This is a genomic window from Hydrogenophaga pseudoflava, from assembly GCF_004353865.1.
Taxonomy (GTDB): domain Bacteria; phylum Pseudomonadota; class Gammaproteobacteria; order Burkholderiales; family Burkholderiaceae_C; genus Hydrogenophaga; species Hydrogenophaga pseudoflava.
Map to the genome: position 1 here is coordinate 332,054 of NZ_CP037867.1, position 219,693 is coordinate 551,746.

229 protein-coding genes, 1 tRNA gene and 2 pseudogenes (2 of these 232 only partly in view) are annotated in these 219,693 nt (G+C 67.7%); 108 read left to right on the forward strand and 124 right to left on the reverse strand.

The window, feature by feature from the left end; all coding sequences use genetic code 11:
• The 3 genes from HPF_RS01650 to radA all read right to left on the reverse strand — a co-directional run.
• A protein-coding gene (locus HPF_RS01650; protein WP_133155570.1) for a branched-chain amino acid transaminase crosses the window boundary here: on the reverse strand, window positions 1-900 show its 5' portion. 42 nt of this gene lie to the left of the window's left edge; 900 of the gene's 942 nt are visible here — the first part of the coding sequence; it begins with the start codon at window positions 898-900; the stop codon falls past the left edge of the window.
• A gap of 95 nt (window positions 901-995) precedes the next feature.
• The gene (locus HPF_RS01655) at window positions 996-1,394 is read right to left on the reverse strand and encodes a glycerate kinase (RefSeq protein WP_133155571.1); all 399 of its coding nucleotides are present in this window, start codon (window positions 1,392-1,394) and stop codon (window positions 996-998) included.
• A 60-nt stretch (window positions 1,395-1,454) separates the two neighbouring features.
• On the reverse strand, window positions 1,455-2,831 hold the full coding sequence (gene radA, locus HPF_RS01660; RefSeq protein WP_133155572.1) for a DNA repair protein RadA: 1,377 nt from the start codon (window positions 2,829-2,831) through the stop codon (window positions 1,455-1,457).
• 67 nt (window positions 2,832-2,898) lie between these two features.
• Here radA and HPF_RS01665 point away from each other — a divergent pair, with 67 nt between their 5' ends.
• On the forward strand, window positions 2,899-4,047 hold the full coding sequence (locus HPF_RS01665; RefSeq protein ID WP_133155573.1) for a hypothetical protein: 1,149 nt from the start codon (window positions 2,899-2,901) through the stop codon (window positions 4,045-4,047).
• On the opposite strand, the gene HPF_RS01670 is transcribed toward HPF_RS01665, so the two are convergent.
• Together HPF_RS01670 and HPF_RS01675 are read right to left on the reverse strand one after the other, a co-directional pair.
• Window positions 4,038-4,343, reverse strand: coding sequence for an antibiotic biosynthesis monooxygenase family protein (locus HPF_RS01670; RefSeq protein WP_133155574.1), 306 nt, complete (start codon window positions 4,341-4,343; stop codon window positions 4,038-4,040). The two genes, HPF_RS01665 and HPF_RS01670, sit on opposite strands and share 10 nt — an antisense overlap.
• Window positions 4,344-4,345: 2 nt before the next feature.
• Window positions 4,346-5,386 (reverse strand): NAD(P)H-dependent flavin oxidoreductase, encoded by a 1,041-nt coding sequence (locus HPF_RS01675; protein ID WP_133155575.1) that lies wholly within the window; start codon window positions 5,384-5,386, stop codon window positions 4,346-4,348.
• A gap of 96 nt (window positions 5,387-5,482) precedes the next feature.
• Between HPF_RS01675 and hpaR the strand changes: the two genes are divergently transcribed.
• The 10 genes from hpaR to hpaI all read left to right on the forward strand — a co-directional run bounded on the left by hpaR (window position 5,483) and on the right by hpaI (window position 14,131).
• Window positions 5,483-5,971, forward strand: coding sequence for a homoprotocatechuate degradation operon regulator HpaR (gene hpaR / locus HPF_RS01680; RefSeq protein ID WP_133155576.1), 489 nt, complete (start codon window positions 5,483-5,485; stop codon window positions 5,969-5,971).
• A 4-nt stretch (window positions 5,972-5,975) separates the two neighbouring features.
• Window positions 5,976-6,620, forward strand: coding sequence for a fumarylacetoacetate hydrolase family protein (locus HPF_RS01685; protein ID WP_133155577.1), 645 nt, complete (start codon window positions 5,976-5,978; stop codon window positions 6,618-6,620).
• Window positions 6,617-7,390, forward strand: a complete 774-nt coding sequence (locus HPF_RS01690; RefSeq protein WP_133155578.1) for a fumarylacetoacetate hydrolase family protein — start codon at window positions 6,617-6,619, stop codon at window positions 7,388-7,390. Before HPF_RS01685 ends, HPF_RS01690 begins: the two co-directional genes overlap by 4 nt.
• Window positions 7,387-8,862, forward strand: a complete 1,476-nt coding sequence (gene hpaE / locus HPF_RS01695) for a 5-carboxymethyl-2-hydroxymuconate semialdehyde dehydrogenase (protein WP_133155579.1) — start codon at window positions 7,387-7,389, stop codon at window positions 8,860-8,862. The genes HPF_RS01690 and hpaE overlap by 4 nt, the downstream gene beginning before the upstream one ends.
• A 342-nt stretch (window positions 8,863-9,204) precedes the next feature.
• Window positions 9,205-10,131 (forward strand): 3,4-dihydroxyphenylacetate 2,3-dioxygenase, encoded by a 927-nt coding sequence (gene hpaD, locus HPF_RS01700; protein WP_133155580.1) that lies wholly within the window; start codon window positions 9,205-9,207, stop codon window positions 10,129-10,131.
• 13 nt (window positions 10,132-10,144) lie between these two features.
• On the forward strand, window positions 10,145-10,591 hold the full coding sequence (locus HPF_RS01705) for a 5-carboxymethyl-2-hydroxymuconate Delta-isomerase (protein WP_127805786.1): 447 nt from the start codon (window positions 10,145-10,147) through the stop codon (window positions 10,589-10,591).
• Window positions 10,592-10,598: 7 nt separating this feature from the next.
• On the forward strand, window positions 10,599-11,426 hold the full coding sequence (gene hpaH, locus HPF_RS01710) for a 2-oxo-hept-4-ene-1,7-dioate hydratase (RefSeq protein WP_133155581.1): 828 nt from the start codon (window positions 10,599-10,601) through the stop codon (window positions 11,424-11,426).
• 10 nt (window positions 11,427-11,436) lie between these two features.
• The gene (locus HPF_RS01715) at window positions 11,437-12,198 is read left to right on the forward strand and encodes a class II aldolase/adducin family protein (RefSeq protein WP_133155582.1); all 762 of its coding nucleotides are present in this window, start codon (window positions 11,437-11,439) and stop codon (window positions 12,196-12,198) included.
• Window positions 12,195-13,325, forward strand: a complete 1,131-nt coding sequence (locus HPF_RS01720; RefSeq protein WP_133155583.1) for a 2-dehydropantoate 2-reductase — start codon at window positions 12,195-12,197, stop codon at window positions 13,323-13,325. The genes HPF_RS01715 and HPF_RS01720 overlap by 4 nt, the downstream gene beginning before the upstream one ends.
• Complete coding sequence (hpaI, locus tag HPF_RS01725) at window positions 13,322-14,131, forward strand: 4-hydroxy-2-oxoheptanedioate aldolase (RefSeq protein ID WP_133155584.1); 810 nt, start codon at window positions 13,322-13,324, stop codon at window positions 14,129-14,131. The genes HPF_RS01720 and hpaI overlap by 4 nt, the downstream gene beginning before the upstream one ends.
• A gap of 66 nt (window positions 14,132-14,197) precedes the next feature.
• On the opposite strand, the gene HPF_RS01730 is transcribed toward hpaI, so the two are convergent.
• From HPF_RS01730 to HPF_RS01740, 3 genes are all read right to left on the reverse strand, one after another.
• Window positions 14,198-14,371 carry a hypothetical protein gene (locus HPF_RS01730; RefSeq protein ID WP_243721661.1) on the reverse strand — a complete coding sequence of 58 codons (174 nt, stop codon included), beginning with the start codon at window positions 14,369-14,371 and terminating at the stop codon, window positions 14,198-14,200.
• A gap of 68 nt (window positions 14,372-14,439) precedes the next feature.
• Complete coding sequence (locus HPF_RS01735) at window positions 14,440-15,552, reverse strand: aromatic ring-hydroxylating oxygenase subunit alpha (RefSeq protein WP_133155585.1); 1,113 nt, start codon at window positions 15,550-15,552, stop codon at window positions 14,440-14,442.
• 67 nt (window positions 15,553-15,619) lie between these two features.
• On the reverse strand, window positions 15,620-16,624 hold the full coding sequence (locus HPF_RS01740; protein ID WP_133155586.1) for a PDR/VanB family oxidoreductase: 1,005 nt from the start codon (window positions 16,622-16,624) through the stop codon (window positions 15,620-15,622).
• Window positions 16,625-16,912: 288 nt separating this feature from the next.
• Between HPF_RS01740 and HPF_RS01745 the strand changes: the two genes are divergently transcribed.
• Window positions 16,913-18,709, forward strand: a complete 1,797-nt coding sequence (locus HPF_RS01745; RefSeq protein WP_133155587.1) for a sigma-54-dependent Fis family transcriptional regulator — start codon at window positions 16,913-16,915, stop codon at window positions 18,707-18,709.
• 22 nt (window positions 18,710-18,731) lie between these two features.
• Here the strand turns inward: HPF_RS01745 and HPF_RS01750 are convergent.
• The 4 genes and pseudogenes from HPF_RS01750 to HPF_RS01765 form a co-directional block, all read right to left on the reverse strand.
• Window positions 18,732-18,915 (reverse strand): annotated as a pseudogene (locus HPF_RS01750) (VOC family protein); the annotation flags it as partial.
• Between the two features lie 353 nt (window positions 18,916-19,268).
• Window positions 19,269-20,309, reverse strand: a complete 1,041-nt coding sequence (locus tag HPF_RS01755) for a TRAP transporter substrate-binding protein (RefSeq protein WP_133155588.1) — start codon at window positions 20,307-20,309, stop codon at window positions 19,269-19,271.
• A 17-nt stretch (window positions 20,310-20,326) separates the two neighbouring features.
• The gene (locus HPF_RS01760) at window positions 20,327-21,016 is read right to left on the reverse strand and encodes a class II aldolase/adducin family protein (protein ID WP_243721662.1); all 690 of its coding nucleotides are present in this window, start codon (window positions 21,014-21,016) and stop codon (window positions 20,327-20,329) included.
• The gene (locus HPF_RS01765) at window positions 21,013-21,873 is read right to left on the reverse strand and encodes a VOC family protein (RefSeq protein WP_133155589.1); all 861 of its coding nucleotides are present in this window, start codon (window positions 21,871-21,873) and stop codon (window positions 21,013-21,015) included. The genes HPF_RS01760 and HPF_RS01765 overlap by 4 nt, the downstream gene beginning before the upstream one ends.
• Before the next feature lie 99 nt (window positions 21,874-21,972).
• On the opposite strand from HPF_RS01765, the gene HPF_RS01770 reads away from it, so the two are divergent.
• Window positions 21,973-22,899 carry a LysR family transcriptional regulator gene (locus HPF_RS01770; RefSeq protein ID WP_165961639.1) on the forward strand — a complete coding sequence of 309 codons (927 nt, stop codon included), beginning with the start codon at window positions 21,973-21,975 and terminating at the stop codon, window positions 22,897-22,899.
• Between the two features lie 42 nt (window positions 22,900-22,941).
• Here HPF_RS01770 and HPF_RS01775 read toward each other — a convergent pair whose 3' ends face one another.
• The 27 genes from HPF_RS01775 to HPF_RS01905 form a co-directional block, all read right to left on the reverse strand.
• Window positions 22,942-24,459: a methyl-accepting chemotaxis protein gene (locus HPF_RS01775; RefSeq protein ID WP_133155591.1), complete on the reverse strand. Its 1,518-nt coding sequence runs from the start codon at window positions 24,457-24,459 to the stop codon at window positions 22,942-22,944.
• A gap of 141 nt (window positions 24,460-24,600) precedes the next feature.
• Complete coding sequence (locus HPF_RS01780; protein ID WP_133155592.1) at window positions 24,601-25,350, reverse strand: methyl-accepting chemotaxis protein; 750 nt, start codon at window positions 25,348-25,350, stop codon at window positions 24,601-24,603.
• A 41-nt stretch (window positions 25,351-25,391) separates the two neighbouring features.
• A complete protein-coding gene (locus HPF_RS01785) occupies window positions 25,392-26,048 on the reverse strand; it encodes an OmpW/AlkL family protein (RefSeq protein ID WP_133155593.1) in 657 nt (218 codons plus the stop codon).
• Between the two features lie 32 nt (window positions 26,049-26,080).
• Window positions 26,081-27,109 carry a 2Fe-2S iron-sulfur cluster binding domain-containing protein gene (locus HPF_RS01790; RefSeq protein ID WP_241559757.1) on the reverse strand — a complete coding sequence of 343 codons (1,029 nt, stop codon included), beginning with the start codon at window positions 27,107-27,109 and terminating at the stop codon, window positions 26,081-26,083.
• The gene (locus HPF_RS01795; RefSeq protein WP_127805775.1) at window positions 27,106-28,092 is read right to left on the reverse strand and encodes an aromatic/alkene monooxygenase hydroxylase subunit beta; all 987 of its coding nucleotides are present in this window, start codon (window positions 28,090-28,092) and stop codon (window positions 27,106-27,108) included. Before HPF_RS01795 ends, HPF_RS01790 begins: the two co-directional genes overlap by 4 nt.
• Before the next feature lie 13 nt (window positions 28,093-28,105).
• Window positions 28,106-28,420 (reverse strand): MmoB/DmpM family protein, encoded by a 315-nt coding sequence (locus HPF_RS01800; protein ID WP_127805774.1) that lies wholly within the window; start codon window positions 28,418-28,420, stop codon window positions 28,106-28,108.
• Window positions 28,421-28,444: 24 nt separating this feature from the next.
• On the reverse strand, window positions 28,445-28,780 hold the full coding sequence (locus tag HPF_RS01805) for a monooxygenase system ferredoxin subunit (RefSeq protein WP_127805773.1): 336 nt from the start codon (window positions 28,778-28,780) through the stop codon (window positions 28,445-28,447).
• An 11-nt stretch (window positions 28,781-28,791) separates the two neighbouring features.
• Window positions 28,792-29,052 carry a toluene-4-monooxygenase system B family protein gene (locus tag HPF_RS01810; RefSeq protein ID WP_127805772.1) on the reverse strand — a complete coding sequence of 87 codons (261 nt, stop codon included), beginning with the start codon at window positions 29,050-29,052 and terminating at the stop codon, window positions 28,792-28,794.
• A 23-nt stretch (window positions 29,053-29,075) separates the two neighbouring features.
• The gene (locus HPF_RS01815; RefSeq protein ID WP_133155594.1) at window positions 29,076-30,581 is read right to left on the reverse strand and encodes a ferritin family protein; all 1,506 of its coding nucleotides are present in this window, start codon (window positions 30,579-30,581) and stop codon (window positions 29,076-29,078) included.
• A gap of 83 nt (window positions 30,582-30,664) precedes the next feature.
• Window positions 30,665-31,336: a response regulator transcription factor gene (locus HPF_RS01820; protein WP_133155595.1), complete on the reverse strand. Its 672-nt coding sequence runs from the start codon at window positions 31,334-31,336 to the stop codon at window positions 30,665-30,667.
• On the reverse strand, window positions 31,333-34,233 hold the full coding sequence (locus tag HPF_RS01825; RefSeq protein ID WP_165961640.1) for an ATP-binding protein: 2,901 nt from the start codon (window positions 34,231-34,233) through the stop codon (window positions 31,333-31,335). The genes HPF_RS01820 and HPF_RS01825 overlap by 4 nt, the downstream gene beginning before the upstream one ends.
• Before the next feature lie 30 nt (window positions 34,234-34,263).
• On the reverse strand, window positions 34,264-35,067 hold the full coding sequence (locus tag HPF_RS01830) for a 2-keto-4-pentenoate hydratase (RefSeq protein ID WP_133155597.1): 804 nt from the start codon (window positions 35,065-35,067) through the stop codon (window positions 34,264-34,266).
• Between the two features lie 34 nt (window positions 35,068-35,101).
• Entirely contained in the window at window positions 35,102-36,379 is a 1,278-nt protein-coding gene (locus HPF_RS01835; protein ID WP_133155598.1) for an ABC transporter substrate-binding protein, read from the reverse strand.
• A 57-nt stretch (window positions 36,380-36,436) separates the two neighbouring features.
• Entirely contained in the window at window positions 36,437-37,822 is a 1,386-nt protein-coding gene (locus tag HPF_RS01840) for an amidase (RefSeq protein ID WP_133155599.1), read from the reverse strand.
• 72 nt (window positions 37,823-37,894) lie between these two features.
• Window positions 37,895-38,689, reverse strand: a complete 795-nt coding sequence (locus HPF_RS01845) for a 1,6-dihydroxycyclohexa-2,4-diene-1-carboxylate dehydrogenase (RefSeq protein WP_133155600.1) — start codon at window positions 38,687-38,689, stop codon at window positions 37,895-37,897.
• Between the two features lie 2 nt (window positions 38,690-38,691).
• Window positions 38,692-38,943, reverse strand: coding sequence for a 2-hydroxymuconate tautomerase (locus HPF_RS01850; RefSeq protein WP_255284263.1), 252 nt, complete (start codon window positions 38,941-38,943; stop codon window positions 38,692-38,694).
• Window positions 38,901-39,878 carry a Bug family tripartite tricarboxylate transporter substrate binding protein gene (locus tag HPF_RS01855; RefSeq protein WP_066160050.1) on the reverse strand — a complete coding sequence of 326 codons (978 nt, stop codon included), beginning with the start codon at window positions 39,876-39,878 and terminating at the stop codon, window positions 38,901-38,903. The genes HPF_RS01850 and HPF_RS01855 overlap by 43 nt, the downstream gene beginning before the upstream one ends.
• Window positions 39,879-39,890: 12 nt before the next feature.
• Window positions 39,891-40,928, reverse strand: coding sequence for a 4-hydroxy-2-oxovalerate aldolase (gene dmpG, locus HPF_RS01860; protein WP_133155601.1), 1,038 nt, complete (start codon window positions 40,926-40,928; stop codon window positions 39,891-39,893).
• 103 nt (window positions 40,929-41,031) lie between these two features.
• A complete protein-coding gene (locus HPF_RS01865; RefSeq protein WP_066160056.1) occupies window positions 41,032-41,946 on the reverse strand; it encodes an acetaldehyde dehydrogenase (acetylating) in 915 nt (304 codons plus the stop codon).
• Window positions 41,947-41,977: 31 nt separating this feature from the next.
• On the reverse strand, window positions 41,978-42,553 hold the full coding sequence (locus HPF_RS01870) for an antibiotic biosynthesis monooxygenase (protein ID WP_066160060.1): 576 nt from the start codon (window positions 42,551-42,553) through the stop codon (window positions 41,978-41,980).
• A 25-nt stretch (window positions 42,554-42,578) separates the two neighbouring features.
• Complete coding sequence (gene dmpH / locus HPF_RS01875) at window positions 42,579-43,367, reverse strand: 2-oxo-3-hexenedioate decarboxylase (protein WP_133155602.1); 789 nt, start codon at window positions 43,365-43,367, stop codon at window positions 42,579-42,581.
• A gap of 126 nt (window positions 43,368-43,493) precedes the next feature.
• Entirely contained in the window at window positions 43,494-44,279 is a 786-nt protein-coding gene (gene dmpE, locus HPF_RS01880) for a 2-oxopent-4-enoate hydratase (protein WP_133155603.1), read from the reverse strand.
• Window positions 44,280-44,305: 26 nt separating this feature from the next.
• Window positions 44,306-45,166, reverse strand: coding sequence for an alpha/beta fold hydrolase (locus HPF_RS01885; protein ID WP_133155604.1), 861 nt, complete (start codon window positions 45,164-45,166; stop codon window positions 44,306-44,308).
• Complete coding sequence (locus HPF_RS01890; RefSeq protein WP_133155605.1) at window positions 45,163-46,617, reverse strand: 2-hydroxymuconic semialdehyde dehydrogenase; 1,455 nt, start codon at window positions 46,615-46,617, stop codon at window positions 45,163-45,165. The genes HPF_RS01885 and HPF_RS01890 overlap by 4 nt, the downstream gene beginning before the upstream one ends.
• Before the next feature lie 22 nt (window positions 46,618-46,639).
• Window positions 46,640-47,071, reverse strand: a complete 432-nt coding sequence (locus tag HPF_RS01895; RefSeq protein ID WP_133155606.1) for a GlcG/HbpS family heme-binding protein — start codon at window positions 47,069-47,071, stop codon at window positions 46,640-46,642.
• Window positions 47,072-47,213: 142 nt separating this feature from the next.
• Entirely contained in the window at window positions 47,214-48,158 is a 945-nt protein-coding gene (locus tag HPF_RS01900; RefSeq protein WP_066160077.1) for a catechol 2,3-dioxygenase, read from the reverse strand.
• 21 nt (window positions 48,159-48,179) lie between these two features.
• Window positions 48,180-48,551, reverse strand: coding sequence for a 2Fe-2S iron-sulfur cluster binding domain-containing protein (locus HPF_RS01905; protein WP_008328848.1), 372 nt, complete (start codon window positions 48,549-48,551; stop codon window positions 48,180-48,182).
• Window positions 48,552-48,677: 126 nt separating this feature from the next.
• Between HPF_RS01905 and HPF_RS01910 the strand changes: the two genes are divergently transcribed.
• Complete coding sequence (locus tag HPF_RS01910; RefSeq protein WP_133155607.1) at window positions 48,678-49,598, forward strand: LysR family transcriptional regulator; 921 nt, start codon at window positions 48,678-48,680, stop codon at window positions 49,596-49,598.
• Here HPF_RS01910 and HPF_RS01915 read toward each other — a convergent pair.
• The 6 genes from HPF_RS01915 to HPF_RS01940 are packed head-to-tail and all read right to left on the reverse strand — an operon-like array spanning window position 49,585 to window position 54,131.
• On the reverse strand, window positions 49,585-50,646 hold the full coding sequence (locus tag HPF_RS01915) for an NADH:ubiquinone reductase (Na(+)-transporting) subunit F (protein WP_133155608.1): 1,062 nt from the start codon (window positions 50,644-50,646) through the stop codon (window positions 49,585-49,587). The two genes, HPF_RS01910 and HPF_RS01915, sit on opposite strands and share 14 nt — an antisense overlap.
• A 7-nt stretch (window positions 50,647-50,653) precedes the next feature.
• Window positions 50,654-51,010, reverse strand: coding sequence for a phenol hydroxylase subunit P4 (locus HPF_RS01920; protein WP_133155609.1), 357 nt, complete (start codon window positions 51,008-51,010; stop codon window positions 50,654-50,656).
• Window positions 51,007-52,569, reverse strand: coding sequence for an aromatic/alkene/methane monooxygenase hydroxylase/oxygenase subunit alpha (locus tag HPF_RS01925; RefSeq protein WP_133155610.1), 1,563 nt, complete (start codon window positions 52,567-52,569; stop codon window positions 51,007-51,009). Before HPF_RS01925 ends, HPF_RS01920 begins: the two co-directional genes overlap by 4 nt.
• 24 nt (window positions 52,570-52,593) lie before the next feature.
• Window positions 52,594-52,863, reverse strand: a complete 270-nt coding sequence (locus HPF_RS01930; RefSeq protein ID WP_133155611.1) for an MmoB/DmpM family protein — start codon at window positions 52,861-52,863, stop codon at window positions 52,594-52,596.
• A gap of 25 nt (window positions 52,864-52,888) precedes the next feature.
• The gene (locus tag HPF_RS01935; protein WP_133155612.1) at window positions 52,889-53,884 is read right to left on the reverse strand and encodes an aromatic/alkene monooxygenase hydroxylase subunit beta; all 996 of its coding nucleotides are present in this window, start codon (window positions 53,882-53,884) and stop codon (window positions 52,889-52,891) included.
• A gap of 46 nt (window positions 53,885-53,930) precedes the next feature.
• Window positions 53,931-54,131, reverse strand: a complete 201-nt coding sequence (locus HPF_RS01940) for a phenol hydroxylase subunit (protein ID WP_133155613.1) — start codon at window positions 54,129-54,131, stop codon at window positions 53,931-53,933.
• A gap of 342 nt (window positions 54,132-54,473) precedes the next feature.
• Between HPF_RS01940 and HPF_RS01945 the strand changes: the two genes are divergently transcribed.
• Genes HPF_RS01945 through HPF_RS01955 form a run of 3 tightly spaced genes read left to right on the forward strand, consistent with a single transcriptional unit; the run spans window position 54,474 to window position 57,680 of the window.
• Window positions 54,474-56,153, forward strand: coding sequence for a sigma-54-dependent Fis family transcriptional regulator (locus HPF_RS01945; RefSeq protein WP_133155614.1), 1,680 nt, complete (start codon window positions 54,474-54,476; stop codon window positions 56,151-56,153).
• Between the two features lie 10 nt (window positions 56,154-56,163).
• On the forward strand, window positions 56,164-56,910 hold the full coding sequence (locus tag HPF_RS01950; protein ID WP_066160109.1) for a GntR family transcriptional regulator: 747 nt from the start codon (window positions 56,164-56,166) through the stop codon (window positions 56,908-56,910).
• 47 nt (window positions 56,911-56,957) lie between these two features.
• On the forward strand, window positions 56,958-57,680 hold the full coding sequence (locus tag HPF_RS01955; RefSeq protein ID WP_207959293.1) for a hypothetical protein: 723 nt from the start codon (window positions 56,958-56,960) through the stop codon (window positions 57,678-57,680).
• Window positions 57,681-57,696: 16 nt separating this feature from the next.
• Here HPF_RS01955 and HPF_RS01960 read toward each other — a convergent pair whose 3' ends face one another.
• Genes HPF_RS01960 through HPF_RS01970 form a run of 3 tightly spaced genes read right to left on the reverse strand, consistent with a single transcriptional unit; the run spans window position 57,697 to window position 59,598 of the window.
• Window positions 57,697-58,317: a MarC family protein gene (locus HPF_RS01960; RefSeq protein WP_066160115.1), complete on the reverse strand. Its 621-nt coding sequence runs from the start codon at window positions 58,315-58,317 to the stop codon at window positions 57,697-57,699.
• Between the two features lie 4 nt (window positions 58,318-58,321).
• Window positions 58,322-58,825, reverse strand: coding sequence for a MaoC family dehydratase (locus HPF_RS01965; protein WP_066160118.1), 504 nt, complete (start codon window positions 58,823-58,825; stop codon window positions 58,322-58,324).
• Between the two features lie 14 nt (window positions 58,826-58,839).
• A complete protein-coding gene (locus HPF_RS01970) occupies window positions 58,840-59,598 on the reverse strand; it encodes an SDR family oxidoreductase (protein ID WP_133155615.1) in 759 nt (252 codons plus the stop codon).
• A gap of 121 nt (window positions 59,599-59,719) precedes the next feature.
• Here HPF_RS01970 and HPF_RS01975 point away from each other — a divergent pair, with 121 nt between their 5' ends.
• Window positions 59,720-60,403, forward strand: a complete 684-nt coding sequence (locus HPF_RS01975; RefSeq protein ID WP_066160124.1) for a dienelactone hydrolase family protein — start codon at window positions 59,720-59,722, stop codon at window positions 60,401-60,403.
• 7 nt (window positions 60,404-60,410) lie between these two features.
• Window positions 60,411-61,328, forward strand: a complete 918-nt coding sequence (locus HPF_RS01980) for an amidohydrolase family protein (RefSeq protein ID WP_424955186.1) — start codon at window positions 60,411-60,413, stop codon at window positions 61,326-61,328.
• Window positions 61,329-61,343: 15 nt separating this feature from the next.
• Here the strand turns inward: HPF_RS01980 and HPF_RS01985 are convergent, their stop codons facing one another.
• Together HPF_RS01985 and hemB are read right to left on the reverse strand one after the other, a co-directional pair.
• A complete protein-coding gene (locus tag HPF_RS01985) occupies window positions 61,344-62,465 on the reverse strand; it encodes a magnesium transporter CorA family protein (RefSeq protein ID WP_084397563.1) in 1,122 nt (373 codons plus the stop codon).
• Between the two features lie 13 nt (window positions 62,466-62,478).
• Window positions 62,479-63,480, reverse strand: a complete 1,002-nt coding sequence (gene hemB, locus HPF_RS01990) for a porphobilinogen synthase (RefSeq protein ID WP_133155616.1) — start codon at window positions 63,478-63,480, stop codon at window positions 62,479-62,481.
• 205 nt (window positions 63,481-63,685) lie between these two features.
• Here hemB and HPF_RS01995 point away from each other — a divergent pair, with 205 nt between their 5' ends.
• The 22 genes from HPF_RS01995 to HPF_RS02100 all read left to right on the forward strand — a co-directional run bounded on the left by HPF_RS01995 (window position 63,686) and on the right by HPF_RS02100 (window position 79,469).
• Complete coding sequence (locus tag HPF_RS01995) at window positions 63,686-64,816, forward strand: hypothetical protein (protein ID WP_133155617.1); 1,131 nt, start codon at window positions 63,686-63,688, stop codon at window positions 64,814-64,816.
• A 252-nt stretch (window positions 64,817-65,068) separates the two neighbouring features.
• Window positions 65,069-65,497, forward strand: coding sequence for a CopD family protein (locus HPF_RS02000; RefSeq protein WP_066160141.1), 429 nt, complete (start codon window positions 65,069-65,071; stop codon window positions 65,495-65,497).
• The gene (locus HPF_RS02005) at window positions 65,497-66,621 is read left to right on the forward strand and encodes a VanZ family protein (RefSeq protein ID WP_079366543.1); all 1,125 of its coding nucleotides are present in this window, start codon (window positions 65,497-65,499) and stop codon (window positions 66,619-66,621) included. Before HPF_RS02000 ends, HPF_RS02005 begins: the two co-directional genes overlap by 1 nt.
• A 9-nt stretch (window positions 66,622-66,630) precedes the next feature.
• Window positions 66,631-66,972, forward strand: coding sequence for a (2Fe-2S) ferredoxin domain-containing protein (locus HPF_RS02010; RefSeq protein ID WP_066160148.1), 342 nt, complete (start codon window positions 66,631-66,633; stop codon window positions 66,970-66,972).
• A 35-nt stretch (window positions 66,973-67,007) separates the two neighbouring features.
• Window positions 67,008-67,631 carry an alpha/beta hydrolase gene (locus HPF_RS02015; RefSeq protein WP_127805753.1) on the forward strand — a complete coding sequence of 208 codons (624 nt, stop codon included), beginning with the start codon at window positions 67,008-67,010 and terminating at the stop codon, window positions 67,629-67,631.
• 46 nt (window positions 67,632-67,677) lie between these two features.
• Window positions 67,678-68,865: a D-alanyl-D-alanine carboxypeptidase family protein gene (locus tag HPF_RS02020; RefSeq protein ID WP_127805752.1), complete on the forward strand. Its 1,188-nt coding sequence runs from the start codon at window positions 67,678-67,680 to the stop codon at window positions 68,863-68,865.
• Window positions 68,866-69,001: 136 nt separating this feature from the next.
• Window positions 69,002-69,379, forward strand: coding sequence for a 30S ribosomal protein S12 (rpsL, locus tag HPF_RS02025; RefSeq protein ID WP_066160152.1), 378 nt, complete (start codon window positions 69,002-69,004; stop codon window positions 69,377-69,379).
• A gap of 156 nt (window positions 69,380-69,535) precedes the next feature.
• Window positions 69,536-70,006: a 30S ribosomal protein S7 gene (rpsG, locus tag HPF_RS02030; RefSeq protein WP_066160156.1), complete on the forward strand. Its 471-nt coding sequence runs from the start codon at window positions 69,536-69,538 to the stop codon at window positions 70,004-70,006.
• 97 nt (window positions 70,007-70,103) lie between these two features.
• Window positions 70,104-72,206: an elongation factor G gene (fusA, locus tag HPF_RS02035; protein WP_066160159.1), complete on the forward strand. Its 2,103-nt coding sequence runs from the start codon at window positions 70,104-70,106 to the stop codon at window positions 72,204-72,206.
• A 108-nt stretch (window positions 72,207-72,314) separates the two neighbouring features.
• Window positions 72,315-73,505: an elongation factor Tu gene (gene tuf / locus HPF_RS02040; RefSeq protein ID WP_079364208.1), complete on the forward strand. Its 1,191-nt coding sequence runs from the start codon at window positions 72,315-72,317 to the stop codon at window positions 73,503-73,505.
• Between the two features lie 18 nt (window positions 73,506-73,523).
• Window positions 73,524-73,838 carry a 30S ribosomal protein S10 gene (rpsJ, locus tag HPF_RS02045; protein ID WP_066157716.1) on the forward strand — a complete coding sequence of 105 codons (315 nt, stop codon included), beginning with the start codon at window positions 73,524-73,526 and terminating at the stop codon, window positions 73,836-73,838.
• 170 nt (window positions 73,839-74,008) lie between these two features.
• Window positions 74,009-74,677, forward strand: coding sequence for a 50S ribosomal protein L3 (gene rplC / locus HPF_RS02050; RefSeq protein WP_066157714.1), 669 nt, complete (start codon window positions 74,009-74,011; stop codon window positions 74,675-74,677).
• Window positions 74,677-75,297, forward strand: a complete 621-nt coding sequence (gene rplD, locus HPF_RS02055; protein ID WP_066157712.1) for a 50S ribosomal protein L4 — start codon at window positions 74,677-74,679, stop codon at window positions 75,295-75,297. Before rplC ends, rplD begins: the two co-directional genes overlap by 1 nt.
• On the forward strand, window positions 75,294-75,605 hold the full coding sequence (rplW, locus tag HPF_RS02060) for a 50S ribosomal protein L23 (protein WP_066157709.1): 312 nt from the start codon (window positions 75,294-75,296) through the stop codon (window positions 75,603-75,605). The genes rplD and rplW overlap by 4 nt, the downstream gene beginning before the upstream one ends.
• 2 nt (window positions 75,606-75,607) lie before the next feature.
• Window positions 75,608-76,432, forward strand: a complete 825-nt coding sequence (gene rplB / locus HPF_RS02065) for a 50S ribosomal protein L2 (protein WP_066157707.1) — start codon at window positions 75,608-75,610, stop codon at window positions 76,430-76,432.
• A 12-nt stretch (window positions 76,433-76,444) separates the two neighbouring features.
• The gene (rpsS, locus tag HPF_RS02070) at window positions 76,445-76,720 is read left to right on the forward strand and encodes a 30S ribosomal protein S19 (RefSeq protein WP_066157704.1); all 276 of its coding nucleotides are present in this window, start codon (window positions 76,445-76,447) and stop codon (window positions 76,718-76,720) included.
• A gap of 9 nt (window positions 76,721-76,729) precedes the next feature.
• Complete coding sequence (gene rplV / locus HPF_RS02075) at window positions 76,730-77,065, forward strand: 50S ribosomal protein L22 (RefSeq protein WP_066157701.1); 336 nt, start codon at window positions 76,730-76,732, stop codon at window positions 77,063-77,065.
• Window positions 77,066-77,081: 16 nt separating this feature from the next.
• Window positions 77,082-77,942: a 30S ribosomal protein S3 gene (gene rpsC, locus HPF_RS02080; RefSeq protein WP_066157699.1), complete on the forward strand. Its 861-nt coding sequence runs from the start codon at window positions 77,082-77,084 to the stop codon at window positions 77,940-77,942.
• 2 nt (window positions 77,943-77,944) lie between these two features.
• The gene (gene rplP, locus HPF_RS02085; RefSeq protein WP_066157696.1) at window positions 77,945-78,361 is read left to right on the forward strand and encodes a 50S ribosomal protein L16; all 417 of its coding nucleotides are present in this window, start codon (window positions 77,945-77,947) and stop codon (window positions 78,359-78,361) included.
• Between the two features lie 15 nt (window positions 78,362-78,376).
• Window positions 78,377-78,577: a 50S ribosomal protein L29 gene (rpmC, locus tag HPF_RS02090; protein ID WP_066157692.1), complete on the forward strand. Its 201-nt coding sequence runs from the start codon at window positions 78,377-78,379 to the stop codon at window positions 78,575-78,577.
• A gap of 11 nt (window positions 78,578-78,588) precedes the next feature.
• Complete coding sequence (gene rpsQ, locus HPF_RS02095) at window positions 78,589-78,858, forward strand: 30S ribosomal protein S17 (protein WP_066157687.1); 270 nt, start codon at window positions 78,589-78,591, stop codon at window positions 78,856-78,858.
• A 104-nt stretch (window positions 78,859-78,962) separates the two neighbouring features.
• Window positions 78,963-79,469 (forward strand): peroxiredoxin, encoded by a 507-nt coding sequence (locus tag HPF_RS02100; RefSeq protein ID WP_066157683.1) that lies wholly within the window; start codon window positions 78,963-78,965, stop codon window positions 79,467-79,469.
• Between the two features lie 3 nt (window positions 79,470-79,472).
• Here HPF_RS02100 and HPF_RS02105 read toward each other — a convergent pair whose 3' ends face one another.
• Both HPF_RS02105 and HPF_RS02110 read right to left on the reverse strand, forming a co-directional pair.
• The gene (locus tag HPF_RS02105; protein WP_133155618.1) at window positions 79,473-79,997 is read right to left on the reverse strand and encodes a GNAT family N-acetyltransferase; all 525 of its coding nucleotides are present in this window, start codon (window positions 79,995-79,997) and stop codon (window positions 79,473-79,475) included.
• A 67-nt stretch (window positions 79,998-80,064) separates the two neighbouring features.
• Window positions 80,065-80,739: a cytochrome b/b6 domain-containing protein gene (locus HPF_RS02110; RefSeq protein WP_133155619.1), complete on the reverse strand. Its 675-nt coding sequence runs from the start codon at window positions 80,737-80,739 to the stop codon at window positions 80,065-80,067.
• A gap of 152 nt (window positions 80,740-80,891) precedes the next feature.
• On the opposite strand from HPF_RS02110, the gene HPF_RS02115 reads away from it, so the two are divergent.
• Window positions 80,892-81,344, forward strand: coding sequence for a c-type cytochrome (locus HPF_RS02115; protein ID WP_066157677.1), 453 nt, complete (start codon window positions 80,892-80,894; stop codon window positions 81,342-81,344).
• Window positions 81,345-81,436: 92 nt separating this feature from the next.
• On the opposite strand, the gene HPF_RS02120 is transcribed toward HPF_RS02115, so the two are convergent.
• Entirely contained in the window at window positions 81,437-81,943 is a 507-nt protein-coding gene (locus HPF_RS02120) for a TlpA family protein disulfide reductase (RefSeq protein ID WP_066157676.1), read from the reverse strand.
• A 78-nt stretch (window positions 81,944-82,021) separates the two neighbouring features.
• Window positions 82,022-82,435, reverse strand: coding sequence for a thioredoxin fold domain-containing protein (locus HPF_RS02125; protein ID WP_066157673.1), 414 nt, complete (start codon window positions 82,433-82,435; stop codon window positions 82,022-82,024).
• Between the two features lie 173 nt (window positions 82,436-82,608).
• Between HPF_RS02125 and HPF_RS02130 the strand changes: the two genes are divergently transcribed.
• Genes HPF_RS02130 through ptsP form a run of 5 tightly spaced genes read left to right on the forward strand, consistent with a single transcriptional unit; the run spans window position 82,609 to window position 86,868 of the window.
• The gene (locus HPF_RS02130) at window positions 82,609-83,145 is read left to right on the forward strand and encodes a hypothetical protein (protein ID WP_127806510.1); all 537 of its coding nucleotides are present in this window, start codon (window positions 82,609-82,611) and stop codon (window positions 83,143-83,145) included.
• Window positions 83,142-84,401, forward strand: coding sequence for an MFS transporter (locus HPF_RS02135; protein WP_133155620.1), 1,260 nt, complete (start codon window positions 83,142-83,144; stop codon window positions 84,399-84,401). Before HPF_RS02130 ends, HPF_RS02135 begins: the two co-directional genes overlap by 4 nt.
• A 10-nt stretch (window positions 84,402-84,411) precedes the next feature.
• A complete protein-coding gene (locus tag HPF_RS02140; protein WP_133155621.1) occupies window positions 84,412-84,858 on the forward strand; it encodes a PTS sugar transporter subunit IIA in 447 nt (148 codons plus the stop codon).
• Complete coding sequence (locus HPF_RS02145; protein WP_066157661.1) at window positions 84,827-85,096, forward strand: HPr family phosphocarrier protein; 270 nt, start codon at window positions 84,827-84,829, stop codon at window positions 85,094-85,096. The genes HPF_RS02140 and HPF_RS02145 overlap by 32 nt, the downstream gene beginning before the upstream one ends.
• Window positions 85,093-86,868, forward strand: a complete 1,776-nt coding sequence (ptsP, locus tag HPF_RS02150; RefSeq protein WP_133155622.1) for a phosphoenolpyruvate--protein phosphotransferase — start codon at window positions 85,093-85,095, stop codon at window positions 86,866-86,868. Before HPF_RS02145 ends, ptsP begins: the two co-directional genes overlap by 4 nt.
• Window positions 86,869-86,872: 4 nt before the next feature.
• Here ptsP and HPF_RS02155 read toward each other — a convergent pair whose 3' ends face one another.
• On the reverse strand, window positions 86,873-87,715 hold the full coding sequence (locus tag HPF_RS02155; RefSeq protein WP_133155623.1) for a DMT family transporter: 843 nt from the start codon (window positions 87,713-87,715) through the stop codon (window positions 86,873-86,875).
• Window positions 87,716-87,817: 102 nt separating this feature from the next.
• Between HPF_RS02155 and HPF_RS02160 the strand changes: the two genes are divergently transcribed.
• Complete coding sequence (locus tag HPF_RS02160; protein ID WP_133155624.1) at window positions 87,818-88,183, forward strand: carboxymuconolactone decarboxylase family protein; 366 nt, start codon at window positions 87,818-87,820, stop codon at window positions 88,181-88,183.
• A 25-nt stretch (window positions 88,184-88,208) separates the two neighbouring features.
• Here HPF_RS02160 and HPF_RS02165 read toward each other — a convergent pair whose 3' ends face one another.
• From HPF_RS02165 to HPF_RS02180, 4 genes are read right to left on the reverse strand one after another with little or no spacing between them, the layout of a single operon-like run.
• Window positions 88,209-88,913 (reverse strand): AraC family transcriptional regulator, encoded by a 705-nt coding sequence (locus tag HPF_RS02165; RefSeq protein WP_127806505.1) that lies wholly within the window; start codon window positions 88,911-88,913, stop codon window positions 88,209-88,211.
• Window position 88,914: 1 nt separating this feature from the next.
• Window positions 88,915-89,928 (reverse strand): lipoyl synthase, encoded by a 1,014-nt coding sequence (gene lipA / locus HPF_RS02170; protein WP_066157646.1) that lies wholly within the window; start codon window positions 89,926-89,928, stop codon window positions 88,915-88,917.
• 30 nt (window positions 89,929-89,958) lie between these two features.
• The gene (gene lipB, locus HPF_RS02175; protein ID WP_133155625.1) at window positions 89,959-90,651 is read right to left on the reverse strand and encodes a lipoyl(octanoyl) transferase LipB; all 693 of its coding nucleotides are present in this window, start codon (window positions 90,649-90,651) and stop codon (window positions 89,959-89,961) included.
• Between the two features lie 7 nt (window positions 90,652-90,658).
• Window positions 90,659-90,943, reverse strand: coding sequence for a YbeD family protein (locus HPF_RS02180; protein WP_066157640.1), 285 nt, complete (start codon window positions 90,941-90,943; stop codon window positions 90,659-90,661).
• Window positions 90,944-91,186: 243 nt separating this feature from the next.
• On the opposite strand from HPF_RS02180, the gene HPF_RS02185 reads away from it, so the two are divergent.
• The 10 genes from HPF_RS02185 to HPF_RS02230 all read left to right on the forward strand — a co-directional run bounded on the left by HPF_RS02185 (window position 91,187) and on the right by HPF_RS02230 (window position 99,278).
• Window positions 91,187-91,723: an ATP synthase subunit I gene (locus tag HPF_RS02185; RefSeq protein WP_243721663.1), complete on the forward strand. Its 537-nt coding sequence runs from the start codon at window positions 91,187-91,189 to the stop codon at window positions 91,721-91,723.
• Window positions 91,724-91,747: 24 nt separating this feature from the next.
• Complete coding sequence (gene atpB, locus HPF_RS02190; RefSeq protein ID WP_066157634.1) at window positions 91,748-92,626, forward strand: F0F1 ATP synthase subunit A; 879 nt, start codon at window positions 91,748-91,750, stop codon at window positions 92,624-92,626.
• Between the two features lie 79 nt (window positions 92,627-92,705).
• Window positions 92,706-92,957 (forward strand): F0F1 ATP synthase subunit C, encoded by a 252-nt coding sequence (gene atpE, locus HPF_RS02195; RefSeq protein ID WP_066157632.1) that lies wholly within the window; start codon window positions 92,706-92,708, stop codon window positions 92,955-92,957.
• Between the two features lie 124 nt (window positions 92,958-93,081).
• Window positions 93,082-93,552 carry a F0F1 ATP synthase subunit B gene (locus HPF_RS02200; RefSeq protein ID WP_066157630.1) on the forward strand — a complete coding sequence of 157 codons (471 nt, stop codon included), beginning with the start codon at window positions 93,082-93,084 and terminating at the stop codon, window positions 93,550-93,552.
• A gap of 46 nt (window positions 93,553-93,598) precedes the next feature.
• Entirely contained in the window at window positions 93,599-94,129 is a 531-nt protein-coding gene (locus tag HPF_RS02205; protein ID WP_133155626.1) for a F0F1 ATP synthase subunit delta, read from the forward strand.
• Between the two features lie 61 nt (window positions 94,130-94,190).
• Window positions 94,191-95,747 (forward strand): F0F1 ATP synthase subunit alpha, encoded by a 1,557-nt coding sequence (gene atpA / locus HPF_RS02210; RefSeq protein WP_066157623.1) that lies wholly within the window; start codon window positions 94,191-94,193, stop codon window positions 95,745-95,747.
• A gap of 29 nt (window positions 95,748-95,776) precedes the next feature.
• Window positions 95,777-96,643 (forward strand): F0F1 ATP synthase subunit gamma, encoded by an 867-nt coding sequence (gene atpG / locus HPF_RS02215; RefSeq protein ID WP_066157621.1) that lies wholly within the window; start codon window positions 95,777-95,779, stop codon window positions 96,641-96,643.
• 45 nt (window positions 96,644-96,688) lie between these two features.
• A complete protein-coding gene (atpD, locus tag HPF_RS02220; protein ID WP_066157619.1) occupies window positions 96,689-98,095 on the forward strand; it encodes a F0F1 ATP synthase subunit beta in 1,407 nt (468 codons plus the stop codon).
• A gap of 67 nt (window positions 98,096-98,162) precedes the next feature.
• A complete protein-coding gene (locus HPF_RS02225; RefSeq protein WP_066157615.1) occupies window positions 98,163-98,579 on the forward strand; it encodes a F0F1 ATP synthase subunit epsilon in 417 nt (138 codons plus the stop codon).
• 120 nt (window positions 98,580-98,699) lie between these two features.
• On the forward strand, window positions 98,700-99,278 hold the full coding sequence (locus tag HPF_RS02230; RefSeq protein WP_079364725.1) for a Crp/Fnr family transcriptional regulator: 579 nt from the start codon (window positions 98,700-98,702) through the stop codon (window positions 99,276-99,278).
• Window positions 99,279-99,281: 3 nt separating this feature from the next.
• On the opposite strand, the gene HPF_RS02235 is transcribed toward HPF_RS02230, so the two are convergent.
• From HPF_RS02235 to HPF_RS02245, 3 genes are read right to left on the reverse strand one after another with little or no spacing between them, the layout of a single operon-like run.
• A complete protein-coding gene (locus HPF_RS02235) occupies window positions 99,282-99,809 on the reverse strand; it encodes a TPM domain-containing protein (protein ID WP_066157610.1) in 528 nt (175 codons plus the stop codon).
• A 5-nt stretch (window positions 99,810-99,814) separates the two neighbouring features.
• Window positions 99,815-100,720 carry a TPM domain-containing protein gene (locus tag HPF_RS02240; RefSeq protein WP_207959295.1) on the reverse strand — a complete coding sequence of 302 codons (906 nt, stop codon included), beginning with the start codon at window positions 100,718-100,720 and terminating at the stop codon, window positions 99,815-99,817.
• Window positions 100,717-101,316, reverse strand: coding sequence for a LemA family protein (locus HPF_RS02245; protein WP_133155627.1), 600 nt, complete (start codon window positions 101,314-101,316; stop codon window positions 100,717-100,719). The genes HPF_RS02240 and HPF_RS02245 overlap by 4 nt, the downstream gene beginning before the upstream one ends.
• Window positions 101,317-101,388: 72 nt before the next feature.
• Between HPF_RS02245 and HPF_RS02250 the strand changes: the two genes are divergently transcribed.
• The 3 genes from HPF_RS02250 to HPF_RS02260 are packed head-to-tail and all read left to right on the forward strand — an operon-like array spanning window position 101,389 to window position 103,403.
• Window positions 101,389-101,826 (forward strand): YybH family protein, encoded by a 438-nt coding sequence (locus HPF_RS02250; protein ID WP_133155628.1) that lies wholly within the window; start codon window positions 101,389-101,391, stop codon window positions 101,824-101,826.
• A gap of 2 nt (window positions 101,827-101,828) precedes the next feature.
• Window positions 101,829-102,827: a YheT family hydrolase gene (locus HPF_RS02255; protein ID WP_133155629.1), complete on the forward strand. Its 999-nt coding sequence runs from the start codon at window positions 101,829-101,831 to the stop codon at window positions 102,825-102,827.
• 9 nt (window positions 102,828-102,836) lie between these two features.
• Entirely contained in the window at window positions 102,837-103,403 is a 567-nt protein-coding gene (locus HPF_RS02260) for a DUF2946 family protein (protein WP_133155630.1), read from the forward strand.
• 62 nt (window positions 103,404-103,465) lie between these two features.
• Here HPF_RS02260 and HPF_RS02265 read toward each other — a convergent pair whose 3' ends face one another.
• From HPF_RS02265 to HPF_RS02310, 10 genes are all read right to left on the reverse strand, one after another.
• The gene (locus HPF_RS02265) at window positions 103,466-104,302 is read right to left on the reverse strand and encodes a c-type cytochrome (protein WP_133155631.1); all 837 of its coding nucleotides are present in this window, start codon (window positions 104,300-104,302) and stop codon (window positions 103,466-103,468) included.
• Between the two features lie 122 nt (window positions 104,303-104,424).
• A complete protein-coding gene (locus HPF_RS02270) occupies window positions 104,425-106,146 on the reverse strand; it encodes an alpha-D-glucose phosphate-specific phosphoglucomutase (RefSeq protein ID WP_133155632.1) in 1,722 nt (573 codons plus the stop codon).
• A 92-nt stretch (window positions 106,147-106,238) separates the two neighbouring features.
• Entirely contained in the window at window positions 106,239-107,885 is a 1,647-nt protein-coding gene (locus HPF_RS02275; RefSeq protein ID WP_133155633.1) for an alpha-glucosidase family protein, read from the reverse strand.
• On the reverse strand, window positions 107,882-109,231 hold the full coding sequence (locus tag HPF_RS02280; protein WP_133155634.1) for a GH1 family beta-glucosidase: 1,350 nt from the start codon (window positions 109,229-109,231) through the stop codon (window positions 107,882-107,884). The genes HPF_RS02275 and HPF_RS02280 overlap by 4 nt, the downstream gene beginning before the upstream one ends.
• A 3-nt stretch (window positions 109,232-109,234) precedes the next feature.
• On the reverse strand, window positions 109,235-110,407 hold the full coding sequence (locus HPF_RS02285; RefSeq protein ID WP_133155635.1) for a carbohydrate ABC transporter permease: 1,173 nt from the start codon (window positions 110,405-110,407) through the stop codon (window positions 109,235-109,237).
• On the reverse strand, window positions 110,404-111,408 hold the full coding sequence (locus HPF_RS02290) for a carbohydrate ABC transporter permease (RefSeq protein WP_133155636.1): 1,005 nt from the start codon (window positions 111,406-111,408) through the stop codon (window positions 110,404-110,406). The genes HPF_RS02285 and HPF_RS02290 overlap by 4 nt, the downstream gene beginning before the upstream one ends.
• Window positions 111,409-111,441: 33 nt before the next feature.
• Complete coding sequence (locus tag HPF_RS02295) at window positions 111,442-112,743, reverse strand: ABC transporter substrate-binding protein (protein ID WP_066157574.1); 1,302 nt, start codon at window positions 112,741-112,743, stop codon at window positions 111,442-111,444.
• A gap of 65 nt (window positions 112,744-112,808) precedes the next feature.
• The gene (locus HPF_RS02300; RefSeq protein WP_133155637.1) at window positions 112,809-113,810 is read right to left on the reverse strand and encodes an ABC transporter ATP-binding protein; all 1,002 of its coding nucleotides are present in this window, start codon (window positions 113,808-113,810) and stop codon (window positions 112,809-112,811) included.
• 266 nt (window positions 113,811-114,076) lie between these two features.
• A complete protein-coding gene (locus HPF_RS02305; RefSeq protein ID WP_243721664.1) occupies window positions 114,077-115,144 on the reverse strand; it encodes a LacI family DNA-binding transcriptional regulator in 1,068 nt (355 codons plus the stop codon).
• A gap of 154 nt (window positions 115,145-115,298) precedes the next feature.
• Window positions 115,299-116,204, reverse strand: coding sequence for a carbohydrate porin (locus tag HPF_RS02310; RefSeq protein WP_066157567.1), 906 nt, complete (start codon window positions 116,202-116,204; stop codon window positions 115,299-115,301).
• A 351-nt stretch (window positions 116,205-116,555) separates the two neighbouring features.
• On the opposite strand from HPF_RS02310, the gene HPF_RS02315 reads away from it, so the two are divergent.
• Window positions 116,556-116,631, forward strand: a tRNA-Arg gene (locus HPF_RS02315).
• Between the two features lie 57 nt (window positions 116,632-116,688).
• Window positions 116,689-117,690: a 3'-5' exonuclease gene (locus HPF_RS02320; protein ID WP_133155639.1), complete on the forward strand. Its 1,002-nt coding sequence runs from the start codon at window positions 116,689-116,691 to the stop codon at window positions 117,688-117,690.
• 34 nt (window positions 117,691-117,724) lie between these two features.
• On the opposite strand, the gene ytfE is transcribed toward HPF_RS02320, so the two are convergent.
• Window positions 117,725-118,393 carry an iron-sulfur cluster repair protein YtfE gene (ytfE, locus tag HPF_RS02325; protein WP_133155640.1) on the reverse strand — a complete coding sequence of 223 codons (669 nt, stop codon included), beginning with the start codon at window positions 118,391-118,393 and terminating at the stop codon, window positions 117,725-117,727.
• A 115-nt stretch (window positions 118,394-118,508) separates the two neighbouring features.
• Window positions 118,509-119,936, reverse strand: coding sequence for a cytochrome c oxidase accessory protein CcoG (ccoG, locus tag HPF_RS02330; RefSeq protein WP_133155641.1), 1,428 nt, complete (start codon window positions 119,934-119,936; stop codon window positions 118,509-118,511).
• Between the two features lie 105 nt (window positions 119,937-120,041).
• Between ccoG and HPF_RS02335 the strand changes: the two genes are divergently transcribed.
• Window positions 120,042-121,967: a type IV pili methyl-accepting chemotaxis transducer N-terminal domain-containing protein gene (locus HPF_RS02335; RefSeq protein ID WP_133155642.1), complete on the forward strand. Its 1,926-nt coding sequence runs from the start codon at window positions 120,042-120,044 to the stop codon at window positions 121,965-121,967.
• Window positions 121,964-122,674 (forward strand): response regulator, encoded by a 711-nt coding sequence (locus HPF_RS02340; protein ID WP_133155643.1) that lies wholly within the window; start codon window positions 121,964-121,966, stop codon window positions 122,672-122,674. The genes HPF_RS02335 and HPF_RS02340 overlap by 4 nt, the downstream gene beginning before the upstream one ends.
• A gap of 3 nt (window positions 122,675-122,677) precedes the next feature.
• On the opposite strand, the gene HPF_RS02345 is transcribed toward HPF_RS02340, so the two are convergent.
• From HPF_RS02345 to HPF_RS02365, 5 genes are read right to left on the reverse strand one after another with little or no spacing between them, the layout of a single operon-like run.
• A complete protein-coding gene (locus HPF_RS02345) occupies window positions 122,678-123,064 on the reverse strand; it encodes a hypothetical protein (RefSeq protein ID WP_133155644.1) in 387 nt (128 codons plus the stop codon).
• Between the two features lie 14 nt (window positions 123,065-123,078).
• Window positions 123,079-123,822: an ABC transporter ATP-binding protein gene (locus HPF_RS02350; RefSeq protein ID WP_133155645.1), complete on the reverse strand. Its 744-nt coding sequence runs from the start codon at window positions 123,820-123,822 to the stop codon at window positions 123,079-123,081.
• Between the two features lie 4 nt (window positions 123,823-123,826).
• On the reverse strand, window positions 123,827-125,017 hold the full coding sequence (locus HPF_RS02355) for an ABC transporter permease (RefSeq protein WP_079364238.1): 1,191 nt from the start codon (window positions 125,015-125,017) through the stop codon (window positions 123,827-123,829).
• On the reverse strand, window positions 125,014-126,210 hold the full coding sequence (locus tag HPF_RS02360) for an efflux RND transporter periplasmic adaptor subunit (RefSeq protein ID WP_133155646.1): 1,197 nt from the start codon (window positions 126,208-126,210) through the stop codon (window positions 125,014-125,016). Before HPF_RS02360 ends, HPF_RS02355 begins: the two co-directional genes overlap by 4 nt.
• Window positions 126,207-126,851: a TetR/AcrR family transcriptional regulator gene (locus tag HPF_RS02365; RefSeq protein ID WP_079364727.1), complete on the reverse strand. Its 645-nt coding sequence runs from the start codon at window positions 126,849-126,851 to the stop codon at window positions 126,207-126,209. The genes HPF_RS02360 and HPF_RS02365 overlap by 4 nt, the downstream gene beginning before the upstream one ends.
• Window positions 126,852-127,094: 243 nt before the next feature.
• Between HPF_RS02365 and HPF_RS02370 the strand changes: the two genes are divergently transcribed.
• The 9 genes from HPF_RS02370 to HPF_RS02410 are packed head-to-tail and all read left to right on the forward strand — an operon-like array spanning window position 127,095 to window position 138,958.
• On the forward strand, window positions 127,095-128,363 hold the full coding sequence (locus tag HPF_RS02370; protein WP_066157534.1) for an MFS transporter: 1,269 nt from the start codon (window positions 127,095-127,097) through the stop codon (window positions 128,361-128,363).
• An 18-nt stretch (window positions 128,364-128,381) separates the two neighbouring features.
• Complete coding sequence (locus HPF_RS02375) at window positions 128,382-130,034, forward strand: MFS transporter (RefSeq protein ID WP_133155647.1); 1,653 nt, start codon at window positions 128,382-128,384, stop codon at window positions 130,032-130,034.
• 37 nt (window positions 130,035-130,071) lie between these two features.
• A complete protein-coding gene (locus HPF_RS02380; RefSeq protein ID WP_133155648.1) occupies window positions 130,072-133,866 on the forward strand; it encodes a nitrate reductase subunit alpha in 3,795 nt (1,264 codons plus the stop codon).
• Between the two features lie 20 nt (window positions 133,867-133,886).
• Window positions 133,887-135,419, forward strand: coding sequence for a nitrate reductase subunit beta (gene narH / locus HPF_RS02385; protein ID WP_066157525.1), 1,533 nt, complete (start codon window positions 133,887-133,889; stop codon window positions 135,417-135,419).
• 11 nt (window positions 135,420-135,430) lie between these two features.
• Window positions 135,431-136,111 (forward strand): nitrate reductase molybdenum cofactor assembly chaperone, encoded by a 681-nt coding sequence (gene narJ, locus HPF_RS02390; RefSeq protein WP_079364241.1) that lies wholly within the window; start codon window positions 135,431-135,433, stop codon window positions 136,109-136,111.
• The gene (narI, locus tag HPF_RS02395; protein ID WP_066157520.1) at window positions 136,108-136,833 is read left to right on the forward strand and encodes a respiratory nitrate reductase subunit gamma; all 726 of its coding nucleotides are present in this window, start codon (window positions 136,108-136,110) and stop codon (window positions 136,831-136,833) included. Before narJ ends, narI begins: the two co-directional genes overlap by 4 nt.
• A gap of 20 nt (window positions 136,834-136,853) precedes the next feature.
• A complete protein-coding gene (locus tag HPF_RS02400) occupies window positions 136,854-137,687 on the forward strand; it encodes a peptidylprolyl isomerase (RefSeq protein ID WP_243721665.1) in 834 nt (277 codons plus the stop codon).
• A 21-nt stretch (window positions 137,688-137,708) separates the two neighbouring features.
• Entirely contained in the window at window positions 137,709-138,380 is a 672-nt protein-coding gene (locus HPF_RS02405; protein WP_066157514.1) for a carbonic anhydrase, read from the forward strand.
• On the forward strand, window positions 138,377-138,958 hold the full coding sequence (locus HPF_RS02410) for a nitroreductase family protein (protein WP_133155649.1): 582 nt from the start codon (window positions 138,377-138,379) through the stop codon (window positions 138,956-138,958). Before HPF_RS02405 ends, HPF_RS02410 begins: the two co-directional genes overlap by 4 nt.
• A gap of 45 nt (window positions 138,959-139,003) precedes the next feature.
• Here the strand turns inward: HPF_RS02410 and HPF_RS02415 are convergent, their stop codons facing one another.
• The 7 genes from HPF_RS02415 to HPF_RS02445 form a co-directional block, all read right to left on the reverse strand.
• Window positions 139,004-139,234, reverse strand: coding sequence for a hypothetical protein (locus HPF_RS02415; protein WP_133155650.1), 231 nt, complete (start codon window positions 139,232-139,234; stop codon window positions 139,004-139,006).
• 41 nt (window positions 139,235-139,275) lie between these two features.
• Window positions 139,276-139,623: a hypothetical protein gene (locus HPF_RS02420; RefSeq protein ID WP_133155651.1), complete on the reverse strand. Its 348-nt coding sequence runs from the start codon at window positions 139,621-139,623 to the stop codon at window positions 139,276-139,278.
• A 55-nt stretch (window positions 139,624-139,678) separates the two neighbouring features.
• Complete coding sequence (locus tag HPF_RS02425) at window positions 139,679-140,284, reverse strand: plasmid pRiA4b ORF-3 family protein (RefSeq protein ID WP_133155652.1); 606 nt, start codon at window positions 140,282-140,284, stop codon at window positions 139,679-139,681.
• A gap of 24 nt (window positions 140,285-140,308) precedes the next feature.
• Entirely contained in the window at window positions 140,309-141,823 is a 1,515-nt protein-coding gene (tnpC, locus tag HPF_RS02430; protein ID WP_424955194.1) for an IS66 family transposase, read from the reverse strand.
• Between the two features lie 84 nt (window positions 141,824-141,907).
• Entirely contained in the window at window positions 141,908-142,261 is a 354-nt protein-coding gene (gene tnpB / locus HPF_RS02435) for an IS66 family insertion sequence element accessory protein TnpB (RefSeq protein ID WP_133155654.1), read from the reverse strand.
• Entirely contained in the window at window positions 142,237-142,575 is a 339-nt protein-coding gene (tnpA, locus tag HPF_RS02440) for an IS66-like element accessory protein TnpA (RefSeq protein ID WP_133155655.1), read from the reverse strand. The genes tnpB and tnpA overlap by 25 nt, the downstream gene beginning before the upstream one ends.
• A gap of 485 nt (window positions 142,576-143,060) precedes the next feature.
• Window positions 143,061-143,456, reverse strand: a complete 396-nt coding sequence (locus HPF_RS02445; protein WP_079364246.1) for a RidA family protein — start codon at window positions 143,454-143,456, stop codon at window positions 143,061-143,063.
• 130 nt (window positions 143,457-143,586) lie between these two features.
• On the opposite strand from HPF_RS02445, the gene HPF_RS02450 reads away from it, so the two are divergent.
• A complete protein-coding gene (locus tag HPF_RS02450; protein ID WP_133155656.1) occupies window positions 143,587-144,585 on the forward strand; it encodes a LysR family transcriptional regulator in 999 nt (332 codons plus the stop codon).
• Here HPF_RS02450 and HPF_RS02455 read toward each other — a convergent pair.
• The 4 genes from HPF_RS02455 to HPF_RS02470 form a co-directional block, all read right to left on the reverse strand.
• Window positions 144,513-145,328: a DODA-type extradiol aromatic ring-opening family dioxygenase gene (locus tag HPF_RS02455; protein ID WP_133155657.1), complete on the reverse strand. Its 816-nt coding sequence runs from the start codon at window positions 145,326-145,328 to the stop codon at window positions 144,513-144,515. The genes HPF_RS02450 and HPF_RS02455 overlap by 73 nt on opposite strands.
• A 76-nt stretch (window positions 145,329-145,404) precedes the next feature.
• Entirely contained in the window at window positions 145,405-146,730 is a 1,326-nt protein-coding gene (locus HPF_RS02460; RefSeq protein ID WP_079364728.1) for a sulfatase family protein, read from the reverse strand.
• Between the two features lie 91 nt (window positions 146,731-146,821).
• On the reverse strand, window positions 146,822-147,796 hold the full coding sequence (locus HPF_RS02465) for a Bug family tripartite tricarboxylate transporter substrate binding protein (protein WP_133155658.1): 975 nt from the start codon (window positions 147,794-147,796) through the stop codon (window positions 146,822-146,824).
• 27 nt (window positions 147,797-147,823) lie between these two features.
• Window positions 147,824-148,786 carry a Bug family tripartite tricarboxylate transporter substrate binding protein gene (locus HPF_RS02470; RefSeq protein WP_133155659.1) on the reverse strand — a complete coding sequence of 321 codons (963 nt, stop codon included), beginning with the start codon at window positions 148,784-148,786 and terminating at the stop codon, window positions 147,824-147,826.
• A gap of 132 nt (window positions 148,787-148,918) precedes the next feature.
• On the opposite strand from HPF_RS02470, the gene HPF_RS02475 reads away from it, so the two are divergent.
• Window positions 148,919-149,422 carry a MarR family winged helix-turn-helix transcriptional regulator gene (locus HPF_RS02475; protein WP_164868421.1) on the forward strand — a complete coding sequence of 168 codons (504 nt, stop codon included), beginning with the start codon at window positions 148,919-148,921 and terminating at the stop codon, window positions 149,420-149,422.
• An 11-nt stretch (window positions 149,423-149,433) separates the two neighbouring features.
• On the opposite strand, the gene HPF_RS02480 is transcribed toward HPF_RS02475, so the two are convergent.
• Together HPF_RS02480 and lhpI are read right to left on the reverse strand one after the other, a co-directional pair.
• Window positions 149,434-150,027, reverse strand: coding sequence for a glutathione peroxidase (locus tag HPF_RS02480; RefSeq protein WP_133155660.1), 594 nt, complete (start codon window positions 150,025-150,027; stop codon window positions 149,434-149,436).
• A gap of 66 nt (window positions 150,028-150,093) precedes the next feature.
• Window positions 150,094-151,053, reverse strand: coding sequence for a bifunctional Delta(1)-pyrroline-2-carboxylate/Delta(1)-piperideine-2-carboxylate reductase (gene lhpI, locus HPF_RS02485; RefSeq protein WP_133155661.1), 960 nt, complete (start codon window positions 151,051-151,053; stop codon window positions 150,094-150,096).
• Window positions 151,054-151,142: 89 nt separating this feature from the next.
• Here lhpI and HPF_RS02490 point away from each other — a divergent pair, with 89 nt between their 5' ends.
• Window positions 151,143-151,727, forward strand: a complete 585-nt coding sequence (locus tag HPF_RS02490; protein WP_133155662.1) for an MORN repeat-containing protein — start codon at window positions 151,143-151,145, stop codon at window positions 151,725-151,727.
• Here the strand turns inward: HPF_RS02490 and HPF_RS02495 are convergent.
• The 6 genes from HPF_RS02495 to HPF_RS02520 all read right to left on the reverse strand — a co-directional run bounded on the left by HPF_RS02495 (window position 151,685) and on the right by HPF_RS02520 (window position 155,724).
• Window positions 151,685-152,893, reverse strand: a complete 1,209-nt coding sequence (locus HPF_RS02495; RefSeq protein WP_133155663.1) for an MFS transporter — start codon at window positions 152,891-152,893, stop codon at window positions 151,685-151,687. The two genes, HPF_RS02490 and HPF_RS02495, sit on opposite strands and share 43 nt — an antisense overlap.
• A gap of 20 nt (window positions 152,894-152,913) precedes the next feature.
• Window positions 152,914-153,231 (reverse strand): YnfA family protein, encoded by a 318-nt coding sequence (locus HPF_RS02500; protein ID WP_133155664.1) that lies wholly within the window; start codon window positions 153,229-153,231, stop codon window positions 152,914-152,916.
• Between the two features lie 28 nt (window positions 153,232-153,259).
• On the reverse strand, window positions 153,260-153,541 hold the full coding sequence (locus tag HPF_RS02505) for a hypothetical protein (protein ID WP_066157473.1): 282 nt from the start codon (window positions 153,539-153,541) through the stop codon (window positions 153,260-153,262).
• A 16-nt stretch (window positions 153,542-153,557) separates the two neighbouring features.
• A complete protein-coding gene (locus HPF_RS02510) occupies window positions 153,558-153,989 on the reverse strand; it encodes a hypothetical protein (protein ID WP_133155665.1) in 432 nt (143 codons plus the stop codon).
• On the reverse strand, window positions 153,986-155,308 hold the full coding sequence (locus tag HPF_RS02515) for a hemolysin family protein (protein WP_066157465.1): 1,323 nt from the start codon (window positions 155,306-155,308) through the stop codon (window positions 153,986-153,988). Before HPF_RS02515 ends, HPF_RS02510 begins: the two co-directional genes overlap by 4 nt.
• A gap of 104 nt (window positions 155,309-155,412) precedes the next feature.
• Window positions 155,413-155,724, reverse strand: a complete 312-nt coding sequence (locus HPF_RS02520) for a hypothetical protein (protein ID WP_079364259.1) — start codon at window positions 155,722-155,724, stop codon at window positions 155,413-155,415.
• A 78-nt stretch (window positions 155,725-155,802) separates the two neighbouring features.
• On the opposite strand from HPF_RS02520, the gene HPF_RS02525 reads away from it, so the two are divergent.
• The 7 genes from HPF_RS02525 to HPF_RS02555 all read left to right on the forward strand — a co-directional run bounded on the left by HPF_RS02525 (window position 155,803) and on the right by HPF_RS02555 (window position 164,934).
• Window positions 155,803-156,195 (forward strand): hypothetical protein, encoded by a 393-nt coding sequence (locus tag HPF_RS02525; protein ID WP_133155666.1) that lies wholly within the window; start codon window positions 155,803-155,805, stop codon window positions 156,193-156,195.
• A gap of 76 nt (window positions 156,196-156,271) precedes the next feature.
• Window positions 156,272-157,060 (forward strand): HupE/UreJ family protein, encoded by a 789-nt coding sequence (locus HPF_RS02530; RefSeq protein WP_133155667.1) that lies wholly within the window; start codon window positions 156,272-156,274, stop codon window positions 157,058-157,060.
• A 61-nt stretch (window positions 157,061-157,121) separates the two neighbouring features.
• Window positions 157,122-157,478 carry a DUF6488 family protein gene (locus tag HPF_RS02535; protein ID WP_079364262.1) on the forward strand — a complete coding sequence of 119 codons (357 nt, stop codon included), beginning with the start codon at window positions 157,122-157,124 and terminating at the stop codon, window positions 157,476-157,478.
• Between the two features lie 3 nt (window positions 157,479-157,481).
• Complete coding sequence (locus tag HPF_RS02540; protein ID WP_133155668.1) at window positions 157,482-158,537, forward strand: DMT family transporter; 1,056 nt, start codon at window positions 157,482-157,484, stop codon at window positions 158,535-158,537.
• A gap of 372 nt (window positions 158,538-158,909) precedes the next feature.
• On the forward strand, window positions 158,910-160,439 hold the full coding sequence (locus HPF_RS02545; RefSeq protein ID WP_133155669.1) for a BCCT family transporter: 1,530 nt from the start codon (window positions 158,910-158,912) through the stop codon (window positions 160,437-160,439).
• Between the two features lie 211 nt (window positions 160,440-160,650).
• Window positions 160,651-162,738, forward strand: coding sequence for a sensor histidine kinase (locus HPF_RS24035; protein WP_133155670.1), 2,088 nt, complete (start codon window positions 160,651-160,653; stop codon window positions 162,736-162,738).
• 102 nt (window positions 162,739-162,840) lie between these two features.
• The gene (locus tag HPF_RS02555) at window positions 162,841-164,934 is read left to right on the forward strand and encodes an ATP-binding protein (RefSeq protein ID WP_133155671.1); all 2,094 of its coding nucleotides are present in this window, start codon (window positions 162,841-162,843) and stop codon (window positions 164,932-164,934) included.
• A 14-nt stretch (window positions 164,935-164,948) separates the two neighbouring features.
• Here the strand turns inward: HPF_RS02555 and HPF_RS02560 are convergent, their stop codons facing one another.
• Together HPF_RS02560 and HPF_RS02565 are read right to left on the reverse strand one after the other, a co-directional pair.
• Window positions 164,949-166,019 (reverse strand): patatin-like phospholipase family protein, encoded by a 1,071-nt coding sequence (locus tag HPF_RS02560; protein WP_133155672.1) that lies wholly within the window; start codon window positions 166,017-166,019, stop codon window positions 164,949-164,951.
• A gap of 4 nt (window positions 166,020-166,023) precedes the next feature.
• The gene (locus HPF_RS02565; RefSeq protein ID WP_133155673.1) at window positions 166,024-167,118 is read right to left on the reverse strand and encodes a calcium/sodium antiporter; all 1,095 of its coding nucleotides are present in this window, start codon (window positions 167,116-167,118) and stop codon (window positions 166,024-166,026) included.
• A gap of 116 nt (window positions 167,119-167,234) precedes the next feature.
• Here HPF_RS02565 and dinG point away from each other — a divergent pair, with 116 nt between their 5' ends.
• From dinG to HPF_RS02585, 4 genes are read left to right on the forward strand one after another with little or no spacing between them, the layout of a single operon-like run.
• A complete protein-coding gene (dinG, locus tag HPF_RS02570; protein WP_133155674.1) occupies window positions 167,235-169,535 on the forward strand; it encodes an ATP-dependent DNA helicase DinG in 2,301 nt (766 codons plus the stop codon).
• A 59-nt stretch (window positions 169,536-169,594) separates the two neighbouring features.
• Window positions 169,595-171,070, forward strand: a complete 1,476-nt coding sequence (locus HPF_RS02575) for an MBOAT family O-acyltransferase (protein ID WP_133155675.1) — start codon at window positions 169,595-169,597, stop codon at window positions 171,068-171,070.
• A gap of 27 nt (window positions 171,071-171,097) precedes the next feature.
• Window positions 171,098-172,630: an alginate O-acetyltransferase AlgX-related protein gene (locus tag HPF_RS02580; protein ID WP_165961641.1), complete on the forward strand. Its 1,533-nt coding sequence runs from the start codon at window positions 171,098-171,100 to the stop codon at window positions 172,628-172,630.
• Between the two features lie 39 nt (window positions 172,631-172,669).
• Entirely contained in the window at window positions 172,670-173,140 is a 471-nt protein-coding gene (locus HPF_RS02585) for a CopD family protein (protein WP_079364270.1), read from the forward strand.
• Window positions 173,141-173,160: 20 nt separating this feature from the next.
• Here the strand turns inward: HPF_RS02585 and HPF_RS02590 are convergent, their stop codons facing one another.
• The 4 genes from HPF_RS02590 to HPF_RS02605 are packed head-to-tail and all read right to left on the reverse strand — an operon-like array spanning window position 173,161 to window position 178,249.
• Window positions 173,161-174,195, reverse strand: a complete 1,035-nt coding sequence (locus HPF_RS02590; RefSeq protein ID WP_079364271.1) for a metal-dependent hydrolase — start codon at window positions 174,193-174,195, stop codon at window positions 173,161-173,163.
• A gap of 44 nt (window positions 174,196-174,239) precedes the next feature.
• On the reverse strand, window positions 174,240-174,881 hold the full coding sequence (locus HPF_RS02595; RefSeq protein ID WP_079364272.1) for a dioxygenase family protein: 642 nt from the start codon (window positions 174,879-174,881) through the stop codon (window positions 174,240-174,242).
• A 34-nt stretch (window positions 174,882-174,915) separates the two neighbouring features.
• Entirely contained in the window at window positions 174,916-177,594 is a 2,679-nt protein-coding gene (locus tag HPF_RS02600) for a bifunctional acetate--CoA ligase family protein/GNAT family N-acetyltransferase (RefSeq protein WP_133155677.1), read from the reverse strand.
• Window positions 177,595-177,604: 10 nt separating this feature from the next.
• Window positions 177,605-178,249: a DUF502 domain-containing protein gene (locus tag HPF_RS02605; protein WP_066157427.1), complete on the reverse strand. Its 645-nt coding sequence runs from the start codon at window positions 178,247-178,249 to the stop codon at window positions 177,605-177,607.
• Window positions 178,250-178,334: 85 nt separating this feature from the next.
• Between HPF_RS02605 and HPF_RS02610 the strand changes: the two genes are divergently transcribed.
• Window positions 178,335-178,652 carry a hypothetical protein gene (locus tag HPF_RS02610; protein ID WP_133155678.1) on the forward strand — a complete coding sequence of 106 codons (318 nt, stop codon included), beginning with the start codon at window positions 178,335-178,337 and terminating at the stop codon, window positions 178,650-178,652.
• Window positions 178,653-178,655: 3 nt separating this feature from the next.
• Here the strand turns inward: HPF_RS02610 and rsmI are convergent, their stop codons facing one another.
• The gene (rsmI, locus tag HPF_RS02615; protein ID WP_241559580.1) at window positions 178,656-179,570 is read right to left on the reverse strand and encodes a 16S rRNA (cytidine(1402)-2'-O)-methyltransferase; all 915 of its coding nucleotides are present in this window, start codon (window positions 179,568-179,570) and stop codon (window positions 178,656-178,658) included.
• Between rsmI and HPF_RS02620 the strand changes: the two genes are divergently transcribed.
• From HPF_RS02620 to HPF_RS02630, 3 genes are read left to right on the forward strand one after another with little or no spacing between them, the layout of a single operon-like run.
• Complete coding sequence (locus HPF_RS02620; RefSeq protein ID WP_079364274.1) at window positions 179,570-179,986, forward strand: YraN family protein; 417 nt, start codon at window positions 179,570-179,572, stop codon at window positions 179,984-179,986. The genes rsmI and HPF_RS02620 overlap by 1 nt on opposite strands.
• Window positions 179,987-180,013: 27 nt before the next feature.
• Window positions 180,014-180,634 carry an SIS domain-containing protein gene (locus HPF_RS02625; protein ID WP_066157420.1) on the forward strand — a complete coding sequence of 207 codons (621 nt, stop codon included), beginning with the start codon at window positions 180,014-180,016 and terminating at the stop codon, window positions 180,632-180,634.
• Window positions 180,631-181,257, forward strand: a complete 627-nt coding sequence (locus HPF_RS02630) for a BON domain-containing protein (protein ID WP_133155679.1) — start codon at window positions 180,631-180,633, stop codon at window positions 181,255-181,257. The genes HPF_RS02625 and HPF_RS02630 overlap by 4 nt, the downstream gene beginning before the upstream one ends.
• A 34-nt stretch (window positions 181,258-181,291) precedes the next feature.
• Here HPF_RS02630 and HPF_RS02635 read toward each other — a convergent pair whose 3' ends face one another.
• The 3 genes from HPF_RS02635 to HPF_RS02645 form a co-directional block, all read right to left on the reverse strand.
• Window positions 181,292-182,194 (reverse strand): NAD(P)-dependent oxidoreductase, encoded by a 903-nt coding sequence (locus HPF_RS02635; protein WP_066157414.1) that lies wholly within the window; start codon window positions 182,192-182,194, stop codon window positions 181,292-181,294.
• A gap of 120 nt (window positions 182,195-182,314) precedes the next feature.
• On the reverse strand, window positions 182,315-183,451 hold the full coding sequence (locus tag HPF_RS02640) for a PilT/PilU family type 4a pilus ATPase (protein WP_066157411.1): 1,137 nt from the start codon (window positions 183,449-183,451) through the stop codon (window positions 182,315-182,317).
• A 19-nt stretch (window positions 183,452-183,470) separates the two neighbouring features.
• Window positions 183,471-184,514, reverse strand: coding sequence for a type IV pilus twitching motility protein PilT (locus HPF_RS02645; RefSeq protein WP_066157408.1), 1,044 nt, complete (start codon window positions 184,512-184,514; stop codon window positions 183,471-183,473).
• Window positions 184,515-184,552: 38 nt separating this feature from the next.
• On the opposite strand from HPF_RS02645, the gene HPF_RS02650 reads away from it, so the two are divergent.
• A complete protein-coding gene (locus tag HPF_RS02650; protein ID WP_079364275.1) occupies window positions 184,553-185,287 on the forward strand; it encodes a YggS family pyridoxal phosphate-dependent enzyme in 735 nt (244 codons plus the stop codon).
• Here the strand turns inward: HPF_RS02650 and HPF_RS02655 are convergent.
• A complete protein-coding gene (locus HPF_RS02655) occupies window positions 185,259-185,804 on the reverse strand; it encodes a DUF3617 domain-containing protein (protein ID WP_066157402.1) in 546 nt (181 codons plus the stop codon). The genes HPF_RS02650 and HPF_RS02655 overlap by 29 nt on opposite strands.
• Before the next feature lie 48 nt (window positions 185,805-185,852).
• Entirely contained in the window at window positions 185,853-186,326 is a 474-nt protein-coding gene (locus HPF_RS02660) for an Lrp/AsnC ligand binding domain-containing protein (protein ID WP_066157399.1), read from the reverse strand.
• Between the two features lie 106 nt (window positions 186,327-186,432).
• Between HPF_RS02660 and HPF_RS02665 the strand changes: the two genes are divergently transcribed.
• Complete coding sequence (locus tag HPF_RS02665; RefSeq protein ID WP_079364276.1) at window positions 186,433-189,396, forward strand: L-glutamate gamma-semialdehyde dehydrogenase; 2,964 nt, start codon at window positions 186,433-186,435, stop codon at window positions 189,394-189,396.
• Window positions 189,397-189,466: 70 nt separating this feature from the next.
• Window positions 189,467-191,284: pseudogene (locus HPF_RS02670) on the forward strand (carboxyl transferase domain-containing protein); the annotation flags it as partial.
• Between the two features lie 26 nt (window positions 191,285-191,310).
• Here the strand turns inward: HPF_RS02670 and HPF_RS02675 are convergent.
• From HPF_RS02675 to HPF_RS02685, 3 genes are all read right to left on the reverse strand, one after another.
• A complete protein-coding gene (locus tag HPF_RS02675) occupies window positions 191,311-191,796 on the reverse strand; it encodes a response regulator (protein WP_079364278.1) in 486 nt (161 codons plus the stop codon).
• Window positions 191,793-195,512, reverse strand: coding sequence for a PAS domain S-box protein (locus HPF_RS02680; protein ID WP_165961642.1), 3,720 nt, complete (start codon window positions 195,510-195,512; stop codon window positions 191,793-191,795). The genes HPF_RS02675 and HPF_RS02680 overlap by 4 nt, the downstream gene beginning before the upstream one ends.
• Window positions 195,513-195,624: 112 nt before the next feature.
• Window positions 195,625-197,127: an FAD-linked oxidase C-terminal domain-containing protein gene (locus HPF_RS02685; RefSeq protein ID WP_127806442.1), complete on the reverse strand. Its 1,503-nt coding sequence runs from the start codon at window positions 197,125-197,127 to the stop codon at window positions 195,625-195,627.
• Window positions 197,128-197,321: 194 nt separating this feature from the next.
• On the opposite strand from HPF_RS02685, the gene HPF_RS02690 reads away from it, so the two are divergent.
• The gene (locus tag HPF_RS02690; protein WP_066157385.1) at window positions 197,322-197,750 is read left to right on the forward strand and encodes an Hsp20/alpha crystallin family protein; all 429 of its coding nucleotides are present in this window, start codon (window positions 197,322-197,324) and stop codon (window positions 197,748-197,750) included.
• Here HPF_RS02690 and HPF_RS02695 read toward each other — a convergent pair whose 3' ends face one another.
• Window positions 197,751-198,620, reverse strand: coding sequence for a LysR substrate-binding domain-containing protein (locus HPF_RS02695; protein WP_066157383.1), 870 nt, complete (start codon window positions 198,618-198,620; stop codon window positions 197,751-197,753). It lies immediately after the preceding gene.
• 5 nt (window positions 198,621-198,625) lie between these two features.
• A complete protein-coding gene (gene purU / locus HPF_RS02700) occupies window positions 198,626-199,474 on the reverse strand; it encodes a formyltetrahydrofolate deformylase (RefSeq protein ID WP_127806441.1) in 849 nt (282 codons plus the stop codon).
• A gap of 140 nt (window positions 199,475-199,614) precedes the next feature.
• On the opposite strand from purU, the gene aptA reads away from it, so the two are divergent.
• The 3 genes from aptA to HPF_RS02715 are packed head-to-tail and all read left to right on the forward strand — an operon-like array spanning window position 199,615 to window position 203,154.
• Window positions 199,615-200,955, forward strand: a complete 1,341-nt coding sequence (gene aptA / locus HPF_RS02705; RefSeq protein ID WP_133155682.1) for an omega-aminotransferase AptA — start codon at window positions 199,615-199,617, stop codon at window positions 200,953-200,955.
• 36 nt (window positions 200,956-200,991) lie between these two features.
• Window positions 200,992-202,074, forward strand: coding sequence for an SPFH and helix-turn-helix domain-containing protein (locus tag HPF_RS02710; RefSeq protein WP_066157376.1), 1,083 nt, complete (start codon window positions 200,992-200,994; stop codon window positions 202,072-202,074).
• Window positions 202,075-202,086: 12 nt separating this feature from the next.
• On the forward strand, window positions 202,087-203,154 hold the full coding sequence (locus HPF_RS02715) for a zinc ribbon domain-containing protein (RefSeq protein ID WP_133155683.1): 1,068 nt from the start codon (window positions 202,087-202,089) through the stop codon (window positions 203,152-203,154).
• 13 nt (window positions 203,155-203,167) lie between these two features.
• On the opposite strand, the gene HPF_RS02720 is transcribed toward HPF_RS02715, so the two are convergent.
• Window positions 203,168-203,995 (reverse strand): ChaN family lipoprotein, encoded by an 828-nt coding sequence (locus HPF_RS02720; protein WP_165961643.1) that lies wholly within the window; start codon window positions 203,993-203,995, stop codon window positions 203,168-203,170.
• Window positions 203,996-204,115: 120 nt separating this feature from the next.
• On the opposite strand from HPF_RS02720, the gene HPF_RS02725 reads away from it, so the two are divergent.
• Window positions 204,116-205,174, forward strand: a complete 1,059-nt coding sequence (locus HPF_RS02725; protein ID WP_243721666.1) for an AbrB family transcriptional regulator — start codon at window positions 204,116-204,118, stop codon at window positions 205,172-205,174.
• On the opposite strand, the gene HPF_RS02730 is transcribed toward HPF_RS02725, so the two are convergent.
• The 4 genes from HPF_RS02730 to HPF_RS02745 all read right to left on the reverse strand — a co-directional run bounded on the left by HPF_RS02730 (window position 205,146) and on the right by HPF_RS02745 (window position 208,957).
• Window positions 205,146-206,294: an ABC transporter substrate-binding protein gene (locus HPF_RS02730; protein ID WP_127806437.1), complete on the reverse strand. Its 1,149-nt coding sequence runs from the start codon at window positions 206,292-206,294 to the stop codon at window positions 205,146-205,148. The genes HPF_RS02725 and HPF_RS02730 overlap by 29 nt on opposite strands.
• Window positions 206,295-206,407: 113 nt before the next feature.
• Entirely contained in the window at window positions 206,408-206,692 is a 285-nt protein-coding gene (locus tag HPF_RS02735) for a BTH_I0359 family protein (RefSeq protein ID WP_066157363.1), read from the reverse strand.
• Between the two features lie 148 nt (window positions 206,693-206,840).
• Entirely contained in the window at window positions 206,841-208,082 is a 1,242-nt protein-coding gene (locus HPF_RS02740; protein WP_133155684.1) for a DUF3108 domain-containing protein, read from the reverse strand.
• Window positions 208,079-208,957 (reverse strand): IclR family transcriptional regulator, encoded by an 879-nt coding sequence (locus HPF_RS02745; RefSeq protein WP_084397386.1) that lies wholly within the window; start codon window positions 208,955-208,957, stop codon window positions 208,079-208,081. Before HPF_RS02745 ends, HPF_RS02740 begins: the two co-directional genes overlap by 4 nt.
• A gap of 145 nt (window positions 208,958-209,102) precedes the next feature.
• Here HPF_RS02745 and HPF_RS02750 point away from each other — a divergent pair, with 145 nt between their 5' ends.
• The 5 genes from HPF_RS02750 (at window position 209,103) to HPF_RS02770 (ending at window position 215,217) form a co-directional block, all read left to right on the forward strand.
• Window positions 209,103-210,116, forward strand: a complete 1,014-nt coding sequence (locus HPF_RS02750) for a fumarylacetoacetate hydrolase family protein (RefSeq protein WP_066157358.1) — start codon at window positions 209,103-209,105, stop codon at window positions 210,114-210,116.
• 97 nt (window positions 210,117-210,213) lie between these two features.
• Window positions 210,214-211,707, forward strand: coding sequence for a DUF4178 domain-containing protein (locus tag HPF_RS02755; protein ID WP_133155685.1), 1,494 nt, complete (start codon window positions 210,214-210,216; stop codon window positions 211,705-211,707).
• A 40-nt stretch (window positions 211,708-211,747) separates the two neighbouring features.
• On the forward strand, window positions 211,748-211,969 hold the full coding sequence (locus tag HPF_RS02760; RefSeq protein ID WP_066157351.1) for a DUF350 domain-containing protein: 222 nt from the start codon (window positions 211,748-211,750) through the stop codon (window positions 211,967-211,969).
• Between the two features lie 109 nt (window positions 211,970-212,078).
• A complete protein-coding gene (locus HPF_RS02765) occupies window positions 212,079-213,635 on the forward strand; it encodes a polyamine aminopropyltransferase (RefSeq protein WP_243721667.1) in 1,557 nt (518 codons plus the stop codon).
• A gap of 7 nt (window positions 213,636-213,642) precedes the next feature.
• The gene (locus tag HPF_RS02770; RefSeq protein WP_133155686.1) at window positions 213,643-215,217 is read left to right on the forward strand and encodes a flavin monoamine oxidase family protein; all 1,575 of its coding nucleotides are present in this window, start codon (window positions 213,643-213,645) and stop codon (window positions 215,215-215,217) included.
• A gap of 15 nt (window positions 215,218-215,232) precedes the next feature.
• Here the strand turns inward: HPF_RS02770 and HPF_RS02775 are convergent, their stop codons facing one another.
• From HPF_RS02775 to HPF_RS02790, 4 genes are read right to left on the reverse strand one after another with little or no spacing between them, the layout of a single operon-like run.
• Window positions 215,233-215,616, reverse strand: a complete 384-nt coding sequence (locus tag HPF_RS02775; protein ID WP_133155687.1) for an S-adenosylmethionine decarboxylase family protein — start codon at window positions 215,614-215,616, stop codon at window positions 215,233-215,235.
• Window positions 215,617-215,621: 5 nt separating this feature from the next.
• On the reverse strand, window positions 215,622-216,056 hold the full coding sequence (locus HPF_RS02780; RefSeq protein WP_133155688.1) for a VOC family protein: 435 nt from the start codon (window positions 216,054-216,056) through the stop codon (window positions 215,622-215,624).
• Window positions 216,057-216,068: 12 nt separating this feature from the next.
• Window positions 216,069-216,446, reverse strand: a complete 378-nt coding sequence (locus HPF_RS02785; protein WP_133155689.1) for a hypothetical protein — start codon at window positions 216,444-216,446, stop codon at window positions 216,069-216,071.
• Between the two features lie 38 nt (window positions 216,447-216,484).
• Window positions 216,485-216,871, reverse strand: a complete 387-nt coding sequence (locus HPF_RS02790; RefSeq protein ID WP_066157336.1) for a TraR/DksA family transcriptional regulator — start codon at window positions 216,869-216,871, stop codon at window positions 216,485-216,487.
• A 205-nt stretch (window positions 216,872-217,076) separates the two neighbouring features.
• On the opposite strand from HPF_RS02790, the gene HPF_RS02795 reads away from it, so the two are divergent.
• The 3 genes in view from HPF_RS02795 to HPF_RS02805 are tightly spaced (at most 24 nt apart) and all read left to right on the forward strand, a layout consistent with a single transcriptional unit that may run on beyond the window.
• Window positions 217,077-217,916, forward strand: coding sequence for an enoyl-CoA hydratase/isomerase family protein (locus tag HPF_RS02795; RefSeq protein ID WP_066157332.1), 840 nt, complete (start codon window positions 217,077-217,079; stop codon window positions 217,914-217,916).
• A 23-nt stretch (window positions 217,917-217,939) separates the two neighbouring features.
• Complete coding sequence (locus tag HPF_RS02800; protein WP_341785649.1) at window positions 217,940-218,992, forward strand: PhaM family polyhydroxyalkanoate granule multifunctional regulatory protein; 1,053 nt, start codon at window positions 217,940-217,942, stop codon at window positions 218,990-218,992.
• 24 nt (window positions 218,993-219,016) lie between these two features.
• A protein-coding gene (locus HPF_RS02805; RefSeq protein WP_133155690.1) for an FIST signal transduction protein crosses the window boundary here: on the forward strand, window positions 219,017-219,693 show its 5' portion. It continues 607 nt past the right edge of the window; the window shows 677 of its 1,284 coding nt (coding positions 1-677); its start codon is at window positions 219,017-219,019; its stop codon lies beyond the right edge, outside the window.

Genomic DNA, 219,693 nt, shown 5'->3' on the forward strand with positions numbered 1-219,693 from the left:
ACCCACGATGTCGAAGAAGGCCGACTGGATTCTCTCGGTGACCGGGCCGCGGCTGCCGCTGCCCAGCTCGATGCGGTCGAGTTCGCGGATCGGCGTCACCTCGGCGGCGGTGCCGGTGAAGAAGGCCTCGTCGGCGATGTAGACCTCGTCGCGGGTGATGCGTTTCTGCACGATCTCCAGGCCCAGGTCCTTGGCGATGTGGAAGATGGTGTTGCGGGTGATGCCGTTGAGCGCGCCGGCCGACAGGTCGGGCGTGTAGATCACGCCGTTCTTGACCACGAAGATGTTCTCGCCCGCGCCTTCGGACACGAAGCCCGAGCTGTCAAGCAGCAGGGCCTCGTCGTAGCCCTCGTCGGTCACTTCCATGTTGGCCAGGATGGAGTTGGTGTAGTTGCTCACCGCCTTGGCCTGCGTCATGGTGATGTTGACGTGGTGGCGGGTGTAGCTGCTGGTCTTGACGCGGATGCCGCGCTTGAGACCCTCTTCACCCAGGTAAGCGCCCCAGGCCCAGGCCGCCACCATCAGGTGGATGGTGTTGCCCTTCGGAGAAACGCCCAGTTTCTTGTCGCCGATCCAGGTCAGCGGGCGCAGGTAGCAGGATTCGAGCTTGTTTTCGCGCACCACGGCCTTCTGAGCCTCGTTCACCTGTTCCTTGGTGAAGGGGATGGCCATGCGCAGGATCTTGGCGCTGTTGAACAGGCGGTCGGTGTGTTCTTCCAGGCGGAAGATGGCGGTGCTGCCGTCGGCCGTCTTGTAGGCGCGCACGCCCTCGAAGGCGCCGCAGCCGTAGTGCAGCGTGTGGGTCAGCACGTGGATCTTGGCGTCGCGCCAGTCCACCATCTGGCCGTCCATCCAGATCTTGCCGTCGCGGTCGGACATCGAGGGAATCACGGGGCTCATGCGGGGTCCTTTGAAAATGGGGTGTCTCAAGCGCGGTCTTGCGCCGCAGAAACACGCATTTTAGGTGCCCGCCCCGGGCGCCGAACCGGCTGCTTTCAGCCTTCGGCCGGCGGGCGCTGCAGTTCCCAGGCGGTCACGCGGCCGCCCTGCAGGGTGACGGTGACCGTGGAGCCGCCGTTGTCGGTCCAGCGGTAGCGCTCGGGCTGTTCGCCCTCGGCGCTGAGCCGATCGCCCAGCGAACGGGTCATGGCGATCACGTGCATCAGGTTCACACCCGGCTTGAGCTTGGCGTTGAGCATGACCGCACTGGCGACCCAGCCGATGGGCCGGTCGGCGGCGCGCTTCATCACCGTCATCATCCGCGTCCAGTGCAGCAGCAGCCACATCACCAGGCCCCCGCCGACGGCGGCCACGCCCGCCCAGCCGTACTGGCGCCCGGCGAAGACGAGCAGACCGATGACGAGCAGGGGGACGGCGATGCGCTGGAAGTTCATGGCGAGATTGTCGGGGCAGCGGTGCGCGCGGCCACTGCGGAATCTGCGTAGACCGGCCCGTCAGGCCAGGCTGCGGGCCAGTTCCATGGCCTCTTCGATGCGGTCCACGCCGTGGATGGTCAGGCCTTCAAAGGCCTTGTCGTTCTTCTTCGGAGCATTCGCCTTGGGCACCACCGCGACGGAGAAGCCCAGCTTGGCCGCTTCCTTCAGGCGCTCCTGGCCGCGTGGCGCGGGGCGCACCTCTCCGGCCAGGCCCACCTCGCCGAAGGCGATGAAGCCCTTGGGCAGGGCGCGGCCGCGCAGGCTGCTGGTGATGGCCAGCATGACGGCCAGGTCGGCCGCCGGCTCGCTGATGCGCACGCCGCCCACCGCGTTGACGAACACGTCCTGGTCCATGCAGGCCACGCCCGCGTGGCGGTGCAGCACGGCCAGCAGCATGGCCAGCCGGTCGCGGTCCAGACCCACCGACAGGCGCCGCGGCGAGGGGCCGCCGCTGTCCACCAGCGCCTGGATCTCCACCAGCATGGGCCGCGTGCCTTCCAGCGTCACCATCACGCAGCTGCCGGGCACGGGTTCCGAGTGTTGCGACAGGAAGATCGCGCTCGGGTTGCTCACGCCCTTGAGACCCTTTTCCGTCATCGCGAACACGCCGATCTCGTTGACCGCGCCGAAGCGGTTCTTGATGGCGCGGATCAGGCGGAAGCTGCTGTGCGTGTCGCCCTCGAAATACAGCACGGTGTCCACCATGTGCTCCAGCACGCGCGGGCCGGCCAGCGCGCCTTCCTTGGTCACGTGGCCCACCAGCACGATGGCCGTGCCCGAGGCCTTGGCCGCGCGGGTGAGGTGGGCGGCGCATTCGCGCACCTGCGCCACCGAACCCGGCGCGCTGGTGAGCTGTTCGGAATACACGGTCTGGATCGAGTCGATCACCGCGATGGCGGGCTGGTGCGCCGTCAGCGTGGCGAGGATCTTCTCCAGCTGGATCTCGGCCAGCACCTGAACCTGCGAACCGTCCAGTCCGAGCCGGCGCGAGCGCAGCGCGACCTGGGCGCCCGACTCTTCGCCCGTCACGTACAGGGTTTTCTGGCCGGCGCGCTGCAGCGCGTCCAGCGCCTGCAACAGCAGCGTCGACTTGCCGATGCCCGGGTCGCCGCCGATCAGCACCACGCCGCCTTCCACCACGCCGCCGCCCAGCACGCGGTCGAGTTCGTCGTGGCCGGTGGGCGTGCGCTGCACGTCGGTGGCTTCGATGTCGGCTAGGGTGGTGACCTCGGCCGTCTTGGCCAGTGCGGCGAAGCGGTTCTTGGTCGGGGCGCTGGATTCGGCGACCGATTCGATCAGCGTGTTCCAGGCGTTGCAGTGCGGGCACTTGCCCAGCCAGCGCGGGCTGGTGCCGCCGCACTCGTTGCAGGTGTAGATCGTCTTTTCTTTGGCCATGTGGCCGGCAATATAGTCGACACCCCGACGGGCCGGTCCATGCCCGGTCCCTCCGCACCTCACCGCCGTGTCCTCTGCCCGCTCCGCGACTTCGAACCGCATCGTCCCCGCCGCCGCCCTGCAGGCCCTGGCCCCTGGCGAGCAGCCGCTGTCGGCCGCGGCCCGTGCCTTCAACCTGCAGCTGACCCGCGTCGACAAGCTGCGCGCGCAGCTGGACGAGCTGGACGCCCTGGGTCGTGCGCACCGGGCCGAGCGGCACCGCTGGTTCACGCCCCTGCAGCAGCAGCGGCGTCAGCAGATGCGTGCGCTCGCCCTGGCGCTGGAGGGGCATCTGCAGGGCAAGGCGCTCAGCCGCCTGCAGCAGGAGACAGCGACCGAGGCGCTGTGCGCACTGGCACAGGCTCTGGCCGAGGAGGGCGAGGCGGACATGGTCGCGCTGCACGACCGGCACAGCCGCCAGACCCTGGCGCAGAAGAAGCAGGCCGCAGCCGACGCGATGCGCGCCCGTCTGGAGGCCGCGCTGGGTGAGCCGCTGGGCCGCGGGGATGAAGACCTCTCGATGGACGAGCTGGTGCGCGCCGGCATGGCGCGGCTGCGGGCGGCACGCGACGAAGAACAGGCACGCCGCCAGGCCAAGGCGCAGGCGCGCAAGGCCCGGCAGAAGGCGGGCAGCCGGCCCGCCGAAGCAGAGGCGCAAGTGGCCGACGCCGACACCCAGCTGCGCACCCTGTTCCGCCAGCTGGCCAGCGCCCTGCACCCCGACCGCGAGCCCGACGAAACCGAGCGGGTGCGCAAGACCGCGCTGATGAGCGAGGCCAACACGGCCTACGCGCGCAAGGACCTGGTGACGCTGATGCAGATCCAGCTGCGCGCCGAACTGGCCGACCCCACCGCCGTGTCGCGCCTGGCGGACGACCGGCTGGCCGCGCTGACCCTGCTGCTCAAGCAGCAGGTGGCGGGTCTGGAGCGGGAGCGCGCCGCGCGGCAGGGCCAGCTGGCGGCCGAATTCGAGCTGCCGCACGGCCAGGTGGCGAACCCGAACACGCTCCGGCAACACCTGCTGAGCCAGGTGAACGCGCTGGAGTTGACCGTCGCCGATCTGGCGCAGGACCTGGCCGCGGCGCGGGACGCGGCGACGCTCAAGCGCTGGCTCAACGCGCAACGCGAAAGGCCGCGCCCGGTGCGGGCGGACCGCGACCCCGACGACTACGTCTGAGCGTCGGCCGGGTGGCGGTAGCGCCGCGTCACCTCGGCGATCTCCACCGAGTAGCTGGCGTACCAGCGCTCGCGGCCCAGCTTCTGTGCGATCAGGTGGTCGGTGTGCTGCTTCCAGGCGCGGATGCTGGCCTCGTCGGGCCAGTAGGACAGGGCGATCTCCTGGTCGCCCTCGGTGACGGCGGTGAAGTCCAGGCAGCCGAACTGCGTCAGCGCGAGCTGGCGCATCTGCGCGGCCATGGCGCTGTACTCGGCGTCGAGGTCGCGGGCCTTGGCGCGGAAGATCACGACGAACATGGTCAGAAACCTTTCAGCAGGTCGCGGGTGATCTCGGCCGCTGGCGCGCTGCGGCAACCGCTGGCGTTCTGGCCGCTCCACAGGGGGGAGAAGTCGCCGCTGCCCTGCTTTTCAAAATGCGCGCGCAGCGGCGCGATGGCGGCGGTGGCGGTGGGGAAGGCGGGTGCCGCCGGGCTGAGTGGCCCCAGCTCGCGCATCACCCGGTTGACGATGCCGCGCGCCGGCCGGCCGCTGAACAGCGTGGTCAATGCCGTGTGGCGCGCCGTTTCGCTCTGCAGTGCGGCGCGGTGGATGGGGGAGGTCAGGGCCTCGTCGCTGCACAGGTAGGCCGTGCCCACCTGCACGCCGGCCGCACCCAGCGCCAGCGCGGCGCGCACCCCGGCTGCATCGGCGATGCCACCCGCGGCGATCACCGGCACCTGCACGGTGGCCACGATCTGCGGCAGCAGGGCGAAGGTGCCGACCTGGGTTGTGAGGTCGTTGGTCAGGAACATGCCTCTATGGCCGCCCGCCTCAGAACCCTGCGCGATCACGGCATCGACGCCTTGGGCTTCGAGCCACAGCGCCTCGTCCACCGTCGTCGCCGACGACAGCAGCACGCTGCCCCAGCCCTTCACGCGCGCCAGCAGGTCGGGCGCTGGCAGGCCGAAGTGAAAGCTCACGATGGGCGGCCGGAACGGCTCGACGAGGTCGGCCACCGCGTGGCTGAAGGGCACGCGCCCCGCGCCGGCCGGCACGGCGGCGATGTCCAGCCCGGCCTCGGCGTAGAACGGCGCCAGCACCTCGCGCCAGCGGGCCTCGCGCGCCGTGTCGGGCGTGGGCGGCGTGTGGCAGAAGAAGTTGACGTTCCAGGGCCGGGAGGTGCCTTGCGAGAGGGTGGTCAGCTCTTGCACCAGCGCCTCGGGCGTGAGCAGGGCGGCGGGCAGGGCGCCGATGCCGCCGGCCTGGCAGACCGCCAGCGCCAGGGCCGAACCCTGCGAACCGGCCATGGGCGCCTGCAGCAGCAGGCGATCGACGTTCAGGCGTTGGGCGAGCGAGTTCATGCCGCGATTGTCGGTCGGTCCCCGGGGGTGAGGGTTAACCCCTGTTTCGAGAAGGTCGGGAAAACATTTAACATATTAAATAAATCGCACCGACCCATGGCCACCGACGACAGCACCCTTTCTTTTGCCCACCGCAACCTGCCGCGCCTGCTGCTGGAGGCGCGCGAGGCGGTCATGCAGCACACCCGCCCGAGCCTGCGCGAGCACGGCCTGTCCGACCAGCAGTGGCGCGTGCTGCGCGTGCTGGGTGAACACGCGCGCGACCCGGCCGGTGTGGAGACTGGCCGGGTCGCGCGCGAGGCGCTGCTGCTCGGCCCCAGCCTGACCGGCGTGCTCACCCGCATGGAGCGCGACGGCCTGATCACCCGCAACCGCTGCCCGCAGGACGCGCGCCGCACTGTGGTGCGCGCCACGCCCGCGGGCCTGAAGCTGGTGCGCAAGCTCTCGCAGACCATCGAATCGCACTACCAGTGGATGGAAGCGCAGCTGGGCCCGCAGCGTCTGGCACAGCTCTACGACCTGCTGGACGACGTGATCGCGCTGGAGGCGCCGGGCGGCGTCGAGGTCGACGACATCGAGGAGTGACCCCATGAACCCCAATCCCTACCTGCCCGGCGGCACCGTCTACGGCACGCTGCTGAACTTCCGGCGCGAACACGCGCTCTGGGCGCCGCGCATGCACGAAGCGCCCTACAAGGCGCCGCCGGCCGCACCGGTGCTCTACATCAAGACCGCCAACACCTTCACCCGCAGCGGCCAGGCCATCGCGCTGCCGCGGGGCGTGGCCGAGGTGGAGGTGGCCGCCAGCCTGGGTCTGGTGGCGGGCGAGGGTGGCCGGGTGGCCGGCGCCGTGCTGTTCAACGACGTGGCGATTCCGCACGAAAGCTACTACCGCCCGCCGGTGAAGTTTCGCTGTGTCGACGGCTTCCTCGGCGTGGGTGATGCGTTGCGACCGGTCACGGACCTGGGCGACCTGGCATCGCTGGTGCTGGAGCTGCGCGTGGACGGTGTGATGCGCCAGCGCACGACGCTCGCCGACCTGGTGCGCGACGCGGCCTCGCTCTGGGCCGATGTCAATGCCTTCCAGAGCATGCGGCCGGGCGACGTGCTGATGGTCGGCACCGACTGCCTGGACGACGGCACGCGGCCGCGCGCCAAGGCCGGCGACTCGGTCGAGATCACCGCCACCGGCTTTGCGCCGCTGGTCAACCACTTCGTGCAGGAGGCCGTATGAAGCACGCCCGCATCGCCTGGGCCGGCGCGGTCCACGACGCTGTTGAAGTTGACGGCCAGCTTGAACTCCAGACACCCGCCTTCAAAGGTCGCCGCGTCGGCTTCGACGAGGTGGTCTGGCTGCCGCCGCTCGCCCCCATCAACCGCCCGCGCACCGTGCTGGCCCTGGGCCTGAACTACGCCGACCACGCGAAAGAACTGGCCTTCAGGGCGCCCGAAGAACCGCTGGCCTTCGTCAAGGGCGAAGCCTCGCTGACGGGACACAAGGCCTTCACCGTGCGGCCCGACGGCGTGAACTTCATGCACTACGAATGCGAACTCGCGGTGGTCATCGGCCAGCCTGCGAAGCGTGTGAAGAAGGCCGACGCCTTGCACTACGTCGCCGGCTACACGGTCGCCAACGACTACGCGATCCGCGACTACCTGGAGAACTGGTACCGCCCCAACCTCAAGGTCAAGAACCGCGACACCTGCACGCCGATCGGTCCCTGGCTGGTGGACGCGGCCGATGTGCCCGATCCGCAGGCGCTGGCGCTGCGCACCACCGTGAACGGCACCGTCACGCAGCAGGGGAATACGAGGGACATGATCTTCGACGTCGCCACGCTCATCGAGTACTTCAGCGGCTTCATGACCCTGATGCCCGGCGACCTCATCCTCACCGGCACGCCCGACGGCGTCGTCGATTGCCAGCCCGGCGACGTGATCGTCACCGAAATCGACGGCATCGGCTCCCTCATCAACACGATCACTTCCGAAAGCAAGGCATGACGCAACGCATCGACCACCTCATCAACGGCAAGGCTGTTGCCGGCACCGACTACTTTGAAACCATCAACCCGGCCACGCAGGGCGTGCTGGCCGAGGTCGCCTCGGGCACCGAGGCCGAAGTGAACGCCGCGGTGCAAGCCGCCAAGGACGCCTTCCCCGCCTGGGCCGGCCTGCCGGCGACCGAGCGCGCGAAGAAGGTGCGCGCCCTGGGCGACCTGATCGCCAAGCACGTGCCCGAGATCGCGAACACCGAAACCCAGGACACCGGCCAGGTGATCGCGCAGACCGGCAAGCAGCTGATCCCGCGCGCCTCGGACAACTTCTATTACTTCGCCGAGATGTGCACCCGCGTGGACGGCCACACCTACCCCACGCCCACGCACCTGAACTACACGCTGTTCCATCCGGTCGGTGTGTGCGCGCTGATCTCGCCGTGGAACGTGCCCTTCATGACCGCCACCTGGAAGGTCGCGCCCTGCCTGGCCTTCGGCAACACGGCGGTGCTCAAGATGAGCGAGCTCTCGCCCCTGACCGCCGCGCGCCTGGGTGAGCTGGCGCTGGATGCCGGCATCCCGGCCGGCGTGCTCAACGTCGTGCACGGTTTCGGCAAGGAGGCCGGCGAGCCGCTGTGCGCCCACCCGGACGTGCGCGCGATCAGCTTCACCGGGTCGACGGCCACCGGCAACCGCATCGTCAAGACCGCGGGCCTGAAGAAGTTCAGCATGGAACTGGGCGGCAAGAGCCCGTTCGTGATCTTCGACGACGCCGACCTGGACCGCGCGCTCGACGCCGCGATCTTCATGATCTTCAGCAACAACGGCGAGCGCTGCACGGCGGGTTCGCGCATCCTGGTGCAGCAGAGCATCTACGCCGACTTCGTCGCGAAGTTCACCGAGCGCGCCAAGCGCATCGTGGTGGGCGACCCGCTGGATGAGAAGACCACCATCGGCCCGATGATCAGCAAGGCGCACCTGGCCAAGGTGCGCAGTTACATCGAGCTGGGTCCGAAGGAGGGCGCGACGATGCTGTGCGGCGGGCTGGACCGTCCTTCGTATGCCGCCGAGCTGCCGTCGCATGTGGCGGGCGGCAACTACGTCTGGCCGACGGTGTTCGCCGACGTGGACAACCGCATGAAGATTGCGCAGGACGAGATCTTCGGCCCCGTGGCCTGCCTGATTCCGTTCAAGGACGAGGCGGACGCGATCCGCATCGCCAACGACATCCAGTACGGGCTGTCGAGCTATGTCTGGACGGAGAACATCGGCAAGGCGCACCGTGTGGCGGCCTCGATCGAGGCGGGCATGTGTTTCGTGAACTCGCAGAACGTGCGGGACCTGCGGCAGCCCTTCGGCGGCACCAAGGCGTCTGGGACCGGTCGCGAGGGCGGGACCTGGAGTTACGAGGTCTTCCTGGAGCCCAAGAACGTCGCGGTGTCCATGGGTTCGCACCACATTCCTCATTGGGGTGTTTGATTTGCTCTCTTCTTCTGTTTCGCTCGACTACCTGGGCGTGATCGGCGATCCCGGGTACCCGGCTCCGCTCATGTCCCCCGAAACGGGCTTTGCCCGTTTCTCCTCCTTTACTTCGCTGCGCCGAGTACCCAGACTCGCCGATCCAAAAACGATGTTGGCGCTCCCTGGTTCGAGCGCCGATGCGCAGCGAGAGAAGGCGAGGTGGGTGGTGTGCCGCAGCGAAGTAAAGGAGGAGGGCTGCGCGCAGCGCAGACCGGGGGACATGAGCGGAGGTACACCACCCACCTCACCTTCCACCACAAACGTCAGACAAGACAACGCACAAAACAGGAGACAAGCCAAATGGGCAAAGTAGCACTGGTCGGCAAGATCACCCACGTCCCCTCGATGTACCTCAGCGAAATCGACGGCCCCCGCAAAGGCACTCGCCAGGACGCCATCGACGGCCACAAGGAAATCGCACGCCGCTGCAAGGAACTGGGCGTAGACACCATCGTCGTCTTCGACACCCACTGGCTCGTCAACGCCACCTACCACCTCAACTGCGCCGAGCATTGGCAGGGAACCTACACCAGCAACGAGCTGCCCCACTTCATCAGCAACATGGGCTACGCCATCCCCGGCAACCCTGCGCTGGGCCAGCTGCTCGCCAAGGTTGCGAACGAACACGGCGTCGAGATCCTGGCGCACCACGCCACCACCCTGCAGCCCGAATACGGCACCCTCGTGCCCATGCGCTACATGAACGCCGACCAGCACTTCAAGGCGGTCTCGGTCTCGGCCCTGTGCACCTCGCACTACCTCAACGACAGCGCGCGCCTGGGCTGGGCCATGCGCAAGGCGGTCGAAGACCACTACGACGGCACCGTCGCCTTCCTCGCCAGCGGCTCGCTCAGCCACCGCTTCGCGCAGAACGGCCTGGCGCCCGAATTCGCGTTCAAGGTCTGGAGCCCTTTCCTGCAGCACCTGGACGACGAGGTCGTGCGCATGTGGAAGGCCGGCGAGTGGAATGACTTCTGCGAGATGCTGCCCGAGTACGCGGCCAAGGGCCACGGCGAAGGGTTCATGCACGACACGGCCATGATGCTGGGCGTGCTGGGCTGGAGCGAATACACCGGCCAGGCCGAGATCGTCACGCCGTATTTCGGCGCCAGCGGCACCGGCCAGATCAACGCGCTGTTCCCGGTGCTGCCGGTCAGCGGCGCGGCCATTCCGCAGCCCGTGGCCTCGCGCGCCGACGGCTTCTCCACCGTGGCCACGCGCCTGTGAACCGGAGCACCCCATGCCCCACCTCGTCATCCTCTACACCCCCAACCTCGACAAGCCCGCCTCGCAGGGCGGCGTCGACATGAGTGGCCTGTGCCGCGCGCTGGCCGACGCCATGCTCGCCGTGCGCGACGAACAGGACAAACAGGTCTTCCCCACCGGCGGCACGCGCGTGCTGGCCTACCCCGCGGCGCACAGTGCCATCTCCGACGGCGGCGCGGCCGGCATAGCGGCCGGGCTGGGCGGCGACTACGCCTTCGTCTACATGAACGTGCGCATGGCCAAAGGCCGCAGCGCCGCCGTGCACCAGCGCGTCGGTGATGCGCTCAACGCCGTGGTGAAAGAACGCTTCGCCGAACAACTGGCCAGGCGCCCCATCGGCATCACCGTGCAGGTGGACGAAGGCATCGAAGTCTTCGATGCCAAGAACAGTTCCTTGCACCCGCTTTTCAACAGGACATAAAGAAGCCATGTTCGACGACGCCCTCGTTCAGCAGCTCGCCGCCGAGCTGCAGCAGTCCCAGCAGACCCGCACGCAGGTCGAGCACTTCTCCAAACGCCACCCCGGCATGAGCGTCGAAGACGGCTACCGCATCGGCCGCGCCTGGGTCGAGCTGGAGAAGGCCGCCGGCAAGAAGGTGATCGGCCACAAGATCGGCCTGACCAGCCGCGCCATGCAGATCAGCAGCCAGATCGACGAGCCCGACTACGGCACCCTGCTGGACAACATGCTCTACACCGCCCAGGCCGGCGAGGTGCTGGAGATTCCGGTGAAGAACTTCATCGCCCCGCGCGTCGAGGTCGAACTGGCCTTCGTGCTCAAGGCGCCGCTGGCCGGCCCGAACGTGACGGTGGACGACGTGCTGGCCGCCACCGACCACATCACGCCCGCCATCGAGATCATCGACGCGCGCATCGAGCAGTTCGACCGCCACACCAAGGTGATGCGCAAGGTCTACGACACCATCAGCGACAACGCGGCCAATGCCGGCATCGTCATCGGCGCGGGCGACCCGGCCTTCCGCGCCGACCCGCACACCACCAACCGCCCCTGGTGCGGCGCCATCCTGCGGCAGAACGGCGCGGTCGAAGAGACGGGCCTGGCCGCCGGCGTGCAGGGCGACCCCGCCATCGGCATCGCCTGGCTGGCCAACAAGCTCGCGCCCTGGGGCGAGACGCTGCAGGCTGGCGAGATCGTGCTCGCCGGCAGCTTCACGCGGCCCGTGGCGGCCAAAGCGGGCGACCTGTTCGAGGCCGACTACGGCCCCCTGGGTTGCCTCAAGTTCAAGTTCGTCTAAAGGAGTTCCCATGGCCGACGCTTTCCTCAAACCCGCCCGCTTCAGCGACGCCGAATGGCAGGCGCGCGTGCAGCTCGCCGCCTGCTACCGCATCTTTGCCCACCTGGGCTGGGCCGAGCTGATCTACAACCACATCTCGCTGCGCGTGCCGGGGCCGGACGACCACTTCCTCATCAACCCCTTCGGCCTGCACTACACCGAGGTCACCGCGTCCAACCTGGTCAAGGTGGACGTCGACGGCCACATCATCGGCAACGACGACTGGCCCATCAACCCGGCCGGCTTCACCTTCCACGGCGCCATCCACGCCACCCTGCCCGACGCGCACTGCGTGATGCACGTGCACACCACGCCGACCATGGCCGTGTGCTGCAGCGAAGAGGGCCTGAGTTTCACCAACTTCTACGCCGCGCAGCTGCACAACCAGGTGGCGTACCACGACTTCGAGGGCATCACCGTGCACCGCGAAGAGGGCGCGCGCATCCTCGCCAGCGCGGGCGGCAAGCGCGTGCTGCTGCTGCGCAACCACGGCCCTGTGGTCATTGGCCACACGCTGCCGCAGGCCTTCAACCTCATGTGGCTGGTGCAGCGCGCCTGCGAGATCCAGGTCGCCTCGTCCACGCTCGGTCAGCTACGTCAGATTCCAGTGCCGGTGCTCGAAGGCTGCGTGCGAGACTCGCTCAACTTCAATCCCAAATACGGCGCCGGTGAGGACTCGTTTGCCGCCATGCAGCGGCTGATCGACCGCATCGACCCGGGCTACCGCGCATGAGCAAAGAATCTTCCACATCTTCCGTCCCGGGCAACCGCGGAACCGGCTTTGCCGGGCCGCTGGTTGCGCCCCCCCTCGGGGGGGAGACGCGAAGCGGCGCAGGGGGGGCTTTCCGGTCCATCGCCATCGTCGGCGTCGGCGCCATCGGCGGCCTGTTCGCCGGCTGGCTCGGTTCGCGCCTGCCGGCCGGTCAGATCCAGCTCTCGGCCGTGGCGCGCGGCGAGACCCTGCGCGCCCTGCGCGAGCGCGGCCTGGTGTGGGTGGACGCCGACGGTGCGGCACAGACTGTGGCGGTCAACGCCAGCGACGACGCGGCGAGTCTGGGCGTGCAGGACCTGGTCATCGTTTCCGTCAAAGGCCCGGCCATGCCGCAGGTCGCACCCGCCGTGCGCGCGCTCATGAGCCCGCACACCGTGGTCCTGGTCGCCATGAACGGTGTGCCCTGGTGGTTCTTCGACGGTCTGCCGGGCGAAGCCGCGGGCCTGCAGCTCAAGGCGGTGGACCCGCTGGGCCTGACGGCGCAGCACATCCCCACGGCGCAGGTCATCGGCTGCGTGGTGCACGCCAGCGCCACCGCGCCCCAGCCGGCGCGCATCGAGCGCATCAAGAACAACCAGCTCATCCTCGGCGAGCCCGCGGGCGGAACATCTGCCCGTGTGCAGGCGCTGGGCGAACTGCTCACGCAGGCCGGTTTCGGCGTCACCGTGTCCGAGCGCATCCAGCGCGACATCTGGTTCAAGCTCTGGGGCAACATGACCATGAACCCGGTCTCGGCCATCACCGGTGCGCCCTGCGACCGCATCCTGGACGACGAACTCGTGCGCGGCTTCTGCAGCGCCGTGATGCGCGAGGCGCAGGCCATCGGCGCGCGCATCGGCATCCCCATCGACCAGAACCCCGAAGACCGCCACGCTGTCACGCGCAAGCTCGGCTCGTTCAAGACCTCGATGCTGCAGGACGTGGAAGCCGGCCGCCCCATCGAACTCGACGCGCTGGTGGGCGCCGTGCGCGAGATCGGGCGGCACCTGGGCGAAGCCACGCCCAACATGGACGCGCTCATGGGCCTCACCAGATTGATGGGCCAGATGCGCGGCCTCTACCCAGAACCGACGAAGACACCGCAATGAAGACCCCCCAGAACACCTTCCGCGATGCCCTGAAAGCCGGCAAGCCGCAGATCGGCTGCTGGGTCGGCTTCGCCTCGCCCGATGTGGCCGAGGCCCTGGCCGGCTGCGGTTTTGACTGGCTGCTGATCGATGGCGAGCACGCACCCAACGATCCGCGCAGCGTGCTCGAACAGCTGCGCGCCGTCGCGCCCTATGCAGCCACGCACCCGGTGGTGCGCGCGGTCGATGGCAACGTGGCCCTGGTCAAGCAGTACCTCGACATCGGCGCACAGACCCTGCTGATCCCGATGATCGACACCGCCGAGCAGGCCGCGCTCATGGTCCAGGCCATGCGCTACCCGCCCGAAGGCATCCGCGGCATGGGCGCGGCGCTGGCGCGCGCCTCGCGCTGGAACCAGGTGGACGACTACCTGAACCAGGCCAACGGCCAGATGTGCCTGCTGGTGCAGGCCGAGACCGTGACCGCGGTGAACAACCTCCAAGCCATCGCCGAAACCGAAGGCGTGGACGGCGTGTTCTTCGGCCCGGCCGATCTGTCGGCCAGCATGGGCCACCGCGGCCAGCCATCACACCCCGAGGTGCAGAAAGTGATCATGGACGGCATCGCCACCGTGCGCGCCGCCGGCAAGGCCGCCGGCATCCTCGCCACCGACCCGGCGCTGGCGCAGCAATACCTCGACGCGGGCGCGCTGTTCGTGGCGGTGGGGGTGGACACGACGCTGCTGGTGAAGGCGGCGAGCAGCCTCGTTCAGCGGTTCAGCGCGGGCGCCACCAAGGGACCGGCTGCGCCTTCGGGCGGGTACTGAGCGCCGACTTGACGCCAAATCTGAAGAAAAAATCTTCGAGATCTCGATTTCTGAAGGCGGAGTCAATCACCTCGCGCCTGCCTCCAGCCGCTGACCATTCGCAGCCAGTTCCCGCGCCAGCCGGGCCACCGCATCCAGCGGGTGGCCGTCGGCGCCCGCGCCCTGGCCCAGCGTGTGGACGCTGCCGTCGTGCAGGCGCACCGCCACGGTGCCCGCCGCTATCAGGTCGGGCACTGGCACGCGCGGCCCGATCTCGGGTTCGACCCATGGCGGCGGAGGCCGGGCCTCATCGGCTCGGCCCCGGGCCGTCACCCTCTACTCTGCTGCGCAATCAGCCGCGCCAGCAGGCGCCGCACCCGCACAGGCGCCGCATCGTTGCTCATCAGCACCGGGTTGAGCGAGAAGAAATCGTTGGTGTTCATCTCCTTCTGCACGGCTTCGATGATGGGGCCGTCTTCGGTGACGAACGCGTTGTGCATGGCCTCGATCTTCATCCGGTTGTACTCGCCGTCGTCCACGATGTGGTTGCGCCGTGTGGCAAAGAAGTAGTGGCTTTCGGTGGCGCTGGCGGGGGTGCAGGTGTGCAGGTCGTACTGCCCCACGGTGTCGTTCAGGTCGAGCGCGCCTTCGCCCTGGATCGCCCCCACGCTGAGCTGGATGTTGGCCGGCGCGCTCCAGGTGATGTCGAAGAAACCGCGCGCTTCGGCCGTCGGGTCGGGCAGGAAGTTGGCGAAGATCATCATGGCCGGGGTCTGGCGCCATTCCCAGCGCGCGTTGACGGTGTTGTTGTCTTCCTTGACCGGTGGGATCAGCGGCGAGAGCTGGCCGCGCGTGGTGATGATCTCGCCGTGCACGTGGTCGATGTGGCTCAGGTCCATCACGTTGTCGATGATCAGCTCGTAGTTCGCCTTCATCGGCATGTAGGTGTGCGCCACGCCGGTGGCCGGGCCGTTGTCGAGTTCGGAAAAGTCGGGCAGCTTTGCCGCGTCGGCCGGCTCGTCGCCCATCCAGATCCAGACGAAGCCGTACTTCTCCAGCAGCGGGAAGGTGCGGACCTTGGCGGCGGCGGGAATGCGCCCGGTGCCGTGCGGGTTGTGCGTGCATTGGCCGCTGCAGTCGAAGCGCAGTGCGTGGTACTTGCACACCACGTCGTCCCCGTGGCGCTCGCCCATCGAGAGGGGCACGAAGCGGTGCGGGCAGCGGTCGTGCATGGCCACGGGCGTGCCGTCGGCCTTGCGGTACATCAGCACCGAGGTGTCGAGCAACTGGCGTGTGAGCATGGCTTCGGCGCCCAGCTCGCGCGACATCGCCGCGACGTACCAGCAGTTCAGCAGGTACGGCGTGTCCGGCTTGCCCACGGGGTTGCCGCTGGGATGGGTGTGGATGGGGATCGAGGCGGTGGTTCGGGTGGGGGCGTCCATGTTGTCTCCTGTCGTTGCTGGTAGTGAAGGCCGTTGCCGGCCGGGTGGGGGAAAGGGGGATGCGGTTTCAGTGGTGCGCCAGCACCAGCAGCGGGCTGTGCGAGCGCGAACAGCAGGGCGTGAAGTGGCCGGGGTCGGCGTGTTCAGCAGCGGTGTAGAACTGGTCGCGGTGGTCGGGCTCGCCGGCCACCAGCCGCACGCTGCAACTGCCGCAGATGCCCTGTTCGCACGACAGCGCCAGCGCAATGCCGGCGGCCTCCAGCGCCTGCGCGACGCTGGTGCCCGGCGGCACCGCCACCCGCTGGCCCGTGGGCTGCCATTCGACGGTGAACGCGCCGTCTGCCGCCTGTGCGCCCACCGCATGACCGGGCGTCGCGGCAAAGTGCTCGGCGTGCACGCGGTCGGCCGGCCAGCCCAGTGCCTGCGCGCGATCACGCACATGGCCGATGAAGCCCGCCGGGCCGCACACCCAGACCTGGGTGCCGTGCGGTGAGCGGCTGAGCAGCGTGTGCGCATCGAGCTTTTGCGTGGGCGGCCCGTCGTCGTGGTGCAGGTGCACGTGTGCGGACCACGGGGCTGCCTGCAACCGCTGGCGGAACGGCAGCCGCGCGGCCGAGCGTGTGCAGATGTGCAGCTCGAAGGGTTGCTGTTGTGCCCAGAGCTGCTCGGCCATGGCCAGCAGCGGCGTCAGGCCGATGCCGCCGGCCAGCAGCAAGGTGTGTGGGCAGGGGGCCAGTGCAAAAGCGTTGCGGGGCCGGCCGATGTGCAACTCGGTGCCGGCGTGCAGGGCTTCGTGCACGCAGGCCGAGCCGCCGCGCCCGGCGGGCTCGCGCAGCACGGCGACGAGGTAGTGGCCGCGCTCGTGCGGCGCGTTGCACAGCGAGTACTGGCGCACCAGGCCGTTGGGCAGGTGCAGGTCGATGTGGGCGCCAGCGTCGAAGGCGGGCAACGCATCGGGGGCTTCGTCGATGGGCACCAGGGTGAGCGCCACCACGTCCTCGGCCTGTACCTCGCGGTGCGACACGCGCACGCGCAGCAGGCCGTGGGCCGCGTCGGCTGTCGGGTTGGTCATGTTGTCTCCGTCGTTGTGATGACCGCTGCACCGCCCGTCGGGCGCGGCCTTGGCAGCCTTCCTTGCAAGCGATGTGCCATCGCGCAGATGGCGGAGAGACGACAGAGAGGCCGTCGGCAAGCCCTTGTCGGGCAACGGTTTTTGGCCAAGCGGGGGTAAACCATGATGGCGGTGCAGGGGGTGGCTGTTCAGGATTTGCGGAAACCTGAACAGCCTCTGGCTTCCGCATTTGCCGAACCGCACCCGGCGCCCAGACGGGCAGCCGCCTTCTTCAAACCCCACGCTCCCATGCCCCTGACCCCTGCCATCGACCCCGCCAAACTGCTGGCGGGCCACCTGCATTTCTCGCCCGACGCCGGCCACATCCAGCTGTTCGATCAGCGCATGCTGCTGATGCAGGCCGAGTCGTTTGCCGAATTGCGGCGCGAACTCATCGTCAGCCTCGGCACCGCGAAAACGCGCGCGCTCATGATGCGGCTGGGGTACCAGCAGGGCTTTGATGACGGCCAGCGGGTGCGCGAACAACTGGGTCGCGCCGACCCCGCCGACGCGCTGGCGCTGGGGCCGCGCTTGCGCGAGATGGAAGGTTTTGTGCGCAACCAGCCGGTCGATGCGATGCAGGTCGACATCGCGCAGGGCCAGTTCTGGGGCGACTACTACTGGAGCGCGAGCTGGGAGGCCCAGGCCCACCTGGCGCACTGCGGCGTGAGCGGTTCACCGGCCTGCTGGACCATGGTGGGTTATGCCGATGGCTATTGCACCGCCGTGACCGGCATGCCCATCCACTGGCGCGAAGTGGAGTGCGTGGCCATGGGGCACGCGCGCTGCCGCGTCATCGGCCGGCCCTTGGTGGAGTGGCAATCCGAAGCGCTGCAGGACGGCGAAGACGACACCGACTACCTGCAGGTCGACACCTTCGTGGACCGCGTGGGGCGCCGCCGTTCGTGGTCGGCGCCGGGGGCTCATACCGCCGCCGCGGCATCGGCAGGTCAGCCCCCGGCCGCGCCCGCGAGCACGGTGGCCGACCCTGGCGACAACCTGGGTGGCTTCGTCGGCACCTCGGCCGGGTTTCGCGCGGTGGCCCACCTGGTGCGCCGCGTGGCGCCCACCCATTCGACCGTGCTGTTCCGGGGTGAAAGCGGCGTGGGCAAGGAATGCTTCGCGCGGGCGCTGCACTCCATCAGCCCGCGCGCCGCGGGGCCGATGATCACCATCAACTGCGCGGCCATTCCCGCCAACCTGGTCGAGGCCGAACTGTTCGGGGTCGAGCGCGGGGCCTACACCGGCGCCGACCGCGCGCGGCCCGGGCGCTTCGAACGCGCCGATGGCGGCACGCTGTTTCTCGACGAAATCGCCAGCCTGAGCCTGCCCGCACAGGGCAAGGTGCTGCGCGCGATCCAGGAGCGGGAGTTCGAACGGGTGGGCGGCACCGAAGTGCGGCGGGCCGACGTGCGCATCGTCGCCGCCGCCAACGTCGACCTGCGCAAGGAGGTCAGCGAAGGGCGCTTTCGCACCGACCTGTTCTTCCGCCTGAACGTGTTTCCGATCGAGATCCCGCCGCTGCGCGAGCGGCTGGAAGACATCCCGCTGCTGGTGGCCCTGTTTCTGGACCGCAGCGTGCGCCGCTGTGGCAAGGACGTGAAGGGCCTGAGCCCGCAGGCCTATGCAGCGCTGTGGGACTACGACTGGCCGGGCAATGTGCGCGAGCTGGAAAACATGATCGAACGCGGTGTCATCCTCGCGGAAGCGGGCGGCAGTATCGACGTGCAACACCTCTTTGCCGGCGGCGAAACCTTGCGCGGCACCACCTGGGGCCTGGGGCCAGCGGGCGATCTTGTGCGCGCCGGCGGGCATGGGCGCGCCGCGCCCGGCTTCCCGGTGCCAGGCGACGATTCGGCGGGCGACCTGCCCAGCCTGGTGGACCGGCTGCTGGACCAGCAGGCCGCGTTTACCGACATCGAGGCCATGCTGATCGACCGCGCCATCGATCGCTGCGGCGGCAACGTGTCGGCGGTGGCGCGGCTGCTGCAACTGCGGCGCGGTCAGGTGGAGTACCGCATCAAGCGGCGCGAAGCCGGGGGCTGAGGCCGGTTTTCAGGGGCGCGGGTCACTCGGGCAGGTGACAGACCGCTTCGATGTTGTTGCCCTCGGGGGCGATCACGAAGGCACCGTAGTAGTGGGGGTGGTAGTCGGGCCAGGTGGCAGCCCGAGGTGGCAGCGGCTCCACCGTACGGGGAAGGCCCGTCGATGAACCAGACGTCGGCCTTCTTGCCGTGGGGCTGGGTGGCGTCCTTGGGTGATGGGGGTGTGCGGGATGGCACTGCAAAACGGTATACATAAACAGTATTTGAGTGCGATCTTGTGCACGTGTCCGCTGATCACCCATGCCCTCCGGCAGGTGCTTTCGGCCACCGTTCTCTTGTTGGGCATTCGCGGTATCGGCCCCGCTGGGATCCACCCCTGTTCGACGGCGAGCTGACCGAATCCGACCAACATGCTCAGCGGCACGCTGCTCGGATTCGGGCTGCTTATGCGACAGGCCGTGAACGCCGCCAAGGGCCCGTTTCCAAACGCCCCCGGCCCGCGACAGCGCGGTAGCGGAGCAGCCGGAGCCTGACCGCCCGCTTCCGGCCGCCGCCGATCTTCACGGGTTCTGGGCTTTCTCAATCAGCTCCTTCGCCGACTTGAGCAGCGCCGCACCGTCCAGCCCGCGCTTGCCGATCTCGGTCACCAGTTCGTCGTCCAGCCGGTCGGTGGCCTTTTTCCAGGTCTGCAGTTCGTTGGCCGAGAGCGTGTAGATCGGGTTGCCGGCCTGTTGCACCAGCTTGCGGCCGGGCGCGTCGGCTTCGTGAATCATCTTGCCGACCCAGGCGGAAAACGCCGCGCCGCTGTTGGCGTCGATCACCTTCTTCAGGTCGGCAGGCAGGCTTTCGTAGCGGGCTTTGTTCATGGCCAGCACAAACACCTGCGCATACACCGCGTTGGACTTGGGGTCGCTTTCGGTGGTGAACTTGGTCAGCTCGTGCATCTTGGTGGCCTGCACCACTTCGTAGGGCGTCAGCGCACCGTCGATCACGCCTTTGGACAGCGCTTCGGTCACGGCGGGCAGGGGCATGCCCACCGGGGTGGCGCCCAGGGCCGCCAGCATCTTGGTGGTCTGGCGCGTGGCACCGCGCATCTTCAAGCCTTTGAAGTCGGCCAGGCTCTGGATGGGTTTGCTGCGCGTGTAGAAGTTGCCCGGGCCGTTCATGTGAAAGGCCAGTGGCTTCACTTCGCGGTATTCGGCCGCGTTGTAGCGGGTCTGGAACTCCCACAGCGCGCGGCTGGTGGCCTCGGGCGTGGTCATCATGAACGGCAGTTCAAAGATTTCGGTCACCAGGAAGCGCCCGGGTGTGTAGCCGGGAATGGTCCAGATCACGTCGACCATGCCGTCCTTGACCTGGTCGTACAGCTGAGGTGCCGTTCCGCCCAGTTGCATGGACGGGAAGATCTTGCACTTGATCTGGTTGGCCGATTCCTTGGTGACCTTCTGGCACCACGGCTCCAGCACCTTGGCCTGGATCGGTGCGCCGGCGGGCAGGAAGTGGTGGATGCGCAGCGTCACTTCTTCGGCCTGGGAGGCGGTGGCGAACGCCAGGCCAGCGGCGAGCGCCGCGAGCGTGCGCAGGGAAAAACGTGGGGTCATGGAGGTCTCCTTTGTGGTTAGAAAGCAAGGGGTTCGGGGTCGTTCCTGAGCAGGAACTCCCACACACGTTCGGCGATGCGGCCGTTCCAGGTCGCGCGCTCGGCCGCCACATCGCCCGCCAGCACGGGGCCGGTGTCGGCCAGCCCCGCGGACAGGGCGGCGAGCTCCACGCGCGCGGCGTCTTCCAGAAAGTAGGCCAGCGCCACCGCACGTTCCGGCGTTGCGGCGGCCGTCACGGCGCCGTTCACGTTGAGGAACAGCGCCGGCTGCTCCGCCATCAGCGCTGCAGCCTGCTCGGCCGCGGCATCGTTGCGGATCAGCGCCGCGCCGGTCCACATCGGAACGCCGGTCGCGAAGTAGCTGCCGAAGCCATGCCGGGCCCGGGGCGTCTTGCCGAGTGCGGCCAGGGCGGTGATCTGCGGCGAGATGAAGCGGCAGATGGCGCCCACTCCGGGCCGCCGGCGGTAGAGCTGCTGGTGGATGCGGACCTCGCCCAGCACATCGGGCGGCAGCTCACCGGCGATGTCCACGACCGTGCCGGGCTCTCCCGCCCGGATCAGGGCCATCGGCCGGGGCGCACACACCAGGAAGCGCTCATCGTCCAGCCGCACGCTGCAATGCCCGAACGGGCCGGACAGGCCGTTCTGTCCCAGCGCGCGCGCCATCCGGCGAACGGTCAGCTGTGCGTCTTCGGGTGCGGGCCTCAATCCCGGAACTCCGCGATGTCCGGCTTGGAACCCCACATGCAGAACGACGTGGGGTGCAGCGGGAACTGGCGGGGGCGGTAGTTCGACAGGTCGCCGACGATGTTGCGGTCGCTGTTGGAGTATTCGAAGATGACCTCGTCGTGGCCCTCGAAGTAGACGAAGTTGCCGCCCGACGTGGGGTGGCGGCCAGGCCCGAAGACGATGCGGACGTCCTGGCTTTTCAGGAAGTACCACGCCTTCATGATGTCGTCGATTTCGGCCACCTGGAAGTTGATGTGCTGGATGCCTTTGCGCTGCGATGCAAACAGCGCCATCTGGTGGTGGCGCGGGTTGACCCGCAGCAGGGGGCAGGGGCCGATCCAGTCACTGATCATGGTGTTGAAGTGACTCATCCAGAAGTTCTGGTCACGGGCGGGATCGGTGGTGCACAGCCCCACGTGTCCGAAGCCGATCAGGCCCGCATCGCGCGAAGGGAAGAAGCGCTTGCCCGCGTCGTGGGGACGGGCGACGATTTCGATCCGGTTGCCGGTGGGGTCGTTGAACCAGATGAAGGCCTCCACATGCCGGTCGGCCGCCTCTGCGGTGGTGCCCGCACCGCAGGGCACACCCGCCGACTGCAGCCGCTCCAGCGCGGCACCCAGCTGGGTCCAGTCCTTGAGTTCAAAGGCCACCGTGTGGTCGCCGGGGTCTCCGTCGAAGTAGCAGACCGTGTGGTGGCGCGCGTCGCTCTTCAGGTAGAGGCGGTCCTTGGTGCGCTCCACGGCCTGCAGACCCACTATTTCTGTGCAGAATTTTTGTGCGCCGTCCAGGTCGCGGGTTCCCACGCGCACGTAGTGAATGTCTCTGAGCTCGATCACTGCTGTCTCCTTGTTGTGCTCCTTTCAAATCTACTGGTGGCTCGCCCCTGAGGCAAATGACGGACGATGATGGTGAGTATTTCCAGTGAAAATACTGGAATGAAACCCGAGATCGACCTGAATTTGTTGCGCGTCCTGTGTGCCGTGCACGCAACCCGGAGTGCGTCCAAGGCCGCCGACGAACTGGGCATGACCCAGTCGGGCGTGAGCAATGCCCTGCGGCGGTTGCGCACCTCGTTCTCCGACCCGTTGTTTGTCCGTTGCGCCGACGGCATGCAGGCCACGGCCCGTGCGCAGGAGCTGATCGACCTGATTGCGCCCGGCATGGCGGACATCGAGTCCGCGCTGACCAGCACGACCGGGTTCGACCCGGCGCAGTCCAGCCGCCTGTTTCGCATCATGGCCAGCGATCTGGCCCAGGTGGTTCTGATGCCGCGGCTGCTGGCCCGCTTGTCACCCCTGGCGTCGAACGTGCGTTTCGAGACCGTGGATGCGAGCCCCGAGGACGGGCGCAGGGGCATGGAGGGCGGCTCGATCGACATGGTGTTCGGGAACTGGCCGGCGTTCGGTCTCGACTTTCACCGGCAGGTGCTGTTCAAAGAGACCTTTGTGGTGCTCATGCGGGAGGACCACCCGCTGTCCCGGCGCAAGCTGACCCGCAGCGCCTACCTGAACGCGAGGCACCTCGACTACCGCCCCGGTGGTGTCAGCTACCAGTCGCTGCGTCAGGTGCTGGACAAGGTGCTGCAGACGCAGAACCAGAAACGGCACGTCACCTTCACGGCCGCCCACGCCCTGGGGCTGGCCTCGGTGCTCTGCGAGTCCGACCTGCTGCTGACCTTGCCCAGCCGCCTGGTGAGCGCCATCACGTTCGGGCGCACGCAGCTGGTGGTGCGCCCGCTGCCCATCGACAGCCCCGAGATGGCCATCACCCTGCAGTGGCACACCCGGGTGCACCGCGATCCCGCGGTCACCTGGCTGCGGCGCTCCATCGTGGACATCTTCAGCACGCCCGACGGGGGCTGACCCCGGCGCCGCCCGTGCCTGGTGGGCGCAGCAGGCTCGGTGTCACACGGGGGCCGTGGCCAGCCGCTCGTGGTCGTGGGCGCCCAGTCGGAACCGGTCCACCGCATCGACCAGTGCTTCCGACTGGCTGCGCACCGACAGCGCCACCGCGGACGACTGTTCGGCCAGGGCGGCGTTCTGCTGGGTCGCCGAATCGAGCTCGCGCATGGCGCTGTCGATCAGGGCAATGCCGCTCCTCTGCTGGCCCAGGTTGCGGGCCACTGCGGTGTTCAGCTGGGACACCGACTCGACGGTGACCACCACCTGTCGGATCGTTTCGCCGGTGGCGTCCACCTCGCGCGCGCCGGCCTCCACCTTGGACACTGTGTCGTGGATCAGAGCTTCAATCTCCTTGGCCGCCGCTGCACTGCGTTGTGCCAGGCTGCGCACCTCGCTGGCGACGACGGCAAAGCCGCGGCCCATTTCGCCAGCGCGCGCTGCTTCCACTGCAGCGTTCAACGCCAGGATGTTGGTCTGGAAAGCGATGCCGTTGATGACGTTGTTGATGTCCGCGACCTTTCTAGAAGACGCCAGGATTTCGTTCATGCGCTCCACCGCCCGTTGGGCGGCGCTGCCGCCACCCTCGGCCAGGCTGCGTGCACGGCCTGAGACGGCCTCCGCTTCATCCACCTGGCTGATGCTGGACTGGAGCGCCACACTCAGCTCGCTGAAGCCCGAGGCGGTCTGCTGGAGTGTGGTGGCCTGTCGTTCGGTTCTCGACGACAGGTCGTTGCTGCCCTGGGCGACCTCTTGGATGGCCGAGTCCATGGCGGCCGAACGGTCCCGAACCTGGGCGACGAGGGTGGCCAAGCTGCCACGCATGGTGTCCATGGCACGGGCGAGGTGGCCGACTTCGTCGTTGGTATGGGGGAGCGCGGGACCCGACAGATCCCCTCGCGCGATGCGTTCTGCGGCCTGCACCACCTGGGCGATGGGTCGAATGGTGGCAGCGCGCACCAGGACCAGGAAAGTGATCAGAATCGCCAGCGGGATGAACGTCAGCAGCAGCGCGGCGAGGCGGATGAAGCTGGTGGCATCGACCAGCAGCGGGCCGAAGCGGTCGGAGGCGGCACGCATCAGTGTCAGGTCCTGCGAGACCTTCCCTGCCAGATCGGGTGTGAGGTGCTGCTGGGGGGCGGCGGAGACCATCGCATCGATGCGGGAGGCAGCCTCGATCACGACCTGAGGTTGTTCGAGCAATTCGCCGAAGCCGATCACTTCGAAGGCGGCCTGTTCCACCGCGAACAGTTCCGAGAGCGCCTGCTCGGCCAGTTGCCGGGCCTTGCGCACGGCGACCACAAAGTCCTCCTTGGGCACAGCGGCAGCGGACTTGCCTCCTTCGAGTGTCAGTGTCAGCAGACCCGTTGCCTGCATCACGACACCCAGGTGATCGCGTTCGAGGTGATGGAACAAGGCGGCCTTGCTGAGCAGCCGGATGCTGATGGCGGTGGAAGCGACCACCAGGGCTGCGGTGAACAGCGCAACGAAGAACTTCTGTCGTAACGACACATTGCTGAACATGGAGTCTCCTGGCTGTTGAATGCAGCAATCTATGAGTCTGCACAGGCAGACCCTCCTTCATCGGTCCGCTTTCACGGAACTTGACACCACCATCGGGTGGCGCGCGAACAGACGCGCCGCGCCGTTGGGAGGCTGCGCCGTTCAAGCACCCGAACGGGCAGACCGCAGGTCGGCCAGCTTGGATCGCGTCATGTCCATGGCGCGCAGAAGCTGGCCGAACTCGTTCCCGCTGTGGGACAGGTGGCCCGCCGACAGATCCCCTTCCGCCATGCGTTTGGCAGCGCTCATCGCGTGCTCCATCGGCCGCAGGGTAGAGGTGCGCACCAGCAGCAGGAAGGCCACCAGAAAGCCCAGAGGAACGAAGGTGAGCAGCAGCGCCGTGGAGCGGATGAAGCGGGTGGCCTCGGCCACCAGGGGGCCGAAACGGTCGGAGGCAGAGCGCATCAGCGCCAGATCTTGTGCGACCACAGCGGCCAGTTCCGGCGTGAGGTGCTGGCCGGGGATGGCGGAGGCGATGTTTTCAATGCGGGTGGCCAGACCGATCACGGCTTGCGGCTGGCGCAGGATGTCGCCGAAGCCGATCAGTTCGAACGCCTTCTTCTCGATCGGGAACAGCTCGGAGACCGCCTGCGCGGCCAGCTGGCGGCCCTTGCGGACGTTGTCGAGCAGTTCCGTTTTGGGAATGCTCTTCGAAGATTTTCCGCCGTCCAATACCATCGCCAGCGCGCTGCTGGCTTGGGTCACGACGGCCAGGTGGTCGCGCTCCAGGTGGTGGAACTGGGCAGCTTTGCTGAGCAGGCGGATGCTCATGCCGGAAGTGATGATCACCAGCCCGGCGGCCATGAGCGCCCACAGAAACTTCTGTCGCAGCGAAATGTCGTTGAACATCATGATCTCCTTGGCGGCACCCCGTGAAGGGTGCCGCTTCTGCTTCAGAACCGCCTGCCCACCGACAGGAACACCACCAGCGGATTCAGCCGCACGTCGGCACGCGCAGGTGCGCCGCCGAAGGCCGGCAGCGTGCCCGTGGCCTTGGTCTTGAGGAAGATCTTTCGCGCATCCAGCGACACCGACCAGTGGGCGTCGATGGGCACTTCCACGCCCGCCTGCAGCACCGAGCCCCAGGCGTTGCGGGTGTCGAGGTCGTGGATGAAGGCGTCGCGGTTGCGCGTGACGATGGTGTAGTTGATGCCGGCGCCGACATAGGGGCGCACCGGACCTTCGTTGAGAAGCTTGTACGTGAGCGAGAGCACGGCTGGGGCGTAGGTGACCTTGCCCAGCTTGCCTGCGCTGGCCAACGTGCCCTGGCCGGTGAGCGTGGTCGTTGGCGGAATGCCGGCCAGGAAGCGGGCGGTCAGCCGGTCCGAGACGTCGTAGGCGAGTTCGATGCCCAGCGTGGTGCTGCTGCTGGCCGAAGCGTCCCCGCCGGGCACCGGGTTGCCCGCGACGCTCACGTCGGCCTGGGGGCTGAAGCCGACGTGTGCCGGACCTAGACGCACCGTCCAGGGGGATGCATCGGCGGCGCTGGCTTGGCCAGCGGCTAGGCTCAGCGCGCAAACGGCGACGGTGGTGAATGTCTTTGTGTTCATGTGGTGTCTCCTCAAAGGTGGTTCATATGTCGTCAAACAAAGCGGTCGAAGCGGATCTGCCCGAAGGGCACCTCGTGCCGCGCCATTAGCAGGTCCTGCATTGCTTCGATCATGGGCGGCGGGCCGGCCATGTAGTGGTCGTAGTGGCCTAGGTCCGGTGCGAGCTGGCGTTCGACCTCGGCGTGCACGAAGCCGGTGGCACCGGCCCAGGCGGAGGGGCTGGCGGGGCTGGACAGGACCACTGTGGCTGACAGCCGTTCGCCGGTCAGGGCCAGCAACTGGTCGGCGGCGCCGAGGTCGCCCTCATGGCGCAGACCGAGGAAGAAGTGAACCCGCCGTGCGCCTGGTTCGGCGAGCACGCCGCGCGCGATCGACAGCATGGGGCCCAAGCCCGAGCCGCCGGCCACGCAGACCACGTCGCGCGAAGAGGGTCGCAGCCAGGCGTGTCCATAGGGGCCATCGACGTCGACCTTCGCGCCTACCGGCAGCTCCGCGCACATCACGGCGCTGCCGCGACCGCCAGGGGTACGGCGCACGATGAAGTGCCACTCACCGGAGCCGTCGTCCAGGTTCGACATCGAATAGGCCCGTGCGCCCTGGGCGCCTGGCGGGTAGAGCAGGGCGTACTGCCCCGCCTGGAAGCCCGGAGAGCACGGCAGCGCCAGACGCAGCTCGACCATGTCGTCGCTGATGGCCCGCCGTTCGCTCAGCGTGGCGGTCACGCGTTGCGGCGCCACGGCGGGTTGTTCGGCCTCGCCACCCAGCCGCACCCGGATGCGCGCATCGCCTTGCACACGCGACTGGCAGGCGAGGCGTTTGCCGCGTTTGCGATCGCGCTCGGACAGGCCGGGGGCGCCCTCCCATAGCGTCTGCACCACGCCTTCCAGCAATTCGAAACGACAGGCACCGCAGCCGCCCACGCTGCACTCGTAGGGGAAGGCCAGGCCCGCGCGCAGCGCGGCCCTGAGCAAGGTGTCCTCTTGCGGCCCGGGTTGAAAGCTCGGGCCGTTGTCGATTTCGATGCGGGTGGGCTGGAGCAGGGCGGCGGTCGGCCCGTTCACAGGCCCAGCCCGCGACGGAACTCGCGGGTGGCAGCGCGGGCGCGGGTGGCCGCACCTGCGGCGTCGGGCAGGGCGGCGCAGTAGGTGTCGATGGCGGCGTCAGCCAGCGGTTCCCACTTCGCGATCCAGCCTTGCAGGGCTTCGCGGTTGCCGGGCTGTTCCAGCGCCATGCGCGTGAGTGCGCTGGCCCAGCGGCGGTGGCGCTGCGCGTCCAGCAGCTGAGCGTCGACCAGTAGGCCGAGCAGGGTGTCGCCGTTGTGGCGGCCGGCCTCACCCAGCGTGCGCAGCAGGCCTTCTTCGACGGCCGGGCGGATCACCAGGCTGAAAGCGGTGAAGCTCTCGGCCCAGTCCCAGGCCACCAGGGCTTTTTCAACCAGCTCGCGCCAGCCTTGCCAGGCCGGGTCGGTTTCCCAGAACGAGCGTTCGCCCGTGCCCAGACCGATGGCAGGGAAGGTCTTGGCCAGTTCGGCGGTGCGGTAGGCGGTGTGGGTCAGCCAGCGCAGCGAGTCGGCGGTCTGGTAGGTCGCGCAGTTGGAAATGGTCGAGGCCGGGGCCATCTGCGACAGGTAGGCCGAAGCCATCTGCAGCGTGTGGAACAGGTAGCGTGCAGGGGCGTACAGGCGGGCCAGGCTGCCGGCCCAGGTGGGCTCCAGCATCGTGTCGTGGCCGCGCGCCGAGAACTGCTCGAACAGGCCTGTCACGTAGGTCTCCTGCCCGTCCTGTTGCATGTTGTAGGTGCGGTAGACCATCTCGTCCGGGTCGCGGAAGGCATCCCAGTCGGGGTGCTTGAGCGGCGACGCGTTGCGGTGCGTCTTGAACCACTGCGCCATCGCGAAGTTTGGGTCGAGCTCGAACGGCGCGTCGGGGTTGTCGGTGGAGAAGTGCAGATTGGTGGAGACGATCTCGTATTCGCTGGGCTTTCGGCGGCGGCCGGCGAGGTGGCTCCAGGTCTTGAGCGGCTTGAGGACTTCGGGTTGCGACATGGGGTGTCTCCGGTCAGAACGTCTTGTTGAAATAAAAGCGCACGTGGTCTTCGGTGGTTTCGATGCGGCCGGCGAACGAGCCGAGTTCGACCTCGAGTTCGGACATGCGGAACGGCCGGCCCAGCGTGCGCTCCAGCGTTTCGCGGCGCAGGATCAGTTCGCCTTCGCAGTCGATGCGCACATAGGCGACCTTGTCGTCGACGCGGATGGTCTTGTCCGGGTTGTCTTCTTCGGCTGCCTCGATCACAGCGGCCGTCAGCGGGCTGGCGCGCAGCACGGGGCCGACGCGGTTGTTGCGATAGGCATCGGCGGTGGAGGTGTCGCTCATGGGGTGTCTTTCTGGTATGGGGCTTCAGGAATGGGCGAACAGCGGCGTCACGCCTTCAACCTGCACGAACACGTCGTTGCCTTCGATGCGGATTGGGTAGGTCGCCAGCTGGCAGTCGCCGGGGTTGATGCCGCGACCGGTGCGGGCGTCGAAGGTCCACTGGTGCGCCCGGCAGGTCAGCACTTTGCCGTCGAACTTGCCTTCGCACAGGGGGATGTCCTGGTGCGGGCAGACGGCCTGGAAGGCGCGCACATCGCCCCCCTCCACACCGACCAGCAGCACCTCGTGGTCGCCAATCTCGACTTCGGTCATCTCGCCTTCCCAGACGTCGTCGAGTGTGCAGACTTTGTGGAACGTCATGCGCGGCTCCTTCAGCTGTCGCAGAAGATGAATTCGAGGGCCTCCATCGGCTTGATGTCGGTCTCGCTCAGCTTGGCATGGCGGGGGAAGAAACTGTCGCTGCCTTGCCGGCGCACGCGCACCACCTTGTCGGGGCGTGGCGCTACGCGGCGTCCCACCGAATGGTGGGCGGCGGCAGCGGCCACTTCGTCCATGGTGTTCTCGGTGTCGACCGGAACGAGCTGCAGCACGAAGTCGTACTGGAAGTTGGAAATCACGGGAAAGAGGGCCATGGTGGTCTCGGGGTTCGTTGGGTTCAGGCGGCTTTCTTCTCGGCCCGCTGGTCGCGGTAGGCGGCGACCCAGGAGTACTGGTGCGCGTCGTCGCCGATCTCGCCGGGCGCGAGACCCATGTACTGCAGCGCGCCGCCCAGGTTCGGCGGCTGAATGTGGCCCGCAAGGAAGCGGTCGACCAGCGTGAGGTGGTCGCGGTAGCGCACTGGGTCCTGCTGGAACACCCAGCGGTCGATCTCGCTGTTGAAGTGGTAGGTGCGGCCCTTGTAGTCCAGTGGGTAGTCCTTGACGTTCCAGCCCTTGCCCGGGATGGCGCAGATCGGGATCTGGCTCATGTTGCAGACGATGGGGAGCGTCTCCGGGTAGGTCAGCTCGGTGCGGCCGGCCAGCAGGTTGTCGATGATCACGTCCCAGGCCTGGCCGAAGCTGTCGTTCCAACCGGGGTACTTCTCTTCGAGCCAGTCGCGGCAGTCGGGCGTGACACCGGCGGCGACGTTCCACCACAGGGTCGGGCGCCAGAACCAGATGCCCATCTGGTAGGCGTGGTGCTGGTAGTCGAACTCATTGATCATCTGGTCCCAGTACCAGGGCAGGTCCAGGCCCATGTCGAGCAGCGAGCGCTCGAACTGACCCACGATCCACTCGCGCATGAACTCCTTGAACGACTGCTTGCGGTGGTGCAGCGGCGTGGCGTAGTCCATCGCGGTGCCGGTCAGCAGGCTGAACAGGCGCCAGGCGCGTGCGATCGCAACGTCCACCAGCTTCTGAGCCTCTTCCTTGCGGCCGTTGGCGATCAGGATCTGCAGCGCCGGGCCACCGATCTGCGCGTGGCGCGACTCGTCGGTCTGGATGCTGGAGATCAGGCTGGAGAACGTGAAGTCACCGGCCTCGGCCGCGTCGGCGGCCAGACCCAGGAACTGCATGTTGGTGAAGCCGGTCTCGAACGCGAAGGTCAGCATCACCGCGATGTCGGTGGCGCTGCGCGAGAGGAACAGGTCGTCGAAGGCGTGGCGCGCAGCGATGGCACCCCACTCGTTGGTGTGGTAGGCCTTGTGGGCCCAGTCGAACTGCCGGTCCTTGCTGCAGTAGCTGTGCGGGAAGTACAGCTGGATCTGCGCGTGGCGGTTCTCGTCCATCATGCCGAAGGTGGCCATGTTGCGCATGCCCGGCGCGCGGCCGAAGCGGCACATGCGGGCCTCGGCGCTCATGGCGGCGTACTCGCCCAGCGCAATCGCACCGTAGTGCGACTTGAGAATCGAGAGCCAGCCCGGGTCGGCTTCCTCGTACATGCGGCTGCGCTCCAGTGCGGCCTTGACCGAGTAGGCGCCAGCGTCTTTCTCTCGCTGGATCTTCACGTACTCGGCGTAGGAGGTCTTGTACGGTTCGTCGTACGACTCCCACTGTTCCATCGGCACGCCCATCGCGCCGGTCATGAGGTCGGGGAAGAGTTCGGATTCGCTGACGTAGGTCGGCGTCCAGTTGGTGGTGCGCGCAATGTCGTACCAGTCGCTGCGTTCCAGCAAAGCCATGGTGCTTGTCTCCTGTGATCGTTGATGCGGGTCGCGTCAACAACTTTAGGGAGCACGGGGCGCGCGCACCATTGGACTTTGGTTTATCCGGCGGCTAGGGAATTCCCTTGTCCGTTGGGCGGCAGCGGTTCGCCGGTGGCGTTGCGCAGGCGTTCCAGCATGCCGATCAGCATGGGCACCGAGGTGGCCTGCATCTTCTCCATCAGGTTGTGGCGGTGCACCTTCACCGTGACCTCGCTGATGCCCATGCGGTCGGCGGTCTGCTTGTTGCGCAGGCCCTGCGAGAGCAGCGCCAGCACCTCGCGCTCGCGCGGCGTCAGTGAGGCGAAGCGGTCCTTGAGCACCTGGATCGATTCGCTGTCCCGCAAGACGGCATGCGAGCGCTCCAGCGAGGCCTCGATGGCGTCGAGCAGATCCTCATCGCGGAACGGCTTGGGCAGGAACTCCATCGCACCGGCCTTCATCGCGCGCACGGTCATCGGGATGTCGCCGTGGGCGGTGATGAAGATGATCGGCAGTTGGGGGTGCAGTGTCTGCAACTGGCGCTGCAGCTCCAGCCCACTCAGCCCGGGCATGCGAACATCGAGCACCAGGCATTCTGGTTCGAGCTTTGAGCGCGCGTAGTGGTCGAGGAACTCGGTGGCCGAGGCGTATGTCTCGACGCGCAGGCCGAACGAACGCAGCAGGCTGCTCACCGCTTCGCGCATCGACAGGTCGTCGTCGACCACGTGCACCAGGGCGTTTCGTGGCGTCATGGCGCGGGGTCCGGCAAGGCCTGCGGCAGGCTGAAGCTGAAGGTCACGCCGGGCCCGGGGTTGGGCGTGTACCAAAGGCTGCCGCCGTGCGATTCGACGATGGAGCGGCTGATCGCCAGGCCCATGCCCATGCCGTCAGGTTTGGTGGTCTGGAAGGCGTCGAGCATCTTGTCCTGGATGGCCGGGGCGATGCCGGGACCGCTGTCGATGACGTTCACCTGCACTCCGTCGGGTTGCTGACAGGCGGTGATCTGCAGCATGCCGGTGTGGGCGTCGCCGCTGCGAGCCATGGCCTCCAAGCCGTTCATCACCAGGTTGAGGATCACCTGCTGGAGCTGGATGCGGTCGGCCAGCACCTCGGGCACCGGTGCCGAGGCCAGGTGCACGATCTCGATGTTCCGCGCCTGCGCCTCGCTGCGCACCAGTTCCAGCACGTCGCGGATCGTTTCGTGCAGGTCGAGCGGCGTGTGCCGTGTCTCGTGGCGCTGCACGAAGCGCCTGATGCGGGTGATCACCTCACCCGCGCGGTTGGCGTCGCGGATGATGCGGCACACCGCGGACTTGGCCTCGGGCTCGTTGGGCGGCGAGCCGTTCAGCCAGCGCAGGCTGGCATGGCCGTTGGCGACGATGGCGGCCAGCGGCTGGTTGACCTCGTGCGCAATCGAAGCGGTAAGCTCGCCCAGCGTGCTCACGCGCGCCACCTGGGCCAGTTCTGTGCGGGTGCGCAGCAGGTCCTGTTCGGCCCGCCGCTGTTCGGTGATGTCCTGGGCAACCACCACCAGTAGCTGCTCGGCATCGATCTCGTCGGGCACCAGCGCCACGCTGGTGTTGGCCCACACCAGGGCGCCGTCCTGGCGCTGGAAGCGGCGCTGCACATGGTATTCGGCCACCTCCCCGTCCAGCAGACGCTCGATGCGGCGCTGCGTCGGCGCGCGGTCCTCGACCGGCGTGATGCGCGCCAGAGTGACCGCGCAGATATCGGTCTCGCTGTGGCCCACCATGGCGCGGAAAGCAGGGTTGGCAGCCCGGATCGCGCCGCTCGCACCCACCAGGGCGATGCCCACCGGCGAGTGTTCGTAGATCGTCCACCAGCGGTGCTCGGAGGCTTGCAGCGCGCGCCGGCTCTCGATCAGGCTGTGGGTGAGCCCGGCCAGGTCGTTGCTCTGCGACAGCAACTCGCGTTGCAGACCGTCGCGGGCGAGCTTCATGGTGGCGAGGTTGCGCACGCGCGCGCGCAGCTCCTGGGCCGAAAACGGTTTGGTCACATAGTCCTGCGCGGCTCCGGCGAGCAGGCGTGCGCGCAAGGCCGCATCGTCCCGGGCGGAGAGCACCAGAACAGGCAGGTCCTGCAGGCCAGGCACGGCGTGCAGCGCGTCCACCAGACGGTCCCCGCCCAGGCGGGGCAGCATCAGGTCCGTCACCAGCAAGTCGGGGGGGGAGGCCAGCGCGGCGTCCAGAGCCGCCTCTCCGTCAGAGGCCGAGGTCACCTGGAACTCGTCGCTCAGCGCGTCGCAGATGAAGCGGCACATCTCGGGGTTGTCTTCCACCACCAGGATGCGCGGTGCATCGGCGGACGCGCGGGCCATCCGGGGCGCTTCGTCGGGCGGGGTGAGTTCGGCCAGCGCGGGGTTGGGCGCAGGGGCCGGGCGCGGGCGAGCGGGCGACACCCCGTGCAGCGCGGCCGCCTCGGGCGGTGGCTCCAGCGGCAGTTCCACTTGGAACAGCGAACCGCCACCTGCGGCCGTGGTGACCCCGATGCTGCCGTGCATCAGTTCGGTGAACTCCTTGGCGATCGCCAGGCCCAGACCGGTGCCTCCGAAGTTGCGAGTGGTGCCAGTCTGCCCCTGGCGGAAGCGCTCGAAGATCTTCTGCTGCATCTCGGTCGATACGCCGGGTCCGGAGTCCTGCACAGAGATCAGGCAGCGACCCGGACCGGAGCGTTCAAGCGCGCAGCGCACGCGCCCACCGGGTGGAGTGAATTTGAAGGCGTTGGACAGCAGGTTCTGCAGGATGCGCTCGGTCTTGTCCTGGTCCAGCGTGGCGCACAGTGTGTCGGGCGCGAAGACAACGTAGCGCAGGTCCAGCTTGGGCGCCACTGCGTGGAACTGTTCGGCGTGCTCGCGCACCAGGGCCGCGAGGTCGAACGGTGTGTAGTGCAGGTCCATGCGCTCGGCGTCGAGCTTGGAGAGATCGAGCAGGTCGTTGACGTGTTTGAGCAAGGCGGTGGCGTTTCGCTGGATCACACCGAGCTGGCGCCGCAGCTGGTCTGGCAGCCGACTGTCTGAGGCCAGCAGTTCTTCGGCGGGACCGAGGATCAGGGCCAGTGGCGTGCGCAGCTCGTGGCTGACGTTGGCGAAGAAGTCGCTCTTTTGCTGGTCCAGCTGCCGCACTCGGGTGAGCAGGGCTTCAAGTTCGGCGTTCTTGCGCGCGATCTCTTCTTCCGCACGCTTCTTTGCGGTGATGTTGCGACCTTCGGCCAGCAAGAAGACCACCTTGCCCTGCGTGTCCCGCACCGGCAGCAGCGAGTAGTCGACCACGATGGTCTCGTCGCCCGCAGCCTGACCGTAGATTTCCATGTCGCAGCGGATGAACTCGCCGCCCTGGGCACGACGCACGAAGTCGCGCTGCAACTCGGTGGTTTCGCGCGACACCTGGAACCAGCGCGCTTCCCAGAACGGCCGGCCCCGGATGTCGGCCAGATCCACGCCAGCTCCTTCCAGTGCGGCCCGGTTGATCTCCAGTGTGGTGCCCTCGGCGTCGAGCAGGCCGACGAACTGGTACATCGAGTCGAGCACGATGCGCGCAAGCTTTTCGTTGCGTGTCTGGGGGGAGTCGGTCTGGCTGAGCGAGACCGCGCCGACCTGGTGCGGTCGTGTGTCGGCAAACGGAGGCTGCATGGTCATCGTTCTGACGCCTTCGGGCTGTGTTCAAACGGCGTCGGCCCGTCGGCGCACGCCGACGTCGACCGACCACCCGTCCCCGGACCAGAAGCGGGCCGAGAGGCGGGCTCCCGGCGCCAGCGGTTGCGCGGCGGTGAGACCGCCCGTGATCACCCAATCCCCCGCTTCCAGCCGCCGGTCGTTCGCCGCCAGCTCCTGCGCGAGGCGGACCAGCGCGTCGAGTGGGTGGCCGTCGGCGCCGGCGCCCACGCCACGACCCAGCTCGGCGTGTCCGTCGCTCAGCCGCACCGCCACGGTGTCCAGCGCCATCGGGTCGGTCACCGGCAGGCGCGGCCCGACGACCAACTGGCCGGCGGACGAGTTGTCGGCGGTGTTCTGTTCCAGGTTGAAGCGGTAGCCGGTCCAGGTGGAGTGCACGACTTCGAGGCAGGCGTACGCAGCTTCCACCGCGGCGGCCACGATGTGGCGGTCGACGGGCGCGCGTCGCGCGTCCAGGGTGGTCCTGAGGCGCAGACCGATCTCGGGCTCCACGCGCGGCTGCACCAGACGCTCGTTCACGGCGTCGTCCGAACCGAGCAGCATCCGGTCCGTCAGCGGCCCGATGTTGGGCCGGTCAATGCCCATCTGGCGGCGCATCAATTCCGATGTGTAGCCCAGCTTCCAGCCGACCACGCGCTCACCGGCGGCCAGGCGCAGGGCGAGCAGCGCGCGCTGAATGGCGTAGGCGGTGGCGAGGTCGGGCGTGCCGATGGTGGCCTCGGCGTCCAGGGTGCGCCCGGCCTGGCGGGCGGCCCAGATGGTCTCGGCGAGTCGGGTGTTTTCGTCGGTCATGGAGGGCTCTGCCGTGTGGTTCGTGCAGACGGCGCTAGACCGCCTGAGGCACCTTCAGTTCCTCGGTCCTCGGGATGAACGGCGATCGCGTGTTGTCCACCACGTGCAGCACCCAGCGACCGTTCGGACCGCGCTGCCACTGTCCGCCGACGGCGGGGGTGATGCAGACGTTGCGGTTGGGGTGGCTGTTGCGCCAGTTGAGCGGGCCAACCACGGTGTTGACCTGCATGCGCGCGACAGCGTCTCGCACGGCGGCGCGGCCGAGGTTGCTGGCGGTGCGGAAGGTCTCTGCGACGACTTCCATCAGGGCATGTGAAAAGCCGAGGGTCTGCAGCCAGGGTTTGCCGGTGGCGACCTCGTAGGTCCGGGTGACTTCGGACGCCTTCTGTCCGGTGAGCTTCGAAGTGAAAGGCCAGGCGGGCGACCACCAGACTTCGTTGGTCAGGGCCAGGCCCTCACGGTGCACGGCGGCGACAGTGTCCGGAAAGGGAAAGGCCTTGGCGATGGAGGCCATGCGCGGCTTGTAGCCGACCTGTTGTGCAGCGCTGAAAAACGCCATTGCTGCGGGCGGCGGCAGCACGCCAGTGACCGCCTGGATGTTGGCGGCCTTGAGCTTTTGTGCCAGTGCCGCCCAGTTGGGGTTGCCCAGCGGCACGCGATCGGGCACCCAGAGCTCCAGGCTCCGGGTTTTCATCGGGCCGGGGAAGGCCTTGACGAACGCGTCGCCGTCGATGTCGTCGCCGAAGATGCCACCGATCTGTTGACCCACGTCGGCCTTGGCCAGCAGCGAGCTGTAGACGTCGGAGAAGTCTTCGAGGCCGCAGAAGAAGTGGAAAGTCCAGTCGAAGCCTTTGACCGGGTCGCCTTTGCGGCCGTAGAACCAGGCCTGCCACGGCGCAATGGCGGTGACGCACGGGACGCCCGCCGCTTCGCAGACGTCCGAGACCGGGTTGCATATCTCGGGTGTCGCGGTGGCAAGCACAAGGTGCACGCCCGAGGCGATCAGCTCCCGCGCCAGCGCCTGCGCCCTGGCGGACGATGAGGCCGCGTCGTGCAGTTCGACCTGCACCTTGCGCAGCTTGCCGTTCGGCCCGGGGATGCCTGCGTTCAGGCGCGGCGAGAGCAGGTCGACAGCGTACCGGTCGGTGACGCCGAACGCCGCGAGTGCGCCGGTCTGTGGCGAAATCCACGCGACGCGGACCGTGTCTTCATCGGCGGCCAGCGCGGTGCCGCTGGCGAGAGCGGCAGCGCCAGCACAGGCTTGCTGGAGCCAGTCGCGCCGGGTCAGCGTGGGTCGGGTGGGGATGGTCATGAAAGTGTCTCCTGTGGTTTCACCAAATGGCCCCCTGGCCCCTGGTGCCGGTTTTTCTCAAGGGACGACGGTGCCCAGTACGTCGAAGCCCTTGCCAATCAATGATTCGATGCTCAGCGCAATGCCGATCAACGGTCCTTCGGCCTTGGGCGGCCCCATCAGCTGCAGGCCCACCGGCATCCGGTTGGCGTCGAGGCCCACGGGCATGGTCAGCGCGCACCAGCCGAACAGGTTGCTGATGGCGGTGTTGCGCATGGCCTTCATGTTGGCCGGCGCGTAGGTCTCCACCGTGCCGATGTCGGCCAGGCGCGGCGGCGAGGCGGGCACGGTGGGCGTGAGCAGGACGTCGACGTCGTCGAACACCCGGGCCGCGCTCGCGCCGCAGCGCTGCAGCACGGCCTTGCGCCGCAGGTACTCGACCGACGACACCTGCTCGGCCCAGCGCACGCGGTCGCGCACCACCGGGTCCAGCCGCTCCACCTTGTGCGGGAAGTGCTGGTCGAGGTAGGCCGCGAGTTCGGACGCTGCGAGGCCGCCGCGGCGGAAGATGTCGAAGGCTTCCTCGCAGTGCGGCAGCGGGAACCGGACCACCTGCGCGCCGGCCTGGGCGAGGCGCTGAACGGCCGCTTCGACGGCGGCGGCGATGCTCGGGTCGATGTCGTCCCAGAAGTGGTTGGTCGGCACGCCGACGCGCAGTCCTTGCACGCGCACCGGGGCAGGCGCGGGCAGGCCCAGGCTCTCTGTGTCGAGGGCGGCGAACGCGTAGGCCAGGTCTTCCACCGTGCGGGTGAGCACGCCCGCGGTGTCGAGCGAGGACGACAGGGGCACGATGCCCTCGACCGGCCAGCGTCCCACGGTGGTCTTCAGGCCCACCTGTCCGGTCATGGACGCGGGCACGCGCACCGAACCGGCGGTGTCGGTGCCCAGCGCCAACAGGGCGCTGCCCTGCACCAGCGAGACGCCCGCGCCCGCGCTGGACCCGCCTGGCACGCGGTGCTCGTGGGGCGACCAGGGGTTCCAGGGCGTGCCCCAGTGGGCGTTGACGCCAAGACCCCCGAACGCGAACTCGACCGTGTGCGTCTTGCCGACCACGATGCCCAGTTGCCGCTGCAGCCGCGCGACCAGCGGGCCGGCCGCCTGCCAGGCCTCGGACAGGGCTTCGTCGCTGCCCGCAAACACCGGCAGGCCGGGCACGCCGTACAGGTCCTTCACCGACACCGGCAGACCCATCAGCGGGCCCAGGTCCAGGCCCTGGTCCAGCAGGGTGTCGACCGCCGCGGCGGCGCTGCGGGCGCGCGCGCCGTCCCAGGTCTTGTAGGCGTTGAGCCGGGGTTCCGTGCGCGCGTGGTGTTGCGCGCAGGTGTCGATCAGGGCCACCGCCGTCAGTTCGCGGCGGCGCAGGCGGGCGGCGTGTTCGGCCAGCGACAGGTGGGCAGCGTTCAAGGGCCTTCTCCTCGGGTTGTGGTGAACAGGGTGGGACCCATTGTCACCACCCGGCCGCCAGGTCCGCGGCCCTCAGCCGATGGCGCCGCCGCCCACGAACAGCACCTGGCCGGTGATGTACGAGGCCTCGGGCGCGCCCAGGAAGCCGATGGCCGCGGCGATCTCTTCCGGCGTGCCGAGGCGGTTCATCGGCGTGTCGCGCAGCGACTGGGTGTAGATGGCTTTCATCCAGCCGGTCTCGGCCTCGCTCAGCGGCTGCGGGTTGCGCGGCACGATGCGCTGGCCGTTGTCGATGGCACCGGGCGAGACGCAGTTGACGCGCACGCCGAATTCGGCGAGTTCCATCGCCATGGCGACGGTCATCGCGTGCACGCCACCCTTGGCCGCGGCGTAGGGCACGCGGTAGATGCCGCGCGTGGCGATGGAGCCGACGTTGACGATGGCACCATCGCCCTGGCGCTTCATCAGCGCCGCCATTTCGCGGCAGCACCACAGCGTGGGCCAGAGCGAGCGGCTGATCTCGCGCTGCATTTCGTCGGGCGTGTATTCCCAGAACGGCTTGGCCCAGATGGTGCCGCCCACGTTGTGCACCGACACGTCGACGCGGCCATGGGCCTGCAGGGCCGCCTGCACCACAGCCTGCGCGCCTTGGTGCTGCTCCAGGTCGGCGGCCACCAGCAGGGCCTCGCCGCCCTCGGCGGTGATCTGGTCGCGCACCGCCTCGCAGGGGCCGGTGGCGCGGTCCACCAGCACCACGCGCGCGCCCTCGGCCGCCATGCGCAGCGCGCAGGCCCGGCCGATGCCCTGCGCGGCGCCGGTCACGACGACCACGCGCCCCTGGTAGCGCTGGGCGGCGATTCCGGTCATGGTCAGCGGCCGAGGTCTTTGGCGCTGACGCCCGCGATGCCCCAGTTCTCCTTGGGCATTTCGTGGATCCAGACGCGGATGGTTTCCTTCTTCGCGTCGGTGGCCTCGTGCAGCGCCTGGGTGACCTTCTCGATCACGGCCTTCTTCTGCTCGGGGGTGCGGCCTTCGAGTATGTAGATCTGTGCGAACGGCATGGTGGTGGTCTCCTGGGTCAGTTGGCTTTGATGTCCAGCTTGCGGATCAGGGCACCCCAGCGGTTGTTCTCGGCCTTGATGAAGGCGCCGAACTCCTGGGGCGTGGTGACGCGCAGGTTGCCGGAGATGTTGTCGAACGCGGCCTGGGCCTCGGCGGTCTTGGCGCCTTTGGCCCAGGCGTCGTGCAGCTTCTGCACGAGGGCGGCCGGGGTGGCGGCGGGGGCGACCAGGCCGAACCAGGTCTCTACCGCGAAGCCGGGGTAACCGGACTCGGCCACGGTCGGCACGTCCGGCAGCGCGGCGGCGCGCGTGGGCGATGTGACCGCCAGCGCCTTGAGCTTGCCCGCACGGATGTGCGGCAGCGTGGTGGCCAGCGAGCTTTCCATGCTCATGATCACCGTGCCCGAGAGCAGGTCCGGCACGATCTGGCTCGACCCCTTGTAGGGGATGTTGGTGAGTTCGATGCCGGCCACCGACTGCAGCAGCTCGGCGGCCAGGTGGTTGCTGGTGCCGATGCCGGACGTGGCGTAGCCGAGCTTGCCCGGGTTGGCCTTGGCGTAGGCCACCAGACCCTTGAGGTCGGCGAACGGTGCGCTCGGGTGCACGACGATCACGCAGGGCGTGGTGCCCACCAGCGAGATCGGGGCGAAGTCCTTTTCCACCTGGAACGGCAGCTTGTCGTAGAGGTAGGGCGCGATGGCCAGGCTGCTGATGGCCGACAGCCCGATGGTGTAGCCGTCCGGTGCGGCCTTGGCCACCGCGTCGGTGCCGATGTTGCCGCCCGCGCCGGCCTTGTTCTCGACCACGAAGGACTGGCCCAGGGCGTCGCCCATGGCCTTGGCCGCGGTGCGGCCCATGATGTCGGTGGGGCCGCCCGGCGGGAAGGGCACGATGAGCTTGACGGGGCGGGCGGGGTAGGCGTCCTGCGACCAGCCGGCCGTGGGTGCCAGGGCCAGACCGGCCCCCACGGAGGCGATGAAATCTCTGCGTTGCATGGGCTGTGTTCCTCAGGCGGCTTTTTTCTGTTGGCGGGCGTCGCGCTCGCGGGCCATGGTCATGGCGGTGTCTTCGATCATGTCTTCCTGGCCGCCGACCATCTTCTTGCGGCCCAGCTCGACCAGGATGTCGCGCGCCGACAGGCCGTACTTGACGGCGGCGCGCTTGGCGAACAGCAGGAAGCTGCCGTACACGCCGGCGTAGCCCAGCGTGAGCGCGTCGCGGTCGATGCGGATCGGGAAGTCCATGATGGGGGTGACCAAGTCTTCGGCCACGTCCTGGATCTTCCAGACGTCCACACCGGTCTGCACGCCCATGCGGTCGAGCACGGCGACCAGCACTTCCATGGGCGTGTTCCCCGCGCCCGCGCCCAGGCCGGCGGCGGCGGCGTCGATGCGCGTGGCGCCACATTCAATCGCGGCGACCGAGTTGGCGACGCCCATGGCCAGGTTGTGGTGGCCGTGGAAGCCCAGCTCGGTCTCGGGCTTGAGCGCGTCGCGCACCGCCTGCAGGCGGGCCTTCACGTCGGCGGGCAGCATGTAGCCGGCCGAGTCGGTGATGTAGATGCAGTTGGCGCCGTAGCTCTCCATCAGCTTGGCCTGTTTCACCAGGCCTTCGGGGCTGTTCATGTGGGCCATCATCAGAAAGCCCACGGTGTCCATGTCGAGCTTGCGCGCGTAGGTGATGTGCTGCTCGCTCACGTCGGCCTCGGTGCAGTGCGTGGCGACGCGGATGGTGTGCACGCCCAGGCCGTGCGCCATCTTCAGGTGGTCGACGGTGCCGATGCCCGGCAGCAGCAGGGCCGAGACCTTGGCCTGTTTCATCAGCGGGATCACGGTGCCCAGGTATTCCTCGTCGCTGTGGGCGGGGAAGCCGTAGTTGACGCTGGAGCCGCCCAGGCCGTCGCCGTGGGTCACCTCGATCAGCGGCACACCGGCGGCGTCCAGGCCGCAGGCGATGCTCTTCATCTGCTCGAGCGTCATCAGGTGGCGCTTGGGGTGCATCCCGTCGCGCAGGGTCATGTCGTGCAGGGTGATTTTGGTGCTCATGTGAATCTCTTTCGGATGTCTTTGCGAGGGCTGCCGCAGAACCGGCTTTGCCGAGCTGCAGGCTGCGCCCCCTGCAAGGGAGTGACGCGAAGCGGCGCGGGGGTTAGGCCATGCTTGGTTCGAGCACGAGCTCGCCCTTGAGGATTTCTTCGGCGAACATCTCGGCGGTGCGCGCGGCGGCGGCCGTCATGATGTCCAGGTTGCCGGCGTACTTGGGCAGGTAGTCGCCCAGGCCCTCGACCTCCATGAAGACCGAGACGCGCTGGCCGTCGAAGACCGGGCCGTTGACCAGCTTGTAGCCCGGCACGTACTTCTGCACTTCCTTGATCATGTCGTGCACGCTCTTGGTGATGGCGGCCTCGTCGGGCGTGCCTTCGACCAGGCAGTGCACCGTGTCGCGCATGATCAGCGGCGGCTCGGCCGGGTTGATCACGATGATGGCCTTGCCCTTTTTCGCGCCGCCCACCTTCTCGACCGCGCCGGCCGTGGTGCGGGTGAACTCGTCGATGTTCTTGCGCGTGCCGGGGCCGACCGACTTGCTGGACACGGTGGCCACGATCTCGCCGTAGGCCACCGGCTGCACGCGGCTGACCGCGTAGACCATGGGGATGGTGGCCTGGCCGCCGCAGGTGACCATGTTCACATTCATCTCGCGCTGGCCGACGTGCTGCTTGAGGTTGACGGGCGGCACGCAGTAGGGGCCGATGGCCGCGGGCGTGAGGTCGATCATCATCGCGCCCTGCGCGTTGACCTTGCGCGAGTTCTCGGCGTGCACGTAGGCGCTGGTGGCGTCGAACACGATCTGCACGCCGTCGGCCTTCATGTGCGGGATCAGGCCGTCCACGCCCTCGGCGGTGGTCTTGATGCCCATTTCCTTGGCGCGCTTGAGGCCGTCGGAGTTGGGGTCGATGCCGACCATCCACACGGGTTCGAGCACCGGGCTGCGCTGCAGCTTGGCCAGCAGGTCGGTGCCGATGTTGCCGGGCCCGATCAGGGCGCACTTGATTTTTTTCGTCATGGGTTGACTCCAGAAAAAAGGAAAACGGGGCTCAGGGTCGGGCGTGCAGCCAGCCGGCCAGCCAGCGGGTCAGGCGCGGCGCCACCACCCAGGTCATGAGGACCACCACCAGCACGGTGATGACCATGGTGCGCGGCACCAGCGGCCAGTCGGCCAGCAGCGGCGCCACGGTGAGGAACAGCAGCAGCACGGTGGGGAAGATGCCCAGCCAGGTCACGACCGCCACCTTCCAGCGCGGCGGCGGCGCCTTGGTGGTGCTGCCCGCTGGCGCGAACCAGTAGTCCAGCCCGCTGACGCGGCGCATCTCCTGCGCACCGACCGTGTGGGGCGCGACCTGCGCCAGCCAGTGCGAGCGCTCGGGCGAGTCCTGCCAGGCGGCCAGGTGCGCGTCGTTGTCGAACGCGAACACCACGTGGTAGAGCAGGGGCTCGTCGCCGCTGCCGGCCTCGCCGGGCCGCACCAGCTGTCCGCCCAGGTGGCCGGGGAAGTGGGTTGCCGCATCGATCATGCCGGCCATGGCCGCCTCGAAGCCGGCCACCGCACCGGGCGCGACCCGGCGCGTGACCAGCACGGTCACGGCGCGCGAAGGGGTGGCGGGTGCGTTCATGGGCGCAGGCTTCGCAGGGTGGTGCTCAGACGAAGCGCATGCCCACCGTGCCCAGGTCCTGGAAGCGCACGTTCACGCTGTCACCGGCCTGCACCGCGATGGCTTCGGTCACGCCACCGGTCATGATGAAAGTGCCCGCCGGGATTTCCTGCCCGCGCGCGCCCAGGTGGTTGGCCAGGGCGGCGATGGCGGCGGCCGGGTGGCCCATCACGGCGGCGCCGGCGGCCATGGCCACGATCTGGCCGTTTTTCTCCAGCACCACGCCCAGCGTGCGCAGGTCCAGCTCGTCCACGCGGCGGGCACGGCCGCCGATGACGAAGCGCGAGGCCGAGGTGTTGTCGGCGATCACGCTCTTGAGGTCGAACTTGAAGTCGCGGTAGCGGCTGTCGATGATCTCCACGCCGGGGATCACGAAGTCGATGGCGGCCATCACGGCGCCGACGTGGCAGCCCGGTCCCTTGAGCGCGGTCTTGGTGACGACGCAGATCTCGGCCTCGACCTTGGGGTGGATGAGTTCCGACGTCTGGATGTCGCTGCCTTCGGCGCAGGCCATGTAGTCGCTGACGAAGCCGAAGACCGGCGTTTCCACGCCCATCTGCTTCATCTTGGCGTAGGAGGTCAGGCCGCACTTGAGGCCCACGGTCTTGTGGCCACGGCCTTCCTTGCGCGCGCGGATGATGTCCTGGATCGCGTAGGCGTCGTCCCAGTCCATGTCCGGGTGGTCGTCGGTGATCTTGGTGACGTCGTGCGCCTTCAGCTCGGCGTTTTCCAGGTGTTCGGCCAGCTGGGCGAGGGTGTTCTTGTCGAGTTTCATTTCAATGGTCCTTTGCAAGTGCCAAGCAATGTGAAGTGCCTTGGCCAGGAACGCGGCGGAACCGGCTTTGCCGGGCCGCACCGCGTTGCCCCCTTGAGGGGGTCGCGCGAAGCGCGGCGGGGGTGGTCACGCCGTGAAACGCACCGACGTGCCACCGAGGCCGCCGACGCTGCAGTACAGGCTGTCGCCCGCGACCACGGGCACCAGCGGAGACTGCGAGCCCGAGAGGATGATGTCGCCGGCCTTGAGGCCGATGCCCAGACGGCCGAGCGTGTTGGCCAGCCAGGCGACCGCGTTGACCGGTGAGCCCTGCACCGAAGCGCCGCAGGACGTGCTGATGATTTCGCCGTTCTTTTCGAGCACCATGCCGGCCAGCGCGAGGTCGATGTCGCGCGGGCTCTTGCGCAGGCCGCCGAGGGTGAGCACGCCACACGACGCGTTGTCGGCCACGGTGTCCTGGATCTTGATCTTCCAGTCCTTGATGCGGCTGTCGACGATCTCGAAGCAGGGCATCACGCAGTCGGTGGCGCGCAGCACGTCGGCCGCGGTCACGCCCGGGCCTTCGAGGTCGCGCGCCAGGATGAAGGCGACCTCGGCCTCGGCTTTGGGCGCGATCATGGTGCTCACGGAGATGGGCTGGCCTTCGTTGTAGACCATGCCCGAGAGCAGGTGGCCGAAGTCGGGCTGGTTGACCTTGAGCATGTCCATCACGACCTTGCTGGTCACGCCGATCTTCTTGCCGACCACATGTTCACCGGCGTCCAGGCGGCGCTGGATCATGCGCAGCTGGATCTGGTAGGCGTCCTCGATGGTGATGTCCGCTTCGCGGTCGGTCAGCGGGGTGACGGGCTGGCGGTCGAGCAGCGACTGGTAGAGCTCGTCGCCGTACTGCTGGATCTTCTGTTTGTCCATGGTGTGTGTCGGATGGGTGAAAAAGGTCAGGCGGCGGCCCGCGCGTCGGCTTCGGCGAGGAAGTTCGACACCAGTTGGACGAAGCGCGACGCGTGCTCGATCTGCGTCCAGTGGCCGCAGTGGCCGAACACGTGCAGCTGGCTGTTGGGAATCCACTGGCTCAGCGTGAGCGAGGTCTGTAGCGGAATCACCTGGTCCTCGCGGCCGTGGACGATGAGCGTCTCGTGCGGCAGCGCGCGGATCGCCGATTCGGGGCTGGCCATGGCGTCGACCCAGCGCTGGCGCGGGGCCGGGAACATGGCCGAGAAGGATTCCTGGAAGCCGGGGCGGACGCTGGCCTGGTAGCGCAGCTCGGCCAGTTCGTCGGTGACCAGGGAGCGATCGTGGGCGAACACGTCCATGATGCGCTTCATGTTGTCCAGCGACGCCTCGTAGCCCCAGACCGCGTCGAGGCCCGGCGTGATCGGGAAGGGCACACCCACGGAACCCATGAGCACCAGGCGGCGCACGCGCTGCGGCGCGCGGATGGCCAGTGCCAGCGAGAGCGCGCCGCCGAAGCTGTTGCCGACCACGTCGGCCTGCTCGACACCCATCGCGTCCAGCAGGTCCAGAGCCTGCTGCACCCAGGTGTCCATGTTGTAGGTGATGCCGGCCGGGCGGTCGGTGTAGCCGAAGCCCACCATGTCGGGCGCGATCACGCGGCGGTCCTGGGCGATGACTGGCATCGCCAGGCGCCAGTTGGCCCAGGCGCTCACGCCCGGACCGGAGCCGTGGATGAACAGCACCGGCGGCTGGCCCGGCTTGGAGCTGCCCAGGTCGTGCACGTTGCTGTTGAAGCTGCCCGTGCGGACGCTGCGGGCGATTTCGGGGTTGTGCGGTGCGTTCACAGCTTCACCATGACGTTGCGAAGCTCGGTGTAGAACTCCAGGGAATGCACGCCGCCTTCGCGGCCGATGCCCGAGGCCTTGGCGCCGCCGAAGGCGGTGCGCAGGTCGCGCAGGAACCAGCTGTTGATCCAGCACAGGCCGACCTCGATGGCCGCGGCCATGCGGTGCGCTTTGCCCAGGTCCTGGGTCCAGACGGTGGTGGCCAGGCCGTAGTCGGTGGCGTTGGCCAGTGCGACGGCTTCCTCTTCGGTGTCGAAGGGGGCGATGTGGCAGCAGGGGCCGAAGATCTCTTCGCGGATCACGCTGGCGCTCTCGGGCAGGCCGGTCCAGATGGTGGGCTGCACGAAGTGGCCGTTGGCGTACTCACCCGTCATGGCCGGTTCGCCGCCGCCGGTGACGACGGTCGCGCCCTCGGCCTTGGCCTTGGCGTAGTAGCCCATGACCTTCTGCTTGTGTTCGGCCGAAATCAGCGGGCCGATGCCGACGCCGGGCATGTCGGGGCCGCCGATCTTCAGACCCTCGGCCTTCTCCTTGAGCGCGGCGACGAATTTGTCGAAGATCGGGCGCTGCACGTAGACGCGCTCGGTGCCCAGGCAGACCTGGCCGCAGTTCTCGAAGGCGCTGCGCGTGATGCCGGCAATGGCCTTGTCGAAGTCGGCGTCGGCGAACACGATGCCGGCGTTCTTGCCACCCAGCTCGAAGCTGACGGGGCGCACGCCCTTGGCGGCCGCGGCCATGATGGCCTCGCCGGTGCGGGTTTCGCCGGTGAAGGTGATGCCGTTGACGCCCGGGTGCTTGGTGATGAACTCGCCGGCCGAGCCGGGGCCGAAGCCGTGCAGCACCTGGTACACGCCCTTGGGCACGCCGACCGCGTTCATCACCTCGCCCAGCAGGGTGGCGGTGGCGGGCGTCTCTTCCGAGGGCTTGACGATCACGGTGTTGCCGCAGGCCAGGGCCGGGCCGACCTTCCAGGTCATCAGCAGCAGCGGCAGGTTCCAGGGGCAGATCACGCCGACCACGCCCAGGGGCGTGCGCAGGCCGTAGCTGATGGCCGTGCCGCCGTCGGGCGTGGTCATCTGGAAGCTCTCGGTCGGCACGTTCTTGACGATGTCCGCAAAGATCTTGAAGTTGGCGGCGCCGCGCGGGATGTCGATGTGCGAAGCCAGCGAGCGCGGCTTGCCGGTGTCGGCCAGTTCGGCGGCGAGGAAGTCGTCGAAGCGGCGGTTGATTTCGTCGGCCACCGCGTGCAGCAGTTCGGCGCGCTTGACCACGCTCATCTTTCCCCACTCGCCCTTGAGCGCGGCGCGGCCCGCGGCCACGGCCGCGTCGACCTCGGCCTGGCCGGCCTCGTGCACCTGGCCAACAACTTCATTGGTGGCCGGGTTGCGGTTTTCGAAGGTCTTGGCGGTGGCGACGAATTCGCCATTGATGAAGTTCAGAAACTGTTTCATGGTGCGTGAGTGAAATGAAAAATCAGTCGAGGCCCAGGGCTTGCAGGCCGGCGCGGGCACAAGCCTCGTCCTGCTCGGCCGAGCCGCCGGAGACACCGATGCCGCCGATGCGCTGGTCATCGGCCACGATGGGCAGGCCGCCGCCGAACAGCACCAGCCGCTGGCGCTGGTTCAGGCCGATGCGCAGCAGCTCGTCGTCGCCGATCACGCCGCCCCACTGCGAGGTGGGGAAGCCGAAGCTGGCCGCGGTGTAGGCCTTGTCGATCGCGATGTCGATCGAATGCAGAAAGGCATTGGGCATGCGCAAGAAGGCGGCGAGCGTGCCCGAGGCATCGGTCACGGCCACGTTGATGCGAATGCCCAATGCCTCTGCATGCGCCACCGCCGCCTGACAGGCCAGCGAGGCCGCCGATGCGGTGATGACGGCAGAAGGAACAGAAAGAGCGGTTGTCATCAGAAGAACAATGAGAAGGAGGGGGAGCCAGTTCGAGGGGCACCGAGGAACCGGCTTCGCCGGGCCTCAGGTGCCGTCCCCCCTCCAAGCGCCGCAGGCGCGCCAGAGAGTGGGGAAGCCGCGAAGCGGCGCAGGGGGGAGATCAGGTGTACACATCGGTGAAGCTGGGAACAGCTTCACCGGTGTGATAGAAGATCCCGCTCCACAGCTGGTCTTCGGTCCAGGTGGTCACGGGGCGGTCGCGCTGGGCCAGGTAGCCCAGACCGGCGAAGGTCTCGTTGCGGTTGCCGCTGGGGTCGAAGAAGTAGATCGTCTCGCCGCGGGTGATGCCGTGGCGCGTCGGGGCGACGTCGATCTTGGTCTTGTTCTTGGCCATCACGTCGGCCGACTTCAGCACGTCGTGCCACGAGTCGAGGAAGAAGGCGATGTGGTGCAGGCCGCTCTTGGCGCCGCCCACGAAGGCGATGTCGTGCGGCGTGGTGGTGCGGGCCATCCAGGTGGCGGCCTGCATGTTGCCTTCGGGGCCGACCAGCACCTGCTCGGTCAGGAAGAAGTCCAGCGCCTCGGTCATGAAGCGGGTGTTGTCGGCCACGGTGTTGATGCCGGCTTCGGGGTTCATCTCGCACATCAGCAGCAGGTGGTCCAGCCAGTGCACGCCCGAGCCCTTGAGGCCGTCCGGCCACGGGTCGGGGTTGGTGGTGCCGACCTCGGTGCCCACGTACTCCTTCATGGCGTACAGGCGCATCTCGTGGCCGCTGGGCAGGTTGAACTGCAGCATGCGGCCGGTGGACGGCAGGGTGCCTTCGGGCAGCACGGTGGTCTTCACGCCCCAGGCTTCCACCTTCTTCTGCAACTCGTCGAGGTCGCTGTCCTTCTCGACCTTGTAGGCCACGTGGTTCAGGCCGGCCTGGTCGGACGGGGTCAGGATCAGTGAGTACTTGTCCCACTCGTCCCAGCACTTGAGGTAGACGTTGCCGGCCTTGTCTTTCATGGTGGTCTTGAGGCCGAGCACGTTTTCGTAGTGCTTGACCGCGGCGTCCATGTCCATCACTTTCAGGCTCGCGTGCCCGATGCGCATCACACCCATGTTGTGTCTCCTGGTGGTTGGTTACTGCTGCTGAATCGAAGGGCTGGCAGTCGCAGACTCTGCGCGCCCCTTGGAAAACGGTTTGCTCAACTTGCCGGCCACTTCGAGGTTCACCGGCGTCTGTGGCGCCACGCGGCAGGCCAGCGTGTAGCCCTGGTTCTCCTCGTCGAGCGTCACGTGTGCGCGGCTGATCGGCCCCAGGGCCTTGATCTGTCCCTCGACGATGCGGACCTTGCAGACCCCGCAGCCGCCATTGACGCAACCCACCGGGATGCCCTTGCGGCCCAGGCGGACCATGCCGGTGAGCAGGCTTTCATTGCCGGCGCAGGGAAAGGTCTCGTCCGTCTGGGCGACGTGCACGGCGAACTTGGGGCGGGAGTCAAACAGGGACATGTCTCAGTTCTTCTTCAACGCAGCAGCTCCAGCTGCCAAAGATAGGGTGGAGCGGTCATACCGTCCAATACCGAATTTTTGCGACCCTATACTGGTGAGGTATTGCGAACCGAACCAGGAGGCCTCATGGATCTCAAGGACATGCGCCAGTTTCTGGCGGTCGCCGAAGAGCGCAACTTCACCCGCGCGGCCGAGCGCCTGCACATGGCGCAGCCGCCGCTGTCGCGCCAGATCAAGGCGCTGGAAGACGAGATGGGTGCGCCGCTGTTCCTGCGCACGCCGGCCGGTGTGGAGCTGACCGAGGCGGGCCAGACGCTGCTGGACGAGGTGCCCAACCTGCTGCACCTGGCGCAGCGCGCGGCCGAGCGCACGCGGCGCGCGGCGCAGGGCCTGACCGGCCAACTCGACGTGGGCATCTACGGCTCGGGCGTGCTGGATGTCATTCCCCGCGTGCTCGCGAAATTCCACGCGCAGCGGCCCGAGGTGCGCATCGCGCTGCACAACCTCACCAAGTCCGAGCAGCTGCAGGCGCTGCGCGAGCGGCGCATCAGCGTGGGCTTCAACCGTCTGATTCCGCCCGAGCCGGACCTGGTGGTCGAGTCGGTGCTGCGCGAGCCGCTGCTGGTGGCGATGCACGAAGCGCACCCGCTGGCGCAACGCCAGCAGGTCGGGATGGCCGACCTCGACGGGCTGCCCATGATCCTCTATCCCAACGAGGCCATCCACGGGCTGGCGCAGGAAGTGGCCGAGGCCTTCCGCCAGGAAGGCGTGCGGCTGGCGGTCGAGCAGGACGTCGAGGACGTGGTGACGGCCGTGGCCCTGGTGGCCAGCGGCTTCGGGCTGACCATTGCCACCCGGTCGGCCGCCAGCCTGCGCCTGCCGGGCGTGGTGTTCGTGCCCTTGCGCAGCCGCCACCTCAAGGACCTGGAGCTGAGCTGCCTCTACCGGCGCGGCGATCCGTCGCCGGTGCTGGCCATGTTCCTGGAGGTGGTGCGTGCGCATGGGAAGAGCGAAGCGAAGGGCGGCAACGGCCTCAGACCTGCCTGAACAGCGGGCTGCGGGTGGCCTGCGCGTCGGCCGCCGAGAGGAACTTCTCGGTGTAGATGTCGCGCTCGAACAGACGGCCCTGCATCAGGGTGGCGATGCAGGCCTCGATCATGGGCGGCGGCCCGCACAGGTAGGCCTTCTGGCCCGCGAAGCTGCCGCCGAAATGCGCCTTGGCCGCTTCGTGCACGAACCCGCGATAACCGTCCCAGTCCGAGCCCTCGGGCTCGTGCGAGAGCGCCGGCACGTACGTGAAGTTGGCGTGCTGTTCGGCGAGCGCGCGGAACTCGGCGTCGTAGTACAGCTCCTCGCGGGAACGCTGCCCGTAGACCAGGGTGATCGGCAGCGTGCAGCCGCGCGAGAGCAGGTCCACGATCATCGAGCGCGGGCTCGACAGCCCCGAGCCGCCGGCCATGAACAGCATCGGCTGGCGCGCCGACTCGCGCACGAAGAAGCGGCCGTAGGGGCCGGCCACGCGCAGGCGGTCGCCGGCCTTGAGCTGCTCGTGCAGCCAGGTGGTGCCGGCGCCGCCGGGCAGCTTGCGCACGTTGAGCTCGATGCCCTTCGTGGCGGCCACGTCGGCGGGGTGGTTGGCGATCGAGAAGGCGCGGCTGCCCACACCCGGGATCTCCACCTGCACATACTGCCCCGCCTGGAAGTCGATGGCCTTGTCCAGCTGCAGGTGGATCGCCTTGATGGTGGGCGTGAGGTCTTCGATGCGGCTGACCGTGGCCGCGAAGTCGCGCACCGGGATCACGCGCGCATCGGGTTCCTCGTCGATGTCGGCTTCGATGGTGGTGTCGGCCTGCAGCGTGGCGCAGCAGGCCAGGGTCTTGCCATCGTCGCGCTCGAAGTCCATCAGCGCGAACGGGTTGGCCGCGCCGTGGTCCACCTCGCCATCGCAGACCTGCACCTTGCAGGTGCCGCAGAGGCCGTGGCCGCAGGCGTGCGGCAGGTAGAGGCCCTGCCGCAGCACCGCGTCCAGCACCGTCTGGCCTTCTTCGACCTCGATGGTCGTGCCCAGCGGCTCGATCGTCAGTTGGTAGCTCATGACCGGATCAGCTGAACGAGCCCTTGATCCCTGTGAGGCCAGGGGTTCTGAAGCGGATCGCGTCCTTGTGCACCAGGCCGTTCTCGGCCAGCGACTTGGCCGGGTCGGGCGTCCAGGGCTGGCCGTTCTTCTTCCACTCGACCTTGGCCCAGTCGATCCGGGCCCAGTCGGGGTGGTAGCCGTAGATGCCGGGCAGCACCGCGGCCGACAGCGCGCCGAACGGGGTGTCCGGCGGCAGCGGCAGGCAGAAGGGCGCGCAGAACATCAGGTGGTCTTCCCAGCCGATGTAGAGCAGCGGCGCGGGGAAGTTCTCGCGCACATCCTGGGGCGTGAACTCGTAGGGGGCGATGGCAACGACGCTCATTTCTGCTCTCCTTGCACCAGGGGCTCGCCCTTCCAGGCGGCAAAGTTCTTCTGGTCTTCCGAACCTTCGAAGTCGAAGTTGTCGCGGCCCACTTCCATCTCGTAGTACTTGAGCACGGCCATCAGCGGGTCGAAGCCCTCGGCGGTCGGGTCGGTGCCTTCGGGGAAGCAGTGGCCCTGGTAGATCTGGTGCACCGGCAGCCAGCTCTGCACGTACTTCTCGGGCTCGTGGTCGAAGATGCTCTTGCAGTGGTCGCTGCAGAAGTGGTACTTGTAGGCCTTGTAGTCGCTGTCGCGGTAGCAGATCTTGCTGGGGTCACCCTCTTCGGTGAACAGCATCGGGATCTGGCAGGTCGTGCACAGCATCGGCAGCGTCTTGTTGTAGTAGCGGTTGCCGGCCTGCTGCTGCTCGCGGAAGTACTCGAAGCGCGGGCGGTAGTACTTGTCGAAGGTCTCGGGGTACTTCTCCGACAGCCAGGCCATTTCCTCGTCGCTCGGAATCCAGGTGTGGAAGGGCGCGGCGGCGCTGTAGTTGTAGAAGGTGTTCCAGGCCTGGTGGCTGATGTGGTCCTTGCCCTCGCAGGCCTGCTTCCAGCCGGCGGGCTCGCGGATGCCGTAGCGCGCCAGGTCCTTGAACAGGGCGCCGCCGTTTTCTTCGGCGTACATCTCCCAGGCTTCCTTCCAGCTCATCACGCGCTTGGGCAGCATGTAGTCCTGCATCATGGCCACGAGGGTCAGCAGGCGGTAGCCGCGCCAGAACCACTTGTCGATCCAGCGCTGCACGATGGGCACGTTGTCCGGGTCCTGTTCCAGCAGGAACTTGATGCACTCGATGCCCAGCGTCATGTGGCGGCTCTCGTCGGACTGGGCCGAGAAACCGAAGGTGACGGTGCTCATGTCGCCGTTGTGCGCCGCACCGCTCATGAAGGGCACGAACAGCAGGTTGGTCAGCACGTACTCGAACGAGAAGCTGACGGCGGTCAGGAACTCGAACGGGCCGCCGGTGCAGGCGTCTTCGAAGAAGGACTTCGGCACCGACAGGTACCACACGCGGTCGAACCAGTGGTTCGAGTGGTGCATGCCGTTGAAGTACTTGTTGTAGTGGCTGATGGCGTGCGTCTCGGTCTGGTAGTGGCGCAGCTCGTCGATGGACTGCATCTGCGCGGCGACGCGGGCGCCCTCACCGGTGAACTGGCGGCCGACGTGGGCGAAGCCGCGGTGCGCGTAGTACTCCAGCGGCGTCACGCCCTGGATGAACAGCTTGAGCGCGTTGACGTAGCGCGCGTCGGCCACGCCGAGCTGGCCGTTGTTCTGCGCAAAGGCCTCGATCACGGCGTAGAGCTTCTTCTCCTTCTCGCCCTGGTACTTCCAGTAGGCGTCCATGGTCAGGCGGAACGGGTCCTGCCACTTGTCCCAGTCGTGGATCTTGATGCCCTCGTACTTGTCGTACGGGAACACCTTGTCCATCGGCTGGTAGCTGGTTTCCCAGCCCAGGCCGCGCGTCATGGCGGCGTAGCGTTCTTTCAGGCCGAGCTTCTTGCTCGCAACACGGGTGTCCATGCGTTGTCTCCTTCTGCGTTGTGTTCAATGCGACCAGCTGAGGGTCAGCTGGTCGTCGTCCTCGTCGATGTGGCCCGAGAGGGTGACGAGGTTGACGTGGATGGCTTGCAGGTCGTAGGGCCGGCCGGTCAGGCCCTCGATGGTTTCGCGGCGGATGGTCAGGCTGCCGGGCGCGTTGATCTTGACCAGGCCGGTCGGGTGGGTCAGCACGGCGTTCGGGTTGTCGGCCACGATGGCGTCGATCACCGGGCGGGACTCTTCGTTGTGCTGGAAAGCGATGAATACGTCGGACATGTTGTGGTCTCCTGTTCAGGTCTGGTCAGGCGGCCACGCCGGTCTTGGCCAGGCGCGCCTGCAGCTGCACGCGGGCGTCGCTGAGCACGGTCTCTCCGGTTTCGCCCAGCGCAAGGCGGGCGATGGGCGAGAGGGCGGCCTGGGCGCGGTCCATCCAGTGGCCGGCCCAGCCGCGCAGCAGGGCGCGGTTGGCGTCCGATTCGGCGCCGGCGGCCTTGATGACGGCGTCGATCCAGCGCGCGCTCTCGTCGTGCCATTCGGGCATGAAGCTGGTCAGCATCGCGACCGCGGTGCCGCCCTGCAGGGCGACGTGGTCGTCCACGAAGCCGCCGTAGATCAGCGGGTACAGCAGGCCGTCGAGCGCGAAGTTCTGCGCCACGAACAGCTCGAACGGGTCGCTGACCACGAAGCTGTCTTCCACCAGGCGGCGCAGGCCCTGCCACTCGGGCGCGTCCAGCCAGGCCTGTTTGCCGTCTTCGAGCGACTGCGGCTCGCCCAGCACCAGGCCCAGGCGGGTCAGGTACTGCGCCACGCCCAGGTTGTCCATCGCGTGGAACATGGCCGGCGCGGTGAACGCGGTGCCAAACCCGTAGGCGCAGATGGACGCGTTGTTCATGTTGGCGCCCCAGGCCGCGTGGCGCAGCGGCATCAGCACCGTCAGGGCCTTCTCGCGCACGCCGTCGGGCATCTTGCCGACCATGCCGCGCTGCTCGACGAACTGGAAGTTGGCCTCCATCGCGTCCTGCTGCTTGGCGCGGGTCATGGTCCAGGTCGCGTAATAGAACTGGCGCGGGTCCTTGAGCACGTACCAGTCGGCCAGCACGATCTTGCTGCGGCTGGCGTCGAAGAGTTCGTGGCCCGGGTCCCAGGTCGGCCGGTAGTGGAAGTTGACCATCGGCTGGGCGCCGAAGGTGGCCTCCTGGTAGCGGCTGGCGGTCTTGTCGCCGCCGATGTATTTCGCCACGTGGGCGTAGGTCTGGCGCAGCGGCGTGATCTCCCGCGCCTGCAGGTCGATGTTCATCGGTGCTTGTCTCCGTTGGAATGGTTGTTGAACGGCTCTCGGGAACTCAGGTGTCCAGACGCTGCACCCGGTTGTTGGCGCAGAAGGCCTCGAAGGCCGGGGCCGGCAGCATCAGCTCCACCGCCAGCTCCGGCCAGCCGATCGAGAACTCGAAGGCGACAAGGCCGTCGGCACGGCGCTCGATCACCCGCACGAAGCGCAGCGAGGCGTCGACGGCGGGCAGGGAGGTGTCGGTGGTCTGGGGCATGGTGCTTGGGGCGGTCGGTGCGTTGTCGGACGCGTCCCCTATCGCAGTTGGCGTGCCAGTTCGACCGGGTCGGGCCAAAAATCTCGATATTTCAGGGAAATCCCTGATGAAAAAGCCGGTGTGCAGCGCAGCATCCGGATCGCCCGGCACTCTTCGATAGCCTGTTTCTTGGGCTGTTGCGGTGCAGCACGAAGGAAAAGTCTTGATTTGATGAGGAGCTTTTGGCCACGAGTGATCAAATGATCAATTTCAGGCACTGCTTCGCCGGCTTGTCGATCTGGGGGAGCGTGGCGGAAAATATCGAGATTCCAGTCGCCGCAGAGCGACCCACCGGAGACACCTTTGGACCCCCATCTGACCTACCCGCCCGACAACGACCTGCGCCGGCTGCTGCGCTTCGAGCCGCACAGCGGCGCCATCTGGCTGGGCGAGCGGCGCATGGTGCTGCTGCACACCGCGGCGCTGACGGCGCTGCGCCACGACCTCATCACCTCGGTCGGCAAGGACCACGCGCGGCGCCTGCTCACGCGCATGGGCTATGCCTGCGGCCTGCACGATGCGGGCTTCGCGGCCAAGACGCGCGGCAAGAAGACGCTGGAAGACATGTTCCTGGTCGGGCCGCAGCTTCACATGCTCGAGGGTGCGGCCCGGGTCACGCCGGTGCGGCTGGAGATGGACGCCGCGGCCGGCCGCTTCGAGGGCGTGTTCCGCTGGGACGATTCGTGGGAGGCACACGCGCACCGCCTTCACTATGGCGTGGTCGACGAGCCGGCCTGCTGGACCCTGCTGGGCTACGCCAGCGGCTACGGCAGCGCCTTCATGGGCCGGCTGATCCTGTTCAAGGAAATCAAATGTTCGGCCTGCGGCGACGACCACTGCCTGATCGAGGGCCGCCCGATCGACGACTGGCCCGACGGTGACGCGCACCGCCAGTACTTCGAGGACGACTCGCTGCTGGAGAAGATGGCCGCGCTGAGCCAGCAGGTCGAGGCGTTGAAGAACACGCTGGAGCCGGCCGAGTCGGGTGGCATGCTGGTCGGCTCCTCGCCGGGCTTCCAGCACGCGCACGACCTGATGCGCCGCGCCGCGGCGACGCAGGTGACGGTGCTGCTGACCGGCGAGACCGGCGTGGGCAAGGAGCGCTTTGCGCGCGCACTGCACGAACACTCCGAGCGCGCCGCCGGGCCGTTCGTGGCGGTCAACTGCGCGGCGCTGCCGGCCGAGCTGATCGAGGCCGAGCTGTTCGGCGTCGAGAAGGGCGCCTTCACCGGTGCGCACGCGGCGCGGGCCGGCCGTTTCGAGCGCGCCGAAGGCGGCACGCTGTTCCTCGACGAGGTGGGCGACATGCCGCTGCCCGCGCAGGCCAAGCTGCTGCGCGTGCTGCAGGAGGGCGAGATCGAGCGCCTGGGCAGCGAGAGCGCGCGCAAGGTCAACGTGCGCCTCGTGACGGCGACCAACGTCAACCTCGAAGCAGCGGTCGAGCGCGGGCAGTTCCGGCGCGACCTGTTCTACCGCCTCAACGTCTACCCGATCTGCATTCCGCCGCTGCGCGAACGCAGCAGCGACATCGAGCCGCTGGCGCAGCACCTGCTGGCGCGCTTCACCGCGCTGCACCAGAAGCGCCTGGGCGGCTTCAGCGACCGCGCGCTGCAGGCGCTGACGCGCCACAGCTGGCCCGGCAATGTGCGCGAACTGGAGAACCTGGTCGAGCGCGGCGTGATCCTCGCGGCGCAGGGCGGCGTGATCGAGGCCGAACACCTGTTCCCCAACCAGTCCGAGCCGGCACAGGACGGCATCGACCCGCAGGGCCGGCTGGCGCGCCGTGCACCCGAGGACGAGCTGCGCCTGTGCGCGCAGGTGCTCGATGCCGGCGTGCCGATCGAGACCCTGGAGGCGCAGGTGCTGGCCCTGGCGGTCGAGCGCAGCCGCGGCAACCTGGCCGGCGCCGCGCGCCTGCTGGGCCTGAGCCGCGCGCAGCTGGCCTACCGGCTCAAACGCCAGCATCAACAGGAAGCCGATTGAGGTCATCACCATGCTGCAAGACCTGCTTCAACCCGCACACGCCGCCGGCCCCGCGCCGCGCAGCGACGAACCCGAGCCGCGCACCCTCACCGAACGCGCCTACCGCGCGCTGCGCCACGACATCGTGTGCGGCGATCTGCAGCCGGGCCAGCGCCTGCGCGTCGAGCACCTCAAGGACCACTATGGCGTGGGCGCCGGCACGCTGCGCGAGGCGCTGGCGCTGCTGGTGTCCGACGCGCTGGTCACGGTCGAAGGCCAGCGCGGCTACCGCGTCAGCGCCGTGTCGCTGGACGACCTGTGCGACCTCACCGACACGCGCGTGCGGCTGGAAACCGAGGCGCTGCGCCAGTCGATCCGGCTCGGCGACGCGGGCTGGGAGAACTCGGTGCGCGAGGCCTTTGCGCAGCTCAGCGTGGCCGAGGAGGGCGGCGCCGGCCGCGACCCGGACCAGTGGGAGCGCGCCAACCGCCACTTCCACGAAACCCTGATCGCGGGCCACAGCTCACCCTGGACGCGGCACCTGCTGGACATCCTCTACCGCCACGGCGAGCGCTACCGCCACATCGCCATCCGCATCGGCGCCACGCCGGGCTTCGACCGCGACGTGCACGCCGAGCACGAGGGCATCTTCCTGGCGGCGATGGCGCGCCAGGAGGCCCGCGCGGCGCTGGCGCTGGAAGCCCACATCCGCCTGACCTGCGACATCCTGACCCGCCAGGCCGACGCGGCGGCAGGGGGCGGATTTAAGCTGGCTTAATACGGGCGGGGGTAGTATGGCTATCCCCTTTTCCACCCGTTCCGGTCATGAACATCCCACGCTTCCGAGTCCTGCCCTTGCTCGCCCTTGCCGCAGGCGCCTGTGCCTCGCCCGCCTGGGCGGCCGACCCCGTCACCGATGCCCTGCAGAAGGCCTACGTGCCCTACCGTGCGGCCCTGTTCAAGACCAACGCCGGCCAGGCCGGCGAATCGGCCGATGCGCTGAAGCAGGCGCAACAGGCCTGGTCCCAGGTCACCCAGCTCGTGAAGTCCCAGCCTACCGTCCCGTATGCCAACGATGCGCTCATGGCGCGCACCCTGAGCGGGGTCGAGGAGCACTACGCCAGGGCCGTGCAGCAGGTGGCCGCGGGGCAGTTGTCCCAGGCCCACGACACGCTCGAAGGTGTGCGCGACCTGCTCAGCGAACTGCGGCGCCAGAACCAGGTCATCGTCTACAGCGACCACATGAATGCCTACCACGCCCAGATGGAGCATCTGCTGGACGAGGGGCCGAAGTGGCTCAAGGCGGACGATGGCTTGCCGAAGCTGGCTGCGCAGGCGGGTGTGCTGACCTACCTGGCGGGCCTGCTCGCCAGCGAAGCCCCTGCGTCGGCGCAGTCATCGGCGGAGTTCAAGGATCTGCTGGGCGCGGTGACGCGGTCGGTGGAGGCGCTGAACGCGGCGGTGGCAGCGGGCGACAAGGCCCGGATCGAGAAGGCCATCGGCCAGGTCAAGGCGCCCTACAGCAAGCTGTTCATCAAGTTCGGCTGAACCGGGGCACTGGCCCTCAGGCGCCGAGCGCCGGGAACAGCTTGGTCAGCCCGGCGGCCATCACCTCCACCGCCAGCGCGGCCAGGATCAGGCCCATCAGCCGGGTCATCACGTTGATGCCAGTCTGACCCAGGAAACGGGCGATGGGCTTGGCCGCGGCGAAACACACGGCGGTGGCCAGCGCGATCACCACGCCATAGCCCACCAGCGCGGCGTGCTGGAAGAAGGTCTTGGCCTGGTCGGCGTAGATCACCACGGTGGACATGGTGGCCGGGCCGGTGAGCAGCGGAATGGTCAGCGGCACGACCGCGATGGAGGCCTTGGTGCCCGCGTCGTCCACCTCGCTCTTGGTGGCCTTGGCCTCGGCCGGCTGGGCGTTCAGCATCGACAGCGCCGAGGTCAGCAGCAGCATGCCGCCGCCCACCTGGAAGCTCGCCAGCGAGATGCTGAAGAACTCCAGGATCTGCAGGCCGATCACCGCGCAGGTGGCGATGACCGCGAACGCGCTGAACGAGGAAATCAGGATGGTGCGCTTGCGCTGCGCCGAACTGAATCCCTGCGTGTAGTGGATGAAGAAGGGCACGATGGCCAGCGGGTTGACGATGGCCAGCAGGGTGATCAGGGGCTTGAAATCCATCCCGCTATTGTGCGGGCGCGGCGGCGCGAGGGGGCGCTTTCAGCCGGAACATCCCGTAGCCCTCCATGTGCAGCACCTTGTCGCCGTGCTGGTTGAACATCTCCCAGATGGTGCGCACCAGGCCCACGTCGGGGCGCTTGCTCATCGGGCGTTTCTCGGTGATGGTGTGCTGCAGCCGCAGCACGTCGCCGGGGTAGACCGGCTTGGTCCACTTCAGGCTCTCCAGCCCGGGCGAGCCCAGGCTGGAGGTCTCGTGCAGGAAGTTGGTCACCATCAGCCGCATGGCCATGGCGCAGGTGTGCCAGCCGCTGGCGCTGAGCGCCCCGAACACCGAGGCCTTGCCGCCTTCTTCGCTCAGGTGGAAGGGCTGCGGGTCGAACTGGCTGGCGAAGGCGATGATCTCCTCCTTTGTCGGCGAAATGCTGCCCAGGTCGCGGGTCTGTCCGACCTCCAGGTCTTCCCACCAGATCCTGATGTGCGGGCTGTTCTCGGGCGTGGTCGCGGTCATGGGTGGTTCCTTGTTCAACGCCCGCCGGACACATCCAGCAGGCTCATGGTGGTGTAGCTGGCCGCCGGCGACAGCAGCCAGACGATGGCCTGCGCGACCTCGTCGGCCGTGCCGCCGCGCTGCATGGGCACCTGGTGTTTGAGCTGGTTCACCCGGTCGGGGATGCCGCCCGAGGCGTGGATCTCGGTCTCGATCAGGCCCGGCCGCACCGCGTTGACGCGGATGCCTTCGGCCGCCACTTCCTTGGCCAGGCCGATGGTGAAGGTGTCGATGGCGCCCTTGGCCGCCGCGTAGTCCACGTACTGTCCGGGCGAGCCGATGCGCGCGGCGGCGCTGGAGACGTTGACAATGGCGCCGCCCTCGCCGCCGTGGCGCGTGCTCATGCGGCGCACCGCCTCGCGCGCGCAGAGGAAGCTGCCGAACACGTTGATGTCGAACATGCGCTTCCAGCGCGCCGCGCTCATCTCGTCGACCCGGGCGGTCACGTCCACCACGCCGGCGTTGTTCACCAGGCCGGTGAGCCGGCCCAGCTTGGCGTCGATCTTCCCGAACATGCGCAGCACCTGTGCCTCGTCGGCCACGTCGGCCTGCGCGGTGATGGCACTGCCGCCGTCGGCGCGGATGGCGCGCACCACCTCGTCGGCGGCGAGGGAATTTGCGGTGTAGTTCACCGCCACCGCCCAGCCTTCGCGCGCGGCCAGCCGTGCCGTTGCCGCGCCGATGCCCCGGCCGCCGCCGGTCACCAGCAGCACCCCGTTGGACCCTGCGTTCATCCTGCACCCTCCTGACGCACTGTCATTTTTGCGGTTACAACATGCACCTGTCGAAACTTAACGCAGGCGGCCCCGCGCAAGCGTCGCGCACCGGACCTGCCATTCATCGTTCGGAGACTTCATGGGCAGCTTTGTTCAACTCACTTCCGCCGACGGGTTCCATTGTCCCGCCTACGTCGCGCAGCCCACCGGCCAGCCCAAGGGCGGGCTGGTCGTGCTGCAGGAAATATTCGGCGTCAACAGCCACATCCAGGCCGTGGCCGACGGCTATGCGGCCGAAGGCTATTTCGTGGTGGCGCCCTCCACCTTCCACCGGGTCAAGGCTGGCGTGGATCTGGGTTACACCGAGGCCGACATGGGCGCGGGCATGGCACTCAAGACCGCGGTCGAGGCCCTGCCCCCACCGGGCGTGATGGCCGACATTCAGGCCGCGATCCGTCTGGCCGCACAGGGCGGCAAGGTCGGCATCGTGGGCTACTGCTGGGGCGGCCTGCTGACCTGGCGCTCGGCCTGCACGCTGCAGGGGCTGTCGGCGGCGGTGCCGTACTACGGCGGCGGCATGACCACACCGGACGAGATGGCGCGCAAGGAGCAGGTGCCGACGCTGGCGCACTTTGCCGAGCAGGACCGCTGGATTCCGCTGGACGGCGTGGAGGCGTTCCGCCAGGCGCACCCTGCGGTGACGGTGCACCTCTATCCGGCGCACCACGGTTTCAACTGCGACCAGCGGGGCGCCTGGGACGCTCCCTCGGCCGCGCTCGCCCGTGAGCGTACGCTCGCCTTCTTTTCACAGCACCTGGGCTGAGTCCGGCATGCGCAACCTGCTGCGACGGGGCCTGTTGTGGCTGGCCTGTGGCGCGGCGCCTGTGATGGCGCAGACCCCGTACGCGGGGCCGCTGTTCGACGCCCATCTGCACTACAACGACGATGCCTGCGTGCAGGACGCACCCGACCCGGCCTGCCCGCACCCGCTGACCGATGTGCTGGCCCGCATGCAGCGCAACGGCGTGCGCGCGGTGCTGGCCAATTCGCGGCCCAATGCCGGCACCCTTGCCCTGGCCGGCGCGCGCGAGGCCACGCATGCCGCGGGCGTGACCGTGGTGCCCTTCGTGCGCCTGTACCGGGACCGGGCCGACTACAGCGGCTGGTTCCGGGACGAGAGCATCGTCGAGCTGGTGACCACCGAACTGGCGCGGGGCACACCGGCCGGACCCTATCAGGGCCTGGGCGAGTTCCACCTCTACGACAGCGCGAATGCCAACGGGCCGGTGGCGCGGCGGCTGATGGCACTGGCCGAGGAAAAGCAGCTCGCGGTGCTTGCGCACGTCGACGACGTGGCGATCGACCTGCTGATGGCCGCCACACCCAGCCAGGGGCAGAAGCTGCGGCTGATCTGGGCGCACACGGGCATCGGTGGAGCTTCCGTCGAACGCGTCGATGCGCTCATGGCGCGCTACCCCCTGCTGATGGGCGAGCTGTCCTACCGGCCGGGCCTGACCTGCGGCGACGGGCAGCTGTGCCCCGAGTGGCACAGCCTGCTGCTGAAGTACCCCGAACGGTTTCTGATCGGATCGGACACCTGGGTCAACCAGCGCTGGCTCTATTACGACGAGCTGATGCAGTCTTACCGGCACTGGCTGGGCGGGCTGCCGGCCAGCGTGGCGCGGCGCATTGCCTGGGACAACGCCGCCACGCTGTTCGGCGTGGCGCACGGCAACGGCCGGCCCTGACGCGGTGGGCCGCGCTCAGCGCCCGCTGCGCGCCAGGTAGCGCTTGCGCCAGAAGACCACGCTCAGGCCCACGGCGATCAGGACCATTGAGCCCATGGCCCACCAGAAGCCGGCGTTGTCGTGCAGCAGCGGGATGAACTCGAAGTTCATGCCGAAGATGCCGGCGATCAGGTTCAGCGGCAGGAAGATGGCGGTCAGCGCGGTGAGGGTGCGCATGATGTCGTTGGTGCGGTTGCTTTGCGCCGAGAAGTGCATCTGCACCGCGGTCTCGGCGTTCTGCTCCAGCCGGCGCACGTGGTGGATCACCCGCTCGATGTGCTCCAGCACGTCGCGGCTGCGCACCTTGAGCAGCTCCAGTCCTTTGTGGCCGCCGAAGTGGTCGCCGTGGCCCTCGACCACCTCCCAGCCCGCCAGCGCCTCGATCCAGTCCTGGATCGCGGCGCGCTGGTCTTCGCAGATCTCGTCGAGCTGGTGCAGCGAGATGCGGGCGTCCAGCAGCGAACCCCAGTTCGTGAACCGGGTGGACGGGTGCAGCAGCTCGGCCTGCCAGTGGTCCAGCTGCCGCGTGAGCTCGCGTCGCAGCTCCAGGTAGCCGTCGACCATCTGGTTGACGATGCGCAACATCAGGTCGGCCGGGCCGGCGGGCAGATTCACACCAGCCGCCCGCGCGGCACTCGTGCCCGCGCCCAGCAGGCGGGTGGCGTAGTGGTCCAGCACCGTGCAGCCGGCCGGGTGCACCGTCAGCAGCACCCGGTCGAACACCGCGAAGCCCACCGGGCTGGTGTCGATGCGGCGCAGCACCGGCGGCCCGCCGCGCCGGGTGGGCTGCGTGAGCACCTGGCCCGGGTGGGAGAGGTCGGTTTCGCTGTGCCCGGCGGCCAGGCGGCGGAACACCAGCAGGTCGTACTGCGAGGTGTAGTCGAAGTGCGAGGGCAGCTGGTTGTTCAGCAGGTCGGAGATGTGCAGGTCCACCAGCGGCACGCTGCCCAGCGCCAGCAGCGTGGACTGCACATGGCCCTGCTCCAGCTCGAATTCCCGCCGGCCGCAGGCGATCCAGATGAATCCGCTGACCGGCGGTTGCGTGGGCAGACCATCCGATTCGGTGACCGAGGTCGTCTGGACGTGGAAGACGCGCATGCCCGGACGCGCTTCAGCCGCGCAGCAGCCGCGCGGCGTCGCGCGCGAAATAGGTCAGGATGCCGTCGCAGCCGGCGCGCTTGAAGGCCATCAGGCTCTCCATCATCACCGCGTCGTGGTCCAGCCAGCCGTTCTGGGCGGCGGCCTTGAGCATCGCGTATTCGCCGCTGACCTGGTAGGCGAAGGTCGGCATGTGGAACTGATCCTTCACGCGGCGCACGATGTCCAGGTAGGGCATGCCGGGCTTGACCATCACCAGGTCCGCGCCTTCGGCGATGTCCAGCGCCACCTCGCGCAGCGCCTCGTCGCTGTTGCCCGGGTCCATCTGGTAGACCTTCTTGTCGGCCTTGCCCAGGTTGGCGGCCGAGCCCACCGCATCGCGGAACGGGCCGTAGAAGGCGCTGGCGTACTTGGCGCTGTAGGCCATGATGCGTGTGTGCACGTGGCCGGCGGCTTCCAGCGCCTGGCGGATCGCACCGATGCGGCCGTCCATCATGTCGCTGGGCGCCACCATGTCCACGCCGGCGGCCGCCTGGGTCAGCGCCTGTTGCACCAGGATCTTCACCGTCGGGTCGTTCAGGATGTAGTTGTGCTCGTCCAGCACACCGTCCTGGCCGTGGCTGGTGTAGGGGTCCAGGGCCACGTCGGTCATGACGCCCAGGCCGGGAAAATCCTTCTTGAGCGCCCGCACCACGCGCGGCACCAGGCCCTCGGGGTTCATGGCTTCCTGGCCGTCCGGCGTCTTGAGCGACTGGTCGATCACCGGGAACAGCGCCATGTAGGGGATGCCCAGCTTCACGCAGTCCTCGGCCACCGGCAGCAGCAGGTCCAGGCTCAGGCGTTCGACGCCCGGCATGGACGCGACCGCTTCGCGCCGGCCGGCGCCGTCGAGCACGAACACCGGGTAGATGAAGTCGGCGGGGCTCAGCCGGTGCTCGCGCACCAGGTCGCGGGTGAAGACGTCGCGGCGCAGGCGGCGCGGACGGGACAGGGGGTAGGGGGCGGGTGTGTGCATGAGGCTATTGTGGCAAACCGGTCAACCGTGCAGTAATTTGCGATGGCCCCAGTGCAGCGTGTCAGGGTGGTTGTTGCAAATCGTAAAAAAAGCACGATGATTGAGAACGTCGGAGTGACGTCTTGCACGCCGCGTAATAAGAAAATACTGATGCTTCTGCAGCCATGCGGGACGCAGTAGGAATCTTTCACTCAAGAGCACTGTCATGCAGCCCACCAGATCCAGCCCACCCAACCAGACCTCCAACCCCAAACCGGGCGCCCCGACCGAGGCCGATGCATGGAAGCTTGAGGACCACTGGCAGGAGTTGGTGTCTGCGTTGGCCGACCAGTTCACCGAAGGTGTGAGCAGCCTTCAAAACCAGATCGACCAGCTGCTGGCCAAGGGCCGCATCACCAAGATGGAGCACCGGGCGCTGAACATCCCTGCCGAACGCATCAAGCTGGCGGGGCTCAGCGCCCAGCAGATCCACCGCCTGTACGGAGGGCGCATCCGCCAGACGCACGAGAAGGTGAACATGGCCGATCTGGTGGAGGGCGTGCTGCAGGAGCGCAAGCAGGAACTGGGCATCCTGGGCATCGCACTGCGCCGCAAGCTCAAGCCGGTGGAGGTGCTGATCGACCCGACGCTGGCGCACTCGTTCGTCAACGCGGTGCTCGATTGGGGCATTCCGTTCGGCAACCGGGTGGACGTGCGCATGGACCTCAATGCGTGGCCGCAGCACGCGCGGCTGCAGATGCGCGTGGCCAACGACGGGATCCCGCCTTCCAGCAGCACAGCGTCCGACAGCCTCAGCTGGATGCTGATTCGCCAGATCGCTGCCGCCTCGGGCGGTATCGACCTCGAGCGCGACGTGACCGCCGAGGGCGTCAGTTTCACGGCGATGTTCAGCCGCACCGTGGTGCAGGCGGTCGATGGCATTTCGACCGTCGACCTGTCGGACGAACACTCGTCGATGTTCAAGTCGCTCTCGGGCACGTATGTGCTCACGATCTCCCCTAGCCTGCAGATCCGTGCCGACGTGCGGGATGCGCTGCGTGAAATCGGGATCACCTCCGACAGCGTGGTGGATTTCAATCAGGCCCGCGATGCCGTCAAGGCCCGCATGCCCAACCTGATCGTGGTCGATTCGGAGATCAAGGACGGGGAGTTCGAGCGCTTCCGCAGCGAGCTGTTGCGCGAGGTGTTCGAGTTTCCGTTCGTGGAGATTTCGCCCGACGACAGTTCGTTTGACATGTCCGGGTTTGGCGAGTTTTCGATGGCCAAGGTCGGACGCGGGAACATCCGCGAGGCGCTGGGCACGGCCGTGATGTTCGAATTGGCCAAGATGATGTAGTGCTTTTGGGTCTATTTATTGGCCTGCGCGCAGGCCCTGTCAGTTTTGACAGGGCTTCGCTTCACATTCGATGTGATCTGTTGTAACATCAGCCCCGAGCGCGTCCTTGGACCGCTCCCCGCTTTTCCTCCCTGAGCGGGTGCCTTAGTGTGTGACAGCAAAAAGGCTTCCTAACCCGGCCCTGTGGGCCGGGTTTTTTTTGTGCCGTGCGGCCATGAATCCCTGCAGCGGCGGCGCAGATAAACTGCCCGCATGCTCTGGGTCAAATCCTTCCACATCGTCTTCATCGCCAGCTGGTTCGCGGGCCTGTTTTACCTGCCCCGCATTTTTGTGAACCTGGCCATGGTTCCCCCTGAAAGCGTGGCCGAGCGCGAACGGCTGATGCTGATGGCCGAAAAGCTGTTCCGTTTCACCACCATGCTGGCCGTCCCTGCGCTGGTCCTGGGGCTCTGGCTCTGGCTGGGGTATGGGATCGGCCTGGGTGCCGGCAACGGGTGGATGCACGCCAAGCTTCTGCTGGTGGTTCTGATTCTGGGCTATCACCACGCCTGTGGGCGGCTTCTGAAGTCCTTCAGGACCAATGCCAATCGGCGCCACCATGTCTGGTTCCGGTGGTTCAACGAAGCGCCTGTGATCATGCTGGTGCTGGTGGTCGTTCTGGTGGTCGTCAAGCCATTCTGATGACCGGGCGCGCCGTGGCGAGCCGATCCTCTGCCATTCCGCTGTCGCTGCTGTTTGCGGCGCTCGTCGTCTATGCCAGTCTCTATCCTTTCGAAGGATGGCGCTGGTCTGGCGGACAGGTGTGGGCGTTTCTGAGTGCACCCCTTCCCCGTTACTGGACGAAGTTCGATGTGTCGGCCAACCTGGTGGGCTATGTGCCGCTTGGGTTCCTGGCGGCGCTGGGGTTGCTGCGGTCGGGCTGGGGGCGCTGGGCGTGGTGGTTTGCGGTGCTGTTGCCGGCCATGCTGTCGTTGTCGCTGGAGACCCTGCAGAATTTCCTGCCCATGCGGGTTCCGTCCAACCTGGACCTCGGACTCAACATCGCAGGGGGCGTGCTGGGCGTCTGCCTGGCCTGGTTCCTCGAACGACTGGGTGTGATGCGGCAATGGACGCAGTTCCGTCGGAACTGGTTCGCGCCTCAGGCGCACGGATCGCTGGTGTTGCTGGCGCTTTGGCCGTTCGCCCTGCTGTATCCGTTGTCGGTGCCGTTCGGCCTGGGGCAGGCCTGGGAACAGCTAGAGGAGGTGTTGTCCAGTCTGCTGGTGGACACGCCCTTCCTGGTCTGGCTGCCCTTGCAGTCGGAAGCGGCAGTGCCGCTGAGCCCCCTGGCGCAGGCGTTGTGCGTGGCGCTGGGTCTGCTGGCACCGCTGATGCTGGGGTATGCGGATGTGCATGCTCCCTCGCGCAGGCTGGTGCTGCTGGTTGCGCTGCTTTTGTCGGCCCTGGGCGCCGCCGGATTCTCGGCGGCCATGACTTACGGGCCGGACCACGCCTGGGCCTGGGTGGACATGCCGGCGCTGCTGGGCATGGCCGTCGCCGCGCTGGTGGCGCTTGCCACGTTGAGGCTGCCACCGCGCGCGTGCCACGTCAGTCTGCTGCTGGCACTCGCAGTCTCCCTGAGTCTTCTCAATCGTGCGCCAGTGAGTGCCTACTTTGACCAGTCTTTGAACGTCTGGGAGCAGGGGCGTTTCATCCGCTTCCACGGCCTGTCTCAGTGGCTGGGCTGGCTGTGGCCGTTTGCCGCCCTGATGTATGCCGTGCGGGCAGTGACCCGACTCCCCGCCGGGCGCCAGGCCGACCACTAGAATCCAGCCATGTCAGAGAACCGATCCTCCTACTACGAGCGCCACATCTTTTTCTGCCTGAACCAGCGCGACAACGGCGAAAACTGCTGCGCGCAGCACAAGGCGCAGGCGGCCTTTGATCGGTGCAAGAGCCAGTCCAAGGCATTGGGCCTGTTGGGCCCCGGCAAGGTGCGGGTGAACAAGGCGGGCTGCCTGGATCGCTGTGCCGGTGGCCCCATCGCCGTCGTGTACCCCGAGGCTGTCTGGTACAGCTACGTGGATGAACAGGACATCGACGAGATCGTGCAGTCGCATCTCAGGGATGGGGTGGTGGTCGAGCGCTTGCGAACGCCACCGGAAGTCGGGCGCTGAGATGCCCGGATTCCTGGATTGATAGCGCGACACACGTGAACGCACACACCGAGCATCTTTTACAGGTAGGTCCCTCCGGGCAGCTGGAGGTGGCCATCGACCGCGCTGCCGGGTCTTCCCGTGGGATGGCGGTCATTGCGCATCCCCACCCATTGCATGGGGGCACCCTCACCAACAAGGTGGTGCAGACCCTGGCGCGTGCCTTCGTCCTTTGCGGCTGGACGGCCGTGCGGTTCAACTTCCGTGGTGTGGGTGCGAGCGGGGGTGTCTACGACGAAGGGCGCGGGGAGTTGCAGGACATGCTGGAGGTTGTCCGCTCACAGGTGCCTGACGGTCCGCTGTGTCTTGCCGGCTTCTCGTTTGGTGGCTTCGTCGCAAGCCAGGCCGTGGCCGCATTGCACGGTCAGCGGGACATCCAGAAGGTGGTGCTGGTCGGCCCTGCCACCAGCCGGTTCGGCGTCGCCGCTATTCCGGATGAACTTCGCCAGCGCACATTGGTCATTCATGGCGAGCACGACGACACCGTGCCGCTGCAGTCCGTAATGGATTGGGCGCGCCCGCAAGCCCTGCCTGTGCTGGTGGTGCCAGGCGGGGGCCACTTCTTTCACGGGCAGTTGCCCTTGTTGAGAGAACTGGTGCAGCGGCATCTCGTCGCCTGAACTCGGGTCGCTTCGACCCTGGACTTCTTTCTTCTCTTTCAATTCCATGCTGTTTGAACGAATCTTGCCCAAGGGTGGTCTGCTGGCCGTTTTCTTTCTGTGTTGGCACCTGGCCGCCTCGGCGGCTGTTCCGCAACCTCCGGAAGTGGCGGCGCGGGCGTACCTGCTTCTGGATGTGTCGTCCGGGCAGGTCCTGGCGGCCAAGGAACCGGACAAGCCTGTCGAACCCGCTTCGCTCACCAAGCTGATGACTGCCTATCTCGTGTTTGATGCCCTCAAATCCGGCAAGATCGATCTCAAACAGACACTTTCAGTGAGTGAGCGGGCCTGGAAAATGCCGGGCTCCCGCATGTTCATTGACCCCAAGATGAAGGTGCCGGTGGAGGATCTCATCAAGGGCATGATCGTTCAGTCTGGCAATGACGCCACCATGGCCCTTGCCGAGGGCGTGGGTGGAAGTGCGGAGCAGTTCGTCGAAATGATGAATCGCCAGGCCAAGGCGCTGGGAATGAACGCCAGCAGCTTCAGGAACCCGGAAGGTCTGACCGTTCCGGGACACACCACCACGGCCCGGGATCTGGCGACGCTGGCGACCCGGCTGATGCGCGACTTCCCTGAATACGTTCCGTACTACGCCATTCAGCGTTACCGCTATCCAGGCACTCCAGCAGCCAATGACACCAACCGGAACCTTCTGCTGTTCCGCGACCCCTCTGTGGATGGCCTGAAGACCGGACACACCGATGCCGCCGGCTATTGCCTCGTTGCAACTGCTCGCCGGCCCAGTGCGTTGCTGGGCGCCGGAGCAGAGGGGCAGCGCAGGCTGTTGAGCGTCGTGTTGGGTGCTGCCAGCGAAAATTCGCGTGCAGCGGAGAGTCAGAAGCTGCTGAACTGGGGGTTCACGGCCTATGAGGCGGTCCGCTTGAGCTCCGTGGGCGGTGCGGTGGTCACTCCCCGCGTCTGGAAGGGGCGCGCGGATCAGGCCAAGCTTGGGCGCCCCGAGGGCGTGGTGGTGTCCGTTCCGGCGGGAACCGGCGCCGGGCTCAAAACCGAGGTCACGCGCCCGGATCCGTTGGTGGCCCCTCTGCTCAAGGGGCAGCAGGTGGGGATGCTTCGTGTGCGTACCGCGGGCGGCGAGACGGTTGCCGAGGTCCCTCTGACGGTGCTGGAATCCGTTGAAGAGAGTGGCATTTTCGGGCGGGCCTGGGACGCACTGCGGCTGTGGATCCAGTGAGTACATCGGTGCGTCGACGGACACCAGAGAGATGGATTTGGTCTTTCAATAGGCCCGTGATACAGTAGAGGGCTTTTCGGAATTTTCCGAAGGGTTTCGCTTTTTCGCTCATCAAACGTTTAGGGACGTTTCTTTCATGCCAACCATCAGTCAACTCGTGCGCCACGGCCGGGAGGTCGAAAAGACCAAGTCCAAGAGCCCGGCCATGGAAAACTCGCCGCAGCGTCGTGGTGTGTGTACCCGCGTGTACACCACGACCCCCAAGAAGCCCAACTCCGCTCTGCGCAAGGTCGCCAAGGTGCGCCTGACCAACGGTTTTGAGGTGATTTCCTACATCGGTGGTGAAGGCCACAACCTCCAGGAGCACAGCGTCGTGCTGGTTCGTGGTGGTCGTGTCAAAGATCTGCCCGGTGTGCGTTACCACATCGTCCGCGGCTCGCTGGACCTGCAAGGCGTGAAAGACCGCAAGCAGGCGCGCTCCAAGTACGGTGCCAAGCGTCCCAAGAAGGCCTGATCTTCCTGAAATGTCGGTGTTTGTTCCGCCTGGCAGGTGGTGCAAACGTAGTGACCCCAAACACGGGCTGTTCCGTGCGGGTCGAGTAAGTGAGGGTCCCGGATGGCTCTCGCGGTGTCCGAAAGGGCGCCAACTGAAGCAATGCAGAGGTAAAAAATGCCACGTCGTCGCGAAGTCCCTAAACGTGAAATCCTGCCGGATCCCAAATTCGGCAATGTCGAGCTTTCCAAGTTCATGAACGTGATCATGGAAGGTGGCAAGAAGGCGGTTGCCGAGCGCATCATCTACGGCGCCCTCGAGCAAATCGAGAAGAAGACCGGCAAGGATCCGGTGGAAATATTCTCGACCGCCATCAACAACGTCAAGCCCATGGTGGAAGTCAAGTCCCGCCGCGTGGGTGGTGCCAACTACCAGGTGCCCGTTGAGGTGCGCCCCGTCCGCCGTCTGGCGCTGTCGATGCGCTGGATCAAGGAGGCGGCCCGCAAGCGCAGCGAAAAGTCCATGGCCCAGCGCCTGGCCAATGAACTGGTTGAGGCAACAGAAGGTCGTGGTGGCGCCATGAAAAAGCGCGACGAAGTGCACCGTATGGCCGAGGCCAACAAGGCGTTCAGCCACTTCCGCTTCTGATTCACGCGGGCGTTTTGTACGCCTGCTGTTCTTTTGGAAGCGAGCCCGCGGGCCCCACAGGGTCGCGGGCTTTGGTATTTAATTTTGGAGAATTTTCATGGCACGCACCACGCCCCTTGAGCGTTACCGCAACATCGGTATTTCGGCCCACATTGACGCCGGCAAGACCACCACCACCGAGCGCATCCTGTTCTATACCGGTGTGAACCACAAGATTGGTGAGGTGCACGACGGCGCCGCCACTATGGACTGGATGGAGCAGGAGCAGGAGCGTGGTATCACGATCACGTCCGCTGCCACCACCTGCTTCTGGAAGGGCATGGACCTGTCCTACCCCGAGCACCGCTTCAACATCATCGACACCCCCGGCCACGTGGACTTCACCATCGAGGTGGAGCGTTCCATGCGCGTGCTCGACGGTGCTTGCATGGTGTATTGCGCCGTGGGTGGCGTGCAGCCCCAGTCTGAGACCGTCTGGCGCCAGGCCAACAAGTACAAAGTGCCCCGTCTGGCCTTCGTGAACAAGATGGACCGCACTGGTGCCAACTTCTTCAAGGTCTATGACCAGATGAAGCTGCGCCTGAAGGCCAACCCGGTGGCGATCGTGATACCGATCGGTGCCGAAGACAACTTCAAGGGCGTGATCGACCTCATCAAGATGAAGGCCATCATCTGGGACGAAGCGTCCCAGGGCATGAAGTTCGAGTACCAGGACATCCCGGCCGACCTGCAAGCGCAGGCCGAGGAGTGGCGCAGCAAGATGGTCGAGGCAGCCGCTGAAGCCAACGAAGAGCTGATGAACAAGTACCTTGAGGAAGGCGACCTGACCGAAGCCGAAATCAAGGCCGGCATCCGTGCGCGGACGCTGGCGGTTGAGATCCAGCCGATGCTGTGCGGTACCGCCTTCAAGAACAAGGGTGTGCAGCGCATGCTGGACGCCGTCATCGATTTCCTGCCTTCGCCGGTGGACATTCCGCCCGTGGCAGGTACCGACGACGATGACAAGGAAACCTCCCGCAAGGCTGACGACGAAGAGAAGCTGTCCGCGCTGGCGTTCAAGCTCATGACCGACCCGTTCGTGGGGCAGCTGACTTTCGTTCGCGTGTACTCGGGCGTGCTCAAGAAGGGCGACACCGTCTACAACCCGATCAAAGGCAAGAAGGAGCGCATCGGCCGTATCGTGCAGATGCACGCCAACAACCGCCAGGAAGTCGAAGAAATCCGGGCAGGCGACATCGCTGCCTGTGTGGGCCTGAAAGATGTGACCACGGGCGAAACCCTGTGCGATCCGTCCGCCATCATCACCCTGGAAAAGATGGTCTTCCCTGAGCCCGTGATCGCGCAGGCCGTGGAGCCCAAGTCGAAGGCCGACCAGGAAAAGATGGGCATCGCCCTGGGCCGTCTGGCTGCCGAAGATCCGTCCTTCCGTGTCAAGACCGACGAAGAGTCCGGTCAGACCATCATTGCCGGTATGGGCGAGTTGCACCTGGAGATCATCGTCGACCGCATGAAGCGCGAGTTCGGCGTGGAAGCCAACGTGGGCAAGCCGCAGGTGGCCTACCGCGAAACCATCCGTGGAACCGTGGAAGAAGCCGAAGGCAAGTTCGTGCGCCAGTCCGGCGGCAAGGGCCAGTACGGTCACGTGGTGTTCAAGATCGAACCACAGGAGCCGGGCAAGGGGTTCGAGTTCGTGGACGCCATCAAGGGCGGTGTGGTGCCGCGCGAATACATCCCTGCTGTGGGCAAGGGCGTGGAAGAGGCGCTGAACCAGGGTGTGCTGGCCGGGTATCCGGTGGTCGACGTGAAGGTCACTCTGCACTTCGGTTCGTACCACGACGTGGACTCGTCCGAACAGGCGTTCAAGATGGCCGCCATTTTTGGTTTCAAGGAGGGCTGCCGCAAGGCTCAGCCCGTCATCCTCGAGCCAATGATGGCCGTGGAAGTCGAGACCCCGGAGGACTATGCCGGTACCGTCATGGGCGACCTGTCTTCCCGTCGCGGCATGGTGCAGGGCATGGACGACATGGTCGGCGGCGGCAAGGCCATCAAGGCCGAGGTGCCGCTGTCCGAAATGTTCGGCTATGCCACCACGTTGCGCTCCATGACCCAGGGTCGTGCCACCTACACCATGGAATTCAAGCACTACAGCGAGGCTCCGCGGAACGTGTCCGAGGCCATCGTCGCCGCTCGTTCCAAGTAATCAGATCGGTCTTCGGCGCCCGTCGGGGTGGGCCGGCTGCCCGTGGCAGGCCCGTGCCGGAGACGTTAAACACTCACGGGTTTTGTTCTTTCAACAGAGGTATTTGCAATGGCAAAAGAGAAATTTGAGCGGACCAAGCCGCACGTGAACGTGGGCACGATTGGTCACGTGGACCACGGCAAGACGACGCTGACGGCTGCCATCACCACGGTGCTGGCTGCCAAGTTCGGTGGCGCCGCCAAGGCCTACGACCAGATTGACGCGGCTCCTGAAGAGAAGGCTCGTGGCATCACCATCAACACCGCACACGTGGAATACGAGACGGCCAACCGCCACTACGCCCACGTGGACTGCCCCGGTCACGCCGACTACGTCAAGAACATGATCACCGGTGCTGCCCAGATGGACGGCGCTATCCTGGTGTGCTCGGCCGCCGACGGCCCGATGCCCCAGACCCGCGAGCACATCCTGCTGGCGCGCCAGGTGGGTGTTCCCTACATCATCGTGTTCCTGAACAAGTGCGACATGGTGGATGATGCCGAGCTGCTGGAGCTGGTTGAAATGGAAGTGCGCGAGCTGCTCTCCAAGTACGACTTCCCCGGCGACGACACCCCCATTGTCAAGGGTTCGGCCAAACTGGCGCTGGAAGGCGACAAGGGCGATCTGGGCGAGCAGGCCATCATGCGCCTGGCCGACGCGCTGGACAGCTACATCCCCACGCCTGAGCGTGCTGTGGATGGTGCCTTCCTGATGCCTGTGGAAGACGTGTTCTCCATCTCCGGTCGCGGCACCGTGGTGACCGGTCGTATCGAGCGCGGCATCATCAAGGTCGGCGAAGAAATCGAAATCGTCGGTATCGCCGCCACCCAGAAGACCACCTGCACCGGCGTGGAAATGTTCCGCAAGCTGCTGGACCAGGGTCAGGCTGGCGACAACGTCGGTATCCTGCTGCGCGGCACCAAGCGCGAAGAAGTGCAGCGCGGCCAGGTGCTGTGCAAGCCCGGCTCCATCAAGCCGCACACGCACTTCACCGGCGAGGTGTATGTGCTGTCCAAGGACGAAGGTGGCCGTCACACGCCGTTCTTCAACAACTACCGCCCGCAGTTCTACTTCCGCACGACGGACGTGACCGGTGCCATCGAGCTGCCTGAGGGCAAGGAAATGGTGATGCCTGGTGACAACGTGTCGATCACCGTCAAGCTGATCGCCCCGATCGCCATGGAAGAAGGTCTGCGCTTTGCCATCCGTGAAGGCGGGCGTACCGTCGGCGCCGGCGTCGTGGCCAAGATCATTGCTTAACCGGATCCGGAGAACCGCATGTCTACCAAGCAAAAAATCCGCATCCGCCTGAAGGCGTTTGATTACAAGCTGATCGACACCTCGGCCGCCGAAATCGTCGACACCGCCAAGCGCACCGGCGCGATCGTCAAGGGTCCCGTGCCCCTGCCGACCCGCATGAAGCGCTTCGACATCCTGCGTTCGCCGCACGTCAACAAGACCTCGCGCGACCAGCTGGAAATCCGTACCCACCAGCGTCTGATGGACATCGTCGACCCGACCGACAAAACGGTAGACGCCCTGATGAAGCTGGACCTTCCGGCCGGCGTGGACGTCGAAATCAAGCTGCAGTAAACGCTGCGCGCAGGTCTGGCGATGGTCGGGCTTGCACAAACAAAGCCCGCTGGTTATACTGGCGGGCTTTTCGGGCTTCTGGCCCTTAACCGCGTTCGTCTTTCGGTCATGCGACCGGTGGGCTGCGCACCATCAGCCCCGGCCAATTGCAGTCGGGAACGGAGAAAACAATGAGTCTTAGCAACTCCCTCGGGTTGTTGGGTCGCAAGGTGGGCATGATGCGTCTGTTCACCGATGACGGGGACGCAGTGCCTGTCACGGTGGTCGATGTGTCGAACAACCGTGTGACGCAAGTCAAAACCCAAGCCAACGATGGCTACGACGCGCTGCAGGTCACCTTTGGCCAGCGTCGCGCCTCCCGCGTTACCAAGCCCATCGCGGGCCACCTGGCCAAGGCTGGTGTCGAAGCGGGTGAGATCATCCAGGAATTCCGCGTTGCCGCCGATGTGGCTGCCCAGTACCAGCCAGGCGCTACCGTGGCCGCCAACGCCATCTTTGCCGCCGGCCAGAAGGTCGACGTGCAGGGCACTTCGATCGGTAAGGGCTACGCCGGCACCATCAAGCGCCACAACTTCAGCTCGCAGCGCGCGTCGCACGGCAACAGCCGTTCGCACAACGTGCCGGGCTCGATCTCCATGGCCCAGGATCCGGGTCGCGTGTTCCCGGGCAAAAAGATGACCGGTCACATGGGCGATCAGACCAAGACCATCCAGAACCTGGACATCTTCCGCGTCGACGAAGCCCGTCAGCTGCTGATGATCCGCGGTGCCGTGCCTGGCGCCAACGGCGGTTTCCTGACCGTCCGTCCCGCCGTCAAGGCCAAGAAGGGGGCTAACTGATGCAAGTTGAACTCCTGAACGACCAAGGTCAGGCCGCGTCCAAGCTGGACGTGCCCGAGACCGTCTTCGGCCGTGATTACAACGAGTCCCTGATTCACCAGCTCGTGGTGGCGTATCAGGCCAACGCCCGTCAAGGTACGCGTGCCCAGAAGGACCGTGAGCAGGTCAAGCACTCGACCAAGAAGCCGTTCAAGCAGAAGGGCACCGGCAACGCCCGTGCCGGTATGACTTCCTCGCCGCTGTGGCGCGGGGGCGGTCGCATCTTCCCGAACAGCCCGGACGAAAACTTCACCCAGAAGCTCAACAAGAAGATGTACCGCGCCGGCATGGCCTCCATCTTCTCGCAGCTGGTGCGTGAAGGCCGCCTGGCCGTGGTCGACTCCATCAAGGTGGACTCGCCCAAGACCAAGCAGCTCGCCGCCAAGTTCAAGGCCATGAACCTGAGCAACGTGCTGGTCATCGCCGAAGAAGTCGACGAGAACCTGTACCTGGCTTCGCGCAACCTGGCCAACGTGCTCGTGGTCGAGCCGCGCTACGCCGACCCGGTGTCGCTGGTGCACTACAAGAAGGTCATCGTCACCAAGGGTGCCATCGACCAGCTCAAGGAGATGTTCGCATGAGCGTCACGAAATACGATGAAGGTCGTCTGATGCAGGTGCTCGTGGCACCGATCGTGTCGGAAAAGGCCACTCAAGCCGCCGAGCAGTCCAATGCGGTGCTGTTCAAGGTGCTGCAGGACGCCACCAAGCCCGAAATCAAGGCCGCCGTTGAACTGATGTTCAAGGTCCAGGTCAAGGGCGTGTCCGTGCTCAACCAGAAGGGCAAGACCAAGCGCTTCGGCAAGACCGTGGGTCGCCGTGACCATGTGCGCAAGGCCTATGTCACGCTGGCCGAGGGTCAGGAACTCAACTTCGGTGGGGAGGCCTAATCATGGCAGTGATCAAGATGAAACCGACTTCGCCAGGCCGTCGCGGCATGGTGAAGGTCACGCGCGAGAACCTGCACAAGGGTTCGGGTTTCGCGCCGCTGCTGGAGCCCCAGCACCAGAAGTCCGGCCGCAACAACAACGGCCACATCACGGTTCGCCACAAGGGCGGCGGTGCCAAGCACCACTACCGCGTGGTCGACTTCCGTCGCAACAAGGACAACATCCCGGCCAAGGTCGAGCGCATCGAATACGACCCGAACCGCACGGCGCACATCGCGCTGCTGTGCTACGCCGATGGCGAGCGCCGCTACATCATCGCCCCGCGTGGCGTTGAAGTCGGTGCCACGCTGCTGTCCGGTTCCGAGTCGCCGATCCGCGTGGGCAACACCCTGCCGATCCGCAACATTCCGGTCGGTTCGACGATCCACTGCATCGAGCTGCAAGTCGGCAAAGGTGCCCAGATCGCCCGTTCCGCCGGTGCTTCCGCCGTGCTGCTGGCCCGCGAAGGCATCTACGCCCAGGTTCGCATGCGTTCGGGCGAAGTGCGCAAGATCCACGTGGATTGCCGCGCCACCATCGGTGAAGTCTCCAACACCGAACACAGCCTGCGCCAGATCGGCAAGGCCGGTATCAAGCGCCACATGGGCATCCGCCCGACCGTGCGTGGTACCGCCATGAACCCGATCGACCACCCGCACGGTGGTGGTGAAGGCAAGACCGGCGAAGGTCGTGCACCGGTGGATCCGTGGGGCAACCTGACCAAGGGTTACCGCACCCGCAACAACCGCCGCACGCAGAACATGATCGTGTCGCGTCGCAAGAAGTAAGGGGTTGACGAAATGACTCGTTCTCTCAAAAAAGGTCCCTTCGTTGACCACCACCTGATGGCCAAGGTCGAGAAGGCTGTGTCCACCAAGGACAAGAAGCCGGTCAAGACCTGGTCGCGCCGCTCCATGATCCTGCCCGAGTTCATCGGTCTGACGATCGCCGTGCACAACGGCAAGCAGCACGTGCCCGTGTACATCACCGACCAGATGGTGGGACACAAGCTCGGCGAGTTTTCGCTGACGCGCACGTTCAAAGGCCATCCGGCCGACAAGAAAGCCAAGAAGTAAGGACCAACCATGAGTACAGAAACCCGCTCCGTCGTTCGCGGCGTGCGCCTGTCGGTGGACAAAGGCCGTCTCGTGGCCGACCTGATTCGTGGCAAGAAGGTCGACCAGGCCCTGAACATCCTGTCGTTCACGCAGAAGAAGGCCGCTGGCATCGTCAAGAAAGCCCTTGACTCCGCCATCGCCAATGCCGAGCACAACGACGGCGCCGACATCGACGAACTGTTCGTCAAGTCGATCTACGTCGAGCAAGGCACCACGCTCAAGCGTTTTGCTGCCCGTGCCAAGGGCCGCGGCAACCGCATCAGCAAACCCACGTGTCACATCTACGTGACGGTTGGCAACTGAAGAGGCTAGAGGACATATGGGACAGAAAATCAACCCCACCGGCTTCCGCCTTGCAGTTTCCCGCAACTGGGCCAGCCGCTGGTACGCCTCCAATCGTGACTTCGCCGGCATGCTGGCCGAAGACATCAAGGTCCGCGAGTACCTCAAGGGCAAGCTAAAGAACGCCGCCGTTTCGCGCGTCGTGATCGAGCGCCCCGCCAAGAACGCCCGCATCACCATCTACTCGGCGCGTCCGGGCGTGGTGATCGGCAAGAAGGGTGAGGACATCGAGAAGCTGAAGAAGGATCTGGCCGCCAAGCTGGGCGTGCCGGTCGCTGTGAACATCGAAGAGGTGCGCAAGCCCGAAATCGATGCCAAGCTGATCGCCGACTCGATCACCCAGCAGCTCGAAAAGCGGATCATGTTCCGCCGCGCCATGAAGCGCGCCATGCAGAACGCCATGCGTCTGGGTGCCTTGGGCATCAAGATCATGTCTGCCGGCCGTCTGAACGGCATCGAAATCGCCCGCACCGAGTGGTACCGCGAAGGCCGTGTGCCGCTGCACACCCTGCGCGCAGACATCGATTACGGCACTTCGGAAGCCAAGACCACCTACGGCGTCATTGGCGTCAAGGTCTGGGTCTACAAGGGCGACACCCTGGGCCGCAACGACGCGCCTGTGGTGGAGACCCCGCGTCCGGAAGAGGAGCGCCGTCCCCGCGGTCCGCGCCGTGAGCGCCCGGCTGGCCCGGCTGCCCGCGCCGCCGTGCGCCGTGGTGGCAACGCCGCCCCGACCGATGGCTCCGACAAGCCCGCCGAGGCCACCGACAAACCCGCCGTTAAGCGCGTTCGCAAAGACGCACCCGCAGGGGCACCTGCGGACGGCAAAGGAGAATAAACATGCTGCAACCCGCTCGCCGCAAGTACCGTAAAGAGCAGAAAGGCCGCAACACGGGCGTCGCCACCAGCGGCGCCACCGTGGCCTTCGGTGATTTCGGTCTGAAGTCCACCGACCGCGGCCGCCTGACGGCCCGCCAGATCGAAGCCGCACGCCGTGCGATTTCCCGTCACGTCAAGCGTGGCGGCCGGATCTGGATCCGCGTGTTCCCGGACAAGCCGATCTCCCAGAAGCCTGCCGAAGTCCGTATGGGCAACGGCAAGGGTTCCGTGGAGTACTACGTGGCCGAAATCCAGCCCGGCAAGGTGCTGTATGAAATCGTGGGCGTGCCCGAGCAACTCGCTCGCGAAGCCTTTGCCCTGGCCGCCGCCAAACTTCCCCTGCGCACCACCTTTGTGGCGCGCATGCTGGGTCAGTGATTCAGGAGAACATAGATGAAAGCTGCTGAACTGCGCCAGAAGGATGTGGCCGGCCTGGAAGCCGAAGTGAAGTCTCTGCAAAAGGCCCATTTCGGCCTGCGCATGCAGAAGGCCACGCAACAACTCAACAACACCGCCACGCTGGGCGACACCCGCCGTTCCATCGCTCGCGCCAAGACCATCCTGGCCGAGAAGCAACGCGCCGCCGCCAAGTAAGGAGTGACGAAATGACGGAAGCCAAAACATCCCTCAAGCGCACCCTGATCGGCAAGGTGGTCAGTGACAAGCGCGCCAAGACCGTGACGGTTCTGGTCGAGCGCCGTGTGAAGCACGAGCTCTACGACAAGATCGTCGCCAAGTCGAGCAAGTACCACGCCCACGACGAAAAGGGTGAGTACAAGCTCGGCGACGTGATCGAGATCACCGAAAGCCGCCCGCTGTCCAAGACCAAGAACTGGGTGGCTACCCGCCTGGTTCAAAAGGCCGCCGTGGTGTAAGCCTGTTTGCGCCGATTCCTGCGCAAGCCCGGAAAGCGACCGAGAATCTCGGTCGCTTTTTTCATTTCCGGCCCACGGGTCACCACAGACGAGGAGAACACACCATGATTCAGGTAGGCGACAAGATTCCGGCCGTCACGCTGATGGAATACAGCGAAGTCGAGGGCAACGGCTGCAGCATCGGCCCTAACCCGGTGGACACGGCCACTGCCAGCGCCGGCAAGACCATTGCACTGTTCGCCCTGCCTGGCGCGTTCACGCCCACCTGCTCGGCCAAACATGTGCCGGGTTATGTGGAGCAGCACGACGCACTGAAGGCGGCCGGTGTGGACGAAATCTGGTGCGTGAGCGTCAACGATGCCTTCGTGATGGGCGCGTGGGCACGCGACCAGAAATCAGGCACCAAGGTGCGCATGCTTGCAGACGGCAGCGCCGATTTCGCCAAGGCGACCGGCCTGACGCTGGATCTGACCGCCCGGGGCATGGGCTTGCGCAGCAACCGGTACTCGATGCTCGTCAAGGACGGCGTCGTCAAGACACTGAATGTGGAAGGCCCGGGCAAGTTTGAGGTCAGCGACGCAGCGACGCTGCTGGCCCAGGCCCGCGGCTGAAGTTCAGGCGCCGCCCAGGGTCAGGGTGCGCAGATCCAGCTTGAGGTAGTGCGCGCCCGCCAGGGGGTTGTGGTAATAGGGCTCAGTCTCGACAAAGCCCACCTCCTGGTAGAGCGCGCGTGCTGCCTCCATGTCGGTCAGGGTGTCCAGCAGCATGGTCGTGTAGCCGGCTTGCTGGGCACCAGTAGTCACGGCATCCACCAGTTGCCGGCCCAGACCAAGCCCGCGGAAAGCCGGACGAACGAACAGGCGCTTCATCTCACACGCATTGAGATGGTCGCTGTTGGCCAGAGGCCTGAAGGCGCAGCAACCGGCCGGTGCGCCATCGACCTGTGCGAGGAACAGTCCACCGGACGGTTCGGCATAGTCGCCAGGCAAGGTCCGCAGTTCTTCTTCAAATCCCTGGAAACAGAGATCGATGCCGAGTCCTGCCTGGTAGTCCAGGAACAGCGAGCGGACCGCCGCCAGTTCTACCGCCGAGCGGGCGTGCATGAGAGACAGCTGGGCGGTGTGACGGGGGTCGGACATCGGCAGGATCGAGCGGTGCAGGCGAGCGGGCACTATACGACAGTGCCGGGCGTTGGCTGCTCGGGGCTCATCCCCAGCTGGTCTGACCCAGGCCGACGATCCAGTACACCGCAGCGCCACAGACCGCCCAGATCACCAACGCCAGCAGCCGCGATGCCGTGTTGTCCAGTGCGCTGGGCAGTGGTGCCATGACTTGCTTGTCACCCAGCACCATCGGTCTCACCAGGTTGTCTTTCTTGAACCACTTGTAGAACAGGATGGCCAGCACGTGCAGCGCGACCAGCGCGATGAGCAGCAGCTTGCCGATGGACTTGTGGTACCGGGTGGCCTGGCTCACCGTGTCGCCGGACACCAGGCTGACCAGTGGACCGGTGAACGCGATCTCATCGTCGGCGAACAGTCCCGTGCTCACCTGCAGCAGCAGCACCGCGAGCAATGCGAACACCGACAGCATGCCCAGGGGGTTGTGACCTGCGCGGTGTTCCGGCCGGCCGTTGCCTCGCAGGTAGGCCAACAGGGTTGCAGGGTGGTAGATGAAGCTGCTGAATCGGGACCAGTGTCCGCCGACAAAACCCCAGGCGATGCGAAACAGCAGCAGGCTCAGAACCACGTAGCCCAGGCGCCCGTGCCAGGTCATCCAGTTGCCTCCCACATTGGCGGTGATGACCAGACCGATGACGCAGAGGACCAGCGCCCAGTGAAACAGACGGGTTGGCAGATCCCAGACGCGGATGGTGTGCATGGTGAGGGCCAAGTGTTGACGCGAGGAACAGGTAGAGAAGATAAACCCTGACAGGTTCCTGCGGAACTTTTCCCCGTGCGGGAAGCTCCCGGCTCGGGTAGCCCCAGCGGCTGCACCTTCATCCATACAGTCAACCCTGCGCAGGAGTCCTCATGAAATTGCTTGCTTCACTCACGCTGGCCGCCGTGGTGTCCACACTGTCGGTGCCCGCGATGGCCCAGTTCCAGAAGCCGGAAGACGCCGTCAAGTACCGCAAGGCAGCGCTCACGGTGATGGCCGCTCACTTCGGACGCCTCGGTGCCATGGCCAGCGACAAGGCACCGTTCGACGCCAAGGTGGCGGCAGAGAACGCGGCGATTGTGGAGACCATGAGCAAGCTGCCCTGGGCCGGGTTCGTGGCCGGCTCCGAGAAGGGGGAAACCCGAGCCAAGCCGGAAATCTGGACCGACGGGGCCAAGTTCAAGAAGGCGTCGGAAGACATGATGGCGTCGGTCGCCCAGCTCAATGCGGCTGCCAAGACGGGCAATCTGGACAACCTGAAGAAAGCGTTCGGCGAATCTGCCAAGACTTGCAAGGCGTGCCACGACGCATTCCGCAAGGAGTGAGCGAGCACTTCATTGGCGCCTCAATAACTGAAATGGGCGGGCACCCCGTGAAGGTGTCCGCCCATTTCGTTGATGGCTCGGGTCTCGCTTGGTCAGCTCTTGGCGAGCAGGTCCTCGATCAGGTTGTGCAGCGCGGCAAAGTCGGGCTCGCCGACGAAGCGCTTGACGATGCGCCCCTGCTTGTCGACCAGGTAGGTGGTCGGGGTCAGCTTCACGTCGCCCCAGTTCTTGGCGAGTTCGCCGGTGTTGTCCAGCGCCACCTTGAACGGTAGCTGGCGCGACTGGGCGTAGTTGGCCACCCAGGCCGGCTGGTCGTAGCTCATGGCGACGGCGATGGTTTCGTACCCTTTGTCCTTGTATTTCTGGTGGGTGCTGACCAGCGAGGGCATCTCCTTGACACAGGTGACGCAGGTGGTGGCCCAGAAGTTGACCAGGGTCACCTTGCCCTTGAGGTCCGCGGTGGTGGTGGTGCTGCCGTCCAGCAGCACGAAACTGGAGGCAGGCGCCTCGTCACCGGAGGCGCAGCCGGACAGGCCAAGCGCACCGGCAACCAGAAGGGCGGCGAGCGAGCGGCGGCGGGAGAACAAAGTGGAGATCATGGGCGCAGGGGGAATTTCGGATTGGCCGAGGTCTGATCGTCCAATTGTCCCGGAGTTCATTCCGATCCCGCAACCGTTTCAGCGCAAACGGGCGCGAGCCTGCTGCAGGCGGGCATCGAGGTACTCCCCGTAAAAATCCGGAACCGCCACGCCGACCAGCCGCTCCGCCAGGTCTTCTCCCTTGGCGCCCAGGAACAGCACGGTGGGCGCGAAACGGGCTTTCCAGGCCTTGGCCTGTTCGGCGGGCGTGGTCATCGAGCCGTCGAATCCCTGCAGGTTGCTGGTGCGGTCGCGGACGTCGAGCTGGACGGCATGCAACTGCCCCTGCCTCAGCATGGGCAGCAGGTGGTGGTTGCGCACCAGGTCGCAGTACGGACAGCCGGCGAGGGTGGTCATCACGACCAGCGGTTCGCCACGCGCCACCGCCGCCAGGGCGCTGCCTCGCAGCGAAGTCGGGGTGGGGAGGGCGGATGAATGGCCGGGGGTGTTCATGGAAAACTCAGGGGAGTATGTTGGCGCGCCTCGGAAGATACCGCGATTGCGGCATTCCTCCAACCGTGTCGGATGCTCCGGGCCGTTTGCGGATGCAGATACCATCCGGGGCTTTCCCAGGGCCTTGAGCCCTCCATGGTGGCATCACTCTGCCGCGCCTTCCGGAGACTCCTTTGTTGCACCCTTTGCGCGCCGCTGGCCTGGCGGCGCTGCTGGCCCTTGGGGCCTGCAGTCCCACGTTCAACTGGCGTGAGTGGCCGGTCGCTGGCACGCCCTTGCGTGCGCTGATGCCCTGCAAGCCGGAGAGTGCGAGCCGGCCGGTGCCGATGCTGGGGACGCCGGTGGAACTGCACATGCAGGCCTGCGAGACCGGTGGCATGCGGTTCGCCCTGGCCTGGGCCGACGTGGGCAGGGCCGACCAGGTGCCCGCCGCGCTGGCGGCCTGGCGTGTGGCGAGCCTCCAGACGCTCCGGGTGCCTGCGGCTTCGCCGGACGATCCAGGTCTGGCCTGGTCGGTCGGGGTCAAGGGCGCGCCGCAGGCACAGGGCGTGCAGGCCCGGGGCACCGATCCCCAGGGGCAGCCGGTGGTCATGCAGGCCGCGTATTTCGCCCGCGGCACACAGGTGTTCCAGGCCGCGGTCTATGGCGCCCGGCTGGATGAAGGGGCTCGCGAAGCCTTTTTCGCCGGGCTGAGCCTCGCGCAGCCATGAGAAGCACCGGGACCGAGTCGGGTAACCACCTCTTGCCGCCACTGGTGGCGGTTTCGGTGTTTCTGGCCTTCGCGCTGACGTACTTCCTGTCGGCGCTGATCCGTGCGGTCACCGCCACGCTGTCGCCGGTGCTCAGTGCCGAACTGTCGCTGCAGGCGAGCGACCTCGGGTTGCTGGCCGGTGGGTACTTCTTCGGCTTCGCCCTGACCCAGCTGCCCCTGGGCTCGTGGCTGGACCGATTCGGCCCGCGGCAGGTGATCCTGGCCTTCCTGGGGGTGGCGGTGGCGGGCTGTGCGGCCTTTGCCATGGCCACCAGCTTTTCAGGTTTGCTGGCCGCCCGCGTGCTCACCGGCATGGGCGTGAGCGCCTGCCTCATGGCGCCACTCACCGGCTACCGCCGCTGGCTGCAGCCGGCCACGCAACTGCGTGCCAACTCCTGGATGCTGATGACCGGGTCCATGGGCATGGTGGCGTCCACCCTGCCGGTGCAGTGGCTGATGCCGATGCTGGGATGGCGCGGGCTGTTCTGGTCGCTGGCAGCACTGGTGCTGCTGTCCATGTTGGTGCTGGCGGCGCTGGTGCCGCGCTGGCACAAGGAGCCCTCATCCGTGGTGGCTGCGCCCGAAGCGTCGGGCTACGGTGCGATCTGGCGCCACCCGTACTTCCGGCAGATGGCGCCCATCGGCTTCATCAACTACGGCGGCATGGTGGCAGTGCAGACCCTGTGGGCGGGTCCCTGGATGGTGCAGGTGGCCGGCTACACGCCGCAGCGCGCGGCCGTCGGGCTGTTCGGGATCAACCTGTGCATGCTGCTGAGCTTCTGGCTGTGGGGCATGGTCAACCCCCATCTGTCGCGGCGGGGCATCCCGGCCGAGCGGCTGATCGCCTGGGGTCTGCCCCTGAGCTTCGTGGTGCTGGCGGCCATTGTGGTGCTCGGGCCCCGTGCCGGCTGGCCCTTGTGGGCCGCGTTCTGTGTGGGCAGCACCTTCGTTTCTCTGTCGCAGCCCGCCGTGGCGCTGGCGCTGCCTGCGGCGGCGGCCGGGCGCGCGCTGTCGGCCTACAACCTGGTGATCTTTGCCGGCGTGTTCCTGGTGCAGTGGGCGATCGGCGGACTGGTGGACGCCTTCGCGCTGCTGGGCTGGGACACTGTGGCGCGCTTTCGGGGCGCGATCGCGGTGTTCGGGCTGTGCTGCGTGTCGGCCTATGGGGTTTTCCTGTTCGGATACCGGCGCCAGCGCGCAGCCCCCGGGGGATAAACTCCGAACGATGAACGGCATCCTCATCGTTGCGCACGCGCCGCTGGCTTCGGCCCTGCGGGCCTGCGTGCTGCACGTGTTTCCCGACAGCGCCAGCGCGGTGTCGGCCCTGGATGTCATGCCCAATGCCCCCCCGGAGGAGTCGCTGGCCCAGGCGCGCATCCTCATGCGACAGCTGGACACGCCGCAGACGCTGGTGCTGACCGACGTGTTCGGTGCCACGCCCTGCAACGTGGCGCACAAGCTGGTCGACGGTGTGCGCTCCAAGCTGATCGCCGGCGTGAATCTGCCGATGCTGCTGCGCACCGTGTCGTACCGGCACGAGTCGCTGGACGCGCTGGTCTCGCGCGCCATGGTGGGGGCCACGCAGGGTGTGATCCAGGTGGCCGTGACGGCACCACAGAATCAGGCGAGAAGAACCACACATGATCAAGACCACCGCGACCATCAGCAATAAGCTGGGCCTGCACGCCCGCGCTTCGGCCAAGCTCACCAAGCTGGCCGGCAGCCACCAGTGCGAGGTGTGGATGTCCAAGGGGGACCGCCGCATCAACGCCAAGAGCATCATGGGCGTCATGATGCTGGCCGCCGGGGTGGGCAGCCAGGTCGAAATCGAGACCAGCGGCCCGGACGAGCAGGCCGCGATGGATGCCATCGTGGCGCTGATCAACGACAAGTTCGGGGAAGGCGAGTGAGCTTCACCGTCCACGGTCTGGCGGTCTCCCGGGGCATTGCCATCGGGAGGGCGGTGATCGTGGCGTCCAGCCGCATCGACGTCGCCCACTACTTCGTCAAGCCTGATCAGGTTGAGGCCGAGATCCAGCGCCTGCGGCGGGCCCGCAACGGTGTGGTCGAGGAGATCGAGAAGGTCCAGGCCAGCCTGGATGAGCTGGGTTCACAAGACGCGCACCCGGAGCTGAGCGCGCTGCTGGATGTGCACCTGATGCTGCTGCAGGACGAGCAGCTCACCAGCGGCGTCAAGCACTGGATCACCGAGCGCCACTACAACGCCGAGTGGGCGCTGACCACCCAGCTGGAGGTGATCGCGCGCCAGTTCGACGAGATGGAGGACCCTTATCTGCGCGAGCGCAAGGCCGACCTAGAGCAGGTGGTCGAACGCATGCTGCGCATGATGCGCGGTGTGGCTTCGCCCGTCGCCGCGCCACTGCCTCCCGCGGACGAGGGCGAGCCCAACGGTACCCTCTTCGATCCCTCGGTCGACGTTCCCCTGGTGCTGATCGCGCACGACCTGTCGCCGGCCGACATGCTGCAGTTCAAGCAGAGCGTGTTCGCCGGCTTCGTCACCGACGTGGGCGGCAAGACCAGCCACACCGCCATCGTCGCGCGCAGCATGGACATCCCCGCGGTGGTCGGGGCGCGCTCGGCCAGTCACCTGATCAACCAGGACGACTGGGTCATCATCGATGGCGACGCCGGTGTGGTGATCGTCGACCCGTCGCCCATCCTGATGGCCGAGTACGGCTTCAAGCAGCGCCAGGGCGAGGTCGAGCGCGAGCGGCTCTCGCGTCTGAAGAACACCCCGGCCGTGACGCTGGATGGCCAGAAGATCGAGTTGCTGGCCAACATCGAGCAGCCCGAGGACGCCGCCGCGGCGCTCAAGGCCGGCGCCGTCGGTGTGGGGCTGTTCCGCACCGAGTTCCTGTTCATGGGGCGCAACGGCAAGCTGCCCGACGAGGAGGAGCAGTACGCCGCCTACCGCCGGGCTGTCGAAGGCATGCAGGGCCTGCCGGTCACGATCCGCACGGTCGACGTCGGCGCCGACAAGCCGCTGGACCGCACCCCGGTGCGCGCCGGCGAGGACCACCTCAACCCGGCGCTGGGCCTGCGCGCGATCCGCTGGAGCCTGGCCGACCCGGCGATGTTCCTGGCGCAGCTGCGCGCCATCCTGCGGGCGGCGGCGCTCGGCCCGATCAATTTGCTGGTGCCCATGCTGGCCCACGCCAGCGAGATCCGCCAGACGCTGGCGCTGGTCGACAAAGCGCGGGCACAGCTCGACGCCCTGGGGGTGGTTCACGGCCCGGTGCGGCTAGGCGCCATGATTGAGGTGCCTGCCGCGGCGCTGACGATCCCGCTGTTCCTGCGCCACTTCGATTTTCTCTCCATCGGCACCAACGACCTGATCCAGTACACCCTGGCGATCGATCGCGCCGACGAGGCGGTGGCGCACCTCTACGACCCGGTGCACCCGGCGGTGCTGCATCTGGTGGCCAACACCATCGCGCAGGCCCGTGCGCAGGGCAAGGGCGTGAGCGTGTGCGGCGAGATGGCGGGCGATGTCGGCATGACGCGCCTGCTGCTCGGGCTGGGCTTGCGCAGTTTTTCGATGCACCCCACGCAGATCCTGGCCGTCAAACAGCAGATTCTGCGCTGCGACACCAGCAAGCTGGCGGCATGGGCGCAGAGCGTGCTGGCGGCCGAAGATCCGGCCGCGCTGATGGCCGACTGACCCCTCAGGCCGCCGGCCGCCGCGTGGCCAGCACCGCCGCGCCAATGATCAGGGCCGCGGCCATCCCGACCGACAGACTCGGTGCCTCGCCGCGCACCCACAGCAGGGTCAGCGTCGACAGCAGCGGGGTGAGAAAACTGAGCACACCGATCTGCCGCGCGTCGCCGCGCTTGAGCGCCGCGTCCCACAGGAAAAAGGCACCGCCCAGCGGCCCGAGACCGAGCAGGGTGATCAGCGTCCAGTCCTGCGCGGTCAGCGACACCGCCGGTTCCATGAGCGCGTGGCACAGCAGCGACAGCAGGCCCGACACCAGGGCGAAGCTGCCGATGGCGGCGGTCGGAAACGGCGCCACACGCTTGGTCAGCAGCGAGTAGCTGGACCAGATGAAGGCCGAGCCGGCGGCGGGGAGGTAGCCCCACGCCCAGATGGCATCGGCCGTGCCGCTGCGTCCGAGGATGGCCAGTGCGGCACCTCCGAAACCCAGCAGGGCGGCCAGGATGTGGCGTCCGGTGAGCGTCGTCCCGGGCAGAAACAGGGGCGCCATCACGACGATGCCCAGCGGCCACAGGTAGTTCACCAGGTTGGCCTGCACTGGGGGTGCATGGCGCAGCGCGATGAAGAGCAGGAAGTGGAAGCCGAACAGGCCGTACACGCCCAGGGCCAGCGTGGCCGGCGGCACCCGCCAGCGACGCCAGTCGAAGCGCGAGAGCGGCAGGGCGATCAGGCTGCCGATCAGCAGCGACAGGCCGGTCAGCAGGAAGGGCGGGACGTGGGACAGCGCCACGCCCAGCGCGGCCAGAGAGCCCCAGAGGGCGACGGCGCCCAGCGCGAGCAGGTTGGCACTCATTGGCTCACGCCTTTCCGACCGGTTGCTTGATCAGGGACAAGGTCAGGGACATGGGACTTATTTGATACTGCATGGGGTATTAATCTTTCACAGGACCTGCACGTGAGCACTTTCAATCACAACGACCTGATGCGCGACATCAATGCCAGTCTGGCGCCGTTCCGCAAGAGCCAGGGCACCGCCATGGCTGGCTTCGGACAGCTGGCCAAGGCGGCCATCACCGACGGCGCGCTCAGTGCCAAACACAAGGAGCTGGTGGCGCTGGCGATCGCCGTCACCCAGCGCTGTTCGGGCTGCATCGGCTTTCACGTCAAGGCGCTGGTGCAACTGGGTTGCACGCGCGCCGAACTGGAAGAGATGCTGTCCGTCTGCGTCTACATGGGCGGCGGTCCGGCGCTGATGTATGCGGCCGAGGCCATCGCCGCCTGGGAGAAGATGGCGCCTCAGGACCTGCACGCGAGAGCTTAGTCAGGCTGTCGTCGCGCGGCGCGGGTCAATCGTCGGCGTTCGAGGGTGTCGGCTCGCCTTGCTTCCGCAGCGCCGCGGTGAGGGCGGACGGGGAGCGGTAGCCGCAGCGCCGGGCGACCTCGGCCACGGGCAGTCCTTGCGCGCGCAAGTGCCGCGCGCGGTCCAGCCGCAGGTTACGCAGCCAGGCCATGGGGCTCTGGCCGAGTTCCTGCTGGCAGCGTTCGGTGAACTGGGCCGGGCTGAGATGGGTGCGCGTGGCCAGATCGGCCACCGACAGCCGTTCGTCAACTGCCTTCAGCGCCCAGGCCTGAAGACTCTGCCAGTCGATGGCGCGCCGGGTGCGTCTGGGCAGCGCGGGCGGCGCCCAGGCTTCCAGCAGCAATGCCGGCCCCAGCTGGCGGGCCCGAACCAGACCCGATGCGCAGGCCGACGCCAGGTAGCGAGCCAGCGGCAAGGTGTCCGGCAGGGGGGCGCTGCGGTCCAGCCGGGTCCAGCCCATGTTGGAAGAGTCCAGCACCAGGCAGCGGGCGCCCCGGGTCGATTCAAAGTCGTGCCGCAGGCCTGGCGCAATCACCACCCCGTCGCCAGTGCCGACACGTCGCCCGCGGCCGTCGACCTCCAGCTCCAGCCAGCCCTCCAGACCCAGCAGGATCTGGAAGTGGTCGTGCGCATGGCTACCCGGCGAGGCGCCGTAGTGGCGCACCGACAGAGCGTCGTGCGCGGCGGCCACTTCAGGTCCTGGGGTTGTTCAGCACGTCGTGCGCCTGCTGGTCGGCGTGGTAGCTGGACCGAACCATGGCGCCGACGGCGGCGTGGGTGAAGCCCATCTCGTAGGCCTTTTCCTCGAACATCTTGAAGGTGTCGGGGTGCACGTAGCGGCGCACCGGCAGGTGGTGCCCGCTGGGCGCCAGGTACTGGCCGATGGTGAGCATGTCGATGTCGTGCGCGCGCATGTCGCGCATGACGTCCAGGATCTCTTCGTCGGTCTCGCCCAGGCCGACCATCAGACCGCTCTTGGTGGGAATGCCGGGAAAGCGCTGCTTGAACTTCTTGAGCAGGTTCAGGCTGAACTGGTAGTCCGAGCCCGGGCGCGCTTCCTTGTACAGGCGCGGCACGGTCTCCAGGTTGTGGTTGAGCACGTCGGGCAGGCCGGCCGCCATGATGTCCAGCGCCTTTTCGTCGCGACCGCGGAAGTCGGGCACCAGCACCTCGATCTGTGTGCCGGGAGAGAGCTCGCGGGTGCGCTGGATGCAGGCCACGTAGTGGCCCGCACCGCCATCGCGCAGGTCGTCGCGGTCCACACTGGTGATCACCACGTACTTGAGCTTGAGCTGGGCGATGGTTTTGGCCAGGTTCTCCGGCTCGTCCACGTCCAGTGGATCGGGGCGTCCATGGCCGACATCGCAGAACGGGCAGCGGCGCGTGCACTTGTCGCCCATGATCATGAAGGTCGCCGTGCCCTTGCCGAAACACTCGCCGATGTTGGGGCAGCTCGCCTCCTCGCACACCGTTACCAGCTTGTTGCTGCGCAGGATGTCCTTGATTTCATAGAAGCGCGTGGTCGGCGAACCGGCCTTGACGCGGATCCACTCCGGCTTCTTGAGCACCTCGGCCGGCACGATCTTGATCGGGATGCGCGCCGTCTTCGCCTGGCTCTTCTGCTTGGCGGTGGCGTCGTACTGGGCGGCGGGCTGGGCTTCGCGGACGGTGTGAGCGTCGGCCGCGGGGGTGTCGGGGCGGGTCATGGCAGGGGCGCGGTCGGCGCGCGTTGGTGGTCAGGGGCCGAGAAGGGCGCCGAGCTGGTTGCTCAGCACCCTGGCCGCTTCATCCCATGAAACGGCAACCCCTATTGTAGAAAGGTCGACCGTCTGCAGGCCTGCATAACCACATGGGTTGATGCGCCAGAAGGGCTGCAGGTCCATGGTCACGTTCAGAGCGACACCGTGGTAGGTGCAGTGCCGGCTGACCTTGATGCCCAGCGCCGCAATCTTGCCCAGGCCGGTGAAATCGGGTTCTGGGGCTGGTGAACCTTGCGTGCGTTTCTGCGGCCGCTGCGGCAAAGGGGTATGGCCGGTTGGGTCGCCCAGCCGCACGTAGATGCCGGGGGCGCCCGCAACACGGTGGCCAGTCACACCGAAGTGGGCCAGCGTGCGGATCACCGCCTCTTCGATGCGGTAGACGTACTCCTTCACGAAGTAGCCCGCGCGCTGCAGATCGATCAGCGGATAGGCGACGACCTGGCCAGGGCCGTGGTAGGTCACCTGGCCACCGCGGTTGGTCTTGACGACCGGAATGTCGCCCGGCGCCAGCAGGTGGTCATCCCTGCCCGCCAGGCCTTGCGTGAACACGGGTGGGTGCTCGCAGATCCACAACTCGTCGGGTGTCTGTGCCGACCGCGATTCGGTGAAGGCCACCATGGCGTCGAAGGTGGGCGCGTAGTCCACGCGCCCCAGCGGTCGGACGATCATGAACGGATCAGAGGACGACCTTGACCATGGGGTGGGTGGTCAGGGTGCGGTACACCTCGTCCAGCTGCTCCCGGCTGGTGACGTACACCGTGAGCGTCAGGCCCAGGTAGTTGCCGGCCTTGCTCGGACGGTGTTCGATCGTGGCCTCGTCGAAGCCGGGGTCGAAGGCTTGCGCCACCGCAACCATGGCCGAGACATAGCCCTCGACGTTGGCCCCCATCACCTTGATAGGAAATCGGCAGGGGTACTCGATGAGCGACTGTTCTGGCGGAATGTCTCGTGGCAGGTCCATGGGGCGTGCGCAGCACGGGCTCGGCCCTGGCTGCATCAAAGTGAGAATTTTTCAGATCGTCCTTCGGCGCATGTGCTGGCGGGCACGGGGCCAGCAGAGGTCTGCCCGAGGGACGCGCACCATTATGGTCGCGCGCGTCAAGTCCTTGGTCAGCGCAGAACGATTGACGTTGGTTTGGGGTTTCTACGTATAATGAGAGGCTTTGCGAACCTTCGCACACCTGTAAACCGTTTGTAATCTGCCATGCCGACAATGCCCGGGCCCGACAAAGACGGGCAGCCATTGCCGGCCGATCAGACAGAGGCCAAATCGGGGCACGGATGGGAAGATGGGGAGCAAGAACCCGAATTCAAGCCACTGACGCGTGAACAGGCGCATCAGTGGCGCGCTGGTCAGCCGGAACTATCTGTCTGGCGTCTGGTGGGGGTGCAGGTGCTGGTGGGGGCGATGTCGGGGTTGCTGGTCTGGCTGTTTTTGCGCCAGATGTCGCTGGCTCTGTCGGTGCTCTACGGCGCGGCTTCGGTGTTCATTCCGACGGCATTGATGGCCTACGGTCTGACCTCCAGTGCGTTGTCCCGTCTGATGCCGGGACATTCGCGGGCCACGTTCGCTGGCTTCCTGTTGTGGGAAGGGGTCAAGGTGTTGCTGGTGGTGGCCATGCTGTGGTCGGCGCCGGCGCTGGTCCCTGATCTCAGTTGGCTGGGTTTGCTGGCCGGGTTGGTTTTGACGCTGAAGGTGTACTGGTTTGGGCTGTGGTTCCAAACCAGGCGCCCACATTAATTTCCGTTGATTGGTGCAACGAACATGGCTGCTGAAGGTATCGGTCCTACCCCTGGCGAGTACATCCGCCACCACCTGACCCATCTGACGAACCACAAGCAAGGGTTCATCGTTGACTTCTCGGTGATCAACATCGACTCCGTGGTTTTCAGTTCGGTGCTGGGCGCCTTTGTCTGCTTCATGCTGTGGCTGGCGGCGCGCAAGGCGCATGCGGGCGTGCCGGGGCGCTTTCAGGCCGCAGTGGAGATGCTGGTCGAGATGGTCGACAGCCAGGCCAAGGGTGTGATCCACAACGCCAACAGCCGCAAGCTGGTCGCCCCGCTGGCGCTGACCGTGTTCTGCTGGATCTTCATGATGAACTTCATGGACATGCTGCCGGTGGACTTGCTGCCCCGCCTGTGGACCGAGTACTACGCAGCGACCGGCCACGATCCTCATCACGCCTACCTTCGGGTAGTGCCGACCGCCGATCTGTCGACCACGCTGGGTCTGTCCGTCTCTGTGCTGCTGATGTGCCTGTTCTACAACATCAAGATCAAGGGTCTGGGTGGCTGGGCGCACGAGTTGGTGACGGCTCCCTTTGGTACTTCCAAGAATCCTGTTTGGGCACTGCTGCTGGGCGTGACCAACTTCCTGATGCAAATGATCGAGTTCGTGGCGAAGACGGTTTCGCACGGCATGCGGTTGTTTGGCAACATGTTCGCGGGTGAACTGGTGTTCATGCTGATTGCGCTGCTGGGTGGTTTCGCCGCCTTCTCGCTCTCGGGTGGACTTTTCTTCGTCGGACACTTGATCGCAGGCACGGTGTGGACCTTGTTCCACATTCTGGTCATCACCTTGCAGGCGTTCATTTTCATGATGCTGGCCCTGATTTATCTGGGTCAAGCGCATGACGCTCACTAAGTTGCGCGGTTTCACCTCGCTCTCTAGTTCTTTCGGTTCCTTCCTTTCTTTTCAACTCTCAATCTCTTAAGGAGTCATCATGGAAAACGTTCTGGGTCTGGTTGCTCTGGCTTGCGGTCTCATCGTCGGCCTGGGTGCCATTGGCGCCTCTATCGGTATCGCCCTGATGGGTGGCAAGTTCCTGGAATCCTCCGCTCGTCAACCCGAGCTGATGAACGACCTGCAGACCAAGATGTTCATTCTGGCCGGTCTGATCGACGCCGCCTTCCTGATCGGCGTGGCCATCGCTCTGCTGTTCGCCTTCGCCAACCCCTTCCAGCTGGCTGCTTAATGGGTCTTGCTGCCGTGCGCGGCGGCATGCGGTGGGGCGATGAACATCGTCCCCTCCTTCCGGATGTCGTCGGTGCCGCAGCAATTGCGTCTCCACTCCCGTTCACACACAGAAAGGCGTTGCGATGAACATCAATGCAACCCTCTTTGCGCAGGCCATCGTCTTTGCGATCCTGGTGTGGTTCACGATGAAGTTCGTGTGGCCCCCGATTGCCAAGGCGCTCGATGAGCGTGCGTTGAAGATTTCCGAAGGTCTGGCCGCTTCCGAGAAGGCCAAGTCCGAACTGGCCGTGGCCAACAAGCGTGTCGAGGCTGAGCTGAGCCAGTCCCGCAACGAGGCAGCCACCCGTCTGGCCGACGCCGAGCGCCGTGCACAGACTGTGATCGAGGAAGCCAAGGCCCGTGCGACGGAAGAGGCTGCCAAGATCGTCGCCGCCGCCCGTCAGGAAGCCGAGCAGCAGGTCGTCAAGGCCCGTGAAGCCCTGCGCGAGGAAGTCGCCGCGCTGGCCGTCAAGGGTGCCGAGCAGATTCTCAAGCGCGAAGTCAACGCCGGTGTTCACGCCGAGTTGCTGGGTCGCCTGAAGACCGAGCTCTGACCCCAGGCCCACGTTCCGATTGAACCCCGGCATACGAAGGTAGAACATGGCCGAAATCGCCACCATTGCCCGTCCCTACGCTGACGCCCTGTTCAAGGCCGCTGGCGTCGATGCTGCGGGCGTTGCCTCTTGGCTCGACGAGTTGGCTGCTGTTGCTGGTAACGAGCAGCTGCGCCAGTTCGCCGAAGCGCCTCAGTCTTCGCCGACCCAGGTGTTCGACGTCATCACCGGCGTGCTCAAGAACGCGCTGCCGGAGATGGGCCAGAACTTCCTGCGCACGGTGATCGAGAATGGTCGCGTCGCGGCGCTGCCTGAAATCGCTGCCCAGTTCCGCGTGCTCAAGAACGCCCAGCAGGGCCGCTTTGATGCCGTGGTCTACAGCGCCTTCGACATCGAACCGTCTGCTCTGGCCGAGTTGTCGGGTGTGCTGGAGAAGCGCTTCGGGCGCCAGCTCAACCTGCAAGTCCAATTGCAGCCTGAGCTCATCGGTGGCGTGCGTGTGGTGGTGGGTGACGAAGTGCTGGACACCTCCATCAAGGCCCGCCTGGAACAAATGAAAGTAGCGCTGACGGCTTGAAGCCGTCTGCCCCGCCGCTCGGACGCGACCTCATCCCAATTAACGAAAGAAGGAAAGAGTCATGCAGCTCAATCCCGCCGAAATTTCTGAACTGATCAAATCCCGCATCCAGGGTCTAGGCGCGTCCAGCGATGTGCGCAACCAGGGCACCGTGGTGTCCGTCACCGACGGTATCGTTCGCATCCACGGCCTGTCGGACGTGATGCAGGGCGAAATGCTGGAATTCCCGGCCAACAAGGACGGCGTGCCTTCCTTCGGTCTGGCCCTGAACCTCGAGCGCGACTCCGTCGGCGCCGTGATTCTGGGTGAGTACGAGCACATCTCCGAAGGCGACACCGTCAAGTGCACGGGCCGCATCCTGGAAGTGCCGGTGGGTCCCGAGTTGGTGGGCCGCGTGGTCAACGCCCTGGGTCAGCCGATCGACGGCAAGGGCCCCATCAACGCCAAGATGACGGACGTGATCGAGAAGGTCGCTCCCGGCGTGATCGCACGCAAGTCGGTGGACCAGCCGGTGCAGACCGGTCTGAAGTCGATCGACTCGATGGTGCCCGTCGGCCGTGGCCAGCGCGAGCTGATCATTGGCGACCGCCAGACCGGCAAGACCGCCGTGGCGATCGATGCGATCATCAACCAGAAGGGTCAGAACATGACCTGTGTGTACGTCGCCATCGGCCAGAAGGCGTCGTCCATCAAGAACGTGGTGCGCGCCCTGGAACAGGCCGGCGCCATGGAGTACACCATCGTGGTCGCCGCCTCGGCTTCCGAGTCCGCCGCCATGCAGTACCTGTCGGCCTACTCCGGCTGCACCATGGGCGAGTACTTCCGCGACCGCGGCCAGGACGCCCTGATCGTGTACGACGACCTGTCCAAGCAGGCCGTGGCCTATCGCCAGGTCTCGCTGCTGCTGCGCCGTCCGCCGGGCCGCGAAGCCTACCCCGGCGACGTGTTCTACCTGCACAGCCGCCTGCTGGAGCGCGCCGCCCGCGTGAACGCCGACTACGTCGAAGCTTTCACCAAGGGTGAAGTCAAGGGCAAGACGGGTTCGCTGACCGCACTGCCGATCATCGAAACGCAGGCCGGCGACGTGTCCGCTTTCGTGCCGACCAACGTGATCTCGATCACCGACGGCCAGATCTTCCTGGAAACCAACCTGTTCAACGCCGGTATCCGTCCCGCCATCAACGCCGGTATCTCGGTGTCGCGCGTCGGTGGTGCAGCCCAGACCAAGCTGATCAAGTCGCTGTCCGGCGGTATCCGTACCGACCTGGCCCAGTACCGCGAGCTGGCTGCGTTTGCGCAGTTCGCTTCCGACCTGGACGAAGCCACCCGCAAGCAGCTGGACCGCGGCGCCCGCGTGACCGAACTGCTCAAGCAGGCCCAGTACAGCCCGCTGCCCATCAGCCTGATGGCCGCTTCGCTGTTCGCGGTGAACAAGGGCTTCATGGACGACATCGATGTCAAGAAGGTGCTGGCCTTCGAAGGCGGTCTGCACGCTTTCCTGAAAGACAAGCACGCTGCGCTGGTGGCCAAGCTCGACAACGACAAGGCCATGGACAAGGACGCTGAAGCCCAGCTGCTCGCCGCCATCGCCGATTTCAAGAAGACCGGTACCTACTGAACCGTCCATTGACGAGCTAAGGAGCAGCAATGGCAGCAGGCAAGGAAATTCGCGGCAAGATCAAATCGGTGGAAAACACCAAGAAGATCACCAAAGCCATGGAAATGGTGGCCGCTTCCAAGATGCGCAAGGCGCAGGACCGCATGCGTGCGGCCCGGCCTTACGCCGAAAAGGTGCGCCAGATCGCTGGCAACCTGAGCAAGGCCAACCCCGAGTACACGCACCCCTTCATGGAGACCAACGACGCCAAGACCGCCGGTTTTGTCGTCGTGACCACCGACAAGGGCCTGTGCGGTGGCATGAACACCAACGTGCTTCGCGCGCTGACCAACCAGCTCAAGGACTTCCAGGGCCGGGGCGTTGGCGCGGAAGCCGTGGCCATCGGCAACAAAGGCCTGGGTTTCCTCAACCGCATCGGTGCGAAAGTGGTCTCCAGCGCCGTCGGCCTGGGCGATACCCCCCACCTGGACAAGCTGATCGGCCCGGTGAAGGTGCTGCTGGACGCGTACACCGAAGGTCGCATCAACTCGGTTCACGTGTGCTACACCCGCTTCATCAACACGATGAAGCAGGAAGCCGTGATCGAGCAGCTGCTGCCTCTGTCGGCCGCTGACCTGCAGGAAGGCAACAAGGGTCGTGACTGGGACTACGTCTACGAACCCGACGCGGCCACCGTCATCGACGAGCTGCTGTTGCGCTACATCGAAGCCCAGGTCTACCAAGCTGTGGCGGAAAACATGGCGTCCGAGCAGTCGGCCCGCATGGTGGCCATGAAGGCTGCCACCGACAACGCCGGTAACGTCATCAGCGAACTCAAGCTGGTCTACAACAAGACCCGCCAGGCCGGCATCACGAAAGAGCTGTCGGAAATCGTGGCCGGCGCTGCGGCGGTCTGACCCCGGCGCTCAACTGAAATCTAGAGAAACTCAAAGGTACACATCATGTCTCAAGCACAAGGCAAGATTGTTCAGTGCATCGGCGCCGTCGTGGACGTGGAATTCCCCCGCGACCAGATGCCGCGCGTTTACGACGCCCTGAAGATGGAAGGTTCCGCACTGACGCTGGAAGTCCAGCAGCAGCTCGGCGACGGCGTGGTCCGCACGATTGCACTGGGTTCGTCCGACGGTCTGCGCCGCGGCATGGTGGTCACCAACACCAACGCCAACATCACCGTGCCGGTGGGCAAGGCCACCCTGGGCCGCATCATGGACGTGCTGGGCCAGCCCATCGACGAGCGCGGCCCGGTCGACCAGAGCCTGACCGCTCCCATCCACCGCAAGGCCCCGGCCTACGACGAACTGTCCCCCTCGCAAGAGCTGCTCGAAACCGGCATCAAGGTGATCGACTTGGTCTGCCCGTTCGCCAAGGGTGGCAAGGTGGGTCTGTTCGGTGGTGCCGGTGTGGGCAAGACCGTGAACATGATGGAGCTCATCAACAACATCGCCAAGGCGCACAGCGGTCTGTCCGTGTTCGCTGGCGTGGGTGAGCGCACCCGTGAGGGCAACGACTTCTATCACGAGATGGCCGACTCCGGCGTCGTGAACCTCGAGAACCTGGCTGAATCGAAAGTGGCCATGGTCTACGGCCAGATGAACGAGCCCCCGGGCAACCGTCTGCGCGTGGCCCTGACCGGTCTGACCATCGCCGAGTCCTTCCGTGACGAAGGCCGTGACGTGCTGTTCTTCGTGGACAACATCTACCGCTACACCCTGGCCGGTACCGAAGTGTCCGCCCTGCTGGGTCGCATGCCGTCCGCCGTGGGCTACCAGCCGACGCTGGCCGAAGAAATGGGCCGCCTGCAAGAGCGGATCACGTCGACCAAGGTCGGCTCGATCACCTCCATCCAGGCCGTGTACGTGCCGGCCGATGACTTGACAGACCCGTCGCCCGCCACGACCTTCGCCCACTTGGACTCCACCGTTGTGCTGTCCCGTGACATCGCTGCGCTGGGTATCTACCCCGCCGTGGATCCGCTGGACTCCACCAGCCGCCAGCTGGACCCGCTGGTCGTGGGTCAGGACCACTACGAAACCGCACGCGCCGTGCAGGGCACGCTGCAGCGCTACAAGGAACTGCGCGACATCATCGCCATCCTGGGCATGGACGAACTCGCGCCGGAAGACAAGCTGGCCGTGGCACGCGCCCGCAAGATCCAGCGTTTCCTGTCGCAGCCGTTCCACGTCGCTGAAGTGTTCACCGGCTCGCCCGGCAAGTACGTGCCGCTGTCCGAAACCATCCGCGGCTTCAAGATGATCACCGCCGGTGAGTGCGACCACCTGCCCGAGCAGGCCTTCTACATGGTCGGCACCATCGACGAGGCCTTCGAGAAGGCGAAGAAGGTCGCCTGATGGCGCAGGGCGCCGCCCGCCGGCGCCCGCCCACCGAGTCACCTTTTCCCTTTTCACAGGAGTCAATATGAGCACCATCCACGTCGATGTGGTCAGCGCCGAAGAGTCCATCTTCTCCGGCGAGGCCAAGTTCGTGGCCCTGCCGGGTGAGGCGGGTGAACTGGGCATCCTGCCCGGCCACATTCCGCTGATCACACGCATCAAGCCCGGTGCCGTGCGCATCGAAAAAGCCGACGGCGGCGAAGAGTTCGTGTTCGTGGCCGGCGGCATTCTGGAAGTTCAGCCCAACTGCGTGACCGTGCTGTCGGACACCGCCATCCGCGGCCACGACCTGGACGAGGCCAAGGCGAGCGAGGCCCGCAAGGCCGCCGAAGAGGCTGTCAAGAACGCCAAGAGCGACATTGATCTGGCCAAAGCCACCTCGGAGCTGGCGGTCATGGCGGCGCAGATCGCGGCGCTGCGCAAGTACCGTCAGAAAAAGTGATCTGCCCCGCGGACGCCTCATGAAGAAAACCGGCATCAGCCGGTTTTTTTTTGCCGCCCTGTGGCCTGTCGGGGATGCTGGTGAAATCATCTCCACTCTGACCTCCGGACACCCATGCCCATGCCCTCGATTTCCGAACGACCGGACCTGCCGCCTCAAGAGGTGGCCGCCCGCCTGCTCGTCACGCCTTCGGCCCTGGATGACCTGAAGCTGGCCGATGCAAAGCGGGTGGTGGGTTACATGAAACCGCAGCTGATTTCCGCGGGTACGGTCTTCATCCACGAGGGGGAGCTGCGCGGCAACGACTACATGATGCTGATCCTGGAAGGCGATATTTCGGTCGAGAGCGAGATGCCCGGCGCCGATGGCAGCATGGTGGTCAACGTGATCGGTCCGGGGCATCTGATCGGTGAAATGGGGGTGCTGGACGGCTCGCCACGGTCGGCGACCTGCGCAGCCATCACCGATGTGGCGGCCGCCGTGCTGTCCCGGGCTGCATTGCGGCGCCTGCTCAAGGCCGACCCGGCGGTCGGGGCCCGCCTCTTGCTCGCGATCTCCAAACGCATGGCCGACCGCCTGCGCGAGACCACGCGCAAGCTGCGCACCTTCGCTCAGATGAACAAGGCCCTGCAGCAGGAGCTGCAGGTGGTGATGAACAGCCGCACCGGCCGCGGCGGCCGCAGTTCCGGGGAAGGCTGAGTCTCAGGCCCGAACCACCAGATCGGGCAGTTCGTTGGGGTTGGGCCCACCGGCCTGGGCCGGAAAAAACTCCACCAGCAGCGCCGACACTTCCTCCAGGGCCTGGGTGAGGCCGTCTTCGAAGGCCCCCTGGTGCAGCCGACCGGCCAGCCGGTCCACCATGGCCTGCCAGCGCGCCTGGTCGACCCGTGCACTCAGACCGCGGTCGGCCACCAGTTCGATCGACCGTTCGGCCAGCAGCAGGTAGATCAGCACGCCGTTGTTGTCCTGCGTGTCCCAGACGCCCAGCCGGCCGAACCAGCTCACGGCCCGTTCCCGCGCCAGCACGCGGACGGAGGTCTCGTTCCCGAGCCGCCAGAGGTAGGACAGCGGCAGGGCGGCCTCGACGCACAGGCGGATCTCGCCGCTGTGGCGCGCCTCGCTGGCGGTGATGCGTCGGGACAGCCGATGCGCCATGTCGTCGGGAATCAGTCGGCGCGAATCGCGGCTGTCCAGCCAGCGGTGCCGGAGGATCCGAAACAGCTTGTTCATGGCCGTCACCAGCTGCCGGAGGCGCCGCCGCCACCGAAGTTGCCACCACCGCCCGAGCTGAAGCCACCGCCGCCGCTCCATCCTCCACCATGGCTGCCCCCGCCGAAACCGCCGCCGCCCCAGTCGCCACCGCGTCGCCCGCGCCCGGACGATGGCATGGACGGCAGCATCTGGAGGAACAGCGCGGCGAGCATGGCGAGCAGGCCAGCGCCCACGGCGATCCAGACCACCGCGGTGAGCACCCAGGCGATGGCGCCCGCGCTCGCGCCGGTGAGCAGGGTGCCCAGCTTGTTGCCGAACAGGCTGCGCAGCACGGCCGAGAACATCGGCACTGCAAAGACCAGGAAGATCAGCAGGTCCATGGGCGCGAAGCCCGTCTCTTCAGCGCCACCCCCGGCCTCGGGCAGGGGAAGGTTCTCGCCGGACACGCGGGCCATGATCTGGTCGATGCCGGCTTCGATGCCGCCCGCGAAGTCGTTGCGGCGGAAGGCCGGCGTGACCGCCTGGTCGATGATGCGGCGGGCCACCAGGTCGGGAATCGCCCCTTCCAGCGTCTTACTGGTGGCGATGCGCACCCGCCGGTCGTTCTTGGCGACCACGAACAGTACGCCGTCGCCCACGTCCTGTCGCCCGAGCTTCCAGGCATCGCCCAGCCGCTGGGTGTAGTCGGCGATGTCTTCGGGCTGCGTGGTGGGCACCAGCACCACCACGATCTGGGTGCCGCGCTGGGTCTCGAAAGTGGCCAGCCGGGACTCAAGCGCGGTCTGCTGGGCGGGGTCCAGCGTACCGGTCTGGTCGATCACGCGGCTGCGCAGCTCCGGCACGGGCAGCACGGCCTGTGCCCAGGCCAGCGCCACCCACACCAACCAGAGCATGCCCACGCCGAGCGCGCGGACCCGGCGCGGCGTCATGGCTTGCTGAAATCCACCTTGGGCGGCGCACTGATGGCGGCCTCGTTCTCGACCTGGAAGCCCTCCTTGGTCTTGTAGCCAAAGACCATGGCGGTGAGGTTGGTCGGGAAGCTGCGGGTCAGCACGTTGTAGGACTGGACCGCTTCGATGTAGCGGTTGCGGGCCACGGTGATGCGGTTCTCCGTGCCCTCGAGCTGCACGCGCAGGTCGGAGAAGCCCTGGTTGGCCTTGAGGTTGGGGTACTGCTCGACCACTACCATCAGACGGCTGAGTGCGCTGCCCAGTTCTCCCTGCGCGGCCTGGAACTTCGCCATGGCCTCGGGGTCGCTGAGCATCTCGGGCATGACCTGGATCGACGTGGCCTTGGCGCGCGCCTCGACCACCTTGGTCAGTGTTTCCTGCTCGAAGTTCGCTTCGCCCTTGACGGTGGCGACGATGTTGGGAATGAGATCGGCGCGGCGCTGGTACTGGTTGAGCACCTCGGCCCAGGCCGACTTGCTCTGTTCGTCCAGGCTCTGGAACTCGTTGTAGCCACAGCCAGACAGTGCGAGGGTGCCGGCGAGCACGAGGGAGGCGAGGGACAGACGGCGCTTCATGGTCACTCCTGCGGGGCAAAGACCTATCATAGTGCCCGCATTTGAGTCTCTGACCACGTCCCTGCACCCTCCATGCCCCGCCCCAAGTTCTCCCCCGGCACCGCGGACGACACCGAAGCCGCCTTCTACGAGGCCCTGCACCAGGGCGACCTGGAGCGCCTGATGGCCTGTTGGGCCGACGAAGAGGACATCGTCTGCGTGCACCCCGGCGGCCAGCGCCTGGTCGGCCACACCGCCGTCCGGGCGGCGTTCGAGGCCCTGCTGGCCAATGGCGGCGTGCGCGTGCAGCCCGAGCGGGCGCGGCGCATCGACGCCGGGGGCTGCAGCGTGCACAGCGTGATCGAACGCATCGAGGTGATGAGCGACGACGGACCGGCCCACGCCTGGGTGCTGGCCACCAACGTCTATGCCAAGACCGTGCACGGCTGGCGCATGGTGGCCCACCACGCCAGCCCGGGCAGTCGCAACGAGCCGGCGGACGCCCTGAGCACGCCGCCGGTGCTGCACTGAGCATGGCGGCCCCAGCTTTCGACTACACGGCTCCCTGGTGGCTGCCGGGTGGCAACGCCCAGACCCTGTGGGCAGCGCTGTTTGCGCGGCGCCATGCGGGTGCCGCCCCGCAATGGCGGCGGGAACGCTGGCAGACCCCCGACGGCGACTTCGTCGACGTGGACACCACCACCCACGCGGCGTCGCCGGATGCGCCTCTGCTGGTGCTGTTCCACGGGCTGGAGGGCTCCTCGGCCAGCCAGTACGCGGTGGCCTTTGCCGACTTCGCAGCCCGCGAAGGCCTGGTGCTCGCAGTGCCGCATTTCCGCGGCTGCTCGGGCGAGCTGAACCTGGCGCCGCGCGCCTACCACTCGGGCGACTTCCAGGAAATCGACTGGATGCTCCGCCGCTTCACCACCACACACCCGGGCCGCCCGCTGCTGGCCGCCGGTGTGTCCCTGGGTGGCAACGCGCTGCTGCGCTGGGCCGGCGAGATGGGCACCGAGGCTGGGCGCACGGTGCGGGCGGTGGCCGCCGTCTGTTCGCCGCTGGATCTGGCCGCGGGCGGTCACGCCATCGGGCGCGGCTTCAACCGGCTGGTCTACACCCGCATGTTCCTCTCCACCATGGTGCCCAAGGCGCTGAAGAAGCTGGAGCAGCACCCGGGCCTGTTCGACCGCGAGGCGCTGCTGGCCGCGAGCGACCTCTACCAGTTCGACAACCTCTTCACCGCACCGCTGCACGGCTTTCGCGACACCGACGACTACTGGGCCCGCGCGTCGGCCAAGCCGGTGCTCAGCGACATCCGCGTGCCGGCGCTGGCGCTCAATGCGCTCAACGACCCTTTCGTGCCCGCCGACTCCCTGCCCACACCGCGCCAGGCCGGTCCCCAGGTCACGCTCTGGCAGCCGGCGCAGGGCGGGCACGTGGGATTTCCCGTGTCCCTGCCGCCCCTGGGCCTGCCCGGCCACGTGATGGCCATGCCGGCGGCGGTCGGTCACTGGCTGCTGGCCCACCGCTGAGGACACCCCGTGGACGACATCGTCAAGGCCGCGCTCGCCAAATGGCCCAACGTGCCCGACTGCCATGGCTGGCTGGGGCTGGACGCGCGTGGCGACTGGTACATGCGCGACGACCGCTGCCAGCGCGCCGGCCCCTTCGCCGCTGAACCAAGCGAAGGCGTGGCGCCGGTCAAGGGCTCGCGCCTGCTGCACGACAAGCTGATCGCCTTCATCGGCCGCAACTACATGCCCGACGAACAGGGCCGGTGGTTTTTCCAGAACGGACCGCAGCGGGTCTATGTGGAACTCGAAGCCACACCCTGGATCTGGCGCCTGCAGCCCGACGGCTCGGTGCTGGCCCACACCGGTGCGCCGGCCGGCGCCGTGGAGCGCGCCCTGCTGGACGAGGCCGGGCGCCTGTACCTCGTGACCGCCCTCGGCCTGGGGCTGGTGCACACCAGCGACATGGCGCAGGCGGCCGACCAGGTGGAGCAGGGCGCCTGGCAGCCCGAGCCGGTGGCGGCGGACAGCCTGCCGCAGCGCTGGGCGTTCGTGCGGAGCCCTCAGCGCGCCCTGGGGCCGGGCCCCTGGGCCTGAGCCCGGCGCGGGCAACAAAAAAAGCCGGTCACTTGACCGGCTTTTTCGTGGGGCGCTGCGTCTTACTTGACAGCGGCCAGCATGTACTCGACGGCGGCCTTGATGTCGGCGTCGGAGGCGGTGGAACCGCCCTTGGGCGGCATGGCGTTCTTGCCCTTGATGGCGCTGGCGGTCAGACCGTCCAGACCCAGGCCAACGCGCGCCGACCAGGCGGCCTTGTCGCCGAACTTGGGCGCACCGGCCACACCGGCGGCGTGGCAGACCGAGCAAGCCTGCTTGTACAGAGCCTCACCCGCGCCGGCGACGGGCACGGCCGCAGCAGCGGGCGCGGCGGCCACCGGGGCGGCAGCGGGCGCAGCCGCGGGAGCGGCTTCAGCGGCCGGAGCAGCCGCGGCGTCGGCTGCTGCCGGGGCCTGCGGCTCGGCGAACTTGCCGCCGGCGGCATTCGCCAGGTGGACCACGGCGCGACCGATCTCGACGTCGCTGAACGCGCCACCACCCTGGGCACCCATGGCATTCTTGCCCTTGAGGGCCGAGTTCAGCAGGGCCTCATAACCGGTGGCGATGCGGGGGGCCCAGGCGGCGGCGTCGCCGAACTTGGGAGCACCGGCGGCGCCGGTGGCATGGCAGGCCGAGCACTGGGCGGTGTAGACCGCTTCGCCAGTGGCCAGCGGACGGTTGGCGTCGCGCAGCTCGACCGAGCCGATCTTCTGGATGCGCATGGCCGTGGCCAGCTCGGGGTCGACCGCGCCGGCGGCCGGCTTGGTGTCCGAGGTGACGTAGTACACCAGGCCGATGATGACGAAAACGGGTGCCACGAAGAAAAAGAACGACGTCCAGAGCAGCTGGGCGGGGGTTTTGATCGGGCCGGTGTGGGAGTCGTGCGCGTGGTCGCTCATGGGTTCCTCGGATGGCGAGTCGGTCTGTTGGGGGTGGGGCCCCTGCACAGGGCAAATAGCCGCGAATTATAGCCAGCCGACCCTGACGGCCCGATGCCTGGCGGCCCCGCTGGGGCAGGGGATCAGGTCATGACGGTGGGTTGTGCCATGCCGGTGTGGTGTTCGATGCGGGCCAGGGTGCGGGCGAGTGCGACCAGCGGCGCCAGCGCCTCCTGCGCGGGCACGTCGTGGCGCGACGCGTCGGGTTCGTGGCGTTCCAGGTAGACGCGCAGCGTCGCGCCTTCGGTGCCGGTGCCCGAGAGGCGGAACACCACGCGCGAGGAGTCTTCCAGCACCACGCGCACGCCCTGTTTCTGGCTGACCGAGCCGTCCACCGGGTCGGTGTAGGCGAAGTCGTCGGCCCACGAAATGGTCACCCCCACGCTCCCCGCTTTGCGAGGTTCGCTGCCCCCCGAGGGGGCGCCGTCTGTCTTGGGGCGGCCCGGCGCCAGACGATGCCCATCGAAGGTCTGGCCGGCCAGCGTCGGCAGCTGCGCGCGCAGTTCGGCCATCAGCGCGTTGGCCTGTTCGGTGGGGATGCCGTCGTAGTCGTGCCGCGAGTAGACGCAGCGGCCGTGTTCGGTCCACAGCCCGCGCACCAGCTGCTCGACCGACTGGCCGGTGGTCGCCACCAGGTTGAGCCAGAACAGCACCGCCCAGAGGCCGTCCTTCTCGCGCACGTGGTTGGAGCCGGTGCCGTAGCTCTCTTCACCGCAGAGCGTGGCCTTGCCGGCGTCCAGCAGGTTGCCGAAGAACTTCCAGCCCGTGGGCGTTTCGTAGCAGGCGATGCCCAGCGCCTTCGCCACGCGGTCGGCGGCGGTGGAGGTGGGCATGGAGCGTGCCACGCCGGCCAGGCCGCTGGCGTAGCCCGGCACCTTGGTGGCGTGCGCGGTGAGCACGGCCAGGCTGTCGGACGGCGAGACGATGAAGCCGCGCCCGAGGATCATGTTGCGGTCGGCGTCGCCGTCGGAGGCCGCCCCCATGTCAGGCGCGTCGGGCGCCATCAGGTGGGCGATCAGGTCGTCGGCGTAGGCCGGGTTGGGGTCGGGGTGCAGACCGCCGAAATCCTCCTTCGGTTCGGCGTTGACCACGGTGCCGGCCGGGGCGCCGAGCTCGCCCTCGATGATGGCCTTGGCATACGGCCCGCCGACGGCCCACATGGCGTCGTAGCGCAGGCGGAAACCGCTGGCAAACAGGCGGCGGATGGCGCCGAAATCGAACAGCTCCCGCTGCACCGCGGCGTAGTCGGCGACGGGGTCGATCACCTCGATCGCCATGCCTTCCATCATGTGCGTGCCCAGGGCGTCGAGCGGGATGTCGGGGGCGTCGCTCAGGCGGTACTGACCGAGCGTCTGCGTGCGTTCGTAGATCGCCTGGGTCAGCTTCTCGGGCGCTGGGCCGCCGTTGGTGGCGTTGTATTTGATGCCGAAGTCGCCGTCGGGGCCGCCGGGGTTGTGGCTGGCCGAGAGGATGATGCCGCCGCTGGCGCCCCGGCGGCGGATGACGGCGCTGGTGGCCGGCGTGGACAGGATGCCGCCCTGGCCGACCAGCACCCGGCCGTAGCCGCGCGCGGCCGCCATCTTCAGGATGGTCTGCACCGCCGCCCGGTTGTGGAAACGCCCGTCGCCGCCGAGCACCAGGGTCTGGCCCGCGGCCGGCGCGTCGCCGTGCAGCACGTCGAACAGGGCCTGGACGAAGTTCTCCAGGTAGTGCGGCTGCTGGAACACGGTGACCTTCTTGCGCAGGCCGGAGGTGCCCGGCAGCTGGCCGGCAAACGGGGTGGTGGCGACAGTCTGGATGCTCATGGGGGCTCCTGAGGGGATGGCAATGGCGTTCCGGCCGGTGATGGCCGGCCACAGCCGCCAGTGTCGCCCAACTCGGGAGCCTGTCCCGCGGGTCAGGTGCGGTGCAGGAACAGGCCCCCGTAGGGTTCGCAGCGCACGCAGTCGCCTTCCAGCCGGGCGCCCGGCAGGCCGCTGCCGTCGAGCACCGTGGCGCTGCGCCAGTCCTCGGGCAGCGCCAGCTTGGCCACCTGATCGCTGAAGTTGAAGACGCACAGCAGCGTCTGGGTGTCGTGCTGCCGGATGAAGGCCAGCACCTGCGGATGCGCGGGCAGCAGGGTGAGGCGGCCTTCGCGCAGGGCGACCTGCTGGCGGCGCCAGTGCAGCAGGTGGGTGAAGAACGAGAGCATCGAGTCCGGCGCGCCGGCCTGGCGGTCCACCGCCAGCGCGCGGTGCGCCTCGGCCACGGGCAGCCAGGGCCTGTCGCCGGTGGTGAAGCCGGCATGCGGCGCGTCGCCGGACCACGGCATGGGCGTGCGGCAGCCGTCGCGGCCCTTGAACTCGGGCCACATGGTGATGCCGTAGGGGTCCTGCAGGTCCTCGTAGCGCAGCTCGGCCTCTGGCAGGCCCAACTCTTCACCCTGGTAGAGGCAGACCGTGCCGCGCAGGCTGGCCTGGAAGGCGGCGGCCAGGCGCAGCAGGCGCGGGTCGGGGTTCGGTCCGCCCCAGCGCGTGGCCGAGCGCACCACGTCGTGGTTGGACAGCGCCCAGCAGGGCCAGCCGTCGCCCACGATGGTGTTGAAGCGGGTCAGGAAGCCGTGCAGGAAGGGCGCGTCGTGCGCCTCGCCCAGCAGGTCGAAGCAGTAGGCCATGTGCAGCTTGTCGCCGCCGGCGGTGTACTCGGCCACGCGGGCCAGGCCGTCGTCGTCGCCGATCTCGCCCACCATGGTGGTGTCGGGGTACTGGTCGAGCAGGGCGCGCAGGCGCTGCAGGAAGGGCAGGTTCTCCGGCCGGCTCTTGTCGTAGACGTGGCGCTGCCAGCCGTAGGGGTTGAAGGGGTTGACCGCCGGGTCGGGGTTGCTGCGGTCCGGTGCGCCGCGGCCGGGGTTGTCGCGCAGCTGGGCGTCGTGGAAGAAGAAGTTGACCGTGTCCAGCCGGTAGCCATCCACGCCCAGGTCGAGCCAGAACTTCACTGTGTCCAGCAGCGCGTCCTGCACGGCGGGGTGGTGGAAGTTCAGGTCGGGCTGGCTGGTCAGGAAGTTGTGCAGGTAGTACTGGCAGCGGCGCGTGTCCCACTGCCAGGCGCTGCCGCCGAAGATCGAGAGCCAGTTGTTGGGCGGGTTGCCGTCGTCCCTGGGGTCGGCCCAGACGAACCAGTCGGCCTTGGGGTTGTCGCGGCTGCTGCGGCTTTCCACGAACCAGGGGTGCTGGTCGCTGCAGTGCGAGAGCACCTGGTCGATCATGACCTTCAGGCCGAGCACGTGGGCGCGCGCCACCAGGGCGCGGAAGTCGTCCAGCGTGCCGAACATCGGGTCGACGTCGTTGTAGTCGCTGACGTCGTAGCCGAAGTCCTTCATCGGGCTCTTGAAGAAGGGCGAGATCCAGATGCCGTCGGCGCCCAGCGCCGCGATGTGGTCCAGCCGCTGCGTGATGCCCGGCAGGTCGCCGATGCCGTCGCCGTTGGAGTCCTGGAAGCTGCGCGGGTAGATCTGGTAGATGACGCCGCCGCGCCACCAGCCGTTGTTGGGTGCCTTGTTGCTCATGTTTGCGGAGAAGAAATCAGTTGCTGGAGCCAGCGCGCGCTGGCCTTGGCCGTGCGCTGCTGGGTGGAGTAGTCGACGTGTACGACGCCGAAGCGCTGGGTGTAGCCGTGCGCCCACTCGAAGTTGTCGAGCAGGCTCCAGACGTAGTAACCGCGGATGTCCAGGCCGCTGGCCACCATCTGCGCGAGCTGGGTCAGGTGCGATTGCAGGTAGCTCAGGCGCAGGCGGTCGTCGCAACCGCCGGCCTCCACCGGCGTGTTGTCGGCCGCGCCGTTTTCGGTGATCCAGATAGGAGGCAGCGGCCACTTTGCGAGCAGATTGCGCGTCACCCGTTCCAGCCCCTGCGGGTAGATCTCCCAGCCGATGTGGGTGAGGTCGGGGCGCTGCGGGTCGGGCGGCACGAAGCGGTAGCCGCGGCGCTGCTCGGCGGCGCTTTGCGGCGCCTGCGCGATGGAGCGCGTGTAGTAGTTCAGGCCGATGAAGTCCAGCGGCTGGGCGCAGATGGCCAGGTCGCCCGGGCGGCGCTGCTCGGCGAATGCGCCGATCTGCTCGATCATCTCGGCCGGCCACTCGCGGCCGAACAGCGGGTTGAGGAACACATCGTTGCGCTCCAGCTCCGCCAGGCGCGCCGCAGCGATGTCGGCCGGTGCGTCGCTGGCCGGGTCGCACAGCTCGGGATTGAGCACGATGCCCAGCTGCGTGTCGCTGCGCACGCTGCGCCAGGCCTGCAGGCCCAGGCCGTGCGCCAGCATGAGGTGGTGCGCCACCAGCAGCGACGAGGGCCGGTCCTGCACGCCGGGCGCGAACACGCCGAGGTCGTGGCCCAGGAAGGCGCTGCACCAGGGTTCGTTGAGCGTGGCCACGCGCGGCAGCCGGTCGCCCAGCGCGCGGGCCACGATCTGCGCGTACTCGGCGAAGCGCTGGGCGGTGTCGCGGTGCAGCCAGCCGCCGTGCGCGCGCTGCAGCTGCGCCGGCAGGTCCCAGTGGAACAACGTGGCGTTGGGCGTGATGCCTTTGTCGTGCAGCGCGTCGAGCAGGCGGCGGTAGAAGTCCAGCCCTTCGGGGTTGGGGCTGCCGTCCTCGCGCACCACGCGGGTCCAGGCGATGGAGAAGCGGTAGTGCCGGAACCCGAGATCGGCCATCAGCGCCACGTCCTCGCGGAAACGGTGGAAGTGATCGCAGGCCACCAGGCCGTCGCTGGCATCCTTGATGCGGCCGGTCTGGGCGCAGAAGTCGTCCCAGATGCTGGGCCGCTTGCCGCCTTCGAGGGCACCTCCCTCGATCTGGAAGGCAGCGGTGGCACAGCCCCATTCGAACGAAGGGGGAAAGATGGGGAAATCGGTCATGGGTTATTTGACGGAGCCTGAGAGCAGGCCGCGCACGAAGAAGCGTTGCAGCGAGAAGAACACGGCCACGGGCACCGCGATGGAGACGAAGGCGCTGGCGGTCAGGATTTCCCAGCTCTCGCCACGCGAACCCAGCAGGTCGTTGAGCTTGATGGTCAGCACCACCTGGTCGGGCGACTTGCCCAGGAAGACCAGGGCCACGAGGAAATCGTTCCAGACCCAGAGGAACTGGAAGATCGCGAAGCTCGCCAGCGCCGGCACCGACAGCGGCAGCACGATGCTGGTGAAGATCTGGAAGTGCGTGGCGCCGTCCATGCGCGCGCTCTCGATGATGTCGCGCGGCAACGAGGCGATGTAGTTGCGCAGCAGGTAGATCGCCAGCGGCAGGCCGAAGGCCGAGTGCGCCAGCCACACGCCCAGGTAGGACTTGGACGCCACACCCATGCTCTCGCCCACGTCGTTGTAGAGCCGCAGCAGCGGGATCAGCGACATCTGCAGCGGCACCACCAGCAGGCCCACCACCACCACGAACAGCCAGCGCCGGCCGGGGAACTCCATCCAGCTGAAGGCGTAGGCCGCGAAGGCCGCGATCAGGATCGGGATGAAGGTGGCGGGAATCGTGACCTTGAAGGTGTTGAGGAAGGCGTTGCCCACGCCCTCGGAGTCGACCACCTTCTGGTAGTTGGTGGCGGTGAAGCTCGGCGGCGTCTCGGCCACGTAGAAGATGCGCACGCCGCGCTCGCTCTCATACGGCTGGTTGAGCACCAGTTTGTACTGGCCGTCGGCGGCCACGGTGACCGTGCCGTCGGGTTGTCCGTCTTCCTCGTCGAAGATCTGCGCGTCGCCCAGCTCGATGGTCTGGCCCACCGGGTGTTCGCCGGGGTCGGACGACTTCATAGAGAAGCGCTGCAGGCGCGTGGCGTTGCCCTCGGGGAACAGGCGCCCGGCGATGACAAACTTGTCGCCGTCCTTCACCACGCTCTGCTCGCCAGCGGTGCGGCGCATGTCGGGGCGGGTCTGGGTGGACAGCGCGGTCCACCAGCCGCTGCTGACGATCTGTTCGCGGTCGCGGAAGCTGGAGACCAGCAGACCGAAGGTGGGCAGCACCCAGGCCAGCACGATGGCCAGCAGCAGCGCGTGGGCGGCCAGCGAGGTGGGGGAGATCTTGAGTTTCATCGCTGGGCCTCCTCGGCGCGGAAGCGGCGGATGTTGAAGGCCATCACCGGGATCACGGCGAGCATGAGCACCATGGCCAGGGTCGAGCTGCGGCCGTAGTCGCCGCCGCCGCGGAACATCCAGTCGTACATCAGGTTGGCCAGCACCGAGGTGTCCCATTGGCCACCGGTCATGGCCATGACGATGTCGAACACCTTGAGCACGGTGATGGTGATGGTGGTCCAGACCACCAGGATGGTGGACATGACCTGCGGAATCATGATTTCAAAGAAGATCTGCAGCTCGGTGGCGCCATCGATGCGCGCAGCCTCGATGGTGTCGTTGGGCACGCCGCGCAGCGCGGCGGAGAGGATGACCATGGCGAAGCCGGTCTGGATCCAGATCAGGATGGCCATCAGGAAGAAGTTGTTCCAGAACGGCAGCGTCACCCAGGCCTGCGCTTCCATGCCCAGGCCCTGCACGATGGCATTCAGGATGCCGATCTGGTCGTTCTCGGGGCCGCGGAAGTCGTAGACGAACTTCCAGATCACGCTGGCGCCGACGAAGCTGATCGCCATCGGCATGAAGACCAGGGTCTTGGCCGCGTTGCCCCACCAGACGCGGTCGGCCAGCACGGCCACGATCAGGCCCAGCGCGGTGGCCGCGGCCGGTACCACCAGCAGCCACAGGAAGTTGTTGCGGATGGTGATGAGGAAGTTCTCGTCGGTGAACACCCAGGCGTAGTTGGACAGGCCGACGAAGCCCTCGCCGGTGGCGTCCATGAAGCTCAGGCGCAGGGTCTCGAAGAACGGGTAGACCAGGTACACGCCCAGCAGCAGCAGGGCCGGTGCGATGAACAGCCAGGGCCGCACGCCCGCGCGCAGGCGTTCGCGGCGCTGGCGCGGCATGGACGGCCGCGCCAGCACGTTGTCGAGCAGCCAGTTGCTGCCCGCGAAGTACAGCAGGCAGACACCGACGCTGACCGCCACGGCCAACAAGGTCTGGAAGATGGAGTCGGTCATGGTGGTCCGTCCGTGTCTGTTCTGCTCAGGGGGTCACTTCAACGCGTCCCAGGATTTCTGGATGTCGTCGGCCACGGCCTGGGCCGACTTGCCGCCCGAGTAGTCGACCATGCCCTTCCAGAAGCTGCCGGCACCGACGGCGCCGGGCATCAGGTCGGAGCCGTCAAAGCGGAAGGTGGTCGCGTTCAGCAGGATCTCGCCCTGCTTGCGCTGTGCCTTGGTCTTGTACTTGGCCAGGTCCGTACCCTTGTGCGGGGTCAGGAAGCCGTCCTCGGCCATCCAGATCTCGTGGGCCTGGGGGTGCTGCAGGTACTCCATGAAGGCGCGGGCGCCCTTGCTGTCCTTGGTGATCGTCATGATCGTGCCGCCGCCCAGCACCGGGTTGCCCAGGTTTTTGGACTTGTAGGCCGGGAAGTAGAAGAAGTCGGCGTCGGCCGCCTTGCCCTCGGGGAAGAAGGCCGGGATGAACGAGGCCTGGCGGTGCATGTAGCACTTGGGTGGCGAACCGAACATGCCCTTGGGGCTGTCCTTGAAGCTCACCGTGGCCACGGCCTTGGCGCCGCCGTCCACGTAAGCGTCGTTGCGGGCGAACCAGCCGTAGGCCTCGATCGCTTCGACGACGCGCTTGTCGTTGAACTTCATCTTGTTGCTGGTCCAGTCGTCGTAGACCTGCGGGCTCTGGGTGCGCAGCATCATGTCCTCGACCCAGTCGGTCGCGGGCCAGCCGGTGGCGGCGTCCGAACCCAGTCCGATGCACCAGGGCTTGCCACCATCGGCGGCGATCTTCTTGGTCAGGTCCTGCAGCTCCTCCATGGACTTGGGCACCTTGTAGCCCTTCTCCTTGAAGTTCTCGGGGATGTACCAGACCAGGCTCTTGACGTTGACGTTGAAGAACAGGCCGTAGAAGTTGCTCTTGCCGTCCTTGCCCTTGTAGGTGCCCAGGTCGGCCCAGGAGCTGCCGGCGGCGTAGTTGGTCTTGACCCAGTCGCGCGCCTTGTCACCCAGCGGCACCAGGCCGCCGATGGCGGCCATGTTGGCGGCCAGACCCGGCTGCGGGAACACCGAGATGTTGGACGGCGAGCCGGCCTTGATGTCGATCACGATCTGCTGCTCCGAGCTCTGCGAGCACGAGTGCTTCACCGTGGCGCCGGTGGCCTTCTCGAAGTTCGCGACCACCTTCTTGAAGAAGCCTTCCTCCGCGCCCGTCCAGGGGCAGGTGACGGTGATCGTCTCGCCCTTGAGGTCGGGGCCCTTGTAGTCGGCGGCGTGGGCGGTGGCGCCCAGCGTGCCCAGCGCCAGCGCGGCGGCACCGGCGATCGTGGTGGTCTTGAACATCGTGCTTGTCTCCAGAGTGAAGCTTCGCGGCCCATCCGCAAAGCGGGGTGAAAACGGGGGTGAGGTCAGAGCCGCAGGCCGGCGGCGTCGAAGCGGTACAGGTGCTCGCCGCGGTGGCCCAGGCGCAGTGTCTCGCCCGGCCGCACCGCCACCGAGCCGTCGACGCGCGCCGTGAGCTCGCCCAGCGCGCCCGCGTCGATGTAGGCGAAGGTCTCGTTGCCCAGCTGCTCGGCGTGGCGCAGCGTGCCTTCGATGGGGCCGTCGGCCGCCAGGTGCAGGTGCTCGGGCCGCACGCCCACGCAGTGCGCGCCCTGCGCCTGGGCGTACGCGCCTTCGATGAAGTTCATCTGCGGCGAGCCGATGAAGCCGGCCACGAAGCGCGTGGCCGGGCGGTGGTAGAGCTCCAGCGGCGCGCCCACCTGTTCGATTCGGCCCTTGTTGAGCACCACGATCTTGTCGGCCAGGGTCATGGCCTCGACCTGGTCGTGCGTCACGTAGACCATGGTCGCGCCCAGGCGGCGGTGCAGGGTCGCCAGCTCCACGCGCATCTTGGTGCGCAGGGCGGCGTCCAGGTTGGACAGCGGTTCGTCGAACAGGAACACCTTGGGATTGCGCACGATGGCGCGGCCGATGGCCACGCGCTGGCGCTGGCCGCCCGAGAGCGCCTTGGGCAGGCGCTGCAGGTAGTCGGTGAGCTGCAGGATGCCGGCCGCCTCGCGCACCCGGCGGTCGATCTCGTCCTTGGGCAGCCTGGCGATCTTCAGGCCGAAGGCCATGTTGTCGTAGACCGTCTTGTGCGGGTAGAGCGCGTAACTCTGGAACACCATCGCGACACCGCGTTCGCTGGGCGGCAGGTCGTTGACGACCTGCTCGCCGATGGACAGCTCGCCGCCGGAGATGTCCTCCAGGCCGGCGATCATGCGCAGCAGCGTGGTCTTGCCACAGCCCGAAGGGCCGACGAATACCGCGAATTCCCCGGGCTGGATGTCCAGGTCGACACCGTGGATGACGTCCACGCGCCCGTAACTTTTTTTGATGCCTCGCAAACGCAAGCCGGACTGCGCCATGGGTAGAAACCTTTCGTGTCGGCCGTCATGAAGCGACTGGCCGGAACCGGTCAGCACGCCTGACCGTCACAAAATTACATCACCAATGCAATCGATTGCATTATGGGGTTTGCCCTAGGTACGTGGAACAAGCGGGTTACGAAAACAGCCGCGCAGCGGCGGAGCGTGGGGGCTGGGAACTCAGCGCCGGGCCGCCCCAAGCTGAGTTCGCGCCCCCTCGGGGGGCAGCGACCCGCGCAGCGGCGGAGCGTGGGGGCACGATACCTTCAGGCGCTGCTCTCGCGCACGATGAGCGAGGCGGGCAGGACGATGGAACGCCGAGGCTGGCCGGCCAGGGCCTCGAACAGCAGGTCCACCAGCGCGCGGCCGGCCTGTCCGGTGGGCTGGCGGATGGTGGTCAGGGTCGGGTGCACGTGCTCGGCCAGCGCGATGTCGTCGTAACCGACGAGCTTGACGTCGGCCGGCACGGTGATGCCGCGCTCGTTGAGCGATCCCATGAGCGAGATGGCCGTGACGTCGCTGGAGGCAAAGATGGCGTCGAAGGGGGTGGCCTGGTTGAGCCAGCCGTCGATCACCTCGCGGATGCGCGAGTCGCCGAACAGGAAGGACTGCAGCAGGCGGGGGTCCATGGCGATGCCGGCCTCGTCCAGCGCGCGGGTGTAACCCAGGTACCGCTGGCCGGCCTCGGGGTGGGTGATGTCGCCGAAGAAGGCGATCCGGCGGCAACCCTTTTCGATCAGGTGGCGCGTGGCCAGGTAGCCGCCCATGGCGTTGTCGCCGCCGACCACCGGGTACAGCGCATCGGGCAGCGGTGCGCCCCAGACCACCATCGGGAAGCCGTTGCGCGTCAGTTCGTTGAGGTAGTCGTGCAGCGTCAGCTGGCCGATGACGATCAGGCCGCCGACCTGGCCGCTCTCGACCAGGTCCGACAGCACGTGCTGCCGGTCGGCCTTCAGGCGCGTCAGCAGCAGGCTCATGCCCCGTTCGTCCAGGGTGTCGGCCACCGAGCCGAGGATGCTCAGCAGGAACGGGTCCGAGATCATCTGCATGCTGTCGCCCAGGATGACGACGCCGATGGTCTGTACCCCGCGCTTGCGCAGGTTGGCCGCGCCGACGTTGACGCGGTAGCCCAGGGAATTGGCCAGTTCGGTGATGCGCTCGCGCGTGGCCTGCGGAATCAGCGGGCTGCCGCTGAGGGCTCGCGAGACGGTGGACGCCGACACACCGGCCAGGCGGGCGATGTCGGCCATCTGCATGCGCTTGCGGCCCCGGGCGGGTGCCTGTGCAGAGGGCGCGGAATCGTCGGGGGCGGGGGCGGCTGGCTTGCGAGGCATCGGCAGATTATTTCACCCGATAACGATCGGGCGGGTGAAGCGGAAAAAAAGCCCGGGAGCCTTGCGACGCCCGGGCCAACTCTGATTGCCGAGAGGAAATGGGATCGATCACCCTTTCAGGATCTCTCACCCCGGAAAGATCGGGAACCCCCGATCAAAACGCGTAATTGATGCGCACGCGGGCCGCGGTCTGGCCCTTGGTGCCGGAGCCGCCCTTGGCAAAGCTCAGGGCCGGCGTGATGGTGGCACCCTTGACGCCGAACAGCGGCAGCGAGTAGGCGGCGTAGAAGGTGTTGTTCTTCGCGCCGTTGGCGCCCTTGTCCAGGATCAGGCCGAAACCGGCCGGACCGAAGGTGCCGTTCAGGCCGACGGACTTGTCGTCTTCCATCTTGGCGAAGTTCACGTTCATGCTGCTGTCCGAAGACAGCGCGTAGCCCAGGGACACGCCGGCGCCGTTGGTGCTCTCGGTGCCGCCGACCACCTTGACGGACTCGACACCCACACGCACGGTCACCGGGCCGGAGCCGAAGCTCACGGCCGGGCGGACACCGCGGGCCTCACCGGCTTCCTTGCTGTAGACCAGGCCGACTTCGATGCGGGCCGGGCCGGCGTTGAAGCCGGGGGCGATGTGCACCGTGTCCTTGCCGAAACGGCCGCGCAGGCGGTTGGCGCGGTAGCCGCCGTAGCCGCTGTTCTCGACCAGGGTGTCCTTGCCCAGGGGGAACAGGTCCATGGCTTCGAAGCGGCCCATCTTCACGTCGCCGGCGGCGTTGCCGAACTGGACCCACATGTCATCGGTGGCGGTGTCGCCGTCCTTCTTGATCAGCAGGCTGGCGCGGGCTTGCACGAAGGCGTCGCCGTTGGTGGCCTTGCCGCCCACGTTGAACTCCACGCGGCCGCCCATGTTCAGGTCGCTGTCGCGGGCGTTGGAAGCGTCTTCCACCTTGTTCTGGTAGGTGGTGTCCAGTTCCAGGTTGGCGTCCATGGTCATGTCGGCATGGGCGGCGAAAGCGGTGGCGCAAAGGGCGGCGGCGGCCGCAAGTTTGAAGCTCTGTTGCATGAGGTACTCCGGAGTGTGAATGTTGTGAACCACTCTCTCCTGTACCGATGTTTCATGTTTGAACGCACAACACCGGTCGGGAAAGCCACCGAATTCGACCATTGATGCAAACGGTTGCATTCGGTAGAAACCCTGAAGAAATGCCCCGTAACTGTTACGTAACTGCTTAAAAACAACAAATTTCCGCCTCGGGAAAACCCGACTGGTGCAATGGTTTGCACAGTAATAAAGATACAAAAAATGCTGGCGATCGGGCCTCGCATGCGGGTCTTGTGCCGGTGGCGCGGCGCGGCGGCGGTGGGCCGGTGCCGCCGGGCGCATGTGAGACAATGGCGGGCTTTCCAAGCATGCGCGGCTGTAGCTCAGTGGATAGAGTATTGGCCTCCGAAGCCAAGGGTCGTGGGTTCGATCCCCGCCAGCCGCGCCACCTCAATGACTTGCGTGGGTTTTCCATGGCCCGCGGCCCGATGAGTGGCCTTTCTTCATGAGCCAACTCAGCTTCGAATTCGAGCCGCCGCAGGGACGCAATGCCCCGCCCGCTGTGGCCGACGCCGCCCAGCCACTCACACCCGAAGACATGGCCCGGCAGCTGGAACAGCACCCCAACTTCAAGGTGCTGCGCCGCCTGGTGCCGGTGCCGGACTACGGACCTCCGGTTCCTGCGGGCACCGACGCCGTGCCCCAGGCCGCTGTGCGCGTGCTCATCCTCGACACCGAAACCACCGGCCTGTCCCACGCCAGCGACCGCATCATCGAGCTGGCCCTGTTGCTGGTGTCGGTCGACGCCGCTTCCGGTCGCCCCTTCGGCCCGGTGGAGACCTTCGAGGGCTTTGAAGACCCGGGCATGCCCATTCCGGAGGTGGCGAAACAGGTCACGGGCATCAACGACGACATGGTCCGCGGTCAGCGGCTGGACGATGCGCGCGTGCAGGCCCTGATCGACCGCGCCGATCTGGTGGTGGCGCACAACGCCGGCTTCGACCGGCCCTTTGTCGAGGCCCGGTTTCCCGGCTTTGCCCACAAGCGCTGGGCCTGCTCGTTCGCCGACATCGACTGGAAAGCGCAGGGCGCCGATTCGGCCAAGCTCGGCGCTCTGGCGCAGGACCAGGGCTGGTTCTACGACGCGCACCGGGCGCTGGTCGACTGCCACGCGCTGCTGCAGGTGCTCGCCAGCCCGCAGGCCGATGGCAGCGGAACGGGCCTGGCCCGCCTGATGGCCGCGGCCGCCCAGCCCAGCTACAAGCTGCGGGCCACCGGCTCGCCCTTCGAGAGCAAGGACCAGCTCAAGGCCCGCGGCTACCGCTGGGATGGCGACGCCAAGGTCTGGTTCTGCAGCCTGGGCAGCGAAGCGGCGCTGGCCGAAGAGCTGGCCTGGCTCAAGGCCGAGGTCTACGGCAGCCGGCGCGCGCAGGTCGAGGTGGAAGCCCTGGATGCGCTGACACGCTATTCACCGCGCCCGGGACGGATGGAGAGACGGGCGCTCTGAAGTGGGTTGTGGCCCGACGTGACCTGCGCCGGCCTCAGGCGCCGAAGCGCGCGAACAGCACGTTGTTCTCCAGGTGGATGTGGCTGATCAGGTCGTTGGTCAGCTGCGCCGTGCCGGCATAGAGCGCGCGCCAGGTGTTGCAGGCGCCCTGCGGCGGGGTGTGGTCGTGGGTCAGCGCCGCCAGCCGCTCCAGATGTTCACCGTGGCCGATGTGCTCGTCGCGCATCACGGTGATCGGGCCCGCCAGACCGGAGCTGCCGCCTTCGATGGCCGGGAACAGCACCTGCTCTTCCTTCTCCATGTGCTCCAGCAGCTCGGCCTCCATGATCTCCAGGTGCTCGGCCAGGCCGTGCGGTGCGTCCGGGTGGTCGCTGTGCACCGCCTCGACACGGCGCGCCATGCGCACCAGCTCGGGCAACTGCTCGCGGTGCACCGCGTGGTAGCGGGTGAGGATGTGGTCGATCAGCGCGTTGGCGTCCGGCGTTTCCGGCGCGGCGTCGTCGCGGCGCAGCGCGGCCAGTTCGGCCACCACGCGGGCGGTGTCCAGCCCCTTGCGTTCGCAGGCCTCGCCCAGGCTGACCTGGCCACCGCAGCAGAAGTCCAGCTTGAGGCGCCGGAAGATGGCGGTGGCGCCGGGCAGGTCGACGGCGATCTGGCCGATGGCCTGCTGCTCGATGGGGCGTTCGGTGGTGAGGGTGTTCATGGGCGTCCTTTAAATATTCATTTCTGATGCATGTATTGAGCCATAAAAAGCATCGAAGATGCATATTTCCTTTGGACGAGTCCGGGCTTCCGGAAGAACGAGCCCGGCGCAGGCCTCAGCGGGGAACGATGAAGGCGGCGTCGATGCGCACCGCCCGTTCGTTCCCGTCCTCCGCCCCCTCGGGGGTCACCGACACCGTGGCGCGCAGGGTCTGGCCGGCGTGTGGCTGGGCCGCCTCGGCCGGCAGCACCAGGCGCAGGGGCACCGAGGCGCTGCCGGCGGCCTCCACCGACAGCGTGGTGGCCGAATCGATGCGCAGGCCGGGCACGCCGTCCACCGCCAGGCGGAAGCGCCGCGCCGTCTCCTGGCTGTTGGTCACCTGCAGGCGGTAGGTGTTCTCGATTGCACCCCGGTCCACCATGCGCGCCAGCGCCCCGCGGTCCTTGATCAGCACGGCGTCGACGTCGCTGCGGTGTCCCAGGCTCCAGAGCCATGCGCCGGTGAGGCCGGCGAGCAGGGTGCCGTAGATCAGCACGCGCGGGCGCCAGACCCGGCGCAGCATCTGGCGCGCGCTCCAGCCCTTCGCCACGGCATTGCCTGTGGTGTAGCGGATCAGTCCCTGGGGGTAGCCCATCTTGTCCATCACGTCGTCGCAGACGTCGATGCAGGCGGCGCAGGCGATGCACTCGTTCTGCAGGCCGTTGCGGATGTCGATGCCGGTGGGGCAGACCTGCACGCACAGGGTGCAGTCCACGCAGTCGCCCAGGCCGGCGGGGCGTTCCTCGGCCTTGCGCGAGCGCGGACCGCGGTTTTCGCCACGCGCGCTGTCGTAGGCGATGACCAGCGAGTCCATGTCGATCAGCGCGCTCTGGAAGCGGGCGTAGGGGCACATGTACTTGCACATCTGCTCGCGCAGGTAGCCGGCGTTGCCGTAGGTGGCGGCGGCGTAGAACAGCACCCAGAACCACAGCCAGGGCGACTGCGCCGGGTTCAGCAGGGCAGGGGCCAGTTCGCGGATGGGATGGAAGAAGCCGACGAAGGTGAAGCCGGTGAGCAGCGCCAGCCCGATCCAGCCGGCCTGCTTGGCGCCCTTGCGCGAGAGCTTGTTCAGCGACCAGGGCTGGGCGTCCAGGCGCATGCGGGCCGAACGGTCGCCCTCGGTCTTGCGCTCGATCCACAGGAACATCTCGGTGTAGACCGTCTGCGGGCAGCTGTAGCCGCACCACAGGCGCCCGGCGATGGCGGTGAAGAAGAACAGCGCCAGCGCGCTGATCACCAGCAGGGCGGCGAGGTAGATGAAGTCCTGTGGCTGCAGCACCAGGCCCAGCACGTAGAAGCGGCGCTGCTCCAGATCGAACAGCAGGGCCTGGCGGCCGTTCCACTGCAGCCAGGGCATGCCGTAGAAGAACAGCTGCGTCACCCACACCATGACCCAGCGCCAGCGCGCGAACACGCCGGTGACCGAGCGCGGGTAGATCTTGATGCGGCTCTCGTACAGCGAGCCGCCGGGCTGCGCATTCGCGGCGGGGGAAGGGATGCTCATGGGAATGGCCGGTGCCACCTAAAAGATGCAGAGTACATGAATCTTAATGTCTGTCGTTCAAAGACCCTGTTGCTCCCGCTGATCGAACGGGTACAGTGCCGAGCCATGCGCCCCAACGCTTCCCTCTCCACCAAACTGATCCGCATCGGGGCGGCGCTGCTGGTGCTGGCGCTCGCGTCCATCGGGCTCACGCTGTGGGTGACCTGGCAGCTGGAGGGCGGTGCGGCCGCGGTCAACGAGGCCGGCCGCATGCGCATGCAGACCTGGCGCCTGACCAGCGCGGTGCAGGCCCAGCGGCCGGCGGCGGAGGTGCAGGCGCTGGTGCAGCAGTTCGACCAGAGCCTGGGCGTGCTGCGCGAGGGCGATCCGTCGCGCCCCCTGTTCGTGCCCTGGGACCCGGACGTGGCGCGCGAGTTCGCCGCGGTGGAACAGCTCTGGCGGGTCCAGCGTGCCCTCTGGACCTCGCCGCTGCAGCCGGGCGACCCCGTGCTGCTGCGCTCGGCCGACGAATTTGTCATGGCCATCGACCGGCTGGTGTTGTCCATCGAACACCAGCTCGCGGGTTTCACCGCGCTGCTCAACCTGTTCCAGTTCGCCATGATGGCGCTGGCCATCGCCGGGGCGGTGGTCATGCTCTACACCGGCTATCTCTATGTGATCAACCCGCTGGCACACCTGCGGCGGGGTCTGGCGCAGGTGGAGGGCGGTCAGTTCGGTGCCCGCATCGACGTGGACACGCAGGACGAGTTCGGGCAGGTGGCGGCGGGCTTCAACCGCATGGCCGCCACGCTGCAGTCGCTCTACCAGGGACTGGAGGCCAAGGTGCAGGCCAAGACGCAGCGCATCGAGGCGCAGCGCGCGAGGCTGGAAGCGCTCTACGAGGTCAGCGCCTTCCTGGCCAAGGCCAACACCATCGAGGAACTGTCCAGGGGCTTCTCGCAGCGCGTGCGCGCGGTCATGAAGGCCGATGCTGTGGCGGTGCGCTGGTCCGACGAGGCCAACCAGCGCTACCTAATGCTCGCCTCCGACTGCTTTCCGCAGGAAATGCAAGCCGAGGAGCGCAGCCTGATCGCGGGCGCGTGCGCCTGCGGCAACCTGCAGCCCGATGCGCGCATCCGCGTCATCCCCATCCACAGCCACGAGGCCGCGCCCATGCGCCACTGCGCGCGCGTGGGCTACCAGAACCTGGTGAGCGTGCCGGTGCGCCTGCAGCAGCGGGTGATCGGCGAGATCGACCTGTTCTTCCGCAGCGAGGTGGCACTCAATGCCGACGAGACCGAGCTGCTCGACGCGCTCGCCAGCCACCTGGCCAGCGCGCTCGAAGGCCTGCGCGCGGCGGCGCTGGAGCGCGAGGCCGCGGTGGGCGAGGAGCGTGCGCTGCTGGCGCGCGAGTTGCACGACTCCATTGCCCAGTCGCTGGCCTTCCTCAAGATCCAGGCGCAGCTGCTGCGCAGCGCGGTGCAGAAGCAGCAGCCCGAGAAGGTGCAGTCCACGCTGGACGAGCTCGACACCGGTCTCAAGGAAAGCATCAGCGACGTGCGCGAGCTGCTGGTGCACTTCCGCACCCGCACCAACACCGGGGACATCGAGGCCGCGCTGCAGGAGACGCTGCAGAAGTTCCAGCACCAGACCGGCCTGCCCACGCGGCTGCATCTCGACGGCGAGGGCCTGCCGCTGCCGGCCGACGTGCAGGTGCAGGTGCTGCACGTGGTGCAGGAAGCGCTGTCCAACGTGCGCAAGCACGCCGGCGCCAGCCACGTGAGCCTGGACGTGCACAAGGGCGAACAGTGGCGCTTCGTGGTGCGCGACAACGGCAGCGGTTTCGACACCGCGCAGCAGCGCGGCGAGACCCATGTCGGCACGAAAATCATGCGCGAGCGGGCCGACCGCATCGGCGCCACCGTGCAGATCGAATCCCGCAGCGGCCAGGGCACCTCCGTCACGCTCACGCTGCCCAGGAACCCGGTGACCGCCGTCGGGACGGGCACGGCGGGCCTGGACCTCTCCGAATCCGTACTGACCACCCCATGACCCCTTCCATCGAGCTGCTGCTGGTCGACGACCACACCCTGTTTCGCCGCGGCCTCAAGGCGCTGCTGGAACAGGACGAGCGCTTCACCGTCACCGCAGAGGCTGGCGACGTGGGCGAGGCCCTGCGCTGCTTGCAGCGCAGGCCGCCGCAGGTGATCCTGCTGGACAACCACCTGCCCGGCGTGCGCGGGGTGGACGCCATCCCCGCGCTCAAGGAGGCCGCGCCCGAAGCGCGGGTGCTCATGCTCACCGTGAGCGAGAACGAGAACGACCTGGCCGCCGCGCTGCAGGCCGGGGCCGACGGCTACCTGCTCAAGACGGTGGAGTCCGACCAGCTCTGCGAGACCATCATCAAGGTCATGGACGGCGAGTCGGTCATCAGCCCCGAGATGATGACCAAGCTGGTGGCGGTGTTCCGCTCGCGGCCGTCGGTCGCAAACGCCGCCCCGCCCGCGGCGGCTCCAGTCAGTGCGCCGGTGCCGCTGGAGGCGCCGCGCGAGGCCGCCTCCGGCGCCGACCTGCTGTCGCCGCGCGAGCGCGAGATCCTGCAGCTGATCGCGCGTGGCGATTCCAACAAGCTGATCGCGCGCGAACTGGACATCGCCGAGACCACGGTGAAGATCCACGTGCAGCACATCCTGCGCAAGCTCGGCCTGAGCTCGCGTGTGCAGGCCGCGGTGTTCGCGACCAGCCAGGGCCTGGCCTGAGCGTCAGGCCCCGGCAGGCCGGCGCCAGCCCACGGCGGCCACGACGACCCAGAAGCCCAGGCGCAGCGCCAGCGCGCCCACCGTGCGCATCTCGAAGGCGCCGCCCGCCAGCACGTGCGCGCCAAAGGCGATGGCCACCAGCGCCGTGCCCAGCGCCAGCGCGGTGGCCAGCCAAAGGCCCCAGCGCCGGCCGAGCCACAGGCCCAGCCCGGCCACCACATAGACGAAGCCGGCCAGGAAGTTGAACCACAGCACGAAGCCCACCGTGTGGCCCAGGGCCGCGCGGGTGTCGGCCGGGCCGAACAGGCCCTGCCCGCCGCTGAACACCGTGAGCGCGCCGAACACCATGGCCACGGCGGCGAGGACTTTCAGGGGGCGGTGGGAAGTCATGGCGGTTCTCCCGTTCAAGAGGGGGTGTCGTTCCCGTGGTCATCCAGGGCGAGACCTTCGCCGGCTTCTTCCACTGTCTGGCCGTCGCGGATGTGGTAGATCCGTTTGAAAGTCGGGATGATCTTTTCGTCGTGTGTGACGACGATGATCGCGGTGTGGGCCCGCTGTGCCATCTGGTTGAGGATGCGCATCACACCCAGCGCGCGCTCGCTGTCCAGGGGCGCTGTGGGTTCGTCGGCCAATATGACCGGAGGCTTGTTGGCCAGCGCGCGGGCGATGGACACGCGCTGCTGCTCACCACCGGAGAGCTGCGATGTCTCGGCGCTGGCGCGGTGCTGCACGTCCAGCGCGGTCAGCAGTTCCAGCGCGCGTTCGCGCGCATTCGCATTGGACAGGCCAGCCAGCATCGGCAGCAGCGCCACGTTGTCGGTCACGTCCAGGAACGGAATCAGATACGGCGCCTGGAACACGAAGCCGATGCGGTCGCGCCGCAGCGCGCGCAGGTCTTTGACTTTCCAGCCGTTGTCGTAGATGACTTCGTTGCCCAGCGTCATCTTGCCGCTGGTGGGTTCGATGATGGCGCCCAGGCATTTGAGCAGTGTGCTCTTGCCCGAACCCGAGGGGCCGACCAGGCCCACCACCTCGCCGGGCGCCACCTGCATGTTCACGTGCCTCAGCGCTTCCACGGCCGTGTCGCCGTGACCATAGACCTTGCGCAGGCCTTCGATACGGATGCCGCCCAGGGGGGTGTCGTTCATGGCTTCATCCGATCGCTGCGCCGGGGTCGACCTTGAGCGCCACGCGAATCGCCAGCGTGCTGGCCAGCGCGCACATCAGCAGCGTGGCCACCAGGCCGGCCACCGCGTCGCCCGGAAGCAGCAGCACGTATTTCGGGAACGCCGGTCCCCACACCGTGGCCGCCACCTTGCCCACGGCGAAGCCGATCAGGCCAAGGCCCAGGGCCTGCTGCAGGATCATGCCGGCGATGGTGCGGTCGCGTGTACCGATGAGCTTGAGGACCGCGATCTCGCGCAGCTTGCCCATGGTCATGGTGTAGATGATGAAGGCCACGATGGCAGCGCTCACGATGGCCAGGATCACCAGGAACATGCCGATCTGTTTGGCCGAATTGGCGATCAGCTTGACGATCAGGATGTCTTCCATCTGGTCGCGGGTGTGCACGCTCAGGTGCTTCCAGCGCCGGATCGGCCCGGCCACTTGCTCGGGTGTGAAGCCCGGAGCGATCTGCACGAGCACCGCGTTCACGCTGCGGCTGCTGGTCTGCAGGCTTTGCACCGCCTCCAGCAGGCCGGGGCTGCCCGGGCGGTTGAAGGCCGGATTGGCGGCGGTGCGCGCGCGGTCGTTGACGATGGCGTCGTTGTCTTTCAGGAACTGCGTTTCCTGCGCGTCCTTCATCGGCACGAACAGCATCGGGTCGCCGCCCGAGGACACCATGCGCCGCGTCAGTCCCACCACGGTGTAGTCGTGGCGGCGGATGCGCACCACATCGCCCAGCGCGAACCCTGTCTTCACATCGGCCACCGCCTCGTAGTGGTTGCGCGTGATGTGCCGTCCCGCCACCAGGTAGCCCGGCGCGCCGGGCATGCCCGGCTCCATGCCCACCACCATCACGCGCTGGTCTCGGCCATTCCTCTGCACCTGCATCGTCAGATAGGCCACATTGGCCGCCACGGCCACCCCCGGCATGCCGCGCATGCTGCGCACCACGTCGTCCTTGATGCTCGACGATTCCGCGTACGGGCCCTGCGTGTCCTTCTGCACCACCCAGAGGTCGGCGCGGCTGTTGGCCAGCAGCGCGTGTGCGTCGTCCACCATGCCTCGGTACACGCCCGCCATCGTCAGCGTCACGCCGATCAGCAGCCCCAGGCCCAGCCCGGTCAGCACGTACTTGCTCCAGCCGTGCAGGATGTCGCGGCCCGCCAGGCTGATCACCTTGCTGCTCCCGACGGAACCAGCCTGTCCACCACTGCGATGCGTGCCCCCGGCTTCAGGGCGGTCTGGCTGTACAGCACCACCGTGTCGCCTTCGTTCAGGCCTTCGAGCACCTGCACCTGACCGTCCAGACCCTGCGCCCCCAGCACCACCGGCGAGAAGGCGGGAACGCCATCCGTGAGCCGCCACACCCCGGTTTTTCCCTCGTGCTGCACCACGGCCGCATTGGGCAGCAGCAGGCGCTCGGGGGCAGCGGGCAGCTGCACCGTCACTTCCGCCATCTCGCCCACCGACACGCCGGCGGGCAGGCTGTCAAATGCCACCATCGCCAGCCGTTCCTCCGTCACGGCATCGGCCAGCGACTCCACCCGGGCCACTTTGCCGATCAGTGTCTCGCCCGGGCGCGAGCGCAGGGCGATGCTCGCCACCAGTCCTGGCGCCAGTCCGGCGCTTCGGCCCTGATCCACCCGCAGCTTCACCCACAGGCTGGCCGGGTCCATCAGCCGCAGCACGGCCTGGCCCGCCACGACTGTGGTGCCGGCTTCGGCCTCGCGCGCCGTGACCACCGCCGCACCGGGGGCCAGCAGCCTCAGGTTGCTGCGCTGCTGTGCCAGGGCTGCGCGCTCGGCGCGCAGCCGCGCGATGTCCTGTGTGCTGCCACCGAGGTTGGCCTGTGCGGCGGCCACGCCCGCATGGGCCGACGCCACCTCTTGTGTGCGTGCCTCCAGCGCCCCGGGGCTGATGAAGGCTTGCCGCGCCAGTTCCTCGTTGCGCTTCAGGTTCGCCATCGCCAGCGTGCGCCGCGCCTGCGCATCGCCAAGCTGCGCATCGGCGGCTCGCTGCACGCTCTGCGCACGGGCCAGCGAGGCGTCCAGTGCCGCCAGCCGCTGGTCCAGGTCCACCGGGTCCATTTCTGCCAGCACCTGACCCGGTTGCACCGTCTGACCCGCGTCCACCCGCACGCCGAGCACACGGCCGGCCGTGGTGGGCCCCACCATCCAGCTGCGCTGCGCCTCGACCAGGCCGATGCCAAAGATCTCGGGTGTCACGCGGCCCTTGGTCACTGGCGTCACCTGCACCTTCACCGGCGCCAGCGGCCCGGTGCGCAGCGCCACAAACGCCAGCGCACCCACCAGGGCCAGCGCCAGGCCGCCCAGCAGCAGCCGGCGCGAGGTTTGTGGATTTGTCTTCATTCGGTGGTCTCCGGGGGGCGCCGTGTGGGGTTGGTGGGTGCGGCAACAGCGTGCTGGAACAGGTCGAACACCGCGGGTGCCAGCGTGCGGATGGCCCCGACCTGTCCGCTCAGCAGCGACTGCATCACCAGCCCCTGCACCGAGCCGATGAACAGCACCGCACTGGCCTGAAGGTCGGTGCCTGGCGCCAGCAGCCCCGCCGCCTGCGCCTGCAGCAGCAGTCGGGTGACCAGCGAGCGGTAGTCCTGCATCAGCACGCGCACGCGCGCCTTCAGCGCTGTGTCCTCCGGGTGCTGCAGCTCCTGAAAGATCACCCGCGGCACTCCCGGCTGTTCCACCACGAAATCCACGTGCGCCATGAACACCGCACGCAGCGCGGTCAGCGGCTGCACATGCGACTGGGCCGCGGTGTGCAGCCGTGCCAGCAGGGCCTGGTGCGCGAAGTCGATCACCGCCAGCCAGATCGCTTCCTTGCTCTCGAAGTGGCGGAACACCGCGCCCTGCGTGAGCCCCACCGCTCGGGCCAGGTCGGCGGTGGTCACTCTGGCCGGGCTGTGCTGTGCGGCCAACGCGAGCGCAGCCGACACCAGGCTGGCCTGACGCTGTTCGGTGGCTTGTTTGGGGGTGTTCGGGAGCGGCATGGACACCAATGTAATTTATTAATTACTTATATTCAAGGTGATTCCTGCCTGGTTCCGGCAGGACGCTGTCCGACATCGACTTGATGTAAATCAAGTCACACAGCAAAACACGGAACATAGTTCTTCAGGACGATGCCGATGGGGTGACCCCTCGTCCTTCTGCCGCGGCCACGTGTGCCTCCGGCGGATGTTCAGCCCTCCCCTGAAAAGGGACATTCATGCCACGTCTTTCGGAGAGAAAACATGGCTTCAGAGCTGAGAAATGAAAGAAAGGCCTGGTCCGTCCTGATCGTCAGCACGCTGGCGTTCACGGTCTGCTTCATGGTCTGGATGATGTTCGGCGTGATCGGCATCCCGATCAAGAAGATGCTGAACCTGAACGCGACCGAGTTCGGTCTGCTCACCGCGATGCCGGTGCTCACCGGCTCGCTGATCCGGGTGCCCCTGGGCATCTGGACCGACCGCTACGGCGGTCGCATCGTCATGGCCACCCTGATGGCGATCACCGTGCCGGCCATCTACCTGATGAGCTACGCCACCGAGTACTGGCACTTCCTGGTCATCGGCCTGTTCGTGGGTCTGGCCGGCGGCTCCTTCTCGGTCGGCACGCCCTACGTGGCGCGCTGGTTCCCCAAGAGCCGCCAGGGCATGGCCATGGGCGTCTACGGTGCCGGCAACTCGGGCTCGGCAGTCAACAAGTTCGTGGCGCCGGTGCTGCTGGTGGCCTTCGGCTGGACCATGGTGCCGCAGGTGTACGCGGCCATCATGCTCGGCACCCTGGTGCTGTTCTGGCTGTTCAGCCACAGCGACCCCGCCCACCTGGTGCCCAGCAACGTGAAGTTCAGCGACCAGCTGCAGGCGCTCAAGGACCCCAAGGTGCTCAAGTACTGCCAGTACTACAGCATCGTGTTCGGCGGCTACGTGGCGCTGGCGCTCTGGATGGTGCAGTACTACGTCGGCGAATACGGCCTGGACATCCGCGTGGCCGCGCTGCTGGCCGCCTGCTTCTCGCTGCCCGGCGGCGTGCTGCGCGCCATCGGCGGCGTGCTCTCCGACAAGTACGGCGCGCACAAGGTCACCTGGTGGGTGCTGTGGGTGAGCTGGATCTGCCTGTTCCTGCTGAGCTACCCGCAGACCGACTTCACCGTGCAGACCGTCAACGGCCCGACCACCTTCCACATCGGCCTGAACGTTTACACCTTCACCGGCCTGATGGCGATCCTGGGCGTGGCCTGGGCCTTCGGCAAGGCCAGCGTCTTCAAGTACATCAGCGACGACTACCCCAAGAACATCGGCGCCATCAGCGGCATCGTCGGCCTGGCTGGCGGCCTGGGCGGCTTCGTGCTGCCGATCCTGTTCGGCGTTCTGATGGACCTCACCGGCATTCGTTCCAGCGCCTTCATGCTGATGTACGGCGTGGTCTGGGTCTCGCTGATCTGGATGTACTGGACCGAGGTCCGCCAGACCGAGGTCATGGGCACCAACGCCAAGTCCTTCTCCCTGCAGAACTGATCACCTCGGGTCATCCCCATGAACACCCATACCAAACCCATCGCCTCCCCCGGCGCGCCCACGGGCGCGGATGTGCAGGACTGGCGTCCCGAAGACGAGGGCTTCTGGGCCACCACCGGCAGCAAGATCGCCTACCGCAACCTCTGGATCTCGATCCCCGCCCTGCTGTGCGGCTTCGCGGTCTGGGGCATGTGGGGGATCATCACCGTGCAGATGCTCAACCTGGGCTTCCCCTTCACCCAGGCCGAGCTGTTCACGCTGACCGCCATCGCGGGCATCTCCGGCGCCACCATGCGCATCCCGGCATCCTTCCTGATCCGCCTGGCCGGTGGCCGCAACACCATCTTCCTGACCACCTCGATGCTGCTGGCCCCGGCGATCGGTACCGGCATCGTGCTGCAGCACCCCGAGTGGCCGCTGTGGTCCTTCCAGCTGATGGCCCTGTGGTCGGGCGTGGGCGGCGGCAACTTCGCCAGCTCGATGTCCAACATCAGCACCTTCTTCCCCAAGCGCCTGCAGGGCACGGCGCTGGGCCTGAACGCCGGCCTGGGCAACTTCGGCGTGACCACGATGCAGATCGTGATCCCTGTGGTCATGACGCTGCCGCTGCTGGGCGCCTTCGGCGGTGAGCCCATGACGCTGGTGAAGGACAGCGGCTGGCTGTTCGGCAAGATCGCCGCCGGCACACCGACCTGGGTACAGAACGCCGGCTTCGCCTGGGTGTTCTCGCTGGTGCCGCTGGGCGCGCTGTGCTGGTTCGGCATGAGCAACCTCAAGACCGTCTCGCCCAACACCGGCGGCCCGATCGTCGCGTTCGCCAAGATCACCTACCTCTACACCCTGGCCTTCGTGCCCACGGTGTTCATGCTCTGGCTCTACCTGCCCAAGCCCACCGGCCTGGGCGTGCTGAGCATGTGGGTCGCGATCCCGCTGGACATCGTGATGGCGCTGGCCGTGATGCGCCTGGCCGCCTTCGGCGAGATGAAGGAAGGCGTGAAGAAGCAGTTCGCCATCTTCAGCAACAAGCACACCTGGTCGCTGACCGCGCTCTACATCGTCACCTTCGGTTCCTTCATCGGCTTCTCGATGGCGCTGCCCCTGGCCATCACGGTGATCTTCGGCTTCCAGCACATCCCCGACGCGGCCGGCGTCATGCAGCACACGCTGAAGAACCCCAACGCCCCCTCGGCCCTCACCTACGCTTGGATCGGCCCCTTCGTCGGCGCCGCGGTGCGGCCCATCGGCGGCTGGATCAGCGACAAGATCGGCGGCTCCATCGTGACCCAGGTGATCACCGCGGTCATGGCCGCCGCCGCTGTGGCCGTGGGCTACGTGATGATGCAGGCCTACAGCTCGGCCACGCCCGAGCAGTACTTCCCGATGTTCCTGGGCCTGTTCATGGTGCTGTTCTTCGCCAGCGGCATCGGCAACGGCTCCACCTTCCGCACCATCGGCGTGATCTTCGACCGCGCCCAGGCCGGCCCCGTGCTGGGATGGACCTCGGCGGTCGCCGCCTACGGCGCCTTCATCGCGCCGGTGCTGATCGGCCAGTACATCAAGGCCGGCACCCCGCAGCTCGCCTTCTACGGCTTCGCCGTCTTCTACGCCCTGTGCCTGGTGCTGAACTGGTGGTTCTACCTGCGCAAGGGTGCCGAGATCAAGAACCCCTGAGCGCCCCCAAGACACGCTTTTTTCGGAGACCCCCACGATGAGTCACTTCCTCGACCGCCTGAGCCATTTCACGGCTCCCACTGAAAGCTTCTCCGGTTCGCACGGCATCACCACCGGCGAGGACCGCACCTGGGAAGACGCCTACCGCGACCGCTGGGCGCACGACAAGATCGTGCGCTCCACCCACGGCGTGAACTGCACGGGCTCCTGCTCGTGGAAGATCTATGTCAAGGGTGGCATCGTCACCTGGGAAACCCAGCAGACCGACTACCCGCGCACCCGCGCCGACCTGCCCAACCACGAGCCGCGCGGCTGCGCCCGTGGCGCGTCCTACAGCTGGTACCTGTACTCCGCCAACCGCGTGAAGTACCCGATGGTGCGCGGCAAGCTGCTGCAGCACTGGCGCGCCGCGCTGGCCGTGGCCAGGAGCCCGGTGGACGCCTGGGCCGCCATTGTCGAGAACCAGGATGCCCGACGCGAATGGCAGCAGCAGCGCGGCCTGGGCGGCATGGTGCGCAGCACCTGGGACGAAGTGAACCAGCTGGTGGCCGCCGCCAACGTCTACACCGCCAAGAAGTACGGCCCGGACCGTGTGATCGGCTTCTCGCCCATCCCGGCCATGTCCATGATCAGCTACGCCGCCGGCTCGCGCTATCTCTCGCTCATCGGCGGCGTGTGCATGAGCTTCTACGACTGGTACTGCGACCTGCCGCCGGCCAGCCCGCAGGTCTGGGGCGAACAGACCGACGTGCCCGAATCGGCCGACTGGTACAACTCCACCTACATCATCGCCTGGGGCTCCAACGTGCCCCAGACCCGCACGCCCGACGCCCACTTCTTCACCGAAGTCCGCTACAAGGGTGCGAAGACCGTGGCGATCACGCCCGACTACGCCGAGATCAGCAAGCTCTGCGACCTCTGGATGCACCCCAAGCAGGGCACGGACGCGGCGATTGCCATGGCCATGGGCCACGTGATCCTCAAGGAGTTCTATTTCGACAAGCGCTCGTCGTACTTCGACGACTACGTGCGCCGCTACACCGACATGCCCAACCTGGTGCAGCTCGAAGAGCGCACGCTGCCCGACGGCCGCAAGGTGGTCGTGCCCGGCCGCTACCTGCGCGCCAGCGACTTCAACGGCAAGCTGGGCCAGGCCAACAACCCCGACTGGAAGACGGTCGCCATCGACCAGGACGACAAGGTCGTGCTGCCCAACGGCTCCATCGGTTTCCGCTGGGGCGCCGAAGGCCGCACCGACGCCGGCAAGTGGAACCTGGAAGACAAGGAAGCGCGCGGCGACGAGCAGGTCAAGCTCAAGCTCAGCCTGATGGAAGGCGAGGGCAGCGAATACGAAGTGGGCGAGGTCGCCTTCCCGTATTTCGGCGGTATCGACACCCCCAACTTCACCGCCAACAAGCAGGCCAGCGCCACCGACGACGTGCTGGTGCGCCAGGTGCCGGTGCGCCGCATCAAGCTGGGCAAGGCCGGTGAAGAGCGCTACGCGCTGGTCGCCACCGTGTTCGACCTGACGGTCGCCAACTACGGCGTGAACCGTGGCCTGCCGGGCGACACCGGCGCCACCAGCTACGACCAGGACACGCCCTACACGCCCGCCTGGCAAGAGAAGATCACCGGCGTCAAGCGCGACCAGGTGATCGCCGTGGCGCGCCAGTTCGCCGACAACGCCGACAAGACCAAGGGCAAGTCCATGGTCATCATCGGCGCGGCCATGAACCACTGGTACCACAGCGACATGAACTACCGCGGCATCATCAACATGCTGATGATGTGCGGCTGCATCGGCCAGAGCGGCGGCGGCTGGGCGCACTACGTGGGCCAGGAAAAGCTGCGCCCGCAGACCGGCTGGACCGCGCTGGCCTTCGCGCTGGACTGGGTGCGTCCGCCGCGCCAGATGAACTCCACCAGCTTCTTCTACGCCCACACCGACCAGTGGCGCTACGAGAAGCTGGGCGTGGACGAGATCCTCTCGCCGCTGGCCGACAAATCGAAGTTCGGCGGCAGCCTGATCGACTACAACGTGCGCGCCGAGCGCATGGGCTGGCTGCCCAGCGCACCGCAGCTGCAGACCAACCCGATGCAGGTGGTGAAAGACGCCACCGCCGTCGGCATGGACCCCAAGGACTACGCGGTCAAGGCGCTCAAGGACGGCTCGCTGAAGATGAGCTGCGAGGACCCGGACCACCCGGCCAACTGGCCGCGCAACATGTTCGTCTGGCGCTCCAACATCCTGGGCTCCAGCGGCAAGGGCCACGAGTACTTCCTCAAGCACCTGCTGGGCACCACCCACGGCGTGCAGGGCAAGGACCTGGGGCCCAACGATGCGAAACCGACTGAAGTCGAGTGGCACGCCCAGGCGCCCGAAGGCAAGCTGGACCTGGTGGTCACGCTGGACTTCCGCATGAGCACCACCTGCCTGTATTCGGACATCGTGCTGCCCACCGCCACCTGGTACGAGAAGAACGACCTCAACACCAGCGACATGCACCCCTTCATCCACCCGCTGTCCACCGCGGTGGACCCGGCCTGGCAGAGCAAGAGCGACTGGGAGATCTACAAGGGCTTCGCAAAGGCCTACAGCGAGGTCTGCGTCGGCCACCTGGGCGTCGAGAAGGAACTCATGCTCACGCCGCTGATGCACGACACCGCGGCCGAACTGGCCCAGCCCTTTGACGTGAGGGAATGGAAGAAGGGCGAGTGCGACCTGATCCCGGGCGTCACCGCTCCGAGCATCTCGGTGGTCGAGCGCGACTACCCCAACACCTACGCCCGTTTCACCGCCCTGGGCCCGCTGATGGACAAGGTGGGCAACGGCGGCAAGGGCATCGGCTGGAACACCCAGACCGAGGTCGGCCAGCTCAAGGAACTCAACGGCACCGTGCACACCGAGGGTGCGGCCAAGGGCCTGGCCCGCATCGACAGCGACATCGACGCCTGCGAGGTGGTGCTGCAGCTGGCGCCCGAGACCAACGGCCACGTGGCCGTGAAGGCCTGGGAGGCGCTGTCCAAGATCACCGGCCGCGATCACACCCACCTGGCCCTGCACCGCGAGGACGAGAAGATCCGCTTCCGCGACATCCAGGCCCAGCCGCGCAAGATCATTTCTTCGCCCACCTGGTCCGGCCTCGAATCGGAAAAGGTCTCGTACAACGCCGGTTACACCAACGTGCACGAGCTGATCCCATGGCGCACCCTCACCGGTCGCCAGCAGTTCTACCTGGACCACCCCTGGATGCTCGCCTTCGGTGAGGGCCTCTCCAGCTACCGCCCGCCGGTCGACCTCAAGACCGTGGGCGACATGATCGACCGCCGTCCCAACGGCAACAAGGAGATCAGCCTCAACTTCATCACGCCGCACCAGAAGTGGGGCATCCACAGCACGTACAGCGACAACCTGCACATGCTCACACTCAACCGCGGCGGCCCGGTGATCTGGCTGAGCGAGGACGACGCGAAGAACGCCGGCATCGAAGACAACGACTGGGTCGAGCTGTTCAACACCAACGGCGCCATCGCGGCGCGCGCGGTGGTGAGCCAGCGCGTGAACCCGGGCATGGTGCTCATGTACCACGCGCAGGAAAAGATCATCAACACCCCCGGTGCCGAGATCACCAACACCCGCGGCGGCATCCACAACTCGGTCACCCGCATCGTGACCAAACCGACCCACATGATCGGCGGCTACGCGCAGTTCAGCTACGGCTTCAACTACTACGGAACCATCGGCACCAACCGCGACGAGTTCGTCATCGTGCGCAAGATGCGCAAGATCGACTGGCTCGACGGCGAAGGCAACGACACGGTCCAGGCTTGATCAGCACAGGAGAAAACAAGATGAAAGTACGTGCCCAAATCGCGATGGTGCTGAACCTGGACAAGTGCATCGGTTGCCACACCTGTTCGGTCACCTGCAAGAACGTCTGGACCAGCCGCCCCGGCGTGGAATACGCCTGGTTCAACAACGTGGAGACCAAGCCCGGCATCGGTTACCCCAAGGAGTGGGAGAACCAGGACAAGTGGAACGGTGGCTGGGTCCGCAAGGCCGACGGTTCCATCGTGCCCAAGCAGGGTGGCAAGTGGTCGCTGCTGATGAAGATCTTCAGCAACCCCAACCTGCCGCAGATCGACGACTACTACGAACCCTTCACCTTCGACTACGACCATCTGCAGTCGGCGCCCGAGGTGAAGGCCGCGCCCACCGCACGGCCGCGCAGCCTGATCACCGGCCAGCGCATGGAGAAGATCGAGTGGGGCCCGAACTGGGAAGAAATCCTGGGCGGCGAGTTCAGCAAGCGCAGCGCGGACGCCAACCTCGCGAACTTCGAGCAGGTCCAGAAGGACATGGTCGGCCAGTTCGAGAACACCTTCATGATGTACCTGCCGCGCCTGTGCGAGCACTGCCTCAACCCGGCGTGCGTGGCATCGTGCCCCTCGGGCTCGATCTACAAGCGCGAGGACGACGGCATCGTCCTGATCGACCAGGACAAGTGCCGCGGCTGGCGCATGTGCGTCAGCGGCTGCCCCTACAAGAAGATCTACTACAACTGGCAGACCGGCAAGGCCGAGAAGTGCATCTTCTGCTACCCGCGCATCGAGGCCGGCCAGCCCACCGTGTGCAGTGAAACCTGCGTGGGCCGCATCCGCTACCTGGGTGTGGTGCTGTACGACGCCGACCGCATCGCCGAGGCCGCCAGCGTGCCCGACGAGAAGGACCTCTACCAGGCCCAGCTCGACCTGTTCCTCGACCCCAACGACCCGGCCGTGATCGAGCAGGCCCGTGCCGACGGCATCCCCGAGAGCTGGCTCGAAGGCGCGCGCAAGAGCCCGGTCTACAAGATGGCCATCGACTGGAAGATCGCGCTGCCGCTGCACCCCGAGTACCGCACCCTGCCCATGGTCTGGTACGTGCCGCCGCTCTCGCCGATCAGCGCCGCCGCCAACGCCGGCCAGATCGGTGCCAACGGCGAGCTGCCCGACTTCAGCCAGATGCGCATTCCGCTGCAGTACCTGGCCAACCTGCTGACCGCGGGCGACACCGCGCCGGTGGTGCGCGCGCTCGAACGCATGCTGGCCATGCGCGCCTACCAGCGCGGCAAGCACGTGGACGGCGTGGAGAACCTCAAGGTGCTGGAGCAGACCGGCCTGAGTCGCGCCGAGGTCGAGGAGATGTACCAGATCATGGCCATTGCCAACTACGAAGACCGCTTCGTCATTCCCAGTTCGCACCGCGAGTACGCCGAAAACGCCTTCGACCTGCGCGGTGGCTGCGGCTTCTCGTTCGGTAACGGCTGCTCGGACGGCGCCTCGGAAACCAGCCTGTTCGGTGGCAGCAAGCGCCGCACCATCCCGATCCAGTCGGTGGTCTGAAAGGAAACGCCATGAAGAACACCCGCTATTCCCTGCGCGCGCTGGCGCGCCTGCTGGCCTACCCCGATGCGCAGCTGCGCAGCGAGCTGGCGCCGCTGATCGCGGCCATCGACGAAGAGGCCGCGGTGCCCGCCGCGCGCCGCGCCGAGCTGCGCGCGCTGGCCGCCGACCTGGTGCGCCGCGACCCGCTGGAGGTGGAAGCCCGCTACGTCGAGACCTTCGACCGTGGCCGCGCCACCTCGCTGCATTTGTTCGAACATGTGCACGGCGACTCGCGCGACCGCGGCCCGGCCATGATCGACCTGGTGCAGACCTACGAGAAGGCCGGCCTCTACCTCGGCCCCGAGGAACTGCCCGACCACCTGGGCGTGGTGCTGGAGTTCGCCTCCACCCAGCCGCCCGCGCTGGCCAAGGCCTTCCTCGGTGAGGTGGCGCACATCCTGAACGCCATCTTCAGCGCCCTGCTCAAGCGCGAGAGCCCCTACGCCGCCGTCGTCGCCGCCGTGCTGGAGCTGGCCGGCCAGAAGGCCGAGGCCGTGCCCTTCAAGGCCGACGAGGCGCTCGACGAGGCCTGGGCAGAGCCCGAGGCCTTCGACGGCTGCGCCACCCGCGGCCAGAACCGGCCCGGCCAGGCACAGCCCATCCACATCGTCCGCCAGAAATCCAACGCTTCTCAAGGAGTCGCAGCATGAACGGCTTCCACAACTTCGTCTTTGGCATCTATCCGTACATCGCGCTCACTGTCTTTTTGCTGGGCAGCCTGATCCGCTTCGACCGCGACCAGTACAGCTGGAAGAGCGATTCGTCGCAGCTGCTGCGCAAGGGACAGCTGCGCTGGGGCAGCAACCTGTTCCACGTCGGCATCCTGTTCCTGTTCTTCGGCCACACGGTGGGCATGCTCACGCCGCACGCGGTGTACGAGCCCTTCATGACCGCGGGCGCCAAGCAGCTCATGGCCATGGTCTCGGGCGGCCTGTTCGGCCTGTTCGGCTTCATCGGCGTGAGCCTGTTGCTGCACCGCCGCCTGTCGGACGCGCGCATCCGCGCCACCAGCAAGACGAGTGACATCGTGCTGCTGTGGTTGCTGTGGGCGCAGTTCGCGCTGGGCCTGGCCACCATCCCGCTGTCGGCCCAGCACCTGGACGGCGGCATGATGATGCTGCTGGCCGAATGGGCGCAGCGCATCGTCACCTTCCGCGGTGGCGCGGCCGAGCTGATCGCCGATGCCAGCTGGGTGTTCAAGGCCCACATGTTTCTGGGCATGAGCATCTTCCTGATCTTCCCGTTCACCCGCCTGGTGCACGTGTGGAGCGGCTTCGGCACGCTGGCCTACATCACGCGCCCCTACCAGGTGGTGCGCAGTCGCCGCGTCGGCATGACGCCCCAGCAACCCCTGAGCCAGCGGGGTCGCTGAACATGCAACAAGGAATGACCATGAGCGACAGCACCTCCCAAGGCTGCGGCAGCGCGCACTGCGCCTGCTCCGGCCAGATGCAGATCGTGCCCGCCAGCATCAACGGCATCGCGCTGCACGAGCCGGGCGAGGCACTGGACGCCGAGACCCTGCGCGAGCGCGCCTACACCGAACTGCTGCGCCAGCGCGCGGTGCACCAGGGCCTGTTGCCCCGCTTCAGCGGGCTGGTGGCGCCCACGCTCAACGAGGCCGAGCGCCACGTGATCGAGGCCATGACCGACGACGAGGTCGTCTCGCCCGATCCGACCGACGACGAGTGCCAGCGCTACTACGAAGCCAACAAGAACCACTTCATCGTTGGCCAGGCACTGCATGTGCGGCACATCCTGTTCGCCGTCACGCCGGGTGTGAACGTGCACGCGCTGACGCAGCGCGCCGAAGCCGCGCTGCTGGAACTGATCCGCAAGGACGTGCCGCCCGGCCGCTTCGAGCAGCTGGCGGCCGAGCTGTCCAACTGCCCGTCCAGCGCCGAAGGCGGCGACCTGGGCTGGGTCACGCCCGAAGACTGTGCGCCCGAACTGGCCAACGAGCTGTTCTTCCAGAGCGACTCACGCTGGGGCATGGGCGTGCACCCGCGCCTGGTGCACACGCGCTTCGGCCTGCACATCATCGAGGTGCTGGGCCGCAAGAAGGGCACCCTGCCCGCCTACGAAGAGGTGGCCGACGCGATCCGCCAGCGCCTGCAGCACCAGTCGCGCGCGACCGCGCTGCGGCAGTACATGCGGCTGCTGGTGGGGCAGGCCAAGGTGGAAGGCATCGAACTCGAAGGTGCGGACTCGCCCCTGGTGCAGTGACGCGCTGAGCCGGAGACCGCCATGCCCGACGACCTCCTGCTGCGCCTGCGCGATTTCCACGAGGACTACTTCCCCCGCCACCAGCAGCGCTTTCAGGACCTGGTGGCGCAGGGCCAGCACCCCAAGACCCTGTTCATCGGTTGCAGCGACTCGCGCCTGGTGCCCTACCTGCTGACGGGTGCCGCCCCGGGCGACCTGTTCATCGTGCGCAACGTGGGCGCCTTCGTGCCGCCCTACGACCAGTCGCACGGGCTGCATGGAACGATGGCGGCGATCGAGTTCGCGGTGCTCGGCCTCAAGGTCGAACGCATCATCGTCTGCGGCCACAGCCACTGCGGCGCCATCCGCACCGCCTACGAAGGCGCACCGGAAGAGGCGGTGGCCCTCAAGGCCTGGCTGCGGCTGGCCGACGAGGCCCTGCTGCCGGTGCAGCCCAGCCCCGAGGCGCTGTGCCGCACCGAGCAGCGCGCCGTGGTGCTGCAGCTGATGCGCCTGATGGACTACCCCATGGTGCGCCGCGCCGTCGAGGCCGGCCACCTCACGCTGCACGGATGGCACTACGTGATCGAACAGGGCGAGGTGCATGTGTTCGATGCGGTGCGCGGCGCCTTCGTGCCGGCCTCGGAGTCGGACCACAGCGGCACCGGCCCCTACCTGCCCTATGTGGAGCACGACGGACAGGTGCTTGAATGATCCCTTTGCTGGAGCTGATGCAGACGCGGCGCACCACGCTGCCCAAACGCCTGGTGGAACCGGGCCCTTCGGAAGACCAGCTGCGCCAGTGCCTGGCCGCCGCCGCCACCGCACCCGACCACAACCAGCTGCTGCCCTGGCGCTTCGTGCGCATCCCGACAGCGCAGCGCGGGCGGCTGGGCGACGCGCTGGCGCAGGCCCTGATCGAACGCGACCCCGACGCCACCGCCGAACAGCAGGCGCAGGCGCGCGAGAAGGCCGAGCGCGCGCCCGAGCTGCTGTTGCTGGTGGTGGACGACGACCGCGGCGACCCCGAGGTGGACGTGTTGGAGCGCACCCTCTCGGCCGGCTGCGCGGTGCAGAACCTGCTGCTGATGGCCACCGAGCTGGGCTACGGCTCGGCGCTGACCTCGGGCAAGGGCTTGAAGTCCAGGGCGGTGCGCGAACTGTTCGGCCTGGGCCCGGGGGAGCACGCAATCTGCTTCGTCAGCCTGGGCACCCCGACGCGGGCGCCGCAGGGGCGGGCGCGGCCGGAGGTGGAGGCGTTCACCGGGGTGCTGGCGGCGCCGGGGCTTTGATAGCGCGGCCGCCTCCGCGCCTCTGTCCGACCGCTCTCCCGCGCGCTACTGACCGGCCGCAGCGGTCGACGCTTCTCTCGCCTTGACGGCGGCTTCCAGGTCCTGTTTGAGCTTCGCCGCCTGCGCCTGGGCGCGCTCTGCGCTGTCGGCCTGCAGCTTGGCGGCCGTGGCGGCCGCCCCCACCGTGTCGGGCCCGCAACCGGCGAGGCCTGCGCAGAGACCGAGCGCCCACAACCAGTGGGTGGACATGCGGTAAAGAGAGGGCAGAGGTTTCATGGGGGTGGGGATGATGCTGGGGAATACGAGGCGTCACCGTGCTACGGCTCGACGGTGACTTCAAGGTCGTTCGCTTGATCAACGAATGTGCTGAACATGTCTTTAGTGACGAGTAGGGGCCCCGGTTTGAGTGACCAACGCAGGGTGGTCAGCTTGGTATGTTTCGTCGCGAGCGTTGATCGATCATGAACGATGCAGTTTCGGATCTGGCGAAGGTCACCAAGTAGATCGCACCGAACCATGTTCTTCTCGGTCCCGATGGCGGTTGCAAAGCGTGGGCGAAAGTACTCCTCCCACTCAGAGTAGATCTCAACGAGTAGCGCCTTTGCCAAAACATCTGAAAACTCGCCATCAGGCTTCATTTTGGAGTGAAGCTCAAGCTGGCTCATGCTCGCAGTCGCTCGGTGCTTTGTAAGCGTCTGGCCGCCCCATCTTGACGGGGCTCTATAGGCGCAGCTTGCGCATCCCGGCGTTCACGGCATTGAGGTCGAAGCCTGCAGGGTCGAACGGCCCGCCGTTCCACTCCCACATCGCCAAGTGCTCCGGATGCAAGTGCTCCGGATGCACGGGATCGACGATGGCCTGCAAGAAGTCGCTGTAGCCCGGTGGCCCGCCCACATCTTCAGGCGGACAGGCGTTGGCTCCGGCTACGCAAAGCGGGCGAGTGTTCTTCGCGCCGGGCTCCAAGGCCGCCTCGACATGGATCCGGTGGCGCCAGTCGTCGCCAAAGTCGTAGGTATAGATGAATTCGGTGGTGCCGTCGGCAAGCACCGCCCTGAGATCGAACACCCGTTCATCCCTCGTCTCGACTCTGGACGGCCAATCGGGGTCGGGTATCGCGTAGCGCACTGCGCTCACGTCGAAGGCATGCATGTGCGTGTTCATCCAGCCCATGGCGGTCTGAATGACGCGATCAAGTTTGTCCAGCGTCACCGTATCGGGCACCCAGAGCCGGCGCCAAATCGCTGGCTCCAGGTATTCGAGCTGGATGTGCAGTTGGTAGACGCGCTGCACGACGGTGGAGCGCTTGGCAATCTTGGGCTTGCTCATGCCCCAAGGCTACCAGTCTGCGACTCAGCTCATGGGCTGCCAACGGTGCGGCAGCAGCTCACCGATCTGGCTGGCGCGCTGCATGGGCAGGCTTGCCATCACATCGCGCAGGTAGGCGTAGGGGTCATGCCCGTTCATGCGCGCTGACTGAATCAAGCTCATGACGGCAGCCGCCCGCTGGCCCGCACGCAGGCTGCCAGCGAAGAGCCAGTTGTTTCGACCAATGGCAATCGGGCGGATCTGGTTCTCGATCCAGTTGTTGTCCACGGGCAGTTGCCCATCGTGGACGAACCGTGTCAGAGCCTCCCAGCGCCGCAGGCTGTAGTCCAGCGCCTTGGCACTCGCTGAACCCTCGGGCACCTTCTGGCGCTGCAGCAGCATCCACTGGTGCAGGGCATCGAGCAGCGGCTTCGCTTGTTGTTGCCGGATGACTTGGCGTTGATTGGCGCTGAGCTCCTTGACCTCGCGCTCGATCTCGTAGACACGGCCGAACTGCTGGAGCGCGAACTCTGCGATCTGGCTCTGGTTCGCCGCGTGCAGATCAAAGAACTTGCGCCGTGCGTGCGCCAGGCAGCCAACCTCGGTCACGCCACTGGCGATCAAGGCCTTGTAGCCGCTGAAGTCGTCACAGGTGAGGCTGCCTCTCCAGTCACCCAGGAAGCGCCGGGCATGTTCGCCCGAGCGCGATTCGCAGAAGTCGTAGACGACCACCTTGGTGTTCTCGAAGGCACCCGTGGCATAGGCCCAGAGGTAGGCCCGATGTGTCTTTCCGTTGCCCGGTTTGAGCATGGACACCGGCGTCTCGTCGGCATGCAGCACGCGGTGTTGCAGCAGCTCGTGTCTCATGGCATCGACCAGTGGCTGCAATTGCACGCCGCATGAGCCCACCCATTGAGCGAGTGTGGAGCGCGGAATCGCCAAACCGGCGCGGCCGAAGATCGCTTCCTGACGGTACAGCGGCAGGTGATCGGCGTACTTGGTCACCAGCACCTGCGCCAGCAGCCCGGTGGTGGGGATGCCTTTGTCGATGATGTGCGGATCGACGGGTACCTGGTGAATGGTCTCGCACTTCGCGCAGGCCCACTTGCCCCGGATGTGGCGCTCCACCGTGAACACGCCAGGCACGTAGTCCAGCTTCTCGGCTACGTCCTCTCCCACGCGCTTCATCTGACAGCCGCAGGCGCAAGTGGTCGAGTCGGGCTCGTGGCGGATCTCGCGCCGCGGCAGGTTGGCGGGAAGAGGGGCGCGTTTGGGCACCTTCTTCTCTTCCAGCTTGGCCGGCGCTTGCGCTTCCTGTAGCGCGTCAATCTCCGTGGCCACGGCCGCCAGGTCGGCCTCGATCTCGTCTTCGAGCAGGCTCTTCTGTTCGGGGTTGAAGCGTTCGGACTGGGCCGCGAACTTCATGCGCTTCAAGAGCGCGTTCTCGTGCGTGAGTTTGTCCAGCAGCGCGCTCTGGTGGCGCAGCTGCGTCATGAGGCGCGAGGTCAGCTCACGCAGCTCTTCTGCGCTCAGGCTCTGCAGGGATTGAGGCTCGACCACCATGGGCATTCACTGTGCCAGCACTGGCACACCCGCACCATTGGCGCATGCCCCAATTGGCAAGCCCTGGTCTGCCCCTCAGAGTCAGACCACGGTGATGACACCACCGTCGGCTAGGCGCTGCCAGGGTAGGCCCAGCACCAGCGCATCGAACTGGGCGCGGGTGAGCGAGGCGGTGCTTGCCGTATCACGCGGCCAGACGAATTTGCCGCTGTTCAGGCGCCGCGCTGCCAGCCACACACCGATGCCGTCGTGCACCAGCACCTTCATGCGGTTGGCGCGGCGATTGGCGAACAGGTAGGCGTGGTGCGGGCGCGCTGCGCCGAAGACCAACACCACACGGGCCAGCGCCGTCTCGGTGCCCGCTCGCATGTCCAGCGGCTCGGTGGCCAGCCACAGGGCATCCACCCGGATCACTTGAGCAGCTCTCGCATCCATACGGCGCACTGATCGGCCGCCGCCAGGGGCCAGGTCACCGAGACGGTGGTGGCGCCACGGCGCAGATCGATGCGGATGTCTGGTGCAGGCGCGTACGCCGCGGGCGGCAAAGCTACCGGCACGAATGCAGGGGCCTGCAGTGCAGGCAGCGAGCCACCCGCTCCGCGGCGCCATTTGTGAACGACATTGGCGTTGATGCCGTGCGACAAGGCGATGCTGGCCACCGATGCGCCGGGCTCGGCGCACTGACTGAGGATCTGCTGCTTGAGCTCGGCGCTGTGCCGCCGGCGGGTCTTCTTCTTGGCTTCATTCATGGTGTCCACCTAAATCGCTTGGTGGACACCATCGTTGCCGCTTAGACCAATCCCTTCAAGGGTGGGATGACCGCGCGCTTACGGTGCTTTGAAGGGTCTCGTGGACCAATGAAGACGCGGTTCGAGGGGGCCGCGTTGGCGTAGACCGCGCGAGCCGAGTTCATGCCCATCGTCGCCATGATGTAGCAGGTGTAGTGCGCTTGGAGGGCGCGTTGAAACTCGGCGAGGATGGGATGGCCCTGCGGCATGTCCTGTGACGCCTAACTTGTGATCTATCCCGCAAAGCGGAGGACAACACTTTTGCCAGTCTTTAAACAATGTCGCATGACACCTCCAAAAGCCATTTGAAATCACCCCTGTATCGCGTTCGATCGGAAGCCTGACCAGGTTCAACAGATTCGAAAAACCCGACGGATCGCGGCCGCTACCTGTGCAGCAGTCTAGCGGCGTGTCGATGGCCTGAGCGACAGAGCCTGCTCCGCAGTTCACGAAGGCAGCTTTGCGATCACCTTGATCTCGAACTGAAAGCCATAGAGCCAGGTGACGCCGATGCCGGTGAGTGTGGGGTGCGGTGCCTCGCCCCAGTGCTCTTGCACCACGGGCCACGCCACCTCGAAGTTCTGCTCCGGGTTCACCATGAACACGGTCACGTCGATGACGTCTTTGAAGCTGCAGCCTGCGGCTTCAAGGATGCTGTTGAGGTTCTGGAAGGCGAGGCGCACCTGCGTGGGCAGGTCGCTCTCGGGCGATCCGTCTGGCCGGCTGCCCACCTGGCCTGACACGAACAGAAAGCCGTTGGAGCGGATGGCGGGCGAGTAGCGGTTCTGCTCGTACAAGGCCTGGCGGCCGGCAGGGAAAACAACGTCGCGTGGGCTGGTCATGAATCGGCTTTCTGAAACAATGGTTGGGAAGGTCGGGGAGTCTAGGAACGCCGCTCGCGCGCATCAACCGGCCACCACCACAAACACTTTTTGCGGAATCCGAACAATCACGGAGGCCCTGGGAAACGCCATGGACCGATTCGATGCCATGCAGGCATTTGCGCGTGTGGTGGAGGCCGGCAGCTTCACCAAGGCGGCCGAAACGCTGCGCCTGAACAAGACCAGCGTGACCCAGCTCATCCAGCAGCTTGAGGCGCACCTGCGCGTGAAGCTGCTCCACCGCACCACGCGCAAGGTGCAGGTGACGGCCGACGGAGCGGCCTACTACGAGCGTGTGGTGCGTCTGCTGGCCGAGCTGGACGATGCCGAGACCAGCCTCTCCAGCGCCAAGACCTCACCCCGCGGCCGGCTCCGCGTGGACGTGCCCAGCCCGCTCGCGCGCTTCGTGCTCGTGCCCGCGCTGCCGGGCTTCCATGCGATGTACCCCGACATTCAGATCGACATGGGCGTGAGCGACCGCATGGTGGACCTGATCGGCGACAGCGTGGACTGCGTGATCCGCGGGGGCGACATCACCGACCCGTCGCTGGTCGCGCGCCGGGTGGGCGAGCTGCAGATCGGCGCCTACGCAGCGCCCGCCTATCTTCAGCGCCACGGCATGCCGGAACACCCCCAGGACCTGGAGAACTCGCACCATCGCATCGTGGGGTTCATGAGCATGCGCAGCGGCCGTGTGCCGCCCTACGCCCTGCAGCGCGGTGACGACGAACGCATCACCGTGCAGGGCCGCCATGTGCTGGCGCTGGACGACGGCAACGCCTATCTGGCGGCGGGCCTGGCCGGGCTGGGGGTCTTGTCGCTGCCCACTTACATGGCCGATGAACACGCGGCCCGCGGGGAGCTGGTGCCCGTGTTCAATGGCTGGCGCTTTGACCCGATGCCGCTGTACCTGGCGTACCCGCCGAACCGGTACGTGAGCGCGAAGCTGCGCGTGTTCGTGGACTGGGTGGTGGACGTGGTGGGCGAGAAGGCGCCGGTGGGCGTGCGCCGCCCGCGTCAGCCGGCCGCCACCGCCCCGAAGCGGAAACTCGACGCCGCCACCACGCCCATGAACAGGTCCTCGTGGTAGACGCAGGCGCCGGCGTCGCTGTGCGCCGCGCCCACCGCCACCATCAGCGGGATCAGGTGGTCTTCGCGCGCATGCGCGATGCGGGCCGACGGCGCTTGTTCCCATTGCAGCAGCTGCGCTTCGCGCTCGTCGGGTGTGGCCGCGGTCAGTGTCTGCTGCAGCCAGGCGTCGAACTGCTGCGAGGGCACGGTGCCGGCCGCGTTGAGCAGGCGCAGGTTGTGGTAGCTCAGGCCGCTGCCGATGATGAGCACGCCTTCGTCGCGCAGCGGCGCCAGCAGGCGGCCGGCGGCGATGTGGGCGGCGGGGTCGAAGCTCTGCAGCACCGAGAGCTGCACCACCGGAATCTGCGCCTCGGGGTAGGCGGCCTGCAGGGCGGAGAAGGTGCCGTGGTCGAAGCCGCGTTCGGGGTTGAGGCGGGCCGTCACGCCGCCGGCCTGCAGCAACTCCAGCGCGCGCTGCGCCAGCTCGGGCGAGCCGGGGGCGCGGTAGTGGACCTGGTAGGTGTGGGGCGGGAAGCCGTAGTAGTCGTAGAGCATGCCCGGCTGGGCCGACGACGACAGCGTGAAGTCGGGCGTCTCCCAGTGCGCGGTGACCATCAGGATTGCGCGCACCTGGCCTTCGTGGGCCTTGGCCATGGCCTGCAGCGAGGCTTCGAGGCGGTCGTAGCGGCCGCCGGTCTGCTCGCGCATCCAGGGCCAGGGGCCGCCGCCGTGCGAGACGTAGTAGGTGGGCAGACGGGACATGGTGCAGCTCCTTGCGTCGGGGGCCGATCCAGCCGTCGGCCAGCACCGATGCTACCGGGCGGTGGCGAACCGTGGGTCAGCGCTGGGGCATGTCCTTGGCGCCGTAGCCCAGACTCACCGTGGCGTCGGCCGGAATCGGCGGCAGGCTGGCGTCCCAGTCCAGCCAGCGCTGGCGCATGTCGGCCAGGCGCTGCGGTTCCAGCGGCGCGCGGTTGGCGCGTTCGCGCGCGTCGGCGGCGATGTTGAACAGGTACTCGTGGCCGTCCACCATCAGGTACTTCCAGTCGCCCTCGCGCAGCGCGCGCTGGCCGCGGTGGTTCATGCGCCAGGCCATGGGCCGCTCGAAGCGGTGGGCCGGGTCGTGCAGCAGCGCCGCCAGCGACACGCCGTCCAGCGGGTAGTCGGGGTGGGGCTGGCCGCCGCCGAGTTCGAGCATGGTGGCCGACCAGTCCATGGTCAGGCAGTGTTGTCCGCTCACCGAACCGGCCGGGACCACGGCCGGCCAGTGGGCGATCCAGGGCACGCGGATGCCGCCCTCGGTCAGGTCCATCTTGCCGCCCACCAGCGGCCAGTTGTCACTGAAGCGCTCGCCGCCGTTGTCGCTGGTGAAGACGATCAGCGTGTTCTCCAGCAGGCCTTCCTCGCGCAGCGCGGCAACCAGCCAGCCGATGCCCTCGTCCATGTGGTGGATCATGCGACGGTAGGCCTCGACACTGCCGCCGTGCAGGTGGAACAGGTTCTTCGCCACCTCGGGCGCCACGTGCGCGTCGTCGCGCGTCTCCCAGGGCCAGTGCGGCGCGGTGTAGTGCAGGCTCAGGAAGAACGGTGTGCCGGCGCGGGCCTCGGCGGCGCGCGCCTTCACATGCTCCACCGCCTTGTTCGAGAACACGTCGGTCAGGTAACCGACCTCCTTGTGGGTGTCGTCGTTAATGTAGAGGTCGTGGTCGCCATTCGACGAGCAGTGGGTGAAGTAGTCCACGCCGCCGGCCATGATGCCAAAGAACTCCTCGTAGCCCGAGCGCAGCGGGCCGAAGTGCGGCGGGTAGCCCAGGTGCCATTTGCCGATCAGCGCGGTGCGGTAGCCGGCGTCCTTCAGCAGCGAGGGCAGGGTGGGGATCTCGGGGGGCAGGCCCAGCGTGTCGCTGCCCTTGCTGCGGCTGTTGATGGGCTCTTCCAGCGCGCCGCGCAGCCGGTACTGCCAGCGCATGGTGGCCATGGCAAAGCGCGTGGGCGAACACACGGGCGAGTTGCTGTAGCCCTCGGTCAGGCGCAGGCCGCCGGCGGCCAGGGCGTCGATGTTCGGCGACACCGCGCCGAAGCCGGCGGGCCGGCCGCCGTAGCAGCCCAGGTCGGCGTAGCCCAGGTCGTCGCTGACGATGTAGATGATGTTGGGACGTTTCATGTCAGTGGCGCCCGGCCGCCCGAAGGCACTGACGCCCCCCTCGGGGGGCAGCGGACCGCGCGCAGCGGGGGAGCGTGGGGGCAGGTTCATCTCAGTCCGCCTTCATGCCGGTGGCGCGCACGATCTGGCCGTAGCGCGTGTTCAGGTCGGCCAGCCGCTGGGCCGCGGCGGCGCCGGTCTGGCCTTCGAAGAACAGGTCCAGGCCCTTCATGCGCTCCTTCACGTCGGGTCGCTGCAGCGCGTCGGTGATGCCCGTGGCCAGGGCCTGCACCACGGCGTCGGGCGTGGCGGCGGGCACCATCACCAGGTACAGCACCTCGGATTCGAGCGCCTTGAAGCCCAGCTCGGCCACCGTGGGCAGCTGCGGCGCCAGCTGCGAGCGGCGCGCGCTGGTGACGGCCAACGCAGTGATCCGGCCGCTCTGCACATGCGGCAGCATGCCGGGCGTGGCCAGGATGCCGCCGTCCACCTCGCCGCTGAGAATGGCGGTCACGGCCGGGGTGTTGCCGCGGTAGGGCACGTGCAGGGCCTTGACGGGCGTGCTGTTGCCGAGCGTGGCCGCCGCCAGGTGGCCCGGGCTGCCGTTGCCGGCCGAACTGAAGTTCAGGCCCTTGCTGCGGCCCTGGCTCAGCAGGTCGCCAAAGCTCTTGATGCCGGTGCCGGGGTTCACCCCCAGCAGCAGGCCCGACGAGGCCATGATCACCACCGGTTTGAGATCCCCCGGCTTGAACGGCATGGTCGGGTACAGGTGCGGGTTGATGGTGAACGTGGTGTCGATGCCGACCAGCACGGTGTGGCCGTCGGGCGCGGCCTTGGCCACCTGCGCCGCGCCAATGTTGCCGCTGGCACCGGCCTTGTTCTCCACCACGAAGGGCTGCTTGAGGCCCGCCTGCAGCACGGCGGCGACCGAACGCGCCAGCAGGTCCGACGGGCCGCCGGGCGGGAAGTTGTTGACGAAGGTGACGGGTTTGGCGGGCCAGGCCGGGGCCTGGGCGTGTGCGACAGAGAAGGGTAAGAGGGCCGCGCAGGCCAGCGCGGCCACGGTGTGGCGACGGAAGCGGTTCATGGAAATCCTGAGAAAAAAACGGGAAGGTCAGTCCAGCTGCACGCCGGTGGCCTTGATCGGGCCTTCCCAGCGCTTGAGGTCGGCGGCCTGGGCGGCGGCCAGTTCGGCCGGGGTCGAGCCCACCGGCTCGTAGCCCTGCTCGAGGAGCCTGGCGCGCAGCGCGGGCGTGCGCACTGCCTTCGCCACGGCGGCGCTGATCGCGTCGCGCACCTCGGGCTTGAGGCCGGCCGGGCCGTACATGGCGAACCAGGCGGTGGCCACCATGTCCACGCCCTGTTCCTTGAGCGTGGGCACCTCGGGCACCTGCGGGTCGCGCTGCGCGCCGGTCACGGCGAGGATGCGCACCTTGCCCGAACGGTGCAGTTCGGCGGTCTCGGTGACCACGTCGAACTTGTACTGGATGTGACCGCCCAGCAGTGCCGTGTTGGCCGGGCCGCCGCCCTGGAAGGGCACGTGGGTCAGCTCGGCGCCGGCCTTCTGGCCGAACATCACGCCCATGAAGTGCGGCAGCGTGCCTGAACCGGGCGTGCCGTAGGTGGCACTGCCGGGTGTGGCCTTGGCCTTGGCCAGCATCTCGGCCACGCTCTTGGCGCCTGCGGACGGGCCGGCCACCACGCTGAACTGGAAGTGCGCGATCTGCGAGATCGGCGTGAAGTCGGCCACCGCGTCGTAGTCCAGCTTCTTGTAGACGTGCGGGAACAGCACCATCGGCCCGCTGGGCAGCAGCACCACGGTCTGGCCGTCGGCGGGCGAGCGCTTGACGTGCGAGAGCGCGATGCGGCCGCCCGCGCCGGGCTTGTTCTCCACGATCACGGACGAGAAATCGTTCTTCAGGCCCTCGGCCAGCAGGCGCGCGAGCAGGTCGGCCGAACCGCCGGGCGGAAAGCCCACGACGATCTTCAGGGGCGGCTTGTCCTGCGCCAGCGCGGGCAGGGGCAGCACACAGAGGGTGGCGAGCGCGGCAGCGCCCAGCAGGGAACGTTTGTTCATGGTGTGTCTCCGGTTTGTTGTATGTCAAACGGGTTTGCCCCGCTGCAGGTCCGCATGCTAGGCAGCGACAATCAATTGCAGAAATCAATCGTTCCCGGTGTTTTCCCTGAGCCCTCTGCCGACCCGCCACCCATGAGCGCCGACGACCCGCTCCAGCACCCGCAGCAGCAGAACGACCTGCTGCTCTACCGCCTCTACCGCATCCACGCCACGGCCGGGCCACTGGTGGTGCGCATGTGCGAGCGCGACTACGGCATCACGCGGCGCGAGTGGCGCGTGCTGTCCTGCCTGGCCGACGTGGAGGGTGTGCAGTCGTCCGAACTGGCGGTGCGCGCCATGCTCGACCGCGCCCGCACCTCGCGCGCCATCACCAGCCTGGCGGACAAGGGCCTGCTGCGGCGCGAACCCAAGCCGTCGGACCGGCGCGAGGTGCACGTGTACCTGACCGACGAGGGGCGGCGCGTGTATGGCGAGGTGTTCCCGCGCATCGCGGCGATCCAGCGCGAGCTGCTCTCCCCGTTCAGCGACGCGGAGCGCCGGCGGTTCAGCGAACTGATGGCGCGGCTGCAGGCCAGCGCTTCGCGGTTGAACCCAGGAGGCGACCTGCTGCCGCCCCTCGAAGACGCGCCCGACTGAACCGCCTCAGGTCAGCCGGTTTTGAGCGCCGCCTCGATCGCCTGTATCAGCGGTGCACTGCCGGGCTCCACCTCGCTGGCGAAGCTGCGCACGGTCTGGCCGTCGCGTGCCACCAGGTACTTGTGGAAGTTCCAGCGCGGCACGGCGCCGGTGGCCTTGGCCAGCTGCTCGTAGAACGCATTGCGCCCGGCGCCCTTGACCACGGTCTTGGCGAACATCGGGAACTTCACGCCGTAGGTGTTGAAGCACAGCTCGGCGATCTGCTTCGCGTCGCCCGGCTCCTGCTGGCCGAAGTCGTTGGACGGAAAGCCCATCACCACCAGGCCGCGCGCCGCGTACTTCGCGTGCAGCGCTTCCAGCCCTTCGTACTGCCTCGTGAAGCCGCAGTAGCTGGCGGTGTTCACCACCAGCAGCACCTGGCCCGCGTACTGGCAGAGGTCTTGCGGCGCCTCGTCCTGCAGGCGCGGAAAGCGGTGCGCCAGCAGGGGCGGGCAGGCGGCGGGGCGGGGCGTCTGGGCGTGGGCGGCGGGCCAGGCGTGCGCCAGCAGCGCGGCGCCCAGGCCCAGCTGGAAATCCCGGCGGTTGGGGGGGCGGTTCGGGTGCATCGCGGCATTGTCCGGTCGCGCGCTTGACCCTGATGCCGGCGCGGGCGGGCGCAGAAGGCAGCGGCCTCAGCCGCGCGACTCGCTCACCAGGATGGCGGCGGCCAGGTCCTCCAGCGCGTTGCCGACCGACTTGAACACGGTGCGTTCGCCCGGGCTCTTGCGGCCGATGGCGACCCCGCGCGAGAGCGTGGTCAGCGTGCCGCGCACCTCGTTGGCGCTGAAGACGCCGTGCTGCATCGGCACCAGCAGGTCGCCGCTCTTGGTCAGGGCCTCGTCGGTGTCGACGAACACCCGTGCGTGCTCGAAGCAGGCGTCGTCGGCCTCGCGCATCGCGGGGGTGAACGAGCCGATCAGGTCCAGGTGGGCGCCCGGCGCGAGCCAGCTGCCGCGCACCACCGGTTCGTTGGCCATGGTGGCGCAGCTGACGATGTCGGCCGAGGCGCAGGCGCCGGGCAGGTCGGTGGTGGCGCTGGCCGAGAAGCCTTCGCGCGTGAGCTGCGCCGCCAGCGCCTTCGCCTCGCTCTCGCGGCGGGCCCAGACGGTGACGTGTTCGATCGGGCGCACGGTCTTCCAGGCCGCGGGCAGCAGCCGCGCCACGCGCCCCGCGCCCACCAGCACCAGGTGCTTGGCCTCCTCGCGCGCGAGGTAGGAACCGGCCAGCGCCGAGGCCGCCGCGGTGCGGCGCGCGGTGATGACGTCGCCGTCCATCTGCGCCAGCGGCACGCCGGTGCGCGCGTCGAACAGCAGGTAGGTGGCGTGCAGGCCGGGCAGGCCGCGGCGCGCGTTGCCGGGCGCGATGTTGACGATCTTCACGCCGTAGTGCTTGCCCGGAATCCAGGCCGGCATGATCAGCGAGGTCACGCGCCGGCCGGCGGCGTCCTGGCCGGCCTCGCCCAGCGGGTTGACGATCTCGTGCACATGGCGCGGTGGCGCCTCGCAGCCGCCCGCGAAGCGTTCGCGCAGGGCGGGGATGAGGCGGTCGAAGGGCAGGGCGGAGCGGGTGGCGTCGGCGTCGAAGAAGTGCATGCGGCGATGGTAGCGGGGCCGGCTGCCTTGAAGATGAAACGGGATAATCCGGCGCTTCTCTGCGGCCTGCTCGCGCAGGCTGGGTCCCCATGAAACGCCACACCACCCGGGCCGCTCTGGCGGTTTTTCTTTTTGCAGTCCTTGGCAGCGCCCAGGCCGCCGCCCCCAATGGCTACACCCTGCCCACGCGCGACGGCCGCTGCGCGATGTGGATCACCGCCGAGGCCGACCCGCCGCCGGGCGAAAGCACCACCTGGAGCGGCGACTGCCGCAACGGCCTGGCCCAGGGCGTCGGCACCCAGGAGTTCGTGCGCGCCGACCGCAGCCGCCTGCGCTACACCGGCCCTGTGCGCGACGGTCGCTGGCACGGCCGGGGCCGTTTGCAGCACTTCGCCGCCGACGGCCGGCTGCTGCACGTGGTCGAAGGTATGTTCGAGCACGGCGTCGAGCAGGGGGTGTTCAACGAGCTGTTTCTGGAGCATCCCCAGAACGGTTCGCTCGACGCCATCCGCCAGACCGGGCGTGCGGTCGGGGCCGACGGCGTGCAGGTGCAGCAGTTCTACGTCGACGGTGCTGCGGTGCTGATGTGTGCACCCGACGCCGACTGCCTTCGGGAGGCTGCGGCCGAAGGCTACGAGATACGGGAAGCCGGCCCGGGCGACGCACCGCGCTGAAGCAGCAGGCCGCCCAGCGCCAGCGCACAGAACACCGCGCCCGCGTGGAAGGTGAACTCGGCGCCCAGCCGGTCCCACAGCAGGCCGGCCACCACGCTGGCCAGCAGCAGTGCCCCGCCGCTGACCAGGTTGAAGAAGCCGAAGGCCGTGCCGCGCAGGTCGGCCGGCGCGGTGTCGGCCACCATGGTCGCCAGCAGGCCCTGCGTCATGCCCATGTGAACGCCCCACAGCGCCACACCCGCCAGCAGCGTCCACCACTGCGTACCGCTGGCCAGCACCAGGTCGGCCGCGACCAGCACCACCAGGCCCAGCGCCAGCAGCGTGCGGTGGTCCATGCGGTCGGCCAGCCGGCCGAAGGGATAGGCCGAGGCCGCGTACACACCGTTCATCGCCACCATCACCAGCGGCACCAGGGCCAGCGGCACACCGCTCTGCTCGGCCCGCAGCACCAGAAAGGCCTCGCTGAAACGCGCCAGCGTGAACACCGCGCCCACGCCCACGACCCACCAGTAGCCGCCGCCCAGGCGGCGCAGGTTCTCGCGGCGGATGGGGTTGTCGCGCCGCTGGCCCGCGGGGCGGTCGGGCTCGCGCACCCCGGCCACCAGCAGCGCCACCGCCAGCAGGCCCGGCACCACCGCCACCCAGAACACGGCGCGGAAGTCGTTGGCCCACAGCAGCATCAGGCCCACCGCCAGCAGCGGTCCGAGAAAGGCGCCCACCGTGTCCAGCGACTGGCGCAGGCCGAAGGCGGCGCCGCGCATGTCCGGCGGTGCGATGTCGGCCACCAGCGCGTCGCGCGGCGCGCCGCGCACGCCCTTGCCCACGCGGTCCAGCAGGCGCGCGGTGAGCACCAGGCCCATGCCCGGGGCCAGCGCGAACAGCGGCTTGCTCAGCGCGCCCAGCGCGTAGCCGGCCACCGCCAGCCCCTTGCGCCTGCCCCACCAGTCGCTGAGCACGCCCGAGAACACCTTGACCACCAGCGCCGTGGCCTCGGCCAGCCCTTCCACCAGGCCCACCACCAGCGCGCTGGCACCCAGCGTGCCCACCATGAACAGCGGCAGCAGGCTGTGGATCATCTCGGACGAGATGTCCATCAGCAGGCTCACGAAACCCAGCACCCAGATGGCGGCGGGGAGCTTCCCGCGGGTGGGGGTGTGAGGACTCATGTGCGGGCTCTTTTCATGGTTCAGCGCGGCTGGAACGCAATGATGGCCATGCCCGCCAGCGCCACGGCGGCGCCGGCCGCGTCCCAGGCCGTGGGCCGCACGCCGTCCACCGCCCACAGCCAGGCGATGGCCGCGCCGATGTAGACGCCGCCGTAGGCCGCATACACCCGCCCCGAGGCGGTGTCGTGCAGCGTCAGCAGCCAGGCGAACAGGGCCAGGCTCGCGGCGGCCGGCAGCAGCAGCCACACCGGCGCACCCTGCCGCAGCCACAGCCAGGGCAGGTAGCAGCCGACGATCTCGGCGAGTGCGGTGGCGAGGTAGAGCAGGAGGGTTCGCATGCGCCGGATTGTCGCGCCCGGTGGCGACTCACACGGCCACGAACAGCACCAGCCAGAACACGCTTGCGCCCAGCACGATCTTCGGCCGCTGCGGTGCCGACCAGATCGAGGACACGATCAGCAGGTTGTAGGGCAGCGGCAGCAGGTGTGCGAGCAGCACCCACTGGATGGGCGCGTCCTGCGACAGCAACGCCAGTGCCAGCCCGGTCATGAGCAGGTTCAGGCTGGTGCCGACGACCAGCAGGTCGCGCCAGAACAGGGTGCGCCAGCCGACGAGGCCGTGCCAGCGCTGTGCAATGAAGGTCTTCACGGCAGGCAGTATGGCCTCAGCAGGTGCTGGGCAGGTACTCCAGCAGCCACTTCATCTGCGTGGCGGTGGTCCACGGGACGCCGTGCACCACGGTGTGCCCCGGGTCGCCGGACCCGCGTGGGTGCAGCGTGACGCGGTAGCTGTCGCTGTCCGGGGTCCTGGTGGCGACCGCCCGCACGTCCCTGAGCGGCAGTGTCCGCGATTCGCGGCCGTCCAGCGGGCGGCGCGCATGCACCTCCAGCACGCAGTCCTCCAGCATGGCGAAGCGGGCCGGGCTCTTCTGCTGCTTGCCCTTGACGACCTGGTTCATGGCCCTGATCGCCTCGGTCTGCCCCATGCCGTAGTGCAGGGTCACGACCTCGGAGCGCTCGGGGTAGCCCTCGGCGCAGGCGGCCAGCAGCAGGGCCGCCGCCACGGCCACGGACCCGGTGTGGGTGCGTCGGGTCATGGCGCCACCACCTCGTCGGTGCCTTCCGGCGCGTCCGGGTCGTGGCGCGTGGCCAGCACCTTGTCGATGGTGCGGCCGTCCATGTCCACGATCTCGAAGCGCCAGTGTTCCCATTCCACCTGGTCGCCTTCCCGGGGCAGGCGGCCGGTGAGCAGCATCATCAGGCCGCTGAGCGTGTGGTAGCGGCCGCGCTGCTCGTCGGGCACGGTGTCCAGACCCAGCCGGTCCTTCAGCTCGGGCACCGGGATGTGGCCGTCCAGCAGCCAGCTGCCGTCCTCGCGCTGCACCGCCCACGAGGTTTCCGGGTCGCGCGGGCTGAACTCGCCGGTGATGGCCTCGATCAGGTCCTGCAGCGTGACGATGCCCTGCACCTCGCCGTACTCGTCGATGACGAAGGCCATCTGGCCGCCCGACTGCCGGAAATTGTCCAGCAGCTCCATGCCGGTGATGGTCTCGGGCACGTACAGCGCCTCCTGCAGCGGCTGGTTCGCCAGCTCGCGCTCACCGCCGCGCAGCGCCTGCGAGAGCCACTTGCGCGCGTTCACCACCCCCGCCACGTGGTTCATGTCGCCGCGCACCACCGGGAAGCGCGCATGGTCCGAGGCCTCGACCCGCGCCATGTTGACCTCGAAGCTCTGGTCCAGGTCGAGCACCACCACGTCGCTGCGCGGCACCATCAGCGAGCCGATCTGCCGGTCGTCCAGCCGGAACACGTTGCGCACCATGGTGTGCTCGTGCGACTCGATCACGCCCGCGCTGGTGCCTTCTTCGAGCATGGCGTGGATCTCTTCCTCGGTCACCGCCGCGCCGCTGTTGTCCTTGATGCCCAGCAGGCGCAGCAGCGCCTTGGTGGAGACCGACAGCAGCAGCACGAAGGGCTTGGTGGCGATGGCCAGGGCGTTGATGGGGCGGGCCATGAAGCGGGCCAGCATTTCCGGGTTGGACTGGCCGATGCGCTTGGGCACCAGCTCGCCGACCACGATGGAGAAGTAGGTGATCAGCACCACCACCAGGCCGGTGGCGCCGAGCTGGGCGACGTTCCCGGCCACGCCCAGTGAGACGAGCCAGTGCGCCAGCGGCCCGGCCAGTGCCGCCTCGCCGACGATGCCGTTGAGCACGCCGATGGAGGTGATGCCGATCTGGATGGTGGAGAGAAAGCGAGTGGGGTCTTCGCCCAGCTTCACGGCGGCGACCGCCGCGCCGTCACCTTCGTCGATGAGTTTCTGAAGCCGCGCTTTGCGGGCGGTGACGAGCGCGATCTCGGACATGGCGAACAGGCCATTGAGCACGATGAGCGCAAAAAGCAAGGCAATTTCCATGAGGCATGGGTTCCATGAGGCACGCCCGCGGGCGTGCGGGCGTGCGGGCGTGCGGGCGGACGGGAGCAGGGAGAGGGGCGGGCGGCCGGACGCCGCGCCCGCGGTCAGGCGCGCGCGGAGCGCCGGGGCGGCCGGTCGAGGCCCATGGGCAACGGGTCGTCCCGGGAGCCGAACACCCAGGGCGTGGTCGGCAGCGGCGGATGGGACACCCGGACCACCGGGAGCGCGCGCAGCGGCCCGTCGGGCATGTCGGGCGCGTCGTCGGTGAGCCCGTGCTGCACGCTGGAGCCCAGCCCGTCGACGTCGGCGGTCAGGGCGGACTCGGTGAGTTCCGGCGAGGGCACATGCAATGTAAAGCCGCCCAGACTCAGCAGGAAGTGCAGGGCGAACAGGGCGATGAGGCACCGGCGGAACATCGGGCGATTATAGAAATCGTGGTTCTTTGTCGCCCTGTCTGGGGCAGGGGTCGGCAGTTGACTCCTAAAATCCGGCGCGTGAAATCTGCCCTGACCACCTGGCTTCTGCTGTTCAGCCTGCTGCAGTCTGTGGCGTGGGCGCTGCCCGCGCAGCGGGCCGAGCAGGCCGAGCGCCTGTCGCACGAGGTGGCCCACGCCATTGACCACGGCCATCACGAGCATCCCGCGCCCCATGACACGCAGGGCCACGAGGTGGATGCCACCCTGTTCGTTGCCGGCGCGATGGACGACGGGGGACACGGTCCTCACCACTCGCACGCCGCCGAGGGCATGCAGTCCCAGGGGCTCCCGGTGGCCGCCGTCCTGCCCCCGCCGGCCCTGCCGGCCGCGGCGCCCCCGGTGGGCGGTGAGGCGCTGCCGGTGTCCGCCGATCCCGACGGGCTGCTGCGCCCGCCCCGGACCGCCGCCTGAACCCCCGCCTGGGGGTGTTTCGGGTTCGACCCGCCGGCCGGCGGGTCGCGTGGCCTCACTTCTTTTCCGGATATTTATGAACCTTCCCTCCCCGGGTCGGGCCGCCTTGGCGCTGCTCGCGACCCTCACTCCGCTCGTGGCCCTCGCCCACGGGATTTCCGAGGCCGACCGCCAGCGCATGCTGGACGGCGGCTACCTCCAGTACGTTGGCCTGGGCGCCAGCCACATGCTCACCGGCTACGACCACTTGCTGTTCCTGTTCGGCGTGGTGTTCTTCCTGGCGTCCTTCAAGGACGTGGTGAAGTTCGTCTCGGTGTTCACGCTGGGGCACTGCATCACGCTGATCTTCGCGACCTTCTTCAAGATCACCTGGAACTATTACCTGATCGACGCCATCATCGCGCTGAGCGTGATGTACAAGGCCTTCGACAACAACGGCGGCTTCCAGAAGCACTTCCAGATGGCCTCGCCCAACCTGCTGTGGATGGTGTTCGGCTTCGGTCTGCTGCACGGATTCGGCCTGTCGACCCGGCTGCAGCAGCTGCCGCTGGGCGACGACCCGCTGCAGATGCTCTGGCGCATCCTGAGCTTCAACGTGGGGGTCGAGCTGGGCCAGATCGCCGCGCTGGTGGTGATGGTCGGCCTGCTGGCGCTGTGGCGCCACCGGGCCTCGTTCAAGCGCTTTGCCTACATGGCCAACCTTGTGCTGTTCTACGCCGGGGTCTACCTGCTGTTCATGCAGCTGCACGGCTACCAGCACGACGCCGATCCGGACAGCTTCCGCTTCCCGGCCGCCGAACACCGCCACGCGCACGAGGACCTCGATGTCGAAAACACCCGCGACGCGGGCCGCGATGGCCTTTGATCCCGTTTCCCTGCCGCTTTTCCGTCCCTTTGATCCACACTGTTCCTACAGGAATCCCATCATGAAAACCGCACACATCCTCTCCGCCATCGCCCTGTCCGCCACCCTTGCCGCGCCGCTGCCCGCGCTGGCCGATGCCGGCAGCAGCTGCCACTTCCATGGCAGCAAACCAGCCACCGAAGCGGTGGTGAGCAACTGCGCCGTTCAGCAGCGCGATTCCTTCGTCAAAACCGGCAAGCTGGATGCGAGCTGGAAGGCCATCACGCCGGCCAAGCCGGAGCAGGTGGATGGGAAAAAAGCCAAGGAGTGGAAGGTTGTGTTCCAGAACCCGGCCGCCAGCGACGCCAGCAAGAAGACGCTCTACATGTTCTTCTCGCTGCCGGGCAACTTCATCGCGGCCAACTACACCGGGCAATAAGCCATGGGCCATGGCGTGACGACCTCCCCCGTCCTCCGCGGCGGCCTGCTGGCCCTGCTGGCCGCCACCTTGTTCGGCCTGAGCACGCCGCTGGTGCAGCGCTTCGGCCAGGGCCTGGGGCCGTTTTCCACCGCAGCGCTGCTGTACGGCGGCGCCGCGCTGGTGGCGGTCTTCACGCGACGTGGCGCGGCGGTGGAGGCGCCGCTGCGCCGCAGCGACTGGCCGCGTCTGCTGGCGATGGTGGGGGCTGGCGCGGTGCTGGGGCCGGTGGCGCTGGCCTGGGGGCTGCAGCGCACCAGCGGCGCCAGTGCCTCGCTGCTGCTCACGCTGGAAGCGGTGTTCACGGCGGTGCTGGCCTGGCGCTGGTACGGCGAGGTGCTGGACGGGCGGGTGAAGTCGGCGGTGGCGCTGCTGCTGGCCGGCGGCGCGCTGCTGGTGATCGACCAGGGCCTCACGGGCCAGGTGCAGTTGCTCGGCCTGCTGGCGGTGGCCGTGGCCACGGTGGCCTGGGGCGTGGACAACACGCTCTCGCGCGGCGTCGCCGACCGCGACCCGGGGCAGGTGGTGCTGGCCAAGGCCGCGCTGGGCGCAAGCGTCACCACCGGCATCGCGCTGGTCTGGGGCGAGCCTCGGCCCGGGTGGACGGCGGTTGCGGCGCTGCTGGCCGTGGGCGCGACGGGCTACGGTCTGAGCCTGCGCTTCTACCTGCTGGCACAGCGCCACTTCGGCGCGGCCCGCACCGGCTCGGTGTTCGCGTTTGCGCCCTTCATCGGCGCGCTGGGCGCGTTCGCGCTCGGCGAGCGTTCGGCCAGCCTGCTGTTGCTGGGCGGCGGGGCACTGATGGTGGCGGGGGTGCTGGTGCACCTGGCCGAAGACCACAGGCATGTCCACGAGCACGAGGCGCTGGACCACGAACACGCCCACACCCATGACGACGGCCACCACGACCACACCCATCCGGTGATGCCCCAGGGCGCACACAGCCACCCGCACCACCACAGCCCGCTGCGCCACAGCCACCCGCACGCACCGGACCTGCACCACCGGCACAGCCACTGAGCGGGCCGCATCTCCGTGCCGGCCACTCAGGTATGTGAGCACGGGCTCACGCGCTGAAGAACATCCGCGCACAATACGGCCCTCGTTCATGACGGCATGGCCGGCGCCCCCCTTGCGCTGGCGGTGCCGGTCCTTGCTGACAGCCCCGGCTCAGCGTGCTGCAATGGCACCGCTGCCACCGCCCCGAAGCGCCCCGCATGGGCCAGGCGGGCCGGGCGACACCGTCACATCGGGCCGGACCGCCGCCGTCTTCTGGCTTGATTCCCCGGCTGCGCCGGCACCCGCACCGCCCAGGCTCGCACCTGGGCGGTGCCGTGCCGTCGTCCTGCGTTGCAGCCGAAGGGCGGGCCGTTTTTCCGGAGGAGAAATCTCATGCAACTCATCGTGTCGGCCGGTCTGATCCTGGCCATTGTCCTGTGGGGTGTCATTGCCCCCGCGTCGCTGGGCGGCGTGTTCGACACCGCGCTGGCGGGCATCACACGCAACTTCGGTTGGTTCTACCTCTGGGTGGTGCTGGGCCTGGTGGTGATGGCGCTGATCCTCGCGGTCAGCCGCTATGGCGATCTCAAGCTCGGCGGCGAGGACGACGAGCCGGAGTTCTCCATTGGCGCCTGGTTCGCCATGCTGTTCGCCGCGGGCATGGGCATCGGCCTGGTGTTCTGGGGCGTGGCCGAGCCGATCTCGCACTATGGCGCACCGCCACCCGGCATTGCTGCCCACACGCCGGAGGCCGCCAACGCGGCCATGCGCTACAGCTTCTTCCACTGGGGGCTGCACCCCTGGGCGGTGTACAGCATCGTGGCGCTGGCGATCGCGTTTTTCCAGTTCCGCCACGGCGGCTCTGCGCTGGTGAGCACGGCGGTGGAAGCGCTGCCCTGGGCGCCGATGAAGAAGCTCGGCCCGGTGGTGAACGTGTTGGCGGTGATCGCCACGGCCTTCGGTGTGGCGGCCTCGCTGGGCATGGGGGCACTGCAGATCAACAGCGGCCTGGCGGCGGTGATGGGGGTGCCGGTGAACAGCACCGCGCAGGTGGCCATCATCGTGGTCACGACGGTGCTGTTCCTGACCTCGGCCGTGACCGGGGTGAGCAGGGGCATCAAGTGGCTTTCAACCTTCAACCTGATCGTGGCGGGCCTGCTGGCGCTGGCGGTGTTCACCCTGGGGCCGACGGTGGCGATCATCGACACCTTCACCAACACGTTGGGCAGCTACCTGAGCGACTTCGTGCGCATGAGCCTGCGCATGACGCCCTTCCGCGACAGCGGCTGGGTGGGCGGCTGGACGGTGTTTTACTGGGCCTGGTGGGTGAGCTGGTCGCCGTTCGTGGGCCTGTTCATCGCGCGTGTCTCGCGTGGGCGCACCATCCGCGAGTTCCTGCTGGGCACGGTGCTGGCGCCCACGCTGGCGGCGTTCGTGTGGTTCTCGGTGTTCGGCGGCACGGCGCTGCACCTGCAGATCATGCAGAGCCTGCCGATTGCCGAGGCGGTGAGCGCCGACGTGTCCACCGGGCTGTTCGCCATGTTCGACCACCTGCCGCTGGGCGGGTTGATGAGTGGCGTCGCCACGGTGCTGGTGCTGGTGTTTTTCGTGACGTCGGGAGATTCGGCCACGCTGGTGCTGGGCATGATGAGCACCGGCGGTCAGGAAAACCCGGGCGCGCGGGTGAAGATCGTCTGGGGCTTGCTGGTTTCGGGCATCGCCATCAGTCTGCTGCTGGCCGGTGGCGTGAAGGCGGTGCAGACGGCGACCATCGTGTTTGCGCTGCCGTTTGCCGTGGTGATTCTGCTGATGGCGCTGGCGCTGTGGCGCGGCGTGCGCGAGGACTGGAACGAGGAACAGCGGCGCGACCGCGCGATGCGGCGGCGCATGCGCGACATGGTGGACCGCACGCCCGCGCCCTGACAGACGGACTCAACTTGCACCACTTCGTGACGAAATGAACGGTAGGGGGCGCTGATATCGGCTGCGCGTAAGGTTCGCGCACCAGAATCGGCCCCGCTCGCCAGCCGCCGGGTTGGTGTTCGTACATATAAAGAGAGATCGTCGTTGTGGATTGGTGCATTGCGTCCGCGCGCCCCGTGGGGTGCCGGGATCGTGGCGTGAGGGTGTCGCCTTGAAGGCGCTTTCCCGCTCCTTTGCGCTGCTGGTCGCGTTGTTCACCGTGGTGGCGGCCGGGGTGCTGTGGTGGCAGTCGCTGCGCTCCCAGAACCAGTTGCGCGAGCAGGTGCTGTTGCAGGCCGACCAGCGCAGCCTGCAGGTGGCCGATGCGATGGCCGGGCAGGTGCAGGCGCACCTCAACACCATGGACGTCACGCTTCGCACGTTGCGCGAACACTGGGTGCGCGAGCCTCGTGAGCGTTTCGACCTGCTGGCCAAGGACGCGCTGGCCAGCCTGCCGCCGGGCCTGGTCTCGCACGTGTCGGTGGCCGATGGCAGTGGCCACCTGGTCTACAACAGCCTGGGGCTGGACAACGGGGGCTATGTGGGCGACCGCGAAAGCTTCCAGTTGGCACGCCTGGGCTCCGACCTGATGCGGGTGTCGGCGACGGTGCGTTCGCGCCTGACCGGGCGCTGGGTGTTTGCGGTGGACCGGCCGGTGCTGCGCCAGGGGCGCTTCGACGGCGTGGTCTACCTGGTGGTGGAGTCGGCCTACATCGCCCGCGAGCTGGGCAAGCTGGAACTGTCGGATCAGGACGTGGTGTCGCTGGTGCACGCCGACGGCCGCTACGTCGCGCGCAGCGAGGCCAACGAGGCGTCCGTGGGCAAACTGGTGCCCGCCGACCGGCCCTACCGCGCGCAGCCGGCGCTGATGCACGGCACCTACCGGGTCGACGATGTGATGGACCACGCGCCGCGCACCTACGGCTGGCACCGGCTGCCCGATTCGGGGCTGGTGGTGTCGGTCGGCCTGGCCGACGACTCGGTGCTGGCGCCGCTGGCGCCCGCGATGTGGCGCAACCTGCTGGTGACCGGGGTCCTGTCCCTGCTGCTGCTGGGTTTTGGCGGCGTGATCGTGCGCGACCAGCTGCGCATGGCGCGCAGCCAGCGCGCGCTGGCGCGCAGCGAGGCCGGGCTGAAGGAGGCGCAGCAGCTGGCGGGTCTGGGCAGCTGGGAATGCGATCTGGCCACGGGCCAGCTGCACTGGTCCGACGAGGTCTACCGCATCTTCGAGGTCGATCCGGCCACGGTGCGGCCCTCGTTTGAACGCTTCCTGGAGTGGGTGCATCCGGACGACCGGACGATGGTGAAACAGGCCTTCGACGGCTCGATCCGTGACCGCCGGACCTACAACGTGGTGCACCGGCTGGTGCTGCCTGGTGAGCGCATCAAGTACGTGCGCGAGCGCGGCGTGACCGAATACGAAGGCGACCGCCCGGCGCGCAGCAGGGGCACGGTGCTGGACATCACCGAGGTGCGCGAGGCGCAGCTGGCGCTGCAGCAGCTCAACGATGAGCTGGAGTCGCGCGTGAGCCGGCGCACCAGCGAACTGGCCCAGGCCAACCGCGAGCTGGAGGCGTTCGCCTACAGCGTCTCGCACGACCTGCGCACGCCGTTGCGCAGCATCCACGGCTTTGCCTGCGTGCTGGAAGAGGAGGAGTCGGACCGGCTCTCCGACGCCGGTCGCCGGCACCTGCGCCGCATCCAGGACGGGTCGCGCCGCATGGGTCAGCTCATCACCGACCTGCTGTCGCTGGCGCACCTGGGCCGCGCCAAGATGGACCTGGCGCTGGTGGACCTGAGCGAAATGGCGCTGCAGCTGGCGGCCGAGTTGCACCGCTCGGAGCCCGGGCGCGAGGTGGACTGGGACATCCAGCCGGGCCTGCGGGCCATGGCCGATCCGGGCCTGATGCGGGTGGTGCTGCAGAACCTGCTGGGCAACGCCTGGAAGTACACCGGGCAGACGCCGCAGCCACGCATCAGCCTGACCCGCGAACACAGCGCCGATGGCCTGGTGACCTTCTGCGTGCGCGACAACGGCGCGGGCTTTGACATGGCCTATGCCCCCCAGCTGTTCGAGCCCTTCAAGCGCCTGCACGCCCACCACGAATTCGAGGGCTCGGGCGTGGGCCTGGCCACCGTCAGCCGGGTGGTCCGCCGCCACGGCGGGCAGGTGCGCGGCGAGGGGGCGGTGGGGCAGGGTGCCGCGTTCTACTTTTCGCTGCCCGAGGCGCCGGTGTTGGCGCCCGTGACGACCTGGTGACGCCGCACCGGCAAAAACAGAGTACAAATCGATACATGTCCGTGGGCCCAACCTGCCGCGAGAGCCGGGGAGCCGTCTTCATCGGACGCTACAGGGGGTGACTTGATTTATCGCCTGCGTTCCATGGTCACGGCCGTGGCGCTGTTCACAGCGCTGGCCGTGCTGCTGCTCTGGGGACTGAGCCTGCAGTTGCAGCGTCAGTTGCGCGATCAGGTGCTCGAGCGCGCGCAGCTGCGCAGCCAGCAGCTGGCCGACGCCATGGCCGGGCAGATGGACACCAGCCTCGCGGTGCTGGACCTGGGGTTGCTGAGCCTGCGGACGGCATGGCCCAAGTCCCGCGAAGCGTTCGACGAGGTCGAGCAGCAGGTGCTCGCCACCCTTCCCAGGGGGCTGGTGTCCCACCTGTCGGTGATCGATGCGGGCGGTACGGTGGTCTACAACAACCTGGGGGTGGCCCCGGGCACCTTTGTCGGTGACCGGCCGCATTTCCAGGCGCTGCGCCAGGGCGGCGACCGGCTGGTGGTGGGGGAGCCGGTGCGTTCGAGGCTCACCGGTGAGTGGCTGGTCATCGTGGGGCGGCCCATGTTCCGCGACGGGGTGTTCGCGGGTGCGGTGCATTTCAATGTGCCGTCCGAGCACCTGGCCCGGCTGTTGGGCCGGCTGGCGCTGTCGGGCAACGATCTGGTGAGCCTGGTCCACCCGGGCGGGGCCTTCCTGGCGCGCAGCCTGGACAACGCCTCTGCCATGGGCCAGAAGGTGCCGCCAGACCGCCCCTTTCTGCAGGACCCCGAGGCAAGCCGGGGCACTTTCCGGGTCGATGGTGTGGTCGATGGCGTGTCGCGCCTGTTCGGCTGGCAGCGTCTGTCCAACAGCCGTGTGGTGGTGGTGGTCGGCCTGTCGCATGCCTCGGTGCTGGCACCGCTGGAGCACACGCGCCGGCAGGCGCTGCTGCTGACGGCGCTGCTCTCGATGGCGCTGCTGGCTGCGGGGGGCTGGATCGGCTGGCTGCTGCACAACCTGGAGCGCCAGCAGGAACAGGCGCGGGTGAACCGCCAGCAGATGGAAGAGGCGCAGCGCCTGGCACGGGTGGGGCACTGGACCTACGACCCGGACACCGGGGCGACGACCTGGTCGCAGGAAATCTGCCGGATTTTCGGTCGGGACCCGTCGACGTTCCGGCCGAGCTTCGAGGGCTACTGGCAGCACGTGCACCCGCAAGACCGTGGCCAGCTGGAAGCGGCCGTTGCCCGGTCGCGGGCCTCGCACACCGACCTCGACGAGGTGCACCGCATCGTGCTCGCCGACGGCAGCGTGCGCTGGGTGCGCCTGCTCGCGCAGACCGATCCGGTCGCCAAGGGAACGAGCTACAGCGGCACCCTGCAGGACATCACCGAGTTGCGCGAGGCACAGCTTGCGCTGGAGCGGCTCAACACCGAGCTGGACCGGCGGGTGAAATCGCGCACGCGCGAGCTGACCATGCTCAACCGCGACCTGGAGTCCTTCACCTATTCGGTCTCGCACGACCTGCGCACGCCGCTGCGCAGCATCCATGGCTTTGCGACCCTGCTGCAGGAGAGCGATGCGGACAAGCTCAGCGACGACGGGCTGGACGCGCTCAAGCGCATCCAGAGCAGCGCACGCCGCATGGGGCTGCTGATCAACGACCTGCTGTCGATGGCGCAGCAGAGCCGGGCCGAACTGCGCACGCAGCACGTCGACCTTTCCGAGCTGGCGCGGTCTGTGGCCCGGGAACTCAGGCAGACCGATCCCGAGCGCCAGGTGCGCTGGGAAATCGCCGACGGCCTGTCGGCACAGGCCGACCCGGGTCTCATGACGGTGGTGATGCAGAACCTGCTGGGCAACGCCTGGAAGTACACCGGCCGCACCGAGGCGGCGCACATCGAGTTCTTCGGGCTGGGCGAGGCCGAGGGCATGGCGAACTTCTGCGTGCGCGACAACGGTGCGGGCTTCGACATGGCCTACGCCGACCAGCTGTTCCAGCCCTTCAAGCGGCTGCACCGGCTGGAAGAGTTCGAGGGCACGGGCGTGGGGCTGGCCAGCGTGCAGCGCATCCTGCAGCGCCACGGCGGCAGCGTGCGCGGCGAAGGGGCGGTCGGGCAGGGCGCGATGTTCTGCTTCAGTCTGCCGCTGGAGCCGGTGCGACAGTTCCTGGACTCCACGCCGGACCAGCGCTGAAGCGATCGCCCGCCTCAGCCGGAGTGCGTCGATGGCAGCGGGCAGGTCGAGCGGCGACCGATGTCCTGCGCGTGCGCCAGCAGCCAGTCGTGGGCGGCCTTGTGGCCGACGCGGTGCAGCTCCAGCAGGAAGCGGCGGCTGGTCTGCAGCTTGCTCGAGGCGCCGAACCGCGAGAGTTCGGCGTCGGCGTCCAGCCGGTGCAGGCGCAGGTCGTCGATGCGGCGGAACAGCGGGCGCTGGTAGCAGGCGTCGGGCCGGCCGGCGTCCTCGATCAGCTCCTTGATCAGCGCGATGGTGCGCAGCTCCTTGAGCAGGCTGGCGTTGAAGACGACTTCATCGGCGCGGTCGAGGATGTCGCTGGCATGCGTCGGCACGGCGTCGCGCCGGCTCGGGTTGATCGGCACCAGCAGCAGGTCGTCGGCGTCGGTTTCGCTGATCAGCGGCATCAGGGTGGGGTTGCCGGCGTAGCCGCCGTCCCAGTACGCCTCGCCGTCGATCTCCACCGCCTGGAACAGCAGTGGCAGGCAGGCCGAGGCCAGCACCATGTCGGCGGTGAGTTCGTCCTGCCGGAACACGCGCAGCTCGCCGGTGGCGACGTGGGTCGCGGCGATGAACAGCTGGGTGTGGTGGCAGCTGCGCACCCGGTCGAAGTCGATCGTGTGCTGCAGGATGTCGCGCAGCGGGTTGAGGTTCAGCGGGTTGAGCTGGTAGGGTGAGAACTGGCTGCCCAGCGCCTGGGCCGCCTGCCGCCAGGGCGCGATCCAGGGTTGCAGCCAGGGGTTGTCGGGGCCGAGCACCGTGGCCAGCGGGCCGTGGTGCAGTGGGCCGAAGGGCGCGGTGTCGGCCACCTTCATCCAGAAGCGGCGCAGCGCGGCCTGGGCGCCGACGCGGCCGCCTTCCATCAGGCCGGCCGCCAGCGCGACGGCGTTCATCGCGCCCGCGCTGGTGCCGCTGACGCCGGCGATCTCCAGCCACTCCTCTTCCAGCAGGCGGTCGAGCACGCCCCAGGTGAAGGCCCCGTGTGAGCCACCGCCCTGCAGGGCAAGGTCGATGCGCTTGCGTGGCGGTGTGCGGCGGCTGGTCATGCGGTCAGTGTCCTCCGGACGGGGGGGCGGGTTTGCGGCCCAGCAGCGCGACCACCAGGGTGATCACGGTCAGCGGCACGACAAAACCCATCATCACCGCCGAGTAGGCGCCCAGCGCGGCGTGCTGCTGCGCGGCCAGGATCAGGTAGGCCACATAGGCCACGTAGTACAGCAGGAACACGCCACCCTCCCAGCGCGCGATTTCGCGCCCGGTCATGAACACCGGCACGCAGGCCAGCGCCACCGCCAGCATGACCCAGATGTCGAAGTTCATCACCGACTCGGGGACGGCCAGCCCGGTCGCGCCGGCGGCCACGCCGGCAATGCCCAGGCAGCCCAGGATGTTGAAGATGTTGCTGCCCACCACGTTGCCCACCGCGATGTCCCGCTCGCCCTTGACGGCGGCCATCACCGAGGTGGCGACCTCGGGCATCGAGGTGCCGGCCGCCACGATGGTCAGGCCGATCACCACGTCGCTCACGCCCAGCGACTGGGCGAACACCACCGCCGCGTCCACCAGCCATTGCGAGCCCAGCACCAGCAGGCCCAGCCCGGCGGCCATCAGCACCAGCTGCACCGGCAGCCGGCTGTCCCAGCTGCCCGGCGCGGCGGGCTGCACCTCGGCCGCGTACTCGTCGACCGCCGCCTGCGTTTCCCGGCGCGACTGCACGATCAGGAACCCGGTGTAGGCCACCATCAGCGCGCACAGCATCACGGCGTCCCACAGGCCCAGCGAGCGGTCGAGCGCCAGCACCAGCAGCAGCAAGGAGATGCCCAGCATGATCGGCACCTCCTGGCGGATCAGCTGGATGTTGACCACCAGCGGCGTGATCACCGCCGACAGGCCGAGGATGAGCAGCACGTTGAAGATGTTGCTGCCCACCACGTTGCCGATGGCCAGGTCCGTCCGGCCGTCCAGCACCGCACCGACCGAGACGGCCACCTCGGGGGCGCTGGTGCCGAAGGCCACGATGGTCAGCCCCACCACCAGGGGCGAGATGCCGAACGAGAGCGCCAGTTTCGACGAACCGCGCACCAGCAGTTCGGCGCCGGCGATCAGGGCCACGAGGCCCGCCACAAACATGCCCAGTGTCCACATCGGTTGCGCTCCTTGGGTGGTTGGTCCGGACGGCATGTTGCCACGGCGGCGGGCAGGCCCCAGGCGTGGGGTCTCCGGGCGGTCGGAGACAATCGGGGTCCTTTTTTCCTGGCCCGATGCCCTTGACCGACGAACCGACCGACCGACCCTCCGGACCGCTGGCGCGCGAAGCCCTGGCGTTGGGCGCTTTCGACCACGTGGTCTCGCGGCTGGACGGTTTCCGCGCGCGCGCCGGCCAGCGCGAGATGGCGGCCCACATCGCCGAAACCCTGAGCCTGGTCGACTGGCCTGCCAAACCCGAGAAGGGCGACGACCCGCCGCCTGCCGGCCCGCGCGCCATCGCGGTGGTGCAGGCCGGCACGGGCGTGGGAAAGTCGGCCGCCTACGCCTCGACCGTGATCCCGTTGGCGCTGGCCCAGGGCAAGCGCGTGATGATCTCCACCGCCACCGTGGCGCTGCAGGAGCAGCTGATCGCGAAAGACCTGCCGGCGCTGGCCGCGGTGCTGCCGCAGCCCTTCGTCTTCACGCTCGCCAAGGGGCGCGGGCGCTACGTGTGCCGCCTCAAGCTCGACCAGATGGCCGGCGGTGATGCGGCCACCTCGGACCTGTTCGGCGACGAGCCCGACGACAAGCCTTCCAGCGCTGACAAAGGCGACGCGCTGGAGCGCGTGTGGGCCGAGCGCGGACGGATCTACGAGCGCTGGGGCCAGATGCTGGACAGCGGTGACTGGGATGGCGACCGCGACCGGCTGGCCGAGCCGCCCGAAGGCGATGTCTGGACCCCGGTGGCGGCCGAGCGCCACACCTGCACCGCGCGCCACTGCCCGAGCTACAACGGCTGCAGCTACTACCGCTCGCGCGCGAAGCTGGCGCAGTCGCAGGTGATCGTGGTCAACCACGACCTGCTGTTGTCCACCCTGGGCTTGCACGCGCTGCCCGACCCGTCCGACTGCTACCTGGTGTTCGACGAGGCGCACCACCTGGGCAGCGTGGCCCAGGGCCAGTTCACCGAGAGCATGGACCTGATGCGCGGCGGCTGGCTGGACAAGCTGCCGCGCGCCGTGACCGACGTGGCCGGCGCGATTGCGCACCCGCTGGGCATCGACGTCACGACGCTGGCGCGCGAGCTCAAGGCAGCGCAGGCCGAGCTGGCGCGCCGTGCGATGGCCCGGCTGGCCGAATCGCCCGAGTGGCTGGCGCTCTCGGGCAAGCAGGGCGGCATGCGCCCGCGCAACGGCCGCGACGGCGGCGCCGGCTTCGAATTCAACCTGCCCAATGCGACCGAGCGGCTCGAAGGCGGGCTGCTGCCGGTCGACTGGGAGGAGACCGTGGGCCAGATCGCCAGCCGCGCCGGCGCGCTGCTCAAGGAGTTCGAGCTGATCGCGGCGCAGCTGAAGGTGCTGGCGCGCGACGACCCCGGCGACGCGCCGCGCTGCGCCCAGCTCTACAGCCGCATCGGCACCTTTGCACCCCGCCTGCAGCACATGGCGGCCACGGCCGAGCTCTGGCTGCAGGCCCCTGTGGAGGGCCAGGCGCCGCTGGCCAAGTGGCTCGAAGCCGGCATCCAGAACGGCCTGGTCACGCTCAGCGCCCACGCCTGCCCGCTCAACCCCGGTGGCCTGCTGCGCGCCCACCTGTGGAGCAAGGTGCGGGCGGCGGTCGCGACCTCGGCCTCGCTGGTCACCTGCGGCGGCTTCGACCACTTCCTGCACGAGAGCGGCCTGGCCTTCGATGACGACGTGCGCGCGCGCGAGGTGCAGAGCCCCTTCGACCACGCCAGCCAGGGCCGGCTGGTGGTGGTGCAGACGCAGCACGACCCGAAAGACGTCGAGGGCTATTCGCGCGAGATGCTCGACCTGCTGATGGACGACCTGCGCCACGTGAAGCGCGGCGCCCTGGTGCTGTTCACCTCCAAGGCGCTGATGAAGCGCGCGCAGGACCTGCTGGAGCGAGGGCTGCACAGCGAGCTTCGCGAGAAGGTGCTGGTGCAGGGCGAGTCCTCGCGCACGCAACTGCTCAAGCGCCACGCCGAGCGCGTGGCCGACGGTGGCGCCTCGATCCTGTTCGGCCTGCAGTCCTTCGGCGAAGGGCTGGACCTGCCGGGCGAGCTGTGCGAGTGGGTGTTCATCACCAAGCTGCCGTTCGCCTCGCCCAGCGATCCGGTGGGTCAGGCGCGCGCCGACTGGCTCAAGGCCCAGGGCCGCGACCCGTTCAGCGAACTGGTGGTGCCGGCGACCGGCGCGCGCCTGCTGCAGTGGACCGGCCGCGCCCTGCGCACCGAGACCGACGAGGCGGTGGTGGTTTGCTACGATGCGCGCCTTTTGCGCCAGAGCTACGGCCGGCGCATGCTCAAGGGCCTGCCGCCGTACCGGCTGCAGCGGCGCGACGGCGACCGTCTGACCGAGGTGGCGCGTTGACCCCCTTCGCCGTGAAACAGCCCGCGCATGCCGCGCGGGCCTGAAGGAAGTTTGTCTCCGTGGTTTTCAGCAGCTGGCCCTTCATCTTCGTCTTCCTGCCGGTGACGCTGCTGGTGTATTTTCAGCTCAACCGCGCGCGCCGCACGGTGCTGGGCAAGGCCTGGCTGGTGCTGGCCAGCCTGTTCTTCTACGCCTACTGGAACTGGGTCCACCTGCCGCTGATCCTGGTGTCCATCGGCCTGAACTTCCTGCTGGGCCGGCGCCTGGCGCGCTGGCCGGCGGGGGGTGACCTGCGGCACAAGCGCCGCTGGCTGATCGCGGGCATCGCCGCCAACCTGCTGGCGCTGGCCTATTACAAGTACATCCACTTCATCACCGAGAACCTGGCCTGGCTCTGGGGCCTGCCGGTGCAGATGGACCCGGTGGTGCTGCCGCTGGCGATCAGCTTCTTCACCTTCACCCAGATCGTCTACCTGGTGGACAGCTACCGCGGTGAAACCGGGCACTACGACCTGCTGAACTACGCGCTGTTCGTGACCTTCTTCCCGCACCTGATCGCCGGCCCGATCGTGCAGCACAGCCAGATCATGCCGCAGTTCAATTCGCGCTGGACCTGGCTGCCGCGCGAGTCGAACCTCGTCAAGGGCTTGCTGCTGTTCGGGCTCGGGCTGTTCAAGAAGGTCGCCATTGCGGACGTGTTCGCCGGCTGGGCCGACGCCGGCTTTGACGGCACAGGGCCGCTGGACCTGGTCGGTGCCTGGGTCGCCAGCCTGTCCTACACCTTCCAGCTGTACTTCGACTTCAGCGGCTACTGCGACATGGCCATGGGCGTGGCCCTGCTGTTCAACATCTGGCTACCGGTCAATTTCAACTCGCCCTACCGCGCCACCAGCATCCAGGACTTCTGGCGCCGCTGGCACATCACGCTCAGCCACTTCCTGCGCGACCACCTCTACATCCCGCTGGGCGGCAACCGCGCCGGGCGCTGGCGGACCCACCTCAACCTCGTCATCACCTTCGCGCTCGGCGGCCTGTGGCACGGCGCCTCGTGGATGTTCGTCATCTGGGGCCTGCTGCACGGCCTGGCCCTGGTGGTCCACCGGCTCTGGGGTGGGCTGGGTTGGCGCATGCCGCGCGCGCTGGCCTGGGGCCTGACCTTCCTGTTCGTCAACGTGGCCTGGGTGTTCTTCCGCGCCAGGGACTGGGACAGCGCCCGGCGCGTGCTCGCCGGCATGGTGGACTTTTCCTCTCTGCGCACCGTGCCGCTCGCGGATGTGCCCACCGAGGCCCTGGCCTGGTCAGGCTGGCTGGGCGATGCGCTGCTGCGCGCCATGCCCGCTCAGCTCGTCGCGCACCTGCCGGCGCTGCTGATGATCGCGCTGGCGTTCTGCATCGTGCCCCGGCCCAACGCGATCCACTGGGCCACCACCGGTGTGACCGATGCCAAAGTGGTGGCGGGCACTCTCGTGCTGGTCGCCGCCCTGGTCGCCACCCTCGCAAGCACCAGTTCCGTGTTTCTTTACTTCAACTTCTAGATGCTGCCCCGGCGCCGATCCCTTCGCATGCTGCTGGCCACCTTGCTGGGCCTGGCGGTGCTGCCGCTGCTCAACGGGTGGCTGGTGACACCGCCGCCGGGTGCGGCCTGCTGCAGCGTCGAGCGCTGGTTCTCGTCGGAGCCCTTGCTGCGCGTGGCCAGCGCGGTGCTGCACCGGGTGGGCATCAGCGTCGCGCCCCGGCAGGTGGTGATTGGCCGCGACGGCTGGCTGTACCTGGGGGACGACCAGGCCGTGTCGCTGTCGACCCACCGCCGCGCCGGCCAGCCCAGCGACATCCGCATGGGCACGTCCTACGGCGAGGGCGCCCGCCGGTGGGACGCGTTCCTGCGGAGCCGGGGTGTGAAGGCCTTCCGCATCCTGGTGGCAGCGGACAAGGAGGCGGTGTACCCGGAGCACCTGCCGCAATGGGCCTCGCCGCCGGCCGTGCCCGGCGTGGCCGACACGTTGCTGGCCCACGCCGACGCGGACCTGTTTGTCGACACCCGCGCGCTGCTGCGGCGCGCGGCGGCCACCGCGCCGAGTCCGCTGTTCTATCGCCACGACACCCACTGGAACACCCTGGGCGCGTCCCATGCCTTTGCGGCGCTGGCGCGCTCGCTCAGTGCCGATCTGCCCGACGTGGTGTGGCCCTCGGCGGACGAGCGCCGCCTGCTGGGGCTGAGGCCCCGAACCGGTGGCGACCTGGCGGACTCCTTGCGCCAGGGGCCCTGGCTGACCGAAACCGAACCGGTGCTTGCGGTCTCCGAAAAGCTGGGTGCGCGCGTGCACCGGCGGTATGCCAGCAGTGACCCGCTGGACCCGACCCGTGTGGCCGACTCGCGGGTGGCGCTGACCTTTCCCATCCAGACCCAGCACGACCGGGCCCTCAATGCGCGGCGTGTGCTCTGGCTCACCGACTCGTTCGGCAGAGGCATGGACGACCTGATGCACCGCAGCTTTGCCGAGGTGGTGAGCCTGCACTGGCGGGACGTGCACAAGGACGGCGGACAGCTGATCCGGCTGATTGATGAGGTGCGCCCCGAGGTGGTGGTGGTGACCGTGGTCGAGCGAGCACTCGCCACGCCCGTCTTTGCCGGCATCCTGCAGTACCCGCCTGGCCCGGATGCCGGCGAGGCCGGTGGTGTCTCCCACACGGCGGAGCTGGTCGAGATGAGCGGCGTGGAGCGCCACGGTGAGGGCTTCCGCGCCACATCGGGGGCCGCCTCGATGATCTTCCGTCTGCCCCGGCCGGCGGCAGGGGTTGGCGGCGTCTCGCTGCACCTGGTCTGCGCGGACGGGGCGGCCTCGCTGCCCGTCCAGCTGTTCTGGCGTGGGGCGAACGAGCCGCGCTTTCACCGCGATCACAGCGTGCGCTGGCTGCACGTCGGAGACCGCAGTGCCCTGGTCGGGCTGACCACGGTCGACGGGCGATCGGCCGGCGAGATGGCGGTGTTGCGTCTGGACCTGCGCGGGCAGGGGCATTGCCGCGAGTTCCGGCTGCAGGAGCTGGCGCTGCGGCCCAACCGCGCGGCAGCGGCTGCCGCGGCGCGGCCGCAGTGACGGCTGTGCCTGCGGGGCCGATGTCCGTATGATGGCCGCATGCTCTACGCCACCCTCAAACTGCTGCACGTGCTGTCCATCGTCGTCTGGGTCGGCGGCATGGTGTTCGCCGCCTTTTTCCTGCGTCCGGCCGCGATGCAACTGCCACCGCCGCAGCGCATCCCGCTGATGCACGCGGCGCTGCATCGCTTCTTCCGCGCCGTGGTGGTGGCGGTGCTGGTGGTGTTCGTCACCGGTGGCTGGATGATCGGCCGCGCCGCGAAGGAAACGGTGCAGGCCGGGCTGGCGTTCAACATGCCGCTGGACTGGACGCTGATGGCCGCACTGGGCGTGCTGATGATGGCCATCTTCGCCCACATCCGCTTCGCGCTCTACAAGCGCCTGGACAAGGCCGTGGCCGCGCAGGACTGGCCGGTGGGTGGTGCCGCGCTGGCCTCGATCCGCACCTGGGTCGGTGCCAACCTGGCCATCGGCGTGGTGATCATCGCCTTCACCCTGCTGATGGCCTGAGGGGCGGGCGGCCAGGCCGTTCAGGGGCTGCGACTCTTCCAGGGCGGGGGCAGATCCAGCCCCCACATGCGCCGACCGATCCAGCGCAACGCCGGGCCCACGAGCGGACGTTCGCTGACCTGCTTGGTGGGCTCCGAGCCCACCGCGTGCAGCGGCCCGAGGTGGAAATTGAATACGTAGTCCGGCTCCTGGCCCATGCGCAGGTCGGTGATGCGCAACTGGCCGTCGGGCGTGGTCGAGAGTTTCACGAAGCCGCCGGCAAAGGCCGCGAGTCGCGAGATCGGAGCCGCCTGGCCGTGGGTCGCCATCAGCTTGGTGCCGCGGTCGTGGGCGGTAAAACGCACCGGCTCCGGTCCATCGAACAGCGACACATAGGCCTCGTGGAAATGCGGATCGGCCGGGTCGTCGGGCAATGCCACGACGCGCCAGAGCAGGGTCTGGAAGGGCGCCGGCGTGACCAGCATCTGCTCGGCCGAGATGCCCTGTTCGCGCAGCGAAGTCCGCGCCTGTTGCTCCACGTGTTCCTGTGCGAGGACGCTCCACGCGAGGTAGGCGGTGGACAGCACCAGCCCGACCGCGTTCCAGCGCAGACCGCGCGCCGCGTCCTTCATGCGCAGGGCCGCGACCACGCCCACGACCAGCGGCAGGGTGTAGGCCGGGTCGATGATGAACATGCTGCCCACACCGAAGGGGTGGTTGGTGAACGGCAGCAGCAGCTGGGTGCCGTAAACGGTCATTGCGTCCAGCAGAGGATGGGTGATCAAGACGAGCCAAAGCGCCAACCACCAATGCCTGAACAAGGGCCCCTCGCGATGGACGCGCGACACGATCCACGCCAGCAGCGGCGCGAACAGCGTCAACCAGAACAGCGCGTGGCTCTCGGCGCGGTGCAGCACCATGTTGAGCAGGGCGTCGCCGTGGTCGATGACCACGTCCAGATCGGGCAGGGTGCCGGCGATGGCGCCCCAGGTGGCGGCCTTCCAGACCGCGGTGCGGCGGCCCATGACGCCGATGGCGACGGCGGAGCCGAGGGCGATTTGTGAGAGGGAATCCATGCGCCGAGCTTAGGGGCCGGCGATTCAAATATGGTGTTGTGGGGTCATGCCTGGACGACGACGGCGTACTCCGCCTTCATGCCGTCCGGGCCATTCACAAAGGGCCGCGTCAGGGCTGCCTGTCCCTCCTCGCCCAGCCGCCGCCAGAGAAAGTCGCGCGCGTTGCCCGGGTCGCCTTGCACATAGAACTGCGTCGTCAGCAGCTCCTGCCCGTCGAGCTTGACCTTGACGTGGATGTGCGGCGTGCGGCCGCTGTAGGGCGCGGGCTTGAGGGTGCGGAAGCGGTAGCCGCCATCTTTCCCGAGGGTGACCTTGCCGAAGCCCTGGAAGGTCGGATCGGCGCGTCCGCCGTCGCCGGGGTGGTGGTAATGGCCGTCCTGATCGCACTGCCAGATCTCGATCACACCGCCGGCCAGCGGCACGCCGCGGGTGTCGGTCACCGTGCCGCTCACCCAGGCGGGCTGGCCCTTGCCGTAGGCTGCGGCGCCGGTGCGCAGCAGGTCGAAGTCGGTGTCGGGGGGAAAGGCCACCGGGTAGTAGGGGCCTTCGGTCTGGCCTGGGGTCGGGCGCAGGGTCTTGCCCTGGGCCCGGGCGGGCGTGAGCCAGGCGGGTGCGGCGGTGGCGGCGATCAGGCCGGCGCCGCCCTTGAGCAGCGATCGGCGCGAGGACAGCGGGGCGGTCGGCATGGCAGGCTCCATGAAGAGGTGGCCCGCCACCGGTTCAGGTGCGGGACGGGTTCTGAAGATCCAGCGAGACGAAGCGCAGGCTGAGGTCGTCCGGTTCGCCGGGGTGGGCGCCCTCTTGGAAGCCCAGCGCGCGCGCAAGTTCCAGCATGCCGGCGTTTTCGCGCAGCACCACACCCACCAGGCGCTGCGTGCCGCGCTGGCGCAGGTGGCCGATCATCTTGTCCATGAGCCGGCGCCCGAGGCCGCCGCCCTTGAGGTCGCTGCGCACGATCACGCCGAACTCGGCGTCGCGGTTGTCCGGGTCGATCGCCACCCGCACCGCGCCCAGCGTTTCCTCGCCGCCGCCCTCCAGCAGCCGGGTGGCGATGAAGACCATCTCGCGCGCGTAGTCGATCTGCGTCAGCCGCGCCAGCTCGCTGTGCTCGATGTGGCGGCGGCTGTAGAACACGCGCAGGCGGATGTCCTCCGGGTCCAGCTGTTCCAGGAAGGCGCGGTGCTGGGGCTCGTCCTCCGGCCGGATCGGGCGCAGGGTGATCGCCTGACCCCGCCAGTCCCAGGTCTCGACCAGATCGACCGGGTAGGGCTGGATGGCGAAGTTCGCCGCGCCGGCCGGTCGCTGGGCCGACACCCGCACGCGCGCATCCAGCGCGATGGCGCCCTCGTGGTTGGTCAGCAGCGGGTTGATGTCCAGCTCGGCGATTTCGGGCACCTCGGCCAGCAGCTCTGAGACGCTCACCAGCACCTGCGCCACCGTGTCGATGTCGGCCGCCGGTTCGTCGCGGTAGCCCTGGAGCAGGCGGTGGATGCGGGTGCGCGCGATCTGCGCCAGCGCCAGCGGCGTGTTCAGCGGCGGCAGCCCCAGCGCCCGGTCGGCCAGCACCTCGACCGCCGTGCCACCCGCGCCGAACAGGATGACGGGGCCGAACAGTGGGTCGACACTGGCGCCCACGATCAGCTCGTGCGCGTGCTTCTTGCGCACCATGGGCTGCACGGTGAAGCCCTGCACGTCGGCGTCGGGCCGCAGTTCGCGCACGCGCTGCAGCATGGCGGTGCAGACCTGCGCCAGCTCGGTCGCGCTGCCGATGTTCAGGCGCACGCCGCCGACATCGCTCTTGTGCGAGATCGCGTGCGAGAGGATCTTGACCACCACCGGGTAGCCCAGCGCTTCGGCGGCGGCTTCGGCCTCGGCGGCGCTCGGTCCGACCACCCGCGTGGGCACCACCGGCAGGCCGGCCGCGGCCAGCAGCGACTTGGCCTCGGGCTCGGTGAGGATCTCGCGGCCATCGGCCAGCACCGCGTCCACGATGGTGCGCACGGCGGGCAGGTCCATGGCGTGCGAGGCATCGCGCGCGGGTGGTGTCTGCAGCAGCTCGGCCTGGTGCTGTCGGTAGCTGCGCAACATCGAGAACGCGCGCACCGCGTCCTCGGGCGTGGCGTAGTCGGGCACGCCGGCATCGCGGAAGGTCTGGCGCGCCTGCGCCACCGCGCTGTCGCCCAGCCAGGAGCCCAGCACGCGCCGCGGCCTGGCCGTGACCTGGGGCAGCACGGCCTGCGCGATCTCGGCGCTGGGCACGATGGCGGTGGGCGCGTGAATGAACAGCACCGCACTGGCTGCGTCGCCCGCCAGCGCCTCCAGCGCCGCCACATAGCGTTCGGCCGGGGCGTCGCCGATGATGTCCACCGGGTTGGCGCGCGACCAGTGGGTGGGCAGCACCGCGTCCAGCCGCGCCAGCATGGCGTCGTCCAGCGGCGCCAGCGGCACGCCCAGGGCCGAGGCCTCGTCGGCGGCCATCACGCCGGCGCCACCGCCGTTGGTGAGCACCACCAGTTTCTCGGAGGGACCATCGCGGAAGCGCGCCAGCGTCTCGGCCGCCAGGAACAGGTCGTCCAGCGTGAGCACGCGCAGCATGCCGGCGCGCGCGATGGCGGCATCGAACACCGCGTCGGAACCGGCCAGGGCGCCGGTGTGCGAGGCGGCTGCGGCCTGGCCGGCGGCCGAACGGCCCGCCTTGACCACGATGACCGGCTTGTTGCGCGCGGCGGCGCGCGCGGCCGACATGAACTTGCGGGCCTCCTCGACCGACTCGATGTAGAGCAGGATGGCGCGCGTGTGCGGGTCGCTGCCGAGGAAATCGAGCATGTCGCCGAAGTCCACGTCGGCGTGTTCGCCCAGCGAGACGAAGTGCGAGAAGCCGATGCCGCGCGCCGAGGCCCAGTCGAGCATGGCCGTCACCAGCGCGCCCGATTGCGAGACGAAGGCCAGTTCGCCGGGCTGGGCGCCGATGTGGGCGAAGCTGGCGTTCAGGCCCAGGTGCGGCACCAGCATGCCGATGCAGTTGGGGCCGAGGATGCGCAGGGTGTGGGGCCGTGCCGCGTCCAGCATGGCCTGCCTGGTGGCCTTGTCCAGGCCCGCGGTGACCACCACCGCCGCCCGGGTGCCGCGCTCGCCCAGCTGGGCGATCAGGCCGGGCACGGTGGCGGCCGGGGTGCAGATGACCGCCAGGTCCGGCGCCTCGGGCAGGGCCTCAACGCTGGCATAGGCCCGGGCATCGCCGATGTGGCGGTGTTTGGGGTTGACCGGGTAGAGCCGGCCCTTGAACCCGTTGGACAGGTTGCGCCAGACGGTCGCGCCCACGCTGAAGGGCCGTTCGGAGGCACCGAAAACCGCCACCGAGGCGGGCGAGAACAGGGCGTCGAGGTGGCGGATGCTCATTGGATGGCCCTCATGCCGCGCCCTTGCCGTTCTGGTTCGACGCCATGAACGCGATCAGCGCCATGCGCATGGCCTCCTCGACCGACATGTCGACCGGCGTGGTCCAGCTGCGGGGCACGAACACGGTGTAGCCACCGATCATGTAGCCCATGGGGAGGTAGACGGCCACCTGGTCGTCGAGTTCGGCCAGGCCCCGGGGCAGGCCTTTCATGCTCTGGCGCGTGACCAGCCCGACGGTGCTCAGCTCGTGCCCGGGCATCTTGAGTAGCACCACCTGCTGTGCGTCCTGTTCATGCGGGGCAAAGTAATCGGCGAAGTTCTTGAGCGAGGAATAGATACTCTTGACCACCGGGAGGTTGGTGAAGGGCAGCTCGACATAGGACAGCAGCTTGCCTGTGACGCGCATCGACATCAGACCGCCCAATGCCACGATCAGCAGCGCCCCCAGCGCGATGCCCAGGCCAGGCAGGTAAAACTCGCCGGTGAGCGGGCGCAGCAGCTGCATGGCGGTGCGCTCGGTCCAGGTGATGAAGATCACCAGCACGTAGACCGTGATGGCCAGCGGCAGGAAGGTGATCAGCCCGCGGAAGAAGTACTGCGACAGGCGGTTTGCGAGCGGGGGGCGCGGTTCTGGCGCTGGGGCGGGCGGTTTCATGGATTCAGCATAGCAGCGGCAGGCGACAACCGGTTGACCTGGCGGAACTTGCAGACGCGCAAAATGTCCCTATCTGATGCCTCACATGAATCCTGTGTCCGATCTGTTGTCCCGAATTTTCCGTGGTGCCCTCAAGCTGGTCCTGGTGCTGGCTGCGGTGGTGTTCGTGCTGAGCTTTCTGCTCGCGGCCCTGGTGGCGGTGCTGGTGATGTCTGCGTGGTCGCTGATCACCGGGCGCAAGCCGGCGCCGGTGGTGATGTTTTCCCGCATGCGCGAGCAGTCTCGTCAGTACGCGCAAGGCATGTGGCCAGGCCGGGCACCGGTGGGCGACGTGGTCGACGTGGACGCGACCGAGGTGGGCGAGCGCCCGGGCGCCGAGTCGCCGCTGCAGCGCCTGCGCTGAGCTTCAGTCTTCCTGTGCGCCCTTGCGCCGGGCCAGGGCGGCCTGGTACAGCGCATTGCGCGGCGCGCCGCTGATCTCGGCGCACAGCTTCACGGCGGTTTTGACGGGCAGTTCGGCCAGCAGCAGGTCGAGCGTGCGCAGCGTGGCCTCGTCCATGTTGTCGTCGATGGCTGCGGTGGCGGGATGCACCAGCAGCACGAACTCGCCGCGCGTGCGGTGGGCGCCTGCCTGCAGCCAGGCCGGAAAGTCCCGGGCCGCCACCTGCGCCACTTCCTCGAACTGCTTGGTCAGCTCACGGCCGATGGTGAGCGGCCGCTCGCCCAGCGCGGCCAGGTCGCGCGCCAGGGCCTCGATGCGGTGCGGCGCCTCCAGCAGCACGCAGGCGCGCGGGTCGGCCGCGATGGCCTGCACCTCGCGCTGACGCTCGGTGGTCTTGGGCGAGAGAAAACCAGTGAACACAAAGCCCCCGTCGTGGCCGCCGGTGCCGGCCACGCTCAGCAGCGCCGTGATGCTGCTGGCGCCCGGCAGGGGCAGGGCGCGCAGGCCGGCGGCGTGCACGGCGGCGCACAGTCGCGCGCCCGGGTCGCTCACCCCGGGCGTGCCGGCGTCGCTCACATAGGCCACGCGCTGACCCTCCCGCAGGCGCTGCACCACGGTCTGCGCGGCCTCGGCCTCGTTGTGTTCGTGCAGTGCCAGCAGTGGCTTGTGCAGGCCGTAGCTCTGCAGCAGGGCCGCGGTGTGGCGCGTGTCCTCGCAGGCGATGCAGTCCACCAGGTCCAGCACGTGCAGCGCGCGCAGGCCGATGTCGGCGAGGTTGCCGATCGGGGTGGCGACCATGTAGAGCGCGCCCTGCGGATAATGCTGCTGCCCCGCCATGTCACGGGCGGCGGCCAGCAGGGAAGGGGAGGGTGCGGACAATGTGGGATTCCCGGAAACAGGGGACTTCGGTCACGACCAAGCAGCGCGGCGATGCGGCCGAAGACGCCGCCCTGCGGCATCTGCTGCGACACGGATTGCGGCTGGTGCAGCGCAACTTCCGCACGCCTGGCCGCGGCGGCGGCGAGATCGATCTGATTATGCGTGAGCCCGATGGCACGCTGGTCTTCGTCGAGGTGCGCCAGCGGGCGAGCGCCAGCCGCGGCGGGGCGGGTGCGAGCATCACCGGGGTCAAGCAGCGGCGCATCGTGTTCGCCGCGCGGCACTTTCTGCTGCGGCTGGGGTCGGAACCTGCGTGCCGTTTCGACGTGGTCCTGATCCAGGGGGCGCGGGACGGCGCGGAGGTCCCGGACATCCAGTGGCTGCGTGCGGCCTTTGATGCATCCGGTACCTTTTGATACCCTGCGCGCCGCTATCATCGCCCCATGCTTCTGCAACGCATCCAGCAACAGTTCATCGACAGCGCCGACCTCAAGTATCAGTGTGCCCAGGCGCTCGCGCCCATGGTGGAAGCCGCCACGGCGGCGGTCTTGGCCAGCGTCACCGGCGGCGGCAAGGTGCTGTCCTGTGGCAACGGGGCTTCGGCGGCGGCGGCGCAGCTGTTCGCGGCCAGCTTCGTGGGGCGCCACGAGCGCGAGCGGCCCGAGCTGGCGGCGTTCTCGCTCTCGGCCGACGCCTCGGTGCTGACCGCGCTGGCCACCGACTTCGACGTGCGCGCCGTGTTTTCGCGCCAGGTGCGCGCCCTTGGCCAGGCTGGCGACGTGCTGCTCGTGCTCTCGACCTCGGGCAACTCCCAGAACGTCATCGCCGCGGTCGAGGCCGCGCACGAGCGCGACATGACCGTGGTGGCGCTCACCGGTGCGCGCGGTGGCCGGCTGGCCCAGTTGCTGCGCGACACCGACGTTCACATCTGCGTGCCACACGACGTGCCGGCACGGATTCTCGAGGTGCATCACCTGGTGCTGCACTGCATCTGCGACGGCGTGGATGCCCAGCTGCTGGGCCTGCCCGAAGCCCTGCCCAATGAAACGGAGAACCTCGCATGAAGACCATTGTTTCCCATGGCCGTCTGACCCTGGCCGTCCTGAGCGTGGCTGCAGCCGCAACGACCCTCTCGGCCTGTGCGCCGCTGGCGGTGGGCGGGGCGGCATTGACCGGTGCCATGGTGGTCGGTGACCGCCGCAGCTCGGGGTCCCAGCTGGACGACCAGGGCATCGAACTGAGGGCCGCCAACCGCCTGCGCGAGCAGATGGGGTCGCGCGCGCGCATCAGCGTCACCAGCTACAACCGCCGTGCGCTGCTGACCGGCGAGGTGGGCAGCGCCCGCGACAAGGAACTGGCCGAGTCCATCGTGAAGCAGGTGGACAACGTCGCCGTGGTCCACAACGAGCTGGACGTGGCCAACAGCCCGACCTTCACCGAAAAGGCCGAGGACACGCTGCTGACCGGCAAGGTCAAGGCCGGCCTGATCGACACCAAGCAGATCTCGGCCAACGCCTTCAAGGTGGTCACCGAACGCGGCACGGTGTTCCTCATGGGGCGCGTGACCCAGCGCGAGGCCGACATCGCCACCCAGGTCGCGCGCACCACCAAGGGTGTGCAGCGCGTGGTCCGTCTGCTGGAGATCATCAGCGAGGAAGAGCTGGCGCGCATCGCGCCCAAGTCCTGAGGCCGCTTTCCTGCACCGCGGTGCAGGGAGCTGGTCACTTCAAGCGTTTGATCAGGCTGGAGGTGTCCAGCCGGTTCCCGCCCATGGCCTGCACGTCGGCGTAGAACTGGTCCACCAGGGCGGTGACCGGCAGGCGGGCGCCGTTGCGCTTGGCTTCGTCCAGCACCAGACCAAGGTCCTTGCGCATCCAGTCCACGGCAAAACCGAAGTCGAACTTGTCGGCCACCATGGTCTTGCCGCGGTTGTCGAGCTGCCAGCTCTGGGCCGCGCCCTTGCCGATCACCTCGAGCACCTGGTTCATGTCCAGTCCGGCTTTCTGCCCGAAGGCGATGGCTTCGGACAGGCCCTGCACCAGCCCGGCGATGCAGATCTGGTTGACCATCTTGGTGAGTTGGCCGGCACCGCTCTCGCCCATCAGCGTGAAGGCGCGCGAGAACGCCATGGCCGCGGGCTTCACGGCGTCGAACGCAGTGGCATCACCGCCACACATCACCGTCAGCGCGCCGTTCTGCGCGCCCGCCTGACCGCCCGACACGGGCGCATCGACAAAGGCCAGTCCGAGGTTCCTGGCCGCACCGTACAGCTCGCGCGCCACATCGGCCGACGCGGTGGTGTGGTCCACGAAGAGGGCGCCCGGCGCCATGCCGGCGAAAGCACCGTCGGCACCCAGCGCGACCGAGCGCAGGTCATTGTCATTGCCCACGCAGCAGAACACGATGTCGGCACCGGCCGCCGCTTCGCGGGGGGTGGGTTTGGCCGCACCGCCGAACTCGGCCACCCAGGCCTGCGCCTTGGCCGCCGACCGGTTGTAGACCGTCACCGAATGCCCGGCCCGGGCCAGATGCCCCGCCATCGGGAAACCCATCACACCCAGACCGAGAAAAGCCACCTTCTTCGGTGTCGTTGATTCGTAGGTTTTGGAGGCGATGCTGCTCATGTGAAGTCATCCGCGAAGTGAAGGGGAGTCCGTCGAGAAATGCCGCGGAACCGGCTTCGCCGGGCCGCTGGCATTGCCCCCTTGAGGGGGTGACGCGCCGCAGGCGTGGCGCGGGGGTGGTCAAACGATCGTGAGGTGTTCGGTGCCTGCCGCCAGATCCTGCGTCTTGGCGCGCTGGCTGTTGAGCTTGATCTGCAGCCGCAGGTCGTTGAGCGAGTCGGCGTTGCGCAGCGCATCTTCATAGCTGATGATGTTCGCCTCGAACGCATTGAACAGCGCCTGGTCGAAGGTCTGCATGCCGATGTTGGTGCTTTTCTTCATGATCTCCTTGATCTCGGCGACTTCGCCCTTGAAGATCAGGTCGGCGATCAGCGGGGAGTTGAGCATGATCTCCACGGCCGCATGCCGGCCCTTGTTGTCCTGGCGCGGCACCAGCCGCTGCGAAATCATGGCGCGCAGGTTCAGCGACAGGTCCATCAGCAGCTGCGGACGGCGCTCCTCCGGGAAGAAGTTGATGATCCGGTCCAGGGCCTGGTTGGCGCTGTTGGCGTGCAGGGTGGCCAGACACAGGTGACCGGTTTCGGAGAACTGGATCGCGTACTCCATGGTCTCGCGGTCGCGGATCTCGCCCATCAGGATCACATCCGGGGCCTGCCGCAGCGTGTTCTTCAGCGCCACCCCCCAGTCGTCGGTGTCCAGCCCCACCTCGCGCTGCGTGATCACGCAGTTCTTGTGGGCGTGGATGAACTCCACCGGGTCCTCGATGGTGATGATGTGGCCGTGGGTGTTCTCGTTGCGCCAGTCGACCATGGCGGCCAGCGACGTGGACTTGCCCGAGCCGGTTGCGCCGACCACGATGCACAGCCCGCGCTTGGACAGCGTGATGTCCTTGAGCACCTGGGGCAGGTTGAGCGAGTCGATGGTGGGCAGCACCGCGGGAATCGTCCGCATCACCATGCCGACCTTGCCCTGCTGGACAAAGGCGCTGACGCGGAAACGCCCGATGGCCGGCGGCGAGATTGCAAAGTTGCATTCCTTGGTGCGCTCGAACTCGGCGGCCTGCTTGTCGTTCATGATGGCGCGCGCCAGGGCCAGCGTGTGCACGCCGTTGAGCGGCTGGGGCGAGACCTTCACCACCTTGCCGTCGACCTTGATGGCGGGCGGGAAGTCGGCCGTGATGAACAGATCGCTGCCGCCGCGGCTGAGCATCAGCTTGAGCAGGTCGTTGATGAATTTCGATGCCTGATCGCGTTCCATGAGGTCGTACCTTCTGGGCTCAGCCGGGGAAGTTCTCGGGGATTTTTGCCTTGCTGCGCGCTTCGGCCGGGCTGATGACGTTGCGCTTGACCAGCTCGGCCAGGTTCTGGTCGAGTGTCTGCATGCCGACGTTCTGGCCGGTCTGGATGGCCGAGTACATCTGGGCCACCTTGGCTTCGCGGATCAGGTTGCGGATGGCGCTGGTGCCGATCATGATCTCGTGCGCCGCCACACGGCCGCTGCCGTCCTTGACCTTGCACAGCGTCTGAGAGATCACGGCCACCAGGGACTCCGACAGCATGGCGCGGACCATGTCTTTTTCTTCGGCAGGGAACACGTCGATGATCCGGTCGATGGTCTTGGCGGCGCTCGAGGTGTGCAGGGTGCCGAACACCAGGTGACCGGTTTCGGCGGCGGTCATGGCCAGGCGGATGGTTTCCAGGTCGCGCATTTCACCCACCAGGATCGCATCCGGGTCTTCCCGCAACGCCGAGCGCAGGGCGTTGGAGAAGGAGAGGGTGTGCGGGCCGACCTCGCGCTGGTTGATCAGGCACTTCTTGGATTCGTGCACGAACTCTACCGGGTCTTCCACCGTCAGGATGTGGCCGTACTCGGTTTCGTTGAGATGGTTGACCATGCCGGCGAGGGTGGTCGACTTGCCCGAGCCGGTCGGCCCCGTCACCAGCACCAGACCCCGCGGACGCAGCGCCAGATCCGCAAAGATCTTGGGCGCGTTGAGCTGTTCCAGCGTGAGGATCTTGCTCGGAATCGTCCGGAACACCGCGCCGGCACCGCGGTTGTGGTTGAAGGCGTTCACACGGAAGCGGGCCAGACCCTCGATCTCGAACGAGAAGTCGCATTCCAGAAACTCCTCGTACTGCTTGCGCTGCGCGTCGTTCATGATGTCGTACACCATGCTGTGCACCATCTTGTGGTCCAGCGGCTCGACGTTGATGCGCCTGACATCGCCATGCACCCGTATCATGGGCGGCAGCCCGGCCGAGAGGTGAAGGTCGGAGGCTTTGTTCTTGACGCTGAAGGCGAGCAGTTGGGTGATATCCATCCCGTGATCCCGTGCAGTGTTGGTGTAACAGACTGATTATGACGACGATTGAAGGCAATCTCCAACAAGTGCGGGAGCGGCTCGCCAGGGCCTGTGAAGCGGCAGGTCGCGATGCGAACGCCGTCACATTGCTGGCGGTTTCCAAGACCTTCGGGCCGGAACAGGTGGCGGACGCAGTGGCGGCAGGACAACGCGCCTTTGGCGAGAACTACATCCAGGAGGGTGTCGAGAAGGTGCTGGCCCTGCAGGCCCTGCTCCCTGGAGCCGATCTGGAATGGCACTGCATCGGCCCGGTGCAGAGCAACAAGACACGGCTGGTGGCCACCCACTTCGACTGGGTGCATTCGGTGGACCGGCTCAAGATCGCGCAGCGCCTGTCCGAACAGCGGCCCGAGGACCGCGCGCCCCTGCAGGTGTGCCTGCAGGTGAACGTCGACGGAGGGGCGAACAAGTCGGGTGTGGCGCCGGAGGAGCTGTCTGTTCTGGCCCACGCGGTGGCGACCTTGCCCCGCCTGCGTCTGCGGGGGCTGATGTGCATCCCCGAGCCGAGCGAGGACATGGCGGTGCAGCGCGCGGCGTTCCGGCGGGTGCGTGAGCTGCAGCAGGCGCTGACGGACCAGGGGCTGGCGCTCGACGTGCTGTCCATGGGCATGAGCGACGACCTGGAGCCAGCGGTGGCCGAGGGGGCCACACTGGTGCGCGTCGGCCGGGCCATCTTCGGTCACCGGCCGCGCAAGGAGCCGGTCACTGCTTCGGCGGCTGGATCGGCTTGATGGCGCCGCAGTCGGCCGAGAGCCACTTGCCCTGACCTTCCATGGTCATGGTCTCGGGTTTGCCGTTGCGGACTGTCTGCATGACCATCTTGGTGGCAAAGGCCTTGTCGCCGCTGAAGGTGTAGGTGCCTTCGCCCGTGGTCGGCGGGTTCTTGCAGGCGAACTTCGACTTCAGGGTGTTGCCCGTGCGCGAGATGATGGTCGAAGTGCAGTCGCCTTCGGTCTGGCTGGGCAGTTCCGACCGCGCAGCCATTTCGGGGGTGATGCACACCTTGACAGTCACCGCGCCGCCAGCGCCGACGCTCATGCCGTTCTGGCCCATCATGGCTTCCATCTGCTTGCGCTGCGCGGGCGGCATGGCGGCCAGCTGCTTCTGCATCTCGGCCATGGCCTTGTCCAGCTCCGGGTTGCCTCCCATCTTGTTCTGGATGGCCCACAGGCCGGGCGCGGTGGTCTGGGCGAAGGCGCTGGCGGAACACAACAGAAGGCAGGTCAGCAGTCGGGACGGGGCACGCATAAGAACTCCGGTGGGTGAGGGATCGTTCTATTGTGCGTCGCCAAGGCCTCACAGCGGCAGCCGGCTGCTGTTCTTCACCTCTTCCATCACTGCGTAGGTGCGCGTCTCGCGCACGCCCGGCAGCTGCCACAGCACGCTGCCGGCGAAGTCGCGGAAGGCGGCCATGTCGGCCATGCGGGTCTTGATGAGGTAGTCGAAGCCGCCGGCCACCATGTGGCATTCCAGGATCTCGTCGCGCACCTGCACCGCGGCCTTGAACTCGTTGAACACGTTGGGCGTGGTGCGGTCGAGCAGCACCTCGACGAAGACCAGCATGCCGCGCCCGAGCTTGAGCGGGTTCAGCCGCGCCTCGTAGCCCAGGATGTAGCCCTCGCGCTGCAAGCGCTGGGTGCGCGCCAGCACAGCGGTGGGCGACAGCGACACCGCCTCGGCCAGTTTGAGGTTGGAGATGCGGCCGTCGGCCTGCAGGACGTTCAGGATGCGCAGGTCGATGCGGTCGAGGTCGGGGGCGGCTTCGCTCATGGATAGTGAATTATCCTATTTTACGCCGAAAATTAGACAAAAATTCGTCGAATGGTTCTTCAGACTCCGGGCATTCACCAATTTGTCCTGTTTCAGGAGACCCGCCATGCCCCGCAGCACCGACCGCCTGCCCTTCCCCTACCGGCCCGAGGCCGAGACTGTTGCCCAGCGCCTGGCCGCGCTGCAGGGGGCGCTGGATTGGGCCGCCGCCGCCCACGTCGCGGCGCCCTGGGTACGCGCGGTGCGCGAGAACCCGCCGCCGTTCTGGGCCATGGAAAGCCTGCTCAAGGAATACCCGATTTCCAGCGCCGAAGGCCTGGCCCTGATGCGCCTGGCCGAGGCCCTGCTGCGCGTGCCCGACGCTGAGACGGCGATCGCGCTGACGGCCGACCAGTTGGGTCGCGCCGACTTCGACGGTGCCGCCGACTCGACTCTGGCGAGGTTGTCGTCGACGGCCATCGCCATGTCCAAGCACTTCCTGCCCGAGTCCGGCCACGAGCCGGGCCTGATGGCCAAGCTGGGCGCGCGCACCGTGGTGGCCGCCACGCTGCGCGCGGTGCAGCTGCTGGGCCGCCAGTTCGTGCTGGGGCAGACCATCGGCGAGGGCATGAAGGAGGCGACAGCGGCGCGCAGGAAGCAGCCCAACCTCCAGTTCAGCTACGACATGCTGGGCGAAGGTGCGCGCACCGCGGCCGACGCGCTGCGCTACCAGGCCAGCTACGAGAACGCCATCGCCGCCATCGCCCAGGGCGCGGACCCGGCGCGCCACCCGGCTCAGAACGACGGCATCTCGATCAAGCTCAGCGCGCTGCACCCGCGCTACGAAGATGCCCAGCACGAGCGCGTGATGAACGAGCTCGTGCCGCGCGTGTGGACTCTGTGCCGCGCGGCCGCGGCGGCCAACCTGAACCTGACCATCGACGCCGAGGAGGTGGACCGGCTCGAACTCTCGCTGGACGTGTTCGAGGCGCTGGCCGCGCTGGTGGCCGAACATTGCCCGCAGTGGCAAGGTCTGGGCCTGGCCATGCAGGCCTACCAGACGCGCGCGGTCGAGCTGATCGCGCACATCGCCGCGCTGGCCCGCCAGTACCGTATCAAGTTCATGTGCCGCCTGGTCAAGGGCGCCTACTGGGACGCCGAGATCAAGCGCGCGCAGGAACAGGGCCTCCCCGCTTACCCGGTGTTCACCCACAAGCACCACACCGACGTGAGCTACCTGGCCTGCGCCAAGACGCTGCTGGACGCGCCCGACGCGATCTTTCCGCAGTTCGCCACGCACAACGCCGGCACGATTGCGGCCATCCTGCAACTTGCATCGCGCAAGGCGGTTCCGTTTGAATTGCAAAGATTGCACGGCATGGGCGAGGGCATCTACCGCGAGGTGCTGAAGAACCCGCTGGTGAGCTGCCGCGTCTACGCCCCCGTGGGCGCGCACCGCGACTTGCTGGCCTACCTGGTGCGCCGCCTGCTGGAGAACGGCGCCAACTCCTCCTTCGTGCACCAGCTGGCCGACGAGTCGGTGGGCATGGACGAGCTGCTGATCTCGCCGCTGCGGCTGGAGCCGCAGGCCTCGTTGCCGTTGCCGATGGACCTGTACGGCACGGCTCGCGCCAACAGCAGCGGCCGAGACCTGACGGTGGTCGCGCAGCGCGATGAGCTGCTGGCGGCGCACGCGGCCTGTGTCGTGCCCGTGGTGGCGGAAGCCAAGGCGGAAGATGCGACCGGCGCCGTGGCGCGCGCCGTCGCCGCCTTCGGCGCCTGGAACCACACCCCGGTGGCGCAACGTGCGGCCGTGCTGCGCTTCGCCGCTGACGCGCTCGACGCGGCTCTGCCGCGCTTCTGCACCCTGCTGGTGAAAGAGGCGCACAAGACCTGGGGCGACGCCGTGTCCGAGGTGCGCGAGGCGGTGGACTTCCTGCGCTACTACGCCAACGAGGCCGAGCGCGTGCAGGCGCCGCAGACCCTGCCCGGCCCCACGGGCGAGAGCAACACGCTGCGCCTGGAAGGCCGCGGCGCCTGGGTCTGCATCAGCCCCTGGAACTTCCCGCTGGCGATCTTCATGGGCCAGGTCGCGGCGGCGCTGGCCACTGGCAACACGGTGCTGGCCAAGCCGGCCGAGCAGACCCCGGCGGTGGCGCTGGAGGCGGTGAAACTGCTGCACACCGCCGGCATCCCCGCCGATGCGCTGCAGCTGCTGCACGGCCCGGGCGAGACGGTGGGTGCGGCCCTGGTCGCGGCGCCCGGCGTGGCCGGCGTGGTGTTCACCGGATCGACCCAGGTGGCCAAGATCATCCAGCGCGCGCTGGCGGCCAAGGACGGCCCCATCGTGCCCCTGATCGCCGAGACCGGCGGCATCAACGCCATGCTGGTGGACAGCACGGCCCTGCCCGAGCAGGTGGCCGACGCGGTGGTGCAGAGCGCCTTCCGCAGCGCGGGCCAGCGCTGCTCGGCCCTGCGCCTGCTGTGCGTGCACGAGGCGATTGCCGACGGCGTGATCGAGATGATCCAGGGCGCTGCGAAAGAGCTGGTGGCGGGCGATCCGTCGCAGCTGTCGACCGACCTCGGCCCGGTGATCGATGCCGAGGCCTTCGACAACATCCAGCGCCACGTCGCGCGGCTGAGCAGCAGCGCCAAGGCCTTGCTGCCGGAAGCACGCCCGGCGCAGGCCCTGCCCAATCTGGTGCCGCCGCAGATGTTCGAGGTCGGTGCGATTGCCGAGGTGACGCAGGAAATCTTCGGCCCGGTGTTGCAGGTGGTGCGCTGGGGCGGCGATCCGATGGACGTGATCCGCCAGATCAACGCCCTGGGCTACGGCCTGACGCTGGGCATCCAGACCCGCATCGACAGCCGCGCGCAGGCGCTGGCCGCCGCGGCGCGGGTGGGCAACGTCTATGTCAACCGCAACATGATCGGCGCCGTGGTGGGCGTGCAGCCCTTCGGCGGCGAAGGCCTCTCCGGCACCGGCCCCAAGGCCGGCGGGCCGAACTACCTGCAACGCTTCTGCGCCGAGCAGACCCTGACCATCAACACCACCGCGGCGGGCGGCAACGTGGCGCTGTTCGCCGGCTGAGTCTTCTGTCGCGCGCTTGACCCGGGGGCGCAGGGGCCGGCGGAACAATGCCGGCATGAAGCCCTTTTGCTCCCCGTTGCAGTCCCAGGTCGTCGAGGTTTGCGTGTCTGTGGGAGATGCGGTGCGCGCCGGCGACCCGCTGGTGATCGTCGAGGCCATGAAGATGGAGCACGAGCTGCGCGCCGTGGCCGATGGCCATGTGACCGAGCTGTGTTGCGCGGTCGGGGACGTGGTTCAGGAGGGCGATGCGCTGCTGGTGCTCGCACCGGTGGTGATTGCCCCTGAAGCCGCTTCAGTGCCGGCGGAAGTGCCGGCAGGAGCGCCGGTGGCCGGGGGCGCCGGGCGGGCCGATCTGGCGCGGCTGCGCGAGCGCGAGCGCTTTCTGCTGGACGCTGCAAGACCGGAGGCGGTGGCGAAACGCCATGCGCTGGGCCTGCGAACCGCGCGAGAGAACATCGCCGACCTGTGCGACGAGGGCTCGTTCATCGAATACGGCGCGCTGGCCGTGGCGGCGCAGCGCAACCGCCGCAGCGCCGAGGACCTGATCGCGAACACGCCCGCCGACGGCATGGTGACCGGCATCGGTTCGGTCAATGGCGCCGAGTTTGGCGCAGGGCGTTCGCGCACTGTGGTCATGGCCTACGACGCCACCGTGCTGGCCGGCACGCAGGGCATGCGCAACCACGCCAAGACCGACCGCCTGCTGGGCGTCGCGCTGGCGCAGAAGCTGCCGGTGGTGCTGTTCGCCGAGGGCGGTGGCGGGCGGCCGGGCGACACCGACATGCCCATCGTCGCGGGCCTGCACGTGGGCACCTTCGCCGCGTTCGCCCGGCTGTCCGGCCAGGTGCCGGTGGTCGGCATCGCGGCGGGCCGCTGCTTCGCAGGCAACGCGGCGCTGCTGGGCTGCAGCGACGTGGTCATCGCCACACGCAGCAGCAACATCGGCATGGGCGGCCCGGCCATGATCGAGGGCGGCGGGCTGGGCTTGTACCGGCCCGAAGAAATCGGCCCGTCGGAAGTGCAGCACGCCAACGGCGTGATCGACATCCTGGTCGAGAACGAAGCCGAGGCGGTGGTGGCCGCAAAACACTACCTGTCGTTTTTCCAGGGCTGCACGATCGGCTGGGCGGCGCCCGACCCGCAGACCTTGCGCGATGTTGTGCCCGAGAACCGGGTGCGCGCCTACGACAGCCGGGCCGCGATGGCAGGGCTGGTGGACGTGGGCAGCCTGCTGCCGCTGCGCACCGGTTTTGGCGCCGGCATCCACACCGCGCTGGGCCGCATCGAGGGTCGGCCGGTGGGGCTGATGGCCAACAACCCCTTGCACCAGGGCGGCGCCATCGACGCCGATGCGGCCGACAAGGCGGCGCGTTTCATGCAGCTGTGTGATGCCCACGGCCTGCCCATCGTCAGCCTGGTCGACACCCCGGGGTTCATGGTCGGTCCGGCCACCGAGGCCACGGCCCAGGTGCGGCACGTCAGCCGCCTGTTCGTGCGCGCGGCGCATCTGCGGGTGCCGGTGTTCGCGGTGGTGCTGCGCAAGGGCTATGGCCTGGGGGCGATGGGCATGAGCGCCGGCGGCTTCCACGCGCCGGCCTTCACGGTGGCGTGGCCTTCGGCCGAGTTCGGCGCCATGGGGCTGGAAGGTGCGGTGCGGCTGGGCTACCGCAAGGAGCTGGAGGCGGTGCCCGAGGGACCACAGCGCGAGGCCCTGTTCCAGTCGTTGCTGGGGCAGATGGTGGCGCGGGGTGCGGCGACCGAGATGGCCGGCACGCTGGAGATCGATGCGGTGATCGACCCGGCCGAGACACGGGCCTGGCTGGTCCGGGGGCTGGCCGGCTCAAGGGTGGCCGCACCGCCCGAACGGGGCGGCATCGACACCTGGTAATTGCGCGCCGCAGGCAGAGCTGGCGCTCAGTGCAGGTCGCCGAACGAGGTGGAGCGCACGCCGGCGCTGGGGGATTGCGGTGCGGTCTGGTTGATGTTGATCCAGAACTCGCAGACGTGTTTCATCGCGCTGAGAAACTGCGCGAACTCCGTCGGTTTGGCGATGTAGGCGTTGGTGCCGGCCTCGTAGGCGCGCTGCAGGTCGCTGGGCTCGGTGGATGAGGTCAGCACCACCACCGGGATGTTGTGCAGCGTGTCCGAACCTTTGATTTCCTTGAGCACCCCGATGCCGTCGAGCAGGGGCATCTTCAGGTCCAGCAGCACCAGCACGGGGTTGCCGCCCGGACGGTCGGCATAGTCGTCGCGCCGGTACAGGTAGTCCAGCGCCTGCATGCCGTCGGAGACGTGGGTCACGCGTCCGTCCAGTCCGTGGCGGGCCAGCGCCAGTTTGGTCAGTTCTGCGTCGTCCGGGTTGTCCTCGACCAGCAGGATGGCTTCAGCGTTCTTGTTCATGGTTCCAGGACCGAAGGTATGGAGTCGTGCGACGAGTCTGACGGGCTGCAGCCTTCAAAAGGCAGCGAGAAGTGGAACGTGCTGCCTTCGCCCTGTTGGCTCTCGGCCCAAATGCTACCACCGTGGCGCTCGAGAATGCGCCGGGTGAGGGCCAGTCCGATGCCGGTGCCCTCGAATTCCGAGGCCCGGTGCAGGCGCTGGAAGACGCCGAAGAGCTTCTGCGCGTACTTGGTGTCGAAACCGACGCCGTTGTCCTTGACGTAGAAGGTGTAACCCACGGCGGGGTCGACGCTCCAGCCGACCTCGATGCGGGCGCGTTCCCGGGGGCGGGTGTACTTGAAGGCGTTGCCCAGCAGGTTGGCCCAGACCTCGCGCAGCAGCAGCGCGTCGCCCTGGACCACCGGCAGGTCGGGTGCGATCACCCAGTCGACCACGCGGCCTTCGGTGTCGTGGGCGATCTGGCTGACCACCGCCTCGACCAGCATGGTGAAGTCCACGGGCATCACATTGACCGCCGAGCGGCCCAGGCGCGAAAACGCCAGCAGGCCGTCGATGAGCTGGCTCATGTGGCGCGCCGAGTTGCCGATGGTGCCCAGGTAGCGCTGCGTGGTGTCGTCGCCCTTGTCGGCCAGGTGCTCCTCCAGCAGGCTCACGAAGCTGGAGATGTGGCGCAGCGGTGAGCGCAGGTCGTGCGAGACCGAGTAGGAGAAAGACTCCAGGTCCTTGTTGGCGGCCAGCAGCTGCTCGGTGCGCTCGACCACCCGGTTCTCCAGCTCGTCATTGATGTTGCGCATCAGGTCGTCCAGCCGCTTGGCGTCGGTCATGTCGCGGCTGATCTTGGAGAAGCCGCGCAGCTCGCCGCTGTCGTCCCGCAGCGCGATCAGGATCGAGTGGGCCCAGTAGCGCGAGCCGTCCTTGCGCGTCTGCCAGCTGTGCAGCTCGTGCTGGCCCCGGGATGCCGCCATGCGCAGCATCTGTGCGGCGATGCTCGATGCCTCGTCCGGGTTGTCCGGCTGCAGCAGCTTGGCGTAGTGCTGTCCGAGCATCTCGGAGGGCGAATAGCCTTCCATGCGCTGGGCACTGTCGGTCCAGTCGGTGATGCAGCCCTGGGCGTCCAGGAAGTAGATGCTGTAGTCACGCAGGTTGTCCGCCATGAGGCGGAAGCGCTGCTCGCTCTCCAGCAACTCCATCGACCGTTCACGGATCCGCATCTCCAGCTCGTCGTTGAGCTGGTGCACGCGTTCCTCAACGCGCTTGCGTTCGGTGATGTCGATGATCTGGACGATGATGCCCTGCACCAGGCCTTCGTAGATGTCTGGCAGCAGGGTGGCCCGGATGTAGATGTCCTCTCCGCTCACGGTGTGGCGCCAGGATTCGTAGTGCTGGACCTGTCCGTCAAGGGCCGCCTGGTACCGGGGCTGGACCTCCTGCCAGACCAAGGCCGGCAGGCACTCGCTGATGTGGAGTCCGAGAATGCGAGCCGGGTCCAGACCATAGAGCCGGCGGTGTTCTTCGTTGGCGAACCGGAACCTGAGCATGGCGTCCAGGTAGGCGATCACGCCGGGCACATGGTTGGTCACCGTCTGCAGGAAGCGCTGGTTTTCCTGCAGCGCCAGCTCCGCCTGCCTGCGCTGGGTGATGTCCACCACCGTGGTGTTGCTGCGCAGGAAGCGTCCCTTTTCGTCGCGCACGGCTGCGGATGACAGCAGTGCGTGGAACACCGAACCGTCCTTGCGGCGCATCTCGTATTCGGCACCCGCCAGCGAGCCCTCGCGGATCAGCCGCTCCATGCGGTCTTCCAGCAGAGGCACGCGCGAGGGCAGGACCACATCTCGGTAGCTCAGCCGGCCGATGACCTCGTCGCGCTCGTAGCCCAGCCAATGCAGCTCGGTGTCGTTGATCGACTCGTACACACCGTCGGCATTGAGCGAGTGGTAGCCGCAGGGGGCCTGGTTGTAGAGGGCCTGCGCCTGCTGCAGGGCGTCGGCCAGCTGGCGGTTGGTGCTCTGCACACGGTCTTCAGAGGCCTTGCGCTCGGTGATGTCGACCATCTGGATGATCAGCCCCTGCACCTGGCCGTTCTCGATGTATGGCGTGTACCCGATGCTCGCGTAGAACTCGTGGCCGTCCGGGAAGCGGCGCAAGCCTTCAAATTGCTGGGGTTCGCCGTGCAGCGCGGCTTCCAGGCGCGCGCCGGCCGTGGCAAAGTCCTCGGGCCTGGCGATGTCGCGCAGGTGCAGGCCGATCAGGCTGGCCGGCTCGGTGCCCAGCCAGCGGGCGTAGCTGGCGTTGGCGAAGCGGCAGATCAGGTCGCGGTCGTAGAAGGCGAGCTGCACCGGCACGGTGTTGGTGACAGTCTGCAGGAAATTGCGTTGGACGTGCAGGGCGTGTTCGGCCAGCTTGCGCGCCGAAATGTCCACCAGGGTGTTGTTGGTCCGGACAAAGCGCCCCTGCTCATCGACCACGGCCGTGCTGCTGAGCAGGGCCACGAAGGTCGTGCCGTCACGGCGGCGCAGGCCCAACTCGACCGATTCCAGCTTTTCGCCTTTGATCAGGCGCTGAAGCCGGTCCCTGATCATGGGCCGGTCTTCGGGCAACACCTGGTCACGGAAGGTCATCTTGCCGATGGCTTCCTCCCGTGTGTATCCCAGCCAGTCCAGTTCTGTCTGGTTGATCAGGACGAAGATGCCGTCGGCGTCCACCGAGTGGTAGCCGCAGGGGGCCTTGTTGTAGAGCGTCTGGGCGTCGTGCAGCGTCTGCCGCAGCCGCTCGTTGACCGTCGCCAGCTGGCTGGTCCGTTCCTGGACCCGAGACTCCAGCTCGCTGTTGAGCCGCTGGATCTGGTGCTGCTGCTCGTGGGTCTCGGTGATGTCGCGCGACACCGCCAGCAGCATCACCGGCTGGCCGCTGCTGTCGGTGATCGGAGAGACCACGGTGTCCCACCACTTGGGTGTGCCCTTGAACGTGTTGCCGAAGGCCACAAAGCGCGCGCCGCCGGCAGTGCGCGCCTGGTCGAGTGCCGAGCGTGCGAGGTTCTGTCCTTCTTCGGGCCACCAGGTGGTCCAGTCGCTGCCGCGGACCTGCTCAAAATCATCGACCTCTACCAGCTTGCAGCCACGGGCGGTCATCTGGAGCACGTGGCCCTGCAGGTCCAGCACCTTGGTGCAGTCCGGGCTGCTGGCAATGATCTGGCGGTTGAGCTCGTCCTTGATGCGGGCTTCCGCCTCCAGCTTGCGCAGCTGGCTGATGTCCTGCACGAAACCCAGCTGTCCGGTGAGCCGGCCCTGTTCGTCAAACTGGGGGATGTTTCGCGCAATCACATGGGCGATGTCCTCGCTGCCTGGCCGGATGATGCGGAATTCAAGGCTCGTGCTCGTGCCTGTGGCCACGCCGCGTTCCCAGTATTCCTTCACAACCGCCACGTCGGCCGAATGAACGCAGCGCATCCAGCCGAAATTGAAGAAATCCTGCTCTTCCAGGCCGAAGATCTGCTGCAGCATCTGATCGACCTGTATCAGAGAACCATCGGGCTGGATGCGCAGCATGCCAATTGGGAACACGCTGTTGAGGGCCGCGAACAGAGAGCTGTAGGGGTCCGGCGATTCGCTGCGGAGACCATGGGCGGGGCCGGGCGATGCGGCGGGGCGCCGCAACTGCGCCAGCTCGGCGCGCAGGGCCTGCACCTCGGCTTCGAGCGCGCGCTCACGATCGGACACCTGCTCTTCGTCAGGTGTCTTTCTGGCTTTGTTCCCAGGAAACGGGTGGATCGCGCTCATCGCGGACCCACTTTACCGCAGGGGGCCGCAGCCCAGATGTGAAATCTGACCGTCAGAACCGGGGCAAATCCGGGTGGCTGATCTGGCCTGCGCGCACCAGCATCTTTCCGTATTCGGCACAACGTTGCAGCGTCGGAATCACTTTTCCGGGGTTTAGTAGCTCTTTGGTATCAAAGGCGCGTTTGACGGCGAACATCTGTGCGTTTTCCTCTGCGGAAAACTGAACGCACATGCTGTTGACTTTTTCCACACCCACGCCGTGTTCGCCTGTCACCGTGCCGCCCATGGCGACGCTGGTTTCCAGGATGTCGGCGCCGAACAGCTCGCAGCGGCGCAGCTGGTCCGGGTCGTTGGCATCGAACAGGATCAGCGGGTGCAGGTTGCCGTCGCCGGCATGGAACACGTTGGCGCAGCGCAGGCCGTACTTCTTCTCCATCTCGCCGATGGCGATCAGGATGTCGGCCAGGCGCTTGCGCGGGATGGTCGAGTCCATGCACATGTAGTCGGGGCTGATGCGGCCGCTGGCCGGAAAGGCGTTCTTGCGGCCGCTCCAGAAGCGCAGGCGCTCGGCCTCGTCGCGGCTCACGGCGATGGCGGTGGCACCGCAGCCGCGCAGCACCGCGCTCATGCGGCCGATTTCCTCTTCCACCTCTTCGGGTGTGCCGTCGCTCTCGCACAGCAGGATCGCCTCGGCGTTCAGGTCGTAGCCGGCCTTGACAAAGTCTTCCACCGCGGCGGTCATGGGCTTGTCCATCATCTCCAGCCCGGCCGGGATGATGCCGGCCGCGATGACCGAGGCCACTGCGTCGCCCGCCTTCTGGATGTCGTCGAAGCTGGCCATGATGCAGCGCGCCAGCTGGGGCTTGGGCACCAGCTTGACCACCACCTCGGTCACGACCGCCAGCATGCCCTCGCTGCCGATCACCAGCGACAGCAGGTCCAGGCCCGGCGTGTCCAGCGCGGTGCCTCCGAAGGTGACCGGTTCACCCTCGACCGTGAAGCCGCGCACCTGCAGCACGTTGTGCACCGTCAGGCCGTACTTCAGACAGTGCACGCCGCCCGAGTTCTCGGCCACGTTGCCGCCGATGGTGCAGGCGATCTGGCTGCTCGGGTCCGGCGCGTAGTACAGGCCGTGCGCCGCGGCCGCTTCGCTGATGGCGAGGTTGCGCACGCCGGCCTGAACCACCGCGGTGCGCGATCGGGCGTCGAGCGACACGATTTTGTTGAACTTGGCCAGCGACAGCGTCACGCCCATGGCGTGCGGCATGGCGCCGCCGGAGAGGCCGGTGCCGGCGCCGCGCGCCACCACCGGCGCATTCAGTGCGTGGCAGGCCTTGAGCACGGCCGCCACCTGGGCTTCGGTCTCGGGCAGGGCCACCACCAGCGGCCGCTGGCGGTAGGCGGTGAGGCCGTCGCACTCGTAGGGCACGGTGTCCTCGGCGTGCCAGAGCAGGGCGTGGGCCGGCAGCACGGCCTGCAGGGCGCGCACCACCTCAGCCTGGCGGGCGGCGCGTTCGGCGCGGGTGACTTCGGCGGGGGAGGTGGGGGCGTTCATGCGCGGCAGTGTACGGCTGGCCGTCCGCTTGTGCATTGAAGAAACTTGCAGCCCGATGTGAGAGGACTTGAGTGGTTTTGACCCGCGTCAAATGCCGGGGTCTTGAAAAGCGCAGGATGGGAATCTATCTGTCTGGCACGGGAGCGGCGATGACCGGTCCCCCGAATGCACCACCACCTTCAGGAGTGAACGCCATGAACCATCTGATCGCACGCACCGGCCTGTTCGACGACTTCTTCAAGGACGTCGCCCCCGGTTTTTATGTCCGTCCGCTGCACGGAGACTCGTTGCCCTCGCCCTCGCAGATCAAGATCGACGTGAAGGAGACGCCGTCGGCCTACACCGTGGTCGCCGAGGTGCCTGGCGTGGCCAAGGAAGACATCCACGTGACCGTCGAAGGCAGCGTGGTGACGCTGCGCGCCGAGATCAAGCAGCAGGACAGCCAGACCCAGGACGAGAAGGTGCTGCGCACCGAGCGCTACTACGGCGCCGTGGCCCGCAGTTTCCAGCTGGCCACCGACATCGACAACGAGAAGTCGAAGGCGAAGTACGAAAACGGCGTGCTGACGCTCACGCTGCCGAAGAAGCTGGCGCTCGCGGGCCAGCGACTGAACGTCGAATGATCAGCTGAGGGAGTTGCGCAGCCACTCGGCGAAGGCGGCGCACTCCCAGCGGTCCATGGTGCCGGTCCGCCAGCACAGGTAGTGCGCGTGCGGGCTGGGCACATGGCGCGGGTAGAGCGGCACCAGCGTGCCGTTCTCCAGCCAGGGCGCGGCCAGCTTCATGCGCACCAGGGCCACACCCATGCCGGCTGCAGCGGCGTCGCACATCAGGCCGATGTCGTTGAATTGCGAGCCGTCCACCGGCTCGGGCCAGTCCAGATCGTGCGCCGCGAACCAGGTGCGCCAGGGCTCCAGCGGGCTGCGCAGCAGCGGTTCGCCCTCCAGATCCTGCGGCGTCTCGAACGGGCCGTGCTCGCGCACGAAGGTCGGCGAGGCCAGCGGCGTGACCTCGTCCTTCATCAGGCAGACGTGCTCCACATCGGCGTAGCGACCGGTGCCGAAGCGGATCATCAGGTCCGCGTCCTCGGCCACCACGTCCAGCAGCGGGATGCTGACCTGCAGCGTCAGGTCGATCTCGGGGTAAGCGTCGGAGAACTGCTTGAGGCGCGGCAGCAGGATGGAGCGCGCAAAGGTCGGCGTGACCGCCAGCCGCAGCTTGCGCCGGCCCGGCGAGGCCGCGCTGCTGGGAAACTTCTGCAGCGAGGCCAGGCCCTCGCGCACCTGCGCCAGGTACTCGCTGCCCTCGGTCGTGAGGGAGAAATCCGCCCGCCCGAACAGCTTGGTGCCCAGGATCTGTTCGAGCTGCTTGATGCGGTGGCTCACCGCGCTGGGTGTCACGCACAGCTCTTCTGCCGTCTGCGTCACGCTGCGCAGGCGCGCCAGCGCCTCGAAGGTCAGCAGACACTGGATGGGCGGAATCCTGATCGCCATCTGGTTTATTTGAAGACAACGGTCTTGTGGCCGTTGAGCAGCACGCGGTGCTCGCTGTGCCACTTCACCGCGCGCGCCAGCACCTGGCTCTCGGTGTCGCGGCCCAGGGCGGTGAGGTCTTCCACCGTGTCGGTGTGGTCCACGCGGGCCACGTCCTGCTCGATGATCGGGCCCTCGTCCAGATCCGCCGTCACGTAGTGAGCGGTGGCGCCGATCAGCTTCACGCCGCGGTCGTGCGCCTGGTAGTAGGGCTTGGCGCCCTTGAAGCTGGGCAGGAAACTGTGGTGGATGTTGATCGCCTGGCCCGAGAGCTCGCGGCACAGGTTGTCCGACAGGATCTGCATGTAGCGCGCCAGCACCACCAGCTCCGCGCCTTCGCTGCGGATCACCTCCAGCTGCTTCGCCTCGGCCTGCGCCTTGGTGGCGGCCGTCATCGGAATGTGGTGGAACGGCACGTTGTAGCTGGCCGCCAGCTGGTAGAAGTCGCGGTGGTTGCTGACGATGGCCCGGATGTCCAGCCGCAACAGGCCACTCTTCCAGCGGAACAGCAGGTCGTTCAGGCAGTGGCCTTCCTTGCTCACGAAGATGACAGTCTTCATCGGCTCGGCCAGGGGGTGCAGTCCCCATTGCATGCCGAACGGTTCGGCAAACAAGCTCAGGTGGGTGCGCAAGTCGTCCTGGGTCAGTTGGCCGCAAGTGAACTGGACCCGCATGAAGAACAGGCCGGTGCCGTGGTCGTTGTACTGGGCGGCTTCTTCGATATTGCCGCCACGCTCCAGCAGGAAACCGGAGACGGCGTGCACGATGCCGGGACGGTCCTGGCAGGAGAGGGTGAGAACGTAGGTGTGGATCATGGTCGGCCGGATTGTCGCAGGGTGGCTGGGGGTGGGTCCGGGTGGTCCGAGGTCAGTGGACCTCACGATTCGATGTTTCCGGTGCCAGAATCCGTCCACTTCATTGTCTGCGCACGCTGCGCCCGCCCAGGAGACCGACCATGGCCTACAACGACTTCCGCATGGACAACCAGTGGTTGCCCTTCACGCCCAACCGTGCTTTCCAGAAAGACCCGCGCGTCTTCGTCGGCGCCGACGGCATGTACTTCACCACGCACGACGGCCGCCAGATCATCGACGGCATTTCCAGCCTGTGGTGCGTGGGCGCGGGCCACAACCGCAAGGCCATCAACGAGGCCATCAAGGCCCAGCTGGACACGCTGGACTACTCGACCGCCTTCAGCGTCAGCAACGACAAGGCCTTCCGTGCCGCCGAGATGATCGCGGCCATGGCGCCCGGCGACCTGAACAAGGTGCTGTTCTGCAACTCCGGCTCGGAAGCGGCCGACACGTCCCTGAAGGTGGCGCTGGCCTACCACCGGGCGCGCGGCGAAGGCCACCGCAACATCTTCATCGGCCGCGAGCGCGGCTACCACGGCGTCAACTTCGGCGGCATGAGCGTGGGCGGCATTCCGGCCAACCGCAAGGTCTACGGCGCCGCGCTGCTGCCGCGCGTGGACCACCTGCGCTTCATCCACGACCCGGTGAACCACGCCTACATCCACAACCAGGAACCGGTGTGGAACGAGGACATCCTGCTGGAGCTGGAAAACCGCATCCTGCCCCTGCACGACCCGAGCAACGTGGCGGCGGTCATCGTCGAGCCGGTGGCCGGCAGCGCGGGCTGGTACATCCCGCCGCAGGGCTACCTGAAACGGCTCAGAGAGATCTGCGACAAGCACGGCATCCTGCTGATCTTCGACGAGGTCATCACCGGCTTCGGCCGTCTGGGCACGCCGTTCGCGTCGGACTACTACGGCGTGCAGCCCGACATGCTGAACTTCGCCAAGGCGGTGACCAACGGCGTCATCCCCATGGGCGGCGTGGTCTGCAGCGACCGCATCTACGACGCAATGATGGGCGCACACGGCAGCGCGCCGGAGCACGCCATCGAGTTCTTCCACGGCTACACCTACAGCGGCCACCCGGTGGCCTGCGCGGCGGCGATCGCCACGCTGGAGCTGTTCCAGCAGGAAAACCTGTTCGCCCGCGCCGGCGAGATGGGCCCTGTGCTGGGCGACGCCGCCCACAGCGCGATCAAGGGCCTGCCCAACGTCATCAGCATCCGCAGCCTGGGCCTGGCGGTCGGCATCGAACTGGCGTCCATCCCCGGCCTGCCGGGCAAGCGCGCCTACGACATCTTCCTGGACTGCTACCACCGCGGTGTGCTGGTGCGCAACGCGGGCGAGAACCTGGTGTTCGCGCCGCCCTACATCGTGGAGCGCGAGCAGATTGATACCATGGTCAACGTGCTGGCCGACGCGATCAAGCGCCACGCCTGACACCCGTCCACCCTTTCCGCCGCAAGGAGGCTCCGCATGGCCATCATGGATTTCCTGAACCGCCAGTTCATCGACGTCATCGAGTGGACCGACGACTCGCGCGACACGCTGTCGTACCGCTTCCCGGACGACGACAAGCAGATCAAGAACGAGGCCCAGCTGATCGTGCGCGAGAGCCAGGTGGCGCAGTTCGTCTACGTCGGCCAGTTCGCCGACACGCTGGGGCCGGGCCGCCACACGCTCAAGACCGAGAACATCCCCATCCTTTCGGACCTGCTGGGCTGGAAGTACAAGTTCCAGACCCCGTTCAAGGCGGACGTCTACTACGTCGTCACGCGCGTCTTCACCGGCAACAAGTGGGGCACGTCCAACCCGGTGATGATGCGCGACGCCGATTTCGGCGTGGTGCGCATGCGCGCCTTCGGCACCTACGACTTCAAGATTGTCGACCCGGTGAAGTTCCTCAAGGAAGTCGCGGGCACCGACCACCACTTCCGGCTGGACGAGTTCAACGACGTGATGCGCTCACGCCTGGTCAGCGTGTTCAGCGAGACCCTGGCCAAGGCCAAGGTGCCGGCGCTGGACGTGGCCACCCGCTACGGCGAGCTGGGCGAGGCGCTGCTGGAGCCGATCAACGTCGCCACGCGCGAGAAGTACGGCATCGAGATGACCGCCTTCGTGGTGGAAAACGTGTCGGTGCCGCCCGAGCTGGAGCAGGCGATCGACAAGCGCGGCTCCATGACCGCCATCGGCAACCTCAACGACTACATCAAATACAACATGGGCAACGCCCTGGCCGAAGGCAAGGCGGGCACCGCCGGCATCGGCGCAGAGCTGGCGGCCGGCCTGGCCATGGGCCAGTCGATGATGCAGGGCATGGCCGGCGGGACCGCCCAGGCGCCTTCGCAGCCGGGTCTGGTGCCCCAGGCCCCCGCGGCGGCCGCGGCCCCGGCGTCGGCGCCCATCGCGCTGATGACCCCCGAACAGGTGGCCGAGGCCCTGGGCGTGAGTCCGGCCGACGTGCTGCAGGAGCTGGAGGCGGGCAACCTCAAGGGCCGCAAGATCGGCAGCCAGTGGCGCGTGCCGCAGGCGGCGCTCGATGATTTTCTCAAGGGTTGACGCCACAGGCCCATGCAGCTGAGCGAAGTCACCGCACGCCAGAAGCTGGCCTGTCCGGCCTGCGGCGGCGAGGCGCAGTGGAACCCGGCGAAGAAGGCGCTGATCTGCGCCTACTGCGGCACCGAGTCGGCTTACGAGGTCCAGACCGACGGCGAGATCGTCGAGCACGACCTGGTCGCGGCGCTGCAGTCGATCCCGCAGAGCGCGCGCGGCTGGCAGGACCAGCGCCGGCCCGTGCGCTGCCAGCACTGCCAGGCGATCAGCACCTTCACCAACGCCCAGCAGGGCAAGGCCTGCGATTTCTGCGGCTCGACGGCGCTGGTGGCGTTTGAGGAGACCGGCGACATCATCCGGCCCGAAAGCCTGCTGCCCTTCGACGTCAGCGAGCCCGCCGCGCGCGACAAGCTGCGCAGCTGGTACAAGTCGCGCTTCTGGGCGCCCAACAACCTTGGCGGCAAGGCGCTCACCGACACCGTCAAGGGGGTCTACCTGCCGTACTGGACCTTCGACGCCGAGGTCAGCGCGCGCTACACGGCCGAGGGCGGCGAGTACTACCAGAACCAGAAGGGCGAGCGGCAGGTGCGCTGGTTCCCGGTCAGCGGCCAGGTGCGGCACTTCTTCGACGACACCCTGGTCTGCGGCTCGCGTGGGGTGCACCCGCGGCTGGTGGAGGCGGTCGAACCGTTCCCCACCGCGTCCGAACGGCTCAAACCCTACGACCCGGGCTACCTCAGCGGCTGGACGGTGGAGCGTTACCAGCTCGACCTCGTGGCCGCGGCCCAGCGCGGGCGCGAGCGCATGGTCGAGGCGATCCGGCGGATGTGCGCCCAGGACATCCGCGCCGACACCCACCGCAACCTGCAGGTCGCACCGAGCTTCGACCGCCAGACCTTCAAACACGTGCTGCTGCCGGTCTGGCTGGTGGGCTACCGCTACGGCGCGAAGGACTACCAGGTGGTGGTGAACGGCGCCACCGGGCAGGTGGCGGGCGAGTACCCCAAGAGCTGGGTCAAGATCGCGCTGGCGGTGATCGCCGGGCTGATCCTGCTCTACATCCTGATGTCGCTCGAAGGGCGCTGAGCGGAGGGCCGCTTCAGCGGCCCATCTGCTGCCGCATCTCGGCGCAATGGTCTTTGGCGGGTGTCGGCGGCGTGACCCACTGGCGGTCGGCCACGGCCGGATCGACCGGCCCGGCCACGTCGCCGGCCAGCGCCATCACCACGCGGTGCGGCTGCCCGGCGGGCAGGTGGCGCGGCACCCCCAGGTCGCGCTGCACGTGGCCGTTGCCCGCGATCAGCAGCACCGTGCGACCCGGCTGGAGCGCGCCCACGGCGGTCTGGGCCATGGCCCGGTCGCGGGCGATCTGGATGCGCGTCATCGGTGCGATCTGGGTGTCGGGCAGCAGCTGACAGTGGCCGTCGCGGATCGCCTCGCGCTGCCGCTGCAGGGCCGGCGCTGGCAGCGTGCCGTCCAGGGAGGCATCGGCCATGGCCGTGCGCATCCCGGCGCGGGGCAGGTTGCCGCCCAGCACCGGCGCCCCGGCGCGCACCGCCGACAGGATGGTCGGGCCGTACACGGCCCAGGGCCAGGCGCCTGTGTTGCGTTCGGCGGTCCAGTCCAGCGCCTCCCGCACCTGGGCTTCGGTTGCGTCGGGCGGCAAATGGCGGGTGTCCCGGCCCTGCTCGACCATCTCCAGCACCAGCGCCCCCAGTTCGCCGCGGGCGGCCAGCTGATGCAAGGTGTCGCGCTGCAGGGCCTGGTGTTCGGGTGCTTCGTGCTGCTCCCCGACCAGCAACAGCGGCGTGGGCAGCAGGCCCTGGAGATCCGCCGCGGCCAGGGGCATGGCACTGCAGGCACCAATCGTCAACGCCATCAAGGCGACGGTGAACCGGCGGACGATGACAGCGGGGCGACAGATCATGACCCGATACTACGCGTCCTGCTGTTGTTGCGTCGGCGCCTTGTCGGTGCCCTGTCTGTGTCGCCCGTTACCGATCCTGAGGCCCCGACCACCCGGGGCACCCCCTTCATCCTTCGTGTCTTGCTGACCCTGGTGCTGGCCTTCGGGGCGGCGCGCCTGTGCGCCTGGCTGAACACGCCCATCCCCTGGATGCTGGGGCCGCTGCTGGCGAGCGCGCTGGTGTCGGTGTTCGGTGCGCCCACGGCGAGCTGGATCCCGCTGCGCAACGGCGGCCAGTGGGTGATCGGCGCCGCGCTGGGCCTGTACTTCACGCCTGCGGTCGGGGTGCTGGTGGTCGGGCTCTGGTGGGCGATCGCCCTGGGCATCGTCTGGGCGCTGGCACTGGGCCTGGGGTTCGGGGTCTGGCTGCGGCGTGTCCATGCGCGGCAGCTGGGGCATCTGAGCCCGGCACAGCTGCGCAGCACCACCTATTTCGCCGGCGCCATCGGTGGTGCCTCCGAGATGACCCTGATCGCGGAGCGCCACGGCGCGAGCACCGATCTTGTGGCGGCGGCCCACAGCCTGCGCGTGCTGCTCGTCACCGTGACCATCCCGTTCGCCATGCAGGCCTGGGGCGTGTCCGGTCTGGAGCCGGCGCCCCCCGGTGCGCGCGCCGTGGACATCGTGGGACTCGCCCTGCTGGGCGGCCTGACCCTGGCGGGCATTCTGGTGATGCGCCGGCTGGGCCGCGCCAACCCCTGGTTCATGGGGGCCCTGGTGGCCACCATGGTGCTGACGCTCGGCGGCGTGACGCTGTCGGCAATCCCGCCTGCGCTCAGCGCCGAGGCGCAACTGGTGATCGGCGTGAGCCTGGGGGTGCGGTTCACGCCCGCGTTTGTACACACCGCGCCGCGCTGGCTGGGCTCGGTGGCGCTGGCCAGCCTGTTCATGATGGCGGTCTGCGCCGGCTTCGCCTGGCTGCTGTCCCTGATGACCGGACTGCACCCGGCCACCATGGTGCTCGGCACCTCGCCGGGTGGCATCGCCGAGATGTCCATCACCGCCAAGGTGCTGCAGCTGGGCGTGCCCATGGTGACGGCGTTCCAGGTCTGCCGCCTGGTGGCGGTTCTGATCCTGGCCGAGCCGGTCTACCGCTGGTGGGTGCGCCGGCTCAGTGCCGGAAGCGACCCTCGCGGGTGACGATCGCCAGGTCGACCAACGACATGCCGGTGTGGGCCCCGTCGCGGTAGCTGATTTTCATTCCCTCGATGGACAGCTCGGTGTTGCGCAGGCCGGCCAGGAACGAGTCGCGGCTCGGGTTGGGCCCGGCACGCCGCAGGGCTTCGATCAGCGCCCTCGCGGTGAGGTAGCCCTCCAGGCTGCCGTACGAAAAGGGCTGTCCCGGCTGGCCGCTGGAAAAGGTGTCCTGGTAGGCGCGCGTCAGCGCCGTCTTGCGTTCCCACGGGCTGGGCATGACTTGCGCAAAGATCATGCCGTGCGCCAGGTCCCCCAGATGGCTCGCGAGCTGCGAAGAGCCCGAGTTGACGCCGTAGAAGGCGGCCTTCACGCCAGCCTGCCGCGCCTGACGGATCAGCTTCTCGTACATGCCGGCCCCGCCATGGTTGAACACCATCTGCGCCTTGCTGTCCGCCAGCTGCCGGACCATGGCCGCGATGTCCGCGTCGCCGATGTCCGATTTGAACGGCAGGTCGGTCACCGCCTCGATGCCCGTTTCCCTGGCCAGTCGCTGGACGTTGGCCAGGTGCAGCTGACCCGTTTCCGAGTCCGAGCGCACGAAGGCCACGCGGCCCATGCCCAGGCTCCGGGCGTGCAGCATCAGGGCCCGAAACTCGTCCTTGTGTTCGGCCCGCACCGGGAATACCAGGGGCTGGTGTGGCGTGCGCAGGGTGGGCGATCCCGCCATCGGGCCGAAAAACGGCACCTTGAGGTCGACTGCGGCCTTCATGACGGCGGTGGACGGCCCCCCCTCGATCGATCCGAACAGCAGGAACACCTTGTCCTGGATCACCAGCTGCCGGGCATTGGCCTCGGCCAGCGCCGACTTGTTGTCGTCGTCCATCACCTTGAGGACCAGCTTGCGACCCGCGACGCCGCCGTTGCGGTTGGTCTGCTCGATGGCCGCCTGGACGCCGGCCAGCACGGCGGTGCCATATTCGTTCTTGCCGCCCTGGAGGGTCAGCGTCTGTCCGATCAGGATCTGCTCGGGGGTCACGCCGTCGGCGGCCGCCTGGGTGAGGCTTGGGGAAAGACCCAGAAGGACCAGGGGCAGCAGGGCGGCGGCCAGGGGCGGACATTTCATCGGATACTCCTCTGTGTATTTCGCCAGTGTATGAACATGCCCCGCCAGCGGACAACAAAAAAGCCGGTGCAGGGCACCGGCTTTGTGTTGAAAGTCAACGGTTTCGCAGATTTTCAGTGCATCACCACCGGCATCTGGGCCAGCGAGGCATAGCCTTCGAGCGTGTCTTCCACTTCTTCCTGAGAGGGCGTGTTCTGTTGCCAGGCCTGGATCTGCTCCTGGAACATCTCGGCCCAGGAGCCGTCGAGGTAGACCTCCTTGCCCGAGCGCTTGTCGACGATTTCGAAACCGTGGCGGGGAATCTGCGGGCCCAGGAGGCGCTGCGCTTCGCCGTCTTCCGGCGCGTTGGCCAGGATGTGGACCACCGCAAAGGCATCAGAGTCGTAGAGCATGTGCATGGCTGTATTTCCTTCCACAGGGCGAAACGGGGACCTGTTGTCACTTATATCGGCAATTCGCTGCCGGGCTTCAGGCCTGTTGCAGATTTAGATGGTCCTGTGCGCCGAAGTTTCAAGATGCGTGTGTTTTTCGGCACAGTTCCAACGATCAGGGCGGGTCGTTTCGCTGCGGCAGCACGGGCAGGTCCTGAAGGACCATGTCCAGGTAGTCGCCGTTGGGCTCGGTGATGCGGATGCGGCCGGGCAGGTGGGCGTAGGCCGGCATCAGCCAGACCTCCACCTTTTTGTCGAACTCCTTGCGCGGGGATCGGGTGAGCCGCACGGCCTGCACCTCGCCGGCGGGCAGGGTTTCGTTGGCGACCGGCCCGACCTGGAACAGCCAGACCTCCGACGTGTCCACGCCGCTGACGGGCAGCCGCAGCGCCTTGCCCTCGGTGTAGGCCTCGGGCCGGGCATTGAACAGTGCAGACAGCTGGAAGTTCACCGACAGACGGTCCTGCGCGCCAGGCAGCAGCTTGGCGTCCGGCGCGTTGTTGCTGAAGCGCAGCCGCTGGCCCTCGCGGTCGAAATGCGCGGCGCGCTCACTGCTTCGCGCTTGGTCAGTGAAGCGGTCGGGCGCCAGGCCCTTGGCATTGAGCTGGCCCTTGCTGCTTTGCGAGCGCACGGTGAACACCAGCACACGCACGGTCAGCCTGGCCTCGTACTGCCGGCCATCGGTGGACCATTCCAGCTGCGCAGTGCCGTTGTAGGTCTTGCCTTTGGAGATGGATGTGGCGGAGAAGCGCAGATCTGCGCCCGGCGGCGGCAGGGCCGGCGGCAGGCCGGCGTCGGCCAGTCCCGCGCCCTGGCCCTGGACCGTGCTGTCAGCGACCTCGGTGGCTGCAGGCAGGTCCGACACCGGGGCGGGCGGATTGACAGGCGTGGCCTCGACCGCCGGCGGAGCAGGCGGCTCCGGAGGCGGCGCAACGGCCACTTCGACCGGCGGGGGCTCGGCCGGAGGTTCGGCGGGGGGCTCCACCACGACCGCTTCCACCGGCGGGGGCGGCGGGGGTTCGACCACCTTGGGCGGAGGGGGCGGTGGGGGAGGTGGCGGCGCCGGTTCGGGCGCCGGCGGCTTGGGCAATATCCAGCGCACGCGGCTGCTGCGCACGGGCGGCGGCAGTTCCTCGCTCATGGCGGCGGCCAGTTCGGGTGGTGGCGGCGCACCGGTCGCATCGGGTGCGCTCGCGGGATCGGAGGCGGTCGCGGTGAACATGTCCAGCGACAGGCCGGACAAGCCGCCGCTGAGCAGGCTCAGGTGTGCCAGCAGCACGCCCGCACCCAGCGCGAACAGCACGCGCCGGCGTGGCGCCGCGCGCTCGACGGGAAAGTGCGGCACGGCAGCGGTCATGGCGTCGGCCGGTGGCCCAGATCGTCGCTGAGCTGGCGGGCGCAGCGCCGCAGCGCCTGGGCGGGTGCGCCGTTCCAGTCGGTGTCCAGCGTCGCCACCGAGCCCAGCACCACGAGGCCCAGCGCCAGCCGGCCCTGGGCGTCGAACACCGGCGCGCAGAAGCCGCCCACGCCGGGCAGCAGGCTGTGCACCACCCGGCCCAGGCCCTGGGCGCGGGTTTCATCGAGCATGGCCTGGACATCCTGCAGGGTCTGAGGCACGTCTTCCAGCGGCAGGCCGTTGCGTGGCAGTTTTTTCACCCGGGCCAGTTCCTCGCGGATCATGGGCGCGATGCGCTGGGCGTCGCGGCCTTCCTGGCCCATGAACGCGGCGAAACAGCGCCCGGTGGCCGAGGTCAGCAGCGGCATCACGTCGCCCAGGCGCAGGGTGACCGGCACGGTCTGCGGGGCCTCGGCCCAGTGCACCATGGTCGGCCCCTGGTTGCCCCAGACGGCAATCGCCAGCGTGTGGCCGGTCTCTGCCAGCAGCGCGGGAACGCGGTCGCGCGCCAGCTTCACGGCGTCCAGCCGGCTCAGGCTGGCCAGCCCCAGGCGCAGCGAGGCCGGGCCCAGGTCGTAGCGTGTGCTCACCGGGTCCTGCATCACCAGGCCCATGCGCTGGAAGCTCACCAGATAGCGGTGGGCCTTGGCCGCACTCATGCCGGCGGCGGCGGCCAGGTCGCGCAGCATCAGCGCACCGGGGGCCTGGGACAGGGCATTGAGCAGCTCGAACCCGACCTCGACCGACTGGATGCCGGCGCGCAGATGCTCGGTGTCCGTTTCGGTGGTGTCGCGTCGGTGGGAGGCCTCGGAGGCAGGGGTTTTCGCGGCGGGCATCGGAACAACGTCGGGAGCGCTGGGGTGGAATGAGGGGCTTTCACACGCAGATGTGCGCCGTGAACTAGAATGCGATTTTTACGTATAGGTTAACGAATTTCACTATTCGTAATCATGTATACCCCACACACCGCAGGAGACTCGCATGAAACTCGCCACCTACAGGGACGGCTCGCGTGACGGACAACTGGTGGTCGTCTCGCGCGACCTGACGACCGCCCATTATGCGACGGGCATCGCCACCAGGCTGCAGCAGGTGCTGGACGACTGGAACTTCCTGGCGCCGCAGCTGCAGGACCTGTATGTCACGCTCAACCAGGGCAAGGCGCGCCACGCCTTCCCGTTCGACCCGGCCATGTGCATGGCGCCGCTGCCGCGCGCCTACCAGTGGGCCGACGGCTCGGCCTACATCAACCACGTGGAGCTGGTGCGCGCCGCCCGCAACTCCGAGGTGCCGGCCAGCTTCTACGAAGACCCGCTGATGTACCAGGGCGGCAGCGACGACTTCATCGGCCCGCGCGACGACGTGGTCGTGCCCAGCGAGGACTACGGCATCGACTTCGAGGCCGAGATCGCGGTCATCACCGGCGACGTGCCGATGTGCGCCACGCCCGAACAGGCGCTGGACGGCGTGCGCCTGCTGATGCTGGCCAACGACGTCAGCCTGCGCAACCTGATCCCGGCCGAGCTGGCCAAGGGCTTTGGTTTCTTCCAGAGCAAGCCGGCCACCGCGTTCAGCCCCGTGGCCGTGACGCCCGACGAGCTGGGCGACGCCTGGCAGGGCGGCCGCGTGCACCTGACCCTGCAGAGCACCTGGAATGGCCGCAAGGTCGGCATGTGCGACGCCGGCCCCGACATGACCTTCCACTTCGGCCAGCTGATCGCCCACATCGGCAAGACGCGCAACGTGCGCGCCGGCTCCATCGTCGGTTCGGGCACGGTGAGCAACCGCGGCGTCGAGGTCGACGGCAAGAAGGACTGGCCCAAGGGCTATTCCTGCATCGCCGAGAAGCGCGCCATCGAGACCATCCTGGACGGCAAGCCCTCGACCGAGTTCATGAAGTTCGGCGACACCATCCGCATCGAAATGAAGGGCAAGGACGGCCAGAGCATCTTCGGCGCGATCGACCAGAAGATCGCCCCCCTGGCCCGGAGCTGAGCCGCTCGCACCGCCCTTATGATCGGCCGCACCATGCGAAGGGTGCGGCCGATTTCTGTTGTGCAGTACGAGACGGCGGCACCCGTCGGCAGTGGCCATGGCTGAGGGCACCCAGCGTCGCTACGAGGCACCTTGCCCGGGTTGCGGCGCTCCGGTGCCGTTCCAGAGCGCCCAGTCCACCCACGCCGTCTGCGCCTACTGCCACTCCAGCGTGGTGCGCCAGGCCGATGCGCTGGCCCGCCTGGGCCGCATCGCCGACGAGTTCACCGACTACAGCCCGCTGAAGATCGGCGCCACCGGTCAGTGGCGCGGCAAGGCCTTCACCCTGGTCGGTCGCCTGCAGCTGGGCAACGCCGCGGCGCGCTGGACCGAGTGGCAGGTGGTGTTCGACGACCAGGGCCTGGGCAGCCTGAGCGAGGACAACGGCAGTTTTGTCTTCAGCGTGCCACGCAAAGTCTCGGGCAGCCTGCCCGCGTTCAAGGACTGGCGCGTCGGCCGCAGCCACGTGCTGGGCGGCGAGACCTTTGCCGTCGGCGCGGTCACCGAGGCCTCGGTCCTCGCGGCGCAGGGCGAGCTCTCGCACCTGCCGGAGCCCGGCAAAGTGTTCGGGGTGGTCGAGCTGCGCAACGACGCCGGGTCGGTCTGCAGCATCGACTACGCCAGCGAGCCACCCGCGGTCTGGCTGGGCGCGCAGGTCCCGCTCGACGAACTCCAGCTCGCTGGTCTGGCCGGCGATTCGGTGCGCAAGGACGAAGGGCGGCACTTCAACTGCCCGAACTGCGCGGCGCGGCTGGAGGTCAAGCTCGAAACCACCAAGAGCATGAGCTGCCCCTCGTGCGACGCGCTGATCGACCTGTCGGCCGGCATCGGCGGCGAGCTCAAGCATGCGATCCAGGACGAGCCGGTGCGCCCGCTGATCCCGCTGGGCACCGTCGGCCAGCTGCGCGGTGCGTCCTGGCAGGTCGTGGGCTACCAGCACCGCAGCGGCACCGAGCCGGGCGAGGACGAGGTGTTCGCCTGGCAGGAGTACCTGCTCTACAACCGCAAGGAAGGCTTCCAGTTCCTGGTGGACGCCGAAGACGGCTGGAGCCTGGTCAAGCCCGCCACCGGTGCACCCACGGTGGCGTCCGGCGGCAAGACCGCCACCTACCTGGGCAAGCGCTACCAGCTGCAGTACAGCTACCGCGCCGAGACGCAGTACGTGGCCGGCGAGTTCTACTGGAAGGTCGAGCGCGGCCAGGTGACCGAGAACTCGGACTACGCCAGCGGCCAGCACCTGCTGTCACTGGAGAAGTCGCGGGACGAGTGGACCTGGTCGGTGGGCGAGCGGCTGGACAGCGCCACGGTGGCCAAGGCGTTCAAGCTGGACCAGAAGAAGGACCTCTTCAAGCGCGGCGACGCGACGCCCCTGAGCAGCGACGGCTGGTCGGTCGGCAAGGTGGTCCTGTTCGTGGTGGCCGTACTGATCGTGGTGATGCTCGAGCGGGGCTGCGACGACTGCGATCCCCAGGTCGAGAACTGCAGCTCCACCTCCGGCCGCTGGGGCGGCGGCTCCTACGGCGGCAGTTCCAGCGGCGGCTGGCACAAGTAAAACGGATATTCCCTTTCCCCATTTCTACAGGAGCAAGCACATGGACATTGAATGGCTCAGGCCCGCAGCGTTTCTGGGATCGATCCTGTTCGCGCTGATCGGCGTGCTGGTGTTCTGGATCAGCTTCATCGTGATCGACAAGCTCACGCCCTACGACCTCTGGAAGGAGCTGGTCGAGAACCGCAACATGGCGCTGGGCCTGGTGGTGGCGGCGATGTCGCTGGGCATCTCGATCATCGTGGCCGCCGCGATCAGTGGGTGACCCCCCGCGCCGCCTGCGGCGTCACCCCCCAGGGGGCGTCGTCTGCGGCCCGGCGGAGCCGGTTCCGCGACGACCTTGACCGCTCGTGCCTGCGCGACTGCCAACGAACGTGACCACTGAAACCGAACCAACCAGCCACGCCCCCGGCCCGGTCGAAATCGCGCTGCTGGCCAGCGTCTTTCTCGTGGCCGCTTGCGGCCTGGTGTACGAGCTCGCGGCGGCGGCGCTGGCGTCCTACGTGCTCGGCGACTCGGTGTTGCAGTTCTCCACCGTCATCGGCACCTACCTGTTCGCCATGGGCATCGGCAGCTGGCTTTCGCGCCACATCGAGCGCCAGCTGCCCGCGCAGTTCCTGCGCATCGAGCTGCTGATCGCGTTGATCGGCGGCCTGCTGCCGGCGCTGCTGTTCCTGGCCAACGCCTACCTGCCCGGGGCCTTCCGCGGGCTGCTCTACGGGCTGGTGCTGCTGGTGGGCACGCTGGTGGGGCTGGAGATCCCGCTGGTGATGCGCATCCTGCGCCGCCACGTGGTGCTCAAGGACCTGGTGTCGCAGGTGCTGACCTTCGACTACCTGGGCGCGCTCGCGGTGTCGATCGCCTTCCCGCTCTGGCTGGTGCCGCAGCTGGGCCTGGCGCGCACCGGTCTGCTGTTCGGCCTGATGAACGCGGCCGTGGCCTTCTGGGCGCTGTGGCTGTTCCGGCACGAGATCCGCGCACGCGCGGCGCACGCGGCGTCGGCCGTGCTGGTGCTGGCGGCGCTGCTGGTGGCCTGGGCGCTGGCCGACCGCATCACCACCGCCGCCGAAGACCGCTTCTTTGAAGACAAGGTGGTGCTGGCCGAGACCTCACCCTGGCAGCGCATCGTGCTCACGCGCGGGCCCCAGGGCCACCGGCTGTTCCTCAACGGCAACCTGCAGTTCGCCGAAAGCGACGAGTACCGCTACCACGAGGCCCTGGTGCACCCGGTGATGTCGGCCTACGCGCGCGGGGGCGGTGCGCCGCGGCGCGTGGCGGTGCTGGGCGGTGGCGACGGCATGGCGGTGCGCGAGGTGCTGCGCTACCCCGGCGTGCAGCAGGTGACCCTGGTCGAGCTGGACCCGGCGATGACGAGGCTGTTCTCCAGCGACGCCGCGCTGCGCCGCCTCAACGCCGACGCCCTGCGCTCGCCGCGCGTGCAGATCGTCAACACCGACGCCTTCCGCTGGCTGGAGGAAGGCATCGACATGTTCGACGTGATCGTGGTGGACTTTCCCGACCCGACCAATTTCTCGGTCGGCAAGCTCTACACCGAGTCCTTCTACGCGCTGCTGTCGCGGCGCCTGTCGGCCAGCGGTTTTGCGGTCGTGCAGACCACCTCGCCGCTGGTGGCGCGCCAGAGCTACTGGACGGTGGCGACCACCATCGAGGCCGCCGGCCTGCGCACCGCGCCGTACCACGCGCACGTGCCCAGCTTCGGTGAGTGGGGTTTCATCGTCGCCAGCCACCGGCCGTTCACGCCGTCCGTCACACCGCTGCCCGAGGGCCTGCGCTTCCTCACGCCCCAGACCCTGCCGCTGCTGTTCGACTTCCCGGCCGACATGGCGCGGATGACCACCGAGGTGAACCGCCTGTCGAACCAGGTGCTGGTGCACACCTACGAAACGGAATGGGGAAAGGTCTCGAAGTGAAGGCCCCATGTCTCTGACGCGGCGCGACTGCCTGGGCTGGCTGGGCGCGTCGGCGGGGGCGGGCCTGCTCGGCTGCCAGCCGGCGCCGAGCGAGGTGACGGGCGGCTTCACCGGACCCGACCCGGCGCGCGGCCACCGCTGGCGCGATGCGGCGCTGGCCCAGCCGGCCGCACAGCGCCGCGCCGACGTGCTGGTGCTCGGCGGTGGCGTGTCCGGGCTGGCGGCGGCGCGGGCGCTGACGATGGCCGGCATCGACGACTTCGCGCTGCTGGAACTGGAGCCCGAGGCCGGCGGCAATGCGCGTGCCGGGCGGCTGGGTGGTCTGGCCTGTCCACTGGGCGCGCACTACCTGCCCGTGCCCTCGGACGACGCGCCCGAGCTGCAGGGCTGGCTGGAGCAGATCGGCCTGCGCCAGCGCGTGGCCGGCCGCTGGGTCTACGACGAGCGCCACCTCTGCCACAGCCCGCAGGAGCGGCTGTTCTGGAACGGGGGCTGGCAGGACGGCCTGCTGCCGCTGGACGGCGTGGCCGCGTCCACGCTGGAGCAGTACCGGCGCCTGAGCCGCCTGATCGACGAGGCCCGGCGCGCGCAGCGCTACGCCATGCCGGCCGTGCGCCTGCCCGTGACCGACGCCGTGCGCGCGCTCTGGGCGCAGAGTTTTGCGCAGTGGCTCGACAGCCACGGCCTGAACGACCCGCAGCTGCGCTGGTACCTCGACTACGCCTGCCGCGACGACTACGGTGCCGGCGCCGCCCGCGTGTCGGCCTGGGCCGGCATCCACTACTTCGCCAGCCGCCACGGCTTTCCCGCGCCGGGCGAGGAGGGCGAGGCCGAGCCGCTGCTGACCTGGCCCGAGGGCAACGCCTGGCTGGTGCAGCGGCTGGCCGCGGGGCTGGGCGAGCGGCTGCGCGCGGGGCAGGGCGTGCTGCGCGTGCGCCCGGGGCGCGAGGGTGTAACCGTCGACAGCCTGTCGATGGCCGACGGGCGGATCACCCGCTGGCAGGCCCGCGCCGTGGTGGTGGCGCTGCCGGTGTTCATCGCGCGGCGCGTGATCGATCCGCTGCCGCCGGTGGTGGCGACGCGCGCGGAGGGTCTGCCGCTGGCGCCCTGGGCCGTGGTCAACCTGCTGCTCCAGGAGGCGCCGAAGGACCGCGGCGGCGCGCACCCGGGCTGGGACAACGTGACCTACGGCAGCGCCGGTCTGGGCTACGTCGACGCCAGCCACCAGTCGCTGCAACGCGTGGCCGGGCCGCGCGTGTGGACCTGGTACCTGCCGCTGGGCGACGAGCCGCAGGCGCGCCAGGCGCTGCTGGATCTGCCCTGGACCCACTGGCGCGACCGCGCGCTGGCCGAGCTGTCGCAGCCGCACCCGGACCTGCCGGCGCTGGTGCGCGAGGTGGCGGTGACGCGCTACGGCCACGCCATGGCCATGCCGGCGCCCGGCTCGCTGTACGAGGGGCCGTGGCACGACGACCGGCTGGCGTTCGCCCACGCCGACTGGGCGGGCTATTCGGTGTTTGAAGAGGCCTTCACGCGCGGCCACCTGGCCGGGCAACACATCGCGCGCCGGCTGCGCGGCTGAACGGTCCTGGGCGGGTCAGGCCGGGGGTGCCGCGCCGCGTTCGACCGCACGCCGCAGCGCCTCGTCCGGCTCGAACAGCGCCAGCAGCGCCGTCATCAGCTGCTCGGCGCGCGCCGAGTGGTCGGTGCCGAAGTTGCAGACGTACACGTCTAGGCTCACGCTGCGCGACTCGGGCCAGGTGTGCACGCACAGGTGCGACTCGGCCAGCAGCACGGTGGCGGTGACGCCGCCCGGGCCCTGTAGCGTGTCAGGAAAGCGGTGGCCCAGCTGCGCCACCGCCTGCAGCCCGCTGGTCTGCACCCGCTGCACGCAGGCGGCCAGCAACCGGTCGGCGTCGGTCAGCCAGGCCAGCTCGCAGCGGCAGCCGCGCAGATCGGCGGTCAGGTGCAGGCCGTTCACGTCGCTCAGGCGGCGAAGATGGCCTCGGTGCTGGCGAAGCCCTTGACTTCGATCGGGTTGCCGAAGGGGTCGCAGAAGAACATGGTCCACTGCTCGCCGGGCTGGCCCTCGAAGCGCACCTGCGGCGGCAGCACGAAGTCCACGCCGGCGGCGGTCAGGCGCTCGGCCAGCGCGCGCCACGCCGGCAGCAGCAGCACCAGGCCGAAGTGCGGCATGGGCACCAGGTGCTCACCCACCCGGCCGGTGCGCGTGGTCTTGAAGGGCTCGCCCAGGTGCAGCGAGATCTGGTGGCTGAAGAAGTCGAAGTCGACCCAGGTATCGGTGCTGCGCCCTTCGGTGCAGCCGAGCACGCCGCCGTAGAAGCGCCGGGCCTCGTCCAGGTCGGTGACGTGGAAGGCGAAGTGGAACAGGCTTCGGGCGGGCAGCGTGCTGGAGGTCATCCGCGCAGGATATCAGCGCTGTGTCGGGTCGGCGGCCTTCTGGTCGAACTTCAGGAAATACTGGCGCGCCATCGCGACCAGCTGGGCATCGCTGGGGTGGTCGCTGTTGACCACGTCGACCACGGCCTTGTCCACCACGTGCGCGTTGTGCTTGCACCAGTCGCGGAACTCGATCTTGGCGCTGGCCGGACCGGTCAGCAGCACCTCGGACACCCCGTCCAGCGAGGCGGCGATGGCCTTGAAGAAGTCCTTGTCGGCGCCGACGTGCCCGTGCTTGGGCGTGTGCTGCTGGCGCGCCTTGACGCGCTGCGCCTCGATGTGCTCCTTGTCGAACATCAGCACGTGGGCCTGGCTGTGGTCCATCCAGACGACGGCGTGGAATGTGGTCATGCAAAGTACTCCTGAAAAAAGTGAGGAAAGAAAAAAGATCAGTAGCCGGCCGGCTTGGTGGCGCCGCTGGCCTGTTCGGCCTTGTCCTGGCAGGCCACACAGCGCAGGGCCACCGGGTTGGCGTGCAGGCGGGCGGTGGCGATCGCATCGCCGCAGTCCACGCACAGGCCGTAGCTGCCGTCGGCCACGCGCTGCAGCGCCTCGTCGATGGCGACCAGCTCGGCCGACTCGCGCTCTTCCATGGCAAACGCCAGGTCGCGTTCGGCATCGGCCTGCGCCCAGTCGTCGCTTTCGGTCTCGCGCGCGTTGGCCGCGGCCTCGGCGCGGCCGATCTTGCCGCCACGCTGCGCCCGCAACTGCGCCAGCACGTCGGCGCGCATGGCCTGCAGCTGCTGCCGGAAGGTGTCGGAAATGGGGGTGTTCATGGGTTCTCCTCGTGTGTGGGTTCTGGGTCGAGTGGGTCCTGCGACCACGGTTTCATGGTGCGCCCGACTGTGTGTGACTGCCTTGATCGACGTCAAGCCCGCCACCGTTCGGGCCGGTTGCCAAAGGGAAATCCCCGGCGGAAAACGCCGCGTTCCCCCGCAGAATCGACGCTTTCATTCTCAAAAATCTGCAGGAGAAAGAACGATGTCCGCTGTCGACTACAGCCGCTACCAGACCCTCGACATCACGCGCCGCGGCCCGACCGTGGACGGCGTGCCCTCGGTGCTGGACATCCGCATGAAGGCCGACGGCCCCGGCGGCAACGGCAAGCTGCCCACCGCCGGCCACGAGGGTCACTGGGAACTGAGCGAGATCTGGCGCGACGTGGGCCGCGACGACAGCGTGCGCTGCGCCGTACTGCGCGGCAGTGGCATGGGCTTCTCGGGCGGTGGCGACCTCGCGCTGGTGCAGGACATGGCGACCGACTTCGAGGTCCGCACGCGGGTCTGGAAGGAGGCGCGCGACCTGGTCTACAACGTCATCAACTGCGACAAGCCCATCGTCAGCGCCATGCACGGCCCGGCCGTGGGCGCCGGCCTGGTGGCGGGCCTGCTGGCGGACATCTCGATTGCCGCGAAAAGCGCGAAGATCGTCGACGGCCACACCCGCCTGGGCGTGGCAGCGGGCGACCACGCCGCCATCGTCTGGCCGCTGCTGTGCGGCCTGGCCAAGGCCAAGTACTACCTGATGCTGTGCGACCCGATCAGCGGCGAGGAGGCCGAGCGCATCGGCCTGGTGTCGCTGGCCGTCGACGACGACGCGCTGCTGGACAAGGCCTGGGAGGTCGCGGATCGCCTCGCCTCGGGCAGCCAGACCGCCATCCGCTGGACCAAGTACTCGCTGAACAACTGGCTGCGCCAGGCCGGCCCGGCCTTCGACACCTCGCTGGCGCTCGAATTCATGGGTTTTGCCGGACCGGATGTGCGCGAAGGTGTGGCATCCTTGCGCGAGCGCCGTGCGCCGCGTTACGGTGCCGACACCTGACCATGTTCCACCAGGAGACCGCCATGAGCGACACCAGCGGATTCGGCAAGTTCGTCCCCGGTTTCGAGTTCCTGCAGAACCTCGCGGGGCAGGCCGCCGGCGGCGTCGCGGAGGGCCTGGGCAAGAGCCTGCCGCAGATGCCCAACCTGGGCCACTGGGTGGCGCCGACCTTCAACGTCGAGGACTTGGAAAAGCGCATCGAGGAATTGAAGGCGGTGCAGTTCTGGCTCGACCAGAACGCCAAGGCCCTGGGCGCGACCGTCCAGGCGCTGGAGGTGCAGAAGATGTCGCTGGCCACGCTCAAGGCGATGAACTTCAACCTCGGCGATGTGGCCAACGCGCTCAAGCTCAAGGCGGCCGACACGGTGTCGGGCCTTACCGGCAAGGTGCCGACACAGTTCGCGGGGCTGGAGATTCCCGAGCGCACCTACGGCAACCCCGGCGCCCCGTCCGAGGCGGCCGAACCGGCTCCGGGGCCCGCCGCGCAGCCCAAACCCCGCAAACCCGCCGCCAAGGCCGCGGCGCCGGCCGATGCCGCACAGGGCGTGGTCGATCCCATGGCCTGGTGGGGGGCGTTGTCGCAGCAGTTCCAGCAGATCGCCAGCACCGCGATGAAGGACATGGCCAAGCAGGGCGCGCTGGACGCCACGCGCAACGTCGCCAGCGGGCTGACCGAGCAAGCGGTCAAGACCGCCACGGGCATGGCCGCCAAGGCCGGTCGCTCGGTGGGTGACACCGTCGGCCGCGCGGCCGGCATGGGCTCGGCGGCGGTGCGGGCCGTCACCGGCGGTTCGTCGCCTGCGGAAAAGCCGGCGACCGCCAGAAAACCCGCACCGAAGGCCCGCCGCGCCGCACCCAAGAAGGTTGCCGCGAAGAAACCTGCCACGAAGGCGGCACCTGCGGCGCCCACACAGCCTCTGGGCGCGGGCGACTGGCCCATGCCTACCGCGTTTTTCCCCGGTTTTCTGCCGGCCTCCGGTGCCGCCGCCAAAAAATCGCCCGCCGCCAATGCCCCTGCGACCAAGAAGACCGCTGTCCGCAAGACCGCGGCCAAGAAGGCCCCGCGCCGTCGCTGAACTCCGGGAAGGTCTGCCACCGCCATGAAGCTGTTTCCCTACGCCCACGCGACCCACCCGCAGTGGCGCATGGCCGCGGCCCTGGTGCTGGCCCAGCTGCGCGCGCAGATGGCCCTGCCAGCCTACGCCGCCACGCCGTCGCTCGGTCTGCTCTACATCACCGACCACTACGCCACCCAGGCGCAGGCCATCCTCGACCACCTGAGCGCCGAGCTGCCCGAGATCACCGACTGGTCCGGCACCGTGGGGGTTGGCATCGCGGCCAACAACGTCGAGTACTTCGACGAACCTGCGCTGGCGGTCATGCTGTGCGACCTCAGCCCCGACCAGTACCGCGTCTTCAGCGGTGTCGCGCCGCTGCCGGCCAGCGGCAGCGAGCCGTCGGGCTTCGTCGCGCACACGGCGCTGCTGCACGCCGACCCGGGCGCGCACGACCTGGGTGAGCTGGTGGCCGAGGTCGCCGACCGCACGCAGTCGGGTTACGTCTTCGGTGGCCTGGTGGGCAGCCGCTCGGCCAGCGTGCAGTTCGCCGCCAGCAGCGCCGGCCACCTGCGGGGGCAGGGGGCGGTGGGCGGGGTGTTCAGCGGCGGCATCAGCGGTGTGGCTTTCGGTCCGGAGGTGGAGCTGATCTCGCGCGTGACCCAGGGCGCGCAGCCGATCGACCGCGAACGCACGATCACCGCGGTCGAGGGCAACCTGGT

Coding starts and splice junctions, on each gene's coding strand:
- HPF_RS01655 (WP_133155571.1), bottom strand. CDS start 1,394: ATGAACTTCCAGCGCATCGCCGTCCCCCTGCTCGTCATCGGTCTGCTC.
- radA (WP_133155572.1), bottom strand. CDS start 2,831: ATGGCCAAAGAAAAGACGATCTACACCTGCAACGAGTGCGGCGGCACC.
- HPF_RS01670 (WP_133155574.1), bottom strand. CDS start 4,343: ATGTTCGTCGTGATCTTCCGCGCCAAGGCCCGCGACCTCGACGCCGAG.
- HPF_RS01675 (WP_133155575.1), bottom strand. CDS start 5,386: ATGAACTCGCTCGCCCAACGCCTGAACGTCGATCGCCTGCTGCTGCAG.
- hpaR (WP_133155576.1), top strand. CDS start 5,483: ATGGCCACCGACGACAGCACCCTTTCTTTTGCCCACCGCAACCTGCCG.
- HPF_RS01685 (WP_133155577.1), top strand. CDS start 5,976: ATGAACCCCAATCCCTACCTGCCCGGCGGCACCGTCTACGGCACGCTG.
- HPF_RS01690 (WP_133155578.1), top strand. CDS start 6,617: ATGAAGCACGCCCGCATCGCCTGGGCCGGCGCGGTCCACGACGCTGTT.
- hpaE (WP_133155579.1), top strand. CDS start 7,387: ATGACGCAACGCATCGACCACCTCATCAACGGCAAGGCTGTTGCCGGC.
- hpaD (WP_133155580.1), top strand. CDS start 9,205: ATGGGCAAAGTAGCACTGGTCGGCAAGATCACCCACGTCCCCTCGATG.
- HPF_RS01705 (WP_127805786.1), top strand. CDS start 10,145: ATGCCCCACCTCGTCATCCTCTACACCCCCAACCTCGACAAGCCCGCC.
- hpaH (WP_133155581.1), top strand. CDS start 10,599: ATGTTCGACGACGCCCTCGTTCAGCAGCTCGCCGCCGAGCTGCAGCAG.
- HPF_RS01715 (WP_133155582.1), top strand. CDS start 11,437: ATGGCCGACGCTTTCCTCAAACCCGCCCGCTTCAGCGACGCCGAATGG.
- HPF_RS01720 (WP_133155583.1), top strand. CDS start 12,195: ATGAGCAAAGAATCTTCCACATCTTCCGTCCCGGGCAACCGCGGAACC.
- hpaI (WP_133155584.1), top strand. CDS start 13,322: ATGAAGACCCCCCAGAACACCTTCCGCGATGCCCTGAAAGCCGGCAAG.
- HPF_RS01735 (WP_133155585.1), bottom strand. CDS start 15,552: ATGGACGCCCCCACCCGAACCACCGCCTCGATCCCCATCCACACCCAT.
- HPF_RS01740 (WP_133155586.1), bottom strand. CDS start 16,624: ATGACCAACCCGACAGCCGACGCGGCCCACGGCCTGCTGCGCGTGCGC.
- HPF_RS01745 (WP_133155587.1), top strand. CDS start 16,913: ATGCCCCTGACCCCTGCCATCGACCCCGCCAAACTGCTGGCGGGCCAC.
- HPF_RS01755 (WP_133155588.1), bottom strand. CDS start 20,309: ATGACCCCACGTTTTTCCCTGCGCACGCTCGCGGCGCTCGCCGCTGGC.
- HPF_RS01770 (WP_165961639.1), top strand. CDS start 21,973: ATGAAACCCGAGATCGACCTGAATTTGTTGCGCGTCCTGTGTGCCGTG.
- HPF_RS01775 (WP_133155591.1), bottom strand. CDS start 24,459: ATGTTCAGCAATGTGTCGTTACGACAGAAGTTCTTCGTTGCGCTGTTC.
- HPF_RS01780 (WP_133155592.1), bottom strand. CDS start 25,350: ATGATGTTCAACGACATTTCGCTGCGACAGAAGTTTCTGTGGGCGCTC.
- HPF_RS01785 (WP_133155593.1), bottom strand. CDS start 26,048: ATGAACACAAAGACATTCACCACCGTCGCCGTTTGCGCGCTGAGCCTA.
- HPF_RS01795 (WP_127805775.1), bottom strand. CDS start 28,092: ATGTCGCAACCCGAAGTCCTCAAGCCGCTCAAGACCTGGAGCCACCTC.
- HPF_RS01800 (WP_127805774.1), bottom strand. CDS start 28,420: ATGAGCGACACCTCCACCGCCGATGCCTATCGCAACAACCGCGTCGGC.
- HPF_RS01805 (WP_127805773.1), bottom strand. CDS start 28,780: ATGACGTTCCACAAAGTCTGCACACTCGACGACGTCTGGGAAGGCGAG.
- HPF_RS01810 (WP_127805772.1), bottom strand. CDS start 29,052: ATGGCCCTCTTTCCCGTGATTTCCAACTTCCAGTACGACTTCGTGCTG.
- HPF_RS01815 (WP_133155594.1), bottom strand. CDS start 30,581: ATGGCTTTGCTGGAACGCAGCGACTGGTACGACATTGCGCGCACCACC.
- HPF_RS01820 (WP_133155595.1), bottom strand. CDS start 31,336: ATGACGCCACGAAACGCCCTGGTGCACGTGGTCGACGACGACCTGTCG.
- HPF_RS01825 (WP_165961640.1), bottom strand. CDS start 34,233: ATGCAGCCTCCGTTTGCCGACACACGACCGCACCAGGTCGGCGCGGTC.
- HPF_RS01830 (WP_133155597.1), bottom strand. CDS start 35,067: ATGACCGACGAAAACACCCGACTCGCCGAGACCATCTGGGCCGCCCGC.
- HPF_RS01835 (WP_133155598.1), bottom strand. CDS start 36,379: ATGACCATCCCCACCCGACCCACGCTGACCCGGCGCGACTGGCTCCAG.
- HPF_RS01845 (WP_133155600.1), bottom strand. CDS start 38,689: ATGACCGGAATCGCCGCCCAGCGCTACCAGGGGCGCGTGGTCGTCGTG.
- HPF_RS01855 (WP_066160050.1), bottom strand. CDS start 39,878: ATGCAACGCAGAGATTTCATCGCCTCCGTGGGGGCCGGTCTGGCCCTG.
- dmpG (WP_133155601.1), bottom strand. CDS start 40,928: ATGAGCACCAAAATCACCCTGCACGACATGACCCTGCGCGACGGGATG.
- HPF_RS01865 (WP_066160056.1), bottom strand. CDS start 41,946: ATGACGAAAAAAATCAAGTGCGCCCTGATCGGGCCCGGCAACATCGGC.
- HPF_RS01870 (WP_066160060.1), bottom strand. CDS start 42,553: ATGAACGCACCCGCCACCCCTTCGCGCGCCGTGACCGTGCTGGTCACG.
- dmpH (WP_133155602.1), bottom strand. CDS start 43,367: ATGAAACTCGACAAGAACACCCTCGCCCAGCTGGCCGAACACCTGGAA.
- dmpE (WP_133155603.1), bottom strand. CDS start 44,279: ATGGACAAACAGAAGATCCAGCAGTACGGCGACGAGCTCTACCAGTCG.
- HPF_RS01890 (WP_133155605.1), bottom strand. CDS start 46,617: ATGAAACAGTTTCTGAACTTCATCAATGGCGAATTCGTCGCCACCGCC.
- HPF_RS01895 (WP_133155606.1), bottom strand. CDS start 47,071: ATGACAACCGCTCTTTCTGTTCCTTCTGCCGTCATCACCGCATCGGCG.
- HPF_RS01900 (WP_066160077.1), bottom strand. CDS start 48,158: ATGGGTGTGATGCGCATCGGGCACGCGAGCCTGAAAGTGATGGACATG.
- HPF_RS01905 (WP_008328848.1), bottom strand. CDS start 48,551: ATGTCCCTGTTTGACTCCCGCCCCAAGTTCGCCGTGCACGTCGCCCAG.
- HPF_RS01910 (WP_133155607.1), top strand. CDS start 48,678: ATGGATCTCAAGGACATGCGCCAGTTTCTGGCGGTCGCCGAAGAGCGC.
- HPF_RS01915 (WP_133155608.1), bottom strand. CDS start 50,646: ATGAGCTACCAACTGACGATCGAGCCGCTGGGCACGACCATCGAGGTC.
- HPF_RS01920 (WP_133155609.1), bottom strand. CDS start 51,010: ATGAGCGTCGTTGCCATCGCCCCCTACGAGTTCACGCCCCAGGATGTG.
- HPF_RS01925 (WP_133155610.1), bottom strand. CDS start 52,569: ATGGACACCCGTGTTGCGAGCAAGAAGCTCGGCCTGAAAGAACGCTAC.
- HPF_RS01930 (WP_133155611.1), bottom strand. CDS start 52,863: ATGTCCGACGTATTCATCGCTTTCCAGCACAACGAAGAGTCCCGCCCG.
- HPF_RS01935 (WP_133155612.1), bottom strand. CDS start 53,884: ATGAACATCGACCTGCAGGCGCGGGAGATCACGCCGCTGCGCCAGACC.
- HPF_RS01940 (WP_133155613.1), bottom strand. CDS start 54,131: ATGCCCCAGACCACCGACACCTCCCTGCCCGCCGTCGACGCCTCGCTG.
- HPF_RS01950 (WP_066160109.1), top strand. CDS start 56,164: ATGCTGCAAGACCTGCTTCAACCCGCACACGCCGCCGGCCCCGCGCCG.
- HPF_RS01955 (WP_207959293.1), top strand. CDS start 56,958: ATGAACATCCCACGCTTCCGAGTCCTGCCCTTGCTCGCCCTTGCCGCA.
- HPF_RS01960 (WP_066160115.1), bottom strand. CDS start 58,317: ATGGATTTCAAGCCCCTGATCACCCTGCTGGCCATCGTCAACCCGCTG.
- HPF_RS01965 (WP_066160118.1), bottom strand. CDS start 58,825: ATGACCGCGACCACGCCCGAGAACAGCCCGCACATCAGGATCTGGTGG.
- HPF_RS01970 (WP_133155615.1), bottom strand. CDS start 59,598: ATGAACGCAGGGTCCAACGGGGTGCTGCTGGTGACCGGCGGCGGCCGG.
- HPF_RS01975 (WP_066160124.1), top strand. CDS start 59,720: ATGGGCAGCTTTGTTCAACTCACTTCCGCCGACGGGTTCCATTGTCCC.
- HPF_RS01980 (WP_424955186.1), top strand. CDS start 60,411: ATGCGCAACCTGCTGCGACGGGGCCTGTTGTGGCTGGCCTGTGGCGCG.
- HPF_RS01985 (WP_084397563.1), bottom strand. CDS start 62,465: ATGCGCGTCTTCCACGTCCAGACGACCTCGGTCACCGAATCGGATGGT.
- hemB (WP_133155616.1), bottom strand. CDS start 63,480: ATGCACACACCCGCCCCCTACCCCCTGTCCCGTCCGCGCCGCCTGCGC.
- HPF_RS01995 (WP_133155617.1), top strand. CDS start 63,686: ATGCAGCCCACCAGATCCAGCCCACCCAACCAGACCTCCAACCCCAAA.
- HPF_RS02000 (WP_066160141.1), top strand. CDS start 65,069: ATGCTCTGGGTCAAATCCTTCCACATCGTCTTCATCGCCAGCTGGTTC.
- HPF_RS02005 (WP_079366543.1), top strand. CDS start 65,497: ATGACCGGGCGCGCCGTGGCGAGCCGATCCTCTGCCATTCCGCTGTCG.
- HPF_RS02010 (WP_066160148.1), top strand. CDS start 66,631: ATGTCAGAGAACCGATCCTCCTACTACGAGCGCCACATCTTTTTCTGC.
- HPF_RS02020 (WP_127805752.1), top strand. CDS start 67,678: ATGCTGTTTGAACGAATCTTGCCCAAGGGTGGTCTGCTGGCCGTTTTC.
- rpsL (WP_066160152.1), top strand. CDS start 69,002: ATGCCAACCATCAGTCAACTCGTGCGCCACGGCCGGGAGGTCGAAAAG.
- rpsG (WP_066160156.1), top strand. CDS start 69,536: ATGCCACGTCGTCGCGAAGTCCCTAAACGTGAAATCCTGCCGGATCCC.
- fusA (WP_066160159.1), top strand. CDS start 70,104: ATGGCACGCACCACGCCCCTTGAGCGTTACCGCAACATCGGTATTTCG.
- tuf (WP_079364208.1), top strand. CDS start 72,315: ATGGCAAAAGAGAAATTTGAGCGGACCAAGCCGCACGTGAACGTGGGC.
- rpsJ (WP_066157716.1), top strand. CDS start 73,524: ATGTCTACCAAGCAAAAAATCCGCATCCGCCTGAAGGCGTTTGATTAC.
- rplC (WP_066157714.1), top strand. CDS start 74,009: ATGAGTCTTAGCAACTCCCTCGGGTTGTTGGGTCGCAAGGTGGGCATG.
- rplD (WP_066157712.1), top strand. CDS start 74,677: ATGCAAGTTGAACTCCTGAACGACCAAGGTCAGGCCGCGTCCAAGCTG.
- rplW (WP_066157709.1), top strand. CDS start 75,294: ATGAGCGTCACGAAATACGATGAAGGTCGTCTGATGCAGGTGCTCGTG.
- rplB (WP_066157707.1), top strand. CDS start 75,608: ATGGCAGTGATCAAGATGAAACCGACTTCGCCAGGCCGTCGCGGCATG.
- rpsS (WP_066157704.1), top strand. CDS start 76,445: ATGACTCGTTCTCTCAAAAAAGGTCCCTTCGTTGACCACCACCTGATG.
- rplV (WP_066157701.1), top strand. CDS start 76,730: ATGAGTACAGAAACCCGCTCCGTCGTTCGCGGCGTGCGCCTGTCGGTG.
- rpsC (WP_066157699.1), top strand. CDS start 77,082: ATGGGACAGAAAATCAACCCCACCGGCTTCCGCCTTGCAGTTTCCCGC.
- rplP (WP_066157696.1), top strand. CDS start 77,945: ATGCTGCAACCCGCTCGCCGCAAGTACCGTAAAGAGCAGAAAGGCCGC.
- rpmC (WP_066157692.1), top strand. CDS start 78,377: ATGAAAGCTGCTGAACTGCGCCAGAAGGATGTGGCCGGCCTGGAAGCC.
- rpsQ (WP_066157687.1), top strand. CDS start 78,589: ATGACGGAAGCCAAAACATCCCTCAAGCGCACCCTGATCGGCAAGGTG.
- HPF_RS02100 (WP_066157683.1), top strand. CDS start 78,963: ATGATTCAGGTAGGCGACAAGATTCCGGCCGTCACGCTGATGGAATAC.
- HPF_RS02105 (WP_133155618.1), bottom strand. CDS start 79,997: ATGTCCGACCCCCGTCACACCGCCCAGCTGTCTCTCATGCACGCCCGC.
- HPF_RS02110 (WP_133155619.1), bottom strand. CDS start 80,739: ATGCACACCATCCGCGTCTGGGATCTGCCAACCCGTCTGTTTCACTGG.
- HPF_RS02115 (WP_066157677.1), top strand. CDS start 80,892: ATGAAATTGCTTGCTTCACTCACGCTGGCCGCCGTGGTGTCCACACTG.
- HPF_RS02120 (WP_066157676.1), bottom strand. CDS start 81,943: ATGATCTCCACTTTGTTCTCCCGCCGCCGCTCGCTCGCCGCCCTTCTG.
- HPF_RS02125 (WP_066157673.1), bottom strand. CDS start 82,435: ATGAACACCCCCGGCCATTCATCCGCCCTCCCCACCCCGACTTCGCTG.
- HPF_RS02135 (WP_133155620.1), top strand. CDS start 83,142: ATGAGAAGCACCGGGACCGAGTCGGGTAACCACCTCTTGCCGCCACTG.
- HPF_RS02140 (WP_133155621.1), top strand. CDS start 84,412: ATGAACGGCATCCTCATCGTTGCGCACGCGCCGCTGGCTTCGGCCCTG.
- HPF_RS02145 (WP_066157661.1), top strand. CDS start 84,827: ATGATCAAGACCACCGCGACCATCAGCAATAAGCTGGGCCTGCACGCC.
- HPF_RS02155 (WP_133155623.1), bottom strand. CDS start 87,715: ATGAGTGCCAACCTGCTCGCGCTGGGCGCCGTCGCCCTCTGGGGCTCT.
- lipA (WP_066157646.1), bottom strand. CDS start 89,928: ATGACCCGCCCCGACACCCCCGCGGCCGACGCTCACACCGTCCGCGAA.
- lipB (WP_133155625.1), bottom strand. CDS start 90,651: ATGATCGTCCGACCGCTGGGGCGCGTGGACTACGCGCCCACCTTCGAC.
- HPF_RS02180 (WP_066157640.1), bottom strand. CDS start 90,943: ATGGACCTGCCACGAGACATTCCGCCAGAACAGTCGCTCATCGAGTAC.
- HPF_RS02185 (WP_243721663.1), top strand. CDS start 91,187: ATGCCGACAATGCCCGGGCCCGACAAAGACGGGCAGCCATTGCCGGCC.
- atpB (WP_066157634.1), top strand. CDS start 91,748: ATGGCTGCTGAAGGTATCGGTCCTACCCCTGGCGAGTACATCCGCCAC.
- atpE (WP_066157632.1), top strand. CDS start 92,706: ATGGAAAACGTTCTGGGTCTGGTTGCTCTGGCTTGCGGTCTCATCGTC.
- HPF_RS02200 (WP_066157630.1), top strand. CDS start 93,082: ATGAACATCAATGCAACCCTCTTTGCGCAGGCCATCGTCTTTGCGATC.
- HPF_RS02205 (WP_133155626.1), top strand. CDS start 93,599: ATGGCCGAAATCGCCACCATTGCCCGTCCCTACGCTGACGCCCTGTTC.
- atpA (WP_066157623.1), top strand. CDS start 94,191: ATGCAGCTCAATCCCGCCGAAATTTCTGAACTGATCAAATCCCGCATC.
- atpG (WP_066157621.1), top strand. CDS start 95,777: ATGGCAGCAGGCAAGGAAATTCGCGGCAAGATCAAATCGGTGGAAAAC.
- atpD (WP_066157619.1), top strand. CDS start 96,689: ATGTCTCAAGCACAAGGCAAGATTGTTCAGTGCATCGGCGCCGTCGTG.
- HPF_RS02225 (WP_066157615.1), top strand. CDS start 98,163: ATGAGCACCATCCACGTCGATGTGGTCAGCGCCGAAGAGTCCATCTTC.
- HPF_RS02230 (WP_079364725.1), top strand. CDS start 98,700: ATGCCCTCGATTTCCGAACGACCGGACCTGCCGCCTCAAGAGGTGGCC.
- HPF_RS02235 (WP_066157610.1), bottom strand. CDS start 99,809: ATGAACAAGCTGTTTCGGATCCTCCGGCACCGCTGGCTGGACAGCCGC.
- HPF_RS02240 (WP_207959295.1), bottom strand. CDS start 100,720: ATGACGCCGCGCCGGGTCCGCGCGCTCGGCGTGGGCATGCTCTGGTTG.
- HPF_RS02245 (WP_133155627.1), bottom strand. CDS start 101,316: ATGAAGCGCCGTCTGTCCCTCGCCTCCCTCGTGCTCGCCGGCACCCTC.
- HPF_RS02250 (WP_133155628.1), top strand. CDS start 101,389: ATGCCCCGCCCCAAGTTCTCCCCCGGCACCGCGGACGACACCGAAGCC.
- HPF_RS02255 (WP_133155629.1), top strand. CDS start 101,829: ATGGCGGCCCCAGCTTTCGACTACACGGCTCCCTGGTGGCTGCCGGGT.
- HPF_RS02265 (WP_133155631.1), bottom strand. CDS start 104,302: ATGAGCGACCACGCGCACGACTCCCACACCGGCCCGATCAAAACCCCC.
- HPF_RS02270 (WP_133155632.1), bottom strand. CDS start 106,146: ATGAGCATCCAGACTGTCGCCACCACCCCGTTTGCCGGCCAGCTGCCG.
- HPF_RS02275 (WP_133155633.1), bottom strand. CDS start 107,885: ATGAGCAACAAGGCACCCAACAACGGCTGGTGGCGCGGCGGCGTCATC.
- HPF_RS02280 (WP_133155634.1), bottom strand. CDS start 109,231: ATGACCGATTTCCCCATCTTTCCCCCTTCGTTCGAATGGGGCTGTGCC.
- HPF_RS02285 (WP_133155635.1), bottom strand. CDS start 110,407: ATGAAACTCAAGATCTCCCCCACCTCGCTGGCCGCCCACGCGCTGCTG.
- HPF_RS02290 (WP_133155636.1), bottom strand. CDS start 111,408: ATGACCGACTCCATCTTCCAGACCTTGTTGGCCGTGGCGGTCAGCGTC.
- HPF_RS02295 (WP_066157574.1), bottom strand. CDS start 112,743: ATGTTCAAGACCACCACGATCGCCGGTGCCGCCGCGCTGGCGCTGGGC.
- HPF_RS02300 (WP_133155637.1), bottom strand. CDS start 113,810: ATGGCGCAGTCCGGCTTGCGTTTGCGAGGCATCAAAAAAAGTTACGGG.
- HPF_RS02305 (WP_243721664.1), bottom strand. CDS start 115,144: ATGCCTCGCAAGCCAGCCGCCCCCGCCCCCGACGATTCCGCGCCCTCT.
- HPF_RS02310 (WP_066157567.1), bottom strand. CDS start 116,204: ATGCAACAGAGCTTCAAACTTGCGGCCGCCGCCGCCCTTTGCGCCACC.
- HPF_RS02320 (WP_133155639.1), top strand. CDS start 116,689: ATGAGCCAACTCAGCTTCGAATTCGAGCCGCCGCAGGGACGCAATGCC.
- ytfE (WP_133155640.1), bottom strand. CDS start 118,393: ATGAACACCCTCACCACCGAACGCCCCATCGAGCAGCAGGCCATCGGC.
- ccoG (WP_133155641.1), bottom strand. CDS start 119,936: ATGAGCATCCCTTCCCCCGCCGCGAATGCGCAGCCCGGCGGCTCGCTG.
- HPF_RS02335 (WP_133155642.1), top strand. CDS start 120,042: ATGCGCCCCAACGCTTCCCTCTCCACCAAACTGATCCGCATCGGGGCG.
- HPF_RS02340 (WP_133155643.1), top strand. CDS start 121,964: ATGACCCCTTCCATCGAGCTGCTGCTGGTCGACGACCACACCCTGTTT.
- HPF_RS02345 (WP_133155644.1), bottom strand. CDS start 123,064: ATGACTTCCCACCGCCCCCTGAAAGTCCTCGCCGCCGTGGCCATGGTG.
- HPF_RS02350 (WP_133155645.1), bottom strand. CDS start 123,822: ATGAACGACACCCCCCTGGGCGGCATCCGTATCGAAGGCCTGCGCAAG.
- HPF_RS02360 (WP_133155646.1), bottom strand. CDS start 126,210: ATGAAGACAAATCCACAAACCTCGCGCCGGCTGCTGCTGGGCGGCCTG.
- HPF_RS02365 (WP_079364727.1), bottom strand. CDS start 126,851: ATGCCGCTCCCGAACACCCCCAAACAAGCCACCGAACAGCGTCAGGCC.
- HPF_RS02370 (WP_066157534.1), top strand. CDS start 127,095: ATGGCTTCAGAGCTGAGAAATGAAAGAAAGGCCTGGTCCGTCCTGATC.
- HPF_RS02375 (WP_133155647.1), top strand. CDS start 128,382: ATGAACACCCATACCAAACCCATCGCCTCCCCCGGCGCGCCCACGGGC.
- HPF_RS02380 (WP_133155648.1), top strand. CDS start 130,072: ATGAGTCACTTCCTCGACCGCCTGAGCCATTTCACGGCTCCCACTGAA.
- narH (WP_066157525.1), top strand. CDS start 133,887: ATGAAAGTACGTGCCCAAATCGCGATGGTGCTGAACCTGGACAAGTGC.
- narJ (WP_079364241.1), top strand. CDS start 135,431: ATGAAGAACACCCGCTATTCCCTGCGCGCGCTGGCGCGCCTGCTGGCC.
- narI (WP_066157520.1), top strand. CDS start 136,108: ATGAACGGCTTCCACAACTTCGTCTTTGGCATCTATCCGTACATCGCG.
- HPF_RS02400 (WP_243721665.1), top strand. CDS start 136,854: ATGAGCGACAGCACCTCCCAAGGCTGCGGCAGCGCGCACTGCGCCTGC.
- HPF_RS02405 (WP_066157514.1), top strand. CDS start 137,709: ATGCCCGACGACCTCCTGCTGCGCCTGCGCGATTTCCACGAGGACTAC.
- HPF_RS02410 (WP_133155649.1), top strand. CDS start 138,377: ATGATCCCTTTGCTGGAGCTGATGCAGACGCGGCGCACCACGCTGCCC.
- HPF_RS02415 (WP_133155650.1), bottom strand. CDS start 139,234: ATGAAACCTCTGCCCTCTCTTTACCGCATGTCCACCCACTGGTTGTGG.
- HPF_RS02420 (WP_133155651.1), bottom strand. CDS start 139,623: ATGAGCCAGCTTGAGCTTCACTCCAAAATGAAGCCTGATGGCGAGTTT.
- HPF_RS02425 (WP_133155652.1), bottom strand. CDS start 140,284: ATGAGCAAGCCCAAGATTGCCAAGCGCTCCACCGTCGTGCAGCGCGTC.
- tnpB (WP_133155654.1), bottom strand. CDS start 142,261: ATGGATGCGAGAGCTGCTCAAGTGATCCGGGTGGATGCCCTGTGGCTG.
- tnpA (WP_133155655.1), bottom strand. CDS start 142,575: ATGAATGAAGCCAAGAAGAAGACCCGCCGGCGGCACAGCGCCGAGCTC.
- HPF_RS02445 (WP_079364246.1), bottom strand. CDS start 143,456: ATGACCAGCCCACGCGACGTTGTTTTCCCTGCCGGCCGCCAGGCCTTG.
- HPF_RS02450 (WP_133155656.1), top strand. CDS start 143,587: ATGGACCGATTCGATGCCATGCAGGCATTTGCGCGTGTGGTGGAGGCC.
- HPF_RS02455 (WP_133155657.1), bottom strand. CDS start 145,328: ATGTCCCGTCTGCCCACCTACTACGTCTCGCACGGCGGCGGCCCCTGG.
- HPF_RS02460 (WP_079364728.1), bottom strand. CDS start 146,730: ATGAAACGTCCCAACATCATCTACATCGTCAGCGACGACCTGGGCTAC.
- HPF_RS02465 (WP_133155658.1), bottom strand. CDS start 147,796: ATGAACCGCTTCCGTCGCCACACCGTGGCCGCGCTGGCCTGCGCGGCC.
- HPF_RS02470 (WP_133155659.1), bottom strand. CDS start 148,786: ATGAACAAACGTTCCCTGCTGGGCGCTGCCGCGCTCGCCACCCTCTGT.
- HPF_RS02475 (WP_164868421.1), top strand. CDS start 148,919: ATGAGCGCCGACGACCCGCTCCAGCACCCGCAGCAGCAGAACGACCTG.
- HPF_RS02480 (WP_133155660.1), bottom strand. CDS start 150,027: ATGCACCCGAACCGCCCCCCCAACCGCCGGGATTTCCAGCTGGGCCTG.
- lhpI (WP_133155661.1), bottom strand. CDS start 151,053: ATGCACTTCTTCGACGCCGACGCCACCCGCTCCGCCCTGCCCTTCGAC.
- HPF_RS02490 (WP_133155662.1), top strand. CDS start 151,143: ATGAAACGCCACACCACCCGGGCCGCTCTGGCGGTTTTTCTTTTTGCA.
- HPF_RS02495 (WP_133155663.1), bottom strand. CDS start 152,893: ATGAGTCCTCACACCCCCACCCGCGGGAAGCTCCCCGCCGCCATCTGG.
- HPF_RS02500 (WP_133155664.1), bottom strand. CDS start 153,231: ATGCGAACCCTCCTGCTCTACCTCGCCACCGCACTCGCCGAGATCGTC.
- HPF_RS02510 (WP_133155665.1), bottom strand. CDS start 153,989: ATGACCCGACGCACCCACACCGGGTCCGTGGCCGTGGCGGCGGCCCTG.
- HPF_RS02515 (WP_066157465.1), bottom strand. CDS start 155,308: ATGGAAATTGCCTTGCTTTTTGCGCTCATCGTGCTCAATGGCCTGTTC.
- HPF_RS02520 (WP_079364259.1), bottom strand. CDS start 155,724: ATGTTCCGCCGGTGCCTCATCGCCCTGTTCGCCCTGCACTTCCTGCTG.
- HPF_RS02530 (WP_133155667.1), top strand. CDS start 156,272: ATGAACCTTCCCTCCCCGGGTCGGGCCGCCTTGGCGCTGCTCGCGACC.
- HPF_RS02535 (WP_079364262.1), top strand. CDS start 157,122: ATGAAAACCGCACACATCCTCTCCGCCATCGCCCTGTCCGCCACCCTT.
- HPF_RS02540 (WP_133155668.1), top strand. CDS start 157,482: ATGGGCCATGGCGTGACGACCTCCCCCGTCCTCCGCGGCGGCCTGCTG.
- HPF_RS02545 (WP_133155669.1), top strand. CDS start 158,910: ATGCAACTCATCGTGTCGGCCGGTCTGATCCTGGCCATTGTCCTGTGG.
- HPF_RS02560 (WP_133155672.1), bottom strand. CDS start 166,019: ATGACCAGCCGCCGCACACCGCCACGCAAGCGCATCGACCTTGCCCTG.
- HPF_RS02565 (WP_133155673.1), bottom strand. CDS start 167,118: ATGTGGACACTGGGCATGTTTGTGGCGGGCCTCGTGGCCCTGATCGCC.
- dinG (WP_133155674.1), top strand. CDS start 167,235: ATGCCCTTGACCGACGAACCGACCGACCGACCCTCCGGACCGCTGGCG.
- HPF_RS02580 (WP_165961641.1), top strand. CDS start 171,098: ATGCTGCTGGCCACCTTGCTGGGCCTGGCGGTGCTGCCGCTGCTCAAC.
- HPF_RS02585 (WP_079364270.1), top strand. CDS start 172,670: ATGCTCTACGCCACCCTCAAACTGCTGCACGTGCTGTCCATCGTCGTC.
- HPF_RS02590 (WP_079364271.1), bottom strand. CDS start 174,195: ATGGATTCCCTCTCACAAATCGCCCTCGGCTCCGCCGTCGCCATCGGC.
- HPF_RS02595 (WP_079364272.1), bottom strand. CDS start 174,881: ATGCCGACCGCCCCGCTGTCCTCGCGCCGATCGCTGCTCAAGGGCGGC.
- HPF_RS02600 (WP_133155677.1), bottom strand. CDS start 177,594: ATGAGCATCCGCCACCTCGACGCCCTGTTCTCGCCCGCCTCGGTGGCG.
- HPF_RS02605 (WP_066157427.1), bottom strand. CDS start 178,249: ATGAAACCGCCCGCCCCAGCGCCAGAACCGCGCCCCCCGCTCGCAAAC.
- HPF_RS02610 (WP_133155678.1), top strand. CDS start 178,335: ATGAATCCTGTGTCCGATCTGTTGTCCCGAATTTTCCGTGGTGCCCTC.
- HPF_RS02620 (WP_079364274.1), top strand. CDS start 179,570: ATGTGGGATTCCCGGAAACAGGGGACTTCGGTCACGACCAAGCAGCGC.
- HPF_RS02625 (WP_066157420.1), top strand. CDS start 180,014: ATGCTTCTGCAACGCATCCAGCAACAGTTCATCGACAGCGCCGACCTC.
- HPF_RS02630 (WP_133155679.1), top strand. CDS start 180,631: ATGAAGACCATTGTTTCCCATGGCCGTCTGACCCTGGCCGTCCTGAGC.
- HPF_RS02635 (WP_066157414.1), bottom strand. CDS start 182,194: ATGAGCAGCATCGCCTCCAAAACCTACGAATCAACGACACCGAAGAAG.
- HPF_RS02640 (WP_066157411.1), bottom strand. CDS start 183,451: ATGGAACGCGATCAGGCATCGAAATTCATCAACGACCTGCTCAAGCTG.
- HPF_RS02645 (WP_066157408.1), bottom strand. CDS start 184,514: ATGGATATCACCCAACTGCTCGCCTTCAGCGTCAAGAACAAAGCCTCC.
- HPF_RS02650 (WP_079364275.1), top strand. CDS start 184,553: ATGACGACGATTGAAGGCAATCTCCAACAAGTGCGGGAGCGGCTCGCC.
- HPF_RS02655 (WP_066157402.1), bottom strand. CDS start 185,804: ATGCGTGCCCCGTCCCGACTGCTGACCTGCCTTCTGTTGTGTTCCGCC.
- HPF_RS02660 (WP_066157399.1), bottom strand. CDS start 186,326: ATGAGCGAAGCCGCCCCCGACCTCGACCGCATCGACCTGCGCATCCTG.
- HPF_RS02665 (WP_079364276.1), top strand. CDS start 186,433: ATGCCCCGCAGCACCGACCGCCTGCCCTTCCCCTACCGGCCCGAGGCC.
- HPF_RS02675 (WP_079364278.1), bottom strand. CDS start 191,796: ATGAACAAGAACGCTGAAGCCATCCTGCTGGTCGAGGACAACCCGGAC.
- HPF_RS02685 (WP_127806442.1), bottom strand. CDS start 197,127: ATGAACGCCCCCACCTCCCCCGCCGAAGTCACCCGCGCCGAACGCGCC.
- HPF_RS02690 (WP_066157385.1), top strand. CDS start 197,322: ATGAACCATCTGATCGCACGCACCGGCCTGTTCGACGACTTCTTCAAG.
- HPF_RS02695 (WP_066157383.1), bottom strand. CDS start 198,620: ATGGCGATCAGGATTCCGCCCATCCAGTGTCTGCTGACCTTCGAGGCG.
- purU (WP_127806441.1), bottom strand. CDS start 199,474: ATGATCCACACCTACGTTCTCACCCTCTCCTGCCAGGACCGTCCCGGC.
- aptA (WP_133155682.1), top strand. CDS start 199,615: ATGGCCTACAACGACTTCCGCATGGACAACCAGTGGTTGCCCTTCACG.
- HPF_RS02710 (WP_066157376.1), top strand. CDS start 200,992: ATGGCCATCATGGATTTCCTGAACCGCCAGTTCATCGACGTCATCGAG.
- HPF_RS02715 (WP_133155683.1), top strand. CDS start 202,087: ATGCAGCTGAGCGAAGTCACCGCACGCCAGAAGCTGGCCTGTCCGGCC.
- HPF_RS02720 (WP_165961643.1), bottom strand. CDS start 203,995: ATGATCTGTCGCCCCGCTGTCATCGTCCGCCGGTTCACCGTCGCCTTG.
- HPF_RS02730 (WP_127806437.1), bottom strand. CDS start 206,294: ATGAAATGTCCGCCCCTGGCCGCCGCCCTGCTGCCCCTGGTCCTTCTG.
- HPF_RS02735 (WP_066157363.1), bottom strand. CDS start 206,692: ATGCACATGCTCTACGACTCTGATGCCTTTGCGGTGGTCCACATCCTG.
- HPF_RS02740 (WP_133155684.1), bottom strand. CDS start 208,082: ATGACCGCTGCCGTGCCGCACTTTCCCGTCGAGCGCGCGGCGCCACGC.
- HPF_RS02745 (WP_084397386.1), bottom strand. CDS start 208,957: ATGCCCGCCGCGAAAACCCCTGCCTCCGAGGCCTCCCACCGACGCGAC.
- HPF_RS02750 (WP_066157358.1), top strand. CDS start 209,103: ATGAAACTCGCCACCTACAGGGACGGCTCGCGTGACGGACAACTGGTG.
- HPF_RS02755 (WP_133155685.1), top strand. CDS start 210,214: ATGGCTGAGGGCACCCAGCGTCGCTACGAGGCACCTTGCCCGGGTTGC.
- HPF_RS02760 (WP_066157351.1), top strand. CDS start 211,748: ATGGACATTGAATGGCTCAGGCCCGCAGCGTTTCTGGGATCGATCCTG.
- HPF_RS02770 (WP_133155686.1), top strand. CDS start 213,643: ATGTCTCTGACGCGGCGCGACTGCCTGGGCTGGCTGGGCGCGTCGGCG.
- HPF_RS02780 (WP_133155688.1), bottom strand. CDS start 216,056: ATGACCTCCAGCACGCTGCCCGCCCGAAGCCTGTTCCACTTCGCCTTC.
- HPF_RS02785 (WP_133155689.1), bottom strand. CDS start 216,446: ATGACCACATTCCACGCCGTCGTCTGGATGGACCACAGCCAGGCCCAC.
- HPF_RS02790 (WP_066157336.1), bottom strand. CDS start 216,871: ATGAACACCCCCATTTCCGACACCTTCCGGCAGCAGCTGCAGGCCATG.
- HPF_RS02795 (WP_066157332.1), top strand. CDS start 217,077: ATGTCCGCTGTCGACTACAGCCGCTACCAGACCCTCGACATCACGCGC.
- HPF_RS02800 (WP_341785649.1), top strand. CDS start 217,940: ATGAGCGACACCAGCGGATTCGGCAAGTTCGTCCCCGGTTTCGAGTTC.